At 71.2% G+C, this 226,235-nt stretch carries 198 protein-coding genes and 8 pseudogenes (2 of these 206 cut by a window edge); 115 read left to right on the top strand and 91 right to left on the bottom strand.

The features are described from left to right. The 4 genes from ACIRJP_RS01265 to ACIRJP_RS01250 all read right to left on the bottom strand — a co-directional run. Positions 1-686 carry the 5' portion of an MFS transporter gene (locus ACIRJP_RS01265; protein WP_404167623.1) on the bottom strand. The gene continues 685 nt to the left of window position 1, outside the view, so only the first 686 of its 1,371 coding nucleotides appear in the window; the start codon lies at positions 684-686; its stop codon lies off the left edge, out of view. Positions 687-1,200: 514 nt separating this feature from the next. Beyond that, complete coding sequence (htpG, locus tag ACIRJP_RS01260; protein ID WP_404166926.1) at positions 1,201-3,132, bottom strand: molecular chaperone HtpG; 1,932 nt, start codon at positions 3,130-3,132, stop codon at positions 1,201-1,203. A 50-nt stretch (positions 3,133-3,182) separates the two neighbouring features. Then, a complete protein-coding gene (locus tag ACIRJP_RS01255; protein ID WP_404166924.1) occupies positions 3,183-4,025 on the bottom strand; it encodes an SDR family NAD(P)-dependent oxidoreductase in 843 nt (280 codons plus the stop codon). Between the two features lie 62 nt (positions 4,026-4,087). Next, the gene (locus ACIRJP_RS01250) at positions 4,088-4,423 is read right to left on the bottom strand and encodes an SDR family oxidoreductase (protein ID WP_404167621.1); all 336 of its coding nucleotides are present in this window, start codon (positions 4,421-4,423) and stop codon (positions 4,088-4,090) included. Here ACIRJP_RS01250 and ACIRJP_RS01245 point away from each other — a divergent pair. Together ACIRJP_RS01245 and ACIRJP_RS01240 are read left to right on the top strand one after the other, a co-directional pair. Further along, entirely contained in the window at positions 4,394-5,581 is a 1,188-nt protein-coding gene (locus ACIRJP_RS01245) for a 2-oxo acid dehydrogenase subunit E2 (protein ID WP_404166923.1), read from the top strand. The two genes, ACIRJP_RS01250 and ACIRJP_RS01245, sit on opposite strands and share 30 nt — an antisense overlap. 153 nt (positions 5,582-5,734) lie before the next feature. After that, entirely contained in the window at positions 5,735-7,075 is a 1,341-nt protein-coding gene (locus ACIRJP_RS01240; RefSeq protein WP_404166922.1) for an MFS transporter, read from the top strand. Positions 7,076-7,177: 102 nt separating this feature from the next. Here ACIRJP_RS01240 and ACIRJP_RS01235 read toward each other — a convergent pair whose 3' ends face one another. The 4 genes from ACIRJP_RS01235 to ACIRJP_RS01220 form a co-directional block, all read right to left on the bottom strand. Continuing rightward, a complete protein-coding gene (locus ACIRJP_RS01235) occupies positions 7,178-9,229 on the bottom strand; it encodes a beta-galactosidase (protein ID WP_404166920.1) in 2,052 nt (683 codons plus the stop codon). 85 nt (positions 9,230-9,314) lie between these two features. Beyond that, positions 9,315-10,655, bottom strand: coding sequence for an ABC transporter substrate-binding protein (locus tag ACIRJP_RS01230; RefSeq protein ID WP_404166919.1), 1,341 nt, complete (start codon positions 10,653-10,655; stop codon positions 9,315-9,317). 95 nt (positions 10,656-10,750) lie between these two features. Further along, entirely contained in the window at positions 10,751-11,686 is a 936-nt protein-coding gene (locus tag ACIRJP_RS01225) for a carbohydrate ABC transporter permease (RefSeq protein WP_404166917.1), read from the bottom strand. Between the two features lie 4 nt (positions 11,687-11,690). Next, entirely contained in the window at positions 11,691-12,617 is a 927-nt protein-coding gene (locus ACIRJP_RS01220) for a carbohydrate ABC transporter permease (RefSeq protein WP_404166916.1), read from the bottom strand. Between the two features lie 261 nt (positions 12,618-12,878). On the opposite strand from ACIRJP_RS01220, the gene ACIRJP_RS01215 reads away from it, so the two are divergent. Continuing rightward, positions 12,879-13,865, top strand: a complete 987-nt coding sequence (locus ACIRJP_RS01215) for a LacI family DNA-binding transcriptional regulator (protein WP_404167619.1) — start codon at positions 12,879-12,881, stop codon at positions 13,863-13,865. Between the two features lie 123 nt (positions 13,866-13,988). Here the strand turns inward: ACIRJP_RS01215 and ACIRJP_RS01210 are convergent, their stop codons facing one another. Next, entirely contained in the window at positions 13,989-14,822 is an 834-nt protein-coding gene (locus tag ACIRJP_RS01210) for a ribonuclease activity regulator RraA (protein ID WP_404166914.1), read from the bottom strand. Positions 14,823-14,907: 85 nt separating this feature from the next. On the opposite strand from ACIRJP_RS01210, the gene ACIRJP_RS01205 reads away from it, so the two are divergent. From ACIRJP_RS01205 to ACIRJP_RS01185, 5 genes are all read left to right on the top strand, one after another. Next, positions 14,908-16,200, top strand: a complete 1,293-nt coding sequence (locus tag ACIRJP_RS01205; protein WP_404166913.1) for an alpha-L-fucosidase — start codon at positions 14,908-14,910, stop codon at positions 16,198-16,200. A 311-nt stretch (positions 16,201-16,511) separates the two neighbouring features. Further along, positions 16,512-17,756, top strand: coding sequence for an ABC transporter substrate-binding protein (locus ACIRJP_RS01200; RefSeq protein WP_404166911.1), 1,245 nt, complete (start codon positions 16,512-16,514; stop codon positions 17,754-17,756). After that, positions 17,735-18,661, top strand: coding sequence for a carbohydrate ABC transporter permease (locus tag ACIRJP_RS01195; protein ID WP_404166909.1), 927 nt, complete (start codon positions 17,735-17,737; stop codon positions 18,659-18,661). Before ACIRJP_RS01200 ends, ACIRJP_RS01195 begins: the two co-directional genes overlap by 22 nt. 13 nt (positions 18,662-18,674) lie before the next feature. Further along, the gene (locus ACIRJP_RS01190; protein WP_404166907.1) at positions 18,675-19,586 is read left to right on the top strand and encodes a carbohydrate ABC transporter permease; all 912 of its coding nucleotides are present in this window, start codon (positions 18,675-18,677) and stop codon (positions 19,584-19,586) included. Between the two features lie 101 nt (positions 19,587-19,687). Then, the gene (locus tag ACIRJP_RS01185) at positions 19,688-21,664 is read left to right on the top strand and encodes a hypothetical protein (protein WP_404166905.1); all 1,977 of its coding nucleotides are present in this window, start codon (positions 19,688-19,690) and stop codon (positions 21,662-21,664) included. Positions 21,665-21,752: 88 nt separating this feature from the next. Here the strand turns inward: ACIRJP_RS01185 and ACIRJP_RS01180 are convergent, their stop codons facing one another. The 3 genes from ACIRJP_RS01180 to ACIRJP_RS01170 all read right to left on the bottom strand — a co-directional run bounded on the left by ACIRJP_RS01180 (position 21,753) and on the right by ACIRJP_RS01170 (position 24,523). After that, on the bottom strand, positions 21,753-22,520 hold the full coding sequence (locus tag ACIRJP_RS01180; RefSeq protein WP_404166903.1) for a GntR family transcriptional regulator: 768 nt from the start codon (positions 22,518-22,520) through the stop codon (positions 21,753-21,755). Positions 22,521-22,588: 68 nt separating this feature from the next. Continuing rightward, complete coding sequence (locus ACIRJP_RS01175; protein ID WP_404166901.1) at positions 22,589-23,575, bottom strand: acetylxylan esterase; 987 nt, start codon at positions 23,573-23,575, stop codon at positions 22,589-22,591. Between the two features lie 123 nt (positions 23,576-23,698). Beyond that, a complete protein-coding gene (locus ACIRJP_RS01170) occupies positions 23,699-24,523 on the bottom strand; it encodes an amidohydrolase family protein (RefSeq protein ID WP_404166899.1) in 825 nt (274 codons plus the stop codon). Between the two features lie 135 nt (positions 24,524-24,658). On the opposite strand from ACIRJP_RS01170, the gene ACIRJP_RS01165 reads away from it, so the two are divergent. Both ACIRJP_RS01165 and ACIRJP_RS01160 read left to right on the top strand, forming a co-directional pair. Then, positions 24,659-26,581, top strand: a complete 1,923-nt coding sequence (locus tag ACIRJP_RS01165; RefSeq protein WP_404166897.1) for a hypothetical protein — start codon at positions 24,659-24,661, stop codon at positions 26,579-26,581. Then, positions 26,578-27,534 carry an aldo/keto reductase gene (locus ACIRJP_RS01160; protein WP_404166895.1) on the top strand — a complete coding sequence of 319 codons (957 nt, stop codon included), beginning with the start codon at positions 26,578-26,580 and terminating at the stop codon, positions 27,532-27,534. Before ACIRJP_RS01165 ends, ACIRJP_RS01160 begins: the two co-directional genes overlap by 4 nt. A gap of 466 nt (positions 27,535-28,000) precedes the next feature. Here ACIRJP_RS01160 and ACIRJP_RS01155 read toward each other — a convergent pair whose 3' ends face one another. After that, entirely contained in the window at positions 28,001-28,963 is a 963-nt protein-coding gene (locus ACIRJP_RS01155) for a helix-turn-helix domain-containing protein (protein ID WP_404166893.1), read from the bottom strand. Between the two features lie 91 nt (positions 28,964-29,054). Here ACIRJP_RS01155 and ACIRJP_RS01150 point away from each other — a divergent pair, with 91 nt between their 5' ends. Both ACIRJP_RS01150 and ACIRJP_RS01145 read left to right on the top strand, forming a co-directional pair. Beyond that, positions 29,055-33,284 (top strand): S8 family serine peptidase, encoded by a 4,230-nt coding sequence (locus tag ACIRJP_RS01150; protein ID WP_404166891.1) that lies wholly within the window; start codon positions 29,055-29,057, stop codon positions 33,282-33,284. Between the two features lie 484 nt (positions 33,285-33,768). Beyond that, positions 33,769-35,154: an MFS transporter gene (locus ACIRJP_RS01145; protein ID WP_404166889.1), complete on the top strand. Its 1,386-nt coding sequence runs from the start codon at positions 33,769-33,771 to the stop codon at positions 35,152-35,154. 67 nt (positions 35,155-35,221) lie between these two features. Here the strand turns inward: ACIRJP_RS01145 and ACIRJP_RS01140 are convergent, their stop codons facing one another. The 4 genes from ACIRJP_RS01140 to ACIRJP_RS01125 all read right to left on the bottom strand — a co-directional run bounded on the left by ACIRJP_RS01140 (position 35,222) and on the right by ACIRJP_RS01125 (position 38,905). Then, on the bottom strand, positions 35,222-35,701 hold the full coding sequence (locus ACIRJP_RS01140; RefSeq protein ID WP_351263098.1) for an NUDIX domain-containing protein: 480 nt from the start codon (positions 35,699-35,701) through the stop codon (positions 35,222-35,224). A 71-nt stretch (positions 35,702-35,772) separates the two neighbouring features. After that, positions 35,773-37,359: an apolipoprotein N-acyltransferase gene (gene lnt, locus ACIRJP_RS01135; protein ID WP_404166887.1), complete on the bottom strand. Its 1,587-nt coding sequence runs from the start codon at positions 37,357-37,359 to the stop codon at positions 35,773-35,775. Between the two features lie 137 nt (positions 37,360-37,496). Continuing rightward, entirely contained in the window at positions 37,497-38,060 is a 564-nt protein-coding gene (locus ACIRJP_RS01130) for a hypothetical protein (protein WP_404166885.1), read from the bottom strand. Positions 38,061-38,119: 59 nt separating this feature from the next. Next, entirely contained in the window at positions 38,120-38,905 is a 786-nt protein-coding gene (locus ACIRJP_RS01125; protein WP_404166883.1) for a glutamate racemase, read from the bottom strand. A 58-nt stretch (positions 38,906-38,963) separates the two neighbouring features. Here ACIRJP_RS01125 and ACIRJP_RS01120 point away from each other — a divergent pair, with 58 nt between their 5' ends. Further along, positions 38,964-40,136 carry a glycosyltransferase gene (locus ACIRJP_RS01120; protein WP_404166881.1) on the top strand — a complete coding sequence of 391 codons (1,173 nt, stop codon included), beginning with the start codon at positions 38,964-38,966 and terminating at the stop codon, positions 40,134-40,136. Between the two features lie 52 nt (positions 40,137-40,188). Here the strand turns inward: ACIRJP_RS01120 and ACIRJP_RS01115 are convergent, their stop codons facing one another. Further along, positions 40,189-41,514, bottom strand: a complete 1,326-nt coding sequence (locus ACIRJP_RS01115) for a TerD family protein (RefSeq protein WP_404166879.1) — start codon at positions 41,512-41,514, stop codon at positions 40,189-40,191. Positions 41,515-41,718: 204 nt separating this feature from the next. Here ACIRJP_RS01115 and ACIRJP_RS01110 point away from each other — a divergent pair, with 204 nt between their 5' ends. From ACIRJP_RS01110 to ACIRJP_RS01090, 5 genes are read left to right on the top strand one after another with little or no spacing between them, the layout of a single operon-like run. Then, positions 41,719-42,603, top strand: a complete 885-nt coding sequence (locus tag ACIRJP_RS01110) for an ABC transporter substrate-binding protein (protein ID WP_404166877.1) — start codon at positions 41,719-41,721, stop codon at positions 42,601-42,603. 8 nt (positions 42,604-42,611) lie between these two features. Then, positions 42,612-43,586 (top strand): amino acid ABC transporter permease, encoded by a 975-nt coding sequence (locus ACIRJP_RS01105; RefSeq protein WP_404166875.1) that lies wholly within the window; start codon positions 42,612-42,614, stop codon positions 43,584-43,586. After that, positions 43,583-44,356 carry an amino acid ABC transporter ATP-binding protein gene (locus ACIRJP_RS01100; RefSeq protein WP_404166873.1) on the top strand — a complete coding sequence of 258 codons (774 nt, stop codon included), beginning with the start codon at positions 43,583-43,585 and terminating at the stop codon, positions 44,354-44,356. The genes ACIRJP_RS01105 and ACIRJP_RS01100 overlap by 4 nt, the downstream gene beginning before the upstream one ends. Continuing rightward, on the top strand, positions 44,356-45,975 hold the full coding sequence (locus ACIRJP_RS01095; protein WP_404166871.1) for an amidohydrolase family protein: 1,620 nt from the start codon (positions 44,356-44,358) through the stop codon (positions 45,973-45,975). Before ACIRJP_RS01100 ends, ACIRJP_RS01095 begins: the two co-directional genes overlap by 1 nt. After that, positions 45,972-46,817, top strand: coding sequence for a serine hydrolase (locus tag ACIRJP_RS01090; protein WP_404166869.1), 846 nt, complete (start codon positions 45,972-45,974; stop codon positions 46,815-46,817). Before ACIRJP_RS01095 ends, ACIRJP_RS01090 begins: the two co-directional genes overlap by 4 nt. A 40-nt stretch (positions 46,818-46,857) precedes the next feature. Here the strand turns inward: ACIRJP_RS01090 and ACIRJP_RS01085 are convergent, their stop codons facing one another. The 3 genes from ACIRJP_RS01085 to ACIRJP_RS01075 form a co-directional block, all read right to left on the bottom strand. Beyond that, a complete protein-coding gene (locus ACIRJP_RS01085) occupies positions 46,858-47,781 on the bottom strand; it encodes a LysR family transcriptional regulator (RefSeq protein ID WP_404166867.1) in 924 nt (307 codons plus the stop codon). Next, a complete protein-coding gene (lysA, locus tag ACIRJP_RS01080) occupies positions 47,775-49,097 on the bottom strand; it encodes a diaminopimelate decarboxylase (RefSeq protein ID WP_404166865.1) in 1,323 nt (440 codons plus the stop codon). The genes ACIRJP_RS01085 and lysA overlap by 7 nt, the downstream gene beginning before the upstream one ends. Before the next feature lie 695 nt (positions 49,098-49,792). Continuing rightward, positions 49,793-50,719 (bottom strand): carbohydrate kinase family protein, encoded by a 927-nt coding sequence (locus ACIRJP_RS01075; RefSeq protein ID WP_404166863.1) that lies wholly within the window; start codon positions 50,717-50,719, stop codon positions 49,793-49,795. Positions 50,720-50,926: 207 nt separating this feature from the next. On the opposite strand from ACIRJP_RS01075, the gene ACIRJP_RS01070 reads away from it, so the two are divergent. From ACIRJP_RS01070 to ACIRJP_RS01060, 3 genes are all read left to right on the top strand, one after another. Beyond that, complete coding sequence (locus ACIRJP_RS01070) at positions 50,927-51,418, top strand: DUF6643 family protein (RefSeq protein WP_404166861.1); 492 nt, start codon at positions 50,927-50,929, stop codon at positions 51,416-51,418. A 224-nt stretch (positions 51,419-51,642) separates the two neighbouring features. Then, entirely contained in the window at positions 51,643-52,251 is a 609-nt protein-coding gene (locus tag ACIRJP_RS01065; RefSeq protein ID WP_404166859.1) for a hypothetical protein, read from the top strand. Positions 52,252-52,403: 152 nt separating this feature from the next. After that, complete coding sequence (locus ACIRJP_RS01060; RefSeq protein WP_404166857.1) at positions 52,404-54,842, top strand: right-handed parallel beta-helix repeat-containing protein; 2,439 nt, start codon at positions 52,404-52,406, stop codon at positions 54,840-54,842. Here the strand turns inward: ACIRJP_RS01060 and ACIRJP_RS01055 are convergent. Continuing rightward, the gene (locus ACIRJP_RS01055) at positions 54,812-57,202 is read right to left on the bottom strand and encodes a hypothetical protein (RefSeq protein ID WP_404166855.1); all 2,391 of its coding nucleotides are present in this window, start codon (positions 57,200-57,202) and stop codon (positions 54,812-54,814) included. The two genes, ACIRJP_RS01060 and ACIRJP_RS01055, sit on opposite strands and share 31 nt — an antisense overlap. A 184-nt stretch (positions 57,203-57,386) precedes the next feature. Here ACIRJP_RS01055 and ACIRJP_RS01050 point away from each other — a divergent pair, with 184 nt between their 5' ends. The 3 genes from ACIRJP_RS01050 to ACIRJP_RS01040 all read left to right on the top strand — a co-directional run bounded on the left by ACIRJP_RS01050 (position 57,387) and on the right by ACIRJP_RS01040 (position 59,354). Next, positions 57,387-58,223 carry a DeoR/GlpR family DNA-binding transcription regulator gene (locus ACIRJP_RS01050; RefSeq protein WP_358946489.1) on the top strand — a complete coding sequence of 279 codons (837 nt, stop codon included), beginning with the start codon at positions 57,387-57,389 and terminating at the stop codon, positions 58,221-58,223. Between the two features lie 71 nt (positions 58,224-58,294). Further along, positions 58,295-58,732, top strand: a complete 438-nt coding sequence (locus tag ACIRJP_RS01045) for an SRPBCC family protein (protein ID WP_404166853.1) — start codon at positions 58,295-58,297, stop codon at positions 58,730-58,732. Between the two features lie 142 nt (positions 58,733-58,874). After that, on the top strand, positions 58,875-59,354 hold the full coding sequence (locus ACIRJP_RS01040) for an SRPBCC family protein (RefSeq protein WP_404166851.1): 480 nt from the start codon (positions 58,875-58,877) through the stop codon (positions 59,352-59,354). Positions 59,355-59,408: 54 nt separating this feature from the next. On the opposite strand, the gene ACIRJP_RS01035 is transcribed toward ACIRJP_RS01040, so the two are convergent. Then, positions 59,409-60,539, bottom strand: coding sequence for a PLP-dependent cysteine synthase family protein (locus ACIRJP_RS01035; protein WP_404167617.1), 1,131 nt, complete (start codon positions 60,537-60,539; stop codon positions 59,409-59,411). Positions 60,540-60,744: 205 nt separating this feature from the next. Here ACIRJP_RS01035 and ACIRJP_RS01030 point away from each other — a divergent pair, with 205 nt between their 5' ends. After that, positions 60,745-61,062 carry a hypothetical protein gene (locus ACIRJP_RS01030; protein WP_358946496.1) on the top strand — a complete coding sequence of 106 codons (318 nt, stop codon included), beginning with the start codon at positions 60,745-60,747 and terminating at the stop codon, positions 61,060-61,062. Between the two features lie 186 nt (positions 61,063-61,248). Beyond that, positions 61,249-61,770 (top strand): ATP-binding protein, encoded by a 522-nt coding sequence (locus ACIRJP_RS01025; RefSeq protein WP_404166849.1) that lies wholly within the window; start codon positions 61,249-61,251, stop codon positions 61,768-61,770. Between the two features lie 84 nt (positions 61,771-61,854). Here ACIRJP_RS01025 and ACIRJP_RS01020 read toward each other — a convergent pair whose 3' ends face one another. The 4 genes from ACIRJP_RS01020 to ACIRJP_RS01005 all read right to left on the bottom strand — a co-directional run bounded on the left by ACIRJP_RS01020 (position 61,855) and on the right by ACIRJP_RS01005 (position 67,159). After that, entirely contained in the window at positions 61,855-64,419 is a 2,565-nt protein-coding gene (locus ACIRJP_RS01020) for an FtsX-like permease family protein (RefSeq protein ID WP_404166847.1), read from the bottom strand. Positions 64,420-64,423: 4 nt separating this feature from the next. Next, positions 64,424-65,218, bottom strand: a complete 795-nt coding sequence (locus ACIRJP_RS01015; protein WP_404166845.1) for an ABC transporter ATP-binding protein — start codon at positions 65,216-65,218, stop codon at positions 64,424-64,426. Next, positions 65,215-65,505, bottom strand: a complete 291-nt coding sequence (locus tag ACIRJP_RS01010; protein WP_404166843.1) for an SHOCT domain-containing protein — start codon at positions 65,503-65,505, stop codon at positions 65,215-65,217. The genes ACIRJP_RS01015 and ACIRJP_RS01010 overlap by 4 nt, the downstream gene beginning before the upstream one ends. A gap of 439 nt (positions 65,506-65,944) precedes the next feature. Continuing rightward, the gene (locus ACIRJP_RS01005; protein ID WP_404166841.1) at positions 65,945-67,159 is read right to left on the bottom strand and encodes an ROK family protein; all 1,215 of its coding nucleotides are present in this window, start codon (positions 67,157-67,159) and stop codon (positions 65,945-65,947) included. Positions 67,160-67,267: 108 nt separating this feature from the next. Between ACIRJP_RS01005 and ACIRJP_RS01000 the strand changes: the two genes are divergently transcribed. Together ACIRJP_RS01000 and ACIRJP_RS00995 are read left to right on the top strand one after the other, a co-directional pair. Then, the gene (locus tag ACIRJP_RS01000) at positions 67,268-68,491 is read left to right on the top strand and encodes an MFS transporter (RefSeq protein ID WP_404166839.1); all 1,224 of its coding nucleotides are present in this window, start codon (positions 67,268-67,270) and stop codon (positions 68,489-68,491) included. Positions 68,492-68,534: 43 nt separating this feature from the next. Continuing rightward, a complete protein-coding gene (locus tag ACIRJP_RS00995; protein ID WP_404166837.1) occupies positions 68,535-69,332 on the top strand; it encodes a maleylpyruvate isomerase family mycothiol-dependent enzyme in 798 nt (265 codons plus the stop codon). 350 nt (positions 69,333-69,682) lie between these two features. On the opposite strand, the gene ACIRJP_RS00990 is transcribed toward ACIRJP_RS00995, so the two are convergent. The 3 genes from ACIRJP_RS00990 to ACIRJP_RS00980 form a co-directional block, all read right to left on the bottom strand. Then, positions 69,683-70,348 (bottom strand): response regulator, encoded by a 666-nt coding sequence (locus ACIRJP_RS00990; RefSeq protein WP_404166835.1) that lies wholly within the window; start codon positions 70,346-70,348, stop codon positions 69,683-69,685. Next, complete coding sequence (locus ACIRJP_RS00985) at positions 70,345-71,607, bottom strand: sensor histidine kinase (protein ID WP_404166833.1); 1,263 nt, start codon at positions 71,605-71,607, stop codon at positions 70,345-70,347. Before ACIRJP_RS00985 ends, ACIRJP_RS00990 begins: the two co-directional genes overlap by 4 nt. Before the next feature lie 94 nt (positions 71,608-71,701). Next, positions 71,702-72,409, bottom strand: coding sequence for a TetR/AcrR family transcriptional regulator (locus tag ACIRJP_RS00980; protein ID WP_404166831.1), 708 nt, complete (start codon positions 72,407-72,409; stop codon positions 71,702-71,704). A 128-nt stretch (positions 72,410-72,537) separates the two neighbouring features. Between ACIRJP_RS00980 and ACIRJP_RS00975 the strand changes: the two genes are divergently transcribed. Beyond that, positions 72,538-72,990 carry a nitroreductase family deazaflavin-dependent oxidoreductase gene (locus tag ACIRJP_RS00975; RefSeq protein ID WP_404166829.1) on the top strand — a complete coding sequence of 151 codons (453 nt, stop codon included), beginning with the start codon at positions 72,538-72,540 and terminating at the stop codon, positions 72,988-72,990. 94 nt (positions 72,991-73,084) lie between these two features. Here ACIRJP_RS00975 and ACIRJP_RS00970 read toward each other — a convergent pair whose 3' ends face one another. Further along, positions 73,085-74,299, bottom strand: coding sequence for a geranylgeranyl reductase family protein (locus ACIRJP_RS00970; RefSeq protein ID WP_376629097.1), 1,215 nt, complete (start codon positions 74,297-74,299; stop codon positions 73,085-73,087). Positions 74,300-74,482: 183 nt separating this feature from the next. Between ACIRJP_RS00970 and ACIRJP_RS00965 the strand changes: the two genes are divergently transcribed. Further along, the gene (locus ACIRJP_RS00965; protein ID WP_404166826.1) at positions 74,483-75,847 is read left to right on the top strand and encodes a dipeptidase; all 1,365 of its coding nucleotides are present in this window, start codon (positions 74,483-74,485) and stop codon (positions 75,845-75,847) included. A 185-nt stretch (positions 75,848-76,032) separates the two neighbouring features. Further along, positions 76,033-76,719, top strand: a complete 687-nt coding sequence (locus ACIRJP_RS00960) for an MBL fold metallo-hydrolase (protein ID WP_404166824.1) — start codon at positions 76,033-76,035, stop codon at positions 76,717-76,719. Between the two features lie 33 nt (positions 76,720-76,752). On the opposite strand, the gene ACIRJP_RS00955 is transcribed toward ACIRJP_RS00960, so the two are convergent. Next, the gene (locus ACIRJP_RS00955; protein WP_404166822.1) at positions 76,753-77,790 is read right to left on the bottom strand and encodes an NUDIX domain-containing protein; all 1,038 of its coding nucleotides are present in this window, start codon (positions 77,788-77,790) and stop codon (positions 76,753-76,755) included. Between the two features lie 378 nt (positions 77,791-78,168). Here ACIRJP_RS00955 and ACIRJP_RS00950 point away from each other — a divergent pair, with 378 nt between their 5' ends. From ACIRJP_RS00950 to ACIRJP_RS00930, 5 genes are all read left to right on the top strand, one after another. Continuing rightward, a complete protein-coding gene (locus ACIRJP_RS00950) occupies positions 78,169-78,579 on the top strand; it encodes an excalibur calcium-binding domain-containing protein (protein ID WP_404166820.1) in 411 nt (136 codons plus the stop codon). 119 nt (positions 78,580-78,698) lie between these two features. Further along, positions 78,699-78,872: a hypothetical protein gene (locus ACIRJP_RS00945; protein WP_404166818.1), complete on the top strand. Its 174-nt coding sequence runs from the start codon at positions 78,699-78,701 to the stop codon at positions 78,870-78,872. A 340-nt stretch (positions 78,873-79,212) separates the two neighbouring features. Further along, positions 79,213-79,545, top strand: a complete 333-nt coding sequence (locus tag ACIRJP_RS00940) for a DUF6233 domain-containing protein (RefSeq protein ID WP_404166816.1) — start codon at positions 79,213-79,215, stop codon at positions 79,543-79,545. Positions 79,546-79,569: 24 nt separating this feature from the next. Next, positions 79,570-79,782, top strand: coding sequence for a hypothetical protein (locus tag ACIRJP_RS00935; protein WP_404166814.1), 213 nt, complete (start codon positions 79,570-79,572; stop codon positions 79,780-79,782). Positions 79,783-79,863: 81 nt separating this feature from the next. Then, entirely contained in the window at positions 79,864-80,073 is a 210-nt protein-coding gene (locus ACIRJP_RS00930; RefSeq protein ID WP_404166812.1) for a hypothetical protein, read from the top strand. 327 nt (positions 80,074-80,400) lie between these two features. On the opposite strand, the gene ACIRJP_RS00925 is transcribed toward ACIRJP_RS00930, so the two are convergent. Beyond that, positions 80,401-81,018: a class I SAM-dependent methyltransferase gene (locus ACIRJP_RS00925; protein ID WP_404166810.1), complete on the bottom strand. Its 618-nt coding sequence runs from the start codon at positions 81,016-81,018 to the stop codon at positions 80,401-80,403. A 109-nt stretch (positions 81,019-81,127) separates the two neighbouring features. Between ACIRJP_RS00925 and ACIRJP_RS00920 the strand changes: the two genes are divergently transcribed. Further along, on the top strand, positions 81,128-81,553 hold the full coding sequence (locus ACIRJP_RS00920; RefSeq protein ID WP_404166808.1) for a hypothetical protein: 426 nt from the start codon (positions 81,128-81,130) through the stop codon (positions 81,551-81,553). 239 nt (positions 81,554-81,792) lie between these two features. On the opposite strand, the gene ACIRJP_RS00915 is transcribed toward ACIRJP_RS00920, so the two are convergent. After that, complete coding sequence (locus tag ACIRJP_RS00915) at positions 81,793-82,050, bottom strand: GIY-YIG nuclease family protein (RefSeq protein ID WP_404167615.1); 258 nt, start codon at positions 82,048-82,050, stop codon at positions 81,793-81,795. Between the two features lie 294 nt (positions 82,051-82,344). Here ACIRJP_RS00915 and ACIRJP_RS00910 point away from each other — a divergent pair, with 294 nt between their 5' ends. Both ACIRJP_RS00910 and ACIRJP_RS00905 read left to right on the top strand, forming a co-directional pair. After that, the gene (locus ACIRJP_RS00910) at positions 82,345-82,527 is read left to right on the top strand and encodes a hypothetical protein (protein WP_404166806.1); all 183 of its coding nucleotides are present in this window, start codon (positions 82,345-82,347) and stop codon (positions 82,525-82,527) included. Between the two features lie 150 nt (positions 82,528-82,677). Further along, a complete protein-coding gene (locus ACIRJP_RS00905) occupies positions 82,678-82,944 on the top strand; it encodes a hypothetical protein (RefSeq protein WP_404166804.1) in 267 nt (88 codons plus the stop codon). A gap of 141 nt (positions 82,945-83,085) precedes the next feature. Here ACIRJP_RS00905 and ACIRJP_RS00900 read toward each other — a convergent pair whose 3' ends face one another. The 4 genes from ACIRJP_RS00900 to ACIRJP_RS00885 form a co-directional block, all read right to left on the bottom strand. Further along, positions 83,086-83,493: a hypothetical protein gene (locus ACIRJP_RS00900; RefSeq protein WP_404167613.1), complete on the bottom strand. Its 408-nt coding sequence runs from the start codon at positions 83,491-83,493 to the stop codon at positions 83,086-83,088. A gap of 156 nt (positions 83,494-83,649) precedes the next feature. Next, a complete protein-coding gene (locus ACIRJP_RS00895) occupies positions 83,650-84,573 on the bottom strand; it encodes a carbohydrate ABC transporter permease (protein WP_404166802.1) in 924 nt (307 codons plus the stop codon). Next, complete coding sequence (locus ACIRJP_RS00890; protein WP_404166800.1) at positions 84,570-85,484, bottom strand: carbohydrate ABC transporter permease; 915 nt, start codon at positions 85,482-85,484, stop codon at positions 84,570-84,572. The genes ACIRJP_RS00895 and ACIRJP_RS00890 overlap by 4 nt, the downstream gene beginning before the upstream one ends. Before the next feature lie 46 nt (positions 85,485-85,530). Further along, positions 85,531-86,820: an ABC transporter substrate-binding protein gene (locus ACIRJP_RS00885; RefSeq protein ID WP_404167611.1), complete on the bottom strand. Its 1,290-nt coding sequence runs from the start codon at positions 86,818-86,820 to the stop codon at positions 85,531-85,533. Positions 86,821-87,147: 327 nt separating this feature from the next. Between ACIRJP_RS00885 and ACIRJP_RS00880 the strand changes: the two genes are divergently transcribed. Continuing rightward, positions 87,148-89,133: an NPCBM/NEW2 domain-containing protein gene (locus tag ACIRJP_RS00880; protein ID WP_404166798.1), complete on the top strand. Its 1,986-nt coding sequence runs from the start codon at positions 87,148-87,150 to the stop codon at positions 89,131-89,133. Between the two features lie 84 nt (positions 89,134-89,217). Here the strand turns inward: ACIRJP_RS00880 and ACIRJP_RS00875 are convergent, their stop codons facing one another. Continuing rightward, positions 89,218-90,174 carry an ROK family protein gene (locus ACIRJP_RS00875; protein WP_404166796.1) on the bottom strand — a complete coding sequence of 319 codons (957 nt, stop codon included), beginning with the start codon at positions 90,172-90,174 and terminating at the stop codon, positions 89,218-89,220. 170 nt (positions 90,175-90,344) lie between these two features. Between ACIRJP_RS00875 and ACIRJP_RS00870 the strand changes: the two genes are divergently transcribed. Next, positions 90,345-91,373: a LacI family DNA-binding transcriptional regulator gene (locus ACIRJP_RS00870; RefSeq protein ID WP_404166794.1), complete on the top strand. Its 1,029-nt coding sequence runs from the start codon at positions 90,345-90,347 to the stop codon at positions 91,371-91,373. A 534-nt stretch (positions 91,374-91,907) separates the two neighbouring features. Here ACIRJP_RS00870 and ACIRJP_RS00865 read toward each other — a convergent pair. The 3 genes from ACIRJP_RS00865 to ACIRJP_RS00855 all read right to left on the bottom strand — a co-directional run bounded on the left by ACIRJP_RS00865 (position 91,908) and on the right by ACIRJP_RS00855 (position 95,235). Next, the gene (locus ACIRJP_RS00865; protein WP_404166792.1) at positions 91,908-93,206 is read right to left on the bottom strand and encodes a DUF6986 family protein; all 1,299 of its coding nucleotides are present in this window, start codon (positions 93,204-93,206) and stop codon (positions 91,908-91,910) included. Positions 93,207-93,385: 179 nt separating this feature from the next. Continuing rightward, positions 93,386-94,348: an electron transfer flavoprotein subunit alpha/FixB family protein gene (locus tag ACIRJP_RS00860; protein ID WP_404166790.1), complete on the bottom strand. Its 963-nt coding sequence runs from the start codon at positions 94,346-94,348 to the stop codon at positions 93,386-93,388. 101 nt (positions 94,349-94,449) lie between these two features. Then, positions 94,450-95,235 carry an electron transfer flavoprotein subunit beta/FixA family protein gene (locus ACIRJP_RS00855; RefSeq protein ID WP_383718410.1) on the bottom strand — a complete coding sequence of 262 codons (786 nt, stop codon included), beginning with the start codon at positions 95,233-95,235 and terminating at the stop codon, positions 94,450-94,452. A gap of 144 nt (positions 95,236-95,379) precedes the next feature. Between ACIRJP_RS00855 and ACIRJP_RS00850 the strand changes: the two genes are divergently transcribed. The 4 genes from ACIRJP_RS00850 to ACIRJP_RS00835 all read left to right on the top strand — a co-directional run bounded on the left by ACIRJP_RS00850 (position 95,380) and on the right by ACIRJP_RS00835 (position 99,621). Then, complete coding sequence (locus tag ACIRJP_RS00850; protein ID WP_404167609.1) at positions 95,380-96,051, top strand: TetR family transcriptional regulator; 672 nt, start codon at positions 95,380-95,382, stop codon at positions 96,049-96,051. Positions 96,052-96,195: 144 nt separating this feature from the next. Beyond that, positions 96,196-96,555 carry a Zn-ribbon domain-containing OB-fold protein gene (locus tag ACIRJP_RS00845; RefSeq protein ID WP_404166788.1) on the top strand — a complete coding sequence of 120 codons (360 nt, stop codon included), beginning with the start codon at positions 96,196-96,198 and terminating at the stop codon, positions 96,553-96,555. A gap of 369 nt (positions 96,556-96,924) precedes the next feature. Next, the gene (locus ACIRJP_RS00840; protein ID WP_404166786.1) at positions 96,925-98,730 is read left to right on the top strand and encodes a gamma-glutamyltransferase family protein; all 1,806 of its coding nucleotides are present in this window, start codon (positions 96,925-96,927) and stop codon (positions 98,728-98,730) included. A 63-nt stretch (positions 98,731-98,793) separates the two neighbouring features. Continuing rightward, the gene (locus ACIRJP_RS00835; RefSeq protein ID WP_404166784.1) at positions 98,794-99,621 is read left to right on the top strand and encodes an inositol monophosphatase family protein; all 828 of its coding nucleotides are present in this window, start codon (positions 98,794-98,796) and stop codon (positions 99,619-99,621) included. A 418-nt stretch (positions 99,622-100,039) separates the two neighbouring features. Here the strand turns inward: ACIRJP_RS00835 and ACIRJP_RS00830 are convergent, their stop codons facing one another. Further along, on the bottom strand, positions 100,040-100,816 hold the full coding sequence (locus tag ACIRJP_RS00830) for a nucleotidyltransferase domain-containing protein (RefSeq protein ID WP_404167607.1): 777 nt from the start codon (positions 100,814-100,816) through the stop codon (positions 100,040-100,042). Positions 100,817-100,999: 183 nt separating this feature from the next. Between ACIRJP_RS00830 and ACIRJP_RS00825 the strand changes: the two genes are divergently transcribed. From ACIRJP_RS00825 to ACIRJP_RS00805, 5 genes and pseudogenes are all read left to right on the top strand, one after another. Beyond that, positions 101,000-102,415 carry a phytoene desaturase family protein gene (locus ACIRJP_RS00825; RefSeq protein WP_404166782.1) on the top strand — a complete coding sequence of 472 codons (1,416 nt, stop codon included), beginning with the start codon at positions 101,000-101,002 and terminating at the stop codon, positions 102,413-102,415. Positions 102,416-102,443: 28 nt separating this feature from the next. Next, positions 102,444-102,980 carry an O-acetyl-ADP-ribose deacetylase gene (locus tag ACIRJP_RS00820; protein ID WP_376625698.1) on the top strand — a complete coding sequence of 179 codons (537 nt, stop codon included), beginning with the start codon at positions 102,444-102,446 and terminating at the stop codon, positions 102,978-102,980. Between the two features lie 65 nt (positions 102,981-103,045). Beyond that, positions 103,046-103,216 (top strand): annotated as a pseudogene (locus ACIRJP_RS00815) (30S ribosomal protein S14); the annotation flags it as partial. A 144-nt stretch (positions 103,217-103,360) separates the two neighbouring features. Then, a complete protein-coding gene (locus ACIRJP_RS00810; RefSeq protein WP_404166780.1) occupies positions 103,361-104,857 on the top strand; it encodes an AlkA N-terminal domain-containing protein in 1,497 nt (498 codons plus the stop codon). Continuing rightward, positions 104,854-105,378, top strand: a complete 525-nt coding sequence (locus ACIRJP_RS00805) for a methylated-DNA--[protein]-cysteine S-methyltransferase (RefSeq protein ID WP_404166778.1) — start codon at positions 104,854-104,856, stop codon at positions 105,376-105,378. Before ACIRJP_RS00810 ends, ACIRJP_RS00805 begins: the two co-directional genes overlap by 4 nt. Before the next feature lie 97 nt (positions 105,379-105,475). Here the strand turns inward: ACIRJP_RS00805 and ACIRJP_RS00800 are convergent, their stop codons facing one another. Then, entirely contained in the window at positions 105,476-106,060 is a 585-nt protein-coding gene (locus ACIRJP_RS00800) for a TMEM165/GDT1 family protein (protein WP_404166776.1), read from the bottom strand. A 338-nt stretch (positions 106,061-106,398) separates the two neighbouring features. Here ACIRJP_RS00800 and ACIRJP_RS00795 point away from each other — a divergent pair, with 338 nt between their 5' ends. Further along, positions 106,399-106,803 (top strand): (2Fe-2S) ferredoxin domain-containing protein, encoded by a 405-nt coding sequence (locus ACIRJP_RS00795; RefSeq protein WP_404166774.1) that lies wholly within the window; start codon positions 106,399-106,401, stop codon positions 106,801-106,803. A 29-nt stretch (positions 106,804-106,832) separates the two neighbouring features. On the opposite strand, the gene ACIRJP_RS00790 is transcribed toward ACIRJP_RS00795, so the two are convergent. The 4 genes from ACIRJP_RS00790 to ACIRJP_RS00775 all read right to left on the bottom strand — a co-directional run bounded on the left by ACIRJP_RS00790 (position 106,833) and on the right by ACIRJP_RS00775 (position 110,323). Then, positions 106,833-107,486, bottom strand: coding sequence for a class I SAM-dependent DNA methyltransferase (locus tag ACIRJP_RS00790; protein ID WP_404166773.1), 654 nt, complete (start codon positions 107,484-107,486; stop codon positions 106,833-106,835). Between the two features lie 85 nt (positions 107,487-107,571). Further along, the gene (locus ACIRJP_RS00785) at positions 107,572-108,369 is read right to left on the bottom strand and encodes an SIR2 family NAD-dependent protein deacylase (protein ID WP_404166771.1); all 798 of its coding nucleotides are present in this window, start codon (positions 108,367-108,369) and stop codon (positions 107,572-107,574) included. Between the two features lie 78 nt (positions 108,370-108,447). Beyond that, a complete protein-coding gene (locus tag ACIRJP_RS00780; protein WP_404166769.1) occupies positions 108,448-109,656 on the bottom strand; it encodes a hypothetical protein in 1,209 nt (402 codons plus the stop codon). Positions 109,657-109,828: 172 nt separating this feature from the next. Then, the gene (locus tag ACIRJP_RS00775) at positions 109,829-110,323 is read right to left on the bottom strand and encodes an NUDIX domain-containing protein (RefSeq protein ID WP_404166767.1); all 495 of its coding nucleotides are present in this window, start codon (positions 110,321-110,323) and stop codon (positions 109,829-109,831) included. Between the two features lie 135 nt (positions 110,324-110,458). Between ACIRJP_RS00775 and ACIRJP_RS00770 the strand changes: the two genes are divergently transcribed. Next, the gene (locus ACIRJP_RS00770; RefSeq protein WP_404166765.1) at positions 110,459-111,574 is read left to right on the top strand and encodes a glycerate kinase; all 1,116 of its coding nucleotides are present in this window, start codon (positions 110,459-110,461) and stop codon (positions 111,572-111,574) included. 63 nt (positions 111,575-111,637) lie between these two features. Here ACIRJP_RS00770 and ACIRJP_RS00765 read toward each other — a convergent pair whose 3' ends face one another. The 14 genes from ACIRJP_RS00765 to ACIRJP_RS00700 form a co-directional block, all read right to left on the bottom strand. After that, complete coding sequence (locus tag ACIRJP_RS00765; RefSeq protein ID WP_404166763.1) at positions 111,638-112,141, bottom strand: SRPBCC family protein; 504 nt, start codon at positions 112,139-112,141, stop codon at positions 111,638-111,640. 128 nt (positions 112,142-112,269) lie between these two features. Next, positions 112,270-113,208, bottom strand: coding sequence for an MASE1 domain-containing protein (locus tag ACIRJP_RS00760; protein WP_404166761.1), 939 nt, complete (start codon positions 113,206-113,208; stop codon positions 112,270-112,272). A 111-nt stretch (positions 113,209-113,319) separates the two neighbouring features. Further along, on the bottom strand, positions 113,320-114,165 hold the full coding sequence (locus tag ACIRJP_RS00755; RefSeq protein WP_404166759.1) for a PP2C family protein-serine/threonine phosphatase: 846 nt from the start codon (positions 114,163-114,165) through the stop codon (positions 113,320-113,322). A 377-nt stretch (positions 114,166-114,542) separates the two neighbouring features. After that, positions 114,543-114,941, bottom strand: a complete 399-nt coding sequence (locus ACIRJP_RS00750; RefSeq protein WP_404166757.1) for a DUF6221 family protein — start codon at positions 114,939-114,941, stop codon at positions 114,543-114,545. 182 nt (positions 114,942-115,123) lie between these two features. Continuing rightward, positions 115,124-115,981 carry a CDP-diacylglycerol--serine O-phosphatidyltransferase gene (pssA, locus tag ACIRJP_RS00745; RefSeq protein WP_202553726.1) on the bottom strand — a complete coding sequence of 286 codons (858 nt, stop codon included), beginning with the start codon at positions 115,979-115,981 and terminating at the stop codon, positions 115,124-115,126. Then, positions 115,968-116,615 (bottom strand): phosphatidylserine decarboxylase, encoded by a 648-nt coding sequence (locus ACIRJP_RS00740; RefSeq protein WP_266728445.1) that lies wholly within the window; start codon positions 116,613-116,615, stop codon positions 115,968-115,970. Before ACIRJP_RS00740 ends, pssA begins: the two co-directional genes overlap by 14 nt. 181 nt (positions 116,616-116,796) lie before the next feature. Continuing rightward, a complete protein-coding gene (locus tag ACIRJP_RS00735; RefSeq protein ID WP_404166754.1) occupies positions 116,797-118,002 on the bottom strand; it encodes an acyl-CoA dehydrogenase family protein in 1,206 nt (401 codons plus the stop codon). 2 nt (positions 118,003-118,004) lie between these two features. Then, positions 118,005-118,532, bottom strand: coding sequence for a MaoC family dehydratase (locus tag ACIRJP_RS00730; RefSeq protein WP_351258097.1), 528 nt, complete (start codon positions 118,530-118,532; stop codon positions 118,005-118,007). Between the two features lie 2 nt (positions 118,533-118,534). Beyond that, positions 118,535-119,497, bottom strand: coding sequence for an HpcH/HpaI aldolase/citrate lyase family protein (locus ACIRJP_RS00725; RefSeq protein WP_404166752.1), 963 nt, complete (start codon positions 119,495-119,497; stop codon positions 118,535-118,537). After that, complete coding sequence (locus ACIRJP_RS00720) at positions 119,494-121,506, bottom strand: protein meaA (protein WP_404166750.1); 2,013 nt, start codon at positions 121,504-121,506, stop codon at positions 119,494-119,496. Before ACIRJP_RS00720 ends, ACIRJP_RS00725 begins: the two co-directional genes overlap by 4 nt. A gap of 1 nt (position 121,507) precedes the next feature. Further along, a complete protein-coding gene (gene ccrA, locus ACIRJP_RS00715) occupies positions 121,508-122,845 on the bottom strand; it encodes a crotonyl-CoA carboxylase/reductase (RefSeq protein ID WP_404166748.1) in 1,338 nt (445 codons plus the stop codon). Between the two features lie 365 nt (positions 122,846-123,210). Then, positions 123,211-124,005, bottom strand: coding sequence for a GNAT family N-acetyltransferase (locus ACIRJP_RS00710; protein ID WP_404166746.1), 795 nt, complete (start codon positions 124,003-124,005; stop codon positions 123,211-123,213). A gap of 89 nt (positions 124,006-124,094) precedes the next feature. After that, a complete protein-coding gene (locus ACIRJP_RS00705; RefSeq protein ID WP_351258081.1) occupies positions 124,095-124,910 on the bottom strand; it encodes a TetR family transcriptional regulator in 816 nt (271 codons plus the stop codon). Between the two features lie 254 nt (positions 124,911-125,164). Continuing rightward, positions 125,165-126,946, bottom strand: a complete 1,782-nt coding sequence (locus ACIRJP_RS00700) for a 3-hydroxyacyl-CoA dehydrogenase family protein (protein ID WP_404166744.1) — start codon at positions 126,944-126,946, stop codon at positions 125,165-125,167. A gap of 363 nt (positions 126,947-127,309) precedes the next feature. Between ACIRJP_RS00700 and ACIRJP_RS00695 the strand changes: the two genes are divergently transcribed. Next, positions 127,310-127,891: an adenylosuccinate lyase gene (locus tag ACIRJP_RS00695; protein WP_404166742.1), complete on the top strand. Its 582-nt coding sequence runs from the start codon at positions 127,310-127,312 to the stop codon at positions 127,889-127,891. 13 nt (positions 127,892-127,904) lie between these two features. On the opposite strand, the gene ACIRJP_RS00690 is transcribed toward ACIRJP_RS00695, so the two are convergent. From ACIRJP_RS00690 to ACIRJP_RS00680, 3 genes and pseudogenes are all read right to left on the bottom strand, one after another. Continuing rightward, the gene (locus tag ACIRJP_RS00690; RefSeq protein WP_404166740.1) at positions 127,905-128,447 is read right to left on the bottom strand and encodes a GNAT family N-acetyltransferase; all 543 of its coding nucleotides are present in this window, start codon (positions 128,445-128,447) and stop codon (positions 127,905-127,907) included. A gap of 57 nt (positions 128,448-128,504) precedes the next feature. Continuing rightward, positions 128,505-130,109, bottom strand: a complete 1,605-nt coding sequence (locus ACIRJP_RS00685; protein WP_404166738.1) for an alpha/beta hydrolase — start codon at positions 130,107-130,109, stop codon at positions 128,505-128,507. Between the two features lie 180 nt (positions 130,110-130,289). Then, positions 130,290-130,634: pseudogene (locus tag ACIRJP_RS00680) on the bottom strand (radical SAM protein); the annotation flags it as partial. A 243-nt stretch (positions 130,635-130,877) separates the two neighbouring features. On the opposite strand from ACIRJP_RS00680, the gene ACIRJP_RS00675 reads away from it, so the two are divergent. The 4 genes and pseudogenes from ACIRJP_RS00675 to ACIRJP_RS00660 all read left to right on the top strand — a co-directional run bounded on the left by ACIRJP_RS00675 (position 130,878) and on the right by ACIRJP_RS00660 (position 135,498). Next, positions 130,878-131,321, top strand: coding sequence for an SRPBCC family protein (locus tag ACIRJP_RS00675; protein ID WP_329817577.1), 444 nt, complete (start codon positions 130,878-130,880; stop codon positions 131,319-131,321). 188 nt (positions 131,322-131,509) lie between these two features. Further along, entirely contained in the window at positions 131,510-133,996 is a 2,487-nt protein-coding gene (locus ACIRJP_RS00670) for an MFS transporter (RefSeq protein WP_404166735.1), read from the top strand. Between the two features lie 54 nt (positions 133,997-134,050). Then, positions 134,051-134,643 (top strand): annotated as a pseudogene (locus ACIRJP_RS00665) (SpoIIE family protein phosphatase); the annotation flags it as partial. A gap of 111 nt (positions 134,644-134,754) precedes the next feature. Beyond that, complete coding sequence (locus ACIRJP_RS00660) at positions 134,755-135,498, top strand: methyltransferase domain-containing protein (RefSeq protein WP_404166732.1); 744 nt, start codon at positions 134,755-134,757, stop codon at positions 135,496-135,498. A 58-nt stretch (positions 135,499-135,556) separates the two neighbouring features. On the opposite strand, the gene ACIRJP_RS00655 is transcribed toward ACIRJP_RS00660, so the two are convergent. After that, the gene (locus ACIRJP_RS00655) at positions 135,557-136,597 is read right to left on the bottom strand and encodes an aldo/keto reductase (RefSeq protein WP_404166729.1); all 1,041 of its coding nucleotides are present in this window, start codon (positions 136,595-136,597) and stop codon (positions 135,557-135,559) included. 132 nt (positions 136,598-136,729) lie between these two features. Between ACIRJP_RS00655 and ACIRJP_RS00650 the strand changes: the two genes are divergently transcribed. Continuing rightward, complete coding sequence (locus tag ACIRJP_RS00650; protein WP_404166726.1) at positions 136,730-137,332, top strand: TetR/AcrR family transcriptional regulator; 603 nt, start codon at positions 136,730-136,732, stop codon at positions 137,330-137,332. A 78-nt stretch (positions 137,333-137,410) separates the two neighbouring features. After that, positions 137,411-137,971: a hypothetical protein gene (locus ACIRJP_RS00645; RefSeq protein ID WP_404166723.1), complete on the top strand. Its 561-nt coding sequence runs from the start codon at positions 137,411-137,413 to the stop codon at positions 137,969-137,971. 75 nt (positions 137,972-138,046) lie between these two features. Here the strand turns inward: ACIRJP_RS00645 and ACIRJP_RS00640 are convergent, their stop codons facing one another. Next, positions 138,047-139,468 (bottom strand): amidase, encoded by a 1,422-nt coding sequence (locus tag ACIRJP_RS00640; protein ID WP_404166720.1) that lies wholly within the window; start codon positions 139,466-139,468, stop codon positions 138,047-138,049. Positions 139,469-139,515: 47 nt separating this feature from the next. On the opposite strand from ACIRJP_RS00640, the gene ACIRJP_RS00635 reads away from it, so the two are divergent. From ACIRJP_RS00635 to ACIRJP_RS00620, 4 genes and pseudogenes are all read left to right on the top strand, one after another. Beyond that, on the top strand, positions 139,516-140,166 hold the full coding sequence (locus ACIRJP_RS00635) for a TetR/AcrR family transcriptional regulator (protein WP_383718304.1): 651 nt from the start codon (positions 139,516-139,518) through the stop codon (positions 140,164-140,166). Beyond that, entirely contained in the window at positions 140,163-141,104 is a 942-nt protein-coding gene (locus ACIRJP_RS00630; protein WP_404166717.1) for an alpha/beta fold hydrolase, read from the top strand. The genes ACIRJP_RS00635 and ACIRJP_RS00630 overlap by 4 nt, the downstream gene beginning before the upstream one ends. Before the next feature lie 33 nt (positions 141,105-141,137). Beyond that, a complete protein-coding gene (locus ACIRJP_RS00625; protein WP_404166715.1) occupies positions 141,138-141,683 on the top strand; it encodes a DUF664 domain-containing protein in 546 nt (181 codons plus the stop codon). Between the two features lie 12 nt (positions 141,684-141,695). Next, positions 141,696-141,854, top strand: a pseudogene (locus ACIRJP_RS00620) (DUF664 domain-containing protein); the annotation flags it as partial. A 66-nt stretch (positions 141,855-141,920) separates the two neighbouring features. Here ACIRJP_RS00620 and ACIRJP_RS00615 read toward each other — a convergent pair. The 3 genes from ACIRJP_RS00615 to ACIRJP_RS00605 are packed head-to-tail and all read right to left on the bottom strand — an operon-like array spanning position 141,921 to position 144,289. Beyond that, positions 141,921-142,328 carry a GntR family transcriptional regulator gene (locus tag ACIRJP_RS00615; RefSeq protein WP_404166712.1) on the bottom strand — a complete coding sequence of 136 codons (408 nt, stop codon included), beginning with the start codon at positions 142,326-142,328 and terminating at the stop codon, positions 141,921-141,923. A 45-nt stretch (positions 142,329-142,373) separates the two neighbouring features. Continuing rightward, positions 142,374-143,348, bottom strand: a complete 975-nt coding sequence (locus ACIRJP_RS00610) for an ABC transporter permease (protein ID WP_404166709.1) — start codon at positions 143,346-143,348, stop codon at positions 142,374-142,376. Beyond that, on the bottom strand, positions 143,345-144,289 hold the full coding sequence (locus ACIRJP_RS00605; protein WP_404166706.1) for an ABC transporter ATP-binding protein: 945 nt from the start codon (positions 144,287-144,289) through the stop codon (positions 143,345-143,347). The genes ACIRJP_RS00610 and ACIRJP_RS00605 overlap by 4 nt, the downstream gene beginning before the upstream one ends. Positions 144,290-144,495: 206 nt before the next feature. Here ACIRJP_RS00605 and ACIRJP_RS00600 point away from each other — a divergent pair, with 206 nt between their 5' ends. From ACIRJP_RS00600 to asnB, 6 genes are all read left to right on the top strand, one after another. Next, on the top strand, positions 144,496-145,329 hold the full coding sequence (locus tag ACIRJP_RS00600) for a M55 family metallopeptidase (RefSeq protein WP_404166703.1): 834 nt from the start codon (positions 144,496-144,498) through the stop codon (positions 145,327-145,329). Next, positions 145,322-146,665 (top strand): M20/M25/M40 family metallo-hydrolase, encoded by a 1,344-nt coding sequence (locus ACIRJP_RS00595; protein ID WP_404166701.1) that lies wholly within the window; start codon positions 145,322-145,324, stop codon positions 146,663-146,665. Before ACIRJP_RS00600 ends, ACIRJP_RS00595 begins: the two co-directional genes overlap by 8 nt. A 21-nt stretch (positions 146,666-146,686) precedes the next feature. Further along, positions 146,687-148,666, top strand: a complete 1,980-nt coding sequence (locus ACIRJP_RS00590; protein ID WP_404166698.1) for a prolyl oligopeptidase family serine peptidase — start codon at positions 146,687-146,689, stop codon at positions 148,664-148,666. Then, positions 148,663-149,607, top strand: coding sequence for an LD-carboxypeptidase (locus ACIRJP_RS00585; RefSeq protein ID WP_404166696.1), 945 nt, complete (start codon positions 148,663-148,665; stop codon positions 149,605-149,607). Before ACIRJP_RS00590 ends, ACIRJP_RS00585 begins: the two co-directional genes overlap by 4 nt. A gap of 133 nt (positions 149,608-149,740) precedes the next feature. After that, a complete protein-coding gene (locus ACIRJP_RS00580; protein ID WP_404166693.1) occupies positions 149,741-150,304 on the top strand; it encodes a GNAT family N-acetyltransferase in 564 nt (187 codons plus the stop codon). A 317-nt stretch (positions 150,305-150,621) separates the two neighbouring features. Further along, positions 150,622-152,469, top strand: coding sequence for an asparagine synthase (glutamine-hydrolyzing) (gene asnB, locus ACIRJP_RS00575; protein ID WP_404166690.1), 1,848 nt, complete (start codon positions 150,622-150,624; stop codon positions 152,467-152,469). Between the two features lie 20 nt (positions 152,470-152,489). On the opposite strand, the gene ACIRJP_RS00570 is transcribed toward asnB, so the two are convergent. The 4 genes from ACIRJP_RS00570 to ACIRJP_RS00555 form a co-directional block, all read right to left on the bottom strand. Beyond that, positions 152,490-154,577 (bottom strand): ATP-binding protein, encoded by a 2,088-nt coding sequence (locus ACIRJP_RS00570; RefSeq protein ID WP_404167605.1) that lies wholly within the window; start codon positions 154,575-154,577, stop codon positions 152,490-152,492. A 56-nt stretch (positions 154,578-154,633) separates the two neighbouring features. After that, entirely contained in the window at positions 154,634-155,338 is a 705-nt protein-coding gene (locus tag ACIRJP_RS00565; protein ID WP_404166687.1) for a DUF4255 domain-containing protein, read from the bottom strand. After that, positions 155,335-158,472, bottom strand: a complete 3,138-nt coding sequence (locus ACIRJP_RS00560; RefSeq protein WP_404166684.1) for a hypothetical protein — start codon at positions 158,470-158,472, stop codon at positions 155,335-155,337. The genes ACIRJP_RS00565 and ACIRJP_RS00560 overlap by 4 nt, the downstream gene beginning before the upstream one ends. A 255-nt stretch (positions 158,473-158,727) precedes the next feature. Beyond that, positions 158,728-159,459 carry a response regulator transcription factor gene (locus ACIRJP_RS00555; RefSeq protein WP_404166681.1) on the bottom strand — a complete coding sequence of 244 codons (732 nt, stop codon included), beginning with the start codon at positions 159,457-159,459 and terminating at the stop codon, positions 158,728-158,730. A gap of 204 nt (positions 159,460-159,663) precedes the next feature. Between ACIRJP_RS00555 and ACIRJP_RS00550 the strand changes: the two genes are divergently transcribed. The 5 genes from ACIRJP_RS00550 to ACIRJP_RS00530 all read left to right on the top strand — a co-directional run bounded on the left by ACIRJP_RS00550 (position 159,664) and on the right by ACIRJP_RS00530 (position 164,119). Further along, positions 159,664-160,983 (top strand): hydrolytic protein, encoded by a 1,320-nt coding sequence (locus ACIRJP_RS00550; RefSeq protein WP_404166678.1) that lies wholly within the window; start codon positions 159,664-159,666, stop codon positions 160,981-160,983. 483 nt (positions 160,984-161,466) lie between these two features. After that, positions 161,467-162,996, top strand: a complete 1,530-nt coding sequence (locus ACIRJP_RS00545; RefSeq protein WP_404166675.1) for a phage tail sheath family protein — start codon at positions 161,467-161,469, stop codon at positions 162,994-162,996. A 39-nt stretch (positions 162,997-163,035) separates the two neighbouring features. Beyond that, the gene (locus ACIRJP_RS00540; protein WP_072486912.1) at positions 163,036-163,476 is read left to right on the top strand and encodes a phage tail protein; all 441 of its coding nucleotides are present in this window, start codon (positions 163,036-163,038) and stop codon (positions 163,474-163,476) included. Next, positions 163,473-163,964: a hypothetical protein gene (locus ACIRJP_RS00535; protein WP_404166672.1), complete on the top strand. Its 492-nt coding sequence runs from the start codon at positions 163,473-163,475 to the stop codon at positions 163,962-163,964. The genes ACIRJP_RS00540 and ACIRJP_RS00535 overlap by 4 nt, the downstream gene beginning before the upstream one ends. Continuing rightward, the gene (locus ACIRJP_RS00530) at positions 163,961-164,119 is read left to right on the top strand and encodes a DUF6760 family protein (RefSeq protein WP_164495324.1); all 159 of its coding nucleotides are present in this window, start codon (positions 163,961-163,963) and stop codon (positions 164,117-164,119) included. The genes ACIRJP_RS00535 and ACIRJP_RS00530 overlap by 4 nt, the downstream gene beginning before the upstream one ends. A 120-nt stretch (positions 164,120-164,239) precedes the next feature. Here ACIRJP_RS00530 and ACIRJP_RS00525 read toward each other — a convergent pair whose 3' ends face one another. Further along, positions 164,240-165,058 carry a hypothetical protein gene (locus ACIRJP_RS00525; protein ID WP_404166668.1) on the bottom strand — a complete coding sequence of 273 codons (819 nt, stop codon included), beginning with the start codon at positions 165,056-165,058 and terminating at the stop codon, positions 164,240-164,242. A 1,654-nt stretch (positions 165,059-166,712) separates the two neighbouring features. On the opposite strand from ACIRJP_RS00525, the gene ACIRJP_RS00520 reads away from it, so the two are divergent. The 10 genes and pseudogenes from ACIRJP_RS00520 to ACIRJP_RS00475 all read left to right on the top strand — a co-directional run bounded on the left by ACIRJP_RS00520 (position 166,713) and on the right by ACIRJP_RS00475 (position 174,763). Beyond that, positions 166,713-167,168 (top strand): hypothetical protein, encoded by a 456-nt coding sequence (locus ACIRJP_RS00520; protein ID WP_404166665.1) that lies wholly within the window; start codon positions 166,713-166,715, stop codon positions 167,166-167,168. A 57-nt stretch (positions 167,169-167,225) separates the two neighbouring features. Then, positions 167,226-167,651 carry a phage tail protein gene (locus tag ACIRJP_RS00515; protein ID WP_072486909.1) on the top strand — a complete coding sequence of 142 codons (426 nt, stop codon included), beginning with the start codon at positions 167,226-167,228 and terminating at the stop codon, positions 167,649-167,651. 73 nt (positions 167,652-167,724) lie between these two features. Further along, complete coding sequence (locus ACIRJP_RS00510; protein WP_404166662.1) at positions 167,725-168,447, top strand: LysM peptidoglycan-binding domain-containing protein; 723 nt, start codon at positions 167,725-167,727, stop codon at positions 168,445-168,447. Further along, a complete protein-coding gene (locus tag ACIRJP_RS00505; protein ID WP_404166659.1) occupies positions 168,444-170,210 on the top strand; it encodes a VgrG-related protein in 1,767 nt (588 codons plus the stop codon). Before ACIRJP_RS00510 ends, ACIRJP_RS00505 begins: the two co-directional genes overlap by 4 nt. A 61-nt stretch (positions 170,211-170,271) precedes the next feature. Beyond that, entirely contained in the window at positions 170,272-170,589 is a 318-nt protein-coding gene (locus ACIRJP_RS00500; protein ID WP_404166657.1) for a PAAR domain-containing protein, read from the top strand. Next, a complete protein-coding gene (locus tag ACIRJP_RS00495) occupies positions 170,586-171,011 on the top strand; it encodes a GPW/gp25 family protein (protein WP_351257960.1) in 426 nt (141 codons plus the stop codon). The genes ACIRJP_RS00500 and ACIRJP_RS00495 overlap by 4 nt, the downstream gene beginning before the upstream one ends. Continuing rightward, positions 171,011-172,972 (top strand): putative baseplate assembly protein, encoded by a 1,962-nt coding sequence (locus ACIRJP_RS00490; RefSeq protein WP_404166654.1) that lies wholly within the window; start codon positions 171,011-171,013, stop codon positions 172,970-172,972. The genes ACIRJP_RS00495 and ACIRJP_RS00490 overlap by 1 nt, the downstream gene beginning before the upstream one ends. Further along, positions 172,969-173,532, top strand: a complete 564-nt coding sequence (locus tag ACIRJP_RS00485) for a phage tail protein I (RefSeq protein ID WP_404166651.1) — start codon at positions 172,969-172,971, stop codon at positions 173,530-173,532. Before ACIRJP_RS00490 ends, ACIRJP_RS00485 begins: the two co-directional genes overlap by 4 nt. A gap of 4 nt (positions 173,533-173,536) precedes the next feature. Next, positions 173,537-173,599 (top strand): annotated as a pseudogene (locus ACIRJP_RS00480) (zinc ribbon domain-containing protein); the annotation flags it as partial. A 390-nt stretch (positions 173,600-173,989) separates the two neighbouring features. After that, positions 173,990-174,763, top strand: a complete 774-nt coding sequence (locus ACIRJP_RS00475) for an NADase-type glycan-binding domain-containing protein (RefSeq protein WP_404167603.1) — start codon at positions 173,990-173,992, stop codon at positions 174,761-174,763. 11 nt (positions 174,764-174,774) lie between these two features. Here the strand turns inward: ACIRJP_RS00475 and ACIRJP_RS00470 are convergent, their stop codons facing one another. Then, a complete protein-coding gene (locus tag ACIRJP_RS00470) occupies positions 174,775-175,128 on the bottom strand; it encodes a DUF6204 family protein (RefSeq protein WP_404166649.1) in 354 nt (117 codons plus the stop codon). 283 nt (positions 175,129-175,411) lie between these two features. Between ACIRJP_RS00470 and ACIRJP_RS00465 the strand changes: the two genes are divergently transcribed. Continuing rightward, positions 175,412-177,382: a DUF5107 domain-containing protein gene (locus ACIRJP_RS00465; RefSeq protein WP_404166646.1), complete on the top strand. Its 1,971-nt coding sequence runs from the start codon at positions 175,412-175,414 to the stop codon at positions 177,380-177,382. A gap of 27 nt (positions 177,383-177,409) precedes the next feature. Here the strand turns inward: ACIRJP_RS00465 and ACIRJP_RS00460 are convergent, their stop codons facing one another. Together ACIRJP_RS00460 and ACIRJP_RS00455 are read right to left on the bottom strand one after the other, a co-directional pair. Next, a complete protein-coding gene (locus ACIRJP_RS00460; protein ID WP_266728329.1) occupies positions 177,410-177,769 on the bottom strand; it encodes a VOC family protein in 360 nt (119 codons plus the stop codon). Positions 177,770-177,833: 64 nt separating this feature from the next. After that, positions 177,834-178,643: a methyltransferase domain-containing protein gene (locus tag ACIRJP_RS00455; RefSeq protein WP_404166643.1), complete on the bottom strand. Its 810-nt coding sequence runs from the start codon at positions 178,641-178,643 to the stop codon at positions 177,834-177,836. A gap of 179 nt (positions 178,644-178,822) precedes the next feature. Between ACIRJP_RS00455 and ACIRJP_RS00450 the strand changes: the two genes are divergently transcribed. Beyond that, the gene (locus tag ACIRJP_RS00450) at positions 178,823-179,416 is read left to right on the top strand and encodes a TIGR03086 family metal-binding protein (protein WP_404166640.1); all 594 of its coding nucleotides are present in this window, start codon (positions 178,823-178,825) and stop codon (positions 179,414-179,416) included. A 62-nt stretch (positions 179,417-179,478) separates the two neighbouring features. Here the strand turns inward: ACIRJP_RS00450 and ACIRJP_RS00445 are convergent, their stop codons facing one another. Together ACIRJP_RS00445 and ACIRJP_RS00440 are read right to left on the bottom strand one after the other, a co-directional pair. After that, entirely contained in the window at positions 179,479-179,691 is a 213-nt protein-coding gene (locus tag ACIRJP_RS00445) for a hypothetical protein (RefSeq protein ID WP_404166637.1), read from the bottom strand. 22 nt (positions 179,692-179,713) lie between these two features. Then, positions 179,714-180,151, bottom strand: coding sequence for a glutaredoxin domain-containing protein (locus ACIRJP_RS00440; RefSeq protein WP_404166634.1), 438 nt, complete (start codon positions 180,149-180,151; stop codon positions 179,714-179,716). 205 nt (positions 180,152-180,356) lie between these two features. Between ACIRJP_RS00440 and ACIRJP_RS00435 the strand changes: the two genes are divergently transcribed. The 3 genes from ACIRJP_RS00435 (at position 180,357) to ACIRJP_RS00425 (ending at position 183,679) form a co-directional block, all read left to right on the top strand. Next, positions 180,357-181,208 (top strand): SMP-30/gluconolactonase/LRE family protein, encoded by an 852-nt coding sequence (locus ACIRJP_RS00435; protein WP_404166631.1) that lies wholly within the window; start codon positions 180,357-180,359, stop codon positions 181,206-181,208. 121 nt (positions 181,209-181,329) lie between these two features. Further along, positions 181,330-182,589 carry an aminotransferase class I/II-fold pyridoxal phosphate-dependent enzyme gene (locus tag ACIRJP_RS00430; RefSeq protein WP_404166628.1) on the top strand — a complete coding sequence of 420 codons (1,260 nt, stop codon included), beginning with the start codon at positions 181,330-181,332 and terminating at the stop codon, positions 182,587-182,589. Between the two features lie 25 nt (positions 182,590-182,614). Then, positions 182,615-183,679 carry an MBL fold metallo-hydrolase gene (locus tag ACIRJP_RS00425; RefSeq protein WP_404166625.1) on the top strand — a complete coding sequence of 355 codons (1,065 nt, stop codon included), beginning with the start codon at positions 182,615-182,617 and terminating at the stop codon, positions 183,677-183,679. Here the strand turns inward: ACIRJP_RS00425 and ACIRJP_RS00420 are convergent. From ACIRJP_RS00420 to ACIRJP_RS00410, 3 genes and pseudogenes are all read right to left on the bottom strand, one after another. Next, positions 183,669-184,289 carry a DedA family protein gene (locus ACIRJP_RS00420; protein WP_404166622.1) on the bottom strand — a complete coding sequence of 207 codons (621 nt, stop codon included), beginning with the start codon at positions 184,287-184,289 and terminating at the stop codon, positions 183,669-183,671. The two genes, ACIRJP_RS00425 and ACIRJP_RS00420, sit on opposite strands and share 11 nt — an antisense overlap. Next, positions 184,286-185,068 (bottom strand): MBL fold metallo-hydrolase, encoded by a 783-nt coding sequence (locus ACIRJP_RS00415; RefSeq protein ID WP_404167601.1) that lies wholly within the window; start codon positions 185,066-185,068, stop codon positions 184,286-184,288. The genes ACIRJP_RS00420 and ACIRJP_RS00415 overlap by 4 nt, the downstream gene beginning before the upstream one ends. 178 nt (positions 185,069-185,246) lie before the next feature. After that, positions 185,247-185,360, bottom strand: a pseudogene (locus ACIRJP_RS00410) (helix-turn-helix domain-containing protein); the annotation flags it as partial. Positions 185,361-185,500: 140 nt separating this feature from the next. Here ACIRJP_RS00410 and ACIRJP_RS00405 point away from each other — a divergent pair. The 8 genes and pseudogenes from ACIRJP_RS00405 to ACIRJP_RS00370 form a co-directional block, all read left to right on the top strand. After that, positions 185,501-185,780 (top strand): annotated as a pseudogene (locus ACIRJP_RS00405) (aldehyde dehydrogenase family protein); the annotation flags it as partial. A gap of 139 nt (positions 185,781-185,919) precedes the next feature. Next, positions 185,920-186,333, top strand: coding sequence for a hypothetical protein (locus tag ACIRJP_RS00400; RefSeq protein ID WP_351257918.1), 414 nt, complete (start codon positions 185,920-185,922; stop codon positions 186,331-186,333). A 90-nt stretch (positions 186,334-186,423) separates the two neighbouring features. Next, positions 186,424-188,523: a phage holin family protein gene (locus ACIRJP_RS00395; RefSeq protein ID WP_404166619.1), complete on the top strand. Its 2,100-nt coding sequence runs from the start codon at positions 186,424-186,426 to the stop codon at positions 188,521-188,523. Positions 188,524-188,550: 27 nt separating this feature from the next. Beyond that, a complete protein-coding gene (gene ligA, locus ACIRJP_RS00390) occupies positions 188,551-190,659 on the top strand; it encodes an NAD-dependent DNA ligase LigA (RefSeq protein ID WP_404166616.1) in 2,109 nt (702 codons plus the stop codon). A gap of 148 nt (positions 190,660-190,807) precedes the next feature. Continuing rightward, positions 190,808-191,632 carry a rod shape-determining protein MreC gene (locus tag ACIRJP_RS00385; protein ID WP_404166613.1) on the top strand — a complete coding sequence of 275 codons (825 nt, stop codon included), beginning with the start codon at positions 190,808-190,810 and terminating at the stop codon, positions 191,630-191,632. Positions 191,633-191,661: 29 nt separating this feature from the next. Continuing rightward, entirely contained in the window at positions 191,662-192,261 is a 600-nt protein-coding gene (locus ACIRJP_RS00380) for a hypothetical protein (protein ID WP_404166610.1), read from the top strand. A 57-nt stretch (positions 192,262-192,318) separates the two neighbouring features. Continuing rightward, positions 192,319-194,736 (top strand): protein translocase subunit SecD, encoded by a 2,418-nt coding sequence (secD, locus tag ACIRJP_RS00375; RefSeq protein WP_404166607.1) that lies wholly within the window; start codon positions 192,319-192,321, stop codon positions 194,734-194,736. 117 nt (positions 194,737-194,853) lie between these two features. Beyond that, positions 194,854-195,597, top strand: coding sequence for a DUF1275 family protein (locus ACIRJP_RS00370; protein ID WP_404167599.1), 744 nt, complete (start codon positions 194,854-194,856; stop codon positions 195,595-195,597). On the opposite strand, the gene ACIRJP_RS00365 is transcribed toward ACIRJP_RS00370, so the two are convergent. After that, positions 195,587-196,390 carry a helix-turn-helix domain-containing protein gene (locus tag ACIRJP_RS00365; protein WP_404166604.1) on the bottom strand — a complete coding sequence of 268 codons (804 nt, stop codon included), beginning with the start codon at positions 196,388-196,390 and terminating at the stop codon, positions 195,587-195,589. The two genes, ACIRJP_RS00370 and ACIRJP_RS00365, sit on opposite strands and share 11 nt — an antisense overlap. A gap of 62 nt (positions 196,391-196,452) precedes the next feature. Between ACIRJP_RS00365 and ACIRJP_RS00360 the strand changes: the two genes are divergently transcribed. Continuing rightward, complete coding sequence (locus ACIRJP_RS00360) at positions 196,453-196,758, top strand: 4a-hydroxytetrahydrobiopterin dehydratase (protein WP_404166601.1); 306 nt, start codon at positions 196,453-196,455, stop codon at positions 196,756-196,758. 30 nt (positions 196,759-196,788) lie between these two features. On the opposite strand, the gene ACIRJP_RS00355 is transcribed toward ACIRJP_RS00360, so the two are convergent. Next, complete coding sequence (locus ACIRJP_RS00355) at positions 196,789-197,751, bottom strand: LysR family transcriptional regulator (protein ID WP_404166598.1); 963 nt, start codon at positions 197,749-197,751, stop codon at positions 196,789-196,791. Positions 197,752-197,853: 102 nt separating this feature from the next. Beyond that, positions 197,854-198,561, bottom strand: a complete 708-nt coding sequence (locus tag ACIRJP_RS00350) for a hypothetical protein (protein WP_404166595.1) — start codon at positions 198,559-198,561, stop codon at positions 197,854-197,856. Positions 198,562-198,834: 273 nt separating this feature from the next. On the opposite strand from ACIRJP_RS00350, the gene ACIRJP_RS00345 reads away from it, so the two are divergent. The 3 genes from ACIRJP_RS00345 to ACIRJP_RS00335 all read left to right on the top strand — a co-directional run bounded on the left by ACIRJP_RS00345 (position 198,835) and on the right by ACIRJP_RS00335 (position 202,059). Beyond that, on the top strand, positions 198,835-199,785 hold the full coding sequence (locus tag ACIRJP_RS00345; RefSeq protein WP_404166593.1) for a class I SAM-dependent methyltransferase: 951 nt from the start codon (positions 198,835-198,837) through the stop codon (positions 199,783-199,785). A 171-nt stretch (positions 199,786-199,956) separates the two neighbouring features. Continuing rightward, positions 199,957-201,198, top strand: a complete 1,242-nt coding sequence (locus tag ACIRJP_RS00340) for a CaiB/BaiF CoA transferase family protein (RefSeq protein WP_404166590.1) — start codon at positions 199,957-199,959, stop codon at positions 201,196-201,198. Positions 201,199-201,501: 303 nt separating this feature from the next. Continuing rightward, positions 201,502-202,059, top strand: a complete 558-nt coding sequence (locus ACIRJP_RS00335; protein WP_404166587.1) for a hypothetical protein — start codon at positions 201,502-201,504, stop codon at positions 202,057-202,059. A gap of 385 nt (positions 202,060-202,444) precedes the next feature. Here the strand turns inward: ACIRJP_RS00335 and ACIRJP_RS00330 are convergent, their stop codons facing one another. Further along, positions 202,445-202,927, bottom strand: a complete 483-nt coding sequence (locus tag ACIRJP_RS00330) for an RICIN domain-containing protein (protein ID WP_404166584.1) — start codon at positions 202,925-202,927, stop codon at positions 202,445-202,447. A gap of 86 nt (positions 202,928-203,013) precedes the next feature. Then, positions 203,014-203,847, bottom strand: coding sequence for an aldo/keto reductase (locus ACIRJP_RS00325; RefSeq protein WP_404166580.1), 834 nt, complete (start codon positions 203,845-203,847; stop codon positions 203,014-203,016). Between the two features lie 387 nt (positions 203,848-204,234). Here ACIRJP_RS00325 and ACIRJP_RS00320 point away from each other — a divergent pair. From ACIRJP_RS00320 to ACIRJP_RS00310, 3 genes and pseudogenes are all read left to right on the top strand, one after another. Beyond that, a pseudogene (locus ACIRJP_RS00320) lies at positions 204,235-204,372 on the top strand (Tat pathway signal sequence domain protein); the annotation flags it as partial. A 163-nt stretch (positions 204,373-204,535) separates the two neighbouring features. Next, positions 204,536-205,792 (top strand): glycosyl hydrolase family 8, encoded by a 1,257-nt coding sequence (locus ACIRJP_RS00315; protein ID WP_404166577.1) that lies wholly within the window; start codon positions 204,536-204,538, stop codon positions 205,790-205,792. Positions 205,793-205,802: 10 nt separating this feature from the next. After that, entirely contained in the window at positions 205,803-207,866 is a 2,064-nt protein-coding gene (locus ACIRJP_RS00310) for a PQQ-dependent sugar dehydrogenase (protein WP_404166574.1), read from the top strand. A gap of 43 nt (positions 207,867-207,909) precedes the next feature. Here ACIRJP_RS00310 and ACIRJP_RS00305 read toward each other — a convergent pair whose 3' ends face one another. Continuing rightward, positions 207,910-209,709: an AMP-dependent synthetase/ligase gene (locus ACIRJP_RS00305; protein WP_404166571.1), complete on the bottom strand. Its 1,800-nt coding sequence runs from the start codon at positions 209,707-209,709 to the stop codon at positions 207,910-207,912. A gap of 336 nt (positions 209,710-210,045) precedes the next feature. Beyond that, positions 210,046-210,948: a LysR substrate-binding domain-containing protein gene (locus ACIRJP_RS00300; protein ID WP_404166568.1), complete on the bottom strand. Its 903-nt coding sequence runs from the start codon at positions 210,946-210,948 to the stop codon at positions 210,046-210,048. A gap of 118 nt (positions 210,949-211,066) precedes the next feature. Between ACIRJP_RS00300 and ACIRJP_RS00295 the strand changes: the two genes are divergently transcribed. After that, positions 211,067-212,095 (top strand): bile acid:sodium symporter family protein, encoded by a 1,029-nt coding sequence (locus ACIRJP_RS00295; RefSeq protein ID WP_404166565.1) that lies wholly within the window; start codon positions 211,067-211,069, stop codon positions 212,093-212,095. 45 nt (positions 212,096-212,140) lie between these two features. Here ACIRJP_RS00295 and fdhD read toward each other — a convergent pair whose 3' ends face one another. Beyond that, positions 212,141-212,989, bottom strand: coding sequence for a formate dehydrogenase accessory sulfurtransferase FdhD (fdhD, locus tag ACIRJP_RS00290; RefSeq protein WP_404166562.1), 849 nt, complete (start codon positions 212,987-212,989; stop codon positions 212,141-212,143). Between the two features lie 321 nt (positions 212,990-213,310). Here fdhD and ACIRJP_RS00285 point away from each other — a divergent pair, with 321 nt between their 5' ends. The 10 genes from ACIRJP_RS00285 to ACIRJP_RS00240 all read left to right on the top strand — a co-directional run. Continuing rightward, positions 213,311-214,258: a beta-ketoacyl-ACP synthase III gene (locus ACIRJP_RS00285; protein WP_404166559.1), complete on the top strand. Its 948-nt coding sequence runs from the start codon at positions 213,311-213,313 to the stop codon at positions 214,256-214,258. Positions 214,259-214,325: 67 nt separating this feature from the next. Continuing rightward, positions 214,326-215,003 (top strand): GntR family transcriptional regulator, encoded by a 678-nt coding sequence (locus ACIRJP_RS00280; RefSeq protein ID WP_404166556.1) that lies wholly within the window; start codon positions 214,326-214,328, stop codon positions 215,001-215,003. Positions 215,004-215,054: 51 nt separating this feature from the next. Further along, complete coding sequence (locus ACIRJP_RS00275; RefSeq protein WP_404166553.1) at positions 215,055-216,467, top strand: VWA domain-containing protein; 1,413 nt, start codon at positions 215,055-215,057, stop codon at positions 216,465-216,467. A 173-nt stretch (positions 216,468-216,640) separates the two neighbouring features. After that, positions 216,641-217,822, top strand: a complete 1,182-nt coding sequence (locus ACIRJP_RS00270; RefSeq protein ID WP_356086781.1) for an ROK family transcriptional regulator — start codon at positions 216,641-216,643, stop codon at positions 217,820-217,822. A gap of 171 nt (positions 217,823-217,993) precedes the next feature. Continuing rightward, positions 217,994-219,520 (top strand): sugar ABC transporter ATP-binding protein, encoded by a 1,527-nt coding sequence (locus tag ACIRJP_RS00265; protein WP_404166550.1) that lies wholly within the window; start codon positions 217,994-217,996, stop codon positions 219,518-219,520. After that, positions 219,517-220,563 (top strand): ABC transporter permease, encoded by a 1,047-nt coding sequence (locus ACIRJP_RS00260; RefSeq protein WP_404166547.1) that lies wholly within the window; start codon positions 219,517-219,519, stop codon positions 220,561-220,563. The genes ACIRJP_RS00265 and ACIRJP_RS00260 overlap by 4 nt, the downstream gene beginning before the upstream one ends. Before the next feature lie 67 nt (positions 220,564-220,630). After that, positions 220,631-221,674, top strand: a complete 1,044-nt coding sequence (locus ACIRJP_RS00255) for a substrate-binding domain-containing protein (RefSeq protein ID WP_404166545.1) — start codon at positions 220,631-220,633, stop codon at positions 221,672-221,674. A gap of 71 nt (positions 221,675-221,745) precedes the next feature. Then, positions 221,746-222,984, top strand: a complete 1,239-nt coding sequence (locus ACIRJP_RS00250) for a Gfo/Idh/MocA family protein (protein ID WP_404166542.1) — start codon at positions 221,746-221,748, stop codon at positions 222,982-222,984. Positions 222,985-222,995: 11 nt separating this feature from the next. After that, positions 222,996-224,000, top strand: coding sequence for a sugar phosphate isomerase/epimerase family protein (locus ACIRJP_RS00245; RefSeq protein WP_404166539.1), 1,005 nt, complete (start codon positions 222,996-222,998; stop codon positions 223,998-224,000). A gap of 301 nt (positions 224,001-224,301) precedes the next feature. After that, positions 224,302-226,235, top strand: the 5' portion of a protein-coding gene (locus ACIRJP_RS00240) for a ThuA domain-containing protein (protein WP_404166536.1). Its footprint extends 1,795 nt past the window's final position; the window shows 1,934 of its 3,729 coding nt (coding positions 1-1,934); it begins with the start codon at positions 224,302-224,304; its stop codon lies beyond the right edge, outside the window.

Genomic DNA, 226,235 nt, shown 5'->3' with positions numbered 1-226,235 from the left:
CCGTACTGGCCCAGCGCGGCACCCACGCTCACCGCCACCGCGATCGTCAGGGCGGGGCGCGGGGTCCGCCCCTTCGGCAACACGGGCGCCGCCTTCCAGGAACGGCCGTTCAGCAGGGCCACGACCGCCAGCGCCGGAAGCGCCGTGAGCGCCGCCAGGCCGTAGAAGACCGCACGCCAGGACCACCACTCGGCCACCAGCCCGGCCAGCGGAGGTCCGACCAGTGACGGAATGATCCAGCAGGCGCTCATCAGCGCCAGGGCGCGCGGCTGGAGCCGCTCGGGGTACGCCTGGCCGATCGCGGTGTTGATCGCCACCGCGACCATCCCGCCCGCCACGCCGTCCACGAAGCGCCCGGCGGCCAGTTGCCAGATCGAGGTGCTGCTCGCCGAGACCAGCAGGGTGACCACGGCCAGCACCATGCCCGCCGCCAGCGGACGGTTCGCCCCCGCCCGGTCGGCCCAGTGACCGCCCAGTACGCCGCCCAGCAGGCTCGCGGCCACGAAACAGCCCGCCACCAGCGGGAAGAGCGACACCCCGTCCAGATCCCGGGCGGCTGTCGGGAGCGTGGGCACCACGGCCAGTGCGGCGAGGCCGGTCAGGAACATCACCGCGGCGAAGCTTGAGGTGGCCGCCGCGTACGTCCGGGTGAAAATGCCTTCGGCGGCTTCGGAACCCAGGGGCAAAAGGCCGGCTGTCGTGGTCCGGCAGCCGCCCTCCGCGGTGGCCGGTTGCGCGGACGTCGTACGCGGTTCGCGCGAGGGACTCTTCGGGGCGTCGGTCACAGGCGCCCAAGCTATGTCGGCCGCTTGGGCGCGTGCCACTTGTTTTCCGCGCACACCATCGCCGCGGAAGCCGCCCGGGGCACGGACCTGCCGCCACCGCGGGGTCCTCCCCCGGCGGCCGGGAAGCGGACCGGAGCGCCGGGGAAGGGGCCGGCCCTCGGAGGGCCGGGGCGCAACCGGGCCACTGCCCGTACTTTGATACTCGCCCCGGACCGCGTGATGCGCATCCTGGTGCGAGCCGCCCGGCCCTGCTCGTGGACGCGATCACCGCCACTCGGGGCCCGGCCCCGTTGCGGCCGGCCGGTGAACGCACCGGTGCGGCCGGTGGGCCGTGCCCCGGCCGTGCGGGGCACGGCCCACCGTGAAGCGTCGGCCGCTGTGCCGCTGTCGGCGTGGATTCACCGACAGCGGGCGGTCACAGGGTGCGTTCGAGACGGTCCGCCATCAGCCTGACGAAGCGCGACGGGTCGCTCAGTTCGCCGCCCTCGGCCAGCAGCGCCAGGTCGTGGAGCAGTTCGGCCGTCTCCTGGAGTCCGGCGCCGTCGTCCTCGCCGCGTTCGGCGTGAGCCCGGTTGAGGCCGCTGACCAGCGCGTGCTCCGGGTTGAGTTCGAGGATGCGCTTGACCTCGGGAACGGGCTGGCCCATGGCGCGGTACATGTTCTCCAGGGCCGGCGTCAGGTCGTGCGTGTCCGAGACGATGCAGGCGGGCGAGACGGTGAGACGCGAGGAGAGCCGTACTTCCTTGACGGTGCCGCTCAGATGGTCCGTCATCCAGCCGAGCAGATCCGCGTACTCCTGCTGCCGGCCCTCGCGCTCGGTCGCGGCCTCCTTCTTCTCCTCCTCGGTCCCGAGGTCGACCTCGCCCTTGGCAACGGACCGCAGCTTCTTGCCGTCGAACTCCGGCTCCGCCTCGACCCACACCTCGTCGACGGGGTCGGTCAGCAGCAGCACCTCGACGCCCTTGGCGCGGAACGCCTCCATGTGCGGGGAGTTCTCGACGGCCTGACGGGACTCGCCCGTCACGTAGAAGATGTGTTCCTGGCCGTCCTTCATCCGTTCCACGTACTGCCGCAGCGTGGTCGGCTCGTCCTTGTCGTGGGTGGTGGCGAAGGACGCGATGCCGAGGATGGTCTCGCGGTTCTCGAAGTCGCTCAGCAGCCCTTCCTTGACGACCCGGCCGAACTCCCGCCAGAACGTGGCGTACCGCTCCGGCTCGGCGGTCATCATGTCCTTGACCGTCGACAGCACCTTCTTCGCCAGCCGCCGGTGCATCAGCTGGATCTGGCGGTCCTGCTGGAGGATCTCCCGCGACACGTTGAGCGACAGGTCCTGCGCGTCGACGACACCCTTGACGAAGCGCAGGTACGGCGGCATCAGTGCTTCGCAGTCGTCCATGATGAAGACGCGCTTCACATAGAGCTGGATGCCGCGCTGGTACCCCTGCATGAAGAGGTCCTGGGGCGCGTGCGACGGGATGAAGAGCAGTGCCTGGTACTCGAAGGTGCCTTCCGCCTGGAGACGGATGGTCTCCAACGGGGCACTCCAGTCGTGACTGATGTGCTTGTACAGCTCGTGGTACTCGTCGTCGGTCACCTCGTCGCGCGAACGCGCCCACAGAGCCTTCATCGAGTTGAGCGTCTCGGGCTCGCGCGGGGCGTCGTCGGCTCCTTCCTCGCCATCCGCGCCCTCCGCGGCTTCGGGAACCATCCGGACCGGCCAGGTGATGAAGTCCGAATACCTCTTGACGATCTCCCTGATCTTCCACGGGGAGACGTAGTCGTGCAGCTGGTCGTCGGTGTCCTCCGGCTTGAGCCGGAGCGTGACGGAGGTTCCCTGGGGAGCGCTGTCGACGGTCTCGATCGTGTACGTGCCCTCGCCGGAGGACGTCCACCGGGTGCCCTGGCTCTCGCCCGCGCGCCGGGTCAGCAGCGTGACCTCGTCGGCCACCATGAAGCTGGAGTAGAACCCGACGCCGAACTGACCGATCAGGCCGTCGGCCGCGGCGTTCTCCTCGGCCTCCTTGAGCTCCCGCAGGAACTTCGCGGTGCCCGAGTTCGCGATGGTCCCGATGAGCTGGACCACTTCGTCGTGAGACATACCGATGCCGTTGTCCCGCACGGTCAGCGTGCGGGCCTGCCGGTCGGTCTCGATGGCGATGTGGAGATCGGACACATCCGCGTCGAGCGAGTCCTCGCGCAGTGCTTCGAGCCGCAGCTTGTCGAGCGCGTCGGAGGCGTTGGAGACGAGTTCACGCAGGAACACGTCCTTGTTCGAGTAGATCGAGTGGATCATCATCTGCAGAAGCTGGCGCGCTTCCACCTGAAACTCGAACGTCTCAGTGGGCATAATCCGTGATTCCTTCTCAGGTCCGCGGTACGGAAATCGGCCTGAGTACTTTAGATCAGTCGGCCGCATCGGCGCCGCCCTGCCTCCGATCGGGCCGGTGCCACCGCGTAGCCGTCGGCCGTCCAGCCGCCGTCGCTGACCATCACCTGCCCCGTGATGTTCGCGGACACCCCGGAGGACAGGAACAGGGCGAGATGTGCGATGTCCTCGGGGCTGCCGAGGCGGCCGCGCGGGGTGCGGCGGCGCAGCGCCCCGGTGTCCAGGCGGCCGGCGTCGGAGAGCCTGGTCAGCAGGTCGGTCTCGACGTACCCCGGTGCGAGCGCGTTGACCCGGAGGCCGAACGGGGCCCACTCGACGGCCAGGACCTTGGTGAGGGAGGCGACGGCCGCCTTGGTCGCGCAGTACGCCGCGCGCTCGGGCCCGGCCGTCACTCCGTACATCGACGAGGTGGTCAGGATGACGCCCCCGTCGCCCTCGCGCATGATGCGGGCGGCGGCACGTGCGCAGACGAAGACCCCGGTGAGGTTGACGTCCAACGCAGTGTTCCAGCGGTCGAGTTCGAGATCGAGGGACGGCGCGTTGGCGGACACTCCGGCGTTGGCGACCATGACGGACAGCTCTCCCGTCCGGGCGGTGAAGTCGGTCAGCGCCGCCGTCACGGCGTCCTGGTCGCTGACCGGAGCGGTGGCCGTCGCGATCACCTGGCCGGGGTGGCGCGCCTCCATCGCGGGGCGCACCCGGTCCAGTTCGTCGCCGTCGATGTCGAGCAGCAGCACATGGCATCCGGCGTGCGCGAAGGCGTCGGCCATCGCGAGTCCCAGGCCGCGGGCGGCGCCGGTGACGCATACGGAGCCGCCGCTCAGGTCCGGGTAGATCGCCGCTTCGGTCGTCATGTCCTGTTCCGTTCCGTTCCCACTCGCACTGCCGCTCTCCTCATCGGTGTTCTTCTTCCTGCTCAGATCATGTGCATGCCGCCGTTCACATGGATGACCTCGCCCTGTACGAAGCTCGCCGCGGGCGAGCAGAGGAAGGTGACGACGGAGGCCACTTCCTCCGGCCTGCCCAGGCGGCCCAGCGGGGTGGTGGCGAGAGCGGTGTCGCCGCGGTCGGCGACGTAGTCGCGGGTCATGGGGGTCTCGATGATGCCGGGCGAGACCATGTTGATCCGTGCCCTGGAGCCGAGTTCCCAGGCGAGGCTGCGGGAGAAGGCGAGCAGCGCGCCCTTCGTCGCCGCGTAGTGCGCGTGCCGGACGCTGCCGCGGTGACCGGCCATGGAGGTCAGATTGACGATGCTGCCGCCCTCGTTGAGGTGGGGCAGTACGGCGCGGGTGAGGTAGAAGACGCTGTCGCTGACCCGATCGCCGTGCTCGGCGCCGTCGGCGAGCAGGCCGGTGACCTCGACGCACTGCTGGCGGAGCTCGGTGTCGGCGTCGCCGCGCGAGGCGAGGCCCGGCAGGCGGTGCGCCGCGACGTACCGGAAGAGCCTGTGGCGCGGCCCGCGGCGCCGCCGGCGTCCGGTGGGCCGGATCGCGGCGGGCGGATCTTCAGCAGTCCGCTGGCGCGCAGGCTGGCCCGGGAGGCGGGCCTCGGCATCGAGACCCTCAGCGGCACCGGGCCCGGCGGACGCGTCGTCCGGCGTGACGTCGAGGCGGCTGTCGCGGCGCGGCGGACGCAGGCGACTCAGCCGCCCGCGACTCCGGCCCCCCTGGCTGCCGCCCCCGTGCCGCAGCCCGCCGCACCCGGCGCGCCCGCCGCGCCGGCCGGCACCGGCGACTACGAGGACATCCCGCACACCCGGATGCGCCGGGCCATCGCCAGGCGCCTGACGGAGAGCAAGCAGCAGACCCCGCACTTCTGTCTCCGGGCGACCTGCGCCGTGGACGAGCTGCTCGCCCTGCGGCAGCGGATCAACGCCGTCAGCCCGGTCAAGGTCTCGGTCAACGACCTGCTGATCAAGGCCGTCGCCACGGCACACACCCAGGTGCCCGAGATGAACGCGGTGTGGCAGCCGGAAGCCGTCCGCCGGTTCCGTTCCGTCGACGTCTCGGTCGCCATCGCCACCGACACGGGCCTGGTGACGCCGGTGCTGCGCGGGATCGAGAACCTGTCGGTGTCGGCGATCGCCACGCGGACCCGTGCGTTCGCGGAGCAGGCGCGCTCCGGGGCACTGCGCCCCGCCGACTTCGAAGGCGGCTCGATCACCGTGTCGAACCTCGGCATGTACGGGGTCGAGGAGTTCGCCGCCATCATCAACCCGCCGCAGGCCGCGATCCTGGCCATCGGCGCCGCACGCGACGAGGCGGTGGTCCGCGACGGTGCGGTCACCGCGGCGAAGGTGCTGGGTGTGGTCCTGTCCGTGGACCACCGTCCGGTGGACGGCGCTGTGGCGGCGCGCTGGCTCACGGCCTTCACGGAGGCCGTCCAGAACCCGGTCCGGCTCGTCGTCTGAACCCACCCCGGCGGGGGGGGGGGGGGGGGGGGGGGGGGGGGGGGGGGGGCGGGCCGCGCCCCCCCCCCCCCCCCCCCGGCCCCGCCCCAAGCCCTGTCGTCAAGTCCTGTCGTCCGCATCCGACGGCTGTCACAGCACACCAAGAGGACACCGATGTCTTTGATCCGCGGTTCCCGCACGAACAGTGCGGCCACACCACACGAAACCCCGCGCGATGCGCTCGGCGAGCTGGACCAGCGCAACCTGCGGCGGCTGATGCCGCTGCTGGCCGCCTACATCATGTCGTTCCTGGACAGGACCAACATCGGGCTGGCCAAGGAACGTCTGGAGGTCGACCTGGGCATCTCCGCCGCGGCCTACGGGCTGGGCGCCGGGCTCTTCTTCCTCACCTACGCGATCTCCGAGGTGCCCAGCAACCTGATCATGTACCGGGTGGGCGCCCGCTGGTGGATCACCCGGATCATGGTGACCTGGGGCGTCATCTCCGCCTGCATGGCCTTCGTGCAGGGCGAGAAGTCCTTCTACGCCATGCGGCTGCTGCTCGGTGCCGCCGAGGCCGGGCTGCTGCCGGGCATCCTGCTCTACTTCACCTACTGGTTCCGCTCCGAGATCCGCGGCAGGGCCATCGGGCTGCTCCTGCTCTGCGCCTCCATCGCCAGCGTCGTCGGAAACCCGATCGGCGGGCTGCTGATGGAGATGGACGGGATCGGCGGCTGGCACGGCTGGCAGTGGATGTTCGTCATCGAGGGCGTCCCCTGCCTCTTCCTGGCGTTCGCCATCTTCCGCTTCCTGCCCGACGGCCCGGCCGAGGCGCCCTGGCTGACTGCGGACGAGGCCGGGCTGGTCCAGGACGCGGTCACCCGCGAGCAGACCGAGGGCGCCCAGGCGGCCGGCAACGACTCCGGTTCCGGCTCGCTGCTGACGGTACTGCGCGACAAGCAGATGCTGCTGGCCATCTTCGCCAACTGGACCCACCAGGTCGCCCTGTACTCCGTCGTCTACTTCCTGCCCGGCGTCATCGGCGGCTGGGGCGATCTCTCGCCGTTCACCATCGGCCTGCTGACCGGACTGCCCTGGCTCACCGCGGCCGTCGGCGCCGTACTGGTGCCGCCCCGCGCGACCACGCCCCGGCGCTCCCGCAACTTCGTGGTGGTCGGCCTGCTGATGACGTTCACCGGCCTCGTCGTCGCCGCCGTCGCCGGTCCAGTGATCGCCCTGCTCGGCTTCTGCTTCACCGGCCTGGCGTTCTTCGTGGTCCAGCCCCTGCTGTTCAACTTCCCCGCCACCCGCTTCTCGGGCAAGACCCTCGCGGGCGGCCTGGCGCTGCTCAACACCATCGGTATCACCGGCGGCTTCGTCGGCCCCTACATCATGGGCTACGCCGAGGACGCCACCGGCAACCGCCTGTCCGGCCTGTGGGTATCCATCGTCCTGCTGGCCCTCGGCGCGCTGGCGGCCACGCGGCTGCGCTTCTCCCCCAAGTCCGCGTCCTGACAAACCCCCTGGCGTGGGCCCCACGGGGTCCACGCCATGGGGCCCGCTTCCGACGCTGCTGCCCTCGATTCGTCCTCGCTGTTCACTCCGGACCCAAATCTTTCAGGGGGCGGGTTGCCGGAGTACGGCTACCTCCCGGGGCGGCAGCACGAGGCCACCCTCCGACGCGGGGCCGACGAGCAGCTCACCGGTCACACCGGGCAGCGGCACCGGCGCGTCGCTGCGGTTGACCAGGAAGAGGTAGCGGCTCCCCGCGTCGCGGCGCACCGCCAGTTCGACCACTCCTCGTGCTCCGTCCGGGAGTTCACTGGTCACGCCGGCCGGTGCGAGCAGCTCCGGCAGCAGCGAGGCGAGGCCTTCGACGCCGAGACGGGTGGAGACGTACGCGGCCGACCCGTCGCCTGCCGTACGGCGTGTGACGGCCGGGCGGGAGGCGTACGTCCCGCTGCGGTAGTGGGCGAGCACCTCCGTGTCCGGCCCGGTGACAGTGATCCGGTCGGTCCACACGCTGCCGGTCGTCGCGTTGTCGAGGTCGACGGTGTCCCCGTCGAGCAGCGGCCCGAACTCCTCGATGCGGATGCCGAGCAGCTCGCGCAGGGCACCGGGATATCCGCCGAGCCAGATGTGGTCGTTCTCGTCGACGACGCCGGAGAAGTACGTGGTGACGAGGTGTCCGCCGCCCTCCACGTACCGGTTCAACTCCGTGCCGAAGGGCCGGGACACCATGTGCAGCACGGGTGCGATCACCACGTCGTACGAGGAGAGATCGGTACGGTGCGCGGGCACCACATCGGCGCGGACGCCGAGCCGCAGCAGCGCGGAGTACCAGTCGAGGGCCTCGCGGTGGTAGTCGAGCCTCGATGTGGGATGGGAGTCCTGCTCGCTCGCCCACCACGAGTCCCAGTCGAACAGGAGAGCCACGCGGGCGGGTTCGCGCTCGGTTCCGGCGATCGGTGCGATCGCTTCGAGGGTGCGGCCCAACTCCGAGACGGAGCGGAAGACCGCGCTGTCGGGGCCGGCGTGCGGCACCATCGCCGAGTGGTACTTCTCGGCTCCGGCCGCCGACTGGCGCCACTGGAAGAAGCAGACGGCGTCGGCGCCGTGCGCCACGTGCAGCAGCGAGTCCCGCGCCAGCTCACCGGTTCTCTTCGCCAGGTTGACGGGCTGCCAGTTCACGGCGCCGGTGGAGTGCTCCATCAGGAACCACGGGCGGTGGCCTGCGATGCCGCTGGTCAGATTGGCGGCGAAGGAGAGCTCGTCGCGATCCTGCGGGCCGGGGACGATGTAGTGGTCGTTGGCGACGAAGTCGATCGCGCCCGAGGCCGCCCAGTCCGCGTAGTCCATGCCCTTGGTGCCGCCCATCACCATGAAGTTGGTGGTCACCGGCACGTCGGGGGTCAGCTCCCGCAGCACCTCGCGCTCCGCGAGGAGATGGTCCTTGAGCGCGTCCGACGAGAACCGCTTGAAGTCGAGCTGCTGCGTCGGATTGGGGTGCGAGGCGGCGAGGCGGGGCGGCAGGATCTGGCCCCAGTCGCTGTAGCGCTGGGACCAGAAGGCAGTTCCCCAGGCATGGTTGAGGGCGTCGAGATCGGTGTAGCGGCGGCGCAGCCAGGCGCGGAAGGCATGAGCGGCGTCGTCGGAGTAGTCGTAGACGTTGTGGCAGCCCAGCTCGTTGTTGACGTGCCAGGCGACCAGGGCCGGGTGTCCGGCGTAGCGCGTCGCCAGCTTCCGTACCAGGCCCAGCGCGTGGGTGCGGAAGATCTGTGAGGTGGGCCGCCAGTGCTGGCGTGCGCCCGGCCAGAGCGTCTCGCCGGTCGCGGTCACCGGCAGGATCTCCGGGTGGGCGGTGGTGAGCCACGGCGGCGGGGAGGCGGTCGCGGTGGCCAGGTCGACGCCGATGCCGCCCGCGTGCAGCAGGTCCATCACCTCGTCGAGCCAGTCGAAATCCCAGGTGTCGGCGGTGGGCTGGAGCCGGGCCCAGGAGAAGATCGCCAGGGAGACGATGTTCACGCCGGCCTCGCGCATCAGCCGGATGTCCTCCTCCCACACCTCCCGCGGCCACTGCTCGGGGTTGTAGTCGGCGCCGTAGCCGAGGCGGCGGCTGCCGTCGCCGCCCGCCGGGTAGGGGAAGCGGGTGGTGCGGGGGGAGGTCATGCAGGTCCTTTCGGGGGCCGAGGTCAGGTGGAGATGACGATGGCTGTGGCTGTGGTGCGGTCAGGAGCCCGGGGGGCTCCGGGGGCTACTTCTCGACGGTGAATCCCTGCTCCGTGCCGTACTCGACGGACGCGTCCTGCCAGGCCTTCAGGCCCTGGTCCAGCCTGGTGCCGGAGATGTAGGCCTTGCCCACGGTGTCGTTGAAGATCGAGTTGGCGTACACCTGGTACGGCAGGTACTTCCAGTCGGTGGGCACGTTCTTCGCGGACTCGGCGAAGACCTTGTTGGCCTTCTGGCCGCCGAAGTACGGGAATTCGGTGTTCTGGAACGCCTCGGAGTTCAGGTCCTTCGTGGTCGCGGGGAACGCACCGTTCTCGACGCGGGTCTGCACGCCCGCACCGGAGTTGGCGTACTCGACGAAGGCGTACGCGAGTTCCTTGTTGCCACCGAGCTCGGGCAGCGCGAGCGAGCTGCCGCCGTTCTCCGCGCCGGCCGTCGCGCCCTTGGTCCACTGCGGCAGCGGGGCGGCCCGCCAGTCGCCGGAGGCGCCCTTCACGCCGGAGGCGAAGTTGGCGGGCATCCATGCACCGGTGGGCAGTGTGGCGATGGTGCCGTCACCGAGGCCCTTGTACCAGTCGTCGCTCCATCCGGCGATCGGCGAGAGGAGCTTCTCGTCGATGAGCTTCTGCCAGGTCCCGGTGTACTTCTTCGAGCCCTCGTCGGTGAAGTCGATGCCGACCTCGGTGCCGTCGACCTTGTACGGGTGCGCCCCGGCCTGCCACAGAAGGCTGGTGGTCAGGCCCGCGTCGCCGAGGTCGCTGGTGATGTATGCCTTCGGGTCCGCCTTGTGCAGCTTGCGGGCCGCCTCGACGTACTCGTCCCATGTCGTCGGCACGGCGATGTCGTACTTGTCGAAGACCTTCTTGTTGTAGAAGAGCGCCATCGGCCCGGAGTCCATCGGCAGGCCGTAGACGCCGTCATGGGCCCGCACCGCGTTCCACGGGCCCGGGGAGTACGTGTCGGCCAGCTTCTCGGCACCGTACGGCTTGAGGTCGGTGACCGACTTCGTGAGCGCGTACTGGCTGAGCGCGTAGTACTCGATCTGCGCGACGTCGGGGACGCCCTTCTTGGCCGAGATCGCGTTCTGCAGGGCCTTGTACTGGTCGTTGTTGGTACCCGCGTTGACCAGCTTGACGTCGACCTTCGGGTACTTCTTCTCGAAGTCGGCGACGACCTGCTTCAAGGTGGGCTCCCACGCCCACACGGTTACCGTTCCGCCCTTCTTCAGTGCGGCCTGGATGCCGGCCGCGCCGACCTTCTTCTGTGCGGAGTCCTCGTCGTCGGAGCCGCCGCAGGCGGTCATCCCGAGGGCGAGGGCGCAGACGAGACCGATGCCGCGCAGCAGGCGGCGGGGGTTCTTGGGCATGGCGATGCTCCCACTTCGTCGTGGTTCTACAGAGGGCCGTCGTGCTTCTACAGAAGGTTTTCGGGAACCGTGAAGGCTGGGCTTCCCGGCCGCGTCTACTCCTTGACGCTTCCGGCGGCGAGACCGGACCGCCAGTACTTCTGGAGCATCAGGAACGCTGCGATCAGCGGCACGATGGTGATCAGCGAGCCGGTGATGACCAGGTTGAACACGACCTCGCCGCCGGCCGCGTAGGCCTGCTTGTTCCATGCGTCGAGTCCGACGGTCAGCGGGTACCAGTCGGGGTCCTTCAGCATGATCAGCGGCAGGAAGTAGTTGTTCCACGTCGCGACCGTGGTGAAGAGCAGGACGGTGACCGTACCGGGCGCCAGCAGCGGCAGCGCGACCCGGAAGAATGTGCGCACCTCGCTCGCGCCGTCGATGCGGGCGGCCTCCATCAGCTCGGTGGGGATCGCCTCGGCGGCGAACACCCACATCAGATACAGGCCGAACGGCGAGATCAGGGACGGGACGATGACCGCCCACGGAGTGTCGGTCAGGCCGATCTTGCTGAACATGAGGAACGTCGGGACGGCGAGGGCAGTGGTCGGCACCGCGACCGCGCCGATGACGACCGCGAACACGGCCCGCTTGCCCGGGAAGACGAACTTGGCGAGCGCGTACCCACCGAGCACCGCGAGGAGTGTGGCACCGCCCGCGCCCACCACCACGTACAGCAGGGTGTTGAGGAGCCAGCGGCCGAAGACGCCGTCCTGGTAGGTGAAGGTCTGGGCGATGTTGTCCCACAGGGCGAAGTCCCCGTCGAACCAGAGGCCGAACGAGCGCGCCAGTCCCCCTTGTGTCTTGGTGGCGCTGATCAGCAGCCACAGCAGCGGGACGAGGCTGTAGAGCACGACGACTGCGGTGAGCAGGGTCAGCAGGACACTGCGCCCGGGACGCCCGGGGGTATGGCGGCGCGGAGCGCGAAGGCGCGGGGCGGCTGACTTCGCCGGAGCGGCGGGGCGGGGGGCGGCGGCGGTCGGGCCGGTCATCGGGTCACGCTCCCTTGCGCATGCCGCGCAGCTGGACGACGTAGGCGACGACCATGGTGATCACGCCCATGACGATGGCGACCGTCGCGGAGTAGTTGTGCTGCTGGCCGGAGAAGGACAGCGAGTACGTGTAGTAGTTCGGGGTGTAGTCGGTGGTGATCGCGTTCGGTGCCAGCTTCTGGAGGATGGCGGGCTCGTTGAAGAGCTGGAAGCTGCCGATGATCGAGAAGATGGTGGCGATGACGAGCGCGCCGCGGATGGCCGGCAGTTTGATCGCCGAGATGACGCGCCACTGTCCCGCGCCGTCGATCTCCGCCGCCTCGTACAGCGAGTGCGGGACCACCCGCAGCGCGGCGAAGAAGATCAGCATGTTGTAGCCGACGAACTCCCAGGTCACGATGTTGCCGATGGATGCCAGGATCAGGTCGGAGGAGAGCGGGTCGGGCAGCTTCACGCCGAACGCGTCGTTGATGTCGCCGACCAGGCCGAAGCGGGTGCCATAGATGAAGCCCCACATGAGGGAGGCGACGACGGCGGGCACCGCGTACGGCAGGAAGACGGCGATCCGGAAGAAGTCCTTGCCGTAGAGGCGGCCGCTGTCGAGGGCGAGCGCGATCAGCAGTGCGAGCCCCAGCATGATCGGCACCTGAAGGAGGAGGAACAGGCCGACGCGCCCGGCCCCTTCCCAGAACTGGCCGTCCTGCAGGGCCTGTCGGTAGTTGTCGAAGCCCACGAAGGTGGTGCCGCCGATGAGCTGGGTCCGGAAGAGGCTCAAGTAGACCGAGTACCCGAGCGGTGCCAGGAAGACCAGCGCGAAGACGAGGACGAAGGGGCCGATGAACCCCCATCCCCTCCACGAGCGGCGTGCCCGTCGCACCGGTGGTCCGGCCGGGCGGGTCCCCGTGGCCGCCGACGGTTGAAGCGTCGTCATCCTGCGTCCCTCACTCGTACATCCCTCGCGGGTGGTGACCTCGATGTTTGCGTAACCATTTCGGCGCGCAAGAAGCCGACGGCTGATATGTTTACGTAAACATCGGGTGGCGGCATGTCTACACCGCCCCGTTGATCACGGTCAAGAGTCTGTCTCCCGGTATACGAACCGGGCAGTGGGTGAGGGGGGACGGTGGGAGCAACCGACAGCGCCGCGGCACGAGGCGGGGCCGGCGGCCGGCGCCGTGCGCAGAGCGCGTCGATGGCGGACGTCGCCCGGGTCGCGGGGGTCTCCGCGCAGACGGTGTCGCGCGTCTCCAACGGCTTCCCCGGCGTCAACGAGGAGACGCGGCAACGGGTGCTCACGGCGATGAAGGAGCTCGGCTACCGGCCCAACAGTGCGGCCCGCGCGCTCAAGCGGGGCGAGTTCCGCACGATCGGCGTGATCACGTTCACCCTGTCCACGACGGGCAACATGCGCACGCTGGAAGCCATCGCGACATCGGCCGCGCAGGAGGGGTACTCGGTCACGCTGATGCCGGTCGCGGTCCCCACCCAGGACGAAGTGCGCGGCGCCTTCTCCCGGTTGGGCGAGCTGGCGGTGGACGCCGTCATCGTCATCATGGAGGTCCATCTGCTCGATTCGGCGCCCCTGTCGCTGCCGCCGCACGTGAAGATCGTGGTCGCGGACTCGGACGCCGGGGACCGGTACGCGGTCGTCGACACGGACCAGGCGGGCGGCACCCGGGATGCCGTGCAGCATCTGCTCGGCCTCGGGCACCGCACCGTGTGGCACATCGCCGGACCGGAGGCGTCGTACGCGGCACAACGACGGACGGACGCCTGGCGCAGAGCACTCGAGGAGGCCGGTCGAGTGCCGCCGCCCCTGGTGCGCGGCGACTGGTCGGCTGAGTCGGGCTACCGCGCGGGCCTCCACCTGGCCGACCGGTCCGACTGCACCGCGGTGTTCGCCGCCAACGACCAGATGGCCCTGGGCCTGCTGCGCGCACTGCACGAGCGCGGCCGCAAGGTTCCCCAGGACGTCTCGGTCATCGGCTTCGACGACATTGCGGAGTCGGGCTCCTTCCTGCCCCCGCTGACCACGGTCCACCAGGACTTCGCCGAGGTCGGCCGCCGCTGCGTGGAGAGCGCCCTGCGCCAGGTACGGCAGGGCGGTCAGGAGCGGGGAACGACGCTGGTGCCCACCCGGCTGGTGGTGCGGGACAGCACGGCGCCCGGACGCGGCTGAGGACGCGCCGGGGCCGGGGCACTCGGGCGGCGAAGCCGACGCCGTTGGCGCCATCCGCACCACCGCGCCGCGGTCGCCTCCCCGTCCCCCGGCCCCGGGCGCCACCCCGTGCGCCCGCCCGGCTCAGGTGGCGGGCCGGCTCGCCAGGTACTCGGTCAGGCCCTCGCCGGTGAGCGGGTAGTAGTCGCAGAGCCGTCCGCCCTCGTCGAGGCGGCGGCGCGCGAACTCCTCCCGGTCCTGGTGCAGCAGGGAATCCTCGGAGAGCGGGATCGCGTTCCGCTGCGGCACGACGACGGCGCCGTCCTCGTCGGCCACGATCAGGTCACCGGGGGTCACCAGGGAGCCGCCGACACCGACGGGCACGTTGAACGCGGACGGGAACAGTTCGGTCTGCGAGGCGTAGTGCGGGGTGACGCCCGTGCACCAGATGGGCACGCCGAGCGCCCGGACCCGGGCCGCGTCCCGCACCCGTCCGTCCACCACGATCCCGGCACCGCCACGCAGCTTGAAGTAGCGCACGAGCATGTCGCCGAGGCAGCCGGTGAAGTGGCTGCCGTAGGCCGAGACGACGAGCACGTCGCCGGGCCGGATGGACTCCAGGACGCCCCACAGCGCGGTCTTGCGCTCGATGTCCTCCTGCTCGGCGCCGTTGAAGACGTCCTCGCGCTGCGGCAGGAACTGCAGCGTCACGGCACCGCCGGTGACCTTGACGTCCGGTTCGCGGTGCAGCGGTACGGGACCGTCGATGAACGTCCGGGTGATGCCCATCTGGTGCAGCTTCGCGCAGGCCGTCGCCGCGCTCACGCCCTTGAGGGCCTCCACCATCTGTGAGGTGGGCCGCACGTAGTCCGCGGTGTGGACCGGCGCTCGCATCGATTCGTAACGACGGCCCTCCTCCGTCCCACTGACGCGGGTCTCCCCCGTCGACGGCGTTTCCTGATCCCCTGTCGGGTTCATGCACTTGCCTCTCCGCGCGCTCGTCGCGCACAACGCCAGTGACATCATCGCCTATCGATGGTAGATAACAGCCAATCGATTAGTGATGTCAATGCGTCAGGAGCCTTCCGTGACCGGTGCTTCCACCGACTCCCCTGATCCCACCGGGTGGTTCGAGGCCGCCCGCTTCGGACTGTTCGTCCACTTCGGCCTGTACAGCCTGGCGGCCCGGCACGAATGGGTGCGCAGCCGGGAAGCCATGTCGCAGCAGGCGTACGACCGTTACCTGCACCGCTTCGATCCCGATCTCTTCGACGCCGCTCAACTTGCCCGTACAGCACGAGAGTCGGGCATGCGGTACGCAGTGCTGACCGCCAAGCACCACGACGGTTTCTGCCTGTTCGACTCGGCACTGTCCGACTACACCTCGGTGCGCGCGACGGGCCGGGACCTGGTGCGCGAGTTCGTCGACGCGATGCGCGCCGAGGGCCTGCGCGTCGGCCTGTACTACTCGCTGCTCGACTGGCACCACCCCGACTTCACGGTCGACGAGCACCACCCGCTGCGCGGCACCGCGGCCGAGCGGGAGCCGCGTGACATGGCGCGCTACCGCGCGTACATGGAGGGGCAGATCCGCGAGATCCTCACCGCCTACGGCCCGATCGACCTGCTCTTCTTCGACTTCACATATCCGGAGAAGGGACCGCAGGAGTGGGGTGCCAGGCAACTCCTCTCCCTGGTGAAGGAGTTGCAGCCCGGCATCCTGGTCAACGACCGGCTCGGCATCCCCGGCGACTACGTGACGCCCGAGCAGTACCAGCCCGACCGACCGCTGGAGCGCGGCGGTGAGCGGGTGATGTGGGAGGCCTGCCACACCCTCAACGGCTCGTGGGGATACGACCGCGACAACCACGACTACAAGGACCCCGCGCTACTGGTCCGCATGCTGGTGCAGTCCGTCGCCTGCGGCGGCAATCTCATCCTGAACGTCGGACCCACCGGCCGCGGCGCCCTGGACCCGCGAGCCCGGACCACGCTCGGGGCCATCGGCGAGTGGACCCGGCTGCACGCGCGTTCCGTGCACGGCGCGGGGCCGAGCGCGTTCGAGGCGCCGGCGAACGCCCTGTACACACAGGTCGGCCGCCGCCTGTATCTGCACCTGCCGGCCTGGCCGCTCAGACACCTCCATCTGCCCCGACTGGCCGGGCGGGTGCGTTACGCCCAGCTCCTGCACGACGGTTCGGAGATCCGGTTCCAGGAGATGGACGGCACACGGCACGAGCACAACAACCTCACGCCGCCGAACCAGCCTGCGGGCACCCTGACCCTGACCCTGCCGATCGCCCGGCCCGACGTGCTGCTCCCGGTGATCGAGCTGGAGCTGGACGGGCAGGAGTGAACCCCTGGTGCCCAAAGGTCTCTTCGCCGTGCGGTGCTCGCCGACGGAGCCGACCTGAGCCGGGGAAAGGAACTCAGAGCATTGCCGCAGCACCCTTGAAGAAGCGAGATGCAGCCCTTTAGCATCAGCAATCGATAGACGATAGACAAAGAGGTGAGGGCCCCGCCCCACCTCCGCCGCATCGCACCACCCCTCCGGGCGACCGTACCGATCGGCCGCCCGCGACCCCCTCCCATCGCAGCTCCACCGGGAACTCTGCGGCTGTACACCAGCTATCGATTATTCACGACTACGCAACGGAGCGTGTCCCGATGAAGAAAATGTGGCGCCGTACCTGCGGACTCGCCGTGGCTCCCCTCGTGATGGCATCGGCCGTCGCCTGCGGCAACGGCTCCGACCAGGCCTCGGAGGGCACGACCCTCCGCGTCATCGTGAACATCACGCCGAACCTGACGGAGAAGTACTGGAACGATCTCTTCGATACGTACGAGAAGTCCCACCCCGGCGTGACGGTCAAGCTCGAACTGACCGGCACGATCTCGGCGGACGCGAAACTGAGGCAGGACCTGGCGGCGGGCGATCCGCCGGATGTCGCCCAGCAGATCACGCCGACCGCCGAGACCGCGTCGCTCTTCGCCGACCTGTCCGACCAGCCCTGGACCGCCAAGACACCGCTGGCAGACCAGTACGCCATCGACGGCAAGCACTACGTGGTCGGGGTGGGTGAGCAGATCCAGTCGCTCGTCTTCTACAACAAGGCCGCCTTCGAGAAGGCCGGGATCGACGCCGCGAACATCCGGACCATGGATCAGTTCACTGCGGCCATGGGCAGCTTGAAGGGGGCCGGCTTCAAGCCTCTGCAGACCGCCGGCCAGTGGGTCACCGGCTCCCAGTTCTCCATGATGGCCGACGCGGGTGTGCTCACCGCCGACCCCGAGTGGACGGCCAAGCGCAAGGACGGAGAGGCCTCCTTCGCCAAGAGCGACTACCTGCCCTACCTGGAGCACTACAAGAGCTGGATCGACAAGGGCTACCTGGACAAGAGCGCGCTCGGCCTCACCTACGCGGACGGCCAGACGGCCTTTCTGAACGGCAAGTCCGCGATGTACATCATGGGTTCGTACTTCGTGCCCGCCGCCGACGCCGCGAAGAAGAGCGACGACATCGGCGTGTTCACCATGCCGACCGACGGGGCCTACCCGTCCGGTCAGTTCGGCAACATCTCGAACCCGTACGTGGTGGTGAACAAGTCGCGCCACAAGGCCGAGGCGATCGAGTTCGTGAAGTGGGCGACCACCGACCCGAAGGCCATCAAGAGCCAGCTCGCCTCCGACGCCAATCTGCGTGAGGGCTTCACGTACCCGATGTCCAGCCTCGGTTCGTCCGTGCAGAAGATCCTGGACAAGGCACCGTCGGTGATCGTGAAGTCCGGGAAGGGGCAGCCGATCGCCGGGTTCAGCGACGAGCTCAACAAGCAGATCCAGTCCCTGTACACGGGCTCGTCCCCCGCGGCCGCGGCCGAAGGATTGGACAAGTGGTGGAACTCGCAGAGCTGAAGGCGGGACCGAAGCAGCGCGGGCGACGCCGGGCCGGACTGAGGGACTCGGCCGTCACCCTCGCGATGATGGGCCCGGCCGTACTGCTCTACACGGTGATGACCGTCGTGCCGGTGGGCGTCGCGGTGTATCTCAGTCTGACCGACTGGGACGGCTTCTCCACCGCCACGTTCACCGGGCTCGACAACTACAAGCACCTGTTCGACGATCCGAGTTCGTCGGACGCCTGGTACGTGACGGGGCTGGTCGCCGCGGCCGGCACGGTCCTCATGGTGGGACTGGGGCTCGTGTACGCGCTGGCTCTCAAGGGCCGTTCGCGCACCAACTCGTTCTTCCGGGCCGTCGCCTACTTCCCGCACGTCATCAGCGCGCTGATCCTCGGCTACCTGTGGGCGGCGATCCTCGGCACCAACGGCGCCATCAACAACACACTCGCCAAGTTCGGGATCGAGCCGCTGGGTTTCCTCTTCGACGAGCAGTTCGCGCTGATCTCACTGATCGCCGTGATCGTGTGGGCCGGATTCGGCTTCAACGTCGTCCTGTTCGTGGCCGCCCTGCAGACGGTGCCCGCCGAACTGCTGGAGGCGGCGGCGATGGACGGCGCCTCCAAGCGGCAGATCAACACGCGGATCGTGATCCCCATGATCGCGCCCGTGGTGACCGTGGCGACGGTGCTGAACCTGGTGGGGCTGGTCCGGGCGTACGACATCGTGGTCAGCCTCACCGGCGGCGGTCCGGCCGGATCGACACAGACGTTCACGTACCTCATTCTCGCCCGTTCCTTCGAGGGCACCAAGGTCGGGTACGCGACCGCGCAGGCGGTGTTCCTGATGGTGGTGTCCGCGGTGCTCGCCCTCGTTGTGACGGCGCTGCGCAACCGTCAAGACCAAGCCGCGACAGGTTAGTTAGGAGCCGTTGGTGGTGGTACTAGAGGCAGAGGTCCGCGAGAAGGCGAAGGCCTTGCCGACCAGGAGCGACGACGTGCGGCGCACGGAGCGCGAGGAGGCCCGTTCACCCGTGCGGTGGGCCCTGCTCGCCGTGCTCTTCGTCGTCATGATCGTGCCGGTCTATCTGCTCGTGGTGAACGCCTTCAAGTCGCAGCAGGACATCCTCGACAACCCGTTCTCGATCCCCCTGAGCGAGCTGACCTTCGAGCACATGTCGGCCGCGATCAGCAGCCCGCAGTTCAACGTCATCGGCGGCTACGGCTTCACGCTGTTCCTCGTCGTGGTCGTGGACGTGCTGTGCATCCTGCTCGCGGGCCCCGCCGCGTACGCGATCGCGCGCAGTCTCAAGCGGCGTACGCAGCTGGTGCTGCTGTACTTCCTGGCCGGCACGTTCATCCCGGGCGCCGCCGTGATCATCCCGGTGATCTATGTGCTGCGCGAGGTCGGGCTGGCCAACACCGTGACCGGTCTGGTCGCGCACGATGTGGCGTCCACACTGCCGGTGAGCATCTTCCTGTTCGTCGGCTTCATCCGCACCGTCCCGGTGGACATCGACCACGCGGCGACGATCGACGGCGCGGGCCGGTACCGGACGTTCTGGTCCATCATCTTCCCGCTGATGCGTCCGGCGGTCGTCACGGTGCTGATCCTCAACTCGATCGGGATCTGGAACGACTTCGTCTCGCCGCAGATCCTGCTCAGCCCGTCCTCCGGGCACTACACGGTCACGACGGCGATCTACGCGGGCATCAGCCAGTACTCGACCGACCTGACGAAGGTGTTCCCCAACCTTCTGCTCGCCATCGCGCCCGTCGTCATCTTCTTCATCTACATGCAGCGCCACATCATCAGCGGTCTCACCGTCGGCGCCGTGAAGGGATGAGTCGTGAAGGGACGAGCCGTGGAGAGAGGACCGGGCTCGTCGTCACCTGTCCGAGCAAGAGCCGAGAGAAGAGAAAGGACCACGCAGTGCTGAGGAGTTCGATGCCACGGTCCCGCAGGGGTTCGTGGCCCGCAGCCGCCCTGCTCGCAGCCCTGGCCATGGTGGCGGCCGGTCAGCCCGCCGCCGCCCATCCGGCCGGGTTCCGGCCGGGAAAGACCTACTACGTCGCGCCGACCGGCGAGGACACTGCCGGCGGCCGGAGCGCCAGGGCCCCGTTCCGGCACATCCAGAAGTGCGCAGATGTGATGATGCCCGGCGACACGTGCCTGGTCCTGTCCGGCACGTACGAGGAGACGGTCGTGCCGGCCCGCTCCGGCACCGCCGCACTGCCGATCACCTACCGCGCCGCCCCGGGCGCGAAGGTGACGGTCAGCGGTTCCGCCAGGATCGGCGGCTTCGAGCCGGTCACCGCCGCCGATGTCACCGAGATCGCCAGGACCGACCCGTTCGCCCAGGACTCGCAGTTCAGCGACGCGGTGGCGGCCGGGCACGTCTACAGCACGGATGTCGACCTCGGCCCGGACGTGAGCACCGTGCAGGTGTTCACCGACAAGAGGATGGGCGTCGAGGCCCAATGGCCGTACCCCGGGCTCGATCTGCTCGGCCCCACGCTCCAGTACGCCGGTGCGGGCAGCGCGGACGCCACGATCGCCGACGCGGACCTGACCCGCCCGGCCGGTTACTGGGACGGCGCGCGCGCTCTCACCGGCTACTGGTACATCTCGGCCACGGGCAAGGTGAAGAGTTCGGCCGTCGGCTCGGTGACGCTCGACGTGGCGCCGCCGTGCGTCCACAAGGTCGTACCGAAGGAGACGCGGTACGCGCTCTCCGGCAAGATCGGTGAGCTGGCGCATCCCGGCGAGTGGTTCTACGACCCGGCCACGAAGCGCCTGTACGTGTACAGCACCGACGACCCCGGTGCCCACACCTTCGAGGCCAAGCGCCGCACCCTCGGCTTCGACCTGACGAACACCAGCCACACCACGGTCGCCGGCATCGGCCTGTTCGCCACGACGATCCGGACCGGCGCCACCAGCACCGGTGTCACTCTCGACGGCATCAAGGGCCGGTACCTGTCGCACTACACGGACATCACCCGGGGCGCGACGGACTGCGGCAGCACGGTGACCCGGGGCGTCGGCGACACGGGCATCATCCTCGACGGCACCCACAACAAGATCGTGAACAGCGATCTGTCGCTGAGCGCCGGGAACGGCGTCGCACTGCGCGGACAGAACAACACCGCCACGGACAACGTGATCCACGACGTGGACTACATGGGCACTTACGCGGCGGGCATCGCCGTGCAGGGCAACAGCCAGACGGTCACGCACAACACCATCTCCCGCGTCGGCCGCAGCGGCATCAACCTCCAGTGGAACGAGGTGACCGGCCTCACCCCGGGCAAGGACCTGATCGCGTACAACGACATCTCCGGGTACGCCCGGCTGAGCCTGGACGTCGCCGCGATCTACACCTGCTGCAGCGCGTACATGATGGGCTCGTCCATCGACCACAACGTGCTGCACGACCCGGCACCCACGACGACCTCGACCACGTTCGGCATCTCGGGCGTCTACGCGGACAACGGCCAGAGCGATCTCGTCATCGCGAACAACGTGGGCTGGGGCAACCGCGAGGGCACGGTGATGCTCAACGGCCTGGGCACCGGGTCGCACGACAACAGCGTCTACAACAACACCGGTGGGATGACGCTGTTCTACGTGAAGGAGCCGGAGGCGTCGACCGGCACGAAGATCTACAACAACATCGGGACGATCCGGGGCCTGACCGACGCCACGAACGGCGGTCTCGTCCTGTCCAACAACCTTCCCGCCGAGACCGATCCGCTCTTCGTCGACGCGGCGAACCACGACTTCCGGCTGACCGCCGAATCCCCCGCGCGCAATGCGGCGATCCCGCTGCCGGGGATCAATGACGGTTCCACGGACACAACACCGAGTCTGGGCGCGTATCAGTACGGGGCACCGAAGTGGACGGCGGGCGCCCGCCGATAATTCCCCCGATCGACACCGTCTCTGCAACTCACATGCAAAACAAAGGGGGCCCGGTGCGAATTTCGCATCGGGCCCCCTCGCCGGTGGATCAATTCGACTTCGCCCCGGTCTTCCTGGCCGCCGTCCGCTTCGTCGCGGCGGCCTTCTTGCGCGGCTTCTTCGCCTCCCGGGCGTCCGGCACGGGCCCGCGGCCGGCGGCATGGTCGGCGAAGGCCTCCGCCGCCTTGTCGGGCTCCCCGGACCGCAGCAGGTCGACGAGACGGCCGTGTTCGTCGGCCATGGCGCACCAGTCGCCGTCGAAGAGCGGGTCGGAGATGGCCCGCAGGGTACGCAGGCTCGGCTCGATGACCTCCCACATCCGGGCCAGGAACGGATTGCCGGCGAACTGGCTGACCAGGGTGTGGAACTCTATGTCGGCGTCGCGGAAGCCGCTCACGTCGCTCGCGGCGACCGCCTCGCGCATCCGCTCCACCAGCGCGTCGAGCTCGGCGAGCTGTTCCTCGGTGATGTGCTCGGCGGCGAGCCGGGCGGCGAGGCCCTCCAGCGGTTCGCGCACCTGACGGGCGTACTCCGCGTCCTGCGAGGAGATCTCGACCACGAAGTGGCCGCGGCGCGGGACGTGCGTGAACAGGCCCTCACGCGCGAGCCGCTTGACCGCCTCGCGCACCGGGGCCTGGCTCACACCGAGCCGCCGCGCGATCTCCGATTCGACCACCCGGTCGTTCGGCGCGAGATCGCCCTCGACCACGGCCTGGCGGAGCAGTTCGTAGACCTGGTCCGAGATCAGGGTCTTTCGGAACCGGTCCTTGTTGGTGGCCAGCGTGGAGACGAATCCACCCGACGCATTGGATGCCATGAATTCCCAATCCTGCACTGGGGCACGTAAGTTGCGACATAATACGCACCCATCTTCTCTCGATGGAATCACATCGAGGTTTCCAGCTGCTTGGACAGCCATTCCAATTTGACGACCTCATGGGCCGGCCCGCCGCCTTCGTGATCATTGAAAGGATAGGTCCGTATCTGCTTGTCGGCCTGGTCCACATTCCACTGGGCGCCGTAATGGTTGAACGCCGCATACACCGTGGAGGGCGGGCAGACGCGGTCCATCAGACCGACCGAGAACAGCGTCGGCGCATTCGCCCTGCGGGCCAGGGCGGCGCCGTCGAAGTAGGACATGGTGCGGGCGACCGTGGCCGCGTGCTCGCGGTGCAGCTTCACGAACCTGGCGACCTCGACGTACGGCGGCAGGTCGGTGATCGTGGTGGCGCGCGGGAAGTGGCACAGGAACGGCACGTCCGGCATGACGGCCACGAGGTCGGGGACGAGGCCCGCCGCGGCGAGCGCGATCCCGCCGCCCTGGCTGGTGCCGGTGACCACGGTGCGGGACGGATCGACGTCCGGGTGCGTGCGCGCGGCCGCGACGGCGCGCACCGCGTCGGTGTACAGGCGCCGGTAGTAGTAGCGGCGCGGATCGAGTACGCCGCGGGTGAGGAAGCCGGGCGCGGCGATGTCCCCGGCGGCCGGGTCGGGGTCGGGGGTCTCGGCGCCCTGGCCCCGGGTGTCCATGACGAGGTGCGCGTAGCCCGCGTCCGCCCACAGCCGCTTCTCGTGCGGGGCGCCCCGGCCGCTGCCGTATCCCAGGTACTCCACGACGATCGGCAGCGGGCCGGTGCGGGTCACCGGCAGGTGGAACCAGCCGCGCACAAGGTGGCCGCCGTAGCCGGCGAAGGTCACGTCGAAGGTGTCGATCGTGGCGAGCCCGTTGTGCACCGGCTCGAACGTCGCGGCGAGGCCGAACTCCTCCTGCCGGCCGAGTGTCTCCTGCCAGAACGTGTCGAAGTCGCCCGGCTCGGTGAGGGCCGGGCGGTATCTCTCCAGCTCGTCCAGGGACAGGTCGAAATGTGCCATGGGGCATCTCCGCGGAGGTCGGGACCGACTCTCGGCGAGGCGGAGCCGGTCACTTTTCATCGCCTATCGATCATCGAGAGAATCGAATCAGGGGCGTTCGAGCACTGTCAACCACGCGTACGGTCATCCGCCGATTCCGTACACCCGCACCGCGGTCGCGTGCAGTACCCGATGCCGCTGATCCTCCGTCAGATGGGCCAGGCCGAGCACGGACGCCGTGAGCGAGTCGGCCCGTGAGCCGCGGGGCAGGCAGATCGGCCAGTCGGAGCCGATGAGACAACGGTCGGGGCCGAGCACGTCCACGACGTGTCGCACCATGTGCGCGACACGCCGCCGCTCCACCCCGTGCTGCTGGGTGAGCAGCCCGGAGATCTTCACCACCACGTCCGGGCTCGCGGCGGCGCGCTCCACGTCTCGGTACCAGTCCCGCGCCGCAGGTGTGCGCGGGTCCGGTGCGTTGCCCAGGTGGTCGACGACGACGGTCAGCCCTGGGTGCCGGTCGGCGACATCGGACGCCGCCGCCAACGCGCCGCGGTGGAGATTGAGTTCCAGCGCCGTACCGGCTTCGGCCAACACCGGGACGAGCGCGCGGGCCGGCTCGGGGGTGTCCGTCCACGTGGCGCCGCCGAGCCGCATCCCGCTCGGGCGGAGGTCGCCGAGCTCATGCAGGAGGGCGTGGAACGGGCCGGGGCCGCCGGCGCCGTGGACATGCAGGTTGGCCACGTAACCGGCGACCAGGTCCGGGCGGCGCAGGCACAGTTCACGCAGGGCGAGCGTCTCTCCCGCGTCGCCGCGCGACGCCTCGACCAGGATCGCCCCGGCCAGGTCGAGGCCTTCGGCCGACCGCTCCAGGTCGGCCTCGTCGAAGACGCGATGGAGCTCGCTGCCCGGCCGGATCCACGGGAACCCCTCGGCCGGATCCCACAGGTGGACATGGCAGTCGATCACGTTGCGCCTCCCTCTCGGGGCTCGTCGGGGCCGCTCCGGAGTATTGACACGTCGGCTCCCTGCCCGTGAGTCTAACCATCGGCTATCGATGGGCGATTATTCAATCCGTACGTGACGAGGGTGCAGGTGTTCTCGATGCTCAGGCCTGAACGAACCGGTGGCACGCGCACAGTGGGCGAGCCGCACGGACCACTGCTGACCGCGTCCCGGCGCGTCACCGAGATCCCCCGGTGGGCATACCTGGAGAGGGAGTTGTTCGCCGTACAGGACAAGGCGTGGCGGCTCTTCGCCGACCGCTACACCGAGGGCGACGGCCGCCTCGTCTTCCGCGACACGCTCGGCCGGGGAATGGACGGCCGGGACGGTGTGGACGACTTCTACGAGCCGTTCTTCAACTGGCCGACGCTGTATCTGCTGGGTGGCAGCGCGGAGTTGCTGACCGCGGCGCGGCGGCACTGGCACGGGGTCACCGCGCAGCTCACCGAGATGGGCATGCTCGTCGACGGCCTGGAGCGCGGCTACGACTGGTTCCACCAGGGCGAGGGCCTGCTTCTCTTCTACGGCCTGTGCCTCGCCGACCCAAAAGACCCGGAGCTGCGCGAACTCGCCCTGCGTTTCGCGGACTTCTACCTTCCCGGCGGCCCCAACTACGATCCCGCGCACCGGCTCCTGCGCGCTCCGCACAACGGCTCGGCAGGACCGCGCTTCGGCTTCAGCGACGAAGAGGCGTACTTCCCGTGGAGTCTGGCCCTGCGCCCGTACGGCCTGCCGCTGGACGGGGTCGACGACGTCACGTCCTTCGACGACCTGGCCGTTTCGCCCGAGCGTGCCCGCGCGTACGGCCGCGCGATGTGGGACCGGATGGGCCGCGGTGACACGATCGTGAACCTGGCCGCCACCGGTCTGGCCACCAACGCCTTCCTGCTCAGCGGCGAACAGCGATACGCGGACTGGGTGGCCGAATACGTCGCCGGGTGGCAGGAGCGGCTGGCTGGGCGTGACGTCGTACCCGACAACGTGGGCCTGAACGGTGTGGTGGGCGAATACCTGGACGGCCGCTGGTACGGCGGCCACTACGGATGGTCCTGGCCGCACGGTCTGTCCCCCGTCGGCAGCGCCACCGTCATCGGCGCGGCGAACGCGACGCTTCTCACCGGTGACCGGGGCTTCCTGGACCTCGCCCGCAACCCCCTCGACGTGGTGCTGCGTCACGCCGAGCAGCGCGGCGCCGACCGGATGGGCACGCTCGGCGAGCGCTGGGAGCCCCACCTGAGCGCGATGACGGCCGAGCGCACCCTCATGGTGCCCCAGCGGCACAACGACTCCGGCTGGTTCGACTTCACCGTCATGCCCGGCCAGCTCCCGCTCGCGCTCTGGCACTTCAGCCGCGAGCAGGCCGACCGGGACCGGATCGAGCATCTGCGCGCGGAGTCCCACTGGGACTGGACCACCGTGCACACCCAGCGCATCAAGGACGAGGCCGGGCACGAGGAGCCCTGGTACGAGTTCCTGCACGGACGCAACCCGCACTTCCCCGAGCGGATGCTGCGCAGCGCCCTCGCGAGCTGCGCCGAGCGGGTCGAGGCCATCGAGAACGACACGGTCGACCCGGCCGTCGGACCCGACGCCCTGGACATCCACCACTGGCAGCACCTCAACCCGGTCGTGACGGAGGCGCTGCTGCAGCTGACCACCGGCTCCCCGCAGGTCCTCTACAACGGCGGCCTCGCCCAACTGCACCTGCGCTACCACGACGCGGACGCCCGCCGTCCCGGCCTTCCGGCGGACGTCGCCGCGCTCGTGTCGGACATCCGTCCCGACCACACGGTGGTGGAGCTGATCAACCTCGGCGACACGGCGCGCTCCCTGCTGGTGCAGGCGGGTTCGTTCGCCGAGCACCACGTCGCCGCCGTCCGCGTGGACGACGGTCCCGAGCAGCCGGTCGGCGGACCGTACTGCCGCGTCGGCCTGCCCGGGAACTCACGGATCCGGCTGACCCTGACCATGACGCTGCGCGCCGGCCGCGCGGCCTGTGCATCCCCGTGGGAGACGGCATGACCGGCAACGCCGCAGCGAACCGGCTGCCCTTCACGCTGCCCCGCATCGGCATCGGCACCGCTCCCCTGGGCGGGCTCTTCGAGGAGGTCGCCGAGCAGGACGCCGCCGCGACCCTGAAGGCCGCGGCCGAGGCCGGGATCACATACTTCGACACCGCGCCCCGCTACGGACACGGCCTCGCCGAACAGCGCCTGGGCCGCCTGCTCGCCCCGTCCGGGGTCACCGACCCGGTGATCTCCACGAAGACGGGCTGGCTGCTGCGCCCCCGGCCGGACGGCTCCCCCGGTGAGGTGATCACCGACTGGACGGAGCGCGGCATCCGCGAATCCCTGGAGGCGAGCCTGACCCGCCTGGGCCGCTCCAGCGTCGACATCCTGTATCTGCACGACCCGGACGACTACCCGGACGAGATACGCCGCACGGCCTATCCGGCGGTGCGCAGGCTGCGCGACGAGGGGCTGATCCGGGCGATCGGATTCGGGATGAACCACAGCGGTCCACTCGCCTCGTACGTGGCGGAGTTCGAGGTCGACGTCGTGCTCATCGCGGGCCGCTTCTCGCTCCTGGACCACGAGGCGCTCACCACCCTGCTGCCGCTGTGCGCCAGGACGGGCACCGCGGTGGTCGTCGGCGGCGTCTTCAACACCGGTCTGCTGGCCGATCCGTCCCCCGGCGCCATGTTCAACTACCGGCCGGTTCCCGCGGAGACGCTGGAGCGGGCACGCCGGTGCCGGACGCTGTGTGAGGCGTACGAGGTGCCGCTGCCCGCGGCCGCGATCCAGTTCCCGCTGCTGCACGCCGGCGTCGACTCGGTCGTCCTCGGCTGCCGTTCGGCGGCCGAGGTGACGGCGAACGCGGCGGCCGCCCGCTTCCCGGTCCCGGACGAGCTCTGGCAGCGGCTCGCCGAGGCCGGGTTCGTGCCCGAGCAGTTGCTGGAGGGGCGCGCCGTGTAGCCACGGACGACCGTCCGCCGCGGCGCCCCGCCGTCGGCGGCGGACGGCGACCGGTCCCGGCAGGTCCGTCATGGTGGCCTCGCCCACACCTGGACCGAGAACTGTGGTGTCCCGCCCGCCACATACGCCCCTGAACTGCCCCTTCCTACGGTGTGGCGACGCACCCTCGTCCCCGCCAACCGTCCGGAAGCGGTACCCGTGGCCGCCCCAGCGACCTCACCGCCGGCCCCGTCGAGCCTCAAGCGCATCGTCGCCTTGTGCACCTCATGGGTAACGGCCGACAGACCTGTGGGTGGGGGGCCCACCGCCGCCGTCCGGCCGGCAGGCGATGCCCCGTGTACCACCAGGCCGACGAAGAATCTCCTGGTGTCGTACTCGCCGTAGTAGCTGGGGTGCTTCCGGACGCCGAACGCGCGTCGAGACCACATCCACTCATGGTCGCCGCACCCGCTGCCGTCGTGCTGTCTCACAACCAGCCGCGGCGGGCCGCGATCACTCCGGCCTGGAAGCGGTTGGCGGCGCCGAGGAGGTCGTGCAGGCGGCTGATACGGCGGCGCATGGTACGGACGGACCAGCCGAGCTGACGGGCTATCGCCTCGTCCTTGAGGCCACTGACCAGGAGGGTGAGGACGAGTCGGTCCTCCTCGCCGAGGGGGTCCTCGGCCGGGGCGTTGAGGGGCAGGGCCTGCTTCCAGCACATTTCCCAGTAGCCGGTGAGGGCATCGAGCAGGGTGGACGGGCGGATCACCGCGGCGCGAACGTCGTCGAGGTTGAGGGAGAGCGGCATCAGAGCGAGCTTGCGGTCGGCGATGGCGAGTTTGATGCCCAGGCCGGGCAGGACACGGGCCTGTTCGCCGTGCCGGACCAGCTCGCGGATGTCGTCGAGGACGCCCGGCCATTCCAGGGCCTCGGGGGCGTAGACCGCGCGGTACCGTACACCGCGGCCGAGCGCCGTCGCCTCCACCGGGTTGGAGGTCGTCAGGGCGTACGGCGGCCGGTCCAGGGTCATCACGTCCTCGTGGGCCTCCTGTTGAAGGCGGACGAACCAGCGGCCGAGGGCCTCGCTGCCGGTGGTGATCTCCACCTCGTCCTCACAGGTCGCGCCGGTTCGCGCGGCGGCGAACAGCCGGGACAGCTCGTCGGCCACCGAACGGACGCGCTCCAGCTCATTACTTCTGGCCCGTACCAGCGCCTCGACGGCCGCGCCCGGCTCGATCGCGGCGTACCGGCGGCGGGTGCCGGCGAGCCGGCCTACCAGCCCGTGGTCGCGAAGCCGGTCCAGCGCCCTGGCAACGCGCTCGGACGAACAGTCGAGATCCGCGGTGAGTTCGGCAGGCGCTGCCGTCCGCCGGGTCAGAACGGCGCGGTAGACGCTCTCGTCGAACGGATCGATTCCTGCCGCCGTGAGTTGCGGTGTCTCGGGAGTCATGGACGGATCATGGCCCAGTTGTGCCAGCGGCAGCAATGGGCCACGAAGATCAGTTGTGCGACAAGTGCCTGCACCACTAGGACCTTTACGCATGGCAATGAAGTCACGAAGATCGCGTCATGCCGCCCTCGCCGCCGTTGTTCTCACCGGCACGTTGGCGGCGACACCGGGTGCCGCCAACGCGTCCACGCCCGACCCGCCGCAACGAGTGCTCGTCGAACTGTCCGGGAACCCAGCGGTCACCGCCGCGCCCGGTGGATCGCTGCTGTCCGCCGAGGCCGCCCGCGGCGTCGGCGCCGCCCGCCGCGCCCTGGACGCGCGGCAGGAAACATTCCTCGGTTCGGCGAGGAGCGCCGGGCTGCACCCTTCGGCGACCCGCAAACTGGGTCTGCTCATCGATGCCGTGGCAATGACGGTGCCCGCGTCCGAGGTGGGGCGACTGTCCTCGCTGCCGGGCGTCACCGCCGTCCGCCCCGACACCCGGGTGCTGACGAAGACTGACGCGAGCGTCCCGCTGATCGGCGCACCCGGCGTCTGGCAGCGCAAGGACCCCACTGGAAGGCGCGTCACAGGCACGGGGACCACTGTCGCGGTCCTGGACAGCGGGGTGGACTACACCCACCCCGACCTGGGTGGCGGACTCGGCAAGGGCCACAAGGTCATCGGCGGGCACGACTTCGTCAACGGCGACGAGGACCCGATGGACGACAACGGCCACGGCACCCACGTCGCCGGCATCATCGCAGGCAAGGCGGCTGAGAAGGGCGGCGTCACCGGCGTGGCGCCCGGCGCGGATCTGCTGGCCTACAAGGTGATGGACGCCGACGGCTCCGGGTACACGTCGGACATCATCGCCGGAATCGAGGCAGCCTCCGATCCGGCCAACCCGCACCGCGCCGATGTCATCAACATGAGCCTCGGCGGCCCCGGCGACGGCACCGACCCGCTGGGCCGCGCCGCGACCGCGGCCGTACGAGCCGGTGTGGTCGTAGTGGCCGCAGCGGGCAACGACGGACCGGGCGCAGGTACGGTCAACAGTCCTGGCACGGCCGACGGTGTGGTCTCGGTCGGCGCGTCGACGAGCAATCTGCGGCTGCCCAGCGCCTATCTGGCCGGCGATAAACCCGAGTTGATCCAGAGTTACCGCGGCATCCTGTCCGCGAACCCGCCACAGGACCCGGTCACGGCGCCGCTCGTCGATGTCGGAGAGGGCACCGCCGAGGACTGGAAGCGGGTCGGCGATGTACGCGGAAAGATCGTACGGGCGCAGATGCTCGTCGCCGCCGAAGCGCGGTACCTGACGGCGAGCGCCGTGGAGTGGGCGCAGGAGGCGGAGAAGCGCGGTGCGATCGCCGTGCTGGCCGGCCTGCCCTCCAACGACGGCCCGGTCTTCGTCGCCGGAGCACCGGGAGAGCTCACGCCGTCGGAGGTGAACCCTGAGCCGGGAGTGGCCCAGGTGCCGTCATCGCCCGCGCGGATCGACGCCTCCGGCGACTCGCTGCGCATGGACCGCCTGGTGGTCATGGGCATCGACTCGACCCAGTACCAGGAGCTGAGCACCCGGCTCGCCGCCGGGAAGGTCTCGGTGACGCTGCGGGGCACCGACACCACCGACCGGATCGCCTCGTTCTCCTCACGCGGTCCCTCCCAGGACTTCGGCCTGAAGCCCGATCTGGTCGCACCAGGCGTGGAGATCCGCTCCACCGTGCCCAAGTCGCTCTACGGGCCCGGTCAGTACCGCATGTCGGGCACGTCGATGGCGGCCCCGCACGTCGCCGGTGCCGCGGCCCTGCTCCGCCAGCTGCACCCCGGCCGGACGCCCGCCGAGATCAAGGCCGAACTGATCGGCACCGCGAAGCCGCTGAGCGGCACCGGGCCCACGACGCAGGGCTCGGGCAGACTCGATGTGGCCGCGGCCGCCTCCGCCACGGTCAGCGCCTCACCGGCCTCGGTGTCGTTCGGGCTCGCCGATCTGTCCCGGCGTCACGTCGGCGGCACCGCGAAGGTGACGTTGCGGAACTCCGGCAAGCTGCCGGTTGCGACCGCGCTGCGGGCCGAGGGTCCGGCCACGGTCTCGGCGAAGCGGGTCACCGTGCCGGCCGGGGGGACCGCGACCGTCACGGTCTCGCTGCGCGTCGCCCGGCCGGCCACCGACACCGAGATCAGCGGCCGTCTCACGGCGACGCCCGACCGGGGACCGGCGATCAACGTGCCCTACCTGCTCGCCGTTCGGCATCTGGCCGTCCAGGCCGCACCCGACCCGAGCGACGGTCACTCGACCGTGCACATCGCCCCGCCGACCCGGCTGGCCGCACCGCCGGTCGTCACCGTCACCCCGCCTCGCGGCAAGGCCGTCGACGTCACTTCCACACTCGATCCCGCCAGCGGCTACTACCGGGCCGAGGTGACCGGCAGCGTGGCCGGCACCTACCGGGTCTCGGTACACGGCACCGCCGGCACCGGGCAGCTGCTCACCGGCGCCAGCGCCTTCGAGGTCACCCCGGTCGACAGCCGCGGGGACCGCTGGGAGCCGGTCGGCCCCAACAGCGAGGCCGGTTCGGTCGTCCTCTCGCCGAGTCGGCCGAAGCAGGCCGTCCTCACCCAGTACCAGAAGGCGGCTCCCTGGCTGACCACCGACAACGGGGCCTCCTGGCGCCAGTTGGGCCGACTGCCCGTCGCGGACGGCACGGGTCCGCTCGTGGTGGACGCGAAGAATCCCGACCGCTGGTGGTACGCCGTGAACAGCGTTCACGACGGCAGCCGCCGGGGCGCCATCCTGCGCACCGATGACAACGGGCGGACCTGGCGCACGCTCGACGTCCCGGACACCCGCATCATGGCGCTCGCCGCCGATGAACAGACCCGCACCCTGGTCGCGGTCACCTCGGACGCACTGCTGGTCAGCACGGACGCGGGCGACCACTGGACGACATATCCGACCGGCGTCACCGGCGCCGTCACCGCCGCCGCCGTCACCGGTGACACCCTCTATATGACGACGTATCACGGCGTCTGGTCCCGCTCCGGCGTCGGCTCGGGCAACCCCGGCGAGGCACGCCTGCTCTTCGCCCCGCCCGGCGGGGGCGTCGGCGGGCTGGCCGCCGACTCCTCGGTCGTGGCGGTGTATGTCCCGGGCCGGGGAGTTGTCGGTTCCCGTGACAGCGGGAAGACCTGGACCACCCTGCTGTCCATGACGGACGGCGGACTCCGCCTGACCATCTCGGATGACGACCTGTACCTGAGCACGTCGTCCGGCCATGGCCGCCTCAGCCGCGACCACGGTCGGACGTGGACCACGGTCGCCGCGCCGTCGCGCGCAGCGCTACCGATGGACTACGACCGTTGGGCCGACGGTTCCGTCACCGTCTCCAGCGAGCAGGACGGTCTCTACCGGGGTGCCGCGGACGGCACCGGATACCGGCGGATCGGTGTCCAGGGACTGACGATCAACGATCTCGCTGTCAGTGACGGCCACCTGCTCGCCGCCACCGACAGTTCGGTCTACCGCACCGCCCTTCCCGTCGCAAGCCCGGAATGGGGCCAGTCGGGCGGCGAGGGCATGAGGGGCGTGACTGTCCCGCAACTTGCCGTGTCGGCCAAGGATCCGAAGGTGATCTGGAAGGTGCGGCGCACCGCGTTCGGCTCATTCACCGTAGAGCGCAGCGGAGACGGCGGCACCACCTGGCAGAAGAGGGGCAGTTCGGCGGAGGTGCCGACGGCGCTCCTGGTCCACCCCGCCGACCCGAACCGGGTCATGGTCAGCTTCCGAAGCCTTCTGGGCCAGGGGCTGTTCGCCACCAGTGACGGCGGCGCGACGTGGAAGAACCTCTACCACGAGCGCTCCTTCGACACCATCGCGGGCGACCCCGCAAATCCGCTGCGCCTGTGGCTCGGCAACGTCGCCGGTCTCTACCGGTCCGACGACGGTGGGGTGACCGTCACCAAAGTCACCGACGGCCCGGTGACCGCGATCGACCTCGACGGGCGGCGCCTGGTGATCGGCGGCGAGACTGTCCGCGTCAGCACCGACGCCGGCCGGACCTTCCGCACCGCGGACACTGGCGCTCTGGCGATCCATGTCTCCGACCTGCTCCGGGTCAAGGACACGCTCTACGCGGCCACCACCAGGTCCGGAGCCAGCGGCCTCCTGCAAGGCGGCCGCGGCGTACTTCGCAGTACCGACCACGGTCTGAGCTGGCACAACGTCTCAACCGGCCTGCAGAACACCGACACCACCAAACTGGCCGCGAGCCCCGATGCCCGCACGCTCTACGTCGGCACCGTCGACGGGGGCGTGCACCGTCTCAACCTGCGTCACTGATCGCTACGGACCGGGTGCCCGGACGGAACCTCCGTCCGGGCACGCCGACCGGGTTCATCCGGCCGCCTGTGCATGGGTCTCACGGTGCGGGGGCTGCCGGTGCGAGACCACGTGTCACCAACCATGGCCGGCCGGCTCCGCGGAAACCCGCCCCGCCCCGAATGCCGAAGTTCAACGCCGCGCAGTCAGCACCAAGTCAGCACGGCCAGGCGATCAGGGGTGCTGACATGCGGTTGCAGGTCAGCACCAAACCAGCACGGGAGTCACCACCGGGACACGGAACCATGCCGAACAGCGCCATTCAGACAGGCGCCTGCCGGCCTTCAATACGTTCCTTGAAGCAGTCTCGACGCGCCTGTCATGGTGGCCCCGCGCACACCCGACCCGAGAACTATGGTGTCCCGCCACATGTGCCTCTGACCTGCCCATTCCTACGGTGTGGCGACACGAAACCGTCCCCGCCAACCGCCCGGAAGTGGTGTTCATGGCTGCCTCGGCATCCGCCCCGCCGACCACCCGCTCGCTCAAGCGCATCGTCGCAGCAAGTCTCATCGGGACCACCATCGAGTGGTACGACTTCTTCCTCTACGGGTCAGCCGCCGCGCTGGTCTTCAACAAGCTGTTCTTCCCCGAGTCCGACCCGCTCGTCGGAACGCTCCTGTCCTTCCTCACCTACGCGGTCGGCTTCGCCGCCCGGCCGCTGGGTGCCCTGGTGTTCGGCCACTACGGCGACCGGCTCGGCCGCAAGAAGCTGCTGGTGCTCAGTCTGCTGATGATGGGCGGGGCGACGTTCGCGATCGGGCTGCTGCCTACGCATGCCACGGTCGGGGCCGCCGCCCCCGTACTCCTCACGATCCTGCGGCTGGTGCAGGGCTTCGCGCTCGGGGGCGAATGGGGCGGGGCCGTGCTGCTGGTGTCGGAGCACGGGGACGCCGAACGGCGCGGCTTCTGGGCCTCCTGGCCGCAGACGGGCGCACCGGCCGGGCAGCTGCTCGCCACCGGGGTCCTGTCCGCGCTCACCGCGCTTATGTCGGAATCCGCGTTCGGGTCGTGGGGCTGGCGAATCCCCTTCCTGCTCTCCGGTGTCCTGGTGCTCATCGGCCTGTGGATCCGGCTCTCCGTCGATGAATCGCCGGTCTTCAAGGCCGCGCTGGCGCAGGCCGAGGAGCGCAGGTCGAGTGCCGGGACGGCCGAGAAGATGCCGCTCGTCGCCGTGCTGCGGCACCACTGGCGCGATGTGCTGATCGCCATGGGCGCCAGGATGGCGGAGAACATCAGCTACTACGTGATCACGGCGTTCGTGCTCGTCTACGCGACCACGGCGGCGGATCTGAGCAAGCAGACCGCGCTCAACGCGGTGCTCATCGCCTCGGCCGTCCACTTCGCGGTCATTCCGATGTGGGGCGCGCTCTCGGACCGGGTCGGGCGCAAGCCGGTGTATCTGGTCGGCGCGGTCGGTGTCGGGCTGTGGACGTTCCCGTTCTTCGCGCTGATCGACACCCGGAACTTCGGAAGTCTGCTGCTCGCCGTCACCGTCGGGCTGTTCTTCCACGGTGCGATGTACGCACCGCAGGCCGCCTTCTTCTCGGAGATGTTCGCGACCCGGATGCGGTACTCGGGCGCTTCTATCGGGGCGCAGTTCTCGTCGGTCGCGGCCGGTGCCCCGGCGCCGCTCATCGCCACCGCGCTGCTCGCGGACTTCGACAGCTCGGTACCCATCTCGCTGTACGTCATCGCCGCCGCGCTCATCACCCTGCTCGCGGTCGGCTGCGCCAAGGAGACCCGGCACCGGGACCTCACGGACATCGACGGGGCCGCGGCCGCCCCGGACGCCGCCGGGGCGCCGAAGGCCGACGCCCGTACCGTCTGAGTCCGTGGTCGCGCACGTCGTCCGCAGCGCGGCCCGGTCTCCCGGGCCGCGCTGCGGACGACGGTGTTCACTGCCCGGCGGTGGGTTCGAACCAGGTGGGTCCGTCGGTCATGGACTGCTTGATCCGGAAGAGCCCGAACTCGTTCAGCGGCGGCAGCGCGTCCACCGGGAACCAGCCCACCTCCAGCGACTCGTCGTCGTTGACTCGTGCCTCACCGCCGGTCGCCCGGCAACGGAAGGTGACGTCCAGGTACTGGCAGCGGTCGCCGTTCGCGTACTGCACGGGCTCCAGGGCCTGGGTGAGCACCACCCGCTCCGCGACGCAGCGCACGTTGGTCTCTTCGTACACCTCACGCTCCGCCGTCGCCGCCGGCTGCTCGCCCGGCTCGCAGATGCCGCCGATGACCGACCATTTGCCGGTGTCGGAACGGCGTCCGAGCAGCACCCTTCCCTCATCGTCGAAGACGATGGCGGTGACGCCCGGCAGCAGGAGCAGTTGCTGACCCGCGGTGGCGCGGATCTCGCGGATGAAATCAGGAGTTGCCATGGCCCGACCCTAAAGGCTGTCCGTGATCCCCCAGGAATCACAGGACAGCCCTTCCGTGGCGCACCGGTGGATCAGTGGCTGCGCCGGCTCCGTACCGCACGGACGCTGACCAGGCCGAGCCCGGCCACGGCGATCAGCACCAGCACCGCTTCGGGGAGCGTGCCCATCCGGGTCGCGGGCGTCAGCGAGGACCGAAGCGGCACCTCGTCCACGAGCGCGTCCGGGGTGAACAGCTTCGTCTGTTTCACGATCGTGCCGTCCGGGCGGATGACGGCGCTGACCCCGCTGGTGACGGGGACGACGACGGACCTGCTGTGCTCGACCGCCCGCACCCTGGACATGGCCAGCTGCTGATATGTCATCTCGCTGCGGCCGAAGGTGGCGTTGTTGCTGGGTACGGCGATCAGCTGGCCGCCGTGCGTGACGGTGTCCCGTACGGCGTCGTCGAACGCGGCCTCGTAACAGGTCACGAGTCCCACGTTCGTGCCCGCCAGGTCGAAGACCCCGACCTTCTTCCCAGGGCCGAAGTCACGCGCCACCCGGTCCACGTCGGAGCTGAAGATCCGGGCGATGGAACGCATCGGCATGTACTCGCCGAACGGCTGGATGTGGCGCTTGTCGTAGGTGTCGACGGGGCCCTTCTCCGGATCCCACTGGATGAGGGTGTTGCGCAGGTCCCCGCTGTCGGGATCGATCACCGCGCCGACCACGGTGGGCACTCCGATCGCCTTCACCGCATCGTCGATCACGATCCGGGCGTCGGCGTTCCGGTACGGGTCGAGGTCGGAGGAGTTCTCCGGCCACAGGACGAAGTCGGGCTGCGGCACCTTGCCCTCCTTCACCTCCCGGGCGAGCTGTTCGGTGCGGCGCACATGGTTGTCCAGGACGGCGCGGCGCTGGGAGTTGAAGTCGAGTCCGAGCCGGGGCACGTTTCCCTGGATCGCGGCGACGGTCGCGGTGCCGTCCTCGGCCGAGTCGTCGACGAGGGGCAGCGCGGCGAACGCACCGGCGACGGGCACCAGGACGGTCGCGGCCGCGGCGGCGACGGCCGCCCTCGGCAGCGTGCCCGTACGGCGGTGGGCGCGGACCTGGCGTACCGCTTCGCAGAGACCGAAGCCGCACAGCACCACCGCGAAGGAGAGCAGCGGTGTGCCTCCCAGGGCCGCGAGCGGCAGGAACACGCCGTCCGCCTGGCCGAAGGCGATCTTCCCCCACGGGAAGCCGCCGAACGGCACCCGGGCCCGGACCGCCTCGTCGAGCACCCAGACCGCGGCGGCCCACACCGGCCACCAGGCGAGTCGGCTGACGGCGGCGATCCCGATGCAACCGACCGCGATGAACAGCGCCTCGGCGGCGGCGAGCGCCAGCCACGGCACCGGACCGACCTCCTCGCCGGTCCAGTGCAGCAGCGGCAGCATGAAGCCCAGTCCGGCGAGCAGACCGAGGCCGAAGCCGGCCCGGAGCCGTCGTCGGTGCAGCACCCAGCCGAGCAGGGCGAAACCGGGCAGGACCAGCCACCACAGGGGGCGCGGCGGGAAGCTCAGATACAGCAGTACACCCGCGATCACGGCGGCCGGGGGCCGCAGGAAGCTTCGCTTCCGGGACACGGGGGATGAGGCCGGCTGCGCGGCCTCGACTTCGGTGGTGGTGGCGCTCACCCGGCGGAGTCTACGGTGGCCGGCTGTGGGTCCGGCAGCCCCGCCCGTGTGGTGGAACCCTTCGTACCGGATCGTTCCGGCGCTTTCCCGCACAGATCCGGCCCGCTGCCGTCCGAGCGGGGCGGCCCTCGGGTGTTTCAGGTACCGGCCGTCGCTCCGGTCGCCGGCAACTGCAGGCGCTCACGGATGAACCGGACGCCCGCCTCCGCGTCGTCGACCGTGATGGTGAACGTCCTGCCGTCGCCGAGCCGGAGCACCAGGCCCTCGCCCCTGCGGACCACCACGGCCGTGCCCTGCTCCGGTCGCCAGCGGTAGCCCCAGCCGCCCCATTGGCGCGGGGTCACCTCGGGGGCGAATTCCGCGCCCACCACATGGGTGAGCAGAATCCGGCGGCGCGGCAGGCCCATGTGGCCGCAGCGCACCTCCAGTGCGTCCCCGTCGATCCTCACGGCCACGTTCACGAACGCAAGGGTGCCGAACAGCATGAGCAGCCCGGCGGCGACGCAGCCGATCACGGACATCAGCAGCGGGGCGATCCCGGAGGTCCAGTTGGAGGTGACGGCCAGCTGGACGCCGAGCGCCAGGCAGGCGGCGCCCGCGGCCGCGAGTACCCACTGGGCCCGGTTGGTGGCCCGGCCGGTCCAGACGGCGGAGCACGTATCGGCTCCGTCGTCCCGGGGTTTTCGGGGGTGGTCCCTCATGTCAAGCAGCGTACCCAGGATTCCGCACGCCGGGCATGGGACGAACGGGCCCCGCGGGGTCAGCGGGCCGGGCTGACGGCTCCCAGCAGCCGCCCCTCGGCGTAGGCCAGAGCGGCTGTCGGCAGGTCGGCGGGGCGGCCGCTGAGAAGGACCGCGAGAGAGGTGGACGGTTCGGCCGACGGAGCGGGTTCGGCACCGATCCGGCGCAGTGCCTGGGCGGCGACGGCGCCCGCGGAACCGTACAGCGCGACCGGCGGCAGACCCGGCTGCCGCACCGCGTCGCGAATGCGTTCGGCGACCAGTTCGTAGTGGGTGCAGCCCAGGACCACGGCCCGGACGTCGCGCGGGGTGCGGGCGGCGGCCGCGGCGATCGCCAGGTCGATCGCGGTCTCGTCCGCGTACTGCACGGCGTCGGCGAGACCCGGGCAGGGCACCTCGGTGACGTCGACGGAGCGCGCGAATTCGGCGATGAGCCCGCGCTGGTACGGGCTGCCGGTGGTGGCGGGGGTGGCCCAGATCGCGACGGGGCCGCCGCCGGCCACGGACGGCTTGATGGCGGGGACGGTGCCGATGACCGGCAGCGTGGGTTCGAGCGCGGCGCGGAGCGCCGGGAGGGCGTGCACGGAGGCCGTGTTGCAGGCGACGATCAGGGCGTCCGGCCGGTGGGCGGCGGCCGCGCGGGCCACGTCGAGCGCCTGGGCGCTCACGTACTCGGGCGTACGCGGTCCCCAGGGCATGCCGTCGGGGTCGGAGGAGAGCACCAGATCGGCGTCCGGCCTCAGCCGGCGTACCGCGGCCGCTGCCGCGAGCAGGCCGATTCCTGAGTCCATGAGCGCGATCTTCACCCGGTCACCATAGTCGACCGCCCTTGCGCTTCCGTCCCGGTGGGGCAGACTGCGGCGGATGAGCGCCGTTGCCTGGATCGCCGTGGGTTCGCTTGCCGCATGGGTGTGGCTGCTGCTGGGACAAGGGTTCTTCTGGCGGACCGACCAGCGGCTGCCCCGCCGGGAGCCCCCCGCCGGATGGCCGTCCGTCGCGATCGTGGTGCCCGCGCGTGACGAGGCCGACATGCTGCCGGTGAGCCTGCCGTCGCTGCTGGCGCAGGACTATCCGGGGCGGGCGGAGATCTTTCTCGTCGACGACTGCAGCAAGGACGGGACCGGGGACGTCGCTCGCGCGCTGTCCGTACGGTACGGAGGGCTGCCGGTGACGGTCGTCTCGCCGGGTGAGCCCGAGCCGGGCTGGACGGGCAAGCTCTGGGCGGTGCGGCACGGGATCTCGCTGGCCCGGACCAGGGAGCCGGAGTATCTGCTGCTCACCGACGCCGACATCGCGCACGAGCCGGACAGTCTGCGGGAGCTGGTCGCCGCCGCCGGGTCGGGCGGCTTCGACCTGGTCTCGCAGATGGCCCGGCTGCGGGTGTCGAGTCTCTGGGAGCGGCTGGTGGTGCCGGCATTCGTGTACTTCTTCTCGCAGCTCTACCCGTTCCGGTGGGTGAACCGGGCGGGTGCCCGGACGGCTGCGGCGGCCGGTGGCTGTGTGCTGCTGCGGACCGGGGCGGCGCAGCGGGCCCGGGTGCCGGAGTCGATCAGGCAGGCGGTGATCGACGACGTATCGCTGGCGCGGGCGGTGCAGCGCAGCGGCGGGCGGATCTGGCTGGGGCTCGCGGAGCGGGTGGACAGCGTGCGGCCGTATCCGCGGCTGGCGGATCTGTGGCGGATGGTGTCGCGGAGCGCGTACGCCCAGTTGCGGCACAGTCCGCCGCTGTTGCTGGGGACGGTGCTGGGGCTCGCGCTGGTCTATCTCGTGCCGCCGGTCGCGCTCGTCGCCGGGCTGCTGACCGGTGACCCGGTGGCGGCGTGGACGGGCGGCCTGGCGTGGGCCGTGATGACCGCGACGTACCTGCCGATGCTGGGCTACTACCGGCAGTCGCTGTGGTCGGCTCCGTTGCTGCCGTTCACCGCCGTGCTCTATCTGCTGATGACGGTCGATTCGGCGGTGCAGCACCACCGGGGCCGCGGCGCGGCCTGGAAGGGGCGTACGTACGCCCGTCCCGAGGCCGCGCCGGACCGGTGAGCCGAGCCGACGGTGGGCCGATGGCCGCAGGGCCGGCCGGACCGCCGGGGGGTTATTTACGGCCGGGTGTCCAGTTCATGCCCCACCCGTAGGCGTAGTCGATGGTGCGCTGCGGGCTGACTCCGCGCTCGGGGACGAGGTAGCGGGCCTCGCGCTGCACCGTGAGGTCTCCCCCGTTGTTGGTCAGGAGCGCCAGGGCGCAGACCGTGGACGGGACGGTGCATTCGTCGAGCGAGAAGTCGATCGGGGCGCCGTTCTGGGGCTGGAGCGTGACGGTCGCGTGGAGGTCGGCGAAGCTCCGGGCGCCTTCGTAGATGGTGACGAAGATCAGGACGCGCCGGAGCTTGTTCTTGTGGTCGAGGTTGACGGTGAGGTTCTCGCCGGTGGAGACGGCGCCGGTGCGGTCGTCTCCGTCGAGATGGATGTAGGGAGGGTGCTGGAGGGCGCCGAACGCGTTTCCCAGCGCCTGCACGACTCCCTTGCGGCCGTCGGTCAGTTCGTAGAGGGCGCAGAGATCGAGGTCGAGGTCCGAGTGGTTGGCGACCGCTCTGCCGAACTTGCTTCCCCAGCCCTTGAACTGTTTGCGCACTTCCCAGTTGAGATTGACGCGAAGCGCTCCCGAGGTGCCGCCCTGTTTGGCGAGGGAGACCACCGGCGCTTCCTTGGTGAGCGTCACCTTGGACAGGCGGACGGGCGCGGGGGCAGGGGGTGCGGCAGGCGCCGGCGGCGCCATCGGCGGCGCGGGCGGAGCCGACGGCCGGTGGTCGACCCGCGTTGCGCTCTGCGGCTGTTGGGGTGTACGGGGCCGGCGATCGGGCTGAGCCGGCTGGGGCCGCTGCGGTTCGTCGACGGAGATCCCGAAGTCGGTCGCGAGCCCTTCGAGGCCGGTGTCGTACCCCTGGCCGACGGCCCGGAACTTCCAGGCGCCCTGGCGCCGGTAGAGCTCCCCGAGGATGAACGCGGTCTCGATCGTCGCGTCCGCGCTGTCGAAGCGCGCGATCTCCCTGCCGCTCGCCGCGTCCGTGATCCGTACGTACAGCCCGGCCACCCGGCCGAACGTGCCGCCGTCCGCGGAGGCCGCAAGCACCACCCGGTCGATGGCCGGCTCGACGCGCGCCAGGTCGACCGCGAGGCTGTCCGTCGTCCCGTCACCGGCGGTCCGCTTGCCTTCGTGGCGCACCGCGCCGGACGCGTGGGAGGGCTGGTTGTAGAAGACGAAGTCGGCGTCGCCGCGCACCTTTCCCGACGGCATGAGAAGGAGCGCCGAGCCGTCCACGTCCGGTGTCCCCGGGGAGGCGCGCCACCCCAGTTCGACCCGCACGGCCTGAGCCGTCACCGGAACATTGGCGCCTTTTTGCATGGTCATGCTCGCCCCCATCGCGAGTCCGGCTGCCCGAAAACCTTTCCCCGACAACCTAATCCCCCGGACCGTCACCGGAGTCGCGGACGTCCGGTCCGGTCGCCGCGATCCCCCGGACCCGTACAGATTTCGATGGTCAGGCATGAATGGCTTCATCATCTTCCGTTCACCGGGGCGCGGCTGCCAGCATCGGCGCACCGCCACCCCTTGAGGGAGAATCCGATGAATCGTCCCCGTTCTCTGCGCTGTCTGGCAGCCCTGGCCGTGGTGGCTCTCGCGGCCACCGCCTGCGGGCGTTCCGGTCAGGGCGAAGCCCCGTCCGAAGCCGCGTCGAAGGCCGCCTCCGGCCGGACCGCGGCCGAGTTGCTGCCCGCCCAGTACCGGGAAAAGGGTGTGCTCCGGGTGGCCACCGCGGTCGGGTACCCGCCGATGGAGATGTACGAGCCCGGCACCACCCGGCTCACCGGCGTCGACCCCGATCTGGCCAAGGCCCTTGCCGAGCGGCTCAAGCTGAAGCTCGAACTCACCAATGCCGCCTTCGACGGACTGATCCCCGGCCTGGAGTCGGGACGGTTCGACCTGGTCATGTCGTCCATGACCGACAGTGCGCAGCGACGCCGGGCGGTCGACTTCGTCGACTACTTCCGCACCGGCGGCGTCGTCATGACGAAGCAGGGCAACCCGCAGGGCATCAAGTCCCTCGCGGACCTCTGCGGAAAGACCGTCGTCCTCGCCAAGGGCAGCTCCAACCTCCACATCGGCGAGGAACAGAACGCCAAGTGCCGGGAGAAGATGCGGATCTCGCAGAGCGAGGACGCACCGACCGGGCTGCTGCAACTGGACAGCGGACGCGCGGTCGCGACCATCGTCGACTATCCCGTCGCCAAGATGTTCACGAAGAAGAGCAGTTCGTACGAGGTCCTGCCGGAGCAGTACGGCACCGCCCCCTGGGGAATCGCCTCCGCGAAGAGCCAGGGCGGACTGCGCGACGCCGTCCACAGGGCCCTGCAGGAGCTCATCGACAACGGCGACTACAAGAAGATCCTCGACACCTGGGGAGTCGGCGACAGCGCCGTCCCCGAGGCCACCGTCAACGACGGGCAGTGAGAACGGACATGAACCTCCAGAAAACACCCGGGCCCGCCCGCGGCGGGGTGCCGGATGCCGACCCCGCCGACCGGATGCCCCACGAGGACGACCTCTCCCTCCAGGTGACCGGACGCCCGCGTCCCGGGCGCTGGCTCGCGGTCCTCGGCGCCGCCCTGTTCGCGGTGTGGCTCGCCTACACCGTCATCGTCAATCCCAATCTGCACTGGGACATCGTCGCCGAGTACCAGTTCGACGGCGTGATCCTCAAGGGCCTCGGGGTGACCATTCAGCTCACCCTCGTCTCGATGGTGCTCGGCATCGCCATCGGGGTCGTCGTCGCGGTGATGCAGCTGTCCGACAGTCCGGTCCTGCGGCTCACCGCCGGTGCGTACACCTGGTTCTTCCGGGGCACCCCGCTGCTGGTCCAGCTCATCTTCTGGTTCAACCTGGCCCTGCTGTTCCCCGTGATCAGCGTCGGGATCCCGTTCGACGGCCCCAAACTCGTCAGCTGGCAGTCCAACCAGGTGATCACCGGCTTCGTGGCCGCGCTCCTCGGACTCTCCATCAACGAGGGCGCCTACATGGCCGAGATCGTGCGGGCCGGCATTCAGAGCGTGGATCCCGGCCAGCGCGAGGCGGGTGCCTCCATCGGGATGTCGAACCGCCGGATCCTGTCCCGGATCATCCTTCCGCAGGCGATGCGGGTCATCATCCCGCCGTTCGGCAACCAGTTCATCTCCATGCTCAAGACGACCTCGCTGGTCTCGGTCATCGCCGGTGCCGATCTGATGACCGTCTCCCAGCACCTCTACCTCGCCAACTTCGAAGTGGTCGCCCTGCTCCTGGTGGCCTCGATCTGGTACCTCGTGCTCACCACGATCGCCAGCATCGGTCAGCACGCCGTCGAGCGGCGCTACAGCCCCGGTACCGCTCCCGTGCTGGGGAGCAGGATCCTGGCCAATCTCCTGCCCGGACGCGCCAAGAAGGGGGCAACGGCATGAACGACGTGATCCTCAAGGCCCGTGGGGTCCGCAAGAGGTTCGGTGACACCGAGGTGCTGAGGGGCATCGACCTCGATGTCCGCAGCGGTGAGGTGCTCTGTGTCATCGGCCCCTCCGGATCCGGGAAGTCCACGCTGCTGCGCTGCTTCAACCACCTTGAGCGGATCGACGCGGGGCGGGTGTGGATGGACGGTGAGCTGGTCGGCTACGAACAGCACGGCCCGTCGGGCCGGGTGCTGCGCGAGCGGCGCGCCCGGGACGTGCGGCGCCAGCGCGAACGGATCGGCATGGTGTTCCAGCGGTTCCACCTGTTCCCGCACCGCACCGCGGTGCAGAACGTGATGGAGGGTCCGGTCGTCGTCAAGGGACGGTCCCGTGCGCAGGCCGAGGAACAGGCCCGCGGGCTGCTGGCCGACGTCGGTCTCGCGGACCGGGCGGACCACTACCCGGGGCAGCTGTCCGGCGGGCAGCAGCAGCGCGTGGCGATCGCCCGCGCGCTGGCCATGGAACCCGCCCTCATGCTCTTCGACGAACCCACGTCCGCCCTCGATCCCGAACTCGTCGGCGAAGTGCTCGGGGTCATGCGCGACCTGGCCCGCAGCGGCATGACGATGGTCGTGGTCACCCACGAGATGGGCTTCGCCCGTGAGGTCGCCGACCGGGTCCTGTTCATGGACCGGGGCGCCGTCGTCGAGGCCGGGAACCCCGACCTGTTGTTCACCGACCCGCGGCACGAGCGCACGCGGGCCTTCCTGTCGACGGTGCTGTGATGGGCCGCCCCCTCGATCTGCTGCTGCGCGGTGGCACGCTCGTGGACGGAACCGGAACACCCGCCCGGGAGGCGGACATCGCGGTGATGGACGGGCGGATCGCCGTGCTCCCCGCCGGGACCCCGGCCACGGCCGTCGAGACCCTCGACGTGGCCGGGCGGGTCGTGTCCCCCGGCTTCATCGACGTACACACGCACTCCGACGCCCTCGCGGCGCCTCACGGGGACGGCGGTACCGCGGAGGCGGCCGACGACCTCCGTCTCGCTCCCCTGCTCCAGGGCGTCACCACGGAGATCTGCGGCAACTGCGGGACCAGCCTGTTCCCCTCGCTCCCCGAGCGGCTGCCGGAACTCGCCGAGCATCTCAGGGTGACGTTCGGGCTCGGACCGGTGCGGCCCGCCATGGACTTCGACGCGTTCGCCGCCGGTCAGAACCCCGCTCTGCGCCACACCCACATCGCCTCGCTGGTCGGCCACGGCACGCTGCGCGCCGGAGTGATGGGCTTCGAGGCCCGGCCGCCCCGGCCCGGTGAACTGGACGCCATGTGCGCGCTGCTGGACCGGGCGTTGGCCCAAGGGGCGGCCGGTCTGTCCACCGGGCTGATCTACCCGCCCGGCACCTATGCCGACACCGATGAGATCGTCGCGCTGGCCGGGGTCGCCGCCCAGCACGGCAAGCCCTACGTCACCCATCTGCGCGACGAGATGTCACAGGTGGAGTCCGCCCTGGAGGAGGCCCTGGAGATCGCGGTGCGCTCCGGCGCCCCGCTGCAGATCTCCCACCACAAGACCGCGGGCCGGCACGCCTGGGGCGCCACACTGCGCACCCTGCCCCGGCTGGAACGGGCCCGCGCCGAAGGCGTGGACGTGCTGTGCGACGTCTATCCGTACACGGCGGGAAGCACCGTCCTGCACGCCATGCTGCCCCCGTGGGCGAGTGAGGGCGGCGTCGGCGCCCTGCTGGAGCGGTTGCGCCGCCCCGAGACGCGCGACCGGATCAGGAGGGACATCGCCCGGGGCGTCGAGGGGTGGGAGAACACCGTGGGGAACGGCGGCTGGGACCTCATCTCGGTGGCCGCCGCGCAGACACACCCCGAGGCCGAGGGACGCACCATCGCCGAACTCGCGGCCGAGCGCGGCGTCCATCCGGTCGACCAGGCGTGCGATCTCCTGCTGGCCGAGCAGGGCGAAGTGACCATCATCAGCCATTCCATGCGCGAGGACGACGTCCGCCGGGTCCTCTCCAGCCCGCTGTCGATGATCGGCTCGGACGGCGTGCCCAAGCCCGGCCGTCCGCATCCGCGCTGGGCTGGAAGTTTCGCGCGGGTGCTCGGCCACTATGCCCGCGACGAGCAACTGCTCCCGCTGGAGAGCGCGGTGCACAAGATGACCGGACTGCCCGCCGGGCGGTTCGGACTCACCGGCCGCGGCGTGGTCCGCGACGGCGCCGTCGCCGATCTCGTCGTACTCGACCCGGCGTCTGTGCGCGACACCGCCGACTTCGACCGGCCTCTGCTGACGCCCGAAGGCATCGATACCGTCGTGGTGGCGGGGCGGGTCGCGGCGAGAGACGGCCGTCCGACCTCGGCGCGGGCGGGAGAAGTGGTGAGGATCCGATGAGTCTGGCCCAGGTGGCCGCGGCGGCGCGGCGCTCGGCCGCGCTGCCGCTCACCCTCGCCGTCGCCGCCGTCGACATCGACGGCGGCGGCACGGTGGGGGTGGACGAGCACACCGTTCTGCCGGTGGCGTCCGCCTCGAAGCTGCTGCTGCTCGCCGAGGTCGCCCACCGGCTGGACAGCGGGGAACTGCCCGCCGACCGTGTCGTGGAGGTCCTCGACGAGGACGTGGCGGAGGGCACCGGTCTGCTGCGCAGGCTGAGCGGGCGCGGCTGGACCGTCGAGGATCTGGCCTGGCTGACGGCCTCGGTGAGCGACAACACCGCGACCAACGCGCTGTTGCGCCTCGTCGGGCGGGAGTCCACGGCCCGGCTGGCACGGGAACTCGGGCTCGGTCACCTCACGCTGCACGACAGGGTCCGCGACGTCCGGGGCCCGGGCGTGCCGCCCGTCTTCGCCACCGGCACCGCACGGGACCTGGCGCGGCTGGTGACGCACGCGGTGCGCGGCACCATGAGCAGCCCGGCGGCCTCCGCCCGGCTGTTGCGCTGGATGCGTGCCAACACCGACCACGGTCTGGTCCCCGCGCTGATCGACCACGACCCGTACGCCCCGGGCTTTCCCGAACGGCTGCGCGACGGGCTCCTGGTGGCCAACAAGACCGGCACCGACACCGGCGTCCGTGCCGATGCCGGTGTCATCGTGGGCAGGCGCCGGCTGGCGTACGCGGTGGTGGCGCACTGGGACACGGCTCTGGGCCCGAGCACCGAGCGGGCCGCGGTGCATGCCATCCGGGACGTGGGGCGCACCCTCGCGGCCTGTGCCGGGCGCACGACCGCCGGCTGAGAAGCCCCCGGGGGCGCGGTGGGCGTGACCGGCGGGCCGGTCACGCCCACTGCACCTCCAGCAGCGACCGGATCTCCTCGGCGGCCGACCGCAGGTCCGCGAGGAAGATCTTCAGCAGCGGGTTGCGGTTGGTGGGCCGGGTGGCGACGCCGATGCGCCGGTGAAGCCGGGGGTGGTCCAGGCGGCACACATGCACGCCCGCGGTGTCGCCGAGCCCGAGGGCCGGGACGAGTGCGATGCCCATGCCCGCGCGGGCCAGGTTGATCGTGACCTGGTAGTGATCGCTGCGGCAGCGCACCCGGGGCCGGAAACCCTCTGCCGCGCACGCCCGCTCCAGAACCGGTTCGCCGGTGTGGCCGCCGTGCGTACCGATCCAGCTCTCCCCCTCAAGGGCGGCTAGCCGGACCGCGGCGTGCCGCCCGAGGCGGTGCCGCAGGGGAAGGACCACCAGCTGCGGCTCGTCGAAGAAGATCTCCACGTCCACGGTCGCCTGCCGGCACCAGGGGTCGAGCGGATGCTCGAAGACGACCGCGGCGTCGAGCCGGCCCGCCTCCAGGTCGGGCACCAGCTCGTGCGGCTGTCCGAGAATCAGCTCCAGCTCGACCTGGGGCCGGTTCGCCGAGAACGCCGACAGGGCCCGGGGCAGCAGCTCCAGGCCCGAGGAGGCGAAGAAGCCCAGCCGCAGGACCCCCGCCTCGCCCTCGGAGTGCGCCCGCAGGTCGTCCCGGGCCACGGCCATCAGGTCGGCGACCGCCTGTGCGTGCTCGGCCAGGCGCACCCCGGCCGCGGTCAGCCGCAGGCTCTGCGGCTGCCGTTCCACCAACGCCACTCCGAGCTCCTGCTCCAGCCGGGCCAGCTGGTGCGAGATCGCGGAGGGGCTCAGATGCAGCGCCTGGGCCGCGGCCACGATGGTGCCGGTACGGGCGATCTCCAGCAGGACGAGCAGTCGGGCACTGTTCAGCATCGGGTCAGGTTAAGGGCTGTCCCGTGATCCCTGGTGGGCTCGTCCACGTCCAGGCGCAACAGGTCCTCCTCGGTCTCCCGGCGCACCACGGTGCGGGCGTGGCCGTCGCGTACGAAGACGACGGCGGGACGCGGCAGTTTGTTGTAGTTGGAGGCCATGGCGTATCCGTAGGCGCCGGTGACCGGCGTGGCCAGGAGGTCGTCCACCGCGACGTCGGCGGGCAGGGCGGCGTCGTCGACGATCACGTCACCGCTCTCGCAGTGCTTGCCGACCAGCCGTGCCCGCATGGGCCTGGGGGCGCGCGGGCTGCGCGGCAGGAACACCTCGTAGCGGCTGCCGTACAGGGCGGGGCGCAGGTTGTCGCTCATCCCGCCGTCCACGCCGACGTACGTCCGCACGCCCTCGATCCGCTTGATCGTCCCCACCCGGTAGAGGGTCAGCCCGGCGCGGGCGGCGATGGAACGGCCGGGCTCCACGGTCACCGGGGAACCCCAGCCCGCGTCACGCACCGCGGTCCGTACCCGGGCCGCCCATTCGGCGAACGACGGTGCGGTCTGTCCCGCCTCGTACGCGACGCCGAGGCCGCCGCCGACCGTGAGCCGGTGCATCCCGGTGTCGGCGGCGAACCGCGCGACGGCGGCGGCGCCGGCCGCGAGTTCCGCGGTGTCCAGCACCTGCGAGCCCACATGCGCGTGGACGCCTTCCAGGGTCATGGCCGGGGAACCGGCGGCCCGCCGCACCGCGGCCGCCGCGGTTCCGCCGGCGAGGCCGAAGCCGAACTTCGAGTCGTTGCCACCGGTGCGGATCGCCTCGTGCGCGCCGGCGGCCACTCCGGGCGCCACCCGCAGCTGGACCCGGGCGGGCGGCAGGTGTTCCTCGGCGTGCAGCCGCTCGATGCGGTCCATCTCGTCGAAGCTGTCGACCACCAGGTGCCGCACCCGGGCGGACATGGCGGTGCGCAGCTCCGTCGCGTCCTTGTTGTTGCCGTGCAGGACGATCCGGTCGGCGGGCACCCCGCCCTGCAGCGCGACCCGCAGCTCGCCGCCGGAGGCGACATCGAGCAGCAGCCCCTCTTCGTGGGCCAGCCTGGCCATGGCCGTGCACAGGAACGCCTTGGAGGCGTAGGCGACGTTGTCCCGGCCGAAGGCTGCGACCGCCTCCCGGCAGCGCCGGCGCAGATGCTCCTCGTCGTACACGAAGAGGGGCGTTCCGAAACGCCGTGCCAGTTCGGTGAGCAGGACGCCACCGACGGCCAGCCCTTCCGGATGTGTTTCGCAAGTGCCGGGCAGCAGACCCGATTCGATGGCTGACGTCATGAGTTCCTCCCCGGAAGCCGGCTCGCAGCCATCCTGCGGCCTGCACAGGAGGTCATAAAAGCGCATTCTTCTATGGCTGAGCCTCATGGATTTCGATGCTCGCGCCGTGCTGCCGGTGCCGGTGCGCCGCCCCGGCTCGACGCGGCCGGTAGGCGGCCGCACCGGCTCCGCCGGTTCCCGTGGGCAGCCCGGTGGCGCACCGTGTCCCGGGCAAGCCCCGTATTCCTTCGGCGGACGAGGTCACCGTTGAGCGGCCTCAGACCCCGGATCGTCGCCGGTTCGTCCGCTCGCGCCGTACCGGTCACCGCGCCGAGCCCCGTCACGGCCATGAGCCCGTCGGCCGGTGCCGCGGCGGCCGCCTCCCACGGCGGGCCCGCCTTCGACTCGAGTCCGGCCGAGGCGGCGCCGCGGCGCCTGCTCCCGCACCACGCCGGGCAGTGTGCTCCGTGCATCACCCATCTCCCGGAGGGCACCGGCGGCAAGTCGGCCGCGGCGTACCAGCTCTTCAACGAACTGTCCTTGCGCACGGGGCCGTTGGACCACTCCGCCTGGTTCGCCGCCTACGCCGCGCGACGCTTCGGCGGCGCCGACCCCCGCATGCGGCCAGGGTGTGGGAACTGCGCACCGGCCCGTACAGCACTCCGGCCGGCACCCGGAGCGAGTCCCGGGACAGCGGCGCTCGTTGCCGCCACCGGCTACTGGCTCCCGCCCCGGTCGTGGTCCGATGCCAGCAGAACTTCGCGTGGGACGAGCGCGGTGGAACCCGGCGCGGTGCAGGCGTACGCCCCCGCCACGGCTCCCAGCCGGGCGCAGTCCAGCGGATCCCGGCCGGCGAGCCTCCCGTACAGGAAGCCGCAGACGTACGCGTCGCCCGCGCCGTTGGAGTCCACCACCGGTGCGGGCGGGACGGTCGCGGGGATGTGGTGCGGGGTGGGGCCGCCGTCCCGGGTGAGTACGTGGGAGCCGCCCGCGCCCGCCGTGGCGACCACGGTGTCGGCGCGGCCCTCGCGGAGGATCTCCCGCATCAGGGCGAAGGTGCCCTCGCCCGCGCCCGCCGCGCTGAGGAAGACGAGGTCGGAGCGGAGCGCGAACTCCCGGTGGTGGTCGGCCAGTCCGTCCCAGTCGTGCAGGTCCGTGGAGACGGGTACGCCGAGTTCCTCGATGTCGTCGTAGAGGAAGCGCGTGAAGTTCATGATGGACAGGTGGACGTGGCGGGTACGCCGCAACCTCGGCAGGTAGAAGTCCCTGGGCATTCTCAGGTCGGCGGGGTCGCGGGCGTCGTAGAACGACATCCGGCGTCCGGTCGCGTCCACCAGGTTCACGGCGCGGCGGGTGCCCGCAGCGGAGACCAACGGGGCGAACTCCACGTCCCCTTCGGCCAGGCGCTCGCGCACCTGTGCACCGGTCCAGTCGTCGCCGATGCAGTCGAGGAGCGCGACCTCCAGTCCGAGCGCCCGGGTGCCGAGCGCCACGTTCCCCCCGGTGTGGCCCGGCCATTCCTCGATCGGCCCGACATGGACCGAGTCGGCGAGCGGGACGGGCAGGGTGTCGACCCGCACGATGGTGTCCACACCACTGCCTCCGACGACCAGGACGTCGTACTCCGTGTGCTCTCGGGTCACCGCTGAGCCCTCCCGTTGCCGTGGCGGCCCAGTATGCCGTGGGCCGCATGTTCTTCCGCGCTGTCTGTCGGGGAGCGGAAAAGCCCCCGCTCCTAACGGAGCCTTTATCCCTGTTTTGCCAGGTCAGGCGGTCAGAACCGGCGTAAAACGGATGACCCCAAGATTAGGTCTCCCCAACCAGCACATCGTGGGCTTAACTTAGGTGTCATGACCTCCCCCCGCTCCACCTACGGCGGCGGCTACTACGCCGCACCGTCGTTCCCCGACACTCCGATCTACGACTCCCTGGTCGCGGAGCGGGGCACCCCTCAGATCGCTCCGATCCGAGTGCCTGCCGCCTACGACACCGGCAACAGCTATCTGCCGGCGCTTCCGGCGGCGTTGCCGGCTCTTCCCGCGGCACCTTCCCAGCCCGGTCCGTCGTACGGATACCAGCAGCCGGCGGCTCAGCAGGGCTACGCGCCGATGCAGCCCGCGCAGCTGCAGCACGCGCCGGCGCCGTACATCCCGCAGCAGCCGTCCGCGGCCCGCGGCGGATACCAGGCGCCCTACCCGCAGGAACAGCAGCGGCCCGCGCCGGGCACCGGTTACGAGGCGATGCGTCCGGCGTCGCCCCGCCCGGCGCCCACCCGGCCGGCCCCGGCTCCCTCGCCCTACGAGGACCCGTACAACCGCCCGTACCAGGGCCGGGGGTACTGACCCGACATCACACGCAGTCGCACGGAGTCGTCGTCGAGCCATGGGGACTCGACGACGGCTTCGGCGTTCTCGCTCCGGACGCTCCGTCAGTCCGGAGCGGGCCGACGGGAACTCCCGGGGATGGGTCGCGCGTCGGCCGGGGTGAGGTTGCTCTCTCTTCGCTCCTTCACCCCGCCAAGCGTGCCGTATCAGGCTAAGACGGATACGGAAGGGGGTGCAGGACTGTGCGAGCGGTTACGGGTGTATGGCGCTGGCGGCACAATCCCCTGCGCCGCGCCACTGACCGGCGCGAGGCATGGGTGGCTCTTGCCGCGTTGCTCCTGATGGTGCTGGCGACGCCGGCCCTGGGCTGGGTGTGCGGGTCGTACGCGGACGACGCCCTGCAGCAATCGGTCCGGCTCCAGCAGGCCGAACGTCGTGCCGCCACCGCGGTCGTGCTGCGCCGGGCACCACGTCCGCCGCGTTTCGCCACCGACCCCGAGGTGTCCTCGGAGCACGGTTCGCAGACCCCGGTGGTGGCGCGCTGGAAGGCCCCGGACGGCACCGCCCGCCGCGGCACGGTGATGACCTCGTCCCGGAGGACCGCCCCGGGCACCAGGGTGGAGATCTGGACGGATCTCGAAGGCCGCCCCGCCACACGCCCCATGGACCCCCCGACCGCCCGTACCCACGCGGTGCTGGCCGGACTCGGAGCGACGATGCTCACCGTCGGACTGATCGAGGGCGTACGGCAACTGATCGTCCGGCACATGGTGCGCGGGCGGTACACCCGGATCGACCAGGACTGGGCCAAGACCGGTCCGGATTGGGGCAGGACCGGAACCGGCAGCTGATCAGCCGGTGATCGGGGCAACTCCCGCCCGCCGCGCGCGCTACGGTGGACCGGCCCGCCCGCTTTCCGGGTGGGCGGTCCCGGGATTCGCCGCTGCCGTAAGGCCGGTGACACGGGCATCACGCACGCACGAGGTGGGGGCACAACAGCGCCATGGCACAGGGCACGGTCCAGGTGACGCACACCGGCACATCGCGGTGGCGGCGCCGCACAGGCGAATACGCCTCCCTCACCGCAGCCCTGGAGGCCGCGGCCGACGGTGATGTCCTCACCATCGCACCAGGCACCTACCGGGAGAATCTGGTCCTGCACCGCGCGGTGACCCTGCGCGGACCCGAGGGTCCCGTCGGCTCCGTCCGGATCGCCCCGCCCGACGGGGTCCCGCTGACCATCCGCGCTTCCGCCGTCGTCACGGACCTGCATGTGGAGGGCCAGGACTCGACTGCCCCCGCACTGCTCGTCGAGGACGGCGCGCCGGACATCGCGGACCTGAGGATCGTCACCCGTTCCGCCGCCGGGATCGAGGTGCGCGGTGCGGCCCGGCCGACCGTGCGCCGCTGCACGGTCGACAACCCCGCCGGGGTCGGCGTCGCCGTACTCGACGGCGCGGGCGGGGTGTTCGAGGAGTGCGAGGTCGTCTCCGCCGGGCAGTCCGGGGTCTCGGTCCGCGACGGCGCGCATCCGCGGCTGGAGCGCTGCCGGGTCCACCACGCGTCCGGCGCGGGCCTCAGCGTCACCGGCGAGGGGAGCGCCCTGGAGGGTGTCGGCTGCGAGGTGTACGAGATCAAGGGCAGCGGGATACAGGTGACCGCGCGTGCGGCCGCCCATCTCACCGACTGCACGGTGCACCGCACTTCGGCGGACGGTGTCACGCTCGACACCGACGCGGTACTGACGCTCGCCGACTGCGACATCCACGACATCCCGGAGAACGCGGTGGACCTGCGTTCCCGTTCGGTCCTCACCCTGACCCGCTCCACGGTGCGCCGCTTCGGCCGCAACGGCCTCTCGGTCTGGGATCCCGGCACCCGGGTCGACGCCAACCAGTGCGAGATCCACGACAGTACGGGCGACTACCCGGCGGTCTGGGTGAGCGACGGGGCGACGGTGATACTGGACTCCTGCCGGGTCCATGACGTGCCGGACGCCATCTTCGTGCTCGACCGGGGTTCGCGCGCCGACGTCGTCGACAGCGATCTGTCCCAGGTCCGCAACACCGCGGTGTCGGTGAGCGACGGGGCGACCGCGCAGCTGGACGACTGCCGCATCCGTGAGGCGTCCACCGGCGCCTGGTTCCGCGACCACGGCAGCGGGGGCACGCTGAACAACTGCACCATCGACACGGCGCAGACCGGAGTGATCGTCACCAAGGGCGCCGACCCGACGATCGAGCGCTGCACGGTCACCTCGCCCGCCGAGGCCGGTTTCTACGTCTCCGCCGAGGGCCGCGGCACGTTCAACAGCTGCCGGGTCACCGGCAGCGACGGCTACGGCTTCCATGTGATGGACGGCTGCCGTACGACGCTGACCCGTTGCCGGACCGAGCGGTGCGCCCGCGGGGGCTACGAGTTCGCCGAGCCCGCCGTCGCGCACGGCGACGGCCAGGGAACCGGCCCCGTGGTGGAGGACTGCACGAGCGACGAGAGCGCGCTGCGCTCCCCCGCTCCCCCACTGACCACCGTGCTGACGGCGACACAGTCGGCCCCAGGACTGCTCGGCGGCGTTCCCGGACAGCGCGCCGTCGAGCCCGTCCCGGCCGAGGTGCCCGCCACCGCGCCGGCGCGCGGGTCCGACGCGGTGCTCGGGGAACTGGACGCGCTGGTGGGCCTGGACAGCGTCAAGCGGGAGGTGCGCGCCCTCACCGACATGATCGAGGTGGGCCGGCGGCGCCAGGAGGCCGGGCTCAAGGCGGCGTCCGTCCGCCGCCATCTCGTCTTCACCGGCTCCCCCGGCACCGGGAAGACCACCGTGGCCCGGCTGTACGGCGAGATCCTCGCCTCGCTCGGGGTGCTGGAGCGGGGCCATCTGGTCGAGGTGTCCCGTGTCGATCTGGTCGGTGAGCACATCGGTTCGACCGCCATCCGGACCCAGGAGGCCTTCGACCGGGCGCGCGGCGGGGTGCTGTTCGTCGACGAGGCGTACGCCCTGTCGCCCGAGGACTCCGGCCGGGACTTCGGCCGGGAAGCGATCGACACGCTGGTGAAGCTGATGGAGGACCACCGGGACGCGGTGGTCGTCATCGTCGCCGGCTACACCCACGAGATGGAGCGGTTCCTCACCGTCAACCCCGGAGTGGCGTCCCGTTTCTCACGTACCATCACCTTCAGCGACTACGAGTCCGCCGAGCTGCTGCGCATCGTGGAGCAGCAGGCCGACGAGCACGAGTACAGCCTGGACTCCGGGACCGGGGAGGCACTGCTGAAGTACTTCGCCGAGCTGCCGAAGGGGCCGGCGTTCGGCAACGGCCGTACCGCGCGCCAGACCTTCGAGTCGATGGTGGAGCGGCATGCGGGCCGGGTCGCCCAGCTTGCCGAGCCGAGCACGGACGACCTGACCCTGCTCTACCCGGAAGACCTGCCCGAACTTCCCTGATTCCGCGCGGCCTTGGTGGTGTCCTCCCCGTCGGACTGGCGGGGCAGGACCGGGTCCAGCCGTTCCAGGAGCGCGGCCCGCTCCTGGGCGAAGACCGGGTCGGCCTGGTAGTCCGAGTGCCCCAGTACGGCTTCGGGCAGCGGATGTTCGCGGGTGCGCCCGTAGACCAGGGGGTCCTTCAGTGGCCCTCGGTCGACCTCGGGCCCGGGGCCCTCGTCGAGCCGGACCCGGCCGCCGATCGGGTCGGTGGCCCGCCACAGGTTGCGCCAGCAGTGCACGGAGCGGTGCAGGGCGTGCAGCGGCCCGGGGCCGAAGTAGGCCGGGAACCAGCGCGCGTACAGTCGCTCGATCGGCGAGCCGTAGGTGAGCAGGGCGACCCGGCTGCGGGTCTCGGCGGGCAGCTGCCAGACCGCGGACGCGGCGAGGACGCTGCCCTGGGAGTGCCCGGAGATGACGAGCCTGCCCCGGGTTAGCGCGGTCCAGGCGGACATCCGTGACGCCAGGTCGGGGACGGCCCGCTCGGCGTAGCAGGGCGGCGCGAAGGGGTGGGCGGCGCGCGGCCAGAACGTACCGACGTCCCAGAGGATGCCGATGGTGCGCCGGGCCGAGGCGTCGCGGTAGGCGCGCCGCCCCCAGGTGACGAAGAGGATGAAGCCGAGTCCGACCATCCAGGAGCCGGTGGACTGTGCGGCCTGGGCCACGGACTCGACGAACGGGCCGCTGCCCGTCATCGCGAGTCCTGGCACCTGGCCGCTCACCCAGGCCCCGAAGACCGCCGCCGCGCCGAGCAGCAGGGTGGCGGCGCAGACCGGGCCCAGGATCCAGGGCGCGGAGTCGGTGAGGGCGGCCGTGGCCTGCATGCGGGCGATCTGCCGGGTACGGGCCGGGTCCGGCCGTTCGTCCTCGTACGCCCGGTCGATCTCCGGCTCCAGGGCGCGGGCGGCGAGCCAGGTCCGTACGAGCAGCACCAGGGCGGGGACCGCCAGCAGTACCAGGAGCACGGGAATGACCGATGCCTGCCAGCTGAGCAGTACCGGCGGGCCCTTGATGACGGAGCTCCGGCCCATGCCGGGGGTGCCGGGGCCGTCGAGCCAGTCGGCGACGCGCTGGGAGACCCCGCCGCTCATGACGCCGCCGAGGGCGCAGGCGAGCATCGCGACCACGGGCCCGCCGAGTCCGTACATGACGGTGCGGGGTTCTGGGGTCCGGCGGTACAGGCTCAGTGACACCACGGCGAGTACGACGACGAGTGTCCCCTGGGCGAGGGTGATGACGCTGAAGGCGAGATCGCCGGGCAGGGCGCCGGCCGAGGTCCAGTCGGGGCGGGACCAGGCGGCGTACGCCGCGGCGAGGACCAGCAGGGTCAGGGCCGCGCCGGGCAGGTAGGTGATGAGGGCGCGGTCGAGCCGGTTGTCCAGGCGCCGTTCGCTGCGGCCGCGGCGGCAGACCACCCAGAGCACGACGAGTCCGCCCAGGACCAGTGCCGCCTCGAACAGCCGGCCGATGATGCCGGGTACGGGTCCGGTTGCGGCCCGGTCGTGGCGGGCCGCGGCGCCCGCGACCGAGGCGGCGACGGTCAGGAATCCGGCGGCGGTATGGGCGGCGCGCAGCCGGGCGACCAGCCGGCGGCCGTACCAGAATCCGGGCCGGCCGAGGGCGGGACGGACGACGGGCCCGGTGCCGGTGGTGGCCGGGGCGGGCGTGGGGTCGAGGTCGTCCGGTTCGGTTCCGGTGAGCGGGCGCTGTGATTCGTACGCGCTCCAGGTCCGGTTGGACAGGAACCAGAGCAGCGCCACCAGGGCGGTGGGCACCAGGGCGGCCAGGGCGAGCCTGCGGCCCGGCTGGGACCACCAGCCGCCCTGTGCCGTCGACAGGAAGCCGAGCCAGGACCGCTGGTTCGAGCAGTCCGGCACGCCCGCGCACTGCCAGGCCGCGAGGTCGAGCGCGACCTCGCAGGCCGCCGCGGTCAGCAGCACCGTGAGGCTGAGCGCGACGAGCCGGACGAGGACGCCGTACAGGCGCACCGTGCGGGTACGGGAGCGGGCGGTGGGGCGCATCCAGTGGGCGAGGTTGACGACCACGAACGGGAGCAGCAGCAGCCACAGGGCGCGGGAGCCATTGCCGGAGGTCAGGTTGGACCAGCAGTAGGCCTCGGGGATGGGGCGGTCGCGGTACCGCTCCGGATGCTGTTCGGCGTCCGTGTCCTCGGCCCGGCGGTAGATGGCGGCCGTCGCGTCGCCGGTGATCCGGACGGTACGCGGATCGTCGAGCATCTCCTGGGGGGTGGCGCCGCCCACGCCGTGGACCAGCAGTTCCAGCGCGGGCCCGGGGCTCTGCGGGGCCTGGGTGGCAGGTGGCACGGGAGTAACTCGCTCTCTCGGTCGTGGGGGGGTCGGTGCGCGGTCACCAGAATCGCGGAAAGGGGCCGGTGGCCGCACCGCTCTCACCGAATCTCCCCAGTGCGGCGGCCGACGACACCGCGTGGCAGGATGACCCCGTTCGAAGAGACTGCTGCACGGCCATCGGGAAGGACCGGACCCTGCGTTGAGCGACAATCAGAACCTGCTCGCGGAGCAGCGGCGTGCCCTGATCCTCGACGAGGTGCGCAGGCGCGGCGGGGTCCGGGTCAATGAGCTGACCCGCAAGCTGAATGTCTCCGACATGACGGTGCGCCGGGACCTGGACGCGTTGGCCCGCCAGGGGGTCATCGAGAAGGTGCACGGCGGGGCCGTGCCGGTGGTCGAGGCCAGTACGCACGAGCCCGGTTTCGAGGCCAAGTCGGCGCTGGAGCTGACCGCCAAGGAGGACATCGCGCGGGCGGCGGCGGCCATGGCGGTGCCCGGCAGCGCGATCGCGCTCTCCGGCGGCACGACGACCTACGCGCTCGCCCAGCAGCTGCTGGACGTACCGGATCTGACGGTGGTGACCAACTCGGTGCGGGTCGCCGATGTCTTCCACACCGCGCAGCGGTCGGGGGGCGCGGCGGGGGCCCGGCCCGGGGCCGCCACGGTGGTGCTGACCGGCGGGGTGCGGACCCCCTCGGACTCGCTGGTCGGTCCGGTCGCCGATCAGGCGATCGCCTCCCTCCACTTCGATGTGCTGTTCCTCGGCGTGCACGGGATCTCGGTGGAGGCCGGTCTCTCGACGCCGAATCTGGCGGAGGCCGAGACCAATCGCCGTTTCGTCCAGTCGGCGCGACGGGTGGTGGTGGTCGCCGACCACACCAAGTGGGGCACGGTCGGCCTGAGTTCGTTCGCTTCGCTGGACCAGGTGGACACCTTCGTGACGGACGCGGGGCTGTCGGCCGCCGCTCGTGCGGAGATCGAGGAGCATCTGCCGGGGCTGGTGGTGACCGGCCCGGTCGCGGAGGGCGGCTCCTGAGCTGCTGTCGGGCTCCGCGCGGATTCCGCTCGGCTCGCGCCGGGCGGTGTCCGGGCCCTTAGGATCGTGCTGTGGCCGTCTTCCGGATCGAGCGCTTCACCTCCTTGCCCGCCGCCGAGTCCTGGCGCCGGGTGACGGACTGGGAACGGCACGCCGCGCACGTACCGCTGACCACGATCACCGTCCCCATGGGGCTGCCGACCGGTGTCGGAACCGTGTTCGTGGCGCGTACAGGCGTGGGGCCGCTGGGGTTCGACGACCCGATGGAAGTGGTGCGGTGGACACCGCCGGCAGCCGGGCGCGCGGGGCTGTGCCGGCTGGAGAAGCGCGGTTCGCTGGTGCGGGGCAGGGCGTCGATCGATGTGTATCCGACGGATTCCGGTTCGCATGTGGTGTGGGTGGAGGAGCTGGGCGTGCGGCTGCTGCCGCGGTGGTGCGATCCGCTGATCGCCGGGGCGGGCCGCCGGGTCTTCGGCCGGGTGCTCGACAGCATGCTCGACCGTCCGTAGCGGCACCGTCCGTAGCGTGCGTCCGGGGCCGGCCCCGGACGCGCCGGGGTACGGCGGCCGCACCGACCGCGACATCTGACGTAGTGTCAGCTATGGTGTGGCGCGGCCCCGTCCGCCGCCGACCGCACGGGAGGTGCGTTCCATGCCACGCCGACTCCGATCCGTGGAGCTCGAGTTCGTCGAATCCGCTCCACTGCGGCTGGTCTTCGCCGCCGAGGTGTCCGCGGCCCCCGAGGGGGTCTACCGGGCGCTGGCCGACGATGTGCCGGGCTGGCCGGGCTGGTTCACGGCGGTGACGTCCGCCCGGCCCACCGAGGACGGCGCGGGCCGTGAGGTCCGGCTCAAGGGCGGCTTCGTGATCCAGGAGACGATCATGGCGGCGGAGCCCGGCAAGCGGTACGCCTACCGGGCCGACCGGACCAACGCCCCCGGCATGCGGGCCCTGCTGGAGGAGTGGCGGCTCACCCCGGCCGGGACCGGGACGCTGGTGCAATGGACGTTCGCCGCCGACGGTTCCGCACCGTTCCGGTTCACCCTGCGGCTGGCCCGGTCGGGGGTGGGCCGCTCCTTCCGGGACGCGGTCCGCGAGCTGGACCGGCGGCTGACCGGATCCGCGGCCTGAGACCCCGCGCAGCGCGCCCGCGCCCTGTGCCGCGCCGGTGGTCGGGGCCCGGGGTCAGGGCCAGTTGCCGTCGGCCAGGAAGGAGTCGATGGTCGCCGTGTACGGGGCGATGTCCAAGCCCTGCGCGGCGAGCCAGCTGTCGGAGTAGTACTTGTCGAGATAGCGGTCGCCCGGGTCGCAGATCAGGGTGACGATGCTGCCCGTGCTGCCCTGCTCGACCATTTCGGCGACCAGTTTGAACGCGCTCCACAGCCCGGTGCCGGTGGAGCCGCCGGCCTTGCGGCCGATGGCCTGCTCCAGGGCGCGCACCGCCGCGACACTGGCCGCGTCCGGCACCTTCATCATCCGGTCGATCGCCCCGGGCACGAAGCTCGGCTCCATCCGGGGCCTGCCGATGCCCTCGATCCGGGAGCCGCAGTCGCTGGTGGCCAGGGGATCGTGCCGGGTCCAGCCGTCGAAGAAGCAGGAGTTCTCCGGGTCGGGCACACAGATCCGGGTGTCGAACTGCATGTAGTGCACATAGCGGGCGATGGTCGCCGAGGTGCCGCCGGTGCCCGCCGTGGCGACGATCCACGTCGGCTCCGGATAGCGCTCCAGCCTCAGCTGCTGGTAGATCGACTCGGCGATGTTGTTGTTGCCGCGCCAGTCCGTGGCCCGCTCGGCGTAGGTGAACTGGTCCATGTAGTGGCCACCGGTCTCCTCGGCAAGCCTGGCGGACTCCTCGTACATCTTCCGTGAGTCGTCGACGAAATGACATCGGCCGCCGTGGAATTCGATCAGCCGGCACTTCTCGGGGCTGGTGGTGCGGGGCATCACGGCGATGAACGGCACACCGATCAGCTTGGCGAAGTACGCCTCCGAGACGGCCGTCGAACCGCTGGACGCCTCGATCACCGGCTTGCCCGGCCGGATCCAGCCGTTGCAGAGCCCGTAGAGGAAGAGCGAGCGGGCCAGCCGGTGCTTGAGGCTGCCGGTGGGATGCGTCGACTCGTCCTTGAGGTAGAGGTCGATGCCCCACGCCTCGGGCAGCGGGAAGAGCAGCAGATGGGTGTCGGCGGAGCGGTTGGCGTCGGCCTGGACCTTGCGCACCGCATCCTTCAGCCAGGCGCGGTACCCGGGGTCGGAGCGGTCGGTGTCGATCGTCGCAGCGGCCCGGCCCTCGCCGCCGTGCTTCTCGGTGCCCATCATCGCGTTCCTCCTCGTGTCACCATCACTCCACCGACAACCGTATTCCCCCTACCTGCACAAACGTTCACTTTGATGGCCCATAGCCCTGCCTTGGCGTCGAGCGGCCCGAAGCCTCGGCACCGGACCGGCACGCGGCCTGGCGTGCCGGTCCAGGTTTGTGCAGACTTCCCATCAGAAGTGTCACGAAGGGGGCGAAGCAGTCATGCCGGAAACGGAGTTCAGTGCGACGGGGGTACGGATCGAGCGGTGGGCCCGCTCGCTCACGAGGGCCGGGCAGGTGATCGTCAAGGACGGCAGACTGGCCCTGCTCACCAGCAACGGACGGGAGATCGACAGCGCCCCGGTGGTGACGGTGAGCGCGGGCAGGCCATGGTTCGCCGGAGCCGGTGCGGCCGTGGCCCGGCTCAACGGGACGCGGTACCGGCTGACGATGGGGCAGCGCAACCGCGGTCCGGACCGGGGCGGGCCGGCCCACCGGTTCCTCGAAACGCTGCGCAGCGCGGGCGGACGGATGACCTGATACCGGTGGCCGCGCCGGGACATCGCGAGTTGCGGAGCCGTGACCCCTGGGTGACATTGGACACGTCACTCATGGTTCACCGGCGGTGACACCGTGATCCGCACCGCCGGGCCCGGATCAGCGGCCGGCCGGTCGCGGGATCCGTTCCTCCGTCTTCTTCCGGACCTATTTCGGGGAGTCGCAGCCGTGATCAGCGAGCCAAGCAGGCACTGCACGGTGGAGCTCCAGGCCCTGCCGTCGCGGATCGGTCAGGTCCGCAGAATCATCTCGGCGCAGTTGCGCTACTGGCATCTCGATCCTCTGATCGACCAGGCCGCGCTCTGCGTCACCGAACTGCTGACCAATGTCCACCGGCATGCCCAGCCGGACAAATCGTGCACCGTCGAAGTCGAGTTGCTGCTCGAACGGCTGACGGTGTCCGTCCACGACCACGACCCACGGCTGCCGACCGTGCGTGAGCCCAGCGCGTCCAGTACCTCGGGGCGCGGGCTCGCACTGATCGCCGCGGTCAGCGAGAGCTGGGGGGTCCGTCCGAGGGGCGGGGCCGGAAAGGTCGTCTGGTTCACTCTTCCGGCGCCTCCCCGGAGCGCCGTGCTCGCCCCGCATTCGGTGTACGGGGCCACCACCGACGGGCCGTTCGAGCTGGACTCCGTCATATACCTGGAGAGCGGCACGCCTTCCGTCGCACGGTCGTCGGTGTTCGGGTGACGTGCCGGGTCCGGGCGGGGAAGACCGTGACGTGACGAGGAGGGGCGAGGCGCCGGACCGCGCCTCGCCCCTCCTCGCTGCGCGCTACTGGGCGGCGATCGCTCGGAGCACGTTCAGCCGTGCGGCCCGGTGGGCCGGGCGCAGGCCCGCCAGCGCTCCGGCGGCGACCCCCACGAGGGCGACCACCAGGAGCCGCAGCGGCGGCAGGTCGAACGCGACGGCGGTGTCGCCCGCCGACGCCTCGACCAGCACCCAGCCGAGGAAGCCGCCGAGCAGCAGTCCGCCCGCCGTGCCGAACGCGGCCACCAGTACGGACTCCCAGCGGACCATCGAGCGCAGCTGGTTCCGGGTCTGGCCCACGGCTCGCAACAGGCCCAGCTCCCTGGTGCGTTCGTGCAGGGCCAGGGTGAGCGTGTTGGCGATGCCCAGCAGGGCTATCAGTACGGCGAGTGCCAGCAGGGCGTAGACCAGGGTGAGCATCATGTCGATGGCGCCGGCCGAGGACCGCGCGTACTCGTCGCGGGTCTGTACCTCCGGGTTGCCGTACGCCGCCGCGGTCTTCGCGACCGCCGCCTTGCCGTCGGCGGTGGACACGCCGGGTGCGAAGGAGACGGCGATCAGCGAGTCGGAGTCCTGTGCGCGGTGCGGGGCCCAGGCCTGGCGGGTGATGACGTAGTCGCCCGCCAGTTCCGAGTGGTCGTAGACGGCGCGGACGGTGAAGTCGTGCCGTGTGCCGTCGGTGAAGCCGAGCCGGACCGAGGATCCGGCGCGGAGGTCGCGTTTCGCGGCCTCGGTGCCGGAGACGGCGATCCCGTCCGTGCCCAGCCCCGTGAGCGAGCCGTCGATCCGGCCGAGGTCGAAGACCCTGCCGAGGGCGGCCGGGTCGGTGACGGTCAGGGCGCGTCCCGCGCCGTCGACCTCCGCGACCCCCTTGCCGAGGCCGACGGCGGTCGCGACCTGCGGCAGCCGGTCGACGGCCGGGGCGAGCCCGGGGCTGAGGCCGCTGCCGCCCGCGCCGAAGGCGGGCGCGCTGATGGCTACATCTCCCGCGAAGGAGCGGTCGACGGTCCGGTTCATCGTCGCCTTCAGCGATGCGCCGAAGACGGTGAAGAGGGAGACCACGGCGACGCCGATCATCAGCGCGGTCGCGGTGGAGGCGGTCCGCCCGGGGCTGCGCAGGGCGTTGCGCCGGGCGAGTCCGCCGGTGACGCCGCGCAGTCGGCCGAGCGGGACGCCCAGGACCCGTACCGCGTACGTGGCGGCGACCGGGCCGAGGACCACGAACGCGGCGAGCGCCGCCACCGCACCGGCCGCCGACAGCTGGACCGACGAGGTGGCCAGGGTGCCGGTCAGGATGGCGCCGACGGCGGCCACCAGCAGCACGAGTCCGGTCAGGGCCCTGGTCCGGGACGCCCCGGAGTCGTCGACGGCGCTCTCCCGCAGGGCGGCGAGGGGCGCGGTGCGGCCGGCCCGGACGGCGGGCAGCAGGGCCGAGCCGACGCAGACCAGGATGCCCACGGCGAGCGGCAGCAGCAGGGAGACGGCGCCGATCACCAGCGCGCCGTCGGGAAACGGGAAGCCGACGGCGGGGAAGAGGGCCCGCAGTCCGGCGGCGATGCCGATGCCACCGGCCAGGCCCGTGGCGGAGGCGGTCACGGCGACCGCGGTCGCCTCGACGAGGGTCGCGGTGACGACCTGGCGGCGTGCCGCGCCGAGCGCGCGCAGCAGCGCGTTCTCCCGGGTCCGCTGGGCGACGACGATGGCGAAGGTGTTGTGGATGGAGAAGGTGGCGACGAGCAGCACGATCCCGGAGAACACCAGGAGCAGCGTGGTGAACAGGCCGAGGAAGGCACCGGAGATCACGTCCCGGTTCTCGGCCGCCGCTGCCTGTCCGGTGACGGCCTCGACGCTGCCTGGCAGCACGGGCCGCAGTGCGTCGACCAGTTCCTGCTGGCTGGTTCCGGGTCCGGCGCGGACCAGGATCGCCGATGCCTCGCCGGGCTTCGGCGTCAGGTACTTCTCGGCATCCGCCCGGGTCATGGCCGTGTAGGTGACCTGCCCCATGCCGTCCTGGCCGCCGAAGGTGGCCAGTCCGACGATCCTCACGTGTACGGGGTCGGGGGTGCGCAGCACGGTCGTGTCGCCGATCCTGAGCCCTCCCCGGTCGGCGGTGCCGCGGTTGACGACGACCTCGCCGGGGGCGGCGGGGGCGCGTCCGGCGGCGAGCCGGTACGGGTTGAGTTCCGGGTCGTCGATCCAGTTGCCCGCGAGGGTGGGCGGGCCCTGGCCGCCGATCGGCTTGCCGTCGGCGCCGACGAGCTGGCCGGCGCCCTGGATGTCGGGGGCGGCCGCGACGACGCCGGGAGCCCGTTCGATCCGCTTCACCAGTGCGGTGCTCACCGGCTGCCGTGTGCCCCGGCCCTCACCGGCGACGGTGACCACGTCGGCGCCGCGCACGACGGCGTCGGTGCCGGCGTTGGCGTCGGCGAACATGGTGTCGAAGTTGGCGCGCAGCGTGTCGCCCATGACGAGCGTCCCGGTGAGGAACGCGACGCCGAGCAGGACGGCGACGAACGTACCGGCGAAACGGCGCTTGTGGGCGCGGAGCGAGGAGATGCTCAGGCGTACCGAGGCCCGGGTACTGTTCATGCCGTCACCGCCTGCGTGAGGGGTGGGGGGCGAAGGACTTGAAGCGGTCGAGCACGCGCTCCGCCGTGGGGTCGGGCATCCGGTCGACGAGTCGGCCGTCGGCGAGGAAGACGACTTCGTCGGCGTGGGCGGCGGCGACCGGGTCGTGGGTGACCATCACGACCGTACGGGCGGTCTGCCGGACGGTGCTGCCGAGCAGCCGGAGCACTTCCTGACCGGACCGGGAGTCGAGGTTGCCGGTCGGTTCGTCGGCGAAGACGACGTCCGGGCTGCCCGCGAAGGCCCGCGCCACCGCCACCCGCTGCTGCTGTCCGCCGGACAGCTCGCCGGGCCGGTGGTGCAGCCGGTCCCGGAGCCCGACGGTGTCGATGAGGGTGTCGAGCCACTCGGGGTCGGGCCGCTCCCCCGCGAGGTCCGGGGGGAGCGTGATGTTCTCGGCGACGGTGAGCGTCGGCAGCAGGTTGAAGGACTGGAAGACGAAGCCGATCCGGCTCCGGCGGAGCAGGGTCAGCCTGCGGTCGTCGAGCGTGCTGATGTCGGTGTCCCCGATGAAGGCGGAGCCCGAAGTGAGCGTGTCGAGCCCGGCGGCGCAGTGCATCAGGGTGGATTTGCCGGATCCGGAGGGCCCCATGATCGCTGTGAAGCGCCCGGCCGGGAAGTCGACGCTCACCCCGTCCAGTGCCCTGACCCGGGTGTCGCCCGCGCCGTAGAGCTTCACCGCGTCGACGACCCGGGCGGCGGGAGCGGGCGCGGAGGCGGGGCTGGGGGTGGGTTCGGAGGTGGGGACGGTGGTGGTCATGCCACGCCTCCCCTGCTGCCGCGGCCGAACTGTTCGTCCAGGACGGAGAGCCGGCGCCAGTACTCGTCCTCGTCGATCTCGCCGGCCGCGAAACGCGTGCCGAGCAGGGTGATCGGCGACGGTTCGGCGGGGGCTTCCCGGGTGGTACGGGCCTGCCAGGGTCCTCGTCGGTCGCGCCATGCGGTACGGCGCAGCAGGGTGAAGCCGCCGATGACGACGGCCGCCCAGAAGAGCGGGAAGAGGAGGATCCAGGGCCCGGGTCCACCGCTGTACGCCAGGGTGTTCATCTCGGTCGGCTCCCTCGGTTCAGGGGTTCGTGGTCAGGTTTTCCTGACGCTTCCGAGCCTCGCCGGAAGAGGCGTCCGAGTCGTCGTACGGCCAGCGGCCGTGCGCGTACCCCCTCGGGAGTACGTGGCGCCGCCACGGCTGCTCCCGACGGTGACCGGGACCGCTGGACGAGTTGTGCGCACCACTCGACGAGACGGTCCTCCGGCTGCGGTGGCAGGCACCGTGCGCGCGGCCCCGGGCGACGTGCCGGCCGCCGAACCGGGCACCCGCGACACACCCGGCCGGCTCATCCCGCGCGGCCCACCGCTTCCAGGAAAGGAGCTGGGCCTCAGGAGAGGGCGTTGGACGCGATCACGGCGGCCGGCCCGGCGCGGTTGCTCGCCTGGCGGGCGCCCGCGGACGCGGCCGGCGGCCGAGCCCCGTACCCGCCCGGCCCCGTCAGGCCAGCGCGGCCAGCGGGTCGTCCAGCACCGGCTGCCAGGCCAGTTCGGCCGCGCCCACCAGGCTGTTGTGGTTGAGCGTGCACGGCAGGATGGGGACGCTGCCGCTGCGTCCCCACAGGCTGCGGTCGGCGACCACCGCACGCAGCCGCTCCGGGTCCGCGTCGAGCAGCGCGCGGTGGAGTCCGCCGAGGATGATGCGGTCCGGATTGAGAATGTTGACCAGGCCGGCCAGCCCGAGGCCGAGCCGGTCGATCAGCTCCTCGGCCGCGCCCCGTACCGCGGCGTCCTCGTACTCCGTGCGCAGCAGGTCGTCGGCCTGCTTGAGCAGCGACTCCTCCGGGCCGGGTTCGCGGCGGGCGGCGACGAGGAAGGCCAGGGGGTCGGTCTCGACATCCAGGCAGCCGCGCCCGCCGCAGTGGCAGGGGCGCCCCTCGGGGTTGACCGTGAGATGGCCCACCTCCAGCGCGAGTCCCGAACTCCCGGTGTGCAGGCGGCCGTCGAGGACGAGCGCGCCGCCCACTCCCCGGTGGCCGGTGGCCACGCAGAGCAGGTGCTGGGCGCCGCGGCCGGCGCCGTGCCGGTGTTCGGCGAGCGCGGCGAGGTTGACGTCGTTCCCGGTGAACGCCGGTCCGGGGATGCCCGCTTCGCGTACGCATGCGGCGAAGATCTCGCTCACCGGGGCGCCGGCCTGCCAGGCGATGTGCAGCGGGTTGAGCGCGGTGCCCTCCGGTTCGGCGACCGCCGACGGCACCGCGAGCCCCGCACCGACGCAGCGCAGTCCGCTGTCCCGCAGCAACCGGGCACAGTCGTCGACCACTTCGCCGATGACCTGGGCCGGGTCCGCGGTGACGGTGACACGGCCGGGAGCGGTGGCCACCAGCCGCCCGCCGAGGCCGACGAGCGCGGCGCGGAATCCGTCGGCGTGCACCTGGGCGGCGATGGCGACGGGGCCGGACTCCCGTACGGACAGCCGGTGCGAGGGGCGGCCCTGCGATCCGGCGGCGGAGCCGGGCCGGGAGTCGACCCGGATCAGGCCGAGCGCCTCCAGTTCCGCGGCGACCGCACCGGCTGTCGCCCGGGTGACCCCGAGCTCGGAGGTGAGGACGGAGCGGGTGGGCGCACGTCCGGTGTGGACCAGTTCCAGCGCGGGTCCGAGCGCGCTGCGGCCCCTCTCCAACTTTGTCCGGGTGGTGGACACCTTGCCGTTCATGGGGGCGAGTCTCCCACGGTCCTGGGGTACGGCCGACGCCCCGGTGGCCCGGCTGCGCTCCTGCCGACCGTCTTGCGTCCATTGTCGCGGCGCCTCTATGCTTAGTTTGTGCCGCAACTAAACAAACTGCGGACGGCCCTACCGGGGGGACCGGGCGGAGACACCGCCGCACCCCCGTCGGCCCGCCTCCGTACCGCCCTGACCGTGTTCTTCGCCCTCGACGGCTTCCTCTTCGCCGGCTGGGTGGTCCGTATCCCGGCCATCAAGCACCAGACCGGTGCCTCCGCCGCCACCCTGGGCCTCGCGCTGCTCGGGGTCTCCGCCGGGGCCGTGGTGACCATGGTGTTCACCGGCCGGCTGTGCCGGCGCTTCGGCAGCCATCCGGTGACCGTGGCCTGCGGCGTCCTGCTCTCCCTCGCCATCGCCCTTCCCGCGCAGACACGTTCGGCCCCGGCGCTCGGCATGGTCCTGCTGGTCTTCGGTGCCGCGTACGGCGGGATGAACGTGGCGATGAACAGCGCCGCGGTCGATCTGGTCGCCGCTCTGAGGCGCCCCGTGATGCCCGGCTTCCATGCCGCCTTCAGCCTCGGCGGAATGGTCGGCGCCGGGCTCGGCGGGCTGGTCGCGGGCGGCCTCTCCCCGGCCATCCATCTCCTCGCCCTCACCGGGGCCGGGCTCCTGGTCACCGCGGTGGCCGGGCCGGTGCTGCTGCGACACCCGGCGCCCCGGCCCGCGGTCCCGGCACCGGGCGCCGAAGCGCCCCGGCGGCTGAGCGGGCGGGCACGCCGACTGGTGCTCCTGTTCGGCCTGATCGCGCTCTGCACCGCCTACGGCGAAGGCGCCCTGGCCGACTGGGGCGCACTCCATCTGGAGCAGGACCTGCACGCCCACCCCGGCGTCGCTGCCGCCGGCTACTCCTTGTTCGCGCTGGCCATGACGGCGGGCCGGCTCAGCGGCACGGCCCTGCTCGAACGGCTCGGCCAGACCCGCACCCTCGTCCTGGGCGGTGCGACGGCCGCCGTCGGGATGCTGCTCGGTTCGCTCGCCCCCAGCGTGTGGGCGGCCCTTCTGGGCTTCGCTGTCACCGGGCTCGGTCTGGCCAACATCTTCCCGGTCGCGGTCGGCCGGGCCGGTGAGCTGGCCGGGGCCGGCGGGGTGGCCGCCGCGTCGACGCTCGGCTACGGCGGGATGCTGCTCGGGCCGCCGGCGATCGGCTTCCTGACCGACTGGTCCTCGCTCCCGGTGGCCCTCACCACGGTGGCGCTGCTGGCCACCGCGGCCGCGGCGCTGGCGTACGGGGCACGCAACGCGACCCATGCGCCGGCGGACTGATCCGGCGGGGACAGGAGCCCGGACCGCTGGCACAAGCGGGGCCATGGAGATCGCGGACCACATCAAGTCCCTGGCCGTCGCAGGACAGTTGCTGGCGACCGCCGCGCAGGAGGCGGGGACCGGCGCTCCGGTGCCGACCTGTCCTCAGTGGCGGGTGCACAATCTGCTGCGGCACACCGGGATGGTGCACCGCTGGGCGACCGCGTTCGTCGCCGAGGGTCACACCTCGTACCACCCCGACGGTGGGGAACCCGATCTGGACGGGCCCGAACTGATCGACTGGTTCCGCGAGGGCCACGGCCTCCTGGTGGACGCCCTGTGCACCGCGCCGGCCGGGCTGGAGTGCTGGAGCTTCCTGCCCGCGCCGTCGCCCCTGGCCTTCTGGGCCCGGCGCCAGGCGCACGAGACCACGATCCACCGGGTGGACGCGGAGTCGGCCCTTTGCGGGCGGCCGTCGCCGGTCCCGGCCGCTCTCGCGGCGGACGGGATCGACGAGTTGCTGCTCGGGTTCCACGCCCGCCCGAAGAGCCTGGTCCGCACCTCGGCGCCGCGCACCCTACGGATGCGCGCCACGGACACCGACGCCTGCTGGACCGTACGCCCCTCTCAGGAGCCGCCACGGGCCGTACGAACGGACGGAGCCCCCGAGGAGGGACCCGAAGAAGGGCTCGTGGACTGCGAGTTGACTGCTTCGGCCGAGGAGCTCTACCTGACGCTCTGGAACCGGCTGCCGCTCTCCGCGGTCACCGTGACGGGCGACCCGGAGCCCGCACTGATCTGGCGCGAGAATTCCGCGGTCAACTGGTCCGGACCGCCGAGGACGCCGGCGACCGGGGCGTAGCGGCGGCCGAGAACCCGCCCGGCGCGGCGGCCAACTTCGACCCTCCAGTGGATCGTCAGCGGCTACATCCTCGGCTACGGCGGCCTGCTGCTCCTCGGTGGCCGGGCGGCCGATCTGCTGGGCAGGCGCCAGGTCTTCCTCGTCGCGCTCGGCGTCTTCGCCCCACCGTGCTGGTCGCGTCGTCGCAGACGGACCGTGCGGCCGGGGCCGGGACGACGGCCCCCGCGCAGAAGGTGTCCGTGCGGGACTGACCACCGGGCGAGGGGGACGGTGCGGTGTCCGGCCGGGGCGGTTGCCCGTCGGCCGGGCACCGCGCCGGTGTGCTGCCGCGAGCGCCGTCCGCGCCCGGCTCAACCGAGCCAGCCCGGCCGCACGAGCCCCGACTCGTAGGCGAGCACGACGAGCTGGGCCCGGTCGCGGGCGCCCAGCTTCACCATGGTGCGGCTGACGTGGGTCTTGGCGGTGAGGGGGCTGACGACGAGGCGCCGGGCGATCTCCTCGTTGGAGAGCCCTATGCCGACGAGCGCCATCACCTCCCGCTCCCGTTCGGTGAGTTCGCCCAGTCGGGCCGATACCGCGGGCTCCTTGGAACGGGCCGCGAACTCGGCGATCAGGCGCCGGGTGACTCCCGGCGAGAGCAGCGCGTCGCCGCCCACCACCGCCCGTACGGCGCGCAGCAGTTCGTCCGGTTCGGTGTCCTTGACGAGGAAGCCGGAGGCCCCGGACCGGATCGCCTCGAAGACGTACTCGTCGAGCTCGAAGGGGGTGAGCATGACCACCCGGACGTCGTCCAGCCGAGCGTCCCCGGTGATGGCGCGGGTCGCGGCGAGGCCGTCCAGATGCGGCATCCGGATGTCCATCAGAACGATGTCGGGCCGCAGTTCGCCCACCAGGCGCACGGCTTCAGCGCCGTCGGCGGCCTCCCCGGCCACCTCGATGTCGGGCTGGGCGTCGAGCAGGGCCCGGAAGCCCGCCCGGACCAGCGACTGGTCGTCGGCGAGCAGTACGCGGATCACGGTGTCTCCTCCTCGTGTGCCGCTGTGCCGGACGCACCGGACGGCAGCGGAAGCTCGGCGCTCACCCGGAAGCCGCCGTCGGCCCGGGGGCCCGCCTCGATCGTGCCACCGAGCGCGGCGGCCCGCTCCCGCATTCCCGCCAGCCCGTTGCCGCTGCCTCCGGCGTCGCCGCCGGTGGCGGGTCCTTCGTCGTCGACACGGAGCCGGATACGGCCGGGCCCATAGCCGATCCGGACCCGTGCGGTACGCGATCCGGAGTGCCGGACCACATTGGTCAGCGCCTCCTGCACGATACGGAAGGCGGCGAGGTCCGCGCCGGGCGGCACGGCCGGCCGTTCGCCCTCGGTCTCGACGGTGACGGTCAGTCCGGTGCTCGCCGCCTGCTCGACGAGTTCGGGGAGCCGGTCGAGTCCCGGGGCCGGGGCCCTGGGGGCGTCTCCGGGGGCGCGCAGGGTGTCGAGTACCTGACGCACCTCGCCCAGCGCCTCCTTGCTGGCGGCCTTGATGGTGGTCAGCGCCGCACGCGCCTGCTCCGGATCGGAGTCCAGCAGCGCGAGTCCCACGCTCGACTGGACGTTGATGACGGAGATGCTGTGGGCCAGGACGTCATGGAGTTCGCGCGCCATCCGCAGCCGTTCCTCATCGGCCCGGCGCTGCTCCGCCGCCTCCCGTTCCGCCTGCCGGTCCGCCCACTGCTCACGGCGTACGCGTACGAATTCGGCGGCGGCGATGATGGCCACCACCCAGGCGGCGATGCCCAGTTCCTGTCCCCAGGCGGCGGGATGGTCGTCCGACGGCGGCAGCCACCGGTAGAGCCAGTGCGCCACCAGGACGTGTCCCAGCCACACCATGCCGACGGCCGACCAGGCGGCCCGCCGGTGCCCCGAGACGACGGCGCTGAAGCAGCCCACGGCGACGGCCAGGAAGACCGGCCCGTACGGATAGCCGGCTGCCAGATAGATCATCGCCGCGGCCGAGCTGCCGAAGACGGCCACCACGGGGTGGCGGTGGCGCACCAGGAGCACGGCCACGGCCAGGAAGAGCAGCAGCCGCGCGAAGAGGTCCAGCGGGGCCCGCTCGTCCATCTGTCCCCGGGCCGCGATGGTCGAGCCGATCATGACGACTGCACCGATCAGGATCGTCGACGGCCAGGCCAGCCGAGTGGTGGGCCACCCCGGCGCCCCGGTCAGCCACCGCAGCGGCTCGCCGTGCGCCCAGGGGGGACCACCGCCTCTTCCGTGTGAGCGCTGCTCTTCCATGCCGGCCACGCTAGACCGCGGGCCGCGCCCGGGGCGTCAGCCGGGCGTGGTGCTCACCCGTACTCCCCGGGGAGTACGTCGTACGGGAGATCCCTCAGCCGTTCCCGCCGGCGGGCAGCCCGACCGAGCGGGCCATCTCGGTGACCGCTTCCCGGAAGAAGACGTCCCGGGCCTCCACCACCCGGTTGAACTGGCCGAAGATCTCGAAGGAGATCAGCCCGAACAGCTGCGCCCAGGCGGCGATCAGCGGGGTGGCGGCCTCCGGGGGAAGGTCCGGGGCGAACTCTCTGACCATCCGCGCGGCCTCGTCGCGCAGATCGTCGGCGAGCGGCGGCAGGGCCAGGCCGTCCGCGCGGTGGGCGTCGGCGACCACGGCGATCAGGACGAGGCCGACGCGGGAGGCGGGGCCGATCGTCGCCTGCGGTGCGGTGTAGCCGGGCACGGGCGAGCCGTAGATCAGGGCGTATTCGTGGGGGTGGGCGAGGGCCCAGTGGCGCACGGCCCGGGCGACCGCGATCCAGCGGGCGAGGTGGGTGGCGGCCTCGGCACCGGCGGCCCGGTGGGCGGCCTCGGCGGCCGCGCCGACGGAGTCGTAGGCGTCGACGATCAGAGCGGTGAGCAGCTCGTCCCGGCTGGGGAAGTAGCGGTAGAGGGCGGAGGACGCCATGCCGAGCTCCCGTGCGACGGCGCGCAGCGACAGCTTCGCGGCACCCTCGGCCGCGAGCTGTTTCCTCGCCTCGTCCTTGATGGCGGCGGTGACCTCGATACGGGCCCGTTCCCTGGCTCCTCGGACAGTGCTCATGAACAGCAGTCTGCCACGGAAGCAGAGCACCGACCAACAACGAGAGCACTGCTCTTGCTTTTGAGCACCCATCCCGTGCACACTGATCTCAAGCGAGAGCACCGCTCTCAAAACCTTGGGGAGTCACCATGTCTCAGCCGTACTACCTCCGCGGCAGCGCCCTCAACGTCCGGACGAACGGCATCGTCGGCTGGCTCGCCCGCCACGGCGTCAGCATGTTCGGGTCGGCCGAGATGTCGGTGCGCGGCCGCAAGAGCGGGCAGCTGCAACGCATACCCGTGAACCCCCACACCCATGAGGGCGCGCAGTACCTCGTCTCCGCCCGGGGACACTCCCAGTGGGTGCGCAACATGCGGGCCGCGGGCGGCGGCGAGCTGCGCGTGGGCCGGAAGGTCCGGGCCTTCACCGCCGTGGAGATCCCGGACGACGAGCAGAAGTCGCTGGTCATCCGCACCTACCTGGAACGGTGGGGCTGGGAGGTCAACGACTACTTCCAGGGCATCACCGCGAAGTCCTCGGACGCCGAACTGCTGGCGGCCTGCCCGGACCACCCCGTCTTCCGGATCGCCGTGGAGCGCTGACCGTGCATCCGGCGCCGCCCGGCGTACGAAGGGAGTTCGCGGATCAGGCCGGAGGCCGGCCGACCCCGACCCGGCCTGATCCGGACGAAAGGCCCTAACGGTCCATCGCGTTCAGCGCCCGCTGCGCCAGCGGATGCGTACGGACCAGCTCACCGAGCGAGGTCGTGCCACGGGTGATGCCCGCGAACGCGTTCCAGGCCGGGCGGAATCCCGTCAGCACCGCGTGCAGCACCCCGGGACGGCGCTCGAACAGCTTCAGCATGCGCCGCCCGACACCCATCTCGACGCCGAGCCCCGCCTTGATGGCGAACGCGTAGTTCAGCGCCTGGCGCCGGGCGTCCACCGCGTCGTGCGACTCCGCGATCCGGACCGCCCACTCGCCGGCCAGCCGCCCCGACCTCAGCGCGAAGGAGATCCCCTCGCGGGTCCACGGCTCCAGCAGCCCCGCCGCGTCGCCGCACACCAGCACCCGCCCGCGTGACAGCGGCGAGTCGTCGCTGCGGCAGCGCGTCAGATGACCGGAGGAGATCTTCGGCTCGAAGCCGGCCAGGCCGAGCCGTGCGATGAAGTCCTCCAGGTACCGCTTGGTTCCCGCCCCGTCGCCCCGCGCCGAGATCACACCGACCGTCAGGACGTCGCCCTTGGGGAAGACCCAGCCGTAACTGCCGGGCATGGGGCCCCAGTCGATGAGCACCCGCCCCGCCCAGTCCTCCGCGACCGTGGCCGGAACCGGGATCTCCGCCTCCAGGCCGAGGTCCACCTGGTCGAGCTTCACCCCGACATGAGCCCCTATCCGCCCCGCGCTGCCGTCGGCACCGACGACCGCGCGGGCCAGGACCGTCTCGCCGCCGGACAGCACCACGGCGACCGTGCGCCGGTCGGGCACCGAGGCGCCGTGCTGCTCGACCCGCGTCACTGTGGCGCCGGTGCGCAGCTCGGCGCCCGCCTTCTGCGCCTCCTCGACCAGACCCGCGTCGAACTCCGGGCGGTTGATGAGCCCGAAGAGCATCCGCTTGGAGCGGCGGGTCCGCGCCAGCCTGCCGTTGAGCGAGAACGTGACCGCGTGGATCCGGTCCCGCAGCGGCAGTTCGAACCCGGGCGGCAGCGAATCACGCGAAAACCCGATGATGCCGCCGCCACATGTCTTGTACCGGGGAAGCTCCGCCTTCTCCAGGAGCAGCACCCGCCGGCCGGCGACCGCCGCCGCGTATGCCGCGGATGCTCCGGCCGGTCCACCACCGACTACGACTACATCCCACACGGACGAGTCTTCGTGCTCCTGTACGGCGTCTGCGTTCTCGCTGCTCACGATGTGCTTCTGCTCCCGATCCCACCAGTGGCCCATGCTGCTCACGGCATCCTACGGCGCGTTGCCCCCGGCCCCCGCTGTGGGAGGATCGACCGTACGTTCGTCCCGCATGCGACGCCGCGCACTCGGTGCACATGTGGCCGGATTCGTACACATAACGTCGCACCCACGAGGAGCGTGCCCATGACCGCCCGTCCGATTTCCGAGAGCATTTCCTCGCTGATGCCGCGCGCCAAGGCGGAGCTTGCCGAGTTGGTGGCCTTCCAGTCGGTGGCGGATCCCGCGCAGTTCCCGAAGAGCGAGTGCGAGGCGGCCGCCAACTGGGTCGCCGACGCGCTGCGCGCCGAGGACTTCCAGGATGTCGCCCTTCTGGACACCCCCGACGGCACCCAGTCGGTCTACGGCTTCCTGCCCGGCCCGGCCGGCGCCCCGACCGTACTGCTCTACGCGCACTACGACGTGCAGCCGCCGCTCGACGAGTCCGCCTGGATCTCGCCCCCGTTCGAGCTGACGGAGCGCGACGGCCGCTGGTACGGGCGGGGTTCGGCCGACTGCAAGGGCGGCGTCATCATGCACCTCCTCGCCCTGCGCGCCCTCAAGGCCGACGGCGGCGTCCCGGTCTCCGTGAAGGTGATCGCCGAGGGTTCCGAGGAGCAGGGCACCGGCGGTCTGGAGCGGTACGCGGAGGCCCACCCCGAACTGCTGGCCGCCGACACCATCGTCATCGGCGACACCGGCAACTTCCGGGTCGGTCTGCCGACGGTCACCGCGACGCTGCGCGGCATGACGATGCTGCGGGTCACCGTCGACACCCTCGAAGGCAACCTGCACTCCGGGCAGTTCGGCGGCGCCGCGCCGGACGCGCTGGCCGCGCTGATCCAGCTGCTGGCGTCGCTGCGCGCCGAGGACGGCACCACGACCGTCGACGGGCTCGCCACGGACACCGAGTGGGACGGACTGCAGTACCCGGAGGCCGAGTTCCGCAAGGACGCGAAGGTCCTCGACGGGGTCGGGCTGATCGGCACGGGCACGGTCGCCGACCGCATCTGGGCCCGGCCCGCCGTCACCGTCATCGGCATCGACTGCCCGCCGGTGGTCGGCGCGACGCCGTCGCTCCAGGCGAGCGCGCGGGCGCAGGTCAGCCTGCGGGTCCCGCCGGGCCAGGACACCGCCGCGGCGACCGAGCTGCTGACCGCCCATCTCAAGGCGCACGCCCCATGGGGGGCCAGGGTCGCGGTGGAACAGGTCGGCCAGGGCCAGCCGTTCCGCGCGGACACCTCCAGCCCGGCGTACACGTCGATGGCGCAGGCGATGGAGGCCGCGTACCCGGGCGAGAAGATGCAGACGTCCGGCATGGGCGGCTCGATCCCGCTCTGCAACACCCTCGCCGCCCTCTACCCGCAGGCCGAGATCCTGCTGATCGGCCTGAGCGAGCCGGAGGCACAGATCCACGCGGTGAACGAGAGCGTCTCGCCCGAGGAACTGGAGCGGCTGTCGCTCGCCGAGGCCCTGTTCCTGCGGAACTACGCGGAATCCAAGCGGGTCTGACCGCACGCCGTACGATCCGGAGCCCCGCGGATGCCCGGCGAACAGCCGGACCGCGGGGTTCCGCGCTGTCCGCGCGGACTCACTGACGCACGTCCACGCAGCCGCACGGTCGCTACGCGCTGAGCGAAGCTCGCCCACAGCGTAGATCCGTCCGGCGGGCGGGCACCTCCACGTACGTTCGCCGTATGGATGTCGTCGAAGTACTCCCCCAGCTGCACATGTTCCGCTTCCCCATCGGCCAGGCGTACCTGTGGCAGGACGGTGCGGACCTCACCCTGATCGACGCGGGCGACATCGACGCCGCGCCCGCGATCGAGGGCGCGGTGCGCGGTCTCGGCCTGGACCCGGGCCGGATCGGCCGGATCGTGATCACCCACGGGCATTGCGACCACTACGGCGCGGCGCAGGAGCTAGCCGACCGGCACGGCGCCGAGATCCTCGCCCATGGCCTGGACGCGGCGGCGATCCGGGGCGAGGAAGTCATCGCCGATCCCGTACTGCTCGACTGGGAACTCCCGCTGTGGGAGCACGCGCGGACCGTTCCCGCCGCCCCGCCGACCCGGGTCGACCGTGAACTGACCGACGGCGACGACCTCGGGTTCGGCGCGGGGGCACGGGTGGTCCACGCCCCCGGCCACACCCCGGGTTCCATCGGCGTCCATCTCCCGCTCCACGGCGTGCTGTTCACCGGGGACTGCGTGGCCAGGGTCGACCGGGTGATGCTGGGCGTCTTCAACATCGACCGGGCGCAGGCCGTGGGCTCCTTCCGGCGGCTGGCCGCGCTGGAGCCGGCCACGGTCTGCTTCGGGCACGGCGAACCGCTGACCGCGGACGCCCCTGCGCTGCTGCGCGCCGCAGAGCCGGTCGGGTGAACCCCGATCGGGCGGCCACGCCCTGGCGCGCTCTCAGCCGACGGGGACCCCGGCCTCCAGGTTGAGCACGACCGACCGCTCGCGGGCGCGCAGGGCCCAGCGCAGCCGTTCGTACCGGGTCGGGGGCAGCATGGTGGCCGCTTCCGCCTCGGTGGCGAACCGCCAGCCGCGCAGTTCGGAGCCGGGCAGCAGCAGCCGCTGCGCGTCCGCGCCGGTCAGCAGGCCGCCGTCGAAGAGGAGCCGCAGGCCGCCGTAGCCGGGCGGCCGAGGCGCCTCCCAGTCGACGACGAGGAGTTTCGGCACCCGGTCTAGATGGATGCCTATCTCCTCGGCCACTTCACGGATCCCGGCCTGGGCCGGTGCCTCGCCGGATTCGACGACTCCGCCCGGGAATTCCCAGCCGGGTTTGTAGGTCGGGTCGACGAGCAGCACCCGGTCGTGCTCGTCGAAGAGCAGGACACCGGACGCCACGGTCTCCGCGGTCGGTTCGGGTGTCTGCACGATCTCGCACGGGGTGGCTGCGCCGCTGCCGACCGCCTCGGCGATGCGCTCGGCCGTCTCGTACGGGGTGAGCGCGCCGGTGTCGATGGCGTAGGCGTCCTGAGTGAGCCAGCCGAGCGCCGCCCGGTACGGCTCGATGTGCTGGCGGGCCCACTGCCGTACCCGGTCGCTGTGCGCCGAATCGTCGGGATACTCCACGCGGTCGGCGATCCGTTTACGCAGGATCGTTTCCTCAGGTGAGAGCAGGACATGGCGCACCGCGATGCGCCGGGAGGCCAGCCCTCCGAAGATCTCGTCGCGGTACTCCTGCCTCAGCAGGGTCATCGGCACCACCAGCACACCGGGCACCTCGGTGAGCAGGGCCGCCGCGGTGTCCACCACCAGTCGCCGCCAGATCGGCAGGTCCTGGAAGTCCGTCACCTCGGCGAGTCTCTTCTGGGGCAGCAGCTGCCGCAGCCCCGCGCCGACCAGTGCGGGGTCGTAGAAGGTGCTGTTCGGGATCAGATCGATCAGTTCACGCGCGGCGCTCGTCTTGCCCACGCCGAACGCACCGTTGATCCAGACGATCACGGTTCCCCCTCTTCCGTAGCCCCCTGTGGCTTGCCCGCAACACCCTGCCGCGAAAACCCGGTTGTGGCGATGCTTGTTTCCCGGGCAGAACCGACGGCCGTCCGGCGCCGGCACCCCGGCAGCTGCGACAACCTCAGGACGACCTCCTGGCAGCCACAGCCCTTCCACCCCGCCATCACAATTTCATCACCACCGGAATATTCGAATCCTGGGCGTCTGCCGGGACCGTTACGGTCATCTCTCCATGAGCAGCACCAGGGGGGACATATGCCTCGAAGCCAGCAACCGACGTGCGGGCGGCCGCCCCAGCCGCCCGGCAACAACCCGTACGGAACGCCCGGTCCACCGGACCGCCGTCCGAAGTGGGCACGGAAGCGCATGGTGATCCCGGCCGCCGTCGTCCTGTTCCTCGTGGGTGTGGGCATCGGGGCCGCGGACGATCCCTCCGCGACGGAGAAGACCGCCGACGCGAAGGCCGCGCCGTCCGCGACGGTGACCGCGACGGCCACGGTGACGGCCACCCCGGCGCCGTCGGTCACCGAGACCGTGACCGCGAGCCCGGAGCCTGCGCCCACCGTCACGAAGACCCGCACCGTCAGGGCGACCGTCCCGCCCGCGGCCGAGGACGACGGCACCTCCGGCGGATCCGGTTCGGGCGGGGGCGGCGCCGCCACGTACTACGTCAACTGCTCCGCCGCGCGGGCGGCCGGCGCCGCGCCCGTCCACGCGGGCGAGCCCGGCTACGGTCGCCATCTCGACCGGGACGGGGACGGGGTCGGCTGCGAATAGCCGCCGTCCGAAGCGGGGCGTGCGGGGACAGCCCAGCAGGACGTCAGTCAGACCCTGAGCCACGACCACCGGAACCCGCTACGAGTATCAATGTCAGTCCCGCCCCGTAGCCTGTTCTCATGTCGATCACCCCTTCGCCTGCCACCCCTGTGCGCTCTCCCGCCGCGGTGAACGCGGACATCCGAGCACTGTGGGCGGCTGGCCCGCTGTCGCCGGAAGGTGAGGCGGTGTATCAGCGGCTGCTGGTGGAGTGGGAAGCCGCGGTCCGGGCGGATGTCGTCGCAGCAGCCTGACCTGTACGTCTCCGTTCGATTGTCAGTGCCGCCGTTTACGATCCGGCCGGAGTATCCCGAGTCGAGCTGGAGATGGCCGTGAAGAAGGCCGTGCTGCATCCGGAGCCTCCAGCCGCCAAGGGCTGATGCACGCCCGCCCCTCCCCCGGGCGCTGTTCCGGTTGAGGGGCGATCTCGTAGCTGCGCCCAGCCATAGGCGCGAATGGGATGAGCCAACGGTACTGGGCCGGTATGACAACCGGGTCGGCCCGCCGTGACGGGGGTGACACGGCGGGCCACGGTCAGTGTGGCAGGGGCAGGCGAAGTTCGCGGAGGTCCTGGAAAGACTTAGAATCGAACTTATGTCCGATACCCCGTCGCGCCTGGTCATGCTGCGATTCCTCAGGAGAGTGCAGGAGCAGCAGCTCGCCCAGACCGACCGGTGGATCGCCGACGAGGAACGCCGCGAGGCAGAGTGGCAGCAGGGCGAGGAGCGGCGGCCGCCCACCCCGGACTGGGTCATGGAACTCAGCATCGGAGCGGGCTCCCAGCCCATCGAGGTGCACGCCGGACACTGCTACGCCATCGGAAAACGACGCCGGGCCATCAGCCGCGAGCAGGCCCTTGCCGCGCTCGCCGAAGGAATCCGGGCATGCGCGCACTGCCGGCCAGACACCGCGCTCGGGGTGCTGTGACCTCGGAAGAGGCACCCTTGAGGCATGACGAATGCGCCGATAATCGTTCATCGGCCGTCCGCGTCGGGCGGCCGGCGTGTCACCGCGTATGACCACATCCTCGGACTCGCTCACGACGATCACGACCTGATCGAGTTCCTGCGCCGGGCCGGACTCCCGGACGCGGAGACACTGATCGACGACCCGCAAATGGTCGAGTGGCGCGGCGGCCGGGCTCACCGGTACGAAGCGGCGTGACGCGAGCACCGCGATCGCATGGAAGAGCGAAGCCGCGGGGTTCGGGGTGCTGTGAGCAGCAGCGCGGCGCAACCTGGAGACATGAACGCCCCAGTAGTCGTACACCACCCGTCCTCAGCAGGCGGTCGGGCGGTCACCATCAATGGCGAGATCGCTGGCATCGCCCGCGACGACAGCGACCTCATCGAAATCCTCCGGCGGGCTGGCCTCTACGACTGTGAGTATGCCCTCGACAACCCGAACTGGGTCGAGTGGCGCGGCGGGCAGGCCCACCACTACGAAGCGGCGTGAGGGCGGGCGTGGAGCCGGTTTAGTGGGACGCCAGGCGGTACTCAGCGGTGTTGCCCCGACTCTCGATCCTCACAAGAACTCCGTCGCGTAGCAGTCGGCGCAGAGCACCTCTCGCCTGCTTCTCACGAGCGCGGCCATCGGCTCCCTGCACGCCTGCGTCACTCAGCGCCGTGACGGCACGCTGCGTGCCCCACGTTCCGCCCACGACCCGGATCGACTTGCTCAGGACCTCGTAGTTGGCCAGACGCTTACTCACTACCGGCTCCCTTCTGCTCTTCGTTCGACTGGAGCCTTGCGGCGTGGTCGAGATCGTGCGCTCGAAGGGGATCAGCAGCCGACCGATTGACGAACGACCGCCAGGGCCACCGATCGGCAACGCACGCAAAACATGCCGGAGCCCGGCCCGCTTCCGGGCCGGGCTCCGGCGCACGCGGCGACTATCCGACTCTGAGTGCCCATGCCCGCTGGAAGCCGTGTGCTTGGCGTACCGCTCGCGGGCGCCGTCCGCTTGCAGTCGACTTCGCCCTGCACGAACTCGACGATCGGCAGCGAGACGAGGATGTGGCCAGCGCCGGGCGCGTCGTCGGGGCCCGCGTCGATCCGCTGGAGCAGTGCCACTGCGTCCCCGCGTGACATGTGCTCCAGGACGTCGCCGGCGATGACGAGGTCCCGGTGGAAGGTGTGGCCTTCGGATTCGCGGACATCCTCGACGTGGATCTGGTCGTACATCTTCCGCGTCTTCGTCGACCTCAACTTGTACTTGGCCACGTAGGGCTTGTGGATCTCCACTGCCGTCCACCACACGCCGGGCTCGTCGGGCTCGTGTGGGCGGAGCAGCTTGGCGTAGGTGCCCTCGCCTGGCCCGATGTCGGTGACGGTGCGGGGCTGGTACTTCTTGAACCGTGCGAGGGTCCAGTCCTTGCCCTCGGCGTCGCTGGTCGGCATGGCATCCTCTCAAAGCTGAAGTAGTGACACGGCTTGCTCTGCCAGGGCGGCTTGGCCGACGAGCCATGCACATCTGGTCCAGTAGAGGCCGAAGACAGAGGGGGCAGCCATGTGGGACGCCGTGGCAGCAATAAGTGGTCTCGTCAGTGCCGTCGTCGTGATCGTCGCCTGCGTGTATGCGGCTAGTCAGCTGCGAGAGACCCGGGAGGCGCGCGCCCTGAGTTCACTCCTGTCGATCCATCAGGAGTACCAGGCGCCAGCACTGAGAAGGACGCGCCGTCTCATCCGGGACGGCCACCTTGACGTGACCAGCATCCAAGGCGAAGACAGACATAGCCTCGATGACCTTCTGCAGAAACTTGAGCTGGTGGCATTCCTCTCAAGTCGCAAGCTGGTGCAACTGGAGGACGTTGTTGCTCTCTTCCCAAGCATTCCGCTGGTCGTGTCTGAGATCAGGCCGTACATCGATCAGCGCAGGCTGACCAACCCCACATACGCCGAACATGCGTTGACGCTCGCGAGCAAGTACCCGTAACGCGTCAAGCGGCATTCGCGGCTTCGGGCAGCGGGGGCGCTTCCCCGGGGCGATGAGCTCTCGCGTCCATTCGTCACGCCTGCGCACTCGGCCGCCTGCTTGTTGTCGAGGAGATCGCATGGATAGAAGCTGTGAATGCGCGCCATGACGCCCCCTGACATGCAAGAACCCCCGCCGTGGCAGCGCGGGTTCAGGTGTTGCATGAGACATAGAGCTATCGCCTGCACTTAGTGTTCAGGTCAGGGCGTTTCGCAAGTAGACCCTGATTCTGGCTGCGGGAGGCGGGGTCTTGCCCGGATGAATTCCTGGAACTCCTCGTCGAAGTCGAACCACTCGGTACTGCGGATCCGGTGTGCGCGGAAGCGCCGATGGAGTCGAGCCTCAAGCTCCCGTCCACCGTCGAGAGCGAGGATCACGTTCTCTCGTCGGAGAGATAGCGCCGTGATACGAGCCGACAAGTTCGCGGCGTATCCGATCTCGACCCGGTCGCCGTTCAGCAGAAAGTAGACGGCTGCATCGCGCCGACCAGAAGACGGCAGCTCGCGGACGATCGCCGCTTCTGTGGGGGCGACTTCGGCTCCCCGGTGGACGGGCGGTCCGGCTACCTACACAGCGCCTCCGCGTCCGGCTCGACTTCCCGGCCGAGCTGGACCCCGTCGTCTGGGGCACCGAGACGACCATGACCGCCGCCGCGTTCCCGTTCCGCAATCCAATCCGCTCCAGCACCGAGGACGGCCGGCGCGTGTTCTCCTGGAGTACAGACGAACCCCCACTTCACGCGCGATACCGGCTTGAGTGGACTTTCCGCGCCCAATAGACGCACGTACCCGTCCGACCCTCGGCTTCCACTGCTGACCGCGGACGAGGTACGCAAGGTGATCAGCCTGCTGCGGCACCTCGCCGACGACAGCACCGAGGGCAGGGCGGCCGGGGACCTGGCGGCCGATCTCGGCCGGCGGCTGTCCGCAGAGTAGAACCGGTGCCCCACTGACCCAGGCGTTCCTCTTCAGCTTGCGCCTCGGGGCACCCGGCAGTGGTACGACTTGGTGCCACTCCCCACATGCGGGTGACGGCCTTCTGGGGGACGGTGGAGGAACGACTGACCTCACTCCCCTGGGAGAGTCATGATCGTCAAGATGCTGCATAAGACGGGTCTGAAGTCCGAGCACGCCTACTGCGCCGGTTTCCTCGCGATCGGCTTGTCCGTCGCCTCATGGTTCGGGTCGGTGACGTGTGAGCGCCGTGGGGTGGCTCGTGCGGATCGCTGGGGCATTTTCGTGGGTGAGTGGGCGCCCACGCTCTTCGCCCTCGGCCTGGCCCTCGCAAACTACGAGCATCCCGACGCCGATGTTGACCTCGATGCGGAGCATCTGCACCCCGTCGCTGACTGACACCCATGTCCGGCTATCTGCCTGTGGTCGTGTACCCGCCTGATGGGTCGGGTGGGCGTCGGGTACGAGTGGTGTCGGACCACTCGTACCCGAATGCGGCGGGCGCGCGACCGGCGTTGATCTCGCAGAACGGGCAGTCGGTCATCGGGTCGGCTCCTCGGTCACGGCGGTGTCGACTTCGGGGTGGGTGAAGCCGACCGGCTTGCCGAGTTGGCGTGCGTAGGCAATCTCGGCGCGGGTGCTGCTGCCGATGTAGTCACCGACCACGAGCACCTCGTCGGCGAGGCGGATCTTCGCCCGGTGCAGGTTGTCGAGCTGGACCTTGAGCGGCTCGGCCAGCTCCCCGGTCGCCCACAGGGGGTGGGGGTCCTTCAAGTTGCAGCCGGGCTTCACGACGATGCAGCCGGCCGCGGTGAGTTCACAGTCGGCGTCGACCATGGCGTCCATGAATCGGGTGGAGCCGCAGATCACGACGATCGTCGGGATCCTGAGCCCGGCCTTGGCATCGGCGAGCTTCTCTTCCGGGGTGAGCAGCTGCGGGTACGAAATGTGGATCTCCTTCGGAGTGTGTGGTGAAGTGGTCCAGCGACCGCCCGGCTATGACCCGGGCGGTCGCAATGCGGGTCACAAGGTGGGGCGGGTGCAGTTCTCGTGCGTGTCGCACCGGCACCGACCGCACCCGGCACACAACTCTTTGTTCAGGCCCTAACCCTTGCTGGACCCGAGGGTGAGGCCCGCGATGAAGTGGCGCTGGAGCAGCAGGAAGACCACCAGCGTGGGCAGGGCGACGATCACCGAGCCCGCGGCGAGCAGGTTGTAGTCCGTGAAGAACTGCCCCCTGAGGTTGTTCAACGCCGAGGTGATGGGGAGCTTGTCGCCGTCGGAGATGAAGACCAGCGCCCACAGGAAGTCGTTGTACATCCAGGTGAACTGGAGCGTGCCGAGCGCGGCCAGGGCCGGACGGCACAGCGGCAGGGTGATCCGCCAGTACCGGGTCCAGACCCCCGCGCCGTCGACGACGGCGGCCTCCAGGATCTCCTGCGGCAGGGTGCGCATGAAGTTGGCCAGGACGAAGACGCAGAAGCCGAGCTGGAATCCGACCTGCACGACCACGACGGCCCAGTACGAGTCGAACATCGTCATCGAGTCGGACATCCAGTAGGGCAGCGGGATGCGGTTGAACACCACGTACAGGGGCGTCACGATCACCTGCTGTGGCAGCAGGTTCCCGGCGGTGAAGAGCATCAGCAGGACGAGCCCGCCGCGCATCTTCAGGCGCGCCAGCGCAAAGGCCACGAACGAGGCGAGGAAGAGGGTGACCAGCACCCCCGGGACCGCGATGATCATGGTGTTGACGAAGTACTTCGTCATGCCGGAGTCGGAGAACGCCTGGCGGTAGTAGTCCAGGGAGAGATGGCGGGGCAGCGAGAAGTAGCCGTGCTCGGCGGTCTCGTCGTACGGCCGCAGCGAGGCGTACACCGCGAGCAGCAGCGGGGCGAGGAAGGCGAGGGAGACCGCCATCAGGAAGGCGTGGACCCCGATCCGGCCGGGGCGGGTCCGGCGCCGGGCGGCACGGGCCGGCGGCGCGGGCGGTGCGGCGGGCGGGGCCGGCGCGGCTTGGACGGTCAACGGTTCTTCTCCCCTCGGAGCTCCTGGACCAGGTACGTCACGACGAACCCCAGGGAGACGACCAGCAGGACGACGGCGATGGCGGAACCGAAGCCGATCCGGCTGGCCTCACCGATGATGTTGTCGGTGACGAGGACCGAGAGCAGTTCGAGTCCGTTGCGGCCGTGGTTGACCGCGTACACGATGTCGAACGCGCGCAGGGACTCGATGACGGTGATGACGCCCACGATGACGTTGACCGGCCGCAGGGTGGGCAGGACGATGCGGAAGAAGGTCTGGGTCTCCCCCGCCCCGTCGATCGCCGCGGCCTCCTTCAGCGAGGGGTCGACGGCCTTGAGTCCGGCGAGGTAGAGGATCATCACGTAGCCGGTGTGCCGCCAGGCGGCGGCGAGAATGACCATCCAGATGTTGAGGTCCGGGTCGCCGAGCCAGTCCGTCGGTGAACCCTTGTCGCCGATGACCGCGTTGAGGGCGCCCTGGTCGCGGGAGAAGACCAGCTGGGCGATGAATCCGACCACGGCGAGGGACAGCACGACGGGCATGTACAGCGTCGACTGGTAGAAGCGGCTGAAGCGCACCCCCCGGTCGATGAGCACCGCCAGCAGCAGCCCGAAGGGGGTGGCGACCAGTCCGAGGAAGGCGAGCCAGAGCAGATTGTGGCGGGCGGCGGGCCAGAACTGCGGGTAGTTGGTGAAGAGGTTCTCGTAGTTCTGCGTACCGACCCACTTGATGTCACCGATGCCGTCCCAGCCGGTGAAGGAGAGCGCCACGGAGGCGAGGGTCGGTCCCCAGACGACGGCGATGTCGAGCAGGACGGGTATGCCGAGCAGCACACCGAGTACGGCGAGGTCGCGGCCGGTGAACCGCCGCGAGACCCGCCGTCCGGTGCGCCGGGCCGGGATGAACGACACGGTCGGTACTCCAGGTTCGGTCGGATGTCATCGGGGTCGTCCGGGGTCAGTCGGCGGCGAAGACGGTCTTCTTCTGCCGTTCGATGTCGTTGACCAGGCCGTCCACGTCGTCCGGGTCGCTGATGAACTTCTGTATCGCGGGGATCATGACCGTGGAGGAGAAATCCGGCCTGGTGTCCCGGTCCAGGAACTGGGAGATCTGCTTCGCCCCGGAGACCAGCTCCACGGCCTTCTTCTGGAGCGGTGAGTAGGTGGAGATGTCTGCCTGGTCGCTGACCGCGATGTTGTTCGGGTCGCTCTGCAGGTAGATGTCCTCGGCCTTCCCGGTGGCCAGCCACTTGAGCAGGTTCTTGGCGCTCTCCAGGCTCTTGCCGTTCTTGAGGTTCTTCGACTTCTTCGCCAGCAGGAAGCCGTCGATGGGTGCCTCGACGGCGTCCTGCCCGTGCTCCGGGTTGATCTCGGGGAAGGGGAAGAAGTCGATGTCGCCCTGTTCGCCCTTGGGGAACTGGGCCCCGGGGTGCGGCAGTCCGAGGACGGCCATGCCGGCTTCCTTCTTCTGGAGGCTGTTGGCGGCCTCCTGCCAAGTACGGCCGTTGGCGCCCGGCTGGCAGTACGGGAGGAGCCGGCGCCAGGTGTCGAAGACCTCCCGGACCCGCTTGTCGGTCCAGGAGACCTCGCCCGCCATCAGGCTCTTGTGGAATTCGTAGCCGTTGGTCCGCATGTCGATGTAGTCGAAGGTGCCCATGGCGGGCCAGCCGTCCTTGTCGCAGAACGCGATGGGGTCGAGCTTGTCCTTCTTCATCTGCTCGGCGAGCGCCACGTATTCGTCGAGCGTCCTCGGCGCCTGATAGCCGCGGTCCGCGAACAGGCTCCTGCGGTGGAAGACGGCCCACGGATAGTAGTAGTAGGGCGTGAGGTACTGCTTGCCGTCCGCTCCGGTGGACTGGGCTTTCAGAGCGGCCGAGAATCCCTTGTAGTCCTGCCAGTTGTCGCTGATGTCGTGCAGCAGACCTTTTTCGGCGAAGAATTGCATCCGGTATCCGGCGAACCACATGAAGACATCGTCCGGCTTGCCCTGGAGATACCGGTTGATGTTCTCCTGAAAGGTGTTGTGGTCGACGGTGTTGACCTTCACCTTCCGCCCGTCGGACTGTGCCTCGTACGCGGCGAAGGCGTCGGCGAACGCCTTCTTCGGAACCGGGTCGGAGGAATTCGACCCCAAGGTGATCGTCTTCCCGTCGCCCCCGGGGCCGCTCCCGCAGGCGGTGAGCAGCGCGGGCAGCGCCACCGCTCCGGCACCAACGGCCACGCCACGCAGCAGACTCCGCCGGGACATCCGATGTCCCGCGACACTGCCCGGCACACCCGACCTGTCGTAATCAGACTGCGTCATGCCCCACTCCTTCGGAGATGCAACCCAACACAACCGAACGTGCGATTGGATCTCACCCCCAACCGCTGGCGTCGTCAAGGGTTTTGACGAGATGACGGGCAACCGCTGCCACCCCTCTTCCAACACACTTCAACACGCTCTAACGTAATCGCACGCCTTGGCGTGCACATGCCGTCATCCGATCATGGACGAGTATGGAGGAACGTAACGATGCGTCATCTTCCAACCCGTACAACCCGAACCAGCCGTCATCGAGTCATCGGAGTGCTGATGGCCGGACTGCTGTGCGCCGCGGGAACGGCCGTTCCCGCCGCCGCGAACTCGCCCCTCACCGAGCCCGCGCCCATTCACCACGTGACTCCACAGTCCGGAAACGGCCTTGCGCTCACCCCTCCGATGGGGTTCAACAATTGGAACTCGACACACTGCCGGGCCGAGTTCGACGAGTCGATGATCAAGGGAATCGCCGACATCTTCGTCGAGAAGGGCCTCAAGGCGGCGGGTTATCAGTACGTCAATCTCGACGACTGCTGGGCGAAGCCGCAGCGCAATGCGGACGGAAAGCTGGAGGCCGATCCGCAGCGCTTCCCGAACGGCATCAAGGCCGTCGCGGACTATGTGCACTCCAAGGGCCTCAAAATCGGCATCTACACCAGCGCCGGCACCAAGACCTGCGACAGTGTGGGTCTCCCGGGGGCACTGGGCCATGAGTTCAGTGACGCACAGCAGTTCGCGGACTGGGGCGTCGACTATCTGAAGTACGACAACTGCAACAACCAGGGAGTCGACGCGAAGAAGCGCTATACGACGATGCGGGACGCGCTGGCGGCGACCGGCCGCCCGATCGTCTACAGCATCTGCGAATGGGGCGAGAACAAGCCCTGGGAGTGGGCCGGCGAACTCGGCAACCTCTGGCGCACGACCGGCGACATCAACGACAGCTGGGGCAGCATGCTGTCGATCATGAAGAAGAACCTGCCCCTCGCGGCCGCCGCCGGCCCGGGGCGCTGGAACGACCCCGACATGCTGGAGGTCGGCAACGGCGGCATGACGGACACCGAGTACCGCACCCACTTCTCCATGTGGTCGGTGATGGCGGCGCCACTGCTCATCGGCTCCGACCTGCGCAAGGCGAGCGCGGAGACCTTCGAGATCCTCTCCAATCAGGAGGTCATCGCCGTCGATCAGGACCCGCTCGGCAAGCAGGGCACCGTGCTGTCCTCCGTCGGCGGGCGCTGGGTGGTCGCCAAGGAGATGCGGGACGGCAGCCGCGCCCTCGCGCTCTTCAACGAGACCGGCAGCGCCCAGCGCATCGCGACGACGGCTGCCGAGGTGGGGCTGCCGGAGGCCGACGGGTACACGATGCGCGACCTGTGGGAGCACAGGTCCTACAACACCGCGGGCACCCTGGCGGCGACCGTCCCGGCGCACGGGACGGTGCTGCTGCGCGTCGCCGCCGACGACAAGTGGGCCGCCCAGCCGCCCGCAGTGGAACTCGGCCTGGATTCCCGGCCGTTGATCGAAGCCGGCCACACCGCCACGCTGACCACCACGGTCACCGATCTGGGCCGCACCCCCGCGAGGAACGTCTCGGCGCAGCTCACCGGCCCCTCGGGCTGGCAGGTGAAGGCGGTGTCGCCGACCGGTTCACCGGCTCTGCCCACCGGCCGCTCCCTGACCACCCGCTGGCAGGTGACGGCCCCCGCGCAGGCCACTGGTGCGTACGACCTGACCTTCGCCGTCCGTTACCGCTCACCGGCCGGCACCCGGGTGGAATCCACGGTCCCGCTCCGGGCCGATGTCGTCGTCGCACCGCCGTCGGGCGGCGGCTACCTGAGCGATCTGCCGCAGCTCTCGGCATCCAACGGCTGGGGCCCGGTCGAGAAGGACACCAGCAACGGTGAGAGCGGTGCGGGCGACGGCAATCCGCTGACGATCGGCGGCGAGGTCTTCACCAAGGGGCTCGGCGTGCACGCCTACAGCGCCGTCGAGTTCTACACCGGCGGGGCGTGCGGCACCGTGACGGCGCGGGTCGGGGTCGACGACGAGAAGGGCGCCAGGGGGACGGTCGCCTTCGAGGTCTGGGCCGACGGTACGAAGGTGGCATCGACCGGCGTGCTGACCAACGCGATGCCCGCCCAGCCGCTCGCCGCCGATGTGAGCGGCGCGCAGGTGGTACGTCTGGTGGTCGGCGACGGCGGGGACGGCGTCGATTCCGACCACGCGGACTGGGCGGACCTCCGGATCACCTGCTGACGAGGGACGGCGGTCGCGGCGGCGCCACGCGTTCGGCGGGCGGGTGGTTTCCGGGGAACCGGCCCCGGAAACCACCCGCGCCGGTCAGCCCCGGGCGGCCGCCACGCCGCCCGGACCCACCCGCGCCGCCGCGGCGGCCGCGCCGACCAGTCCCGCGTCGGTGCCCATCACCGCCGGGGCAACCTCGATCCGCCGGACGAAGGAGAGCGTGGCGTACTGGCGCAGGGCCCGGCGCAACGGCGCGAAGAGGACGTCGCCCGCGCCGGCCACACCCCCGCCGATCACCGCGATGTCGATCTCGACGAGCGTGGCGGTGGCGGCGATCCCGGCGGCCAGCGCCTGCGCGGCGCGCTCGAAGGAGGCGACCGCGACCGGGTCCCCCGCACGCGCCGCGGCGGCCACCGCGGCGGCCGAGGCATCGCCGTCCGGTCCGGGCCGCCAGCCGGCCTCCAGCGCCCGGCGGGCGATGTTGGGACCGCTGGCGATGCGCTCGACGCAGCCGCGCGAACCGCACGGGCAGGGGTCGCCGTCCAGATCCACGCAGACATGGCCGATGTGCCCCGCGTTGCCCGTGGGGCCGGGGTGGAGCTTGCCGCCGAGGACCAGCCCGCCGCCGACACCGGTCGACACGACCATGCAGAGCGCGTTGTCGTAGCCCTGGGCAGCTCCCAGCCAATGCTCGGCGGCCGTCATCGCGACCCCGTCGCCGACCAGTTCGACGGGCAGCCCGCCGGCCGCCTTGCCGACCCGTTCCACCAGCGGGAAGTCCCGCCAGCTCGGGACGTTGACCGGGCTGACCGTACCGGCCGAGGCGTCGACCGGACCCGCGCTGCCGATGCCGACGGCCGTCGCCCGCCCCCACAGCGGGGATCCGGACAGCTCGGCGAGCACCTCCGTCACGGCCCCCATCACCGACTCGGCGCTCTCGCGGGCGGGCGTCGGCCGCTGCGCCCGCGCGAGAAGCGCACCGCCGCCGTCCACCAGCGCGGCGGCGATCTTGGTGCCGCCGATGTCCAGCGCGGCGACGAGGTCGGTATGCATCGGTGTGGCTCCGTGAGTAGAGGGCGGGGACCTGCGGCTTCTGGAAACAGTCTGCCCAGTCTCCATTCAGCTGACAACGTTGTCCAGGGCCTATGCTCGTCGGCACAGCCTCCGTGGCACCTGCCACGGATCCGCCGGACCGCCCGCACCCGAGGACAGGACAGCGCACCGTGGCCGAGATCGCCCGTCACTCCGAGACCCGCTACGGCAACCGGCCGACCATGAAGGACGTGGCGGCCCGCGCCGGAGTGGGCCTCAAGACGGTCTCGCGCGTGGTCAACAGCGAGCCGGGAGTCACGCCCGACACCGAGCGCCGGGTCCAGGAGGCGATCGAGGCGCTCGGCTTCCGGCGCAACGACAGCGCGCGCGTCCTGCGCAAGGGCCGCACCGCCTCGATCGGCCTGGTCCTGGAGGACCTCGCGGACCCGTTCTACGGGCCGCTGAGCCGCGCCGTGGAGGAGGTCGCCCGCGCACACGGCGCACTGCTCATCAACGGGTCGAGCGCCGAGGACCCGGAGCGCGAGCAGGAGCTGGTGCTCGCGCTGTGCGCGCGCCGGGTGGACGGGCTGATCGTGATCCCCGCCGGTGACGACCACCGCTATCTGGAGCCGGAGATAAAGGCGGGCGTCGCCACCGTCTTCGTGGACCGCCCGGCGGGCCGGATCGACGCCGACATGGTCCTCTCCGACAGCTTCGGCGGCGCACGCGAGGGGGTCGCCCATCTGATCGCGCACGGCCACCGCCGGATCGGCTTCATCGGTGACCAGCCGCGCATCCACACCGCGACCGAGCGGCTGCGCGGCTATCACGCGGCGATGTCGGACGCCGGGATCACCGTCGATGACTCCTGGGTCTCGCTGGGCTCCACCGAGCCCGCGCGGGTCAGAGCGGCCGCCGAGGCGATGCTCACGGGTCCAAAACCGGTGACTGCACTCTTCGCGGGCAACAACCGTGTGACGGTCACCGCGGTCCGCGTGCTGGCCGAGCAGGACCGGCGGGTCGCCCTGGTCGGCTTCGACGACATCGAGCTCGCCGATCTCCTCGGCATCACCGTCATCTCCCAGGACGCCGCGGCCGTGGGCCGGACGGCGGCCGAACACCTGTTCCGCCGCCTGGACGGCGCGGACCACGCCCCGGCACGGGTGGAGCTGCCGACGTCCCTCATCCCCCGCGGCTCCGGCGAACTGCCGCCCGCCTGAGCGGGACGGACGGGCCCAGGGGCCGGGTGAACCGATTGCCGGTTCCGTCGGCCGGTCATCAGGATGGCGCCGTGCCCACCTTCACCGCTCCCGACGGAACAGAACTCGCCTACCGCCTCAGGGACTAGGGAGAGCCGCTGCCCGTGCTGCCCGGCGGCTCGATGCGCGCCTGCGCCTACCTCGGGGATCTCGGCGGGCTGTCGAGCCGACGCCGGCTGATTCATGCAGAGCGACTACGGGGCCGCCGACCGCTATGCGGCTCCCGGCGCCTTCGATTCCGCCGAAGCCCGCGACGCACCTGCCGGGTGGTGTGCCCGGGTCCTTGTCTTCGCGGACGAACTGGACGGCGGCCACTGCCCCGGGTCGCGGCCACGATCGCGGGGTTGTTGCCCGATGCGGGTCCGGTCGTCCGGCCGGGCGCCGGTCACTTCCCGTGGCTCGACGACCCCCGGTGCTTCCCGTGGCTCGACGACCCCCGGTGCTTCGCGGGGATCGTCGAAACCTTTCTTCGGGGGTGACGGTACGGGCGGGGCCCTACGGTGCCGTCACCGTCAGTCCCCCGCGCCGCGGCGAGGCGAAGGCGTCCAGGTCGTCCCGCGTCAGCCCGGTCAGCCGGGCGACCTCGGCGGTGTCCAGGGCGCCGCAGTCGATGCCGCGCAGCAGGTAGCCGCTGAGGGCCTTGGCGGTGGCAGGCTCGTCCATGACGTCGCCACCGGCCTTGGCCACGTACGCGGCGAGGCGGGCCGCGGCCTGCTCCAGGCCCTCGCGGTAGAAGGTGTAGACGGCCGCATAGCGGGTCGGCAGGTGGCCCGGGTGCATGTCCCAGCCCTGGTAGTAGGCGCGGGCGAGGGCGCGGCGGGTGAGGCCGTAGTGCAGCCGCCAGGCCTCGTGGACCTGGGGCGTGGGGCCGACCGGGAGGACGTTGGTGGAGCCGTCAGAGACCCGTACACCGGTGCCGGCGGCGGCGACCTGCATGACGGCCTTGGCGTGGTCGGCGGCCGGGTGGTCGCTGGCCTGGTAGGCGGCGCTGACGCCGACGCAGGCGCTGTAGTCGAAGGTGCCGTAGTGCAGGCCGGTGGCCCTGCCCCGCGCCGCTTCGATCATGCGGGCGACGGCGGCGGTACCGTCGGCGGCGAGGATGGACTGGCTCGTCTCGATCTGGATCTCGAAGCCGAGCCGCCCGGCGGGCAGCCCGTGCGCCTCCTCGAACGCTTCGAGCAGCCGGACGAAGGCCGTGACCTGCTCGGGGTACGTCACCTTGGGCAGCGTGAGGACCAGTCCGTCGGGAAGGCCGCCGGCCTGCATCAGACCGGTGAGGAAGACGTCCGTGGTGCGGATGCCCCGGTCGCGTACGGCAGCCTCCATGCACTTCATCCGGATGCCCATGTACGGGGCCGCCGTGCCGTTCGCGCACGCCTCCGAGACCAGCCGGGCGGCGCGGGCGGCGGACTCGTCCTCCTCCGCGTCGGGGCGGGGGCCGTAGCCGTCCTCGAAGTCGATGCGGAGGTCCTCGATCGGCTCGCGCTCCAGCTTGGCGCGCACCCGGTCGTGGACGGGCCCGGCGAGTTCGTCCGGGATGCCGAGGACGGCCGCGAACGAGGCGGCGTCGGGGGCGTGCTCGTCGAGCGCCTCCAGTGCCTGGTCGCCCCAGGCGCGGATGGTGCCCGCCGCGAACGTGTCGCCGGGTACGTAGACCGTGTGGACCGGCTGGCGCGTACCCGGGTCCCCGGGGTAGCGGCGTGCCAGCTCAGCGTCGACCGCGGTGAGGGAAGCGCTGATCTCCTCGCTGACCGCACCTGCGAGGCTCGTTGCCACCTTCTCCTGCTGACCCATTTCCACACCTTCCACAGTCACGCTGTTTCCGCTTCCCGGAATCAACAATCCGTATAGTGAAGTTATAAGGCCGCCGGACCTGCGTCAATGGTGACCAGAAACGGTCCGGGGCCGTGTGGTGCGTGTGCACCACACGGCCCCGGACCGTTCGTTGGGGGGTGTTCCGGCTTTGGCCGGGGTCAGCCCTTGCGGGACTTGACCTCGTCGGTGAGCTGGGGAACGACCTGGAAGAGGTCGCCGACGACGCCGTAGTCCACCAGGTCGAAGATCGGGGCCTCGGCGTCCTTGTTGATCGCGACGATCGTCTTCGAGGTCTGCATCCCGGCCCGGTGCTGGATCGCACCCGAGATCCCCGACGCGATGTACAGCTGCGGGGACACGGACTTGCCGGTCTGGCCGACCTGGCTGGAATGCGGGTACCAGCCCGCGTCCACCGCCGCACGCGAGGCACCCACGGCCGCACCCAGCGAGTCCGCGAGCGCCTCGATCAGCGCGAAGTTCTCCGCACCGTTGACCCCGCGGCCGCCCGAGACCACGATCGCCGCCTCGGTCAGCTCCGGACGGCCCGTCGCCTCCCGCGGCGTCCGCCCGGTCACCCGCGTCCCCGTCGCCAGCGCCGAGAACGACACCGCCAGCACCTCCGCCGCACCCGCCGCCGCGACCGCCTCGACCGGAGCCGAGTTCGGCTTCACCGTGATCACCGGCGTGCCCCGCGACACCCGCGACCGCGTCGTGAACGACGCCGCGAACGCCGACTGCGTGGCCACCGGACCCTGCTCACCGGCCTCCAGATCCACCGCATCGGTGATCAGACCCGAACCGATCCGCACCGCCAGACGCGCCGCGATCTCCTTGCCCTCCGCCGACGACGGCACCAGCACCGCCACCGGCGACACCGCCTCGTACGCCGCCTGCAGAGCATCCACCTTCGGCACCACGAGGTACTCGCCGAACTCGGCATCCTCCGCCGTCAGCACCCGCACCGCACCATGCTCACCCAGCACCGCCGCCGTACCACCGGCACCCCCGCCCACCGCGAGCGCCACCGGCTCACCCAGACGACGCGCCAGCGTCAGCAACTCCAGCGTGGGCTTGCGAACCGCACCGTCCACGTGATCGACAAAAACCAGAACTTCAGCCATGGGACTTCAATCTCCTGCGAGTAACGAAGAAACAGGGGGAGCACAACAGGAACCACAACCCCCACCCGAACAGGCGCCGGGACCGGGGCCACAGGGGCGGATCAGATGAACTTCTGCCCCGCCAGGAACTCCGCCAGCAGACGGCCGCCCTCACCCTCGTCCTTCACGATCGTGCCCGCCGTCCGCGCCGGACGCTCATCCGCCGAGTCGACCACGCTCCAGGAACCCTCCAGACCCACCTCACCGGCCTCGATCCCCAGATCCTCCAGATCCCACGACTGGACCGGCTTCTTCTTCGCCGCCATGATCCCCTTGAACGACGGGTAACGCGCCTCGCCCGACTGGTCCGTCACCGACACCACCGCCGGCAACGACGCCTCCACCCGCTCCGAGGCACTGTCACCGTCACGACGCCCCCGCACCACACCGTCCGCCACCGACACCTCGGACAGCAACGTCACCTGCGGCACACCCAGACGCTCCGCCAGCAACGCCGGGACCACACCCATCGTCCCGTCCGTCGACGCCATCCCCGAGACCACCAGGTCGTACCCGGCCTTCTCCACAGCCTTCGCCAGCACCAGCGACGTAGCCATCACATCACTGCCGTGCAGATCGTCGTCCTCGACGTGAACCGCCTTGTCCGCACCCATCGACAACGCCTTGCGCAACGCGTCCTTGGCATCCTCCGGACCCACCGTCAACACGGTGACCTCCGCATCATCAGCCGCATCCGCGATCTGCAACGCCTGCTCCACCGCGTACTCATCGAGCTCCGACAGCAGACCGTCCACATCCTCACGGTCCACCGTCAGGTCATCGGCGAAATGCCGGTCACCGGTGGCGTCGGGCACGTACTTCACACAGACAACGATCCTCAAGCTCACGCCGGCTCTCCTACCTGGGTGTGGTTCGTAGGACGACACTATGGCACTCAGTACCCTCTGTAAAGGTACCCAGTGTCGGATTCGGTCTTCCGGTGCTACGTTCCCGGCATGACTGACGCGCGCAGGCCAGTGAAGAAGGCACCGATGCGGGAGGTGCTTGCCGAGGCGGCCTTCCAGCTCTTCCTGGAGCGGGGCTTCGAACGGACCACGGTGGACGACATCGTGGCGCGGGCGGGGGTCGGGCGCCGGTCGTTCTTCCGGTACTTCCCGTCCAAGGAGGACGCGGTCTTCCCGGACCACGAGCGGTGCCTCGCCGACATGACCGCGTTCCTGGAACGGGCCGGCGACGCCGATCCGGTGGACGCGGTGAGCGACGCGGCCAGGCTGGTGCTGCGCATGTACTCCGCCAACCCGGAGTTCTCCGTCCAGCGTTACCGGCTCACCCGGGAGGTCCCCGGACTGCGTACCTACGAGCTGTCGGTGGTGCGGCGGTACGAGCAGACAATGGCCGGATATCTGCGTGGCAGGTACGGGGAGTCGGGCGACGGGGCGCTGCGCGCCGAGGTGATCGCCGCGTCCGTGGTCGCGGCGCACAACAACGGGCTGCGGACCTGGCTGCGTTCGGGCGGCGAGGGGGATGCGGAGGCCGCCGTCGACCACGCACTCGGGATGGTGCACCGGGTGTGGGGGAGTGAGGCGGAAGAGGGTGCGTCGATGCCCTCGACGGACGGCGACGTGGTGGTGATGGTCGCCTCGAAGGGGGCTCCGATGTGGCGCGTGGTGCAGCAGATCGAGTCCGTCATCGGGCAGGGCTGACCATGCGGTCAGGCTCGGTCTGGCACTGAGTGTCTTTACGTCCCGGCACTCAGTGCCCTATGGTGCGGACGCGTCGACGCGCAGGTGCGGCGCATCCGAGCCGAGCGCAGGGGGTCGAACGTGTCCCAGTCATCAAGTGGCACCGTGCAGACGGTGCATGAGGAAGCCCGGCTGGAGTACCACCGCTGCCGCTGGTGCGGCACGGCCTCCTTCCGCAGGCTGTTGTGCCCGGTGTGTGCGTCGGGCGACCTGAAGCCCGAGCGCAGCGCCGGCCTGGGTGTCGTGGTGCGGTCCGGCGTCATCCACCGCTACACGGACGCCGCACGCAACGAGTCCCTCGTCCGTCTCCCCGAGGGCTTCGTGTTCCGCTGCCGTGTCGTGGGCGCGGCCCCGCACCGCGTGGCGGTCGGCGCCCAGGTGCGTCCCGTCATCGCGGACGGCCCGGACGCGGGCGAAGTGGTCTTCGAGCTCTGCGACCCGCCGAGGGACGACGGCTGGCTCTGAGGGCCGGCCCGCCCGACCTCGCCCTGCGTCGGCCTTTCAGGACCCGGTTGGGGTCCTGGAGGGCCGACGTCGTCGTTGGGGGAGGGGAGGGGACACTCGCCGCCCTCCAGCTCGATCGCGGCTTCGGCTGCCTGTTCACCACCCACGACCTGGCCGCCGTCGAATACCTCGCCGACCGGATCGCCGTGATGTACCCCGGGCAGATCGCCGAACAGGCCCCGACCGCCGAACTGTTCGCTTCTCGGGCGGTCGGCAGGTCTCCTGACACCTCGTCGGTGACGACGGCATCGCCCCGGACGCCGCCGCCCGCCCCCCCGTACATACGATCCGTTCCACCCCTTCCGCACGTCGCAGCAAGGAGTCGCAACCGTGTTCACCACCCGGCCCACCCTCCAGGGCACATTCGGCATGGTGTCCTCCACCCACTGGCTCGCCTCGCAGTCCGCGATGGCGGTTCTGGAGGACGGCGGCAACGCCTACGACGCGGCCGTCGCCGCCGGGTTCGTCCTGCACGTCGTCGAACCGCACCTCAACGGACCGGCAGGCGAGGTGCCGATGATCCTGGCACCGAGGGACGGCGAGGTGCGGGTGCTGTGCGGCCAGGGCCCGGCCCCCGCGGGCGCGACCGTCGCCCACTACCGCTCCCTCGGTCTCGACCTGGTCCCCGGCACCGGACCGCTCGCCGCGGCCGTACCCGGCGCCTTCGACGCCTGGATGCTGCTGCTGCGCGACCACGGTACGAAGTCCGTCGCCGAGGTGCTGCGGTACGCGATCGGCTACGCCGAGGACGGCCACGCCCCCGTCGAGCGGGTCGGCCAGACCGTGGAGACCGTCCGCGAACTCTTCGAGACCGAGTGGCAGTCCTCCGCCGACGTGTACCTGCCCGGCGGCAAGGCGCCCAGGCCGGGCGAGCTGTTCCGCAACCCCGCACTCGCCGCCACCTGGCGCCGGCTGATCACCGAAGCGCAGGAGACCGGCGGCGAGGACCGGGCCGCCCAGATCGACGCCGCCCGCAGGATCTGGAGCGAGGGCTTCATCGCCGAGGCCCTGGTCCGCCAGGCCGCCCGCCCCACCATGGACACCAGCGGCTTCCGTCACACCGGCACCCTCACCACCGCCGACCTGGCCGGATGGTCCGCGTCCTACGAGGCCCCCGTCACGTACGACTGGAACGGCTGGACGCTCGCCAAGGCGGCGGGCTGGAGCCAGGGCCCCGCCTTCCTCCAGCAACTCGCCCTGCTCCCCGACGAACTGCCCCGGTACGGCAGCGCCGACTACGTCCACCTGCTCATCGAGGGCTGCAAGCTCGTCATGGCCGACCGCGAGGCCTGGTACGGCGACGCCACCGACGTACCCCTGGACGCACTGCTCTCGGAGCCGTACAACGCCGAGCGCCGCACCCTCATCACCGCCGAGGCCTCGCACGAGCTGCGCCCCGGCAGCCCGGAAGGCCGCACCCCCGTGCTCAGCCGCCACGCCCACGCGGTCGCCGCCGGCGGTGACGACTTCGACGCCATGGGCATCCCGACGGCGGGCGTCGGCGAGCCGACCGTCGCCAAGGACGGCACGACCCGCGGCGACACCTGCCACGTCGATGTGGTCGACCGCTGGGGCAACATGGTCTCCGCCACGCCCAGCGGCGGCTGGCTCCAGTCCAACCCGGTCGTGCCGGAGCTCGGCTTCCCGCTAGGCACCCGACTCCAGATGGCCTGGCTGGACGAGTGCCTGCCCAACTCCCTCACTCCGGGCCGCCGCCCCCGTACCACCCTCACCCCGTCCCTCGCCCTGCGCGACGGCGTCCCTGTCATGGCGTTCGGCACGCCCGGCGGCGACCAGCAGGACCAGTGGCAGGTGCACTTCTTCCTGGCGGTGGCGCTGCGCGCCGAGGTCCGCGGCGGACTCGACCTCCAGGGCGCCATCGACGCCCCGAACTGGCACAACGACAGCTTCCCGGGGTCCTTCTTCCCGCGCGGGATGCGCCCCGGCAGCGTCACCGTCGAGGAGGGCATGGACCCGGAGGTCGTAGAGGAGCTGCGCCGCCGCGGCCATGACGTCACCGTCGGCGACCCCTGGTCCGAGGGCCGGATGTGCGCCGTGGCCCGCGACCCGGAGACGGGGGTGCTGTCCGCGGCCGCCAACCCGCGGGGCATGCAGGGGTACGCCGTAGGACGCTGAGCGGCCACTTCCCCGACATGACCAGGTCGTCGGCGCCCCGGGACGACATGATTGGCTGGGGACATGATCGATGAATTCCTGGCCGGAGACCTGACCGAGGTCGAGGCGGCGGTACGCGCAGCGGCTGCCGCCGAGATCACGCCCCGCTTCCGGCAGCTCGCCGCGCACGAGATCGTCGAGAAGAACGGTCCGCACGACCTCGTCACCACCGCCGACCGCCTCGCCGAGGAACACCTCACCGCATCGCTGACCGGGCTGCTCCCCGGCTCGGTCGTCGTCGGCGAGGAGGCGGTCCACGCCGACCCGGAGGTGTACGAGGCGCTGGGCGGCGACGCACCCGTGTGGATCGTCGACCCGGTCGACGGCACCCGTCAGTTCGTCCGCGGCGAAGCGGGCTTCTGCACCCTGGTCGCCCTCGCCCACCGCGGCGAACTCCTGGCCTCGTGGACGTACGCCGCGGCCCTGGACGAGATGGCGGTCGCGGTCCGCGGCCGCGGTGCCACGCTCGACGGCGAGCGGATACGCTCCGGTTCGCCCACCCCCGGCGCCGCGCTGCGCGTGGCGATGTCGCACCCCGATTACACCACCGACGCCCAGAAGCGTGCCCTGCTCGGCCTGCGCACCGAGGGGATCGAGGCCCGCCCCTGCGGTTCGGCGGGGCTCGAATACCTCGCCGTCGCCCGTGGCGAGCTGGACGCGGTCGCCTTCAGCTGGGAGTACGCCTGGGACCACGCGGCGGGCCTGCTGCTGGTCGCCGAGGCGGGCGGCTCCGAGGCCACCCTCTCCGGCGTACCGTTCCGCATCACCGGCGGCAACGCGCTGCCTTTCACGGCGGCCCGCGACGAGAAGACCGTCGAACGCGTCCTTCAGGCGCTCAGCGACGGGGCCTGAGCGGGATTCCGTTCAGGATCGGGACCCCGATCAGGCCAGGAGTTCGCGGGTCGGCGCCGCGAGCCGGGCGCGGGCCCGCGGATCGTACGCCTGCTCGCGGGCGGGGCTGTCCGTGAACCGGTCGACCGGATCGCCGAGGAGTTCGCCCCGCAGGAGCGGGACGCCCTGCGGGCTCTGCTCGCCCGTTGCGTCACGGCCGTCGGGCGGGACTGAGCGGGGCGCCGCCGGGCGTCTGCCGCAACTCCCGGCCGGCCTGCGTTGCCCGCCGGCTCACCGCCCGCGGGCAGGTCCACCTCGCCCGCCGGCTCACCCCACCCGCCGCGAGCCCACCCCGCCGTCGGCCCGTCTCACGCGCCGCAGACTCACCCCACCCGCAGACTCACGCCACCCGCAGGCTCACTCCACCCGTCGGCCAACCTCACCCGCCGCAGGCCGACCGGACGTCCCGCACGAGCTCCGCGGCCAGCTCCACCGCCTCCTCGTCCAGGCCCCGCAGCGCTTCGTCGATGCGCTCGGTGTACCGCTCGGGGGTGTCCGGCAGGGCGGCGGCCGCGGCCGCCGCGCCCTTCTCGTTCAGACACCAGGTGCGATGGTGGGCGTGGAGGGACTGGGCGAGGATGCCGAATGCCCGTGACAGGCACAGCGACACATGGAGCCGGTCGCCGCCGGGCGCCGACTTGCGGGCGGCCGCCACCGAGAACTCCGCCTCCCAGGCGGCATCGGTGAGTGCGGTGCGCAGCGGCTCCGGATAGTTACGGACCTCTCCCTGAAGCGCCGTCAACTCCTTCTGCGGGTCGGCGATCATCCGGCCCAGCGCGACCTCGCCGGGATACGCGGGGGACCAGAAGCCGAGCGGGTGCCCCGGCTGCACGCCCACCTCGAAGCGCCCCTCACGGCAGTCGGCCCAGACCGCCTCCACCCGGTCCAGGTCGCGCAGGATCCAGTCCACAGGGACGCCGTCCACCCGCAGCCAGGCCCCGCCGTCGACCCACGGCCCCCACCCGCCGGGAACGGCGACCTCGGCCGGGGAACCCTGTACCTCGGAAGCCAGCGCGGTCAGCGCGGCCACGTCGGGGGCGCCGCGGTAGTACAGGCCCAGGTCCCAGTCGGAGTCCGGACGGTGGGTGCCACGGGCCCGGCTGCCGCCCAGCGCGACGGCCCGGATGCCGGGCAGTGCGGTGAGCCGGGCGGCCATGTCGGCGATACGGGCGGGCACGTCGGTGACGGGGGCGGCTGGTGCGGTCGCTTCGACGGCCGCCCGGGGCGTGGCCTGGGAGTCAGTTGTGTTCATCGCGCGGCGACCATACCCGCGCCCGCGCTGTCGGTGCCTCGGAATATCCTGGGTGCCCTGGCCGTCGGCTGACGAAGGAGTCCGAAGGTGCCGTCGATGCTCGATGCAGTCGTCGTGGGGGCGGGCCCCAACGGACTGACCGCCGCGGCCGAACTGGCCCGCCGCGGCTTCGCCGTGGAGGTCTTCGAAGCGCAGGACACCGTCGGAGGCGGTGCCCGCACCGAGGAGCTCACCCTTTCCGGTTTCCGTCACGACCCCTGTTCCGCCGTCCACCCGCTGGGCATCGGCTCACCCGCGTTCGACGCGATGCCGCTCACCCGGCACGGCCTGGAATGGCTCCAGCCCGAGCTGGCGCTCGCCCACCCGTTCCCGGACGGCACGGCCGCCGTGCTCACCGGTTCGGTGGGGGAGAGCGCCATGTCGCTGGGGCCCCAGGACGCGGGGGCGTACCGCAGGCTCGTCGCCCCCTACCTCGGCCACTGGGACACCCTCGCCCAGGACTTCCTGCGCACCCCGTGGGACGGGCTGCCCCGTGACCCCTACCGCTGGGTGCGCTTCGGTCTCGACGCGCTCCAGCCCGCGTCGCTGCTCTCCCGGCGCTTCGGCGGTGCGAAGGCGCGCGGCCTGTTCGCCGGGCTCGCCGCCCATGCCATAGCCCCAACCAGCGGAATCGCCACCGGCGGTATCGCTCTGCTCTTCGCGCTCGCCGCGCACGAGAAGGGCTGGCCCGTGCCGCGCGGTGGATCGCAGTCCATCTCCGACGCCCTCGCCTCGTACATACGTGAACAGGGCGGAGCGATCCGTACCGGCACGGAGGTCAAGCGCCTCGACGAGCTGCCGCCCGCCCGCGCCTACATCTTCGACACCTCGCCCACCGCCCTCGCCCGCATCGCCGGACTGGGCCACGCCTACCGCGGCTACCGGTACGGAGCGTCCTGCTTCAAGATCGATTACGCCTTGTCGGGCCCCGTCCCCTGGACGGCGGAGGAGGCCCGGCGCGCCGGCACCGTCCACATCGGCCCCACGGCCGGTGAGATCGACGCCGCGATGACGGCCGCCGTGACCGGCCGCGACCCCAGCGTGCCGTTCCTGATCACCGCGCAGCCCAGCCTGGTCGACCCGTCCCGCGCACCCGAGGGCCGGCACGTCTTCTGGGCGTACGGACACGTCCCGTCGGGCTGGGAGGGTGACGCCACCGACGTCATCGAACGGCAACTGGAGCGCTTCGCCCCCGGCTTCCGCGACCTGGTGCTGGCTCGCGCGGTGGCGGGACCGCCCGAGCTCGCGACGCGCAATGCCAACTACGTCGGCGGCGACATCGCGTGCGGTGCCTTCGCCGGCCTGCAGACGGTGCTGCGCCCCAAGCTGGCCCGGGTCCCCTACGCGACGGCGCACCCCGCGGTGTTCCTCTGCTCCTCGGCCACTCCGCCCGGCCCCGGGGTGCACGGCATGTCGGGCCACCACGCGGCGAAGGCTGTCTGGCGGCGCCTGCGGGCGGCCTGAGCGGGCCGCCCGGGGCATCATGGTCCACATGCGTACACCCGAGGGCGTGACCGTCACCCTGGTCCGCGGCGACATCACCCGGCAGTCCGCCGACGTCATCGTCAACGCGGCCAACTCCTCCCTGCTCGGTGGGGGCGGGGTCGACGGCGCGATCCACCGCCGGGGCGGTCCGGAGATCCTCGCCGCGTGCCGTGAGCTGCGCGCGTCGCAGTACGGAAAAGGCCTGCGCACCGGCCAGGCCGTCGCCACGACGGCCGGGCAGCTGGACGCGCGCTGGGTCGTCCACACCGTCGGCCCGGTCTGGAGCAGCTCCGAGGACCGCTCGGCGCTCCTTGCCTCGTGCTATCGCGAATCACTGCGGACGGCCGGGGAGCTGGGGGCGCGTACCGTCGCCTTCCCGGCCATCTCGACCGGGATCTACGGCTGGCCGATGGACGACGGGGCCCGCATCGCCGTCCGCACGGTCCTGGCGGAGGCCGCGGCGCCCGTGGAGGAGGTGCGGTTCGTGCTGTTCGACGCGCACGCGTACGCGGAGTTCGAAGAGGTACTGGCGGCGCAGGGCTGATCCGGGGCGAAGCCTGAGGGGGCCGATCCAGCCGGCGCGGGAGGAAGCCGAAGGGGACCGGCCGGGCCGCCGCGGACGAGCTCCGGCGCCAGCCGCGCGACGCCAGCGCGACCCGGCCGCGACAGTGTGGACGAGCGGCCCCGCGGCTTCCTGCGGAAGTTCGGCCTCTCCCGGGTCCGCGCACGCGAGCAGGCGCATGCCGGATTCCTGCCGGGGTCATCAAGTCCTCCTGGTGACAGCCGCCCCGGGCGGGGAAGCCGCGTCAGAGGGTTGTCCACGCCGCGCGGACTCCGCGCCGGCCTCCGAAGAGTTCCTGGCAGTGCGAGGTCCATGTCGGATTCTCGCCAGCCTCCGGGTGCCTGGTGACGGATGCTTGAGCCATGTACACCGACACCGAGCGCTGCGTACGGGCCGTCCACTCCAAGGACGCCCGCTTCGACGGCTGGTTCTTCACGGCGGTCCTGACCACCCGGATCTACTGCCGTCCCAGCTGCCCGGCCGTGCCGCCCAAGGTCGAGAACATGACCTTCTACCCCAGCGCCGCCGCCTGCCAGCAGGCGGGATTCCGCGCCTGCAAACGGTGCCGGCCCGACACCAGCCCCGGCTCCCCGGAGTGGAACGCCCGCGCCGACTCCGTGGCCCGCGCGATGCGGCTCATCGCGGACGGTGTCGTCGACCGCGAGGGCGTACCCGGACTCGCCGCCCGGCTCGGCTACTCCGCCCGGCAGATCGAACGCCAGCTGCTCGCCGAACTCGGAGCCGGCCCGCTCGCCCTGGCCCGCGCACAGCGCGCCCAGACCGCGAGACTGCTCATCGAGACGACCGGACTCCCCATGGCGGAAGTCGCGTTCGCCGCCGGGTTCTCCTCGATCCGGACCTTCAACGACACTGTCCGCCAGGTCTTCGCGCTCGCCCCGGGCGAACTGCGCAGCCGCGCCGCCCGTTCCGGGACACCCCCGGCCACCCCGGGCGTGATCGCGCTGCGGCTGCCGTACCGGGCCCCGCTCAACCCCGGCAACCTCTTCGGCCACCTCGCCGCGACCGCCGTCCCCGGCGTCGAGGAGTGGCGCGACGGCGCCTACCGCCGCACCCTCTCCCTGCGGTACGGACACGGCATCGTCGCGCTCACCCCGCATCCCGACCACATAGCCTGCCGGCTCTCCCTCACCGACCCGCGCGACCTCACCCTCGCGATCAGCCGCTGCCGCTGGCTGCTCGACCTGGATGCCGACCCGGAGGCCGTCGACGAGCAGCTGCGCGCGGATCCGCTGCTCGCCCCGCTGGTCGGCAAGGCGCCCGGCCGGCGGGTGCCGCGTACCGTCGACGGGGCGGAGTTCGCCGTACGGGCGGTGCTCGGCCAGCAGGTCTCGACCGCCGCCGCCCGCACCCACGCGGCCCGCCTGGTCGGCGCCCACGGCCTGTCGGTCGACGACCCGGAGGGCGGCCTCACCCACCTCTTCCCGGACCCGGCGGCCCTCGCCGGACTCGACCCGGAACAGCTCGCCCTGCCGCGCAGCCGCCGCACCACCCTCACCACGCTCGTCTCCGCACTCGCCGACGGATCGCTGCGGCTGGGCACCGACACCGACTGGGAGCAGGCGCGGACCGAACTGACCGCCCTCCCCGGCTTCGGCCCCTGGACCGTCGAGGTCATCGCGATGCGGGCGCTCGGCGACCCGGACGCCTTCCTCCCCACCGACCTCGGCATCCGGCGCGCCGCCGAGGAGCTCGGCCTCCCCTCGACACCCGCGGCGCTCACCGCCCGCGCGGCCGCCTGGCGCCCCTGGCGGGCGTACGCGGTCCAGTACCTGTGGACCGTGGACGACCACCCCATCAACCACCTGCCCACCGAAAAGAACCGGGAAGTCCAGCCATGACCGATCCGCAGCCCCCCGCGGCGACCCGGCAGCACACCGTCGTCGACAGCCCGTACGGTCCGCTCACCCTGGTCGCCACCGACGGGGACCTCGCGGGCCTCTACATGACCGGTCAGCGGCACCGCCCGCCCGAGGAGACCTTCGGCGAACGTGACCCGCGGCCCTTCACGGAGGCCGTCCGTCAGCTCGACGCCTACTTCGCCGGGGAGTTGCGCACCTTCGATCTGCCGCTGCGACTTGACGGCACCCCGTTCCAGCGCAGCGTCTGGGAGCAGTTGCGGCTGATCCCGTACGGCGAGACCCGCTCGTACGGCGAACTGGCCGAGAACCTCGGGAAGCCGGGCGCCTCACGGGCGGTGGGGCTGGCCAACGGAAAGAACCCGGTGGGCATCATCGTCCCCTGCCACCGTGTCATCGGCGCCTCGGGCAGTCTCACCGGCTACGGCGGCGGACTCGACCGCAAGCAGCGGCTGCTGGCCTTCGAGAACGGTACGCAGGACGACACCCCGGCGCTCTTCTGACGCCGCCCGCGCCCTCTCCCATGGACGCCGGCACGGGAACGGGCCCGGACACCGAGGTCCGGGCCCGTTCCCGAGCCACCTGCGTACGCGCCGGCCGTCAGCCGGTGAAGATCTCCACCAGGGTCCAGATCGCCAGCCCCAGCATGCAGAGCCCGCCGATCCGCTGGACCGTCTTCAGCGGTACCCGCTTGGCGATGAAACGCCCGGCGAGCAGCGCCAGCGCCGAGACGGACATCAGGGCGGCCGCGGACCCGATCGCCGTGGACCAGGTGCCGTCGCTCGCGGCCAGGTTGGCCGTGGTGATCTGGGTGAGGTCGCCCCACTCACTGATGAAGACGGCCATGAACGCGGTCGAATAGACCGGCCAGAAACCGGTCACCGTCTTCGTTCCGCCGTCCTCGTCGTCATCGCCCCCACCCGAGCGCAGCAGCATGAAGGCCCCGAACGCGAAGAGGGAGGCGGAGACGAGCTTGACCATCCAGTCGGGCAGCAGCCCGATCAGGCTGCCCGCCCCCACCGCGATGGCGACGTGCACGATGAACGCGGACGACGTGCCGAACCAGACGTACAGCGGTCGCATGCGGGTGCCCATGGCGAGCGACGCGAACATCGTCTTGTCGGGGAGCTCCGCAAGGAAGATCAGACCGAAGGCGGTGAGGATCGCCCAGGGGTCGAGGTGCATTCCGGGTGGCTTTCTGTGAGAGCCGGGCCCCGGGTCTTCGCGAAGCGCCGCTCGGGCTTCCGGAGGACCACTCGGCCCGGCATGACGTCAGCGCCCACGGAGGCGCGGGCCTGTCATACCTGACCGAAGGTCTCGCCCGCCCGTGATGGTCCAACGGGCCCGGCCACCGGGAACCCGGGGGTTCCAGTGTGTCGACGACCGGTTTGCGGGGCTACTCCCCTTCGCAGCCATCAACTGTACCCCACCACCGCACGGGGGAGATCAGGTGTTCGATCCGCCGGTGGGGATCGGTACAGTCCCCTGGTGATCATCCCCGCCCGCACCGGAGGCGTCCCCGCATGAGCCGCCGCACCCGAAGGGCGGCCCCCGCCGAGGGGACGCCCCGGCCCACCGTCAGCGTCTGCCGCGGCTGCTGCTGCGGGACGCCCAAGATCCCGGACGTGGACCACGCCGGTCAGCTCGCCGAGCTGCGGCGGTTGCTCGGCGCGGTCGCCACCGTACGTGCCGTGGAGTGCCTGGACTCCTGCGAACGGGCCAATGTCGTCGTCGTGCAGCCGTCGGCCGAGGGCCGCCGGGCCGGCGGCCGCCCGGTCTGGCTCGGCCTGGTCAACGACCCGGACGCGGTGACGGACATCGTCACCTGGGTCGAGGCGGGCGGTCCCGGGCTGGTGGACCCGCCGGAGATCCTCGACCTGTACACGTTCCGCCCCTCGCGGCGCGTACAGCAGGAACTCGACCACTGAGGCATGTCCGGCCGAGCACGGCCGGGCCGCTACGGTGCCACGGGCTTCACCGTCACGAAGAAGGCCTGCGGGGTCTTCTCCCACTCGTCCGCCTCGCGGACCAGCCGGGACCGGACACGGAACCCGGCCTTCTCCAGCATCCCGGCCACGGCCTCGGGCACGAAGCGGTGGACGTCGAGCGTCACCGCGTGGCCGTACGCCTGCTCCAGGCGCACGCATTCGTCGCCGACCTTGAAGGCCATGAGCAGATGGCCGCCCGGGGCCAGGACCCGATGGAACTCGGCGAAGACGCCGGGCAACTGCTCCGGCGGGGTGTGGACCAGGGAGTACCAGGCCAGCGCACCGGCCAGGCTGCCGTCCGCCAGATCCAGGTCGGTCATCGAACCCTCGTCGAAGACGAGGTCGGGGTAGGTCGCGCGGGCCACCGCGATCATGCCGGGGGAGAGGTCGATGCCGAACACGTCCAGTCCGAGATCGCGCAGCTGGGCCGTCACACGACCGGGCCCGCAGCCCAGATCGCCCACCCGGCCGCCGCCGTGCGCCGTCACGATCTCCGCGAAGGCGGCCAGCACGGCATTGTCGTACGGCTTCTTCGGCATCAAGTCGGCCAGCAGCACGGCGTAGTCGGCGGCCACGGTGTCGTACGAGGCTCGGGTGGCGTCGAGCTGGGAGCGTTCTGTCATGCGGGGGACCGTACAGTCCCCCACCGACAACTCCCGGCCGGGCCGACCGCCTTCCGGCCCCACCCGCACCTCGGTCCCCCGTACCTCAGTCCCCGGAAATCCCGCCCGAAGGCCTGTCGGTAGCCCCGTCGGCATCCCCGTCGGAACCCGCGACCGGCCCCGTACCGGCGGCCAGCCGCCGCAGCAGCGCGGGCAGCGCCGTGCCGATGGGCTCGCGGACGACCTCCTCGGCCAGTTCGTCGTACGGGGTCGGCTCCGCGTTCACCACGACGAGCCGCGCCCCGTTGTCCACCGCGATCCCGGCCAGCGACGCGGCGGGCTGCACCTGGAGCGTCGTACCGACCGCGATGAACACCTCGCAGGCCTTCGCGATCGACACCGCCTGGCCCAGCACCACCGGATCGAGCCGCTCACCGAACATGACCGTGGCCGATTTCAGGATGCCGCCGCAGACCGCGCACGCCGGGTCGGCCTCTCCCGCCTCCACCCGGGCCAGCGCCTGGCTCATCGCCGAACGGGCGTGGCAGCGGGTGCAGACCACCTCGCGCGCGGTCCCGTGCAGCTCCAGGACCTTGCGGCGGGGGAGCCCGGCGAGCTGATGCAGACCGTCGACGTTCTGCGTGATCACCCGCAACGGGACGCCGGACCGCTCCAGCTCCGCCACCGCACGGTGCGCCGCGTTCGGCTCCGCGGACCAGGTCGAACTGGTGCGGCGCATCTGCCAGGAGCGGCGGCGGATCTCCGGATCGGCCATGTAGTAGTCGTACGTGACGAGCTTCTCGGCCTCCGGGTCCTTGCGCCAGAGCCCGTTGGGCCCACGGTAGTCGGGGATGCCGGAGTCCGTGGAGATGCCGGCGCCGCTGAGGATCGCGACCAGAGTCATGGAGCGAGCGTAAGCAGCGCCGGCCACCGTCCGCGAGGCCATTTCGGTCTCGGGCAACCGTCCGCCCAGTGGCGGACGTCAGGCCGCGGGGCCGGCAGGAGTGAACGGGGACGGGGTCAGGCCCGTCCAGCTGTTCAGCTCGGCCCGTGCCGTCTGCTTGGTGACGCCGCCGTCCTGGAGCGTGCCACTGCGCGCCACGTAGAACCGCCCGTCGTCGAGCGAGACCAGCCCGTACTGCCCGTACTGTCCCGGCGCCGGCCACCCGTACGTACCCGTCGTGGCGTCGTGCGCCCCCTCGCGCAGCAGCGGGAGCAGCAGCCCGCGCTCCGGGCGCTGCTGCCCGCGCAGCCAGCCGCGTACCGGCTTGCGCGCACCGTCCAGCGCGAAGACCGAGTAGTTGGGGAAACCGGGCTTGGAGCCCTTGTAGGCGGCCATCAGCCAGTTGCCGCTGTGCCCGTCGTACTCCAGGTTCTGCACGCCGTAATTGGTGTTCCCGGTGTACGCGAAGAACTTGCCGCCGACGCGGGCGGGTCCGCTGGTGTGCGGGGCGGACTCGGTCAGCGGGCGTTCGTACTTCTTCCAGTGGGTGACGTCGTACTGGAGCAGCACCTGGTGGTCGTTGTCCGTGCGGCCGGTGTTGGCGTACACGCCGTACGCGACCGTCAGTCTCTTCGCGGCGCGGTTGCCGCGCCGGTCGCCGAAGGCCGGACCGAACGCGATGCCGTCGATGCCGCTGCAGCCGTAGCGGTGGTCGGGAGTGTTGCCCGTGTCGCCGTCGAAGACCCCGTCGCCGTTCATGTCGGCGGTGAAGTCCTTCACGACCTCCTTGAGGTAGACGGTCGAGACGACCCCGGTGGACTGGGCGTCCATGTCCATCCGGGTGATGCGGTCGACGTCGAGGATCGCGATGTAGAAGGACTTCGCCTCCTTGTACTCCAGCGAGCCGTAGACCCGGCCGTCCTTCTCGTTGAAGTCCAGATCGCCGAGGTGGCCGGTGAATCCGGTGACCGAGCCGACCGGATTGCCCTTGAGGTCGGTCTTGACCAGCAGATTGGTCATCGAGAAGTACATGAAGCCCTTACGGCGGTCGATGGCTATGCCCTGGACATGGCCGGACTGCCAGGCGCCGCCGTCGACCGTCTGCGGCAGGCCGCCCGGTGCGGCCGGCACCGAGGCCGGTGCCGCTTCCGCGAGCGCCGTCGACGCCGTGGCGACGACTGCCGTACAGGCGAGCGCTGCGACGGTCGTGACCAGTCGCCCACCGAGGTGTCCCGTGTGCTTACGCATGATCCCTCCGCTGTCGTGGAGTCCGGATGATGCCGGTCGAGCGTGCACTGCGGACCAATGGCACATGAACCCGACGGTCCGGCAGCCGTCGACCGGACTACCAGTTGACGACCGGTCAGCACAACGGGACAGAAGGTGATTCGGGTGGTATCCGGGTCCTGGCCGTCAGCCGTCAGCGGTCAGCCGGGAGGCCGTCCTCCAGCTCCACCGCGCCGCCGCCGGATTCGAGCACCTCCAGCGCGGCCTTCACGCGCAGCGCGAGGGCGCCCAGCAGATAGCGGTCGATCTCCTCGCGCTCGACCAGCCGCCAGGACAGGAGCTCCTCCTCCTGGAGCCGGATCGCCTTCAACCGCGTCTCGTCCAGCACCCCGCCGTCGTACACGTACGCGGCGATCGGCGGCCGTTGCGGACCGCGAGCCCAGTCGACGGCGAGCAGCCGCCCCGGTGCCAGATCGAGGCCGATCTCCTCGGCCGTCTCGCGCCGTGCGGCCTGGCGCGGGCTCTCGCCGTCGTCGGACTCGACCGTTCCGCCGGGCACCGCCCAGCCGTCACGGTAGTTCGGCTCGACGAGCAGCACCCGCCCCCGGCCGTCCCGGAACAAGGTGGCCGCGGCGGCCAGCACCCGGGGGAGCCCCGCGATGTAGGAGGCGTAGTCAGTGGTGGTCACGCGGGAAGCGTAGTGGCAGGGGCGGAGCCCGCACGACGACCGCTCTGGGCAGCGGGTATCCGCTGCGGATAGGGTCGGGGGCGGCGCGACTGCCTGTTCGAGAGCAAGGGATGCAAGGTGGCGGACGGAGCAGTGATGGAGACCGCACGCGTGCTCGTCGCGGCGGACAAGTTCAAGGGCTCGCTCACGGCCGTACAGGTCGCTCAGCGGGTGACGGCCGGGCTGCGGCGGGTCGTCCCCGACGTGCGGGTCGAGACCCTGCCCGTGGCGGACGGCGGCGACGGCACGGTGGCGGCGGCGGTGGCCGCCGGATTCGAGCGCCGCGAGGCGCGGGTGACCGGGCCGCTCGGCGATCCGGTGATCGCGGCGTACGCGCTGCGCGGCAACACGGCGGTGGTGGAGATGGCCGAGGCGTCGGGCCTCCAGCACCTGCCCGCAGGAGTGTTCGCCCCGCTCACGGCGACGACGTACGGCTCCGGCGAGCTGCTCGCCGCCGCGCTCGACGCGGGTGCCCGGACGATCGTGTTCGGCGTCGGCGGCAGCGCTACGACGGACGGCGGCGCGGGCATGCTGGCCGCGCTGGGCGCCCGTTTCCTGGACGCGGACGGCAAGCCGGTGGGCCCCGGTGGCGGCGGCCTGGCCGACCTGGCGGAGGCGGACCTTTCCGGCCTCGATCCGCGACTGGCCGATGTGGACCTGATCCTCGCCAGCGACGTGGACAACCCGCTGACGGGCCCGAAGGGTGCCCCCGAGGTCTACGGCAGGCAGAAGGGCGCGACCGAGGACGACATCGCGACGCTCGACGCGGCGCTCGCCCACTACGCGTCCGTCCTCGGCCCGGATCATGCCGCGCTGCCGGGAGCGGGAGCGGCGGGCGGCATCGGCTACGGGGCGCTGGTCGCCCTCGGCGCCCGGTTCCGCCCCGGCATCGAGGTCATGCTCGACGTCCTCGGCTTCGCCCCGGCGCTGGCGCGCGCCACGCTGGTGATCACCGGTGAGGGCTCGCTCGACGAGCAGACCCTCCACGGCAAGGCCCCGGCGGGAGTGGCGGCGGCGGCCCGCGCCGCGGGGATCGAGGTCGTGGCGGTCTGCGGCCGCCTGGCCCTGCCGCCGGAGGCGCTGACCGCGGCGGGCATCCGCCGTGCGTACGCCCTCGCGGACCTGGAGCCGGACCCTGCGGTCTCCATGGCCCAGGCGGGGCCCCTGCTGGAGCGGGCGTCCGAGTCGATCGCGCGCGACTTCCTGCTGTAGCTCCGTGACCTGCTCCGGTGGCCGGGCGGTGCGTCGATCCGATGCCCGCCCGGTGGCCGTAGATCAGCCCGGCGACCCCACCGAGGGCGCCGCGTCCCAGCCGTCCCCCGTACCCTCTGCCGCCCCGCCCCCGCGGCTCAGCAGCTCGGACAGACTCTGGAGCTCCGAAGGCAGGTCCCGGCGCCAGGCCATCGTCACGAACGGCGCGAGAAGTATCATGCCGCCGTCCAGATGGGGCTTGACCGAGACGGTGACCGTCGTACCGAGCCCGCTCGGACTCAGCCGGAACTCCAGCTCCGGGGAGTGGCGGCCCAGTGGCGTCCACATGCCCGCACCGCGGAAGACGAGGTACTCGACGGGAGAGCTCGCGGTGCACCGCAGGCGGTGCGCCCGTCGTCTGCCCGGAAACTTGCAGGTGTACTCGTCACCCAGCTCGGCGGCGACCGGGCCCTCTATCACCCGGTCTATGCTCGATGACCACTCAGCCAGGTTCCGCGGATCCCGGAGGAACGAGAAGACCTCGTCGGCGGGGCGGGACACATGGACATTCGCAGACACATGGGGCATGGCTCCACCTCTTACGGCGCCCGTCCGCCTGAATTTCGGCTTCCGGTTGCCCTCGTCGCGGTGCCGTCGCCCCTCAGCCTGCTGCCGATCGCGGGCCCGCGCACCCGTCGCTGGGCCGATGGAGTGACTCAGAGGTCCTGACGGGTGACCTTCTCGGAGAGCTGCGCACAGAGCCGCTTGATCTCGCGGTAGGTGCGGTTCCGTTCGGCGACGACGGCGGCCAGCAGCAGAGAGACGAGCGCGGTGGTTCCGATGAACGCCTGAAGGGTGATCATGTTGGTCAGCAGGCCGTGGTGGGCGAAGGGGCCGGTCATCCGTCCTGCGGCCAGGATCGCGAGCGTGGAGACGCCCAGCGCGCAGCAGGCGGCCCCGGCCCGCTCGAAGCGGAAGGCGGCCCAGATCAGGAACGGGGAGACGAGGAAGAGCAGCGAGGCGCTGGTGTCGGTCGCCACCACGGTGACGGCCGCGGTGCATACCCCCAGCGCGGCGGCCTCCGCCCACCTCGCCGGGTTGATGGTGTGCGGCAGGCGGGCGTTGCGCACGGCGAGCAGGAACGGTGTCACGACCATGACGCCCATGGCGTCGCCCGTCCACCAGACCGACCAGGTCTGCCAGAACTCCTCGCTCGGGAGCGCCCCCGAGACGACCAGGGCGCCGGTGCCCACCGTCGCGCTGATCAGCATGCCCGCCAGCGCCCCCAGGAAGACCAGCGCCAGCGCGTCCCGCAACCGGTCGAGTTCGTTGCGGAATCCCGCACGCCGCAGCATCAGGTACGAACAGATGGGGGCGACCGTGTTTCCGGCGGCGATGAACAGTACGGGCAGCGGCGAGGGCCCGATGAGGAGGTTGACGGCGAGTGCGCCGAGGGCGATGCCGGGCCAGATCCGCACCCCGAACACCAGCAGCGCCGCGACCGCGATCCCGGTCGGCGGCCACAGCGGGGTGACCTGGCCGCGCACCAGTTGCTGGAGCAGTCCCAGACGGGCTGTCGCGTAGTAGCAGGCCGCCACCGCGAGGACCGTCAGGACTTCGACCGTGTGTTGTCGGAGCCGCGCTCTGTCCACCATTCCAGCATCGGACACCAAGCGGCTGCGTGCCGCCGGGGCGGACACGCCGGTAGCACGGCGGCGAAGTCGGCGAATGAGCCGTCCCGGGCCCCGCCCGGGTACGCGAACGGGTCAGGCGCCGTCCACCGGCCCGGTCGTCCCCGACGGACCGTCGTAGCGGACGACGAGCACGGCGGCGTCGTCCTCGTGACCGGTCAGGTCCGCCACCTGGAGCACCCGCGTGGCCAGCTCGCCGGGGTCGACCCCGCCGGCCGCGGCGACCACCTCCGTCACCGCGGCGAGCCCCTCGTCGATCGGGTACGACGGCCCCTCCACGACCCCGTCGGTCAGCAGGACCAGATACCCGGGGCGCGCGAGCCGCCGACGGGTCACGGGGTACCACTGGTCGTGCAGGATGCCCAGCGGCACCCCGCCCTCGTCCTGGGAGATGCCGGAGTCGCCGTCGTCGGTGCCCCATACGAGCGGCACGTGTCCGGCCCGTGCCACGGACAGCTCGCCGCTCTGCGGGGTGACGCTCAGCAGGCAGCAGGTCGTGAACAGGTCGCCGCCCAGCGAGATCAGCAGATCATTGGCGCAGGCCAGCACCGTGCCGGGGTCGGTCGTGACGCTGGCGAGCGCCCTGAGGCTGGCGCGGGCCTCACCCATGAACGCGGCGGCCTCCACCCCGTGCCCCTGTACGTCGCCGATGGTGATCCCCGCGACCCCGTCCCGCATGGGGAACGCGTCGTAGAAGTCGCCACCGACGGCCATGCCGTCCTGCGAGGGCGCGTACCGGGCCGCGATCCGGATGCCTGGGAAGTCGGGCAGTTCGGTGGGGAGCATGTGCCGCTGCAGGGCCAGGCCCATTTCCGCGCGGGCGCGCTGGAGCCTGATGTTCTCCAGGGCCTGATCGACAAGGCGCCCAAGAGTGAGAAGGAGCTCCTGGGTGTTGTCCGATGTGCTGCGGTGTCGGTGCATGGCGTCCCTGCACGATGCGATGCGATGCGATGCGCTCCTTCTGAAACCTTAGCCCTCCCGCAGCCATCCGCAGCCGGGCCCGTGGCCGGGACATGGAGCCGAGGCGGTGGTAGGGCGAGGTCCAGCGCCTGGAGCGCGCACACATCGCAGATGCCCTCCAGTCCCTCACCGACGGCGAGGCGGCAGCGGCCGGCATTCATGAACGAGGTGCACACTGCCGTGCTCGTCACCGGCGTCCTCTGCCTGCTGGGAGCCGTACTCGCGGCGGCGGAGTCCGGGGCATCTCCCGGGACGCCGGGCACTGAGCGGAAGGCGACCTCGCACAGTCGGCGGCGACCGCAGCGAACGCCCCCGCGGGGCGGCCGCGGCGGTCGCCGCTACTGGATGAACCGGGGGAGCCACCTGGCCCGGTACCCGGGGTGGCCGGCGTGTTCCGCGGCCAGCTGCCGGACGGCGAACCCCAGCCCGACGGCCCGGCCGGACCCGAAGTCGTGATCGGGGCGGTCGGTGTCCAGGCCGGAGATTTCCTCGTACTCGTCGAGGAGCACCCTGCTCGTCTCGATGCGGCGCAGCGTACGCGCCGGGTCCTGGAACGCGATGTGCTGGTCGAAACCGAGATTCCGCACGCTGAACGCGATGCCCCCGGACCGGTCGTGGACTTCGCCGGGAACGTCGGCCGGACACCGCCAGCTGTCGCTGCCCGCCGCCTGCGCGATGAGCTCCTCCTCGGCGAGGCGCGCCCGTACGAAGTCGATCATGTCGGAGTTGTCTGTCATCGGGTTCCGAGTCCTTCGTCATCAAGGCCTGGTATCCGGGGACGGCGCCCGTCAGCCGGTTGGGCCCCAACATACTGGGCGGAGCCTCACGGCCGCGCGGACCACGGCCGTGAGCCCCTCGGATGCGGAAGGACCCGGGTGCTGGGGAGCACCCGGGTCCTTCTCATGTGTCTTGCGTGCCGCTACGGCAGCTGCGCGGTCCGTGCCTCGCGCCGGTTGTCACGGAAGGTGTTCACCCGCCGTGCCGTCGCGAAGAGCGGGATGACCGCTCCCAGGACCACCTGCAGCGCACAGCCGGTCTGGAGGAGCAGCTGGCCGCCGGGGGCGTCGAACGCCCACGCGGCGAGGAGCCCCATCGCGGCTACGATCCAGCTGAGCATCGCCACCGCGAGGACACCCCGCGGCTTCGGGTACTCGACCCGGCTGACCATCAGCCACGCCACTCCGACGATCGCGAGCAGCGTCGGCACGAAGGGCAGCTCCAGGAGCACGATCGAGACGACCGTGAGCGCTCCGAAGGGGCTCGGCATGCCCTGGAACATGCCGTCCTTCATGGTCACGCAGGAGAATCTCGCAAGCCTGAGCACCACCGCCAGCAGCACCACGATGGCCGCCAGCGCAGAGACCCGCTGGTGTGCGTCGTCCGCGACCATGCCGTACACGAGGACGAAGTACGCCGGGGCGAGCCCGAAGCTGATCAGGTCCGAGAGGTTGTCCAGCTCGGCACCCATCGGCGAGGAGCGCAGCTTGCGCGCCACGAGCCCGTCGAAGAGGTCGAAGACCGCCGCGAGGAGCATCAGGATCACGGCGGTGGCCGCGGAGTGCCGGGCCATGCCGCTCTCGTCGCTGCCCGTGAGGTGCGGGATCAGGATTCCGGTGGTGGTGAAGTACACCGCCATGAAACCGCACGTGGCGTTGCCGAGAGTCAGGGTGTCCGCTATCGACAGCCGCAGAGAGAGCGGCATGTCCTCGCCGGCGTCCTCCTCGGACTCCGACTCGGGCACCCAGCCTGCCTGTGTGTCGGGATCAATCACGGTCAATTCGAGTCACCCCCGCGGTGGTGGCCTGGCCGACCTCGACCGCGACCTCGACACCTTCCGGAAGGTAGATGTCGACCCGGGAGCCGAAGCGGATCAGACCGATGCGCTCGCCCTGCTCCACCTTCGTGCCCTGCGGGATGTACGGGACGATGCGCCGGGCGACCGCACCCGCGATCTGCACCATCTCGATGTCGCCGAGCTCGGTGTCGAAGTGCCAGACGACGCGCTCGTTGTTCTCGCTCTCCTTGTTGAATGCCGGAACGAACCCGCCGGGGACGTGCTCGACCGAGGTCACCGTGCCGGCCAGGGGCGCACGGTTGACGTGAACATTCAGCGGGCTCATGAAGATCGCGACGCGGGTGCGCCCGTCCTTCCACGGCATGATGCTCTGCACCACACCGTCGGCCGGCGAAATGACGCGACCCTGGGTGATCTCGCGCTCGGGGTCGCGGAAGAACCACAGCATGCCCGCCGCGAGCGCGGTGGTGGGCACGGCCACCGCGGCCCAGCGTCCGGACTTGCGGGCCCGGGAGAGGCTGAGCGCCGCGGTGGCGACGGTCGGGAGGAGCCACGGCGAAGCTCCGCGCGCAAGGCGGACTCCGCCGCGTGGTGCAGAGGTTTGGCTGTCGGGCATGGATGACCTTCGTAGCGGATGATGCCGCGCTGGCAACGGGGGACGGCGGCTTTTCCGGCGATGTTATCGGTTGCGAGCAACAACTGGGCAAGCCAGCAGCCGAGTCGGACGGTTGGAAGGCACCGGCCGAGGGTGACAGGGTGTGATCTTCTTCGCGGCTAAATCGCCTTGAAAGGGACAATCACCCCTGGAACCGGTACTCCTCGAGGAGTCGGCGCCCGATGATCATTTTCTGGATCTCGGCGGTACCTTCACCGATAAGCAGCATCGGGGCCTCCCGGTAGAGGCGCTCGATCTCGTACTCCTTGGAGAAGCCGTAACCGCCGTGGATGCGGAAGGCGTCCTCGACGACTTCCTTGCAGTACTCGGAGGCGAGGTACTTCGCCATCCCTGCCTCCAGGTCATTTCGTTCCCCGGAGTCCTTTTTGCGCGCTGCATTTACCATCATCGCATGGGCGGCTTCCACCTTGGTGGCCATTTCGGCCAGCTTGAACTGGATCGCCTGGTGCTGGGCGATCGGCTTTCCGAAGGTCTGCCGCTGCTGGGCGTAGGAAACGCCGAGCTCGAATGCACGCTGTGCCACACCGCAGCCACGCGCCGCCACATTCACCCGGCCGACCTCGACGCCGTCCATCATTTGGTAAAACCCTCGGCCAGTGGTGCCGCCCAACGCTCGATTGGCCGGAATTCGTAGCCCGTCCATGATGAGTTCGGTCGTGTCGACACCCTTGTAACCCATTTTGTCGATTTTGCCGGGAATGGTGAGGCCGGGCCGGACCTCGCCGAAACCGGGCTCCTTCTCCACCAGGAATGTGGTCATCGACTTGTGCGGGGCGGTCCCCTCGGGGTGGCCTTCGTCACTCCGGCACAGAACGGCGACGAGCGAGGACGTGCCACCGTTCGTCAGCCACATCTTCTGGCCGTCGAGAACATATTCCTCGCCGTCCCTGACGCCCTTGGAGGTGATCGCGGAGACGTCCGAGCCCAACGCCGGCTCGGACATCGAGAAAGCGCCCCGGACCTCGCCCAGCGCCATGCGCGGCAGGAAGGTGTCCTTCTGCTCCTGGGTGCCGTGCTGCTTGAGCATGTACGCCACGATGAAGTGCGTGTTGATGATTCCCGAAACGCTCATCCAGCCGCGGGCGATTTCCTCCACGCACAGCGCGTATGTGAGAAGCGACTCACCCAGGCCCCCGTACTCCTCGGGGATCATCAGCCCGAACAGGCCGAGTTCCTTGAGTCCCTCGACGATCTCGGTGGGGTACTCGTCACGGTGTTCCAGCTGGGTCGCGACCGGAATGATCTCCTTGTCGACGAAATCCCGGACCGTGGAGAGAATTTCCTGCTGGACGTCGGTGAGACCGGCGGTCTGGGCGAGTCGCGTCATGGCTACTTCTCCACGTTCTTCTGCGAAGGCTGGTTCAGCTCGGGGCGGCCCGGCTGCTCGCCGCCGCGCTCCTTGATGTACGTCTCGGTGGGGACCATCACCTTGCGGCGGAACACGCAGACCAGCGTGCCGTCCTGCTTGTACCCCTTGGTCTCCACGTAGACGATTCCGCGGTCGTTCTTCGACTTTGACGGAGTCTTGTCCAGAACCGTCGTCTCGCCGTAGATCGTGTCGCCGTGGAAGGTCGGCGCGACGTGCTTCAGCGACTCGACCTCGAGATTGGCGATCGCCTTTCCGGAGACGTCAGGAACGGACATGCCGAGCAACAGCGAGTAGATGTAGTTGCCGACGACAACGTTCTTCCCGAAATCCGTCGTCCGCTCCGCGTAGTTGCTGTCCATGTGCAACGGGTGATGATTCATGGTCAGCAGACAGAAGAGGTGGTCGTCGTACTCGGTGACCGTCTTCCCGGGCCAGTGCTTGTAGACCGCACCGACCTCGAACTCCTCGTAAGTGCGTCCGAACTGCATGATCAGGCCTCCGGCGCTTCGAACTTGGAGGTGCGCTGCATGCCGGCCGCTCGGCCCTTGCCCGCGATGACCAGGGCCATCTTGCGGCTCGCCTCGTCGATCATCTCGTCGCCCAGCATCGCCGAGCCCTTCTTGCCGCCCTCCTCGGAGGTGCACCACTCGTACGCGTCGAGGATCAGCTCGGCGTGGTCGTAGTCCTCCTGCGAGGGCGAGAACACCTCGTTGGCCGCGTCGACCTGACCCGGGTGCAGTACCCACTTGCCGTCGAAGCCCAGCGCCGCCGCCCGGCCCGCGACCTCGCGGTACGCGTCCACGTCACGGATCTGCAGGAAGGGGCCGTCGATCGCCTGGAGGTCGTGCGTACGTGCCGCCATCAGAATGCGCATCAGGATGTAGTGGTAGGCGTCCGCGCCGTAACCGGGCGGCTGCTGACCGACGACCAGGGTCTTCATGTTGATCGACGCCATGAAGTCGGCCGGGCCGAAGATCAGCGTCTCCAGGCGGGGCGAGGCGGCGGCGATGTCATCGATGTTGACGAGGCCCTTGGCGTTCTCGATCTGCGCCTCGATACCGATCTTCCCGACCTCGAAGCCCATCGTCTTCTCGATCTGGGTCAGCAGCAGGTCCAGCGCCATGACCTGCTGGGCGTCCTGGACCTTGGGCAGCATGATGCAGTCGAGGTTCTGGCCGGCGCCCTCGACGACCGTGATGACATCGCGGTACGTCCAGTGCGTGGTCCAGTCGTTCACCCGCACGACCCGGGTCTTGCCCGTCCAGTCACCGTCGTTCAGCGCGTCGACGATGGTGTGCCGGGCGCCCTCCTTGGCCAGCGGCGCGCAGGCGTCCTCCAGGTCCAGGAAGACCTGGTCGGCCGGGAGGCCCTGGGCCTTCTCCAGGAACCGCGGGTTCGAGCCGGGCACTGCCAGACATGAACGGCGTGGGCGCAGGCGGTTGACGGCAGTCATGCGGGGACCTCCAGAGGGTCGAGCTTGTTCGCTTTCCGGATCTCGTCGACGATACGGCCGATGATCTCCGTGATACCGAAATCCTTCGGGGTGAATACGGCGGCGACACCGGCCCCGATCAGGGCCGACGCGTCGGCGGGCGGAATGATCCCGCCCGCGATGACCGGGATGTCGGCGGCGCCCGCCTCGCGCAGCCGGGTGAGCACGTCCGGTACGAGCTCGGCGTGCGAGCCGGACAGGATCGACAGACCGACGCAGTGCACGTCCTCGGCGAGGGCGGCCGAGACGATCTGTTCGGGGGTCAGCCTGATCCCCTGGTAGACGACCTCGAAGCCGGCGTCACGGGCCCGTACGGCGATCTGCTCGGCGCCGTTGGAGTGCCCGTCCAGGCCCGGCTTGCCGACCAGCAGCCGCAGCCGCCCCGCGCCCAGGTCGGCCGCGGTGCGGGCGACCTTCTCGCGGACCAGGGCGAGCGGGGTGCCCGCCTCGGCGGTCACCGCGACCGGCGCGGACGAGACGCCCGTCGGGGCCCGGAACTCGCCGAAGACGTCGCGCAGCGCCCAGGACCACTCGCCGGTGGTGACACCCGCACGGGCGCACTCCACGGTCGCTTCCATCATGTTCTCGGTGCCCGCGGCGGCCTTCTTCAGCGCCGCCAGCGCCTCCGTGGCGCGGGCCTCGTCGCGGTTGTCGCGCCAGTCGTGCAGGGCGGCGACGACCCTGGCCTCGTTGGCGGGGTCGACCGTCATGATCGCCCCGTCGAGGTCCGCGGTGAGCGGGTTCGGCTCCGTCGTCTCGTAGATGTTGACGCCGACGATCTTCTCCTCGCCGCCCTCGATCCGGGCCCGGCGTGCGGCGTGCGAGGAGACCAGCTCGGACTTCAGATAGCCGGATTCGACGGCCGCCATGGCGCCGCCCATCCGCTCGATCCGGTCGATCTCGGCGAGCGACTCGGCGACCAGCTCGTCCACCTTGGCCTCGATGACGTGCGACCCGGCGAAGATGTCCTCGTACTCCAGCAGATCGCTCTCGTGCGCGAGCACCTGCTGGATGCGGAGCGACCACTGCTGGTCCCAGGGCCGGGGGAGCCCCAGAGCCTCGTTCCAGGCAGGCAGCTGGACGGCGCGGGCGCGGGCGTCCTTGGAGAGCGTGACGGCCAGCATCTCCAGGACGATGCGCTGGACGTTGTTCTCCGGCTGCGCCTCGGTCAGGCCGAGGGAGTTGACCTGGACGCCGTAGCGGAAGCGGCGCTGCTTGACGTCGGTGATGCCGTACCGCTCGCGGGTGATCCGGTCCCAGATGCGGCCGAAGGCGCGCATCTTGCACATCTCCTCGATGAAGCGGACGCCCGCGTTCACGAAGAAGGAGATCCGGGCGACGACATCGCCGAACTTCTCCTCGGGCACCTGTCCCGAGTCACGGACCGCGTCGAGCACGGCGATCGCCGTCGACATGGCGTACGCGATCTCCTGGACCGGAGTGGCCCCCGCCTCCTGCAGGTGGTAGCTGCAGATGTTGATCGGGTTCCACTTCGGGATGTGGTTGACCGTGTACGTGATCATGTCGGTGGTCAGCCGCAGCGAGGGACCGGGCGGGAAGACGTGCGTCCCGCGCGAGAGGTACTCCTTGACGATGTCGTTCTGCGTGGTGCCCTGGAGCCTGGTGGGATCGGCGCCCTGTTCCTCCGCGACCACCTGGTAGAGCGCCAGCAGCCACATCGCGGTGGCGTTGATCGTCATCGAGGTGTTCATCTGCTCCAGGGGGATGCCCTGGAACAGCCGGCGCATGTCACCGAGGTGCGACACCGGCACGCCGACCCGGCCGACCTCGCCGCGGGCGAGGATGTGGTCGGGGTCGTACCCGGTCTGCGTCGGCAGGTCGAAGGCGACCGACAGGCCGGTCTGGCCCTTGGCGAGGTTGCGCCGGTAGAGCTCGTTGGACGCCTCGGCGGTCGAGTGCCCGGCGTACGTCCGCATGAGCCACGGGCGGTCCTTCTGACGCCCACTCATGTCAGACGTTCCTGAAGCGGTTGATGGCGTCGATGTTCTGCTCGCGCAGTTCCTCGTTGCGCACTCCGAGCCCCTCGCGCGGGGCGAGCGCCAGCACGCCGACCTTGCCCTGGTGGAGGTTGCGGTGGACGTCGTACGCGGCCTGGCCGGTCTCCTCCAGCGAGTAGACCTTCGACAGCGTGGGGTGGATCTTGCCCTTGGCGACGAGCCGGTTGGCCTCCCACGCCTCGCGGTAGTTGGCGAAGTGCGAGCCCACGATCCGCTTCAGCGACATCCACAGGTAGCGGTTGTCGTACTCGTGGTTGTAACCGGAGGTGGAGGCGCAGGTGACGATCGTGCCGCCCTTGCGCGTGACGTAGACGGAGGCGCCGAAGGTCTCGCGGCCCGGGTGCTCGAAGACGATGTCGACGTCCTCGCCTCCGGTGAGTTCACGGATGCGCTTGCCGAAGCGCTTCCACTCGCGCGGGTCCTGGTTGTGCTCGTCCTTCCAGAACTTGTAGCCCTCGGCGTTACGATCGATGATCGCCTCGGCGCCCATCTTCCGGCAGATGTCGGCCTTCTGCTCGCTGGAGACGACGCAGATCGGGTTGGCGCCGCCGGCCAGCGCGAACTGCGTGGCGTACGAGCCGAGTCCGCCGCTGGCGCCCCAGATCAGCACATTGTCGCCCTGCTTCATCCCCGCGCCGTTGCGCGAGACGAGCTGACGGTACGCGGTGGAGTTGACCAGGCCCGGAACGGCGGCCTCCTCCCAGCTGAGGTGCTGAGGCTTCGGCATCAGCTGGTTGGACTTGACGAGCGCGATCTCCGCCAGGCCGCCGAAGTTGGTCTCGAAGCCCCAGATCCGCTGCTCGGGGTCGAGCATCGTGTCGTTGTGGCCGTCCGAGGACTCCAGCTCGACCGAGAGGCAGTGGGCGACGACCTCGTCGCCGGGGTGCCAGGCGTTGACGCCGGGACCGGTGCGCAGGACGACGCCCGCCAGGTCGGAACCGATGACGTGGTACGGCAGGTCGTGGCGCCTGGTGAGCTCGCTGAGCTTTCCGTAGCGCTCCAGGAAGCCGAAGGTGGACATCGGCTCGAAGATCGAGGTCCAGACGGAGTTGTAGTTCACCGAACTCGCCATGACGGCGACCAGGGCCTCGCCGGGCCCGAGTTCGGGTACCGGGACCTCGTCGAGGTGCAGCGACTTGCGGGGGTCCTTGTCGCGAGTGGCGAGCCCGTGGAACATCTCGGTCTCGTCCTTGTGCACGGTCACCGCGCGGTACGACTCGGGGATGGACAGGGCCGCGAAGTCCGCGGCTGTGCTGTCCTGCGATTGGATCGCGTCCAGGATTTCCTTCACGGGGTGCCTCCGGCGGATGGGGGCGCTGAGGGAACGCTTGCGATCCCTGCGAGCAGGAGAGGGAACGGGGTGGAGGTGCTGCCGTCGGTTCGGCTGTCAAAGCTTCGGCTTGCTCTGTGGAGCAGAAGGGTTTGCCTGTGACGCAGGCGTCCGGGCGCGCAGACAAATCGCTTGCGGGGACAGCCGGCGTACGTGAGTTCGCAGCACGCCGGCCGCCCGGACAACTTCAACGTATGGCACTCCGTGACACCTGGCAAGGCACTCGGTGCCAACAATTTCTCTCACTTGTCACCCGCCGGGCCCTTATGAGCAAGGAGAGAGGGGTTTCGTAGGCAGATGCCCCGTAAAATTCCGCGAATGATCGATCAGTGGGAGCGATACACATAGGGCGTCGTGGTGCTCAGCGCGAGGAATCCGAGCCGCTGGAGGATCGGGGCGCTCATGTCGCCGGCATCGACCTGAAGGTAGCCGTAGCCGCGCTCCGCCGCGATTTGGGCGCGGAAGGCCACCAGGGCCCGGTAGAGGCCCTTTCCGCGCCACGCCTCGACCGTGCCGCCGCCCCAGAGCCCCGCGAAGCCCGTGCCCCGGTACAGCTCCATCCGGGCCGAGCTCACCGGCTCGTCACCCGCCATGGCGAGCACGCCGACGAAACCGTCCGGGTCCTCGGCCAGCCGGGCCAGCACCTGATGCCGCAGTCGCGACCAGTCGGAGCCGAACGCCCGCTCATGGGCGCGGGCCATCAGCTCCACGTCGTCCGTGTCACGCACGGTCCGCAGTCGAACGCCGTCGGGGAGCGTCACCCGCGTCGAGAGTTCCGCGACCGGGGCGACCAGCAGGGTCTCCGGCTCCTCCGCCTCGAAACCGGCCGCCAGCAGCCGGCGGTCCAGATCGGCCGGCCGGTCGTGCGCGTACAGCTTCCACTCGAATTCGCCGTGTCCGAGCGCCGTGTAGTGCGCCACCTGGGACGCGATCACCGCGTCCGCCCTAGCGGGATCCAGGTCCGGGGCCGACCAGACGACACCGTTCCAGTCGTCGGCCGCGCCGACCTGCCGAACGACGTCGCCGGTGCGCTCCACCCGGACGCCGGGGCCGTCGGGGCGGGCGTGCTCGCGCACCTCGCGGTCGAAGAGGGCCAGCAGCTTTTCGTGATGATGGTTCATCCGCTCACCACAACACCGGTGAGCGGGCCGGGCAACCAGGTTTCGGCGCGGGCCGGGGCGGGGGCGTGCCCGCCCCGGCCCGCGCCCGTTCAGCGGTCCTGGAGCGCCTGCTGGATCGTGCGCATCACTTCGTCGAGCGGTGCGTCGGTCCGCGCCACGGCGACCAGCACCTCGCCCTGGGAGGCCACCGAAGCGGCGGGCTGCTTCGCGGGCTCGGCGCCGACGGTCCGGCCGGCCCCGATGCCGCTCCCGAAGGTGTCGCGGACGATCGCGAAGGCGTGGTCGAGCTGCGCCTCCACGTCGCCCTCGCCGCCCGCCCGCAGCCAGCGGCGCAGGACGTGGTTGTGCGCGGTGACCACGGCGGACGCCGCGACCTCCGCCAGCAGCGGGTCGTCGTTGCCGACATGGTGGTCGCGCTCGTCGAAATGGCCCAGCAGATAGCGGGTGAACAGCCGCTCGTAGCGGGCCACCGAGGCGATCTCCGCCTCGCGCAGGGTGGGGACCTCGCGGGTCAGTTTGTAACGGGCCACGGAGACCGCGGGCTTTGCCGCGTACATCTTCATGACTTCCTTGATGCCGCGGCAGACGGTGTCGAGGGGGTGCTCGTGCGCCGGTGCGGCATTGAGGACGGCCTCGGCCCTGACGAGGGTGTCGTCGTGGTCCGGGAAGATCGCCTCTTCCTTGGAGCGGAAGTGCCGGAAGAAGGTCCGCCGGGCGACCCCGGCGGCGCCCGCGATCTCGTCGACCGTCGTCGCTTCGTACCCCTTCGTGGCGAAGAGTTCCATCGCCGCGGCGGCCAGTTCACGGCGCATTTTGAGCCGTTGGGCGGCGGCGCGCGTGCCGGCGGCACTTTCCTGTGCGTCGGGTGCGGCGGAGACACGGGGGGACCTGGCGGGCTGGGACATGGTGTGAACGTACTGCATCGGGTCGGGGGAGTGCGCCCGTGGGGGCGGGCCGTCCGAAGGATCGAGCAGCCCGCCCCAACCGGCACCTTTCCCAGCGGGCCCGGCAGCGGGCTTCGCGGCGTCGCGGGGCTGGGGTGCGCGCCTCGCCGCGTTGTCGTCAATCACCATGGCTCCGCCATGCCTCAATCCTCCGCCTTGCGATGCACGCGCCCCAGCCCCGCTCCTTCACCCGCGCTGCCCACTGCCGAGCCCGCTCAGCGCCGGGCATACTCGCGGAAGCCGCGCCCCGTCTTGCGGCCGAGGCAGCCGGCGGCCACCAGGTGTTCGAGCAGCGGCGCCGGGGCCAGGCCCGGGTCGCGGAACTCGCCGTGCAGCACCTTCTCGATGGCCAGCGAGACATCGAGACCGACGACGTCGAGCAGTTCGAACGGGCCCATCGGGTAGCCGCCGCCCAGCTTCATCGCCGCGTCGATGTCGTCGAGTGTCGCGTAGTGTTCCTCGACCATCTTGATCGCGTTGTTGAGGTACGGGAACAGCAGCGCGTTCACGATGAAACCGGCCCGGTCCCCGCAGTCCACCGGGTGCTTGCGGACCTTTGCGCACACCTCGCGGACGGTGGCGTGGACGTCGTCGGCGGTGAGCACCGTACGGACCACCTCGACCAGCTTCATCGCCGGCGCCGGGTTGAAGAAGTGCATCCCGATCACGTCCTCGGGACGCGAGGTGGCCCGCGCGATCGCGACGACCGGCAGCGACGAGGTGGTGGTGGCGAGCACGGCGCCCGGCTTGCAGACCTTGTCCAGGGTCCCGAACAGCTGTTGCTTGACCGCGAGGTCCTCGGCGACGGCCTCCACCGCGAGGTCGACATCGGCGAAGGCGTCCAGCGAACCGGCCGCGGTGATCCGGGCCAGGGCCGCGTCCCGCGCCTCGGCCGTCAGCCGCCCCTTGGTGACGGAGCGCTCCAGCGACTTGGCGATCCGGCCCTTCGCGGTGTCCGCCTTCTCCCGGCCGCGGGCGGCGAGCACCACGTCGTACCCGGCCTTCGCGAAGACCTCGGCGATGCCCGAGGCCATCGTCCCGGAGCCCGCGACACCCACCGAACGCACCGTGCGCCCGGCCGACGCCGACCCGTCGTCGCCCGGCGTCAGCGCGTCCGGCACCACGGTCTGGCTGCCGGGCCCCTCGTACGTGTAGAAGCCGCGGCCCGCCTTGCGGCCGGTCAGCCCCGCCTCGCTCAGCTGCCTGAGCACCGGCGCCGGGGCGTGCAGGCGGTCGTGCGACTCGGCGTACATCGCCTCCAGCACGGTACGGGCGGTGTCGATCCCGATCAGGTCGAGCAGGGCGAGCGGACCCATCGGCAGACCGCAGCCGAGCTTCATCGCCGCGTCGATGTCCTCCCGGGAGGCGTAATTGGCCTCGTACATCGCGGCGGCCTGGTTGAGGTAGCCGAACAGCAGGCCGTCGGCGACGAAGCCCGGCCGGTCGCCGACCGCGACCGGCTCCTTGCCCAGGCTGCGGGCGAGCGCGGTGACGGCCTCGACAGCCGGCGGCGCGGTCAGCACCGAGGACACCACCTCGACCAGCTTCATCGCGGGCGCCGGGTTGAAGAAGTGCAGGCCGAGCACGCGCTCCGGACGCAGCGACTCGGCGGCCAGCCGGGTCACCGACAGGGCGTTGGTGCCGGTCGCCAGGATCGTGGTGGGGGAGACGATCGCGTCGAGCTCCCGGAAGACCTGCTGCTTGATCTCGTACGACTCGGGCACGACCTCGATGACGAGCTCCGCCTCCGCGGCGGCCCGCAAGTCGGCAAAGGTGCGGAAACGGGCGAGGGCGTCCCCCCGCTCCTCCTCGGTGATCCGCTCGCGCCGCACGGCGCGGGCGGTCGCGGCTTCCAGGGCGGCGACGGCCCGGCGGGCGGCCTCGTCGCTGATGTCGATGCCGATGACTTCGTGGCCGGCGCGGGCCAGGACCTCGGCGATGCCGGTGCCCATGGTGCCGAGACCGACGACGGCGATGGTGCTGAGCGGGATGTCCATCACGGGACTCCAGAGAATGAGTGACGACTGTGAGGAGGCACGGAGCGCGCACTGTGAGAAGGGATAACCGGCGCGACCCGTGCGGGAGTTGCGTGTCGTGGTAATCGGGGCCGACGCGCCATGGGCACGCCCGGACCCGGAGGGGGCGACGGACTCTGTCCCGGAGTCACGTCTGCAGAACTGCCGAACCGACAAGCACTCCGGGTGGCTGCGTCACCAGGCCACCGGAGCAAGCGGGGATGGTGTCCCGCTCACATGAGATTAACTGCCGGGTAACGAGCGCGCCAGCCCCGGCTCGCTGTGCCCCATGCCACATTCTCCCGCCCCTCGCTACGCAGAGTCCCCGCCGATACGCTGACGGTCATGGACGAGGAGTTCCGGTCGCTCGCGGACCGGCTTGCCGACGAGGCGGAAGCGGCGGGGGAGTCGGCGCAGTGCCGCGGACTGCTCGCCACCGAGGACGAGGAGGAACTGGCCCGCGTCCTGGTGGAACGCGAACGCCCGCTCTGGGCCCGTGAGATCGCTGCCTTCCGGCTCGGCTGCGGCGGAGACCGGCGGGCCTTCGAGGCGCTGGTGCTGCTGCTCAACCACCGCGACCCCGAGCGCTGCGTCTCGGCCGCCCACGCCCTGGTGCGCCTGGGTGACCCGCGTACGCCCCGGGCCGCCGCGGCCCTGGCGACCAACGCCCTGCGCACCGCGTACGCCCTGCACCCGGTGCGGCTGCTCACCGCGCTCCGGGCCCCGGAGTCCGTACCGGCGCTGATGAGCACTCTGGAGCGGCTGCTCGCCCCCGGCGATCCGCACTGGCGCGTGGCGCTCGCCTGCGTCGAGGGGCTCGGGCAGCTGGGGGACGGGCGGGCCCGCCCGCTCCTGGAGGCGGCCGTGGCGCACCCGAGGCTGGGCGGCGCGGCCCGCGATGCGCTCGGCCGGCTGGGCGCGTCCTGAAGGAGCGCCGGGCTCAGGCGGCAAAAGCGCCGAGCGTGCGCAGGTACCGCACCTCGGGAACCAGAGCGCCGTCCGCCTCGAAGGACTCCTCGGCGCCGTCGGGACCGAAGCCCGCTCGCTCGTAGAAGCGGCGGGCCGGGGCGTTCTCCTTCAGCACCCACAGCGCCAGGTCCGGGAAGCCGTCGGCCGTGGCGCGGGTGAGTATCTCCGCCATCAGGGCGCGGCCCGCCCCGGTCCCGATCTGCTCGGGCGCCACGTAGAGCGCGTACAGCTCGCCCCGCGCGATCGGCCTGCCGTTCTCCTGGCGCGCCCCGTAGCAGCCCCAGCCGATCACTCCGAGGTCCGCCCGTTCGGCCACCACGTTCACGAGCGTGGTGCCCCGCGCGAAGGACTCGCGGCGCCGCTCCACGTCCTCGGCGACGGTGAGCTCCATGCCGTCCAGATACGACCGGGGCACCAGCCCCGCGTACGCGGCCTGCCAGCCGCGCACCCGGACCCGGGTGACGGCCTCGCAGTCGTCGACCGTCATGTCCCGCACATGTATTCGTGTCGCCATACGGGCCATCCTGGCGCATCCGCCGGGACGGCCCGTAAGCGAGCCGGAGCGGGGCCGTCAGCCGCGGAAGCCGAGCAGCCCGTGCAGGGTGGCGCCCCTGCTGCCGGTACCCGTCCGCCGCGCCGACCTCGAAGACGCCTCGCCGGTCAGCGGCTGCGGGTCGGGGGACTTCGCGCACACCGCGTCAGCTTCGGCCCGGCTGCCCTCGCCGCGCGGGACGGTGCCCTTGGCGAGATAGTCCACGAGGTAGGTGTCCAGGCAGTCGTTGCCGCTCAGCGTGATGCCGTGATTGCCGCCGCCCTGCTCGACGACCAGGCTGGAGCCGCGCAGCCTGCGGTGCAGGGTGACCCCGCCCTCGTACGGCGTGGCCGCGTCGTCGGTGGCCTGGAAGAGCAGCACCGGCGGAAGGTCGTTGTTGGAGACCCGCACCGGATTCAGCGGCTCCACCGGCCAGTCGGCACAAGGAGCGTTGTACCAGTTGTTGTTCCAGGTGTAGAAGGGCGCCTTGGTGTGCACCCGACGGCTGTCGGCGCTCCAGGTGTTCCACTGCCGGGGCCACTGGGCGTCGCGGCACTGCACGGCCGCGTAGACCGAGTAGCCGTTGTCGTCCTCGGCATCGGCCGCGCCGAACTTCTTGTACGCCTTCACGAGCGCGTCCTGGTCGCCGTCGTCGGTGTACGCGGCGAACGCCTCGGCCAGGTACGGCCAGTACCCGTTGTAGTAGCCGCCCGGCAGGAAGGTGTCCTCCAGTTCGCTCGGGCCGACCTGCCCGCCTGCCGGCCGAGCCTTGACGGCCTCGCGCATCGCGTACCAGGCGGCCTCTACCTTCGCCGGGTCGCTGCCGAGCCGGTACGTGGAGTCGTGCTTCGCCACCCAGGCGGCGAACGCCTTGTGGCGGGCGTCGAAGGCGTAGTTCTGGCCGATGTTGTCGTCGTACCAGACACCGTCGGGGTCCACGTTCGAGTCGAGGGCGAAGCGCCGCACCCGCTCCGGGAACAGCTTTGCGTACACCGCGCCGAGGTAGGTGCCGTAGGAGTACCCGAAGTAGTTGAGCTGCCGGGAGCCGGTGGCCCGCCGGATCACGTCGAGGTCCTTCGCGGCGCTGAGCGTGTCCATGTACGGCAGCAGATCCGGGTACTCGCGCCCGCAGGCCTCGGCGAACGAACGGGCCCGGTTGCGGTTGGCCTCCTCGACGCCGGGCGAGCCGGGCACCGAGTCGGGGCGCACCGGGTCGAAGTAGCCCGGTACGCAGTCCAGCGCCGGCCTGCTCCTCCCGACGCCGCGGGGATCGAAGCCGATCACGTCGTACTGCGCGGCGACCGCCTTCGGCAGTGCGGACGCCACGAATCCGGCCATCGAAAGACCGCTGCCCCCGGGGCCGCCCGGGTTGACGAGCAGAGGGCCCTGGAAGGTCTTCGCGGTGTGCGGGACGCGGGACAGGGCGAGGGTGATCTGCCGGCCCGACGGGTCGTCATGGTCGAGCGGTGCACTGACCGATGAGCACTGCAGCCGCGGATAGGACTTGGTGGCGCAGTCGGTCCATTCGAGCTTGGCGGCGGCGGGCCGCGCGCCGTTGTCGGCGGTTGCCGTGACCGGTGCGGTGGTCACCAGACCGGCGACCGTCGCTCCGACGGCGAACAGAATTACCGGACGTTTCGTCATATGGCCTCCCGTGATGGGGGAAACACGGCTGCGGGTGGCGCAGCCCCCGCCGCATGCTCCCCGCATTCGCGTCGGGAAGGGCCTGTTGTGTCGAGAGTTGACCCGTTTGCCCGTATCGGCATTGCCGGGCCGTCCGCGAAGGTCCGGGCGGACCGGGCGGGTCGGGGCCGGCGAGGCGGGTCAGGGGAGGGTCAGCTGCGTGGGCCCGGGGCCGCCGAGCGGTGCGTGCTGCTGCGTTCGCTGTCCGTTCCGGGTGGGGAGGTGCCGGGGCGTGCCGCGGTGCGAGGGTCCGATGCCGAACTCGGCCGCCAGTTCGTGGACGTACCGGGTGATGCGGCGCTGGTACCACTTGGGCGCGTAGGCCCCCTCGGCGTACAGCCGCTCGTACCGCCGCATCAGGTGGGGGTGGTGCTTCCCGAGCCACTGCGTGTACCACTCCCGGGCGCCGGGCCGCAGATGGAGGACGAGCGGGGTCACCGAGGTCGCCCCGGTGGCGGCGATCGCCCGGACGGTGGCGCGCAGCTGGTGTGTCAAGGGAGCGCGTGGTCACCGCGTCGGCGGTGAAGGGCGCGCTGTTCCCGGTCGTGGCGGGGTTCTCGACCAGATTGTCCCAGCGCATGGACGCCTCCTGGGTAGCACTGGACAGAGAATAGAACACTTGTTCCCTTGATCGTTTTCTCCCCTTCGCCCAGGCTCGGATTTTGAGCGGCGCGCCCGAGGTGGTTGGCTCAGCACACCCCCGAACAACCGAGTGCTGGAGGAACAGCCATGGCGCAGGTCGAGGCCACGACAGAGCGAGTCATCGCCGCGGACGCGGAGACGGTGTTCGACGCGCTGGCCGACTACAAGGAGGTCCGCGGCAAGGTGCTGCCCGGACACTTCAGCGAGTACGAGGTGCGCGAGGGCGGTGACGGCGAGGGCACCCTCGTCCACTGGAAGCTCCAGGCCACCAGCAAGCGGGTCCGCGACTGCCTGCTGGAGGTCAGCGAGCCCACCGACGGCCAGCTGGTGGAGAAGGACCGCAACTCCTCGATGGTCACCACCTGGACTGTCACCCCGGCCGGCGAGGGCAGGTCGAAGGCCGTCGTCTCGACCGTCTGGAACGGCGCCGGAGGCATCGGTGGATTCTTCGAGAAGACCTTCGCGCCCAAGGGCCTCGGGCGGATCTACGACGAGCTGCTGCAGAACCTCGCCGCCGAGGTCGAGAAGTAGCCCGCCGGGCTCTTGACCGGCCTCACCGGTTCGGGTGGTTTTCCCGGCCCGTCCAGTGGCGCGCCGTAGTGGCTCCCACCGGGGGCTAAGCCCCCCGAGTGCGCCGTCAGCGCCCCCCGTCGCGTTTGCCCTCCCTTCTCGCCCAATGGCAGAAATGGGCGGCGCAGATGCGACGAGGGGAGCGGCACGTGGTGGGTGGGATCACTCTGTTGGGGGAGGAGCCGGGAGGCACGGGGGCCGCCCAGGCTGCTGCCGCGCCACCCGACGAGCCGCCCTCGCCGCCCTCAGACGGGGCGGAAGCCGCGGAACGGGACCAGGTGTCGGCCCCGTACGGCGCACAGGCCAGCCCCCGGAACATCCGGCTGATCTTCCTCGGGCTGATGCTCACGCTCCTGCTCGCGGCGCTCGACCAGATGATCGTCGCCACCGCGCTGCCGAAGATCGTCGGCGAGTTGCACGGCCTGGAGAAGATGTCCTGGGCCGTCACCGCATATCTGCTCGCCTCCACGATCGGACTGCCGATCTACGGAAAGCTCGGCGACCTCTTCGGCCGCAAGGGCGTCTTCCAGTTCGCCATCGTCGTCTTCGTCATCGGCTCCGCGCTCGCCGGCTGGTCCCGCACCATGGACGAGCTGATCGCCTTCCGCGCCGTCCAGGGCATCGGCGGCGGCGGGCTGATGATCGGGGTCCAGGCGATCATCGCGGATGTCGTGCCGCCCCGGGAACGCGGCCGGTTCATGGGGCTCATCGGCGCCGCGTTCGGCCTCGCGTCCGTGGCGGGTCCGCTGCTCGGCGGCTTCTTCACCGACCACGCCTCCTGGCGCTGGTGCTTCTACATCAATGTCCCGTTCGGCCTGGTCACCCTCGCCGTCATCACCGTCGTGCTGAAACTCCCCAGGCCCACCGTCCGGCCCCGGCTCGACGTCCTCGGCGCGCTGCTGCTCGCGGCCGCCTCCACCTGCCTGGTGCTGCTGACCAGTTGGGGCGGTACGGAGTACGCGTGGGGCTCGCGCACCATCCTGGGGCTGGGGGCCGGCGCCCTCGGAACGGCCCTGCTGTTCCTGGTCGTCGAGCACCGGGCGGCCGAGCCCATCATCCCGCTGCGGCTGTTCCGTGACTCGGTCTTCAACGTCACCGCGCTCGTCGGAGCGATCGTCGGGGTGGGACTGTTCGGCGCCGCCAGCTATCTGCCGACCTTCCTCCAGATGGTCGACGGGGCCACGGCCACCGAATCCGGCCTGCTGATGCTCCCGATGATGGGCGGCATCGTCATCGCGTCCGTCGTCTCCGGCCAGATGATCTCCCGCACCGGGCGCTACCGCGTCCACCCGATCCTCGGCAGTGCGATCTCGGTGGTCGGGATGTGGCTGCTCTCCCGCCTCGAAACCGACACCGCACCGCTCGAACACAGCATCGCGCAGGCCGTGCTCGGCATCGGGATCGGGCTGATCATGCCGGTCCTGGTGCTCGCCGTGCAGAACTCCGTCGAACCCGCCGACATCGGCTCCGCCACCAGCGCCAACAACTACTTCCGGCAGATCGGCGGCAGCGTCGGCGCCGCCGTCTTCGGGACGCTCTTCGCGGGCCGCCTCGCGGACGCGCTCGCCCTCCGCCTGCCTTCCGGCGCCGACCTCCCCGACCCCGAGTCGATCACCCCGCAGCTGGTCCACGCCATGGAGCCCGCGCTGCGCGACAGTTATGTCCAGGCGTACGCCGACGCGATGCCGCGGATCTTCCTCTACCTCGTGCCGGTGCTCGCGCTCGGCCTGTTCTTCGCCTTCTTCCTCAAGGAGAAACCGCTGGTGTCCCACCACAGCCCCGAAAACGCCGCCGAGTCCATGACCGTTCCGGCCGCCCGCACCACCTTCACGGACACGACCGACGAGTCCGCCGCCGCGCCGCCGCCCGTCTACCTGTCGGGAGTGCCGGTCTGCGGCAGCGTCCAGCACCCCGACGGCACGAAGGTCCCGCGCGCCGCCCTCACTCTCATCGACGTCCAGGGCCAGCAGGTCGGACGGGGCGCGAGCGGCGACGACGGGCGGTACGCGCTGAGCGTGCCGGGCGCCGGTTCGTACGTGCTCATCGCCGCGGCCGGCGGCCACCAGCCGCAGGCCGTCAGCGTCACCGTGGGCGAACGGCCGGTCGAGCTCGATGTGGTGCTCGGCGGGGCCGGGCGCCTCGCCGGCACCGTCGTCACCGCCGACGGCATCCCGGTGCGCGACGCCGCCGTCACCCTCACCGACGTCCGAGGCGAGGTCGTGGCGTCCACCCGCAGCGGCCGCGAAGGCGGCTACGTGATCTCGGAGCTGGTGGCCGGGGAGTACACCCTCGCCGCCAGCGCCCCCGCCTTCAGGCCCGCCGCGCTGCCGGTGAGCGTGCAGGCGGCCAGGGAGACCCGGCAGGACATCGAGCTCGCCGGCGGCGCGGTGCTGCGCGGCGTCGTACGGGCGAGCGGCGGCCGGCCCGTCGAGGATGCCCGGGTCACGCTCCTGGACGCGGCGGGCAATGTGGTCGACACCCTCACCACGGGCCCCGACGGCGCCTTCCGGTTCGTGGACCTGTCCACCGGCGAGTACACGGTGATCGCGGCCGGGTATCCGCCGGTGGCCACCGTGCTCCAGGTGGCGGGCGGCGGACGCACCGAACGCGACCTCCAACTGGGCCACGAGGACTGAGCGTCCGGAGGGACGACGGGCCGGCCGACGGCTTCCCCGACCGGCCCCGGACCGTGCACCGACGGCCTGGTCGAGGTGCGCGACCAGGACGTCGGGGCCGGGCTCGCCGCGCTCTGCGCCTCGGCGGCCCATCCCGCCGCCTCCATGGACGACGCCTGCGACACGATCATCCGTGCTCTGAACCCGAGCGGGGGCCGCAGGGACGACGTGGCGCTGCTGATGGCCCGGCTGAACGGCATCGCGGACGGCGACGTCGCACAGTGGCAACTCGCCCTGGTCCAGGCTAAGTGGCGCGGTCGCGAGGCCTGGTGCGCGGGAAGCTGCTCGACTGGGAGCTGCAGGACGCGGGGGAGTCGGCCGAGCTGATGGTCAGCGAGCTCGTGACCAATGCGGTGAAGCACGGCCGGTCCCACCACATCGTGCTCCGCCTGGTGCGCACCGGCGCCCTGCTGTGCGAGGTCAGCGACGACGAACCCGCCGCGGTCGCACTGCTCGACGCCGCCACCCACGACGAGTCCGGACGCGGCCTGCTCCTGGTGAGCAGCCCGGCCCGCGAATGGGGCACCAGCACCACGGCCAACGGCAGGACCGTCTGGTTCGAACAGGCGCTGAACATGATCCCGGGGCCCAGGTCGCACACGTGGTGAAGTCCTCGCCACGAGCGGGTGGATGCTGTGCCGGGTCTTGCCGCGGCCGTCCCGGGACGGTAGTCCGGTCCTGAGCACAACGCCGCACGACGAACGGACCGGGGAGCGCGCATGGACGTGTCACAGGACTACCGCGAGGCGTGGGAGGGCTTCTGGGCCGCGACCTCGGACCTGCCCGGCGAAGCGATCTGGGACTCCGACCCCTCCCTCACCTCCGTACCCGACACCGAACGTCTGCTGCCGCACGCCGACACCTCGCTGCCCGTCGTCGACCTCGGCTGCGGGAACGGTACGCAGACCCGCTATCTCGCGACCCGTTTCGCCCGCGCGATCGGTGTGGACCTCGCACACGCGGCCATCGCGCACGCCCGCCGCGCGGACACCGCGGGCGTCGCCGAGTTCGCCCAGCTCGATCTCGTCGACGAGGAAGCCGTGGCGGACCTGCACAAGCGGATCGGCGACACCAATGTGTACATGCGAGCGGTGATCCACCAGAGCGAGCCCGGGGCCAGGCCCGCCGTCGCCGCGGCGGTCGCGGCGCTGCTGGGGGAGCGCGGACGGGCCTTCGTGGTCGAGCCGACCCCGGCCTCCAAGGATGTGCTCCAGCTGGTGGCGCAGGGGCCGGACGGCCCGCCGGAGAAGCTGCGCCGGGTGCTTCAGCACGGGCTCAGGCCGGCGAGCGCCACGGAGGAGGAGGTGCGGCGGCTGCTCCAGGAGGCCGGCCTCACCACACTGGCCGGCGGTGCGACCGCCCTGGCCCAGACCGAGTTCCTGCCCGACGGGACCCGCGTCGAGCTGCCGTCGCGCTGGTACGTGCTGGCACCCGCGGAGCGTGGGGAAGCAGGCCGGCGGTAGGCCCTGTCGTCGAACTGCCGTCTGTCGCTCGGTTCGACGACAGGGCCGCCGTGGCGGGTCAGCCCGTGGGCCCGCGCCGTCGCGCCGCGGTGGCCAGGGCCGGGCTGCGGTAGTCGGTGTCCGAGAGGTTGAGAGTGACACCGGGCGGGACGATCGCGTCGATGCGGTCCAGGATCCCGTCGTCGAGAAGGAGCTCCGAGGCGGCGAGCTGGTCGGTCAGCTGGTCGACGGTGCGGGGCCCGAGGATCACCGAGGTGACCGCCGGGTGGGTCGCCGCGAACGCCAGCGCCAGGTGCGTCAGCGGGACACCCGCCTCCCGTGCCACCGCCAGCAGTTCCTCGACGGCTTCGGCCTTGCGGCGGTTGCCGGGCAGTTCGAGGTCGAACTTGTGCGCCACCACGCGGCGGAAGGCGTCCAGTTCGACCGGCTTGCCGTGGCGGAACCGCCCCGTGAGCCAGCCGCTGTTGAGCGGGCTCCAGGTCAGCACGCCGAGTCCGTACTTCTGCGCGGTGGGCAGCACGTCGGCCTCGATGCCCCGTACGAACAGCGAGTACGGCGGCTGCTCGGTGCGGAAGGGGATGTGGTTGCGCCGGTCGGCGGCCCACTGGGCCTCGACGAGCTGCTCGGCGGGGAAGTCCGATGTGCCGATGGCCATGATCTTGCCCGCACGCACCAGGTCGGACAGCACGGACAGCGTCTCGTCGATGTCGGTGGCCGGGTCGGGGCGGTGCACCTGGTAGAGGTCGATCCGGTCGGTGCCCAGCCGGCGGAGGCTGCCCTCGACGGCCCGGGTGAGCCAACGCCGGGAGTTTCCGCGCCGGTTCGGATCGTCGTCCCCCATCCGCACCGGGAAGTGGCCCTTGGTCGCGAGCACGACCTCGTCGCGCCGGCCGTGCAGGGCCTTGCCGATGATCTCCTCGGCCTCGCCGCCGGAGTACTGGTCGGCGGTGTCGATGAAATTGATCCCGCCGTCCAGCGCCGTGCGGATCAGCCGGGTCGCCTCGTTGTGGTCGCTGTTCCCCCAGGCGCCCAGGTGCAGGGTGCCCAGGGCGAACTTGCTCACGGAAATTCCGGTGCGGCCGAGAATCCGGTGCTGCATGACTGCCCCCTGATGTCGTATCCCCCGCGGAGAGGCACGGAGATGCTACCTCTTCGACGCGGTGAAGGTAATACATGCAACATCAGTGTTGCAAGTAGAGGTTCGAGTGGAATGCTGATGTAGCGTTTCGCCATGACGGTGCAGAAACAGCAGGCGAAACGGCCCCTCCGGGCGGACACCGAACGGACGGTGCGGACCATCCTGGAAGCGGCCGAGCGTGTCCTGGCCGGCAACCCGGCGGCGACCATGGAGCAGCTCGCACGGGCCGCCGGGGTCGCCCGGACCACCGTCCACCGCCGCTTCGCCACCCGTGAGGCGCTGCTGGACGAACTCACCGGCTGGGCCGCCCGCCAGTTCGCCGAGGCCGTGGACGCCGCCCGCCCGGACGCCGCCCCTCCGCTCGTCGCCCTCTACCAGGTCACCGCCAATGTCCTGCGCGTGAAGACCGACTGGTCGTTCGCCATGAACCGCACGGCCGAGGACGGCCACCCCGAGGCGGCCCGTCTCCACGCCGAGGTCCGGGCCACCTGCGCCCGGCTCTTCCGCCGCGCCCAGGAGGCGGGCGTGCTCCGCCCCGACATCGACCTCGACTGGACGCGGCGTGTCTACTACGGCCTCATCCACGAGGCGGCAAAGGAGGGAGTGGAAGGCGGGGACGCCGACGCGCTCGCCACGCGCGTCGTGGACACCCTGCTGCGCGGGACGGGAGGGCCGGCCGGGCTGGCGGGAGCGTGATCGGGCATGCGTGGCAACGGCACAACAGCGGTACGACGCCCGTTCGGTCCGCATCCGGCAGTTGATAGCGTGCTCGTCGTGACGGAACTGGAAGAGCTGGTCCTGACCCCCGGCGAACGGGCCCGGGGGGTCCGGGTCGACAGTGTTGTGTTCGAGATGGACTGGACCGGTGAGGAATCCCCGGGCCGGCTGGCGGAGTTCGTGGCCGGGCGGGTGCGGGCCTTCGGGGCGGAGCCGGCAGGCGTCGACACCGATGCCGTCTACCGTGCGGCCGAGGCCGACCCGACCCTGCGGCGCGGTGACTTCCCGGTCCGTCAGCTCGATCATCTGTCCGGGGTGCTGGCGAACCTCGGCTGCACGCTCCTGGCGTGGGACAACGGCACCGACACCTACGAGGTTCTGGTCGCGCTGACCGGCGAGCACGAGCCGACCGGGCTGACGCACCAGGGCCTCCCGGTGCGGGTCTGGGGTTCGGAGCGCGACGAGACCCTGGTCAGCCTGAACTGCCCGAACTGCTCGTCGATGCTGGTCTGGGAGTTGGCGGCGAACCAGACCCTGGCCGGCGAGCGCTGCGATTGCGGAACCGCGTTGTTCGACGCCACCGGCCTCCCACTGCCCGACGTCACTCTCCACGGCTGAGCCGCCCGGCGCCTCCGAGTTCCCGGACGTCGCCGGGGGTCGGGGTGGCGAGGTGCACCTCGCCACCCCGCATGCTCATGCGAGGGCGTCCCGGCGCAAGCCACCGTAGCGGTGGGCCCACGGCAGGGCCTCCTCCAGCCGGGCCGAAACGCCGAGCAGGAGATCCTCGCGGCCCCATCCGGCCGTGAGCGAGACCCCCAGTGGCAGGCCCTGCGAACTCCAGCCCAGCGGAAGGCTGATGGCCGGGAACCCGGTGGCGTTCGCCAGGACGGTGTTGCCCGTGAACGCGGTCATCGCGGCAAGCTCCGCCGCCGGGTCCGAGTCGTCGCGGAGTTGACCGACGAGGATGGGCGGGGCCGTCACGGTCGGGGTGATCACCACGTCCGCTTCCGCGTAGTCGAGCGCCCAGGCGCGGGCGCGGGACTGGACCGTACCGATCGAGGCGGCCAGCTCGGCCGCATTGAACTCCTGTGCCCGGGAGCGGAGATGGCGGACGATCGGACGCAGGGCCGACTCGTCGAACGCCATGGTCCTGGACCCCACCAGGGCCATGAACATCACCTGGAAGCCCTCGGTGAGCTCGGGGTCCGGCGCCTGGTCCCGGACGAACACGTCATGCCCGAGCCCGGCCAGCGTGCGGGCGGTGAGCTCCGCGGCGGCGGTGACCTCCGGATCCACGGGCGAGCCCGAGACCGACCCCTGGGCGAGTGCGATCCGCAGCCGTGGCAAGGGCGCGTCGCAGGCGCGCTCGTAGCTGCCGACCCGGGGCGGATGCAGGGTGCCGGCCCCGGTACGGGTGGTCAGAGCGTCGAGGAAAGCGGCGGTGTCGCGGACCGTGCGGGCCAGCGGGCCACGCACGGAGAGCCCCATCCCGTCATTGCCGGCCGGGCCCGCGGTGACGAGCCCCCGGCTGGGCTTGAGCCCGACCACCCCGCAGGCGCTCGCGGGGGAGCGCACCGAACCGGCGGTGTCGCTGCCCTGCGCGATCGGCACCAGCAGCGCACCGACCGCCGCGGCCGCGCCGCCACTGCTCCCGGCCGCACTCCGGGCGAGGTCGAACGGGCTGCGTGCCGGGGCGGACACCTCGGGCTCGGTGTAGCAGGCTGCCCCGAACTCGGGAACCGTCGTCTTGCCGAGGCTGATCAGCCCGGCGTCGGCCATGACCTCGACGATCTCGTCGTCGTGCTCCGGAACCCAGTCGCGGAACAGTGCGGAGCCCAGCGTGGTGCGCACCCCCGCAGTGGCCTCAAGGTCCTTGACCGCGGTGGGCACGCCGAACAGGCGCGGCAGTGCGGTGCGGTCCGCCGAGCGCAGGACGCGTTCGGCCCCGGCCGCCGCGATGCGGGCCCGGTCGGCCGACACGGTGGTGAACGCCCCCACTCGGTCGCCCTCCGCGATCCGGGCCAGCAGGTGGTCCACCACCTCGGTCGGACACGTTTCGCCACGCTCGTAAGCGGCGGCCAGCTGTAGGGCCGTGAGGTCGTGCAACTCCGTCATGCGCGCTCCCATTGAAGTTTCGTTACGCGTATCGATATGGTGCGGGCATGGTGGTCGAGAAGGCAAGCACTCCCAAGAACGGCCGTCCCCGGGCGGTCACGCTCGACGCGATCCTGGACGCGGCGACCGAGCTGGCCGACGACCGGGGGCTCGATGCCGTGACCTTCCGCGCGCTGGCCGACCGGCTGGAGGTGTCACCGATGGCGATCCACCGCACGACGGGCGGCATCGACGCCCTCCAGCACGCGCTGGTGTCCCGGATCGTCGGCGAGGTGACCCGGTCGGTGGACTGGCCGGAGGACTGGCGGGGCGTCCTCCGGCTCTTCGCCGACACGCTCCACGACCTGCTCATGCGGCACCCCGTCATCCTTGAGGCGCACCGCCGCGCCTCGCTCGTCGGGCCCGGCGCCGACGACGTCGCGTACCGGGTCGTGGCGGCGCTGCGCGACGCGGGGCTCGACGAGGAGGCCGCCGCGTACGCGTACGGCACCCTGCACGACTTCGTCACCGGCCATGTGGCCATCCGCCTCGGCCGGGGCGACCTGGAACTGCACCAGCTCCCGCCGGAACGACGGGCCGCGTCGGTGTTCGCGGACCACCACGACTACGACCGCCGGTTCTCCTTCGGCCTCGACTTCGTCATCGGCGGGATCGCCGCCGCTGCCGCCACCCCCGTATCCCACGAGGAGCAGAGATGACCCCCTCCCCGCAGGACCTGCCGAAGACCTCGCAGACGCCGAAGACGCAGGAGGCGGAGCTGCCCGACACGGACCTGCCCGCGACCGACCTGCCCGAGACGCACCGTCTGACGGCTCCGGACGGGCGCCGTATCGCGTACTGCTCGTACGGCGACCCCGCCGCCCCGCCCGTGATCGTGCTCCACGGCACCCCCGGCAGCCGCTACGAGGGGCTGGCGCTGCGGCAGGCGGCGACGGACACGGGCCTGCATCTGGTCTTCCCGGACCGTCCGGGCTACGGCGGGACCGACCCCGTACCCGGTCGTGGTTTCCACCGCTGGAACGACGACTTCCTGGCCCTGCTCGACCACCTCGGCCACGAGCGGGCCACACTCGTGGCGATCTCGGGCGGCGGCGGGTACGCGCTCTCGGCGGCCCAGCAGCACCCCGGGCGGGTCACGCGGCTGATCCTCGCGTGCGCCGCCGTCCCCGGAGCGCCCCGCTCGGCGTACGCGCGCCGGATCCCCCTGGTCAAGTGGCTGAACCGGATCGTCGTCTGGGCCCCGGTGATCGCCCGGCCGATGCTCGCGGGAAAGGGGATCTTCAAGAAGACGAGGCACGAGCCGAACCTGGACGCCTGGCCCCGCTCCGACCGCCTGATCATGAGCACCCCGGCCTTCCGGGCCCTGTCCGAGGTGGACACCGCCGAGGGGCAGCGCCAGGGCGTGGACGCGGCCATCACCGACCTCGCCGGCTACTCCCGGCCGCTGCCGGACCCGCTGGGCTCGGTCTCCGTACCGACCCTGTTCCTCCACGGCGACGCGGACGGCAACGTCCCCGTCGAGGTGGCGCGCTGGGCGCACGCGCAGATCCCGGGTGCCGAACTGCGCACCGTCCCCGACGGCGGTCATCTGTTCCTGCTCGCGGATCCGGAGCCCCTCCTGCGGGAATTGACCTGAGCCGGTGGGTCCGGCGGTGTGAGGATGGCCGCCATGACATGGACGGCACCTCACATCGAACGCACGACGGACGACGGCGAACAGCTGAACGTCCCGAGCGCGGCGGACGAGCGGGTCATGCTGGAGGGCTGGCTCCGGTGGCACCGCGAGACGCTGCTCACCAAGTGTGCCGGGCTGACCCCGGCACAGCTCGCCCGAACCACCGCCCAGCCCTCCGGCCTCACCCTCCTCGGTCTGGTACGGCACATGGCGGAGATCGAACGCTGGTGGTTCCGCCGGAGCTTCGCGGGCGAGCCGATCGGTGATGTCTTCACCGGTCCGGGCGACGGCGACGAGGGGATCGAAGGCGTCGACGCCGCCCACGCCGAGCGCGACTTCGCCGCCTACCGCGCCGAGACCGAGGCGTGCGAGGCCGCTGTGGCGGGGCGCGGCCTAGGGTCTTTCGTTTGGATCATGCCGGGCTCGCGGGGTCTGGCACGCACGCTCGCCGCGTTGTCGTCGGTCGCCATGGCGCCGCCATGCCTCCCTCCTCCGCCTTGCGATCGCACGCACCAGACCCCGCTCCCTGATCCGGCCTGATCCAAACGAAAGACCCTCGACGAGACCTTCGAGCACGCCACCCGCGGCCGAACCGTCAGCCTGCGCTGGGTGTACCTGGTGATGATCCAGGAGTACGCCCGCCACAACGGCCACGCGGACCTGCTGCGCGAGCGGACCGACGGCGCCACCGGCGACTACCCCGCGCCGTGAGGAAGGCGGCCGGCCCCCACCGGGGGGCCGGACACCGCTCATCCACGAAGCGTACGGCGCCGCGCCTCAACCGGCGTCCGCCCCGGCCGGATACACGGCCGCGAAGGCCGACCGGAAGAGGGCGTCGACCTCCGGGCCGCTGAGGCCCTGCGCCCGCGCCTGGTCCAGCCACTCGGTGAGTGCTGTGCGCAAGGGGGAGTCGGCGCCCGCCTGGGGCGGGACGAGGGAGCGGGTGATGAAGGTGCCCGCCCCCTGCCGGACCTCGGCGAGTCCCGCGCGCTCCAGCTCGCGGTACGCCTTGAGGGTGGTGTTCGGGTTGACCTTGGTCTCGGCCGCCACCTGAGCGGCCGTGGGCAGCCGGTCCCCCTCCTCCAGGGCGCCCATGCGCAGCGCCTGTTCGACCTGGCGCACGATCTGGAGGTATGTCGCCACTCCGCTGCGCCGGTCGATACGGAACACGACCACTGCCTTCACCTCCCGTTCGAACGCCGAAACCCTGAGTACCTGCGTCGGCAGGTCCTAGAGGGGCCGACGGGACACCCGCCACAGGACGAACGCGGTGAGCACGACGGTACCCGCGAGCAGGAAGCCCGCCCCGGTCCACTGCATGGCCGGCATCTGATCGAAGCCGAGGTACTCGTACACATTGTTCACGATGCCGTGCTCCTTGACGCACGCGTCGGAGGCCTTCTCGGTCTCCTCGGCGCACAGGCCCCAGCCGTAGAGATGGCCGTCGGCGGAACCGATCCAGCGGTCCACCTCCATCGACTCGTTGAGCCGGGCGGGCATGTCCGCTTCGAGGGGGTAGGTGATCGTGCGAGTAGGGGCGAGGCTGACGATCATCCGGTCCCAGAAGATCCCGACCGCCCCGGAGAGGACGAAGGTGATCGCCATCGACATCAGGACGCGGCGGGTCAGCACACCGATGGTGATGCCGACTGCGGTCATGAAGAGACAGAGCGCGGGGAGCACCGGACCGGTGACATCGAAGATCGACGCGTCCGACCACTGGCTGGGGAACACCGAGCGGTAGGGCTTCCACCACCAGGTGAACAGCGACGAGAGCACCACGGTGGTCACGAGCACCGCCGCGTAGATCCAGGCGAACTTCGTCGCCACCCAGCGCATGCGTGACACCGACTGGGTGGTGACCAGCTGCGCGGTGCCCTGTTCCTGGTCGCCCGCGATGAGCGGGGCGCCGACGAAGACGGCGAGGATCAGCGGCAGTCCGCCCAGCGCGGTGAGGACGAGACCCACACCGTCCGAGTCGAACGTCGGCTGCGCCAGTTCCTTCCCCGGCCAGCCCGCGGCGTCCAGGATGTCCTTCATGTGGCCGCGCTCGTAGACGAGCCAGATCGAGCCGAGGACCGTCGCGGCGAGCAGGCAGAGCAGCGCGGCCCGGTGCTGGCGTGCGACGAGCCAGCTCAGCCCGCGCAGCAGGCGGGGCCGGGGGGTGCGCCCGGTCCGGGGCGCGTCGGTCAGCATGGTGCTCATGAGGTGTGGCTCCCTTCGGCCTCGATACGGGCACCGGGCGTGAACAGCGGGGGCGCGTCAGGCGCGCGGAGATGTGCCAGCAGCACTTCCTCCAGGCTCGGTTCGGCGACCACCCAGTTGCCCGACAGCGGGCCGTTGGGTCGGACCAGCGCGTGGAACTGCCGACCCTGGACGCGGTGTTCGATCACGGTGTGGGGGGCCAGCGCGGCGGCCGGGTCCCCGTCCGTGGCGAGTCCGGTCACCAGTGCGTGCGCCGGGACGAGCGCGTCCGCGTCGCCCGCCATCCGGATCCTGCCGTCGGCCAGGACGAGCAGGTAGTCGCACATGTCCTCCAGCTCGGAGAGCATGTGGGAGGACATCACGACCGTGGTCCCGCGCTCGACGGCCTCCGACATCAGCAGGGTGCTCATGTCGTGGCGGGCCAGCGGGTCGAGGTCGGACATCGGCTCGTCGAGCAGCAGCAGATCGGGCCGCTTGCCGAAGGCCAGGGCGAAGGCGACCCGGGTGCGCTGGCCGCCGGAGAGCGTGCCGACCCGGGCGTCCATCGGTACCTGTCCGGAGCGCACGATCCGCTCCGCCGCGGCCATGTCCCAGCCGGGGTTGAGCTCGGCGCCCATGCGCAGCGTCTCGGCCACGGTGAACCGCTTGAAAAGCGGCTTGTCCTGGCCGAGGAACGCGAACTTCGGCATGACCTCGGGGTCGTCCACAGGTACGCCGAAGATCCGCAGGTCACCTCCCGTGGGCTGCACCTGACGGGTCGCGATCCCCAACAGGGTGCTCTTTCCCGCTCCGTTGGGGCCGACGAGACCGCAGATCCGGCCGGCCGGCAGCCGGAACGAGATGTCCTGCAGTGCCCAGCCGCGACGGTAGCGCTTACCCAGACCGCGGGCCTCCAGGGCCCATGCTCCGGACCCGCCGTCCGGAGTGAATGCGTCTGCCATGCACCTAGCCTCAATTCCATTAGTCAATTAATGGAATCATGGTCTGGGTTGGTGGAAAGTGTCAAGGCGCGCCGGGTGGCCTCCCCGGCGGGATGTCCGTGATGCGGCTGTTCGGGGTGTGCGTCGCACTCTCTTCGGAGGACTGGACCATTGAACGTCTCTGTGGCTCTGGCCTGGCGGTTCCAGGGCGCGTAGCGTGACCCGGCATGAAGATCCTGATCAGTGCGGACATGGAAGGCGCCACCGGTGTGACCTGGCCGGGCGATGTGCTGCCGGGCACTCCTCAATGGGAGCGGTGCCGTTCCATGTTCACCTCCGACGTGAACGCGGCGGCGCTCGGCTTCTACGACGGCGGAGCGGACGAGGTCCTCGTCAACGAGGCCCACTGGTCCATGCGCAACCTCCTGCTGGAAAGGCTCGACGACCGGGTCCAGATGCTCACCGGCCGGCACAAGTCCCTCTCCATGGTCGAGGGCGTCCAGCACGGTGACGTCGACGCCATCGCCTTCATCGGCTACCACACGGGCGCCGGTACGGAGGGCGTGCTCGCGCACACCTATCTCGCCAACTCCATCACCGGGGTCTGGCTCAACGGCGCCCGCGCGAGCGAGGGGCTGCTGAACGCGCACGTGGTGGCCGAGTACGGCGTGCCCGTCGTCCTCGTCACCGGTGACGACCTGACCTGCGTGGACGCCGAGGGCTACGCCCCGAGCGCCCGCAAGGTCGCCGTCAAGGACTACGTGTCGCGGTACGCGGCGGTCTGCCGCACCCCGGCCCGTACCGCCGCCGACATCCGCGCCGCCGCGAAGGAAGCCGCCGCGCTCGCCGTGCGGCACACACCGGTGGAGGGCGGACCCTTCACCGTGGAGCTGGAGTTCGACGCCGAGCACCTGGCCCAGGCGGCCACCGTCGTCCCCGGCGTGGCGGCCAGTGGCGAACGGCGCGTCGCCTACACCAGCGCGACGATGTACGAAGCAATCCGCACGTTCAAGGCGGTGACGACGATCGTGTCGTCCGCCGTGGAGGAGCAGTATGGCTGAGCCGAGCGGTCCCCGGGAGAGCGTCGACCAGCAGGCGCTGGACGAATCGGTGACGTTCACCTCCGAACTGATCCGGATCGACACCACCAACCGCGGCGGCGGCGACTGCCGGGAGCGCCCGGCCGCCGAGTACGTCGCCGAACGGCTGGCCGCCGCCGGTCTTGAGCCCACCCTGCTGGAGCGCACCCCCGGACGTACCAATGTGGTCGCCCGGATCCCCGGCACCGACCCGTCCGCCGACGCCCTGCTCGTCCACGGCCACCTCGACGTGGTCCCGGCCGAGGCGGCCGACTGGACCGTGCACCCCTTCTCCGGCGAGGTCCGCGACGGAGTCGTCTGGGGACGCGGTGCCATCGACATGAAGAACATGGACGCGATGGTCCTGGCCGTCGTACGCGCCTGGGCGCGGGCCGGCATCCGGCCCCGCCGCGACATCGTGATCGCGTACACCGCCGACGAGGAGGCGAGCGCGGAGGACGGCTCCGGCTTCCTCGCCGACCGGCACGCCGGGCTCTTCGAGGGCTGCACGGAGGGCATCAGCGAATCCGGCGCCTTCACCTTCCACGCCGGACCCGGACTGCCGCTCTACCCGATCGCCGCCGGTGAACGCGGCACCGCCTGGCTGAAGCTCACCGCACACGGCAAGGCCGGGCACGGCTCCAAGGTCAACAGGAACAACGCGGTCAGCTCGCTCGCCGCCGCCGTGGCCCGGATCGGCGAGCACGAATGGCCCGTCCGGCTCACCCCGACGGTCCGCGCCGCGCTCACCGAGATCGCCGCGCTGCACGGCATCCACCCCGAACTGGACGCCCCCGGATTCGACGTCGACGAACTGCTCGGCAAGCTCGGCCCCGCCGCCGACCTGGTCGCGCCGACCGTCCGCAACAGCTCCAACCCGACCATGCTGGAGGCCGGGTACAAGGTCAACGTGATCCCGGGCCACGCCACCGCCTTCATCGACGGCCGGATGGTGCCCGGCGGCGAGGACGAGTTCCGCGCCACCCTGGACCGGCTGACCGGCCCCGACGTCGACTGGGAGTTCCACCACCGCGAGGTTCCGCTGCAGGCCCCGGTCGACTCGCCGACCTTCGCGAAGCTGCGCGCCGCGATCGAACGCTTCGACCCGGCCGGCCACACCGTCCCGTACTGCATGTCGGGCGGCACGGACGCCAAGCAGTTCTCCCGCCTCGGCATCACCGGCTACGGCTTCTCACCGCTGAAGCTGCCCGTCGGCTTCGACTACCAGGCGCTGTTCCACGGCGTCGACGAACGCGTCCCCGTCGACGCCCTGCACTTCGGTGTCCGGGTCCTCGACCACTACCTGCGTACTGCCTGACCGCTACAGGGGGAATCGATCATGCTGCCCACCGGGGCTCACGGAACCTGGCCGTCGCCGATCGACGCCGCGCTCGCCGCCTCCCACGACGGACGCCCGGAGTACGTCGGCACCGTCGGGGACGAGGTGTGGTGGACGGAGCCGCGCCCGGCCGAGGCGGGCCGCCGCGCCCTGGTCCGCCGCCGGGCGGACGGGAGCACCGACACCGTGCTGCCCGCACCGTGGAACGTACGGAGCCGGGTCATCGAGTACGGCGGAGTGCCCTGGGCGGGGACCGCGCGGGCCGAGGGCGGCCCGCTGATCGTCTTCGTCCACTTCGCCGACCAGCGGCTGTACGCCTACACCCCCGACGGGCCGGGCGAACCCGTGCCGCTCACCCCGGCCACGGCCACCGGCGGCGGGCTGCGCTGGGCCGACCCGCAGATCCACCCCGACCGTGGCGAGGTGTGGTGCGTCCTGGAGGAGTTCACCGGCGAGGGCCCCACCGAGCTGCGCCGGGTGATCGCCGCCGTCCCCCTGGACGGCTCGGCCGCCGACGACCGCGGCGCGGTACGTGAACTCACCGACGACGGCAGCCGGTTCGTCACCGGTCCGAAGCTCTCGCCCGACGGGCGGCAGGCGGCCTGGATCGCCTGGGACCACCCCCGGATGCCGTGGGACGGCACCGAGGTGATGCTTGCGGACGTCGCCGCGGACGGCACCTTCCACCGCCCCCGGTCCTTCGCCGGCGGCCCCGAGGAATCGGTTCCGCAGATCGAGTGGGGCGCAGACGGGCAACTGCTCCTCGCCGGCGACCACAGCGGCTGGTGGAACCTCTACCGGGCCGATCCGGACCGGGGCATGGTCGCGCTCTGCCCCCGCGAGCAGGAGTTCGCGGGACCGCTCTGGAAGATCGGGCTCAGCTGGTTCCGGCCGTTGGACAACGGGCTGATCGCCACCATCCACGGCAAGGGCACCACCACGCTCGGCATCCTCGACCCGCAGACCGGCGAACTCGTCGACGTCGCCGGACCCTGGACCGAATGGGCCGAGACGCTGGCCGTGCACGGCAGCCGGGTCTTCGGCGTCGCGGCGAGCCCGTACAGCGCGTTCGAGGTGGTGGAGCTGGACACCGCGACCGGCCGCACCCGGGTCATCGGGGCACCGCACAAGGACGCCGTCGACCCCGCGTACTACCCCCGCCCCGAGGACCGCACCTTCACCGGGCCCGACGGACGCGAGATCCACGCCCACATCTACCCGCCGCGCAACCCCGACCGGACCGGGCCCGAGGACGAGCGGCCGCCCTACGTGGTCTGGGCGCACGGCGGCCCCACCGGCCACGCCGCACTCGTGCTCGACCTGGAGATCGCCTACTTCACCTCGCGGGGCATCGGCGTCGCCGAGGTCAACTACGGCGGCTCCACCGGCTACGGCCGGGCCTACCGCAACCGGCTGCGTGAACAGTGGGGCGTCGTCGACGTCGAGGACTGCGCGGCCGTCGCCGAGGCGCTGGCCGACGAGGGCACGGCCGACCGGCGGCGGCTCGCCATCCGGGGCGGCAGCGCCGGCGGCTGGACCACCGCGGCCTCACTGACCGGCACCGATGTCTACGCCTGCGGGACGATCATCTACCCCATCCTCGACCTGACCGGCTGGGGAACGGACGAGACCCACGACTTCGAGTCGCGGTACCTGGAGTCCCTGGTGGGCCCGCTCGCCGAAGTCCCGGAACGCTACCGCGAACGCTCGCCGGTCGGCCGCGTCGACCGGCTGGCCACCCCCTTCCTGCTGCTCCAGGGGCTGGACGACCCGATCTGCCCGCCCGTCCAGTGCGAGCGGTTCCTGGCCGCGCTCGACGGACGCGGCATCCCGCACGCCTACCTCACCTTCGAGGGCGAGGGACACGGGTTCCGGCGCGCCGACACCATGATCCGCGCCCTGGAGGCCGAACTCTCCCTGTACGCACAGACCTTCGGGATCGACCGCACCGACGTACCGCGGCTGGAGCTGAAGAAGTGACCCTCGCACCGCTGACCCGCCCGGCCCGGCTGCGCCCGGGGGCCAGGATCGCCGTCGTGTCACCGAGCGGTCCGGTGCCCGCCGACCGCCTCGAAGCGGGCCTGGACATCCTGCGCGGCTGGGGCCTGGAACCCGTCGAGGCACCACACGCCCGCGACGTCCACCCGGAGCTGGACTACCTCGGCGGCACGGACGCGGCGAGGGCCAGGGATCTCCAGGAGGCCTGGTGCGACCCGTCCGTGGACGCGGTGATCTGCGCCCGGGGCGGGTACGGGGCGCACCGGATGGTCGACCTGGTCGACTGGGCGGCGATGCGCGCGGCCGGGCCCAAGGTGTTCGTCGGCTACAGCGACATCACCGTGCTCCACGAGGCGTTCGCGCAGCGCATGGGGCTCGCCACCCTGCACGGCCCGATGGCCGGCACCGAGACCTTCCTCAAGGACCCGGACACCCAGGAGTCCCTGCGGGCCACCCTGTTCGAGCCCGAATCGGTACGGACCCTCGGCCTGCCCGCGGCGCGGGCGCTGGTCCCCGGCCGGGCCCGCGGGATCACCTACGGCGGCTGTGTCAGCCTGCTTGCCGCCGACCTCGGCACACCGCACGCCCGGACCTCGGCCCGGGGCGGGCTGCTGATGATCGAGGACACCACCGAGGACCCGTACAGCATCGACCGCATCCTCACCCAACTGCTGCGGGCCGGGGCGTTCGACGGCATCGCGGGGGTGGCATGCGGCTCCTGGGCGGGCTGCGGCCCGTACGAGGAGGTGCGGGCCGTGCTCGCCGACCGGCTCGGCCCGCTGGGCGTACCCGTTGTCGAGGAGCTGGGCTTCGGGCATGGCCCGACGACGCTCACGATCCCGCTCGGTGTGCCTGCCGTGCTGGACGCCCCGGCCGGGGGCGGCCCCGCGACCCTGACCGTCGAGGTGCCCCCACTGAGCTGAACGGCGGCAAATCATAAAGAAGTTGACGGACATTCAGGAAACGCCGCTCCGATCGTTGACATCACTATGACACGTGTCACAACATGAGCGCGGTTCACGACCGGGCGACCGGTCCGGCCGCTAAGCTGCCGGGATGCCTGAAAGCGACTACCTGGCCGTGGGGCGGCGCACGGCGATCCGCCCCATCACGCAGGCCGATGCCGAGGAGTTCACCACCCGGACGCGGGAGAGCCGGAACACGCACCGCCCCTGGCTCTTCCCGCCCGACGACGCCCGCGCGTACGCCGCCTACGCGGGCCGGCTGATCGACGACCCCACGAAGGCCGGCTTCCTCGTCTGCGAACGCGGCGGTGGCAGCGCTCCGGCCGACCCGATCGCGGGGTTCATCAACATCAACAACATCGTCGCCGGAGGGTTCCGCTGCGGCGCGCTCGGCTACGGAGCCTTCGCCCACGCGCTGGGACGCGGTCTGATGAGCGAAGGGCTGGAACTGGTCCTGCGGTACGCCTTCGGGCCGCTCGGCCTGCACCGCCTCGAAGCCAACGTCCAGCCCGGGAACGAGGGCTCGCTCGCCCTGGTGCGACGGGCCGGATTCCGCCTCGAAGGCTTCTCGCCCGACTTCCTCTTCATCGACGGAGCCTGGCGCGACCACGAGCGGTGGGCGATCACGGCCGAGATGACCGGCCAGAAGTCCTGAGCGCGGCGGATGTGCCGCGGGCGCCGGTCGGCGGGCGTGCCCGGCCGGCCGGTGCACCCCACTGGCCCACTCAGGGTTGGGCAAGTCTTTGCCGATGGCCGATTCGGCATCCCCACCGGACCCACGAGCCCTTCCCGCACGGGTTCCGGCACACGGCACTCCGTACAGGAAGCGGAAAAACGCGGCCGAAAGTACGGGCGCGCGCCGCCGTCCGGGTAACGACCGTGTTGACCGTACGCAATCGCAGGAAGAGGCTCGTCATATAGCTGCTAGATACAAGTGGTTCTGCCGGGCGGGACCGGATCGGGAGGACGCGTATGTGTGGCATCACGGGCTGGGTCTCCTTCGACCGCGATCTGCGGGCGGCGGAGGCGGCCGCGACCCTGGACGCGATGACGCAGACCATGTCGTGCCGGGGCCCCGACGACCGGGGCACCTGGACAGACGGGCACGCCTCGCTCGGACACCGGCGGCTCGCGATCATCGACATCCCCGGCGGTCGCCAGCCCATGACCGTCGACACCCCCGAGGGGCCGGTCGCCCTCGTCTACTCCGGCGAGGCGTACAACTTCACCGCACTGCGCGGCGAACTGACCGCCCGCGGGCACCGTTTCACCACCGACTCGGACACCGAGGTCGTGCTGCGCGGCTACCTGGAGTGGGGTGAGGCCCTCGCCGAGCGGCTCAACGGCATGTACGCCTTCGCGCTCTGGGACGGCCGCCACGACCGGCTCGTCATGATCCGCGACCGGATGGGCGTCAAGCCCTTCTACTACTGGCCGACCCCCGACGGTGTGCTCTTCGGCTCGGAGCCCAAGGCCATCCTCGCCAACCCGCTGGCCGGCCCCCGGGTGACCCTCGACGGGCTGCGGGAGCTCTTCACCGTCGTCAAGACCCCGGGCCACGCCGTCTGGGACGGCATGCACGAGGTGGAGCCCGGCACGGTCGTCACCGTGGTCCGCGGCGGCCTGCACCGGCACGTCTACTGGCGGCTGGAGACCCGCCCGCACACCGACGACCGCGACACCACGATCACCACCGTACGGTCACTGCTCGACGACATCGTCCGCCGCCAACTGGTCTCCGACGTACCCCGCTGCGTCCTGCTCTCCGGCGGACTCGACTCGTCGGCGGTCACCGCGCTGGCCGCCCGGCAGCTCGCCGAGAGCGGCGAGAAGGTCCGCACCTTCGCCGTCGACTTCGTGGGACGCACCGAGAACTTCGTCCCCGACGAGCTGCGCACCACCCCCGACACCCCGTTCGTGCACGACGTGGCCCAGCAGTCGGGCACCCTGCACCGGGACATCGTGCTCGACCCCGACACCCTCGCCGACCCGGAGGTACGGGCCAGGATGATCCGGGCCCGGGACCTGCCCATGGGCTTCGGCGACATGGACGCCTCGCTCTATCTGCTCTTCCGGGCCATCCGTGAGCACTCGACCGTCGCCCTGTCCGGCGAGTCCGCCGACGAGGTCTTCGGCGGCTACCTCCAGTTCTTCGACGAGCGGGCCCGTACCGCCGACACCTTCCCCTGGCTGGTGCGGATGGCCGAGCACTTCGGCGAGGACTCGGACGTGCTCCGCGACGACCTCGGCCGCTCCCTCGACCTGGAGGGCTACGTCCGCCGCAGTTACGGGGCCGCCGTCGCGGGCATCGAACGGCTCCCCGGCGAGAGCGACTTCGAGTACCGCATGCGCAGGATCTGCCACCTCCACCTGACCAGGTTCGTGCGCGTCCTGCTCGACCGCAAGGACCGGGCGAGCATGGCCGTCGGCCTGGAGGTCCGGGTGCCGTTCTGCGACCACCGGCTCGTCGAGTACGTCTACAACGCGCCCTGGGCCCTCAAATCCTTCGACGGCCGGGAGAAGAGCCTGCTGCGCGAGGCCACCGCCGATGTGCTGCCGCAGTCGGTGTACGACAGGACCAAGAGCCCCTACCCGTCGACCCAGGACCCAAAGTACGCACTGGCCCTGCAGGAGCAGGCCCGCGAGCTGCTCGCCCGCCCGGACCACCGCGTGTTCGACCTGATCGACCGCGACCGGCTCCGCAGGGCGGCCGACCACGGCGCGCCCCAGGTCACCGCGGCCTCCCGCCGCGGCCTGGAGCGCACCCTGGACCTCGCCACCTGGCTGGAGCTGTACGAACCCGAGCTGATCCTCGGCTGAGCGGCCCGCCCGGCCGGGCGCTATCCGCCGTCGCCTCCCCGCCCACGGTCCAGCCAGGTGCCGAACTCGCTCTCCCGGACCAGCCGGCCGAGCTTGCGGTACTCCTGGATCACGGCCGAGACGATCTGCTCCATACCGAGCGGACTCCCCGATTCCGCTGCCAGATAGGCGGCGGTCACCGCACAGGCGCGGATCGACCCGCCCGCCAGCTCGAAGCGGCCCGCGCAGAACTCCAGATCGAGCCCGGCCTCGCGCGGGAGCGCCGTCCCCAGGCAGCGGTCCCACAGGGCCAGCCGCTGCCGGACGTCCGGCATGGGGAACTCCGCGATCACATCGAGGCGCCGGGTGAACGCCTCGTCGAGATTGCCGCGCAGATTGGTGGTGAGCACCGCGATCCCGTCGAAGGACTCCATCCGCTGGAGCAGATAGGCCGACTCCACGTTGGCATGCCGGTCGTGCGCGTCCTTGACCTGCGAGCGCTTCCCGAAAATGGCGTCCGCCTCGTCGAACAACAGGATGCCGTTGACATGGGACGCCTCGACGAAGATCCGTTCCAGGTTCTTCTCGGTCTCACCGACGTACTTGTCCACCACCGTCGACAGATCCACGACATAGAGCTCCATGCCGAGCTCCGACGCCACCACCTCGGCCGACATGGTCTTGCCGGTGCCGGACTCACCAGCGAACAACGCGATGATGCCGCGCCCCCGGCCACCGCCCGGCCGCATCCGCCACTGACCCAGCACCTGCTCGCGGTGGCGGGCCCGCAGGGCGAGTTCGGACAGCTCGCGGCGGGTCGCGGCGGGCAGTACGAGGTCGTCCCAGCCGACCGTCGGCTCGATGCGACGGGCGAGCCGTTCGAGCCCCGCCCCGTTCTGGGCCCGGACCGCCGTGCGCAGGTCCCGCACGTCCACCGGGCGGCCCTCCAGGACGGCCAGCCGGGAGGCCACGGCGGCGGCCTTGCGCACCTGCTCGGAGTCGAGCCGGTACGAGGCGGTGGCCTCGATGAGCTCCTCGTCGGCCGACCCGCTCCCGGCGGGCAGCCCGACGGACGTGCCGGCCTCCGCGAGCGCCTGCCGCCACCGCCGGGCCAGGCCCGCGGGACCGGGGGAGTGGACCTGGACCGGGACCGGGCTCTCCCCGGCCCACAGGGGGTCCCAGTTCTTCTTCCCGTACGCGACCAGCGGAGCACCGCCGACCGCCGCGCACAGGGCCCCGAGCAGCCGGGCCCGCTCGGGGCGTTCGGGGACGAGCGCCTCCAGCGGCCCGAGGACGATCCCGCCGTTGCCCAGCCGGACCTCGGCCGCCAGCGTCCGTACGGCTTCCGCCGGTTCGGTAAGCGCGGCGAGCTCCGCGATGTCGACCACCAGAGGACGGCGCCCCGCGGCGAGCAGCGCCTCGACCGCCAGCCGGCCGGGGTCGCCGCCCCGGTCGAGCAGATGCACCAGACCGCTGCCCGTGCCCAGCGCCGCCGCGACCAGCAGCACCTCCGGCCCGGTGTCCGTACCGGTTTCCGGGGCCTCCACGGCCCCGACCGAGTGGACCAGGCCGCGCAGCCTTCCGTCGATCTCGTCGTCGCCGAGCAGATACGCGCCGATCCGGTCCGGCACCCGCAGCACCCGCGAGAGCAGCGGACGTTCGGCGTCGCGGACCTCCAGCAGCCCGCCCGCGACCAGCGGGGCGGACGGCGCGAAGCGGAAGCGGCCGGAACTCGCGGCGGGCAGTCCGCACAGTTCCAGCGCCAGGCCGATGGTGGGCCTGCGCCGGGTGAGGTCGTCGTTGAGGTAGCCGTAGAGCTGCTCGAACCGGCTGTCGATGTCCGGGGCCAGCGCGACCAGCAGCAGGTCCACGTCCAGCTCCACCAGGCCGAAGCTCTCGGCGAGCCGCCCGATCCGGCTCCCGGGCGGGGACTGCGGCGAGAGCCCGGAGCCGTACTCCGGTACCGGCGCGAACGCGTCGCGGGCGTCCACGATCCGCCTCGCCGCCTCGGGGGTCAGGTACTGCCCGCGGTACGGATCGTCCGGCTGCGGGTCGGTGGCCCGCCGGGCGGCCACGGCGTTCCTGACCCGCTGCTCGACGTGGACCAGCCGCTCCCAGAGGTCCTCGATGACCGCTGTCGGGGCCTCGGCCGGTTCGTGGAAGGCACGGGTGCCCTGTGTCGTGGTCACCCGGCCGCCCCCCCGCGCCTTCGCCGGCCGGGCGGCAACTGCCGTTCCCGCTGTGCCGCGAAGCCCCGGTCGCCGGGGTCGGACGTTCCGTCGTAACGCAGCCGGCGCCCCGGTTTTGCACCGTCGCCGTCCCGGCCGGGCGCGCTGCGCACCACCAGTCCCTCGGTGACCGGCGGTGCGGCGGCCGTGCGCTCACCGGCCAGCGGTGCCCACACCCGCAGGTCGATCGCGGCCTTGAGCTCACCGCCGAGCGCCGACCAGATGTCCGAGGCGGACGGCCCGTCGGTGCCCGGACCCGCCGCCTCGATCTCCACGGTCAGCCCCAGCTCGGCGAGGCTGCCGGTGTGCATGTGGGCGGGCAGCGCGTCCGACCGTACGAGACAGCGCAACGCCTCGGAGAGCAGCCGGTGTTCGTCCTGCGGGCGATTGGTCCAGGCGGTCACCAGGTACGTCAGCTCGTACCAGCGGGGCGGGGTCCGCCAGCCGATCACGACCCCCTCGTCGTCGTGCTCCTCGGCCGCGCCGGTACGGCGGCGGCCCGCGTCCTCACGGATGCGGTGCAGGAACACGCTGATGGTGGGGGCGTTGCGCCGGGCGGACCAGTCCTTCGTCGGCGCGTCGAAGACCAGGTCGACGCCGCTGTCCTGGAGGCCGGCCCCGACCAGCAACAGGCGCAGCCCCTCGTCCACTTCGTGGATCACCGTCGCCCCACCTCGTCCGGCGGGACGACGGTGCCGGCCACCACCAGGAAGCGCGTGGTGACGGGGCCGAACCCCGGCCCCGAGGCGGTGATCCTGCGCTGCCCGGTCTGGTCCTTCGCCAGGATCAGCAGCTGCGCGATGAACGTGCCGTCACGGCGCGGGAAGGCGGCCGGCGCAGTCGCCGTGATCCCGGGTTTCCAGGTGAGCTTCACCGGTGCGCCGGGCGGGAAGTCCTTGCCCCGGACGGAGGTGACGAATCCCGGCTTGCCGACGGCGGGCACCGAGACGATCCGGGGCTGGAGGATGCGCAGCGGCTTCCTGGAGACGTTGTCATGGGTGTCGGCGTCGGTGCCGGTCGTGGTCAGCGTTGCGGTGATGGTGGTCCTCAGCGCCCGGTCGGGTTTGAGCACGACGCGGACGACTATGGAGGCACCCGGTGTCAGATCGGGCAGGGTGCACACGCCTGCCGTGCAGCCCGGCGGCAGCGGATCCGCCGGGATCGACGCGGGCAGCCCGAGCTTCAGCCGCAGTCCGGTGGCGAGCGCGTTGCGGCCGTTGCGCACGGTGTACGTCACCACCACCCGGCCGCCGACGTAGCCGGGGCTGGGCTGGGCCCGCACCGCGACCCCGGGCCCCGCCTCGGGCTCGGGCGGCTGGGGGGCCGGCTTGGGCGGCTCGGGCGTCGGGCTGGGGGCCGGGGGCGCGTCCTGGACCGGGACGGTGGTGGCGGTGGCGTTGTCCGTGGGGTTCGGGTCGGCCACGGACCCGGTTACCGACCAGCCGATCTGCTGGTCCCCGCTGGTCACGCCGGTGAGCCGGGCGGTGACCTCGACGCTCTCTCCGGGCCGGAGCACGCCCAGGTCGCACCGGGGCGACCCGGTGGCGCAGGTGCCGGCCGGGGTGGTGAGCTCCTCCAGGCGCACGCCGGGCGGGGCATCGACGGTGAGTACGGTGCCGGGCGATGAGGCGGGGCCCCGGTTGGTGACGGTGACCGGCACCGTGACGGAGGAACCGACCTCCACCGAGGGGCCGGTGGGGGGTGCGGTCAGGGCCAGGTCGACCGACTGCTGGAAGGCGGGCTCCTTCTGCCGCCCGCCGAGCCGTTCGCCGAACGGGGTCAGGGTGCCGGAGGCGAGGTCGAGCATGGACAGCTGCTCCGGGGAGTTCGGACCGACCTCCCTGCGCGAGCTCAGCACCAGCCGTTCCGCATCGGGCGACCAGGCCACGTCGCGGGGCTGGAAGGGCCCGGTCAGCGAGGTGTCGGGGATCTCCTGACGGCACGCGTCGGGGTTGTCCCGCTGTGCGGAAGGCAGCACGACCCGGCAGTCGTCGCCGCTCAGCGAGGTCACGACGATGCCGGAGCGCTCGTTGACCCGGCCGCCGCCGTCCTTGCGGTTGAAGGCGATCCGGCTGCCGTCGGGGGAGAAGGCGGGGCTGTCGTCGATCTTCTTGCATTCGCCGGGGCAGATGGTGACGCTGAGGTCCCGCTGCCGGTCGAGCGCCGCCACCGGCACCGTCCAGACGTGCTTGATGCCGCCCAGGCCCCGGACCACATGGTTGCGGGTGAAGGCGAGGGTGGTGCCGTCCGATGACCAGGTCGGCTGTGCGTCACCGCCCGTCAACTGCCCCTGAGGCGGCACGATCCTGCCCACGATCGCTCCCGTGGCGACGTCCGCGATGAGAATGCTGCTCGGCCCCGGCTGCCCGTCGACCCGTCCGGGCGAGGTCCTGGTGAACGCCAGCTTCGTGCCGTCCGGCGAGAACGTGGGGTCGGTGTCCCAGTCGCGGGGACCGCGTCCGGCGAGCGGCAACGCCGTCTTGTTCTGGCCGTCGGTGTCGGTCAGCCAGATCCGTTCGACGCGCTCCTTCGGCTGTCCTTCGAAGCGGGTCACGACGATGTGCCTGCCGTCCGGTGTGTAGTTCTGCCGTTCGGTCCACGGGTCGTAGTCCGCCGCCGGGTTGAACAGCGGGTCCTTGGCGGGGTCGGTGTTGGTACTGGCCTCCGGGTCCTCCTTCAGGATCTCGACCCCCAGGTCCCGGGGGTCCGAACCGTCCTGCCTGACGTCCTGGAGCGTCACGTCGTTCGCCTGGAGCGGGGTCCGCCGGGTCACGACGACGGTCCCGGGGTCCATGGGGCCGACCCAGGTGGGCGATTCGACCGCCCGGTCCTCGCCGAGCGTCAGGTACGGCTCGTTCCCGTTGAAGGCGGTCGCCCGGTAGACGTGGTCGTAGTCCTTGCACCCGCAGGTCGTGTCGGGGCTGAGGAAGAGCAGGTCGTTGCCGTCCGGCAGCCAGGCGGCCGAGCGGGTGCGCCAGTCGGCCTGGACACCGGCCAGCAGGGGACGGTCGGCTCCGATGCCCTCGGTCACCCGGAGCCGGGGCCCGGTCTCCTCGTCCGTGGTGAGGGTGTAGGCGATCCGGGCGCGGTGGGTGTCGTCGTCCACCGGGTTCCACACCGGCTCGGTCGCGTCGCCGACCGGGCCGTCACTGATCACCCTCGCTGCGCCGCCTGCCACGGCCCGTTCGTATATCAGCCCGTTCCCCCCGGGGCCGGAGTCGCAGGAGTACGCGATCCGCGATCCGTCCGGGGAGAACGTCGGGGAGGTCTCGTTGTTGGGGGTGTCCGTCAGCCGCCGCAGTCCGGAGCCGTCGACCCCGACGGTCCACAGCTCGCGCTGGACCACGTCGCCCGGTCCCAGCTCCGCGGAGTCGAACACCACGGTCCGTCCGTCCGGGGAGAGTTCGGGATGCGCGGCGTCCCGGTCGGTGGTGAGCCTGCGCACCGCTCCGCCCGCGTCGCGCACGTACACCTGCGGACGCACGCTGTCGCGCAGGCTGGTGAAGACCACCACCTCACCGCGCGCGGAGGGATCCTGGTCGTAATGGGCCGGTCCGGGGCCGAACAGCGGCGCGGTGGTGGCCTGGTCCGAGACCCGCCCGAGGCTGCGGTGCTCGGTACCGGCGTAGGTGATGCGTCCGGCGTCCACGGGGCTTGCGTCCGCCGCCGCGGCGAGTCTCGGCGCGCCCTGGGGGGCGGACGCGGAACCCGCCACCAGCAGCGGTGCCAACAGCACCACAGCGCCTGTCAGTCGGCCCAGCCGGGTACGGCTCGCCGGGCCAGCGGTGCCGGTCACGGCCCACCTCGCAGTTCTGTCGATGACTCTCCACGACGAGCATCCCGCTCGCACGGGGGCAATCACAGGTCCCAGGGACCCGGCCAGAGGGAAGGGTCGGTTGCCCTTTGCGGCGCCTTCCTGCCCCGCCCGGCCGTTCCTGCCGCCGGTATCGGCGCGCCCCCGTGCGGCGACGTCGTCACGCCGTCCGCACGGAAGCCCGCGCCGGGACGCGGATGAGCCCGTGCCGGCACTCAGGTGAGTCCGCGCCGGGTATCAGATGAGTCCGTGCCGCATGGCGTAGCCGACGGCATGGGCCCGGTTGCGCAGTTCCAGGCGGGTCGCCACCTCGTGCAGCACGTTCTTGACGGTGCGTTCGGAGTACGAGGTCTTCTGCGCGATCTCCGCGGTGCCGTAGCCCTCCGACACCAGCCTGATCATCTCCGCCTCCCGCGTCGTGAGGGTGGAGAGTGAGAGCCCCCGGGGGTCGAGGACCGTGCGCTGAAGGCTGCTGACATGGGTGAGGAGCTTTCCGAGCAGGTCGCCCGGCAGCACCCCTTCTCCGTTCGCCATCGCCGTCACCAGGTGGACGAGGCTGTCCTGATCGGCCTCCCCGCGCCTCAGCACGGCGGCGACACCGCACTCGATCAAGGTCTGGAGCGCACCCGATTCGAAGAAGCCGACGACGAGTCCGGTACGGGTCGAGGTGTTGCGCTGGAGGCGGTTCAGGAGCTGGACGGTGGGCTCGTTCACCATGTCCACCACCACCAGGGAGACTTGCGCCCGGTCCGCCTCGGACTCGGCTATGAGCTCTATCTCGGGCCGTGGACGTAATTGGTGCACCACACCGGTCCGCAGGATCAGGTCCTCCGCGTAGACCGCCACGGAGACTCTGCCGCCGGGGGCCTCGGGGGTGCCTCTGCCGGCGGCGTACGCCGCCGAGGCGGACCTGCGGAGCAGGCCGCGATCCACCGTTCGTTCGTTCGTTTCTGCTGCTGTCGTCGTCATTCTTCTGCGTGCCTGTCTTCCTCAGCTGCTTCCGTCCGATACGCCTGGTTCCGATCTCGACCGCCCGGGTCCCCGGCACGGGGACCGGGCCCGGGGAGGGCTCGCCGGGACATCGTGCCGTTGGGCCGCCGGGGCACCACCCCTGCCCGTTCGTTGCCCTCGCGTCTCTGCTGCGCGGCCGGTGGCTCGGCCTAACGTCGCATCGTGACCACATCTGCCGAACTCGAAACGCCCACGGTGACGGTGTCGCCCGGCACCGAAGCGACGACGACCCTGACCGTGCGCAACGACGGTGACATCGTCGAGGCGTACACGCTCGAAGTGGTCGGCGACTGCGCCGCTTGGAGCACCGTCGAGCCGGCCCGCGTGTCCCTCTACCCGGGCACCTCCGAAGTGGTGACCGTGCGGCTCGCGCCACCCAGATCCCACGAGGTCCGGGCCGGCGAGATGCCCCTGGGCGTCCGCGTCCTGCCCGCCGAGCACCCCGAGTCGGTGGCGGTTCCCGAGGCCACGGTGGTCGTCGGGCCCTTCCACGAGCTCCGGGCGGAGCTCGACCCGGGCCGGCGCTCCGGCTGGCTGGGTGCCCGCTTCCGGGCAGCGGTGCAGAACAGGGGGAACACCGCGGTCGATGTCGCGCTCAGCGGCAAGCAGGCCGGGGAGGAACTCCGTCTGGCCTTCACCCAGGGCCAACGGCGCCTGGAACCGGGCGAGTCCGCCGAGGTGGGCCTGCGGGTCCGGGCCCGGAAGCTGATCTGGTTCGGGAAGCCGGTCGCCTGGCCGTTCGAGGTCGAGGCCGCCGAGACCGCCGAAGGGGACACCGACGGCGAGCAGCCGGGCCGCTCCGAGACGCTGCCCGGTGAGTTCGCCCAACTGCCGGTGCTGCCCCGCTGGTTGCTGATCGTTCTGGCCGCGCTGCTGGCACTGCTGCTCGCGTGGTTCGCGCTGGTGAGGCCGGCGGTGCGGAGCACCGCGAAGCAGGCGGCGAACGAGGCCGCGCAGGAGAAGACGCCTCCCGGCGGGAAACAGGACGCGACGGCGGGTGGCACGGGAGACCCGACCGGCGGCCAGGGCCAGGAGAAGGGTGACGGGAAGGGCAAGCCGAACGGCTCCGGGGGCGCCGGCTCGGGCGGTTCCAGTTCGGGAGCGGACGGCGGGACCGGAGGCACCCAGCAGAGCTCGGCGACGATCGATGTGCAGACCCGGTCCGGGGGCGAGAAGAAGGGGACCTACAAGGTTCCGGAGGGCAAGGTATTCGGAATCACGGACATCGTGGTGGCGAACTTCCAGGGCGACGAAGGAGTGCTGACGATCTCCTTCGGGGAACGGAAGATCACCACCATCGCACTGGAGACCTTCCGCAACCAGGACTATCACTGGGTCACCCCCATCCAGATTCAGCAGAACGACACCGTCACCGCATCCGTGACCTGCAACAAACCCGGCACCCCGGCGACCGGAACTCAGGCTTCCGAATGCCACCAGGTGCTCAATGTCAGCGGTGTGCTGAGCGACCTCGCACCGTAGGAACAAAGCGTCTGACCTCCTACTTCCTCCACGGGAGATGAGAACAGCAGAGATCTCGTTCCAGGGAAACCCGGCTTGCCGGTCTCTGGCGGTTTTCTTCCCCTGCGCACATTAAGAGGCGGGGAAGGGCGGCCAGGAGCGGATCCGGTCACCAAAGCCCGACAAGGTCGTCGGGGCCCGAGAATTCTGGCTGATTTCCGCCTGTGCGACACCGGCGGCCGGGCGCCCGAATTTCCCTGGGAGAACCGGCCGTTGCGCCGGTGAGTGCCTTCCGGAAATCCACTGTTCACACCGTTGTCACATGGCTGGAACAGAAAATGTTCCGGCCGCCGGGCCCGGCCCGCAAAGGGAAGCTTTTCCTGCCCCGCGGGTGCCTGGGAAGGCAGCACCCTTGCCCCGTGCCCAGGACCTTGAGACCTACTGTCCGCCACTGCCGCCGGGGAAGACTCGGCGACGAACGAATGACCACGCGAAGGAGCGAGCATGCCGTCGTACCTCACCCCGGGTGTTTACGTGGAGGAGGTGCAGTCCGGTGCGCGGCCCATCGAGGGAGTCGGCACCGCGGTCGCAGCCTTCGTCGGTTTCGCGGAGTCCGGCCCCTTCCACCAGCCGACACTGGTCACCAACTGGGACCAGTACGTCCAGACCTTCGGCACCTTCACCACCGGCACCTACCTGACCCCCGCGGTCTACGGCTACTTCGCCAACGGCGGCGGCGCGGCCTACATCGTGCGCATCGGCGGCCCCGCGCAGGACCAGGGGCAGCAGTCCGTGTCCGGGTCGGCCGCGCCCGTGGCCCTCGGAGGGTTCCAGGTCTCCGCGCGGCCCGGCGCGGGCGCGGACCTCTCCGTCGAGGTCACCGACACCGAGGGCGAGAACCCTCCGGAGGACCGGTTCCGGCTGCTGGTGCGGCAGGCCGGCAAGGTGGTGGAGACCTACGACGTCTCCAGCCGCAAGAACGTCAAGGGCTATCTCGTCACCCAGGCCCGCCAGTCCAAGCTCATCGAGGTCACCGAGCAGCCAGGCGCGGCCCAGACCCGCCCCGAGAACCAGAGCCTCGCCCTCGCGCCCGCCGCTGCCGCCCCCGGCGCCGGTGTCGCTCGGCTCGACCCGTCCGAGTACGTCGGTGACGCCGCCGCCCGCACCGGGTTCGCGGGACTCGAAGCGATCGACGAGATCACCATGGTCGCCGTCCCGGACCTGATGAGCGCCTACCAGCGCGGGGACATCGACGCCGACGGCGTCAAGGCCGTCCAGCTGGCGGTGATCTCGCACTGCGAGCAGATGGGCGACCGGGTCGCCGTCCTGGACACCCCGCCGGGCATGAACGCCCAGCGGGTCCGTACCTGGCGCAACGACGACGCCGGATACGACTCGCGCTACGCCACCGTGTACTACCCGTGGCTCAAGGTCTTCGACCCGGCGACCGGCCAGAACTCCCTGGTGCCGCCGAGCGGGCACGTCGCCGGCGTCTGGGCACGCAGCGACGGCGAGCGGGGTGTGCACAAGGCCCCCGCCAACGAGGTCATCCGCGGCGCGCTGGATCTGGAGATCCGCCTCAGCAAGGGCGAGCAGGACCTGCTGAACCCGATCGGGGTCAACTGCGTGCGCGCCTTCCCCGGGCGCGGCATCCGGATCTGGGGCGCGCGCACCCTCTCGTCCGACCCGGCCTGGCGCTACCTCAACGTGCGCCGCCTGTTCAACTACCTGGAGGAGTCGATCCTCCTGGGCACCCAGTGGGTGGTGTTCGAGCCGAACGACGACCGCCTCTGGTCGAGCATCCGGCGCAACGTCACCGCCTTCCTCACCGAGGAGTGGCGCCGCGGCGCGCTCTTCGGCCGCACGGCCGAGGAAGCGTTCTACGTCAAGTGCGACCGCGACAACAATCCGCAGGAGTCGATCGACCTCGGCCAGGTCGTGTGCGAGATCGGCGTGGCTCCGGTGAAGCCCGCGGAGTTCGTGATCTTCCGCCTCGCGCAGTTCTCCGACAGCACGAGCCTCGTCAACGAGTGACCCGACAGGGTCCCCGAACGGAACAGGTGACACAGAGTCATGGCAGAGGGCGACGCTCTTTCCACCCACGTCTTCGGCGTGCAGCTGGGCGGCTATCTCGTCGAGTCGATCCAAGAGATCAGCGGATTGACAGTCGAGGAGGAAGTCGTCGAGGTCCGTCAAGTGACCGCCGAGGGCAAGCAGATCATCCGCAAGCAGCCCGGCGCACGCCAGGCGGGCGAGGTGACGATCACCCGCGGGCTCGACAAGAGCAGCGAGTTCACCAAATGGATCAAGGAGACGCTCAACAACGGTGCGGTCGACACCGCGCGCCAGAACCTGACCATCGAGATCAAGGACTCGAAGGGTGAGACGGTCCGGCGCATCCAGCTGATGCAGGGCTGGGCCAGCAAGTGGGAGGGCCCCTCGCTGAAGGCCGGCGAGTCCAGTGCCGCCACCGAGTCGGTGACCATCACCTTCGAGGAGATCGTGGTCGAATGAGGCGCAGGACCGTTACGTCGGGCGGGCTCGACGAAGTCCTCGACAGCCTCGCGTCAGCCCAGCCCGCCGCACGCGAGGAGACGGCTCCCGCGCCGTCTTTGGCCCGTGACCAGCAGGCGATGCGTTCGGAGTTCGAGTTCGAGCTCCCGCGCGGATACGTGGACGACGAGGGCCAGGTCCACCGGCGCGGCTCGATGCGGCTCGCGACGGCACGGGACGAGCTGCGCCCGCAGATCGATCTGCGGGTGAAGGAGAACCCGGCGTACCTGTCGGTGGTGCTGCTGAGCCAGGTGATCACCCAGCTCGGCACCATCACCGATGTGCACGCCGGGGTCGTCGAGCGGATGTACGCCACGGACGTGGCGTTCCTCCAGGACTTCTACCGCCGGATCAACAGCGAGGGTCACACGCACGCCGCGGTGACCTGTCCGCTGTGCCACGGATCGTTCGAGGTGGACCTCTCGGGTGGGCGCCTGGGGGAATCGTGACGTACGCGCTTCCCCGGCTGCGGGAGGAGATCGCGTACGTCGCCTACCACTTCCATTGGCCACGAGAGGACATCCTCGACCTCACCCACGCCGAGCGTCAGGAGTGGGTACGGGAGATAGCGCGGATCAACACCCGCGTCAACGAAGGCGGGTGATCGTGTGGGTCTCGGGAACTGGTTCCGCCGAGGGGACCGCCGGCAGTCCCCAACGCCCTCCCGGGACGGCTCCGGAGACGGGGACGTGGCCGGCACCGGCTCCGTCGCTGCTGCCGTCACTCAGGAACCGGAGGACGGCCGGAGCGACAGCGGGGCCGGTCCGCGGGACGGCGGACCGGGTGGCGTCGGGGACGACGGACGGGACGGTGGCTGGGACGGTGGCTGGCGGCGGGTCGCACCGCCGGCGGTGACCGTCGCCCGGTCCTCGATCGGGGTGAGCGACGGTCTGCGGTTCCGGGACGGCCTCGCCTCGTGGCAGAACCTCGCGTTCGCGGGCGAACTCGGCCATGCCGTACTGCCGTCCGCACCGGTGGGCCTGATCCACGGCGTCGCCCGTCCGGGCAGCTCGCGGTCCACGGCCCCCGGCGGACCGCTGCTGCTGCGTGCCGCCCGGACCGGGACGGACGGGGAGGCGGAATCCGCGACGGGCGGGAGGCCGCCTACCGAGACCGTTCGGAGGTCCGGCGATACGACGACCACTCGCTCCTCCGGGAGCGGGGCGCCGGGGCGGCAGGGCCGCGGCGGCGGTGTGACCACGCGGGAAACCACGGCAGGGCCGGCCCCGGCGAGGAGCACCGCGCGGGCGAGCGGTACGCCGTCGGCCTCGGCTCCGGGAACGGCCTCGGCTCCGGGAACGGACGCGGCTCGGGGAACGGACGCGGCTCGGGGGCCGGTCGCCGCGTCGGCGTCGCCGCAGCCCGCGGGCACCGCATCATCGGCACCGGTTTCGCTCCAGCGCGCCCGGCCCGCCGCCGTACGTCCCCGGCGGACCGCCGCGCCCCTGATCGTGGCCCGGCGTCCGGCGATGGCGTTGCGGCAGATCGCCGGGATCCTGCCGCCCGAGGCTTCCGCCGTCTCCACGGCTTCCGCACCGGCCACTCCCGTCGCCTCCGCCGACACCACATCCGCCGCTGCCCCGGCAACTGACCGCACCGCTGATCAGCCGGCTGCCGCACCGGTACGTCCCGCTCTGGGCAAGCCCCTGCGGGAGCTGCCCATCGGGGCGGTCACCGCCGACTCGACGGCGCCGGGCGCGGTTGTGCCTTCCGCCCCGGCAGGGCAAGAGCCGGCAGGCATGCCCGTGTTGCAACGCCAGGCGTCGGAGACGGCAGCGGAGTCGGCGAAGCCGTCGGTGCGTCAGCCGCCGCCCTCGGACAGCCGAGTCCCGAAGGCCCAGGCCCCGCGGTCATCGGAGCCGTGGCAGGCTCCACACTTGTCACAGCCGTCACAGCCGTCACAGCCGTCACAGCCGTCACAGCCGTCGCGGCCGTCTCAGCCGGATGTGTCCGGTTCACCGGCTCGCACCCGTGGCGGTATCGGTGCCCCGCTCACCTCGCTTCCGCCGACCGCCAGGCTCCGGAGTGACGCACCGCTGCTGGGTGACCGCCGCAGGGCGCAACCGGGAAGCGCAGGCCCGCGGCCGAACACGGCGTCGGCGGGAGAGCCCGGGGCGGCCCCGCTCCAGCTCTCGTCCTCGGCACCGGCGGGCCCGACATCGGGGGCCCTCAACACGCCTGCCGAGATGCCGGTGCGCTCGTCCGGGGTGCCCGCTCGACCCGGCGCGTCCACGCCGGAACCTGCCGCCGTCCATCGCGCGGCAGGCACCACACGTCCGAACGCCCCCCTCAGCGCCCTGCCCCCGTCCGTGTCTCCCTCCGTTCCCATTGCGCCGGTACGTGTCCGGAGGATCACCCCGGAGCAGGAGAAGGGGCCGGCAGCCGGGGCTGCGGTCGGCCCCGGGGGCTCGGCATCCGTCGTTCAGCGCTCGCGGGCTCTCCTCGCGGGCAGGGCCCTGGACGTGAGCACCGGCTCCGCCGAGGGCTTCTCGGCGCCCACGACGGCGGGCAGCACGGCCCGGCCCGTCGTGGCAGCCACCTGGCGCCGTGACGCACAGCAGTCCGGGCGTGACGCGTCGCCGTCGCCGGCGCGCGGGAACGCGCGTACTGAGGAACATCGGACACAGGCGGACGCCGCACCCCGGCCATCTGCCCCCGGCGGGCCGACGCCCGGTGGCGCGGGGCCGGGTGGGACCGTTCAACGCCTTGTGTCCGCAAGCCCGTCGACCGGCACGACCCCGAGCGGCGGTACGCCCTCGGACCGCACGCCCGCTGGTGCCCCCGGCCGTGTTGCGCGGACCGGAACCGGCGCCGGAGCCGGGACCGGTTCCAGGACCGGGACCGGTTCCAGGACCGAAACCGGAAGCAGGACCGAGCCCGACCTGGGTCCCGGTCGCGGACCGGCGGCGGCCCGCTCTCTCCTGCGGCTCGTACAGCGTTCGCCACGCGGCAGCGTGACAACGCCACCCTCACGGTCGGACGTACATCCCCGGGGGCAGAGCCCCGCAAAGTCACACCCCGCACCGCCATCGCCACCGCCCCCGGCGCCACGCCGCCCCGTACCCGGCATCCCGTCCGCGCCGTCCGCGCCGTCCGCCGTGACGCCCGCGCCGTCCGCCGCCCGGCCGGTCCCGGTCGTACGCCCGCATCCGCCCGGGACCGGTCGGCCGGAAGCAACCGCCGTACCCGTCCAGCGGATGGCATTTCCGGTGGTGTCGGAATCGGCCGCCCCCGCGACCACCGGACCGGTGCCCGAGTCCGTCGTGTCCGCGCCCATCGGACCTCCGGCCCTGGCGGTACGGATTCCACAACGCGCACAGACTCGGCCCGCGAATCCGACGCCGCCCGCGGCTGCCGGGGCCCGTGCCTCCGCCGCCACCGCCGGGGTGCTCCAGCGCGCGGCGGCCGACGCCGGGATCACCGGCGTTCCGGTACGGGCGGCCCCGGTGAAGCGCGCCGAGCCGGCGGGCAGGACCGCCTCGACCGGACCGGACGCCTCGGCCACCGCGGACCCGCCGGCCGCGCACCGGGTCACCGGGGCGGACATCGAGGAACTGGCCCGTCGGCTGATCGATCCGGTGAGCCGCCTGATCCGCGCGGACCTGCGCAGAGGGCGGGAACGTACCGGACGGCCGTACGACGGCCGCCGCTGACAACGGTCCGGCCCCCTCCGCAACGTACGTGGCAACAGCAGAGAAGAAGAGAAGCAAATGACGGACAACATCTTCGCGACGAGTGTGTTCTTCAAGCTCGTCATCGGAGGCAGCGACCTGGGGGCCTTCCACACCTGCTCGGGGCTGGGCGCCGAGGTGGAGATGGAGCAGTACGCCGAGGGCGGCAACAACGGCTTCACCTGGCAGCTGCCGGGGCGGATCACCTGGACCAACATCACACTGACCCGCCCCGTCACCGCCGACACTCTCAAGATCGCGCGATGGCTGAACGAGACGATCCAGCGGGTCGAGCCCAAGGACGGCGAGATCGTCGCGCTCCGCCCGGACCTCAGCCGCATCATCAGCTGGCAGGTGCACGGCATCGTGCCGGTCCGCTGGCAGGGGCCGTCCTTCGACCCCGCCAACTCCCAGGCGGCGATCGAGACCCTGGAGATCGCGCACGAGGGCCTGGAGCCGTCCTGATGCGCCGTCATGGACGAGGTCGCGTACAGCAGCAGTCACACGTCGCAGAGAAGATTCGGGAAGGAGGAGCGCAATGTCACCCGCTGTCCGTACGAGCCGTGCCCGCGCCCAGCTGACCATCATGGAACCGCCGACGACCGTCGGCGCCAAACCGGGCGGGAGCCTCGCCCGGCTCACGTTGCAGTTCAACCCCGCGAAGCTGTCGCTGAGCAAGAGCACCGAGTGGCGGCGTACGCCGTCCCGGATGGCCGGGCAGTCCGCGCTGCCCGAATTCGTGGGCAGCGGGCCCCGGTCGTTGTCCCTGGAGGTCTTCCTGGACGCCACCGCCACCCATGACAACTCGGTGGAGAAGGCGGTGGAACAGCTCATGACGGCCTGTGTGCCCACCCCGAGCAGCCTGGCCCGCAAGACGCCCGCCAGCCCCTGGGTCCGCTTCGACTGGGGCACGTCGAAGACGACCTCGTTCGACGGCGTGATGTCCAACCTCTCCGTCTCGTACACCCTGTTCGACGTCGACGGAAAGCCTCTGCGCGCCACCTGCTCGCTCTCGATCGAGGAGGCGAGCGTCGATCCGGCCGGGCAGAACCCCACCTCGGGCTCGCGGGAGGCGCGCCGTACCCACCGGGTGGTCGCCGGCGACAGCCTGCCGCTGCTCGCGTGGCGGGAGTACGGCGACGCCACCGTGTGGCGCACCATCGCCGAGGCCAACGATGTCGACGACCCGATGCAGTTGATACCCGGCAGGGAGCTGGTCGTGCCCGGACTGGAAGACCACACTCCGGAGGGTGGCCGATGACCGCCGCCGGCCGGTCCTTCGCAGCGGATCCGATCGTCGAGGCCCCCGGCGAGCTGCCAGCCGCCTGGGCGGCCCAGCTGGTGAGCTGCGTGGTGGACGAGAACGTCGGCCTGCCGGACACTGCCGTGCTGATGTACCGGGACCCCGATCACAAGCTGCTCACCGCCACCGGAATCACCATCGGTACCCCGCTGAAGATCTCGGTGGTCACCGTGCAGGAGCGGGTGCGCGAGCGGCTGTTCACCGGTGAGGTCACCGCCGTCGAGCTGGACAGCGACACCACCGGTTCGTTCACGGTGGTCCGGGCCTTCTCCAAGGCCCACCGGCTCCAGCGCGGCCGGAAGGTGGTGGCCTTCCGCAACATGAAGACCGCCGACATCGTCCGCAAGGTCGCCTCGGGTGCCGGACTGGCCTGCGGAAAGATCGAGGCCGCCCCCATCACGTACAAGCAGCTGACCCAGCCCAACGTCTCGGACTGGGAGTTCCTCCAGTACCTCGCGGGCGAGAGCGGTGCGCACGTACGGGTGGACGACAAGGGCCTGTTGCAGTTCGTGAAGCCGAAGCCCGCCTCCTCTGCACCCTCGCCCGCCACTTCCGCCACCCGCCACCCGATGGTTCTGGAGTACGGGCGCAACCTGCTGGCCCTGCGGGCCGTGCTGACCGGTGCGGACGGGGCGGACAGCGTGGAGGTGCGCGGCTGGAACGTCGACACCAAGACCCGGCTGGTGGCCCGCGAGCAGTCCATCCGCAGCGACACCGTGTCCCCCGGGATGAGCCCGTCGCTGGCCGCCGGGGCGTTCGGCCCGAACGCGCGGATGACGGTCACCGACACCCCGTACCGGACCCAGGCCGAGGCAACCGCCGTAGCCGGATCGGTGGCCGCCTCGGTGAGCTCCGGATTCGGCGAGATCGAGGCGGTCGCCGAGGGCAACCCGCAGCTGCGGGCGGGCCTGCCGGTGGCCCTCGGCAACGTCGGGCCCGCGTTCGCCGGGCGCTACACGGCGACCGCCGTGCACCATGTGCTCGAACCGAACGGTGGCTACCGCACCACCGTGCTGGTGAGCGCGGCGCCCGACCGCTCGCTGGCGGGCCTGACCAGTGGTTGCGACGCGCCCTCGCGCGGCCCGCGCATGCCGGGGCTGGCGATCGGTGTGGTCACCGACATCCGGGAGGGCAAGACCGAACGGGGCTGGGTCCGGCTGAAGTTCCCATGGCTCGACGACACCTATGTGACCGACTGGGTCCGGACCGTGCAGTGGGGCGGCCAGGGCGGCGGCGGGGTGTTCAGCCCCGAGGTCAACGACGAGGTGCTCGTCGGGTTCGAGCAGGGGCTGCTGGACAGTCCCTATGTGCTGGGCGGCCTCTACAACGGGGTCGACAAGCCCTCGCCGCACGACGTGCCGCTGGTCGACCCGACCAGCGGAAAGGTCAACCGCCGTTCGCTGGTGTCCCGTTCGGGCAACCGGCTGGAGCTGCTGGACGCCCCGCGCGGACCGTCCGGTGTCCGACTGGCCACCGGCGACAAGCGGCTCGAAGTCGCCCTGGACGAACGGCGGAGCGAGATCGCGGTGACGGTGTACGCCCGCGGCGGCACCCGCGCGCTGAGCTCCGTGACCCTCTCCTCGTCGGGCATCACACTCGACGCCGGTACGGGCGACGTGAACATCAAGGGCCGCTCGGTGAACGTCAACGGCAAGACGGGCGTCACGATCGACGGCGGACTGCTCGGCGTGCTCAAGGCCAAGCTCATCAGGATCAACTGACGCCCCCACCAACCCTCCGAGACCTCCAGAAGTCCCTTTTTCAGCAAGGAGAACACCGACCATGCCCCCCGCAGCCCGCACGGGCGACAGCACCGCCCACGGCGGCGTCATCGGTACCCCGCCCCCGGGTGCGGTGGCCGTCGCCACCGTGCTGATCGGCGGCCGGCCCGCGGCCGTCACCGGGAGCCTGCACGTGTGCGTGGTCCCCCCGCACGCCGTGCTCGGACCGGGGAACGTGATCATGCCCAACCCGGCCGGCGCGGTCACCGGTCAGGTCCTGATCGGCGGGCTGCCCGCTGCCCGGATGCGGGACAACACCAGCTGCGGCGCGCCCATCATCAGCGGTGCGCCGAACGTACTGATCGGGGGCCCGGTGTGAGCGGCAGCGGGTTCATCGGACGCGGCTGGGGCTTCCCGCTGCGGGTCGGCGCCACGGGCGGCATCGGCATGGTCGAGCGGGACCGGGAGATCGAGGAGGCGATCGGGCTGGTCCTCGGCACGGCGCCGGGCGAACGGCCGATGCGCCCGGAGTTCGGCTGCGGCATCCACGACTACGTCTTCGCACCCGGTGACGGCGCCACCGCCGGGCGCATCGCCCAGGAGGTCCGCACATCGCTGGAGCGGTGGGAGCCGCGCATCGAGGTGACCGACGTGGTGATCGCGTTCGACGCCATCGAGGAGGGCACCTTGTACATCGACGTGCACTACACCGTGCGGGCCACCAACGACCTGCGCAACCTCGTCTTCCCCTTCTACACGATTCCGTCCTCCGAGGGCTCCGAAGAATCGGGAGTGCGCTGATGGCCCTGCCCGCACCCAACCTGGACGACAGGCGTTTCCAGCAACTCGTCGACGAGGCCAAGCGGTATGTACAGCAGCGCTCTCCCGAGTGGACCGACCACAACGTGTCGGACCCCGGGGTCACGCTCATCGAGACGTTCGCGTACATGGTCGACCAGCTGCTGTACCGGCTGAACCGGGTCCCGGACAAGAACTACTCGGCCTTCCTCGACCTGTTGGGCGTCACACTCTTTCCGCCGACGGTGGCGCGGGCGGAGGTCGACTTCTGGCTCTCCGCGCCGCAGCCGGAGACCGTGCGGCTCCCGGCGGGCACGGAGGTCGCCACCGCGCGCGGCGAGGCCGAGGAGGCGGTGGTGTTCTCGACCTCCGAGGAGCTGCCGATCGTGCCGAGTTCGCTCATCCGGCTGGTCACCGCGCCGGTGTCGGGCGATCAGACCGACCGCACCGCACCGCTCGGCGCGGGCAAGGACATCCCGTGCTTCCAGCCCAGGCCGGAGCCCGGTGACGCACTGCTGTTCGGCCTGCCCACCGCCGTGCCCCGGTGCATCGTCGCCGTGCGGCTGGACAGCCGGGTGGAGGGTGTCGGCGTCGACCCGAGGCAGCCGCCGCTGGTCTGGGAGGCGTGGGACGGGGCCCGCTGGGTCATCTGCCGGACCGGCACCGACAGCACCGGCGGGCTCAACAGGCCCGGCGAGGTCGTCGTGTTCGTCCCCGCCGGACACACCGCCTCGGTGACCGCGGGGGTCCGGGCGGGATGGCTGCGCTGCCGGGTCACCGCGCCGGAGCCGGGCCAGCCGTTCTACTCCGAGTCGCCGACGATCCGGGAGGCCGAGGTGTTCACCGTCGGCGGCACCACGGGCGTCGAACACGCGGAGACCGTCCTCGACGTGCAGCTCGGCACCTCCGAGGGCGTCGCCGGGCAGCGCTTCTCCGTGAGCCGGGCCCCGTTGCTGATGGACGGGGAGCCGCCGGTCGTCCAGGTCTCCTCCGCGGAGGGCTGGCAGGTCTGGACCGCCGTGGAGCACTTCGGCGCCTCCGCCCCCCACGACCGGCACGTGCGGATCGATGCCGTCTCCGGCGAGTTCGCGTTCCCGCCGGAGGTACGCGATCCGGACGGCACGATGCGCTCCTACGGTGCGGTGCCCGAGAAGGGCGCCCAGCTGCGGGTACCCCGCTACCGCACAGGCGGCGGGGCGGCCGGGAACGTCGCGCGCGGCGCCATCTGCGTGCTGCGCAGCTCGGTGCCGTACGTGGCGGGCGTGGACAACCGCGAGGCGGCCCGGGGCGGGGTCGACGGCGAGACCGTGGAGAACGCGAAGGTCCGGGCGCCCAACATCCTCCGGGTGCAGGAGCGGGCGGTCACGGCCGGGGACTACGAGGCCATCGCCCGCGAGGCCGCGCCCTCCCTGCACAGGGTCCGGTGTATGCCCGCCGTCGCGGGGGAGGGCGGCGCGGTACGGGTACTGGTGGTGCCCGACGCGGTCGTCGACGAGGGCGGCCAACTGCGGTTCGAGCAGCTGATCCCGTCGGACTCCGTGCTCTCGACGGTCACGGCACGACTCGACGAACGGCGCCTGGTGGGCACCCGGCTGGTGGTGGAACCGCCCGCGTACCAGGGCGTCACGGTGGTGGCCAGGCTGGTGACGAACGGCGGTGACGTGGACCGGGTCCGCGCGGAGGCGATCGCGGCGCTGTTCGGCCACATCGACCCGCTGCGGGGCGGGGCGGACGGGACCGGGTGGCCGTTCGGCAGGCCGGTGCAGTACGGCGAGATCTTCGCCGTGCTCCAGGGCGTGCCGGGGGTGGGCCTGGTGGACGAGGTGCGGCTGTTCCCCGCGGACCCGATCACCGGCCGGCGCGGGGCGGCGGTCGACCGGATCGATGTCGCCCCCAGCGCCCTGGTCTTCTCGCACCAGCACCAGGTCGAGGTCACCGCGAGCACGACCGGTGACGGCTCATGACCAGGGCCGCGGTACCCGGTCTCGCGAGCCGCTACCCGATCGGTGGACTGCTGCCCGCGCTGTACGCGGACGACGACCTGGCCCAGCGGTTCACGGCGGGCCTGGACACCGTCCTGGCACCGGTCCTGTCCACCCTGGACAACCTCCCCGCCTACTTCGATCCGTCGCTGGCCCCGGCCGACTTCCTGCCCTGGCTGTCGTCCTGGGTGGCGGCCGAGGTCGATCCGGCGTGGCCCGAGGAGCTGCGGCGGGCCGTCATCGCCCGCGCCGTCGAGCTGCACCGGTGGCGCGGCACCCGCCGCGGCCTGATCGAACAACTCCGGCTCTGCTTCGGTGTGCACGCCGACATCCGGGACGGCGGCGGCGCCACGTGGTCGTCCGAACCGGGCACCCGGCTGCCCCCGGCCCCGACCGGGGAACTGCTGGTACGGGTCTGGGCGCCGCACGGCGGACAGGTGGACGCGAACCGCGTCCGGGACGTCCTCGCCGCCTCGTGCCCCGTACACCTCACCTGCCGGGTGGAGATTCTGCCGGGCCCACCGGACGAGACAGGAGGCTGACGCGATGCGCTCGTGTCCGGCGTGCGGTTCCGCCAACCGCGAGGACGACGAATTCTGCGGGAACTGCGGCTCCTACCTGGGCTGGTCCTCCCGGACGCCGCGAACCCCTCCCGCCGCGGCGGAACCCGCCGCCCCCGAAGCGGAACCGACCGCCCCCGCGAGGGAACCTGTCGGCCCGTCAGCACCGGCACGCCCGGCCGCCGAGCCGACGACCGGCACGCCGCCCGACCCCGACCCCGCGCCCGTGAGCGGTACCGCACCGGAGACCACGACACCCGCGCCCGAGGTCTCGCCTCCCGTGCCCCCGGTGCCGGATCTCCCGGTACCGCGTTCGTCCACACCGCTGCCATCCTCACCACCACCACCGCCCGCGCCGCCTGCACAGGCACCGGAGCCGCCCGCGGGACCGGTCCAGCCCGCCCCCGTACGGCCGGCGCCGGCGGCTGCGGAGGAGCCCGTGGTCGCGGTGCGGCCGGCCGAGCCGATCGCCCGGCGGCCCGTCGTGAGGCCCGTGACGGCGGACGAGGAGCCGGACGGGCCGCCGTGCCCGGCGTGCGGCACCCCGAACCTGCCGGGACGCCGGTTCTGCCGTCGCTGCGCCGCACCGTTGCAGACCCGGGAGCAGCCGGCGCCGCTGCCGTGGTGGCGCACGGTGTGGCCGTTCCGCCGCCGGGTGCGGAGCGGATCGGGCCGCGCGTTCCGGCGGACCGTGCTGGTGCTGCTGGTCGTCGGGCTGCTGTTCGCGGGCTTTCTGCTCGTACCTGCCGGGCGTTACCTCTTCGAGGACGTGCGGGACAAGCTCGGCGCAACGGCGGAGGTCAGCCCGGCCAGGGCCACGGCGAGCGCCCAGGCCCCCGGCCACCCGGCATCCGCCGCCATCGACGGGCTGACCAACAGGTATTGGGGCGCACCCACGCTCGACTCGTCACTGACATGCGTCTTCGACAAGCCGTTCCGGCTGGTCGGCGTCGTGGTGTACACCGGTGTGTCGACGAAGCCCGAGGAATTCCGGCAGGGGGCCAGGCCCACCGAGGCCGACCTGATCGTCACCACGCAGGACGGCGAGGTCCGGAAGAAGGCGGTGACGCTCACCGACAAACCGGGCAAGCAGACGGTACGGACCGGCATCAGTGATGTCGTCTCCGTCCGGCTGGTGCTGAGGGCCGCGGCCGGCCAGGGCGAGGGACGGCCGATCGCGGTCGGGGAGGTCGAGTTCTTCAAACGCACCTGACCGGTTGGGCGTCAGGCCGCACCCGAGCCCCGCCGCCCCTTGTAATTGATCTTCATGGTGTCCATGTCCGTCACCGAGGATCGCAGTGCGCCATGGCCGTACCCGCGCTCGTCCAGGTAGGTCTCGGCGCGGTCCTCGGCGATCGCGGCCGCCAACTCCTCGCCGTCCTCGGCGTCGGAGACGACCACGTACCGGAAGCTGAAGTGCTTGAGCACACGGTCGTACGCGAGCGAGCCCTCCTCGGAGAACTGCATCGCGGTCAGGCCGTGTGCGTCCACCTCGGACAGCAGCCGGGCACGCGCCTCGTCCGAAAGCCCGTCCCAGGTGCCGCGCACGATCACTCGGTAGGTGTGCTGCGTGCTCATCGTGATCCGCTCCGCGTTCCGTCCGGGCATGCCGCACCGGCCCATGCCACCGATCCCCGTCGAGGGCCAAGGTTACGGCGGTGGGGGCGGAACGCACCCGAATTTACGGGCGGGGGGCCGGTCGGGACGCGCGCCCCGAAGCCGCCCGGGTCCGTCCTTGCCGGAAGAGCGTCTTTGCCGAAGTCTGGCAGCGAAGCCCCTGGCAGCAGCGTTGCCCAACGTGTTCCATGGTCATCGGGGGCGCCCGGACCTGTGGCGGCCCGCGTGAGGGAGCGAGGTTGCCTTGGCCACGACCGTACGACGTGCCGTACTGACCCTGCCCGCCGGGCCGCTGGGCCCGGAGAATCCGTTGCCCGCGTTGCGGCCGCTCGACGAGATGCATGTGATCGACGAACGCGACCGGGCCGCACTGCCACGTGACATGGCACGACAGATCGGCTTCGAACCACTGTCCACCGTGCTGCCGGTGCGCATCCTCGACGGCTACGGCCGTGAGCGAACCCCCACCGCACTCGACGCGATCGTCATCGAGAACGACCGGCTGCGGGCCACCGTGCTGCCCGGTCTCGGCGGCCGTGTCCACTCCCTCCACCACAAACCGACCGGCCGGGAACTCCTTTACCGCAACCCCGTGCTCCAGCCCGCCGACTTCGCGCTCAACGGCGCCTGGTTCTCCGGCGGCATCGAATGGAACATCGGGGCCACGGGCCACACCACACTGTCCTGTGCCCCGCTCCACGCGGCCCTGGTCCCCGCGCCCGACGGCGGCGAGATGGTCCGCCTCTGGGAGTGGGAGCGGCTGCGCGACCTGCCGTTCCAGGTGGACCTGTGGCTGCCGCACGACTCCGACTTCCTGCACGTCGGCGTACGGATCCGCAATCCGCACGAGCACACCGCGCCCGTGTACTGGTGGTCCAACATCGCCGTACCCGAAGGCGAACGCACCCGCGTCCTCGCCCCCGCCGACGAGGCCTGGCACTTCGGGTACGAACGGACCCTGACCCGGGTCCCGGTCCCGGTGTCCGGCTCGGTCGACCGTACATACCCGCTGCGCGGCGACTTCCCCGCCGACTACTTCTACGAGGTGCCCGACGGCGCCCGCCGCTGGATAGCCTCGCTCGACGAGGACGGCCACGGGCTCGTCCAGACGTCGACCGATCTGTTGCGCGGCCGCAAGCTGTTCCTCTGGGGCAGCGGCGCGGGCGGGCGGCGCTGGCAGGAGTGGCTCACCGAGCCCGGCACCGTCGGATACGCCGAGATCCAGGCCGGACTCGCCCGTACCCAGCTGGAGCACGTCCCGCTCGAACCGGGCGCCGAGTTCAGCTGGCTGGAGTCGTACGGCCCGCTGTCCGCGGACCCGCTCGCCGTGCACGGCGAGGACTGGGCGGCGGCCCGCTCCGAGACCGAACAGCGGCGGGCCGAGGCGCTGCCGCGCGCCGATGTCGATGCCGCCTACGCCGCCTGGCGCCCCTGCGCGGACACCGAACCCGGTGAGCCGCTCGCCACCGGCTCGGGCTGGGGCGCGCTGGAGGTCAGGCGGGGCAAGTACGAGCTCCCCGGTACCCCGTTCGCCGACTCCACCCTCGGCGAACAGCAGCGGCCCTGGCTGGAGTTGCTGGACCAGGGCACGTTCCCCGAGCCGGGCCGGGTGGTCCCGCCCGGCCCCTCCCTGGTCTCCCCGCACTGGCGCGACATGCTGGAGACGGCCCCCGCCGAACCGCTCACCGAGTACCATCTGGGCGTCGCCCAGTGGCATGCCGGTGACCGCGCCCAGGCGGTCCGCAGCTGGGAGCGCGGGCTGGTACTCGCCCCGTCCCGCTGGCCGTTGCTGCGGTGCCTCGCCGTCGCCGCCGGGGAGGGCCGGCAGCGGGACCGGGCCGCGGACCTCTACGGCGAGGCGTTCGACGACCTGTGCGCGGAAAGCCGCGACGACGGCGAGGAATGGACGGCGGCCACGGCGGCGCTGGGCCGGGAGGCGGCGGAAGCGCTGCTGACGGCCGGCCGCGCCGCGGCGGCCCGGACCGTATGGGCGGCCCTGCCTCCGGCGCTCCGGCGGCGCGGCCGGTTCCGTCTGCTGGAGGCCCGGCTGCTGCTCGCCGAGGGCGACCGGGCCGCGGCCCGAGCCGTCTTCGACGAAGGCTTCGAGGTCGAGGACCTGCGCGAGGGTGCGCAGATCCTGGACGAGCTATGGGCCCAGCTCACGGACGATCCGCTGCCCGGCAGGTACAACTTCCGTATGTGTCCAAAGAGTTGATGGAACGTCACCGGTGCCGTCCGGCCCTCACCGGCCGGACGGCAGGCTCCGGTCGACGTACTCGAAGACCGAGCCGTCCGGGTGCACGGCGATCAGATTGCGGCCCACCGGCGTCGGTACCGGACCCGCGATGATCCGGGCACCGACGCGGGTGAGGGAGGCGTGCGCGTCGTCGACGTCCTTGACAGCGATCGTCGCCGTCACCTTGCGCAGGATCTCCAGCTCCGACTCCGGGCCGCTCATCAGGAGAAAGCAGCTGATCGCGGCGACCGAGACCCCGCCGCGCTCGAAACGGAGCGCCGAACTGCCCGTGAGGTCCTCGTAGAAGGCCACCGCGGCCTCCAGGTCGTCGACGCAGATACGCAGCGTGGTTCCCAGAATGTCCATGCGAGCCAGGGTAGTTGGCGTCACATCGGCGTGTGATCGATTCGTCCGGGGAGGGGCGGCGCGCTCAGACCCGGCAGAGCACCTCGCCGTGCGGTACCAGGAACCAGGCGTCGTCCCTCGTGCCCCACTCGCGCCACGCGTCGGCGATCTCCGCCAGTTCCTCGGTGCTCGCACGGCCGCCCTCGACGGCGATCTTCGCGTACACCGAACCGACCGTGCGGTCCGCCCACAGGCCGCTCCACCAGTCTCTGCTGTCCGGGGTGGCGAAACACCAGTTGGCGGCGGTTGGGGTGATGTCGGTGAAGCCGGCCCGGCGGGCCCAGGAGAGCAGCCGGCGGCCCGCGTCCGGCTCGCCGCCGTTGGCGCGCGCGACCCGGCGGTACAGGTCGAGCCAGTCGTCCAGGCCCGGAACCTCCGGGTACCAGGCCATCGCCGCGTAGTCGCTGTCGCGGGCCGCGACGATGCCGCCGGGGCGGCAGACACGCCGCATCTCGCGCAGCGCCTGCACCGGGTCACCCACGTGCTGGAGCACCTGGTGGGCGTGGACGACATCGAAGGAGTCATCGGGGTAGTCCAGCGCGTGCACATCGGCGACGGCGAACTCGACGTTGTCCAGCCCGTGTTCGGCCGCGACTCCGGCCGCCTGGGACAGGATCTCCTCGGCGGTGTCGACGGCGGTCACCCGGCCGGGAGCCACCAGCGCGGCCAGATCCGCGGTGATGGTGCCCGGTCCGCAGCCCACGTCCAGCACGGCCAGCCCGGGGCGGAGCTCGTCGGTCAGATAGGCCGCGGAGTTGGCGGCGGTGCGCCACCGGTGCGAGCGCAGCACCGACTCGTGGTGGCCGTGGGTGTAGACGGCGGTCTCCTTCGGCATGGCCGTGGGTCCTTTCTCGGAACGCGGCCGGAAGCGTTCCGGAGCGTGCCGGGAACGCGAGCCACGAAGCGGTGACGGTACGGCCACCGTACGCCGGAGTTCCGGAGTTTGAGATCTGCATCTCGGTATGTGGGCGTTGCCCGCTCGCGCCCCGGCCTCGGGCCGGGGAGAGTGGACGCATGGCATCTGCTTCCGTTGCTTCCGTCAGCGAAATCCTCGAACGCCACGGCGAGGCGCTCCGGCTCTTCACCGACCGGGTGCACGCGGTGCCCGAGGACCAGTGGTCCGCACCGACGCCGTGCACCGAGTGGACCGTCCGCGACCTGGTCGCCCATCTCACCGCCGAACAGCTCTGGGTGCCGCCGCTCGTCACCGGGCGCCGCACCGTCGCCGAGGTCGGCGACGCCTTCGACGGGGATGTGCTGGGCGACGACCCCGTGGCCGCGTGGGACCGGGCGGCAGCCGGGGCGCGCCGGGCGTTCGAGGCGCCGGGCGCGCTGGAGGGGACGGTGAACCTGTCGTACGGGGACAGCGCCGCCGATTCCTACTGCGCGCAGATGGTGGCCGACGCCGTGGTGCACGCCTGGGATCTGTCCCGGGCGATCGGCGCCGACGAGCGCCTGCCCGCCAGGCTGGTCGACTTCGCCGACCGTGAGGTCGGACCGTACGCGAAGGACCTCTCGCAGAGCGGTCTGTTCGCGGCGCCCGCCGAGACCGCACCGGACGCCGACCCGCAGACCCGGCTCCTCGCACTGCTCGGCCGGCAGGCCTGAGAACTCGGCTGTCAGCCGCCGGTCCCGAGAGCCGTGCTCGTCGGGTCACGGCAGTGCCGTGGCTACGAGAAGGTGGGCGAATCCTTCGCCAGGGTGCTCTGGTGGACCTCCAGCCACTCCCGCACCGCCTTGCTCGCCTGACTCTGCAGGATCACCGCCGCCGAATTCGTCTTCGCCGCCAGGTCGTCGGTGCCCGCCCCGAGTTCCCCGACGATCGCCCGATCGCTTCGGGACTTCGTGTCGAGCCTTGCGAAGCGCTGCATCAGGAGGCGCATGGTGATACGGCATCGATTGCGATCACGCGGATGGAGACAGCTGTCCGCGCACCCATTCGACATCCGGGTTGACATGGGACCGGCCCGCCACGACGACCGTCGGCACGGTCTCGTTGCCGTCGTTGGCCGCCCGCACCGCTGCCGCTCCGTCCGCATCGCGCCAGATGTCGACCCAGTGCAACCGGCGGGCGCTGCGGCCCAACCGGAGGCGCAGGCGCAGACAGTACTTGCAGCCCGACCGCCAGTAGACGACCGGCCGGCCGTCGACCGCGCTGCGGCGTCGTGCCTCCAGCGCACCGATGGACCTGGGAAAGACCAGAGGCGAGTTCACACCTGCCAACAGCACGAACACCAGCAGGATTGCCGCAGCTTCGCCGGGGCTTCCCCGGAGGATCGGCCCGGTCGCGACGGCTGAGCCGCAGAGCACGAACAGCATCGGCAGAATCCACGCGCGCATCATGACGACGCAGGTTACCGACGGGCCGGGACACGTCTCGAACCAGGCCGCTCAGCCGGGCGTCCGACAGACCCGGCCGACGCGGGAGGGCGCTCATCGCCCCGCGACCGCAGAGAGGCCGAAGAGCAGGATTAGTGTGTGCTCGATATTCCGGCGTTCCGGCGTTCCGGCTTCCGGTATTCCGGCATTCCGGTCACGAGAGGCAGAAGTGAACACACCGCACCTGGACGTGGCCGTGCGCGAGCGGGCCGAGCTCGGCGAGGGCCCGACCTGGGACCCGTCCACCGGACGGCTGATCTGGGTCGACATCGTCTCCGCGCGCGTGCACACCTACGACCCGGTGAGCGGCCGCCGTACGGTGCAGGCGACCGAACAGCACGTCGGCGCCGCCAAACCGCGCGCCGGCGGCGGACTCGTGGTCAATCTGCGTGACGGCATCGGTCTGTACGACGCCGACGGAGCCTTCCGGTGGCTGGCCCACGACCCGGTGCCGGGCCGGCGCGGCAACGACGCGGCCGTCGCGCCGGACGGGGCGCTGTGGGTGGGCACCATGCGCTACGACGGGGCCCCGGACGGCGGCAGCCTCTCCCGGGTCGCGGCCGACGGCACGACGAGCGCGGTGCTGCCTGTCGTGGCCTGCGGCAACGGCATCGGCTGGAGCCCGGACGGGCGGCTGATGTACTTCATCGACACACCGACGCGCCGTATCGACGTCTTCGACTTCGACGGGGAACACGCCGTGAACCGGCGCCCGTTCGCCACCGTCGAGGAGGGCGCGGGATTCCCCGACGGGCTGACGGTCGACGCCGAAGGGGCCGTCTGGGTCGCGCTGTGGGACGGGGCGGCGGTGCGGCGGTACACGGCCGACGGCGCGCTGGACCGGATCGTCGCGGTGCCGGTCAGGCGCCCGACCGCCTGCGCCTTCGGCGGCCGGGACCTGAACGACCTGTACATCTCCACCGCCCGGACCGGGCTCACCGCTCCGCACCCGCTGTCCGGTTCGCTGCTGGTGCTGCCGGACGCGGGGCGCGGAATGCCCCAGGCGGCCTTCGCCGGCTGACGCCGCCTCATCGGCGCCCCACCGCTCCGTCGGCGGGCGCGGTCGGCCGAACCCTCGTATAAAGGGCCCTGAGTGCGAGACGGCGCGACAGAGTGACGGGGCGGCGGCGAAGGAGGCCCGGATGGCGCGGCAGCGGACCGAGCGGCCCGGACGGGCCGGGGGCGGCGCGCGCTCCGTACGCGAGGACCGGGGCCCCGTCCGGTACGGGCCGCCCGCCCCCGATCCGGGTCTGCCGGTGCTGCCCGAGCTGGCCGAGGTGCTCGCCGCGGCGGCGGGCCGGGGCGAACCCGAACCTACCGGTGGCGGCCCGGCGCTGCGCACGGCCGCGGCCGCCTACTGGGAGCGGCGCGGGCTGCCCGGCAGCCCGGAGCGCGTCGCCGCGGCCCCGGGCGCCTCGCCGCTGCTGCTCGCGCTGATCGCCGCGCACGGCGGCGACGTACTCATGCCGCGCCCCTGCCCAGCCACCTGGATCCCACAGGCCCGGCTGCTCGGCAGGCCCGCCTACCATGTGCCGACCCCGGCCGAGTGCGGTGGCGTGCCCGATCCGTACGCGCTCCTGGAGACCGTGCGCAGGGTGCGTGCCGAGGGCGGCCGGCCCCGGCTGCTGATGATCTCCGTCGTCGACGACCCGACCGCCACCGTCGCCCCGCCGGAGCTGGTGCGCGAGGCGTGCGAGGCGGCGATCGCGGAGGGGCTGCACGTCGTGAGCGACGAGACCTGGCGCGACACCCTGCACCGGCCGCGCGACACGGTGCTGCTCAGCCCGGCCGAGATGTGCCCGGACGACGTCACGGTCGTCTGTGACCTGGCCGGAGCACTGACCCCGTCCGCCTGGCCGGTCGCCGTCGCCCGGTTCCCGGACACCGAACGGGCCGCGGTGCGCCACGCCCGTACGCTCGACATCCTCACCGCGCTCGGCGCGCTCGTCGCGGGGCCGGTAGCCATGGCCGCCGCCCACGCTCTGCGCGAACCGGGCTCCGTGACGGACAGGGTCCGCCGGGCCGCCGCGCTCCAGGCACGGATCGCGGGCGCCGCCCACCGCGCGGTCCTGGCGTCGGGAGCGCTGGCCAGGCCCCCGCAGGCGGGCCGGCACCTCTACGCCGATCTCGGCCCGCTCAGGGCCCGACTGGCCGCCCGTGGCGTCACGGACTCGCTGGAGCTGGAGGAGTACCTGACGGAACGTCTCGGCGCACCGACACCGGGCGGACACCGGTTCGGCGACGAACTGGGGGCGCTGCGGGTGCGGCTGGGCACCGGGGCGCTGCTCGGGTCGGCCCCGGAACAGCAACTGGAGTGCCTCACCGCTGTGGCGCCCCTTGAATTGCCGCATGTTGCCGAGGCGCTGAACATTTTCGCAACGGCCCTCGACGAACTCCGATGAGGAACTGCGAGACGGGAGTCTCTCGATGACGGAACAGACCGAGCGCTCCCGCACCGGGACCGCACAGCCGCAGCCGCACCGTACAGCCCGCGGCCGGATCGTCGAACCGCGTCTGCTCGGCGAGATCCGGGAATGGCCCAGGAGCTTCGCGGACCGGCTCACCGCGCCCCTCCCCGGTGTCATAGGCATGTCCCGACTGGCTCGCGAACACTCCCTGCGGCCCAACGCGGAGGGACTGCGAGGCATCCACCGGCTCCCGTACGCCCCCGAACCACTGCCGGTCACCCCCGCGGGCAGCACGTCCGTCACCTGGGCCGGGCACGCCAGCTGGATCATCCGCACCGGCGGGCTGACCGTCCTCACCGACCCCGTCTGGTCCCGGCGGATCCTCGGGACCCCGGCCAGGATCACCCCGGTCGGCGTCCGCTGGGAGGACCTGCCGCCCGTGGACGCCGTCGTCATCAGCCACAACCACTACGACCACCTCGACGCCCCCACCCTGCGCAGACTGCCCAGGGACACCCCGCTCCTCGTCCCCGCCGGGCTCGGCCGCTGGTGCCGTCGTCGCCGCTTCACCTGTGTCACGGAGCTCGACTGGTGGGAATCGGCCCAGCTCGACGGGGTCCGCTTCGACTTCGTGCCGGCCCACCACTGGTCCAAACGGACCCTGACCGACACCTGCCGCTCCCTGTGGGGCGGCTGGATCATCTCCGCCCCCGGCCCCGGCGCCCGGCGGATCCACTTCGCAGGGGACACCGGCTACGGGCACTGGTTCGGCGAGATCGGCAGCCGGTACCCCGGCATCGACCTGACCCTCCTGCCGATCGGGGCGTACGAACCGCGCTGGTGGCTCGGCGACGTGCACACCGATCCGGAGGAGGCCGTGCAGGCGTACGAGGACCTCGGCGCGCGTGCGATGGCGCCGATGCACTGGGCCACCTTCCTGCTCTCCGCCGAGCCCGTGCTCGAACCGCTGAACCGGCTGCGCACCGCCTGGCAACGCGCCGGACACCCCCGCCACCTGCTCTGGGACCTGCCGATCGGCGCCTCGCGCGTACTGGAGCCGGCGCCCCGCACGATCAGTGGCTGAACCAGGTCCGTATCCTCCGCAGCACCGCGGGCGCCCCGCTGATCAGCAGCGTCAGACCCACCGCCGCGACCACCCCCTGCCACGGCTCCGGGAAGAGCGAACCGCCCAGGATCCCGATCACCTGATAGGTCGCCGCCCACGCCAGACACGCCGGGACATCGCCACGGGCGAACCGCCGCAGCGGCATCCGGCCCAGCAGACAGGCCAGCATCACCGGTATCCGCCCGGCGGGCACCAGCCTGGACAGCACCAGCACCATCGCCCCGTGCTCGTCCAGCTTCCGCTGCGCCTGCGCCAGCCGGTCCGGAGCGGCCCGGTCCCGGATCGTCCGCAGCCACTTCGAACCGTTCTTCGACCGCACCCCCCGTTGGCCGAGCCAGTACAGACAGATGTCGCCGAGGAACGCCGCGGCCGAGGCCACCGCGAAGACGATCAGCAGCGAGAACGGTGACGACTGATGCAAGGCCACCACCGCGGCCGAACTCACCAGCGCACCCGTCGGCACCACCGGCACCAGCGCCCCCAGCGCCACCAGCAGGAACAGAGACGGGTAGCCGACCGCCTGCTGCGTCGACTCCGGGGGCAGCTGTCTCACGACCTCCTGGATCACCTGGCGTCCTTTGGCCGCACGTGTTCGCCGTGGGACAGCCGGTGCACGGCCACGTCCGGCGCCAGCAGCGCCGCCTTGCGGACGAACTCGTCACCCGGCGAGTGGAACTCGTGCGGCCTGACCCCGTCCATGCCGATCGGCCAGTACGTGCCGTAGTGCACCGGCACCGCCGACCTCGGTGCCAGCCGGGCCAGCGCCTGCGCCGCCCGCCCCGCGTCCAGATGGCCGTGGCCCAGATACGGGCCCCAGCCGCCGACCGGCAGCAGCGCCGTGTCCACCGGCCCGACGGCCTCGGCCATGTCGTCGAAGAGCCCCGTGTCCCCGGCGAAGTACGTCCGTGCCTCGCCCTCGACCACGAAGCCGAGCGCGGGGGAGCGATGCGGGCCCATCGGCATCCGCCTGCCGTCGTGCATCGCCGGAACCGCCCGTACCCGCACCTCACCGACCCGGACCTCGTCACCCGCGGCGACCTCGGTGATCCGCAGCCCACGCTTCGAGCCCAGGCCCCGCAGCCCCGGCACCGAGCGCGCCGCGCCCAGCGGCACGATCAGCCTGCTGCCGGGGGCGAGCCTGGCCAGGGACGGCAGATGCAGATGGTCGGAGTGCAGATGCGAGACGAGCACGACGTCCGCGACCGCGGCCTCGGGGCCGGGCAGCTCACCGCGGCGGCGGCGCAGATGCGCCAGACGCCGCACGAAGAGCGGATCGGTCAGCACCCGGACCCCGGAGTCCTCGATGGTGCAGGTGGCATGACCCCACCAGGTGACTTCCACCGGCACCGTCTGCCTCCCGTCCGCCATGGCTCTCTGTTCCGTTCCTTCGAACGTTCCGGTCCTTCGAACGCTCCGCTCCCTTGAGGGTAGTGCCGGGGCGGATGCGGGCGGATGCGTCCGGCCGCCGGCCGAGGAGGAGCCCTCAGTCCGTCAGCCCCAGCGCCCCCGCTGCCTGGATCGCCGGTCAGACCTTCGCCGGCGCCCCCGTCGACGCCATGTCGCGGTCGGCCGGCGCACCGAATCGCCGCAGCCGGTAAGTCAGGGTGTTCGGATGGATGTGGAGCGCGGCCGCTGCCGCATCCGTGCGGCGGTCGAGCTCCGTTCAGGCGCGGGCGGAGACCAGCAGCTGCCGATCGTGCGCCTCGTCGTAGCGCGGCACCTCACCGAGGACGTGCACGACCAGTGCGGTCAGCACCGCCGGGTCGTCGGGCAGCCAGCGGCCCGAGGAACAACGCGGGCCGGCTCGCCCAGGTCAGCGGCTTCATCGGCCGCCTCCCCACCCACGCCAGGGTCGAGGCGGGCATGGACAAAGGACCACCCACGGGCGATGCGGATGTCCAAGAACCTCGACTTCGGCTGCGTCTGGATCAACACGCACATGGCGCTCGTCGCCGAGATGCCGCACGGCGGCTACAAGCAGTCGGGCTACGGCAAGGACCTCTCCGCGTACGGCTTCGAGGACCACCCGCGCACCAAGCACGTCATGACCTCGCTCTGACGGCCGCCCCGCACACGCGCCCCCGGCGCCGGGGGCGCATTGTGTGCCGACACGTAGTTCTTCCGTCCTGGCATACGCCTTTTTGTACGGGAGTAGGAGGGGTAGGGTCGCCCGTACGCCAAGCACGGGGGGAACGCCCATGGGGGACGTGACGGACGTACGGGTGGCGGCCATCGCCAGCCTCACACCGCTGGAGGAGCTCGACAGCGACCCCTTCCTCGTGGACACCCGCGGTCAGCAGGACATGTGCGCCCGCTGGGCCGCGGACAAGGGCTACGTCGTCACCCGACAGCTGCGGCTCTACGGACTGCGCCCCGACCACCACGCCCTGTGGACCGACGTGGAGAGCGGCGACGTCGAACTGTTCGTCGCCGCCAACGACCGCGTGCTGGCGCGCGCCCTCACCTCGGTGCCGGAGTTCGCCGCGGAGTGCGAGCGGCGCGGCGTACGCCTGGAGCTCGCCGGACTCGACGAGCCGCCGTACAACGCCCGTACGAAGGCGAGCGTGCACCGCAGGCTCTCCATGCCGACCGCAGGCTACGACGGCTGCTGACCGTCCGGCCGCCGTGGCCCGCGGCCCCGCTGTGAAAAGCTGGGGGCCGAGGCCCGGAACGACAGGGGCCGGACGTGAGGTGGAAACGGCGTGGGTGACGGGCGATGGCGAGCAGCCGGCAGCGCCCTGATGCGAGTGGTCGTGGTGTGGGCGGTATCGACGCTCACGATGCTGGCGCTCGCCGGGATTCTGCCGGACTTCCAGCTCCAGTCGGACGACGGCGACAGCATAACCAAGACCGCGTTCACCGCCGCCTGGGGCGCCGGAGCGTTCGGTCTGCTCTCCGCACTGGTCTGGCCGGTCGTGGTCAGGGCGCTGCTCATCGTGCCCGCGCTGGTCCTCGGGCTGCTCGTCTTCTTCCTGAACGGTTCGCTGCTGCTGCTCGCCCTGCGGCTCATCCCGGACGGGCGCGGCGCCGCAGACCCGGAGACGGCCGTCGTCGTCGCGGCCGTGATGTCCGCCGTCGCCTCGGCGACCTCCACGGCGCTCGCCGTCCGCGACGACAACGCCTACCGGCGCAGGCTCTCCCGGCTGGCCGTCCGCCGCCGGCGCCGCACCGGCACGGACAGCGGGCGCAGCGGACCGCCGGGCACCGTCTTCATCCAGCTCGACGGAGTCGGCCATGACGCGCTCGCCCGCGCCGTCGAGGAAGGGCTGATGCCGACCGTCGCGCACTGGCTGGCCGACAAGGAGGGGCACCGGCTCACCCCGTGGCGCACCGACTGGTCCAGCCAGACCGGGGCCAGCCAGCTCGGCATCCTGCACGGCAGCAACCACGACGTCCCCGCCTTCCGCTGGTACGAGAAGGAGACCGGCGACGTCATGGTCTCCAGCAGACCCGCGAGCGCCCTCGAACTCCAGCGCCGGGCCATCGCGCGCACCCACGACGGCGGGCTGCTCACCCTGGACGGCGCCAGCCGCGGCAATCTCTTCAGCGGGGGCGCCGACCAGCTGGCGCTCGTGCTGTCCATGGCCGCCCGGTTCGGTAAGGGCCGCCGCTCCAGGGCCGGGTATTTCGCGTACTTCTCCGACCCCGCCAACGCGGTGCGCACCGCACTGTCGTTCGTGGCCGAGGTCTGCCGCGAGGTCGGCCAGTCGACCCGGGCGCGGATGCGGAAGGTGGCGCCCCGGATCAAGCGCGGCGGGCTGTACCCCTTCATCCGGGCTTTCGCGACCGTCGTCGAGCGCGATGTGGTGGTCTCCGCCGTCATCGGGGACATGTTCGCCGGCCGGACCGCCGTCTACGCCGACCTGGTCGCCTACGACGAGGTGGCGCACCACTCCGGACCGAACAGCCGCGACGCGGCGAAGGTGCTCGCGCGCCTGGACCGCTCGCTCGCCCTGATCGTCAAGGTCGCCGAACACACCCCGCGCACCTACCGGATCGTGCTGCTCTCCGACCACGGACAGAGCCCGGGGGAGACCTTCGCGGGGGCGTACGGGCTGACCCTCAAGGACCTGGTGCGGGCCGGCTGCGGGCTGCCCGTGTCCCGGCGGGCGCAGCGCACCCGCAGCGGCTCGGAGGCGCGGGACGCGGTACGGATCGCCCTGCACCGGCCGGTCGGCGAGGGCGCGGTGGAACCTCTCGGCAAGCCGTCTGACCCCGTGGTCCTCGCCTCCGGGAACCTCGGCCTGATCTCCTTCCCCGACATCGTGGGACGCGCCTCGCGCGAACAGCTCGACCGCAGCCACCCCGCCCTGCTCGGCACCCTCGCCAACCATCCCGGTATCGGCTTCCTGCTGGTCCGCAGCGAGCGGCACGGATCGGTGGTGCTGGGCCGCGGCGGGGCACAGATCCCGGTGTCGGAGCTGGTGGACGGGGAAGGGCCGCTGGCCCCGTTCGGTCCGGGGGCGGCCGCGGCGGTGCGGCGGACCGACACCTTCCCGCACGTCGCCGACATCATGGTCAACTCGATGTACGACGGCGCCACGGGCTGCGTGCACGCCTTCGAGGAGCAGATCGGCTCCCACGGCGGCCTGGGCGGCGAGCAGTCCAGGCCCTTCCTGCTGTGGCCGGCCGACCTCTCCGCGCCGGTGGCACCGGACACGGAACTGGTCGGCGCCGAACAGGTGCACGAGGTGCTGCGGCGCTGGCTCCGGGAGTGTTCGGGGCCGCAGATACCGCTGGTGGCGCCGGGCGAGGCGGAGGGCGCCGACGAGGAGGACGGAACGGCTCAGGCGGCGGGCTGAAGGCCGTTGTCAGTGGTGGGCGGCAGGATGGGGGCCATGACGAACTCAGCTGTTGTGCTCGCCGACACCGCCGCCTACACCGCCGCCGTCGAGGAGGCCTCGCGGGCCGCCGCCGCGTACTACGCCACGGGCGAGAGCACGCTCGACGACGACGCCTACGACCGGCTGGTGCGGGGGATCGCCGCGTACGAGCAGGAGCACCCCCAGGAGGTGCTGGACGCCTCCCCGACCGGCAAGGTCGCGGGCGGCGCCGCGACCGGGGACGTGCCGCACACCGTTCCGATGCTGTCCCTGGACAACGTCTTCTCGGCCGAACAGTTCGTCATCTGGACGGCGTCGCTGGAGCGCCGGATAGGCCGCCCCGTCGCCGCCTGGAGCGTGGAGCCGAAGCTCGACGGACTGGCCGTCGCGGCGCGCTACCGGGCAGGCCGCCTGGAGCAGCTGATCACCCGGGGCGACGGCACCGCGGGCGAGGACGTCTCGCATGCGATCGGCACCGTGGTGGGCCTGCCCGAGCAGCTGGCCGAACCGGTGACGATCGAGATGCGCGGCGAGATCCTCATGACGACCGAGCAGTTCGAGCAGGCCAACGCCGTGCGCACCGAACACGGCGGCGCCCCCTTCGCCAACCCGAGGAACGGCGCGGCGGGCACCCTGAGGGCCAAGGACCGCGCGTACACGGTGGAGATGACGTTCTTCGCCTACGGCGCCCTGCCGCTGCCCGACTCCGGCGAGCTCACCGACACCCTGGCCGAACTCCCGCACAGCGAGGTCCTCGCCCACGCCGCCCGGCTCGGCGTGCACACCGCGGCGGACACGGACGTGGCGCCGCGCACCGTCACCACCGTCGAGGAGGTGCAGAGCCGGGTCGAGGAAGTCGCGGCCCTGCGCGCCTCGTTGCCGTTCGGCATCGACGGCATCGTCATCAAGGCCGATCTCGCGGCCGACCAGCGCGAGGCCGGATCCGGGAGCAGGGCGCCGCGCTGGGCCATCGCGTACAAGCTTCCGGCCGTCGAGAAGGTCACCCGGCTCCTGGCCGTCGAGTGGAACGTGGGCCGGACCGGCATCATCGCGCCGCGCGCCGTGCTGGAGCCGGTCGAGATCGACGGCTCGACCGTCAGCTACGCCACGCTGCACAACCCCGCCGACATCACCCGCCGCGATCTGCGCCTGGGCGACCGGGTGACGGTCTACAAGGCGGGCGACATCATCCCCCGGATCGAGGCCCCCGTCGCCCATCTGCGCACCGGCGACGAGAAGCCCATCGAATTCCCCGAGTCGTGCCCGCAGTGCGGCTCCGAGATAGACACCAGCGAGCAGCGCTGGCGCTGCGTCCGGGGCCGCGACTGCCGGCTCGTCGCCTCCGTCTCGTACGCGGCGGGCCGCGACCAGCTCGACATCGAGGGCCTCGGCGCGACCCGAGTCGTCCAGCTCGTCGACGCCGGTCTGGTGGCCGACTTCGCCGACCTGTTCACCCTCGGCCGCGAACAGCTGCTGGGCCTGGAACGGATGGGCGAGACCAGCACCGACAACCTCCTGGCCGCCATCGAGACGGCCCGTACCCAGCCGCTCTCCCGGGTCTTCTGCGCGCTGGGTGTCCGTGGCACCGGGCGCTCCATGTCGCGGCGCATCGCGCGGTACTTCGCGGACATGGACCGGATCAGGGCGGCCGACGCCGAGGAGCTCCAGCGGGTCGACGGCATCGGCAAGGAGAAGGCCGCGGGCGTCGTCGCGGAGCTGGTGGAGCTGGCCCCGCTCATCGAGAAGCTGGTGGCCGCCGGGGTCAACATGACGGAGCCCGGCGCGACGCCGCCGCCCGCACCGGGGGAGGAGAGCGCGGAAGCGGACGCCGCCGGGGACGGGGAGGGCACGGGTCTGCCGCTGGCGGGGATGACCGTGGTGGTCACCGGGGCCATGACCGGCGCGCTGGAGAAGCTCTCCCGCAACGAGATGAACGAGCTGATCGAGCGGGCCGGCGGGAAGTCCTCGTCCAGCGTCTCCAAGCGCACCTCGCTCCTGGTCGCCGGGGAGAAGGCCGGATCCAAGCGCACCAAGGCCGAGGACCTCGGTGTCCGGATCGCCGCGCCGGACGAGTTCGCCGAACTGGTCGCCGTCTTCCTGCCGTCGGAGGTGTGACACACGGCAGACTCCTGCCCTTGGATTTTGCTGGGGAGTGGCTTTCTTTGCCTCCCTATTGCATAGTGAGGGCTCGGCCATGCCTCGCTATCAGCGGGTCCATGGATGGTCTGCGTAGCTGTGGTGCCAGGGCGGCGGAGGAGGGGCGATGCGTTCTCTGCACGACGGTCGGCGACCCGTCCCGTCCGCCCGCCGGGGCCACCGGGGTGTCACCCGTGGCCTCGCCCTCGATCTCGGCAGCTCCCGCACCCGCGTCTGGGTGCCCGGACACGGCGTCCTGGCCGACGCCGACGTCCGCGACGGCTCGGGCACGGAGCCGGGGCACGCCAGCCCGGTCCGGCGGGGGCGCATCGTCGACCCCGAGTCCTGCGGCCGGCTGCTCGGCCGTATCGCCGACACGGCACTGGGCACGGACCGCACCGGCTCCGTGATCGTGGTCAGCCATCCCGTCCTCGCCGGCGCCCGGCACCGCGCCGAGGCGGCGGAACTGATCGCGGCCCTGGGGTCGACGACCGTCATCGCCCTCGACAGCGCGCGGGCCGCCGCCGCATGCGCCGGACCACGGACCGGCGGGCCGCTGCTCGTCGTCGACATCGGCGCCGGGCTGACCGAGGCGACCGTGCTCGTCGACGGACAGGTCCGCGACGCCCGCCAGGCCGAGACCGGGCTGGACGACCTCGACCCGGCACAGCCGCCCACCGCGGTCGTCCGCACCGTCCTGGACATGGTCATGGAGATGTGGAAGCAGGACCGGCACGGCGCCGTCCTCGGGGCCCTTCGCAAGGGCCCGTTGCTCGCCGGGGGCGGGGCCGCCCGGCCCGACATCACCAACCGGATCGCGGTCCGCCTCGGCGTACCCGTCCGTCTCACCGACGACCCGGCGACCGCGGTCGTACGCGGAGCGGGCCTGGTACTCAGCTCCGTACTCCGCCAGGCCGGCGCGGCACCGGCCCTGACCGGCCGAACCGGGTGACCCCCCTCCCGGGGCCGCCCCCGGGGAGTGTGCCCCCGAGGGCACGCCCGACCCTGATCCGCCGGACAGGCCCGAGGGCACGGCCGGGCGCTCCGGCACGCCTCGGCACCGCGCAGGCGGCCCGGCTGCTCCTCGCGGCCCTCCTGCTCTCAGTCCTCACCGTCGTCGGCGGCACCCCCGCAGCCGCCGGATCCGCACTCCCCGCCCGGCCGTTCGCGGGGGTGCCGCCCTCCGCCGCGTACACGCCCGGCGCCCATCAGCCCGCCCAGCACACCGACCGGACCGCCCGCACCGGCACCGGCGCCGCCGGCACCGTCCACGACACCCGGCGCAGCCGCACGGCCACGGCGACCGACCACCACCGCTCCCAGCCGCCGCCCGAACCACGGCCCCAGCCCCGGGCCGGCAGCGACCAGGCCCGCACCGCACACCACCTCCCGCCGCCCGGCCCCGACCTCCTGCTCCCCGGCGCCTCCGGCGTCCGAGCACCGCTCCGCGCCCACCGCCCTGCCCCTGCCGCACCCCCACATGCCACCGACCGCTCCCGCGTCACGCTCCCCGGCGTACGCGGGCCTCCGTGGACGGCCGTTCACCGGCCACCGGTCCTGCCACCGGTCTCGTCCCGCTGAACCGCCGTCCCGTCCTCGCCGAGGTGAGGGCGCCCGGCGCCCCCTCGGAGGAAACCCATGACTCGCGCCACCACGGTGCGAGCGGTTCTGGCTGCGGCCGTACTGCTCGTCTCCGTGCTCATCACGCTGACCATGTCACCCAGACTCGGCCTCGATCTTCAGGGCGGCACCAGAATGGTGCTCCAGGCCAAGGACTCGGACACCGCGAAGGCGGACCGGGACAGCACCGACCGCACCCTGGAGGTGCTCCGCCAGCGCATCGACTCCCTCGGCGTCGCCGAACCCACGCTGACCCGCTCCGGCGAGGACCGGATCATCGTCGAACTCCCGGACGTCCAAGACCCCCGCAAGGCCGCCGAGGTCATCGGCAGAACCGCCCAGCTCAGCTTCCACGCGGTCCAGGGGCGGGGCACACCGGCCGACGAGAAGCCCGGCGCGTCCGGCACGCCGCTCGGCGAGAAGTCGGACACACCGGCCGACGAGAAGCCCGGCGCATCCGGCACGCCGAGCGGCGAGAAGTCAGACACGCCGGGCAGCGAGAAGTCCGGCGACGGGCCGACGCTCCCCGACGAACAGGGCCGCGCCCTCGACCTCGGCCCGGCCAGGCTCTCCGGCGCGGGCGTCAAGGACGCGACCGCCGCCTTCGACGCCCAGCAGGGCGCGGGCTGGACCGTCTCCCTCGACTTCCACAAGGACGCGGGCCGGGACTGGACCCGGCTGACCGGCGAAGCCGCCTGCCACCCGGTCCAGGACGACCGGCGCCGCGTCGCCATCGTCCTCGACGAGCAGATCATCTCCTCGCCGCAGGTCTCTCCCTCCGTCGCCTGCAACGCCGGGCTGCCCTCCGGATCCACCCAGATCACCGGATCGTTCAGCGCGGACGAGGCCCGCGAACTGGCCCTGCTGATCAAGGGCGGTGCCCTGCCGCTCCCCGTCGAGATCGTCGAGCAGCGGACCGTCGGCCCGACACTCGGGGCCGCCGCCATCGACGCCAGCGCCCGGGCCGCCCTCATCGGCGCCGCCGCCACCGCGCTCTTCATCACCATCGTGTACCGGCTCTTCGGCGCACTGGCCGCCGTCGCACTCGGCGCCTACGGACTTGTCTCCTACGCGGCCCTGGTGGCCCTCGGCGTCACCCTCACCCTTCCGGGCCTCGCCGGCTTCGTCCTGGCCATCGGGATGGCGGTCGACGCCAATGTGCTGGTCTTCGAGCGGGCCAGGGAGGAACACACCCAGCACCCGGGCCGCTCGCTGCGCTCCTCGCTGACCGCCGGATTCCGCGGTGCCTGGAGCGCCGTCGCCGACTCCAACGTGACGACGCTGATCGCGGCCGGGCTGCTCTTCTTCCTCGGCTCGGGACCGGTGAAGGGCTTCGGAGTCACCCTCGCCATCGGCGTGCTGGCCTCCATGTTCTCCGCGCTCGTCATCGCCCGCGCACTCACCGAGATGGCCGCCGGCTCCCGGTTCGTCGGCGATTACCGGGGCGTCAACGGCATCTCCGGTCCTGGCCGGGTGCGCACCTGGCTGAACCGCCGCGACCCCCAGCTGATGCGCTCCCCGCGCCGCTGGCTGCTGATCTCCTCGGCCCTGGTCGCCGTCGCCGTCCTCGGCATCTTCGTACGCGGCGTCAACCTGGGCGTCGAGTTCACCGGCGGCCGGCTCGTCGAGTACTCGACCAGTCGGCCCGTCGACGTGGAGCAGGCCCGCACCGCACTGGCCGGTGCGGGCTTCGCGGACGCCGAGGTCACCACGGCGGGCGCGGGCGACATCTCCGTACGGACCGGGAAACTCGACAACGACGGCGAACACGCCCTGCGCGCCGCCCTCGCGGAGGAGGGCGGCAAGACCACCAAGGTCCGTGACGAACTCATCGGTCCCAGCCTCGGCGACGAACTGCGGCGCAACGCCCTGATCGCGCTCGGCATCGCCGTCCTCGTCCAGCTGGCGTATCTGGCGGTCAGATTCCGCTGGACGTTCGCGGTGGGCTCGGTCGCGGCGCTGGTCCACGACGTCATCGTCCTGGTCGGAGCCTTCGCCTGGCTGGGGCGCACCGTCGACGGCATCTTCCTGGCCGCACTCCTCACCGTCATCGGATACTCCGTCAACGACTCGGTGGTGGTCTTCGACCGGGTGCGGGAACTGTGGGCGAAGGCCCGTCGCGCACCCGTCGCCGAGGTCGCCAACCGGGCCGTCCTCCAGACCGTCCCGAGAACGCTCAACACCGGAATGGGGGCCCTCTTCATCCTCACCGCACTCGCCGTACTGGGCGGTGACTCGCTGGCCGACTTCGCGCTCGCCCTGCTGATCGGCATCTGCGTCGGCACGTACTCCTCGGTGATGACCGCCGTCCCGGCCGCCCTGCTCCTGGAACGGAGCAGCAAGGCACCGCCGCCCGCCCGGAAGCGGGCCCCCGGACGCCGCTCCGGCACGAGAACGGCGCGTCGCGACCCGCTCGACAACGGAGCACGCGTCTAGCAACAGGTGCGCCGCCCGCCGGGCCGGGCGGCGCACCTGCGCCGGTCGTGGTGTTCCACGGGGCCGGGGCGGAGAATTCCGAGCAGTCGCCCCCGTGATCGGAGTGTGTCCGTGTCCGTGCCAGGCCTGCTGCGTGAGGCATGGTCCACCGTCGTTCCGGACCTGAACGACCGCCATGGACCGCTGCCGCCCCTGATGCTCGCCCTGACCGTCGTCACCGGCCTGGTCGACGCCGTCAGCTATCTGGAACTGGGCCGGGTGTTCGTGGCCAACATGACCGGGAACGTGGTCTTCTCAGGCTTCGCCATCGCCGGAGCACCGGGGTTCTCGCTCGCCGCGTCGCTCGTCGCGCTCGCCGCGTTCGCGGTCGGGGCACTGCTCGGCGGCCTGATCGTGCACCGCACCCTGACACACCGCGGCCGGATGCTGCTGTACGCGCTCGTCGTGGAGACCGCCTGCGCCCTGGCCGCACTGATCGTCACCGTGGCCTCCGGCCACCCCTTCACCGGCGGGGTCCGCTTCACGCTCGTCGCGCTGCTCGGCCTGGGACTCGGCGTGCAGAACGCGGTCTCCAGAGCATTGGCGGTACCCGACCTCACCACGACCGTGCTGACCCTGACCATCACCGGCATCCTCTCCGACAGCCGGTTCGCCGGCGGAGGCGGCAGCCGGGCCGGACGGCGGGTCCTCTCGGCCGCCGCGATGATGCTCGGCGCGGTCGCCGGCGCCGCGTCCGTACTGCACGGACACCCGAGACTTCCGCTGCTGCTCGCCGTGGCCGTCCTGGCCTGCGTGACCGTCGCCGCGATCGCGCCGGCGCGCTCCGGGGCACCGTGGACCGCTCCGGTCGTCAGGAAGTGAACGAGCGCAGGTGGTCGGCGGTGGCCCGGTCGGCGGGGAGGAACGTCTCGATCGCCAGCTCGGCCACTGTCACGTCCATCGGTGTGTTGAACGTCGCGATGGAGCAGACGAAGGAGAGCACCTCGCCGTCGTGCTCGATCAGCAACGGCAGCGCGAAGGGCAGCGACGGAGCGGGCACGGAGCCGGTGGAGCCGGTGCTCTCCGGTACCGGATAGCCCGCGACCTCCTCGTACAGCTCACGCAGCTGCGCCGAACGGGCCAGGGCGATCTGACGCTCCATCTGGGACAGCAGATCGGCCCGCCATTCCCGCAGATTGCGGATGCGCGGCGCCAGACCCTCCGGGTGCAGGGTGAGCCGCATGGCGTTCAGCGGTGGTACGAGCAGGTGCTCGGCCACCGGGTCCAGCAGCATCGCCATACCCCGATTGGCCGCCACCACGTCGTACGTACCGCCGACGATCAGCGCCGGATACGGTTCGTACGCCTGGAGCAGCCGGTCCATCCCCTCGCGCAGCGCGTCCAGCGCCGGGTCGTCGAACGCGGTCTGTGCGTAGCGGGGTGCGTAACCGCCCACCAGCAGAAGGGTGTTGCGCTCCCTGACCGGGATTTCGAGATGCTCGGCCAGCCGCAGGATCATCTCCTCGCTGGGGCGGGAGCGGCCCGTCTCGATGAAGGAGATGTGCCGCGCCGAGGAATCGGCACGGAGCGCCAGCTCCAGTTGGCTGATCCGGCGCTGCTCCCGCCAACTGCGCAGCAGCGGCCCTACCCCCGTGTCAATCGCCAAAGTCGTCATACCGAGACCGTAACGTCACCGGCACCGCCGACCGGCACCGATCGTCGATGAGGAGTCGCCGTATGCCCGCCGCACCGCTGTCGCAGCAGGAGATCGAGGACCGACTGGGTGAGCTGCCCGGCTGGTCGCTGGAAGGGGACCGGATCACCTGCACCTACCGGCTCCACAGCCACTTCGCCGCCCTCGGGCTGACCGCGCACGTCGCCGCGATCCAGGACGAAATGAACCACCACTCCGATCTGACCCTCGGCTACAACACCGTCTCCCTCTCCGTGAACACGCACGATGCGGGCGGTGTGGTCACCGGGTCCGATCTGAAGCTGGCCGCGCGGGTGGCGGCGATCGCCGACGGGCACGGGGTGCGATAGCCGCGGCGGTGTGCGGCGCCCGGCCCGCCGTCACATCGCCGCGCCGAACCGTGGGTGCGCGGTGATCCAGCGCGTGTAGCTCTCGCTGCGCTTCACCGCCTGAGCGTACGCCGCCCGGGTGTACCCGCTCACCGCGCCCGCCGCCGCGTCGGCCGCCGCCGACCGAGGATGCCAGCCCAGCAGATGGCGCCAGCTGAGCGGCGAGCCGGTGATCGGCCGTGTCACCACCCCGGGCGTCGGCGGGAACGTCGCCCGGCACAGCCCGACCGCCCGGCCCACCTGCACGAGGTGGACGACGGACGCCGTGTCCGTCTCGTACACCGAGGCCGGACTGAACCCGGCCCGCGCACAGGCGCTGACGAAGCAGTCGGCGAAGCAGCCCTCGCCCGGCACGTCCGCCCAGCACTCGTCGGCCAGGGCTGAGAGGCTGAGCTCCTGCTCATCGGCCAGCCGATGGGTGTCCGGCAGCATCACGAAGACCGGGTCGATGCCGATGACCTGCCAGGTCAACCGGTCGTGCGCCGGCGGCGGGCTCTCCCCGCAGGCCCCGATGAGCGCGAAGTCGAGCCTGCCGTCGATGAGTTGGCAGGCGATCTCGCCGACCGACCAGGAGGTGTACGTCGACACGGGCGCGGCCGGGTGCGCGGCGGCCAGCCGGTCCACCAGGCCGCCCAGCAGCGGTCCGTGCGTGCCGCCCAGCCGGAAGCGCTCCATGGTTCCCCAGGCATTGGCGAACCGCACGGCCTCCTCCTGGAGTTCGGCCACGGCGGGCAGCACCACCCGGGCGCGTTCCAGCACCAGCTCGCCCAGGAGCGTGGGCCGGGCGCCGGTATGGTCCCGGTCGAAGAGCGGGCCGCCGAGCGCCTTCTCGATCCTCCGCAACTGTGCGCTCAGCGCGGGCTGGGCGAGCCCGAGGGTCGCGGCCGCCTTGGTCAGGCTGCCGGTGTCGGCGATGGCACGTACGGTTCGCAGATGGCGCAACTCCAGCTCCATAAACGCAAGTTATGGGCCAGGGTGCCCACCGGCAATATGCCGGTGTCCACTCGGTGGAGGTCTGTCCGAAACGGCGACGGACAGACCCTGGTCCGCGCCTGGTCAGCCGTCGGTGAACTTGACCAGCTGCACGCCGCTGTACGCTGGTATCCCGTCACGGGTGACGACCGCGCGGACCGTGCCGACCAGCGACAGCCCCTTGAGCAGCTCGAATCCGCGCCCCGCCACGAAGTCCCGCTCCATGTGCTGGGCCTGGTGGTGCAGATTGAGGCCGAAGGCCGGCGCCCAGCTCAGGTTCTCGGTGGTGTCGACGCAGCGGTCGAGGTTGTGCGGGTAGAACGCGACCTTGTCGTGCATGACGGCGGTACCCAGCGGCCACTGCTGCACGAGGACGCCGTCGCGGTTGGGGCCGTCGTACGTGTTGGCAGGGTCGCCCTGCATGGTGTTCCGGTAGAAGCCGAGGCTCGACGCCAGGGTCTGGAAGAGCCGGTCCCCGCCGACGCCCTCGGTGCCGATCGGCAGTATCGCGGCGCACTGCGCGGTCTGCTCCACCAGCTCCTCGCAGTACGCGTACGGCGGCGCGCAGAAGTCGGCCGCGTAGTCGTACTCCCGGCGCGCGATCTCGTCCTGGAACATCATGTCCAGTCCGTAGGTGTCGCGGAACGTGCGGAGCTGGTCGAGGATCAGTGCCCGGGGCGCCTTCCGCCAGCCGCCGATGAGGTACCCGAGGTTGTCGGTGTGCGTCTTGGTGACGAGCTTGCCGCGCCCGTCGCGGATCCCGACCCGCTCGACGCCGCCGAGCTCCGCCACCGCCCGGCTGTCGGCGGGCCACCAGGTCGGGTTGGTGTACGCGCTCGCGTAGTGCCCGCCGTCGTGGATGGTGGCGATGAGGCGCTGGAACTCCGTGGGCCCGCCGAGGTGGTCGAAGGTGAGGAAGTCCGGGTAGTGGTGGTCGTGCTGCCCGTCGGATGCTTTACGCGTGAATGAGGTGCTGCGCGGGAGCGGTATGACGCGTCATGCATAAGACTTGCTGAACTGGCAACGAAACTTGCCAGATGATTCGGCCGGGGTGAGGCTGTCCCCATGAGTCAGCACACCGATCACGCGAGTCAGTCCACCGGTCACGGCGATCACCAGCACACCGCTCACGGCCACCGCCACGGCGCCCCGCAGGGAAACCACCACGACCACAGCGACCTCGACTGGGACGTCATGGGGCCGATGCTGGAGCAGGAGGCCGAGATCAGCCGGCCGCAGTACGAAAAGGCCGCCCGCTGGATCGCCGGGCTTCCCACTGCACCCAAGGTGCGCAGGGTGCTCGACATCGGCAGCGGACCGGGCGTCATCGCCTGCCTGCTCGCCGAGGTGTTCCCCGAGGCGGAGGTCGTCGCCGTCGACGGCACCGCGGCACTCCTGGAACGCACCCGCGCCCGCGCCGAACGGCTCGGCCTCGATGACCGGGTCGGCACCCGGCACGCAGACATCCCCGACGGCCTCGAAGGGCTCGGCGAGGCGGACCTCATCTGGGTCGGCAACGCCCTGCACCACATGGGAGACCAGCGCGCGGTCCTCGCCGGATTCGCCGCGCTGCTGCGCCCCGGCGGAACGGTCGCGCTGGCCGAGGGCGGTCTGCAGCCCCGCCGCCTCCCGCGCGACATCGGCATGGGACGGCCCGGTCTGGAGGCCAGGCTCGAAGCGATCAACGCGGAGCGGTTCGAGAACATGCGGGCCGCACTGCCCGGCACCAAGCGGGAGACCGAGGACTGGAGCGCCCTGTTCACCGCCGTGGGGCTGGAGCCGCAGGGCACCCGCAGCTTCCTGCTCGACCTTCCGGCACCGCTCCCCGACCGGGCCCGCGACCATGTCGTCGCCGAACTCACCCGTCGCCGCGAGATGTTCGAGGGCGACCTCTCGGCCGAGGACATCGCCGTACTCGACCGGCTGCTCGACCCCGAGGACCCGGCCGGACTGCGTCGGCGCCCCGATGTCTTCCTGCTCTCGGCGCGGACCGTGCACCTGGGCCGCCGGAGCTGACGCCGACCGGATCCCCGGCCCGCGGACCATCGACGGATTGGAGTGGTACCCGGGGTCCGGACAGGACATCTCGTCCACTGGCACGGGGTGTGCGGCATGCCCAGGATGAGGCTTCGCGATCGCGGCCGTCAGCGGCCCGGCGCGTGACAGGCCTTGTCGAGAGGGAGCCGAATGCAGCACACCCCAGCCACCCCGGACGCCGGAGCGACCCCGTCGGCCGCCCCGTCGCAGACGCGCATTCCGGACGGTCGCCCGGTGGGCACGCCCGTTCCCGGCCCCCTGTCGGGTGTCGTGGTCGCCGACTTCGGGCGGGTGCTGGCCGCTCCGTACGCCACGATGCTCCTCGCCGACCTCGGCGCCGACGTCATCAAGGTGGAGCGTCCCGTCGCGGGCGACGACACCCGGGCCTGGGGACCGCCCCACGCCCATGGGGAGTCGACGTACTTCCTGTCCGTGAACCGCAACAAACGGTCCTTCGCCATCGATCTCGGCACACCGGAAGGGCGCCGCGACGCCCATGCGCTGGTGCGCCGGGCCGATGTGCTCTTCGAGAACTTCCGTCCCGGCACGATGGACAAGTACGGACTCTCCTACGCGCAGGCCGAGGCGCTCAACCCCGGCATCGTCTACTGCTCGGTGACCGGGTTCGGATCCGGCGAAGGCGCCGGGCTGCCCGGCTACGACTTGCTGCTGCAAGCGGTCGGCGGGCTGATGAGCGTCACCGGGCCCGCACCGGGACAGCCCGTGAAGACGGGTGTGGCGCTCGTCGATGTGCTCACCGGACTGCACGCTGCCGTGGGCGTCATGGCGGCGCTGCGCCACCGTGACGCGACGGGTGAGGGCCAGCATGTCGAGGTCGATCTGCTGTCCTCGCTGCTGTCGAGCATGGTGAACCAGGCGGGCGGCTACACCCTGGCCGGTCAGGTGCCGGGCATCCTCGGCAACCGTCACCCGTCCATCGCCCCGTACGAGGTCTACCAAGCGGCGGACCGGCCGCTCGTCGTCGCAGTCGGGAACGACCGGCAGTTCCAGGCCCTGTGCCGGGGCCTGGGCGCCGAGGAGCTGGCCACCGACCCACGGTTTGTCTCGAACACGGAGCGGGTGGCACACGTCGACGCGCTGGCCGGGGAGATGTCCAGGCGGCTCGCCGCGCGCTCCGCGGCAGAGTGGTTCGCCCTGCTCACCCCGCTCGGGGTGCCCTGCGGCCCGGTCAACGACCTCGCGGGCGCCTTCGATCTCGCCGAGCGCCTGGGCCTGTCGCCGCGGGTCACACCGGCCGACGCGGACCCCGACGACCCCATGCGCCTGGTGGCCAACCCCATCGGACTGTCCCGTACCCCGCCGCGCTACGAACGGCGGCCGCCGCGTGTCGGTGAGCACACCGAGGACCTCAGGCGCTGGCTGGACGGCTGACCTGGACTTTAGCGGCACCAGTGCCTTGCCCGGCCCGTGTCAAGGCAAGACACACTGCCGCCAGGGTGAGTGGGCATCAGAAAGTCCCCTGTGCGGCCTAATGGCAAGTCAACCCAGCTGCGAACAGGGGCAGTTGGAACTCATCTAATGATGTGAAAATCGCATTTCGCGTATTTCGTGTAACCCGACTGGCGCTCGGGCGTCGACCTTCGACGTGTCTGAAATGACACGTATTCGGATCGTCAGTAATTTCATCCGCAGATCGACCGCATCGGTCGGTCTCTCTGAGACAGGAGAAGCGAAATGATTACGCGTTCCACGATCGTTACGGCGGCCGTCGCGGCCGCCGCGGCCCTGGCCGCCACCGGCATCACCTACGCTTCGGCTGCCACCTCCGAGCCGGCTCAGGCGGCTGCCCCGGCCGTCCAGCAGGCTGCTCCCGTTTCGGCTCTCGGCGGCGGCGACGTCGGCAAGGGCAACGAGGGCAAGGGTGGCAACGAGCGCGGCGGCAACGAGCGAGGTGGCGGCGGCTACGGTGGGGGCCGGGACCACTACGAGGGCCGCATCCACATCAACGAGCGGACGTACAGTGACGAGCGCGGCGGCTGCGTGACCGTGGTCAGCGGCCTCGGCTCCAAGACGCTCAACATCCGCAACGACAGCCGCCACACCGTCGAGGTCTTCCGTGGGGTCACCTGCGACAACGGCGCCCCCATCGCCACCGTCGGACCGCACAGCGACAGCAACGGGGTGCACCCGGGCCACGTCGAGGGCGGCGTGTGGGTCAAGAACGGTGTCGTGGGCAGCTTCCGCGTGATCGAGCGTCACTACGACGACGACCGCGGTGGCAAGGACTGGTAAAACCGAGTCACTCAGGTGACGTAGAACCCCGGCCCGCCGTAATCGGGCCGGGGCTCCATTCAGGCTATCCGACCGGGGCGACCCGGTCGGGTAGCCTCACCTGAACGACCACCACAGGTTCGACCACCTGCCAGGCCATATTAAAGCCGGACGGCGAGGCTCTGCCAGCCGACCGGTACGGCCCCTCGGCAGGGCCCGGCGACCGGGCGGCAGAACGTGGCGTCGGCGCGGCAGACGCCGCCCATGTCCCAGCCGCCAGGGGGTCGGCGGGTCGTCTTGACCCAGGCGAGTGACGGCCCGGGGCGGGACGGCCCCGAAGGGCCGTCGGAACGGCGGTCCGCACTACGCACAGCCGCACACGTCCCCGTGCGGGCCTGTATCCGGCCTAGGCGCCGGTGGCGTCCCGCACCGGCTCCAACCGCCACCACTGGCCGGGGGAGTCGGTGTCCTCCCACTGCTGGACACGAGCGCCGTCGGCCTTGCTGCCGTCGGCCACTTCGAGGACGAGCCCGCTGATGAAGCTGACCAGGGTCACCACCCCCGGCGCCTCCAGATGCCGCTCGATCAGCCATTCCTGGGCGCCGTAGTTGTTGGCCCGCCACTGCTGGATCACGGCGCCGTTCTCGGTGGAGGCGTTGGCGACGTCCAGACGCTTTCCGCTGTGGACATTGACCAGATAGTGGAGCGCGGCGCCCTCGTGCACGGGCGAGAGCTGCCACTGCTGGGCCGCCGAACCGCTCTCCGAGCCCTGCTGGACCGGGGCGCCACCGCTCTTGGCGGAGCCGCGCACCTCCAGCAGCAGCCCGCTGGCCAAATTGCGCAGCAGGTAGCGGCCCGCCGCGACGGCGGGCGCGGTGTCCCTGCTCATGTTCCGGTCCCTTCGGTCCCAGGGCTGTCCAGTGGCGGGCCGCCGCCCGGCTCGGCTGCCGGGCGGCGGTCCGTTTCGCCGGTGGTTCAGGCGACGTTGAACTCGCCGGGGTTCGGACCGAGGCGCTTGCCCTCGTCCAGTGCGGCGAACGCGGCCAGGTCGTCGGCGTCCAGCTCGAAGCCGAACACATCGAGGTTCTCCGCGATCCGGGACGGCGTCACGGACTTCGGGATCACCACATTGCCGGTCTGGATGTGCCAGCGGAGCACCACCTGGGCGGGTGTGCGCTCGTGCTTGCGGGCGATCGCGACGACCGTCGGGACCTCCAGGAGGCCCTTGCCCTGGCCCAGCGGCGACCATGCCTCGGTCGCGATGGCGTGCTTGGCGTGGAAGGCGCGCGACTCGGCCTGCTGGAGCTGCGGATGGAGCTCGATCTGGTTGATCACCGGGACCACGGAGGACTCGCCGAGCAGCCGCTCAAGGTGCTCGGGAAGGAAGTTCGAGACACCGATGGCCTTGGCGCGTCCGTCGGCGTGGATCTTCTCGAACGCCTTGTACGTGTCGACGTACGCGTCCTTGGCCGGAACCGGCCAATGGATCAGGTACAGATCCACGTAGTCCAGCCCCAGCTTGTCGAGCGAGGCGTCGAAGGCGCGCAGGGTCGAGTCGTAGCCCTGCTCGCTGTTCCACAGCTTCGTGGTGACGAACAGCTCTTCGCGTGCGACACCGGAGGCCGCGATCGCCCGTCCGGTGCCCCGCTCGTTCTCGTAGATCGCGGCGGTGTCGATGCTCCGGTACCCGGCCTCGATGGCGGTGCTGACCGCCTTCGTGGCCTCGTCGTCCGGCACCTGCCAGACACCGAAACCGAGCTGCGGCATCTCGACGCCGTTGTTGAGAGTGATGGAGGGGACCTGGCTCACGTGCGGTCGATCCTTACGTCGTCGGTTGGTACTCCCTTGCTCAACGATCATGGGCCGCCAGGCATTCCCCCGCCGCCCGAACTTCCGCGGCCCGCGTCATCGCCCCTGCGGCGCCCCGCCCTCGCTCCGGCCTCTACCGTCCGGCCCATTGGGGACCCGCCGGCACGCAACGCTTGAGCACGTCACTGAACAACGGACACTCCTGTGAACGCGGCACCTCCGAGAACCTGCGGCACTTCCGAGAGCCTGCGACGACTCCGAGATCCCGAACGAAAGACTCCGAGCGAGGTCGAAGTGACGAACCCTTCCAGGCGAGCCCTTATCGGCGCGGCCGTCGGCGCTGTCGCCGCCACCGCCCAGCTCCCCGCCACCGCCCAGGCGGCGAGGTCGAAGTTGGGCGTCGACACGCTCCTCGCCGACCGGGTACGGCCCAGATGGGGCATCTACCGGTCGCTCGGCGGCACCTCGGGATCCTTGCGGGACACCCATCTCCTGCTCACCCGCATGCGCGGCTACCAGCTGCTCCGATCGGCCCGTTCCTGCCGCAGGACCCGCCCGCTCCCGGTCCAACCGGACTGCCCCGTAAGAGATTTGGGCCCACGCGGGGCATTGACAGAAAGCTCCGCAGGGAATCCTATGCAGTGTCGGTTAGGAACCTTTCCTAACACCGAACGGGAAGGGATCACCCGTGCACCCTGCCGCACCCCCACGCCGCTTGGTCGCCGCCCTCACAGGCCTCAGCTGCCTGCTCCTGCCCCTGCTGGGCCATCTCCCGAAGGCCACTGCCGCCGACGCCCCCGCGGTGCCCTTCGGCAGCCACCGACTCCCCTATGCCACGGGGATGCTGAAACCATCGGGCACGCAGTCGTCGCTCGACCAGGCCGTGGTCAAGACGTACAACGCCTGGAAGTCAGCGTTCGTGAAGAAGAACTGCGGCAACGGCTGGTACGAGGTCATCGCGCCGGACGCCGACCACCCCTACGTCGCCGAGGCCCAGGGCTACGGGATGGTCGTCACCGCGACGATGGCGGGAGCCGACCCGGAGGCGAGGACCGTCTTCGACGGCATGGTGAAGTACATGCTCGCGCACCCCTCGGTGAACAACACCAACCTCCTCGCCGCCGAACAGAACGCCGCCTGCGAGAGCGTCGACGGCTCCGACTCGGCGACCGACGGGGACCTCGACGTCGCCTACGGGCTGCTCCTCGCCGACAAGCAGTGGGGATCCACCGGCACCTACGACTACAAGGGCCTCGCGGTCAAGCACATCAACGCCATCAAGAAGAGCGAGGTCAACCCGACCACGCACCTGATGCTGCTCGGTGACTGGTCGGACTCGGGGGAGTCCCACTACTGGATGACCCGCTCCTCGGACTGGATGATCGACCACTTCCGCGCATTCAAGGCCGCCACCGGTGACAGCACCTGGGACACCGTGCGCACCGCACACCAGAACCTGATCACCTCCCAGCAGTCCAAGTACGCCTCCGCGACAGGTCTGTTGGCCGATTTCGTCGTCAACACCAACGCCACCGCCAAGCCCGCACCGGGCGAGGTGCTGGAAGGCCCCAACGACGGCGACTACTCCTGGAACGCCTGCCGCGATCCGTGGCGCATCGGGGCCGACGCCGTCACCAGCGGGGACAGCGTCTCGCTCGCCTCGGCCCGCAAGCTCAACTCCTGGATCAAGGCCAAGACGGGAGGGAACCCGGACAAGATCGCCAGCGGCTATCACCTCAACGGTTCGGTGTTCGACAGCGGCAACGACATGGCGTTCACCGCCCCGTTCGTCGTGACCGCGCTGACCGACTCCGGCTCCCAGGCCTGGCTCGACGTGCTCTGGAACAAGCTCGCCGCCACCTCGATCGACCCGGATCTCTACTACGGCGGCAGCGTCCAGCTCCAGTCGATGATCGTCGCATCCGGCAACTACTGGGTCCCGTAAGGAGGTTCCGATGCAGCTAGCGACGCTCACCACGTCACGACGAACAGCGGCCGCCCTCACGGCCGTACTGCTCTGCACCGCTCTGGTGCAGGCGGTCCCGCAGCAGGCCGCCGCGGCCGCCACCCGGTATGAGGCGGAGTCCGCGACGATCGTCGAGGGCGCCGCCGAGTCCAACCACTCCGGCTACTCGGGCACCGGATTCGTCAATGGCGACAACGTCGTCGGCAGCTATGTGGAGTTCACCGTCACCGCGGCCTCCGCCGGCACCGGCAAGATCGCCGTCCGCTACTCCAACGGCACCGCGGACGCCCGGCCCGCCGATGTCGCCGTGGGCGGCACGGTCGTCTCGGCGGCCCGCGCTTTCAACGCCACCACCGACTGGAACACCTGGGCCACCTCCACCCTGACCACCCCCCTCAAGGCAGGAAGCAACAAGATCCGGCTGACGTCCACGACCGCCAACGGACTGCCCAACCTCGACTACCTGGACGTCACGGTCACCTCGTCGGACACCGAGGCACCCACCGCACCCACGGCGCCCAGCTGCTCGGAGATCACCGAGAACAGCCTCACCCTCAGCTGGGGAGCCGCCACGGACGACGTGGGTGTCGTTGCGTACGACATCTACGAACACGGCAACAAGTTCGGCGAGGCACCGGGCACCGCCACCACGAAGAACCTGACCGGGCTCAGCGCCGACACCACGTACAACCTCACACTGTTCGCGCGTGACGCGGCCGGCAACGTGTCCTCGGTCAGCCCCGTCGTGGACTGCACCACTCCGAAGAGCGACGACACCACCGCACCCTCGGCACCGGGCACCCTGTCCGCCTCGGGCCTCACCGTGCACAGCGTCGCCCTGAGCTGGGGGGCGTCGACGGACGACAAGGCCGTCACCGCCTACGAGGTACGCAGCGGCAGCACCGTCTACAAGACCGTGACCGGCGCACCGCCGGCCACCACGACCACGCTCACCGGGCTCGCCTGCGCCAGCCCGTACAGCCTGGACGTCGTCGCCAAGGACGCGGCGGGCAACGCCTCACCGCCGAGCAACACGGTCGCCTTCACCACCCCGGCCTGCACCACCGACGGCGGGGTGCCCTCCGGCATCACCACCGTCTCCAGCGGCTGGTCCGTCCCCTGGGGCATCCACTGGATGCCCGACGGCAAGACCGCGCTGGTGACCGAGCGGGACAGCTTCAAGGTCTTCAAGGCCACTCCCGGCGGCACCCGGACCCAGGTCGGCACCGTGCCCGAGGCGGTCACCACCGACGGCGAGGGCGGACTGCTCGGCGTCGCCGTCGACCCGAAGTGGTCCGCCAACCACTATGTGTACTTCATGCACACCGCCTCCGAGGGCAACCGCGTCGCCCGGATGACCTACGACGGCACCTCGCTCAGCGGCTACAAGGTCCTGCTCCAGGGGATCAAGAAGAGCAGGTACCACAACGGCGGACGGCTCGCCTTCGGCCCCGACGGCTATCTGTACGCGTCGACCGGTGAGGCACAGACACCCGACCTGGCCCAGGACAAGAACTCGCTGAACGGCAAGATCCTGCGGATGACGACGGACGGCAAGGCCGCCCCCGGCAACCCGTTCGGCAACTACGTCTACAGCTACGGACACCGCAATCCGCAGGGCCTCGCCTTCGACCGCAACGGCCGTCTGTGGGAGGCGGAGTTCGGCGACAGCAAGAAGGACGAGCTCAACCTGATCAAGCCGGGCAAGAACTACGGCTGGCCCGTCTGCGAGGGCACCTGCACCACCACCGGCATGACCAACCCGAAGAAGACCTGGAACATCTCCGAGGCCTCGCCCAGCGGGATCGCCATCGTCCGCAACGTCATCTACATGGCCGCGCTGAAGGGCGAACGGCTGTGGCGGGTGCCGATCACCGGTGACACCGAGGAGCTGGGCACACCGAGCGCGTACTACGTCGGTACATACGGCAGGCTGCGCACCGTCACCGAGGTGCCCGGCCAGGACCAGCTCTGGCTCTCCACCACCAACTGTGACAACAAGGGGAACGAACCTGACGGATCGGACAAGCTGTTCCGCGTCTCGATCACGTAGCACGGGGCGCCGTACGCGCTGTACCGCCGAGGCCCGCCGGGTCTCAGCGGTACAGCGCGGCGACCTCCGCCGCGTACGCCGTCTCGATCGCCCGGCGCTTCAGCTTCAGCGACGGGGTGAGCAGACCGTGCTCCTCGCTGAAGGGGTGCGCCAGGATCCGGAACGTACGGATCGACTCGGCCTGCGAGACCGCCGTGTTCGCGGCCACCACCGCCCGCCGGACCTCCGTCTCCAGATCCGGATCGCGCACCAGCTCCTCCGGCTTCAGCGGCGCCCGTCCCTGCATCGTGAGCCAGTGGTCCACCGCCTCCTGGTCGACCGTGACCAGGGCCGCGATGTACGGCCGGTCGTTGCCGACCACGAGGCACTGCGAGACCAGCGGATGCGCCCGCACCCGCTCCTCCAGACCGGTCGGCGACACACTCTTGCCGCCCGACGTCACCAGGATCTCCTTCTTCCGCCCGGTGATCGTCAGATAGCCGTCCTCGTCGAGCGAGCCGAGATCCCCGGTGGCCAGCCAGCCCTCGCGCAGCACCGCGTCGGTGGCCTTCGGATCACCGAGATAGCCCCCGAACACATTGCCGCCGTGCAGCCACACCTCGCCGTCCTCGGCGATGTGCACGGTCGTCCCCGGGATCGGCAGCCCGACTGTGCCGTACCTGGTGCGCTCCGGCGGATTGGCCGTGGCCGCGGCGGTCGACTCGGTCAGCCCGTAGCCCTCGTACACCGTGACGCCGGCGCCCTCGAAGAACAGGCCGAGCTGCCGCTCCATCCCCGAACCGCCGGACATGGCGTGCCGTATCCGGCCGCCCATCGCGTCGCGCACCTTCCTGTACACGACCCTGTCGAAGAACTGGTGCTGCATCCGCAGCCCGGCGGACGGCCCCGGACCGCTGCCGAACGCCCGCGCCTCCAGCGCCTCCGCGTACTTCACCGCGATGTCCACGGCCTTGTCGAACGCCCCGATCCGGCCCTCCGCCTCGGCCTTGCGCCGGGCGGCGTTGAACACCTTCTCGAAGATGTACGGAACCGCCAGGAGGAACGTCGGCCGGAACGACATCAGGTCCGGCATCAGTGCCCTGGCCGACATCTCCGGCTGGTGGCCCAGCCGCACCCGGCCGCGGATCGCCGCGACCTCGACCATCCGGCCGAAGACATGGGCCAGCGGCAGGAAGAGGAGCGTCGCCGCCTCGTCACCCGGCCTGGAGCGGAAGACCGACTTCCAGCGGGCGACCATGGTGTCCGTCTCGAACATGAAATTGGCGTGCGTGAGCACACAGCCCTTGGGGTGTCCCGTCGTTCCCGAGGTGTAGATCACGGTCGCCACCGAATCGGGCGTCACCGCGCGGCGGTGGCGGTGCACCACCTCGTCCTCGACGTCCGCCCCCGCGTCGACCAGCTCGGACACGGCGCCGGCGTCCAGCTGCCAGAGCCGCTTGAGTCCTGGCAGCCGGTCGATCACCGAGGCGATCGTCATGGCGTGGTCCTCGTGCTCGACCAGGACGGCCGACACCTCGGCGTCGTGCAGCATCCACAGCACCTGCTCGGCCGAGGACGTCGGATAGACGGGTACGGACTGGGCGCCGACCGTCCACAGCGCGAGGTCGAAGAGCGTCCACTCGTAGCGCGTACGCGACATCAGCGCCACCCGGTCGCCGAACCTGACGCCGTGCGCGATCAGCCCCTTGGCCAGCGCCAGCACCTCGTCACGGAATGCCGCAGCAGTGACATCCCGCCATTGTCCGCTCGCGTCTTTCCGACCGAGCGCGAGCCGGTCCGGGTCCTCTTCGGCATGGTCGAACACCACATCGGCCAGGCCGCCCACGAGGGGCGCGGCCGCCATGGGTGGGACAGTGAACTCGCGCAATGACCTGCTCCTTGTGGCGCTCCGCACAGCGCCGTGACGCTACCCCACCGGGCGGCGCGGCGGGAGGGCCCCGAACCAGTGGACAACCTGGCATATGCACAGGTCAATCGCCGAAATCCGGCCAGATGGGCAAGGCTCGGGCGTGGCCGGACACGTAGGGTGAGCGGCAGGCACCGGAATCTCCACCGAATCTGTACGCCGCTACCACTCCCGTTCCGGACGCATGCGCGGTGTTCTGTCCTCATTCATCCCGAATCGGGTGAGTCGGTTCCGTGACCTCTGCCGTCCATTGCTTCCCGTGCGCGCAGGCGGTCATGCGCTCTCCCGGCCGCTGACCGAACCGATCGTGCCCACGCCGCGGATCAGCCGGTCGCCGCCTGCCAGGATCGCCGCCGCCAGGGCGTCCGCGGCCTCGTGCGCCCCCTCGCTGCGGCGGCCGTGCGACAGGACGAAGTCCACTTTGCCCAGCTCCGGCAGACCCGCCCTGGCCGGCACCTGCGCAAGGCCCGGCGGGACCAGCCCCCGGCTGTGGGCCATCACGCCCAACCCCGCGTGGGCCGCCGCGATCAGCCCGCTCAGGCTGGTGCTCGTGCAGGCGATCCGCCAGGACCGGCCGTGCTCCTCCAGCACCTCCAGGGCGCGGGCCCGGGTGATGCCCGGCGGCGGGAAGAGGATCAGCGGAACCGGACGATCCGGGTCGATCCGCAGCTGCGGTGCGCCGATCCAGGTCAGCGCGTCCTGCCAGACCAGTTCGCCGTGCGTGTCACCCGCGCGCCGCTTGGCGAGCACCAGATCGAGCCGGCCGGCCGCGAGCCGCCGATGCAGCGTCCCGGAGAGCTCCACCGTCAGCTCCAGCTCGACCTCCGGGTGGTCGCGGCGGAACGACTCCAGGATCTCCGGCAGCCGGGTCTGCACGAAGTCCTCGGAGGCTCCGAACCGAAGCCGCCCCCGCAGCCGGGTGCCGGTGAAGAACGCCGCGGCCCGCTCATGGGCCTCCAATATCGTCCGGGCGAAGCCGAGCATCGCCTCGCCGTCCACGGTGAGGTCGACCCGGTGGGTGTCCCGGGTGAACAACTGCCGACCCGCCGCATCCTCCAGGCGCCGCACGTGCTGGCTCACCGTGGACTGCCGGACCCCCAGCCGGCGGGCGGCCCGGGTGAAGCTCAGCGTCTGGGCGACGGCGAGAAAGGTACGGAGCTGTGCCGGTTCGTACATGGCAGCAGGCTATCGCGCAACGTGATGACAGTGAGAGCGGTGTGCGGGATTCCCGATCGCCGCGATCGGGAGCAGTATGGAGCGGGCACGACCAGAACCAAGAGAACATGTGGAGCACATGAGCCGCCGCACCCTGAAGCTGCCGTCCTGGCTGCCGCTCGACCCGTACATCCTGGCGCTGATCGGCACCGTCGTGCTCGCGGCGATACTGCCCGCGTCGGGGACCGCCGCCGACGTGGCCGGCGGTGCCTCGACCGGAGCGGTCGCCTTCCTCTTCTTCCTGTACGGCGCCCGGCTCTCCACGGCCGAGGCACTCGACGGACTGAAGCACTGGCGACTCCATCTCACGGTGCTGATCTGCACCTTCGTGGCGTTCCCGCTGCTCGGACTGGCGGGACGGGGGCTCGTTCCGTACGTCCTGACGCCGCAGCTCCACAGTGGCTTCCTCTTCCTCTGCCTGGTCCCGTCGACCATCCAGTCGTCGATCGCCTTCACCTCGATCGCCCGGGGCAACGTGCCCGCGGCGATCTGCGCGGGCTCCTTCTCCTCGATCGCCGGGATCTTCCTCACCCCGCTGCTCGCGGCCGCCCTGCTCGGCAACGACGGCGGCGGATTCTCGGTGGACGCGCTGCTGAGGATCGGGGTCCAGCTAATGCTGCCGTTCGTCGCCGGGCAACTGCTGCGCCGCTGGACCGGCGGCTTCATCACCCGCCACAAGAAGGTCCTCGGCTATGTCGACCGCGGCTCGATCCTGCTCGTCGTCTACACGGCCTTCAGCGAGGGCATGGTCGCGGGCATCTGGCACCAGGTCACCCCGGCCCGGCTCGGGGCGCTGCTCGGCGCCGAGGTGCTGCTGCTCGCACTGATGCTCGCGCTGACCTGGCACGGGGCGAAGCGGCTCGGCTTCGACCGGGAGGACCGGATCGCCATCCAGTTCGCGGGTTCGAAGAAGAGCCTGGCTTCGGGACTGCCGATGGCGAGCGTGCTCTTCGGGGCGCAGGCATCCCTCGCCGTGCTGCCGCTGATGCTCTTCCACCAGATGCAGCTGATGGTGTGCGCGGTGATCGCCAAGCGCCGCTCGCGCGATGCGCGGGAGGAACAGCTGGTGAGCGGACCGGTGTCGCCCCGGCCCGCCGTCGCGAGCTGACGGCGCGGCCCGCCCGGGGGCGCTCCGCCGGGCGGGCCGGTCGCCTCAGTCCTGGCCCACTGCCGCCTCCAGGGCGATGCGGTGCTCACCCGCGTACACATTCATCGACGGACCCCGCAGGAAGCCGACCAGGGTCAGTCCGGTCTCGGCCGCCAGGTCGACGGCGAGGGACGACGGCGCCGAGACCGCCGCGAGCACCGGGATCCCGGCCATCACCGCCTTCTGGGCCAGCTCGAACGAGGCCCGCCCCGACACCAGCAGAATCGCCCGGGACAGCGGCAGCCGGTGGTCGGTCAGGGCCCGGCCGACCAGTTTGTCGACCGCGTTGTGCCGGCCGACGTCCTCCCGGATGTCGAGCAGTTCGCCCGTCTCGGAGAACAGCGCCGCCGCGTGCAGCCCCCCGGTCCGGTCGAAGACCCGCTGGGCGGCGCGCAGCCGGTCGGGGAGGGCGGAGAGCAGCCCGGGTTCGACCCGGAGCGGGGGAGTGTCGGCGACCGGGTGCCGGGTCGTGGTGCGTACCGCGTCGAGACTCGCCTTGCCGCAGAGCCCGCAGGACGAGGTGGTGTAGACATTGCGTTCGAGCGTGATGTCGGGGACCGCGACGCCGGGGGCGAGCTTCACGTCCACCACGTTGTACGTGTTGACGCCGTCAGCCGTCGCTCCGGCGCAGTAGACGATCGACTGCACCTCGGAGCCGTCACCGATGACGCCCTCGCTCACCAGGAACCCCGCCGCCAGCGCGAAGTCGTCGCCCGGCGTGCGCATCGTGATGGCGAGCGGCCTTCCGTTCAGACGGATCTCCAGGGGCTCCTCGGCGACGAGGGTGTCGGGGCGGGTGGAGACGGCCCCGTCCCGGATGTGGATGGTGCGGCGACGCTCGGTGACCCGTCCCATGGCGGTTGAAACCCGATTCTGTAAGTGGTGGAAGCCGGGACGGGTTGGAAGCCGAACCGGACTTGTTCTTGCTGTTTCTGCTGTCCTGTACATGGAGTGTGACATCGCAGCCGGTGCCGCAGCGTGCGCAGAGAGCGGTGGTCACTGCCCGAAACTGCCGGTCGACAGAATATTGTCTGCAATATTCCTTCCGGGGGATCGGGGCTGTTGTCAACTCTCCAACGGCCGGGCCCTATTCCTGTGGGAACACGTGCACGTGTACCGAGCGGTAGCGACCAAGACTGGATGGTTCCTGCCATACGTAGCGAGGGGACCCCGTACATGACCGGCTCACGTGTCGTGGCGCTCGGCCACTATCAGCCCGCCAAGGTGCTCACCAACGACGATCTGGCGGCCCTGGTCGACACCAGCGACGAGTGGATCACCAGTCGCGTCGGCATCAAGACCCGCCACGTCGGTGGACCGGACGAGCCGGTGGACGAGATGGCCGCGCACGCGGGGGCCAAGGCGCTGGCCGCGGCGGGGCTCCAGCCGGCCGAGGTCGATCTGGTCCTGGTCGCCACCTCGACCGCGATCGACCGCTCGCCGAGCATGTCGGCGCGCGTCGCCGCCCGGCTCGGGATGGGCTCGCCCGCGGTGATGGACATCAACGTGGTCTGCTCCGGCTTCACCCATGCCCTCGCCACCGCCGACCACGCGATCCGGGCCGGGGCCGCCGAACGCGTCCTGGTCATCGGCGCCGACAAGATGGCGGACATCGCCGACTGGACCGACCGCAGCACCTGCGTCCTGCTCGGCGACGGTGCCGGTGCGGCGGTCGTCGTCGCGGAGCCGGACGCGGGCCGGCCCGGGATCGGGGCCGTGCTGTGGGGTTCGGTGCCGGAGATGGGGAACGCGGTACGGATCGAGGGGACGCCGCCGAGATTCGCCCAGGAAGGGCAGTCCGTCTACCGCTGGGCCACCACGCAGCTGCCGCCGATCGCCCGCAAGGTGTGCGAGAAGGCCGGTGTGGCGCCCGAGGAGCTGGGGGCGGTGGTGCTGCACCAGGCCAACCTGAGGATCATCGAACCGGTCGCCAGGAAGATCGGCGCGGTCAACGCGGTCATCGCCAGGGACGTGGTGGATTCCGGCAACACGTCCGCGGCCTCGATCCCGATGGCGCTGTCCAAGCTGGTGGAACGCGGCGAGGTCGAGAGCGGCGCGCCGGTTCTGCTCTTCGGCTTCGGCGGGAATCTCTCGTACGCGGGTCAGGTGATCCGCTGTCCCTGAGGGGCTTTGCGCTCGGTAGACTGTAGACGATATGCAATGGGTGCTTGTCGGCTGTAGGGGGACCGGGATGTTGTCCGCAGGACTGCCGCAAGGGGCTGTGCCGAAGCTGGAACGGCCCGGTCCATTGCGTGAACGCGTGTATGAGGCGCTGCTCGAACTCATGACGACGCGGGCGCTCCGCCCCGGCCAGCACCTGGTCGAGAGCGAGTTGGCAGGCCAACTCGGGGTGTCCCGCCAGCCGGTGCGCGAGGCGTTGCAGCGGCTGAACACGGAGGGCTGGGTCGATCTCCGGCCCGCCCAGGGCGCGTTCGTGCACGAACCCACGGAGGAGGAGGCGGACCAGCTGCTCTCGGTCCGCACCCTTCTGGAGGCCGAGGCCGCACGCCTCGCCGCGGCCGACTCCGACGCGGCCGGCATCGCGGCCCTGGAGGAGCTCTGCGCCAAGGGCGAGCAGGCAGTCGCCGACGGCGACGTGGACCTGGCGGTCGCCACCGACGCGGCCTTCCACGCCAAGGTCATGGAGCTGGCGGGCAACGTCGTCCTGGCCGAGCTCGCGGGTCAGGTGGGCCGCCGCGTCCGCTGGTACCGCACCACGGTGGCCCGCCGGGGCGGCACCCAGACCTGGATCGAGCACCGCTCGCTCATCGAGGCGATCTCCTCGCGCGACGGACAGCGGGCCACGCAGATCATGCGCTCCCACACGGAACACACGCGCGCGGCGTACCGCCAGCGCGACAAGAGCTGAGGGCTGTCCCGCTCGGGCCGTGTGTGCGGGGCTGCAGGCACACTTACCGGTGTGACGATACTGAGCAAAGGCGCCAACGTGCCGGTCGCAGCCGCCGCCGTCAGGGCCGCACTCGACTGGTCGGCGGGGCCCGGAGTCCCGGACGTGGATGCTTCCGCCCTGCTGCTGACACGCGGCGGACGGGTGCGGTCCGATGACGACTTCGTCTTCTACAACCAGCCGCAGCACCCGTCGGGCGCCGTGAGCCACCTCGGCAAACGGACCGGCAGCGAATCGCTGGACGTCCGGCTGGGCGCGCTGGGGCCGGACGTCGAACGTGTCGCACTCTGCGCCTCCGCCGACGGCGGGACGTTCGGTCAGGTGCCGGGGCTGTGTCTGCGGCTGCTCGACGCGGCGTCCGGCGCCGAGCTGGCACGCTTCGACATCGCCGCCGGCACGGAGACCGCGTTGGTCGGCGGCGAGCTCTACCGCCGTGACGGCGGCTGGAAGTTCCGCGCGATCGGCCAGGGGTACGCCGACGGACTGGCCGGACTGGCGACCGACTTCGGGATCGGCGTCGACGAGGAACCGCCCGCGGCCGGGCCCGGCCCGCACCCCGCGTCGACTCCGGCCCCCGCCCCCGCCCCGCTGTTCCCGCCTCCCGCACCGCCTTCGTGGCCCGCGCCGGAGCGCACCGGGGGCGGCGGGCCCGGCCCCCGGCTCACCAAGGACGAGGAGCGGCTGCCGGTGGACATGCGCAAGCGCCTGTCGCTGCGCAAGCAACAGGTGCTGGTCAGCCTGAGCAAACACGGCGTACCGCAGCTGCGGGCACGCGTCGTCCTGGTCCTCGACGCATCGGGTTCGATGGGCGGTCTCTACCGGCGGGGCACGGTGGCGGGTGTCGCCGAGCGGATGGTGGCGGTCGCGGCGCAGCTCGACGACGACGGTCGGATGCAGGCGTGGACGTTCGCCACCAACCCCGCCCGCCTCCCCGACCTCGCCGTGGGTGACCTGCCCGAGTGGCTCGGGCTGCACGTACGCGTGGGCCAGACCTTCGGCTTCGGCCGCAGGAAGCCGCCCAGGGGACTGGTGCCCGGTCAGGTCGACATGCGTACGGTCGGCATCCAGAACGAGGAACAGAAGGTCATCGCCGAGGTGCGGGCCTTCGTGCGGGACCGTCCGGTGCCCGACCCGACGCTGGTCCTGTTCTTCTCGGACGGCGGTGTCCACCGCAACCGGGAGATCGAGCAGGAGCTGCGGGCGGCCGCCGAGGAGCCGGTTTTCTGGCAGTTCGTCGGGCTAGGCAGCTCTCGGTACGGTGTGCTGGAACGGTTCGACACCATGCCCGGCCGCCGGGTCGACAACGTCGGCTTCTTCGCCGTCGACGACATCGAGCGGATTTCCGACCAGGAGCTGTACGACCGGGTCCTGTCGGAGTTCCCGTCCTGGCTGCGGGCCGCCCGGCAGGCCGGAATCCTGCGCTGACACGGCCGGTCGGCCGGCGGGGCGGTGACTTCACCGACCGGCTTTGTCCTCGGTGTGGAGAAAGTTGTAGTGGATTCCTGCGTAACTTCTTCCCACTCCCGGCAACCGCTGCTACGTTCCCCTCGAAAGCCCGACGGACAGGCCGATGTGGCGGGGAGGGGCGCGTGAGACGTATGACTGCACGACCCGCGAATGCGCATCAGGCGCGACTGCTGCGGCTGTTGCGCGACGGCGGGCCCAACTCCCGGGCACAGCTGGGGGATCAGGTGGATCTCTCCCGCTCCAAGCTCGCCGTCGAGGTCGACAGACTGCTGGAGACCGGACTCGTCGTGGCCGACGGCCTCGCCGCATCCCGCGGCGGGCGCCGCTCGCACAACATCCGGCTCGCTCCGCAACTGCGCTTCCTCGGCGTCGACATCGGAGCCACGTCAGTCGATGTGGCCGTCACCAACGCCGAGTTGGAGGTACTGGGCCACCTCAACCATCCGATGGACGTACGCGAGGGCCCCGTCGCCATCTTCGAGCAGGTGCTGTCCATGGCGGCCAAGCTCCGGGCCTCGGGGCTTGCCGAGGGTTTCGACGGCGCGGGCATCGGCGTCCCCGGCCCGGTCCGCTTCCCCGAAGGCGTGCCGGTCGCACCGCCGATCATGCCCGGCTGGGACGGCTTCCCGGTCCGCGAGGCGCTCAGTCAGGAACTGGGCTGCCCCGTCATGGTCGACAACGATGTGAACCTGATGGCGATGGGGGAGCAGCACGCGGGCGTCGCGCGCTCCGTGGGCGACTTCCTCTGCGTCAAGATCGGCACCGGCATCGGCTGCGGCATCGTCGTAGGCGGCGATGTCCACCGTGGTACGACGGGCAGCGCCGGAGACATCGGCCACATCCAGGTGGAACCCGAGGGGCGCGCCTGTGCCTGCGGCAACCGGGGCTGCCTGGAGGCCCACTTCAGCGGCGCCGCGCTCGCCCGCGACGCCGAGGACGCGGCCCGTACCGGGCGGTCGGCGGAGCTCGCCGGCCGTCTCGAAGCGGCCGGGAAACTCACCGCCGCCGATGTGGCGGCCGCCGCGGCCGCCGGTGACGCCACCTCGCTCGACCTGATCCGCGAAGGCGGCAACCGGGTCGGCCAGGTCATCGCGGGACTCGTCAGCTTCTTCAACCCCGGCCTGGTGGTGATCGGCGGCGGTGTGACCGGCCTCGGCCACACCCTCCTCGCCAGCGTCCGGACCCAGGTCTACCGGCAGTCACTGCCGCTGGCCACCGGCAATCTCCCCATCGTGCTGGGCGAGTTGGGGCCGGCCGCCGGAGTGATCGGCGCCGCCCGGCTCATCAGCGACCACCTCTTCTCACCGGCCTGACCCCGGGCCGGCCACGCACGGGCGCGCCCCGGAGACACCGGGAGCGCCGGAACACCCGCACCACCGCACCTGGTACAGCCCTGCCCGCTCATCGGCCTTCCCCGAGCTCCCGGCCTCGTCCCGACAGGCGTGTCCGAACAGGGGAGACCCCACTCGCCGAGGGGATTCGTCATGGCACCAGAACCACCCCTGCTCACCATGTCCGGCATCACCAAGTCGTTCCCCGGAGTGCGCGCCCTCGACGGAGTGGACCTGGAGGTCCACGCCGGCGAAGTTCACTGTCTCCTCGGGCAGAACGGCGCCGGCAAATCCACCCTCATCAAGGTGCTCGCCGGGGCCCACCAGCCCGACGACGGCGAGATCACCTGGCGCGGCGAACCGGTCGCGCTGAAGTCGCCCATCGCCGCGATGCGGCTGGGTATCGCCACCATCTACCAGGAACTCGACCTGGTCGAGGGGCTGTCCGTGGCCGAGAATGTCTTCCTCGGCCATGAACCCACCACCGCCCGCTTCGTCGTCCGCACCCGCGAGGGCCGCACGGCCGCCGCCGCACTGCTGAAGCGGCTCGGCCACCCGGAGATCGACCCGGCCCGCCCGGTCGGCGAACTGTCCGCCGCGCAGCAGCAGATCGTTTCCATGGCGAGGGCACTCTCGCACGACGTACGGCTCATCGTCATGGACGAGCCGTCCGCCGCACTCGACCCGGACGAGGTCGACAACCTGTTCCGCACCGTCGCCTCCCTCACCGCCGACGGGGTCGCCGTCGTCTACATCTCGCACCGCCTGGAGGAGATCCGCCGGATCGGCGACCGGGTGACCGTGCTCAAGGACGGCCGGGCCGTGGCCGTCGGACTGCCCGCCGAGTCCACCCCGACACCCGACATCGTTGCCATGATGACCGGCCGCAATGTCGAGTACGTCTTCCCACCGCGCGCCACGGACCGTGCGCGCACGGCCGGGGCGGAGCCGGTGCTGAGGGTCGAGGGGCTGACAAGAAGGGGCGAATTCGCCCCGGTGGACCTGGAGTTGGTGCCGGGCGAGATCGTGGGCCTGGCCGGACTCGTGGGCTCGGGGCGCTCCGAGATCCTGGAGACCGTCTACGGCGCCCGCAGGCCGAGCGCCGGACGGGTGACCGTGGCCGGCAAGCAGCTGAGGCCCGGCAGCGTCCGCGCGGCCGTCGCCGCCGGCATCGGCCTGGCCCCCGAGGAACGCAAGGCGCAGGCCCTGCTGATGCTCGAATCCGTCACCCGCAACGTCTCCGTCTCCGCGTTGTCCCGCTTCTCCAGGGCGGGCTGGATCGACCGCGGGGCCGAACACCGGGCGGCCCGCGAAGCCACCCGCGAACTCTCACTGCGCCCCGACAACCCGGACACCCCCGTGCGCACGCTCTCCGGCGGCAACCAGCAGAAGGCGGTCCTGGCCCGCTGGCTGCTGCGCGGCTGCCGGGTGCTGCTGCTCGACGAACCGACCCGCGGTGTGGACGTCGGCGCCCGCGCCGAGCTGTACGCCGTGATCCGCCGGCTGGCCGACGAGGGCCTCGCCGTCCTGCTCGTCTCCAGCGAGGTGCCCGAAGTGCTGGGCCTCGCCGACCGGGTGCTGGTGCTCCGCGAGGGCCGCGTCGTGCACACGGCCGACGCCCGGGAGCTCGACGAGCACCGCGTACTCGACCTAGTGATGGAAGGGAGCCCGACGTCATGACGCAGCCCGTTTCCCCGACGCAGCAGGGCGGGCCGGACAAAGGGGCCGGCGCCCCGGTGCCCCGCCCCCGGGAGAAGGACGGCCCCGCACGCGCCAGTGGCCTGCGCCTGGATGTCCGTAACCTCTCGCTCCTCGGCGTCCTCGCCGCGCTGGTCGTCGTCGGTGGATTCACCGAGCCCGACGCCTTCCTGGACACCGGGAACCTCCAGCTGATCCTGACCCAGTCCTCCGTCATCGGTGTCGTCACCGTCGGGATGACCTTCGTCATCACCAGCGGCGGCATCGATCTGTCGGTCGGCGCGATGGTCGCACTCGCCTCCGTCTGGGCGACCACGGTCGCCACCCAGGAGTACGGCTTCGCCGGGATCCTGTTCACCGCGGTGATCGTCGGACTCGGTGCCGGGCTGGTGAACGGGCTGCTGATCGCGTACGGGCGGATGGTGCCGTTCATCGCGACGCTGGCCATGCTCGCCTCCGCCCGCGGGCTCGCCCTCCAGATCACCGACGGGAAGACCCAGATCGTCACCGTCGAATCCGTCCTCGACCTGGGCCTGCCCGACTCCTACTTCCTCGGCATCCCGCCGCTGGTGATGATGTTCGCCGCGGTGACCGTCGTCGGCTGGCTGGTGCTGAACCGTACGACCTTCGGACGGCGCACGGTCGCGGTCGGCGGCAACGCGGAGGCCGCCAGGCTGGCCGGTATCGACGTGCGGCGCCAGCGGCTCTTCCTCTATCTGCTCTCCGGTCTGTGCTGCGGCATCGCCGCCTTCATGCTGATCATCCTGTCCGGCTCGGGCCAGAACACCAACGGCAATCTGTACGAGCTCGACGCCATCGCGGCCGCGATCATCGGCGGCACCCTGCTCAGCGGCGGGCGCGGCACCATCGTCGGTTCCGTGCTGGGCGTCCTGGTCTTCACCACCATCACCAACATCTTCGCGCTCAACAACCTGCAGAGCGACGTCCAGCAGATCGCCAAGGGCGCGATCATCGTCGCCGCCGTCCTGGTCCAGCGCCGCACGTCGGCGCATGGCGAGACCTGACCCGCCACCGCCCCGCCCCCCTCCCGCCACGCCAGATGCCACGCACCGGATGAAGGGTTCGACAGCCATGCCAGAAACCAGCCGCAGACGACTGCTCTTCGGCACCGCAGCCGTCTCCGCGGGCGCCCTGCTCACGGCCTGCACGAGCAATGACCCCAAGCCCGAGGACACCGACACCGTCAAGAACACCGGCCCCGCAGCCGACGACAAGCCCGGCAAGCCCGTCACCATCGGCTTCGCCGGTCCCCAGGCCGACCATGGCTGGCTCAACGCCATCAACGAGAACGCCAAGTCGCGGGCGGCCAAGTACTCCGAGGTGACACTGGAGTCCACCGAGGGATCCAACGACACCGCCGCCCAGATCGGCCAGGTCAAGACCCTCATCAACAAGAAGGTCGACGTCCTCGTCATCCTCCCCGCCGACGGCAAGGCGCTCACCCAGGTGGGCCTGGAGGCCATGCGGGCGGGCATCCCCGTCGTCAACCTGGACCGGATCTTCGCCTCCCCGCAGGCCTACCGCTGCTGGGTCGGCGGCGACAACTACGGCATGGGCCTCAACGCCGGCACATACATCGGCGAACAGCTGAAGGACAAGGCCAACGCCAAGGTCGTCGAGCTGGCGGGGATCGACAACCTGGAGCTCACCAAGCAGCGGAGCCAGGGCTTCGCCGACGCGCTGAAGAACTACCCCAACATCAAGCTGGTGGCCCGTCAGGCTGCCGACTTCACCGTCGAGTCGGGCCAGGCGAAGATGGCCCAGCTCCTCCAGGCGCAGAAGAAGTTCGACGCGCTGTGGAACCACGACGACGACCAGGGCGTCGGCGCCCTGCGCGCCATCCAGCAGGCAGGCCGCGACGAGTTCCTGATGGTCGGCGGCGCCGGGGCCAAGTCCGCGATGGACGCCATCAAGGCCGGCGACAGCGTCCTGAAGGCCACGGTGCTCTACCCGCCGACGATGGCCGCGTCCGCCATCGACCTGGCCCGTGCGCTGGCCCAGGGCAAGGGCGTCGGCGGACTGGCCGAGTTGGAGATCCCGACCAGTCTCACCCTCTACTCGGCCGTGGTCACCAAGGAGAACATCGACCAGTACCTGCCGACGGGCTTCAGCTGATCCGCCCCGCAGGAGGGCGCTGACCAGCTCTCCTGCCGTATTCATCGAACGACCGACGAGGAGGAGCCCCGATGGCCCGCAGGGAAGAGACGGATCAGGAGGCCGCAGCGCCACCGACGCGGCGGCCGGAGACGAGTGCACCGGTGCTCGGCGTCGGCATGGTGGGATACGCGTTCATGGGCGCCGCCCACTCACAGGGCTGGCGCACCGCGGGACACGTCTTCGACCTGCCGATGAGGCCGGCTCTCGCCGCGATCTGCGGACGCGACCGGGCCGCGGTCGACGCGGCCGCCGCCCGCCACGGCTGGGCGGCGGCGGAGACCGACTGGCGCGCCCTCATCGCCCGGGACGATGTGCAACTCGTCGACATCTGCACCCCCGGCGACAGCCACGCCGAGATCGCCATCGCCGCCCTGGAGGCGGGCAAGCACGTGTTGTGCGAGAAGCCGCTCGCCAACACGGTCGCCGAGGCCGAGGCGATGACCGATGCCGCGGAGCGGGCCGCCGCCCGCGGCCAGGTCGCGATGGTGGGCTTCAACTACCGCCGGGTGCCCGCGATCACGTACGCCCGGCAGCTGATCGCCGAGGGGCGGCTCGGCACCCTGCGGCACGTCCGCGCCGCCTACCTCCAGGACTGGCTCGTAGACCCCGAATCACCGCTCACCTGGCGGCTGGAGCGGGAACGCGCCGGCTCGGGCGCGCTCGGCGACCTGGGCGCCCACATCGTCGACCTGGCACAGTATCTGGCGGGGGAGCCGCTGGTCGGGGTGTCGGCGGTCAGCGAGACCTTCGTACGCCAACGGCCCCGGCTCGCGGGCCCGTCGGCCGGGCTCTCCGGGGCGGCGGACACCGGTGCGCTGGGGGTGGTGACCGTCGACGACGCGGCGCTGTTCACCGGCCGGCTCGCCTCCGGGGCGCTGGCCTCCTTCGAGGCGACCCGGATGGCGGCCGGGCGGAAGAACGCACTGCGGCTGGAGATCAACGGGGAGCGCGGCTCGCTCGCCTTCGATCTGGAACGGCTCAACGAGCTGTCCTTCCACGACCACACCGAACCCGCCGCCACGGCGGGGTTCCGGCGCATCCTGGTCACCGAACCCCAACACCCCTACCTGGAGGCGTGGTGGCCGCCGGGCCACGCCCTCGGCTACGAGCACACCTTCGTGCACCAGGCCCGCGACCTGGTGCGCACGATCGCCGAAGGGACCGCCCCCGCACCGTCGTTCGCGGAAGGACTCCAGGTGCAGCGGGTGCTCGCAGCCGTCGAGGAGAGCGCCGAGAAGAACTCCGTACACACACCCGTGGTTCTCTAGGAGGCCTGCCCATGCCCCGTCCCTTCACACTCTTCACCGGTCAGTGGGCCGACCTTCCGCTGGAGGAGGTCTGCCGCCACGCCCGGGACTTCGGCTACGACGGGCTCGAACTCGCCTGCTGGGGCGACCACTTCGAGGTCGACAAGGCGCTGACCGACCCCGGCTACCTGGACGGCCGGCGGCAGCTGCTCGACAAGTACGGACTGAAGTGCTGGGCCATCTCCAACCACCTGGTCGGCCAGGCCGTCTGCGACGCCCCGATCGACGAGCGGCACCGGGGGATCCTGCCCGCGCGGATCTGGGGCGACGGCGAACCCGAAGGGGTCCGCCGCCGGGCCGCCGAGGAAATCAAGGACACCGCGCGGGCGGCCGCCGCCTTCGGGGTGCGTACCGTCATCGGCTTCACCGGCTCGTCGATCTGGCACCTGGTCGCGATGTTCCCGCCGGTTCCGCCGCACATGATCGAGCGGGGGTACGAGGACTTCGCCGAGCGGTGGAACCCGATCCTGGACGTCTTCGACGCGGAGGGCGTGCGGTTCGCCCACGAGGTGCACCCCAGTGAGATCGCGTACGACTACTGGACCACCCGCCGCGCACTGGAGGCCGTCGGCCACCGGGCGGCGTTCGGCCTGAACTTCGACCCCAGTCACTTCGTCTGGCAGGACCTGGACCCGGTCAACTTCCTGTACGACTTCCGCGACCGGATCTACCACGTGGACTGCAAGGAAGCACGCAAGCGCCTCGACGGCCGCAACGGCAGGCTCGGCTCCCATCTGCCCTGGGGCGATCCCCGGCGCGGCTGGGATTTCGTCTCGGCCGGACACGGCGACGTGCCCTGGGAGGACGTCTTCCGGATGCTCCGGTCCATCGACTACGACGGGCCGGTCTCCGTGGAGTGGGAGGACGCCGGGATGGACCGGCTGGCCGGTGCGCCGGAAGCGCTGGCCACACTGAAGCGGTACGACTTCGATCCGCCGGCGGCGTCGTTCGACGCGGCCTTCGGGGGCGGCGACTGACCGGCTCCCCGTCGGGTGTGGCGGGACGGGCCGGGAGGGAGCTCCCTGGCCGTCCCGTGCCCGCCCCTGCCCTCACCCCGCTTTGTCCTGACGCAGGAAAAAGTTCGACCGGGCTGCTGCTCAAGGGCTTTCCGTCCCGGACGAACAGGTCTACGGTCCACAACGTGTACTTCACAACATGTACATGACATGACTCGGGTCGCCGGTGTCCCGCACACCCCAACGACCCGCGCGGCAGTCCCCGCGCAGAACGGCACGGCAGCACCCCGCCCGTACAACCGGCACACTCCGGAGGACACTCGTGCACCGAACCACCACCAGAAACAGGAGCAGAATCCGGCTCCGCGTCCGTAAATCCTTCGCCCTGTTCACCGGCGGCCTGCTCGCCGCGGCCACCCTGGCCCTGGGTGCCACGCCCGGAGCAGCCGCGACGGGGCCGTCCTCGCCGGCCGCCGCCGACGCGGCGGCCGAGGAATTCCAGCAGGTCACCCTCGCCAAGGGAGTCGCCGAGACCGGCGAGCCCATGACGCTGGCGGTGCTCCCCGACCGCAGCGTCCTGCACACCGCGCGCGGCGGCGAACTCTGGCTCACCGACAGCGGCGGCGACACCACGCTCGCCGGTGTCCTGCCCGTCTACTCCCACGACGAGGAGGGCCTCCAGGGCGTCGGCGTCGACCCGGACTTCAGCAGGAACCGGGCGATCTACCTCTACTACGCGCCCCCGCTGGACACCCCGTCGGGCGACGCTCCCGAGAACGGAACCGCCGCCGACTTCGCCAAGTTCGACGGAGTGAACCGGCTCTCGCGCTTCGTCCTCAAGGAGGACGGCACACTCGACACCGCCAGCGAGAAGAAGGTCCTCGACATCCCGGCCTCGCGGGGCATCTGCTGCCACGTCGGCGGCGACATCGACTTCGACGCGCAGGGCAACCTGTACCTGTCGACCGGCGACGACTCCAACCCGTTCGCCTCCGACGGCTACACCCCGATCGACGACCGGCCGGACCGCAACCCCGTGTTCGACGCCCGCCGCAGCGCCGGGAACACCAATGACCTGCGCGGCAAGATCCTCCGCATCAAGGTCGCCGACGACGGCACGTACACCGTCCCCGAAGGCAACCTCTTCGCCCCGGGCACCGACAAGACCCGGCCGGAGATCTACGCGATGGGCTTCCGCAACCCCTTCCGCTTCACCGTCGACAAGCCCACCGGCATCGTGTACGTCGGTGACTACGGGCCCGACGCCGGCGCCGCCGACCCCAAGCGCGGACCGGGCGGCCAGGTCGAATTCGCCCGCGTGACCAAGGCCGGGAACTTCGGCTGGCCGTTCTGCACCGGCAAGAACGACCCGTTCGTCGACTACGACTTCGCGACCAAGACCTCCGGTGCGGCCTTCGACTGCGCCGCACCCAAGAACACCTCCCGGTACAACACCGGCCTGGTCGACCTGCCGCCGGCCCAGCCCGCCTGGATCCCGTACGACGGCGCGTCCGTGCCCGAGTTCGGCACCGGCTCGGAGTCCCCGATGGGCGGACCGGTCTACCACTACGACGCGGATCTCGACTCGCCGGTGAAATTCCCCGAGGCGTACGACGGCAACTTCTTCGCCGGTGAGTTCGGCAGGCGCTGGATCAAGCGCATCGACCAGGACACCGACGGCACGGTCAAGTCCATCAACGCCTTCCCGTGGTCGGGAACCCAGGTGATGGACATGACGTTCGGTCCCGACGGCGCGCTGTACGTACTCGACTACGGCACCGGCTACTTCGGCGGCGACCAGAACTCGGCGCTCTACCGCATCGAGAACGCCACCGGCGGACGCTCGCCGATCGCCGAGGCATCCGCCAACAAGACCTCCGGAACCGCTCCGCTCAAGGTCACGTTCTCCTCGGCCGGAACCACCGACGCCGACGGTGACACGCTCAGCTACAGCTGGGACTTCGGTGACGGCGGCACATCGACCGCCGCCGACCCCACGTACACGTACAAGAAGAACGGCACCTACACCGCCACCGTCACCGCGACGGACCCCACCGGCCGCACCGGCTCGGCCAACGTCCATGTCACGGTCGGCAACACCGCTCCCAAGGTGAAACTGGAACTCCCCGGCGACGGGCAGATGTTCTCCTTCGGCGACGAGATCCCGTTCAAGGTGACCGTCACCGATCCCGAGGACGGAACCATCGACTGCTCGAAGATCGAGGTCCGCTTCATCCTCGGCCACGACAGCCACGG

The organism is Streptomyces sp. NPDC102437 (genome assembly GCF_044765565.1).
In the GTDB taxonomy this organism is placed as follows: Bacteria; Actinomycetota; Actinomycetes; order Streptomycetales; family Streptomycetaceae; genus Streptomyces.
The sequence above is the reverse complement of the archived record's forward strand: the minus strand, read 5'-3'. Positions and strand labels throughout refer to the sequence as shown.

What these genes read in the sequence shown, in the direction of transcription:
- ACIRJP_RS00385 (WP_404166613.1), top strand. Translation starts at nt 190,808, where the DNA reads ATGCGTTCTCTGCACGACGGTCGGCGACCCGTCCCGTCCGCCCGCCGG.
- ACIRJP_RS00470 (WP_404166649.1), bottom strand. Translation starts at nt 175,128, where the DNA reads ATGAGCACGCAGCACACCTACCGAGTGATCGTGCGCGGCACCTGGGAC.
- ACIRJP_RS00725 (WP_404166752.1), bottom strand. Translation starts at nt 119,497, where the DNA reads ATGACTGCCGTCAACCGCCTGCGCCCACGCCGTTCATGTCTGGCAGTG.
- ACIRJP_RS00605 (WP_404166706.1), bottom strand. Translation starts at nt 144,289, where the DNA reads ATGGCAGACGCATTCACTCCGGACGGCGGGTCCGGAGCATGGGCCCTG.
- ACIRJP_RS00260 (WP_404166547.1), top strand. Translation starts at nt 219,517, where the DNA reads ATGACGCAGCCCGTTTCCCCGACGCAGCAGGGCGGGCCGGACAAAGGG.
- ACIRJP_RS00885 (WP_404167611.1), bottom strand. Translation starts at nt 86,820, where the DNA reads ATGTCCCGGCGGAGTCTGCTGCGTGGCGTGGCCGTTGGTGCCGGAGCG.
- ACIRJP_RS00255 (WP_404166545.1), top strand. Translation starts at nt 220,631, where the DNA reads ATGCCAGAAACCAGCCGCAGACGACTGCTCTTCGGCACCGCAGCCGTC.
- ACIRJP_RS00785 (WP_404166771.1), bottom strand. Translation starts at nt 108,369, where the DNA reads ATGACTCTGGTCGCGATCCTCAGCGGCGCCGGCATCTCCACGGACTCC.
- ACIRJP_RS00345 (WP_404166593.1), top strand. Translation starts at nt 198,835, where the DNA reads ATGAGTCAGCACACCGATCACGCGAGTCAGTCCACCGGTCACGGCGAT.
- ACIRJP_RS01010 (WP_404166843.1), bottom strand. Translation starts at nt 65,505, where the DNA reads ATGAACACCCTGGCGTACAGCGGTGGACCCGGGCCCTGGATCCTCCTC.
- ACIRJP_RS00780 (WP_404166769.1), bottom strand. Translation starts at nt 109,656, where the DNA reads ATGCGTAAGCACACGGGACACCTCGGTGGGCGACTGGTCACGACCGTC.
- ACIRJP_RS00810 (WP_404166780.1), top strand. Translation starts at nt 103,361, where the DNA reads ATGTACACCGACACCGAGCGCTGCGTACGGGCCGTCCACTCCAAGGAC.
- asnB (WP_404166690.1), top strand. Translation starts at nt 150,622, where the DNA reads ATGTGTGGCATCACGGGCTGGGTCTCCTTCGACCGCGATCTGCGGGCG.
- ACIRJP_RS01185 (WP_404166905.1), top strand. Translation starts at nt 19,688, where the DNA reads ATGCCACGGTCCCGCAGGGGTTCGTGGCCCGCAGCCGCCCTGCTCGCA.
- ACIRJP_RS00340 (WP_404166590.1), top strand. Translation starts at nt 199,957, where the DNA reads ATGCAGCACACCCCAGCCACCCCGGACGCCGGAGCGACCCCGTCGGCC.
- ACIRJP_RS01115 (WP_404166879.1), bottom strand. Translation starts at nt 41,514, where the DNA reads ATGGGGGCGAGCATGACCATGCAAAAAGGCGCCAATGTTCCGGTGACG.
- ACIRJP_RS01230 (WP_404166919.1), bottom strand. Translation starts at nt 10,655, where the DNA reads ATGCCCAAGAACCCCCGCCGCCTGCTGCGCGGCATCGGTCTCGTCTGC.
- ACIRJP_RS00875 (WP_404166796.1), bottom strand. Translation starts at nt 90,174, where the DNA reads ATGCATACCGACCTCGTCGCCGCGCTGGACATCGGCGGCACCAAGATC.
- ACIRJP_RS00310 (WP_404166574.1), top strand. Translation starts at nt 205,803, where the DNA reads ATGCAGCTAGCGACGCTCACCACGTCACGACGAACAGCGGCCGCCCTC.
- ACIRJP_RS00515 (WP_072486909.1), top strand. Translation starts at nt 167,226, where the DNA reads ATGACGGACAACATCTTCGCGACGAGTGTGTTCTTCAAGCTCGTCATC.
- ACIRJP_RS00545 (WP_404166675.1), top strand. Translation starts at nt 161,467, where the DNA reads ATGCCGTCGTACCTCACCCCGGGTGTTTACGTGGAGGAGGTGCAGTCC.
- ACIRJP_RS00265 (WP_404166550.1), top strand. Translation starts at nt 217,994, where the DNA reads ATGGCACCAGAACCACCCCTGCTCACCATGTCCGGCATCACCAAGTCG.
- ACIRJP_RS00740 (WP_266728445.1), bottom strand. Translation starts at nt 116,615, where the DNA reads ATGCCCGACAGCCAAACCTCTGCACCACGCGGCGGAGTCCGCCTTGCG.
- ACIRJP_RS00945 (WP_404166818.1), top strand. Translation starts at nt 78,699, where the DNA reads ATGTCGATCACCCCTTCGCCTGCCACCCCTGTGCGCTCTCCCGCCGCG.
- ACIRJP_RS00865 (WP_404166792.1), bottom strand. Translation starts at nt 93,206, where the DNA reads ATGGGTCAGCAGGAGAAGGTGGCAACGAGCCTCGCAGGTGCGGTCAGC.
- ACIRJP_RS00335 (WP_404166587.1), top strand. Translation starts at nt 201,502, where the DNA reads ATGATTACGCGTTCCACGATCGTTACGGCGGCCGTCGCGGCCGCCGCG.
- ACIRJP_RS01155 (WP_404166893.1), bottom strand. Translation starts at nt 28,963, where the DNA reads ATGACTCCCGAGACACCGCAACTCACGGCGGCAGGAATCGATCCGTTC.
- ACIRJP_RS01030 (WP_358946496.1), top strand. Translation starts at nt 60,745, where the DNA reads ATGCCGGAAACGGAGTTCAGTGCGACGGGGGTACGGATCGAGCGGTGG.
- ACIRJP_RS00355 (WP_404166598.1), bottom strand. Translation starts at nt 197,751, where the DNA reads ATGGAGCTGGAGTTGCGCCATCTGCGAACCGTACGTGCCATCGCCGAC.
- ACIRJP_RS00430 (WP_404166628.1), top strand. Translation starts at nt 181,330, where the DNA reads ATGGCGCGGCAGCGGACCGAGCGGCCCGGACGGGCCGGGGGCGGCGCG.
- ACIRJP_RS00295 (WP_404166565.1), top strand. Translation starts at nt 211,067, where the DNA reads ATGAGCCGCCGCACCCTGAAGCTGCCGTCCTGGCTGCCGCTCGACCCG.
- ACIRJP_RS00940 (WP_404166816.1), top strand. Translation starts at nt 79,213, where the DNA reads ATGTCCGATACCCCGTCGCGCCTGGTCATGCTGCGATTCCTCAGGAGA.
- ACIRJP_RS00500 (WP_404166657.1), top strand. Translation starts at nt 170,272, where the DNA reads ATGCCCCCCGCAGCCCGCACGGGCGACAGCACCGCCCACGGCGGCGTC.
- ACIRJP_RS00690 (WP_404166740.1), bottom strand. Translation starts at nt 128,447, where the DNA reads ATGGCGACACGAATACATGTGCGGGACATGACGGTCGACGACTGCGAG.
- fdhD (WP_404166562.1), bottom strand. Translation starts at nt 212,989, where the DNA reads ATGGGACGGGTCACCGAGCGTCGCCGCACCATCCACATCCGGGACGGG.
- ACIRJP_RS01100 (WP_404166873.1), top strand. Translation starts at nt 43,583, where the DNA reads ATGAACGACGTGATCCTCAAGGCCCGTGGGGTCCGCAAGAGGTTCGGT.
- ACIRJP_RS00655 (WP_404166729.1), bottom strand. Translation starts at nt 136,597, where the DNA reads ATGCAGCACCGGATTCTCGGCCGCACCGGAATTTCCGTGAGCAAGTTC.
- ACIRJP_RS00750 (WP_404166757.1), bottom strand. Translation starts at nt 114,941, where the DNA reads ATGACAGACAACTCCGACATGATCGACTTCGTACGGGCGCGCCTCGCC.
- ACIRJP_RS00695 (WP_404166742.1), top strand. Translation starts at nt 127,310, where the DNA reads ATGGACGAGGAGTTCCGGTCGCTCGCGGACCGGCTTGCCGACGAGGCG.
- ACIRJP_RS00535 (WP_404166672.1), top strand. Translation starts at nt 163,473, where the DNA reads ATGAGGCGCAGGACCGTTACGTCGGGCGGGCTCGACGAAGTCCTCGAC.
- ACIRJP_RS01205 (WP_404166913.1), top strand. Translation starts at nt 14,908, where the DNA reads ATGTCAATGCGTCAGGAGCCTTCCGTGACCGGTGCTTCCACCGACTCC.
- ACIRJP_RS00600 (WP_404166703.1), top strand. Translation starts at nt 144,496, where the DNA reads ATGAAGATCCTGATCAGTGCGGACATGGAAGGCGCCACCGGTGTGACC.
- ACIRJP_RS00460 (WP_266728329.1), bottom strand. Translation starts at nt 177,769, where the DNA reads ATGGACATTCTGGGAACCACGCTGCGTATCTGCGTCGACGACCTGGAG.
- ACIRJP_RS00440 (WP_404166634.1), bottom strand. Translation starts at nt 180,151, where the DNA reads ATGATGCGCGCGTGGATTCTGCCGATGCTGTTCGTGCTCTGCGGCTCA.
- lysA (WP_404166865.1), bottom strand. Translation starts at nt 49,097, where the DNA reads ATGACGTCAGCCATCGAATCGGGTCTGCTGCCCGGCACTTGCGAAACA.
- ACIRJP_RS00450 (WP_404166640.1), top strand. Translation starts at nt 178,823, where the DNA reads ATGGCATCTGCTTCCGTTGCTTCCGTCAGCGAAATCCTCGAACGCCAC.
- ACIRJP_RS00250 (WP_404166542.1), top strand. Translation starts at nt 221,746, where the DNA reads ATGGCCCGCAGGGAAGAGACGGATCAGGAGGCCGCAGCGCCACCGACG.
- ACIRJP_RS00330 (WP_404166584.1), bottom strand. Translation starts at nt 202,927, where the DNA reads ATGAGCAGGGACACCGCGCCCGCCGTCGCGGCGGGCCGCTACCTGCTG.
- ACIRJP_RS00830 (WP_404167607.1), bottom strand. Translation starts at nt 100,816, where the DNA reads ATGGCCGCCCGGCTCACCGCACTGCCCGGCATCCGGGCCGTCGCGCTG.
- ACIRJP_RS00660 (WP_404166732.1), top strand. Translation starts at nt 134,755, where the DNA reads ATGGACGTGTCACAGGACTACCGCGAGGCGTGGGAGGGCTTCTGGGCC.
- ACIRJP_RS00685 (WP_404166738.1), bottom strand. Translation starts at nt 130,109, where the DNA reads ATGACGAAACGTCCGGTAATTCTGTTCGCCGTCGGAGCGACGGTCGCC.
- ACIRJP_RS01255 (WP_404166924.1), bottom strand. Translation starts at nt 4,025, where the DNA reads ATGACGACCGAAGCGGCGATCTACCCGGACCTGAGCGGCGGCTCCGTA.
- ACIRJP_RS00755 (WP_404166759.1), bottom strand. Translation starts at nt 114,165, where the DNA reads ATGCACCGACACCGCAGCACATCGGACAACACCCAGGAGCTCCTTCTC.
- ACIRJP_RS00820 (WP_376625698.1), top strand. Translation starts at nt 102,444, where the DNA reads ATGCGTACACCCGAGGGCGTGACCGTCACCCTGGTCCGCGGCGACATC.
- ACIRJP_RS00635 (WP_383718304.1), top strand. Translation starts at nt 139,516, where the DNA reads ATGGTGGTCGAGAAGGCAAGCACTCCCAAGAACGGCCGTCCCCGGGCG.
- ACIRJP_RS01140 (WP_351263098.1), bottom strand. Translation starts at nt 35,701, where the DNA reads ATGGCAACTCCTGATTTCATCCGCGAGATCCGCGCCACCGCGGGTCAG.
- ACIRJP_RS00365 (WP_404166604.1), bottom strand. Translation starts at nt 196,390, where the DNA reads ATGACGACTTTGGCGATTGACACGGGGGTAGGGCCGCTGCTGCGCAGT.
- ACIRJP_RS00455 (WP_404166643.1), bottom strand. Translation starts at nt 178,643, where the DNA reads ATGCCGAAGGAGACCGCCGTCTACACCCACGGCCACCACGAGTCGGTG.
- ACIRJP_RS00765 (WP_404166763.1), bottom strand. Translation starts at nt 112,141, where the DNA reads ATGCCCCATGTGTCTGCGAATGTCCATGTGTCCCGCCCCGCCGACGAG.
- ACIRJP_RS01040 (WP_404166851.1), top strand. Translation starts at nt 58,875, where the DNA reads ATGCCACGCCGACTCCGATCCGTGGAGCTCGAGTTCGTCGAATCCGCT.
- ACIRJP_RS00790 (WP_404166773.1), bottom strand. Translation starts at nt 107,486, where the DNA reads ATGACAGAACGCTCCCAGCTCGACGCCACCCGAGCCTCGTACGACACC.
- ACIRJP_RS01180 (WP_404166903.1), bottom strand. Translation starts at nt 22,520, where the DNA reads ATGGCATCCAATGCGTCGGGTGGATTCGTCTCCACGCTGGCCACCAAC.
- ACIRJP_RS00590 (WP_404166698.1), top strand. Translation starts at nt 146,687, where the DNA reads ATGCTGCCCACCGGGGCTCACGGAACCTGGCCGTCGCCGATCGACGCC.
- ACIRJP_RS01005 (WP_404166841.1), bottom strand. Translation starts at nt 67,159, where the DNA reads ATGAACGGCAAGGTGTCCACCACCCGGACAAAGTTGGAGAGGGGCCGC.
- ACIRJP_RS00710 (WP_404166746.1), bottom strand. Translation starts at nt 124,005, where the DNA reads ATGAACCATCATCACGAAAAGCTGCTGGCCCTCTTCGACCGCGAGGTG.
- ACIRJP_RS00860 (WP_404166790.1), bottom strand. Translation starts at nt 94,348, where the DNA reads ATGGCTGAAGTTCTGGTTTTTGTCGATCACGTGGACGGTGCGGTTCGC.
- ACIRJP_RS01145 (WP_404166889.1), top strand. Translation starts at nt 33,769, where the DNA reads ATGGCTGCCTCGGCATCCGCCCCGCCGACCACCCGCTCGCTCAAGCGC.
- ACIRJP_RS01220 (WP_404166916.1), bottom strand. Translation starts at nt 12,617, where the DNA reads ATGACGACGCTTCAACCGTCGGCGGCCACGGGGACCCGCCCGGCCGGA.
- htpG (WP_404166926.1), bottom strand. Translation starts at nt 3,132, where the DNA reads ATGCCCACTGAGACGTTCGAGTTTCAGGTGGAAGCGCGCCAGCTTCTG.
- ACIRJP_RS00485 (WP_404166651.1), top strand. Translation starts at nt 172,969, where the DNA reads ATGACCAGGGCCGCGGTACCCGGTCTCGCGAGCCGCTACCCGATCGGT.
- ACIRJP_RS00720 (WP_404166750.1), bottom strand. Translation starts at nt 121,506, where the DNA reads ATGAGTGGGCGTCAGAAGGACCGCCCGTGGCTCATGCGGACGTACGCC.
- ACIRJP_RS01020 (WP_404166847.1), bottom strand. Translation starts at nt 64,419, where the DNA reads ATGAACAGTACCCGGGCCTCGGTACGCCTGAGCATCTCCTCGCTCCGC.
- ACIRJP_RS00675 (WP_329817577.1), top strand. Translation starts at nt 130,878, where the DNA reads ATGGCGCAGGTCGAGGCCACGACAGAGCGAGTCATCGCCGCGGACGCG.
- ACIRJP_RS00700 (WP_404166744.1), bottom strand. Translation starts at nt 126,946, where the DNA reads ATGGACATCCCGCTCAGCACCATCGCCGTCGTCGGTCTCGGCACCATG.
- ACIRJP_RS00445 (WP_404166637.1), bottom strand. Translation starts at nt 179,691, where the DNA reads ATGCGCCTCCTGATGCAGCGCTTCGCAAGGCTCGACACGAAGTCCCGA.
- ACIRJP_RS00630 (WP_404166717.1), top strand. Translation starts at nt 140,163, where the DNA reads ATGACCCCCTCCCCGCAGGACCTGCCGAAGACCTCGCAGACGCCGAAG.
- secD (WP_404166607.1), top strand. Translation starts at nt 192,319, where the DNA reads ATGACTCGCGCCACCACGGTGCGAGCGGTTCTGGCTGCGGCCGTACTG.
- ACIRJP_RS01060 (WP_404166857.1), top strand. Translation starts at nt 52,404, where the DNA reads ATGGCACAGGGCACGGTCCAGGTGACGCACACCGGCACATCGCGGTGG.
- ACIRJP_RS00580 (WP_404166693.1), top strand. Translation starts at nt 149,741, where the DNA reads ATGCCTGAAAGCGACTACCTGGCCGTGGGGCGGCGCACGGCGATCCGC.
- ACIRJP_RS01095 (WP_404166871.1), top strand. Translation starts at nt 44,356, where the DNA reads ATGGGCCGCCCCCTCGATCTGCTGCTGCGCGGTGGCACGCTCGTGGAC.
- ACIRJP_RS00975 (WP_404166829.1), top strand. Translation starts at nt 72,538, where the DNA reads ATGTCTCAGCCGTACTACCTCCGCGGCAGCGCCCTCAACGTCCGGACG.
- ACIRJP_RS00540 (WP_072486912.1), top strand. Translation starts at nt 163,036, where the DNA reads ATGGCAGAGGGCGACGCTCTTTCCACCCACGTCTTCGGCGTGCAGCTG.
- ACIRJP_RS00285 (WP_404166559.1), top strand. Translation starts at nt 213,311, where the DNA reads ATGACCGGCTCACGTGTCGTGGCGCTCGGCCACTATCAGCCCGCCAAG.
- ACIRJP_RS00965 (WP_404166826.1), top strand. Translation starts at nt 74,483, where the DNA reads ATGACCGCCCGTCCGATTTCCGAGAGCATTTCCTCGCTGATGCCGCGC.
- ACIRJP_RS00995 (WP_404166837.1), top strand. Translation starts at nt 68,535, where the DNA reads ATGGAGATCGCGGACCACATCAAGTCCCTGGCCGTCGCAGGACAGTTG.
- ACIRJP_RS00555 (WP_404166681.1), bottom strand. Translation starts at nt 159,459, where the DNA reads ATGACGACGACAGCAGCAGAAACGAACGAACGAACGGTGGATCGCGGC.
- ACIRJP_RS00980 (WP_404166831.1), bottom strand. Translation starts at nt 72,409, where the DNA reads ATGAGCACTGTCCGAGGAGCCAGGGAACGGGCCCGTATCGAGGTCACC.
- ligA (WP_404166616.1), top strand. Translation starts at nt 188,551, where the DNA reads ATGGGGGCCATGACGAACTCAGCTGTTGTGCTCGCCGACACCGCCGCC.
- ACIRJP_RS01240 (WP_404166922.1), top strand. Translation starts at nt 5,735, where the DNA reads ATGTCTTTGATCCGCGGTTCCCGCACGAACAGTGCGGCCACACCACAC.
- ACIRJP_RS00425 (WP_404166625.1), top strand. Translation starts at nt 182,615, where the DNA reads ATGACGGAACAGACCGAGCGCTCCCGCACCGGGACCGCACAGCCGCAG.
- ACIRJP_RS00360 (WP_404166601.1), top strand. Translation starts at nt 196,453, where the DNA reads ATGCCCGCCGCACCGCTGTCGCAGCAGGAGATCGAGGACCGACTGGGT.
- ACIRJP_RS00880 (WP_404166798.1), top strand. Translation starts at nt 87,148, where the DNA reads ATGGCCGGACTGCTGTGCGCCGCGGGAACGGCCGTTCCCGCCGCCGCG.
- ACIRJP_RS01225 (WP_404166917.1), bottom strand. Translation starts at nt 11,686, where the DNA reads ATGACCGGCCCGACCGCCGCCGCCCCCCGCCCCGCCGCTCCGGCGAAG.
- ACIRJP_RS01200 (WP_404166911.1), top strand. Translation starts at nt 16,512, where the DNA reads ATGAAGAAAATGTGGCGCCGTACCTGCGGACTCGCCGTGGCTCCCCTC.
- ACIRJP_RS00930 (WP_404166812.1), top strand. Translation starts at nt 79,864, where the DNA reads ATGAACGCCCCAGTAGTCGTACACCACCCGTCCTCAGCAGGCGGTCGG.
- ACIRJP_RS00610 (WP_404166709.1), bottom strand. Translation starts at nt 143,348, where the DNA reads ATGAGCACCATGCTGACCGACGCGCCCCGGACCGGGCGCACCCCCCGG.
- ACIRJP_RS00400 (WP_351257918.1), top strand. Translation starts at nt 185,920, where the DNA reads ATGGGGGACGTGACGGACGTACGGGTGGCGGCCATCGCCAGCCTCACA.
- ACIRJP_RS00795 (WP_404166774.1), top strand. Translation starts at nt 106,399, where the DNA reads ATGAGCCGCCGCACCCGAAGGGCGGCCCCCGCCGAGGGGACGCCCCGG.
- ACIRJP_RS00270 (WP_356086781.1), top strand. Translation starts at nt 216,641, where the DNA reads ATGACTGCACGACCCGCGAATGCGCATCAGGCGCGACTGCTGCGGCTG.
- ACIRJP_RS01160 (WP_404166895.1), top strand. Translation starts at nt 26,578, where the DNA reads ATGACCGGCAACGCCGCAGCGAACCGGCTGCCCTTCACGCTGCCCCGC.
- ACIRJP_RS01235 (WP_404166920.1), bottom strand. Translation starts at nt 9,229, where the DNA reads ATGACCTCCCCCCGCACCACCCGCTTCCCCTACCCGGCGGGCGGCGAC.
- ACIRJP_RS00520 (WP_404166665.1), top strand. Translation starts at nt 166,713, where the DNA reads ATGGCATTTCCGGTGGTGTCGGAATCGGCCGCCCCCGCGACCACCGGA.
- ACIRJP_RS01085 (WP_404166867.1), bottom strand. Translation starts at nt 47,781, where the DNA reads ATGCTGAACAGTGCCCGACTGCTCGTCCTGCTGGAGATCGCCCGTACC.
- ACIRJP_RS01210 (WP_404166914.1), bottom strand. Translation starts at nt 14,822, where the DNA reads ATGAACCCGACAGGGGATCAGGAAACGCCGTCGACGGGGGAGACCCGC.
- ACIRJP_RS00905 (WP_404166804.1), top strand. Translation starts at nt 82,678, where the DNA reads ATGATCGTCAAGATGCTGCATAAGACGGGTCTGAAGTCCGAGCACGCC.
- ACIRJP_RS00280 (WP_404166556.1), top strand. Translation starts at nt 214,326, where the DNA reads ATGTTGTCCGCAGGACTGCCGCAAGGGGCTGTGCCGAAGCTGGAACGG.
- ACIRJP_RS00300 (WP_404166568.1), bottom strand. Translation starts at nt 210,948, where the DNA reads ATGTACGAACCGGCACAGCTCCGTACCTTTCTCGCCGTCGCCCAGACG.
- ACIRJP_RS00760 (WP_404166761.1), bottom strand. Translation starts at nt 113,208, where the DNA reads ATGGTGGACAGAGCGCGGCTCCGACAACACACGGTCGAAGTCCTGACG.
- ACIRJP_RS00625 (WP_404166715.1), top strand. Translation starts at nt 141,138, where the DNA reads ATGACATGGACGGCACCTCACATCGAACGCACGACGGACGACGGCGAA.
- ACIRJP_RS00960 (WP_404166824.1), top strand. Translation starts at nt 76,033, where the DNA reads ATGGATGTCGTCGAAGTACTCCCCCAGCTGCACATGTTCCGCTTCCCC.
- ACIRJP_RS01070 (WP_404166861.1), top strand. Translation starts at nt 50,927, where the DNA reads ATGACCTCCCCCCGCTCCACCTACGGCGGCGGCTACTACGCCGCACCG.
- ACIRJP_RS00935 (WP_404166814.1), top strand. Translation starts at nt 79,570, where the DNA reads ATGACGAATGCGCCGATAATCGTTCATCGGCCGTCCGCGTCGGGCGGC.
- ACIRJP_RS00490 (WP_404166654.1), top strand. Translation starts at nt 171,011, where the DNA reads ATGGCCCTGCCCGCACCCAACCTGGACGACAGGCGTTTCCAGCAACTC.
- ACIRJP_RS01035 (WP_404167617.1), bottom strand. Translation starts at nt 60,539, where the DNA reads ATGGGCACCGAGAAGCACGGCGGCGAGGGCCGGGCCGCTGCGACGATC.
- ACIRJP_RS01150 (WP_404166891.1), top strand. Translation starts at nt 29,055, where the DNA reads ATGGCAATGAAGTCACGAAGATCGCGTCATGCCGCCCTCGCCGCCGTT.
- ACIRJP_RS00950 (WP_404166820.1), top strand. Translation starts at nt 78,169, where the DNA reads ATGGTGATCCCGGCCGCCGTCGTCCTGTTCCTCGTGGGTGTGGGCATC.
- ACIRJP_RS00835 (WP_404166784.1), top strand. Translation starts at nt 98,794, where the DNA reads ATGATCGATGAATTCCTGGCCGGAGACCTGACCGAGGTCGAGGCGGCG.
- ACIRJP_RS00505 (WP_404166659.1), top strand. Translation starts at nt 168,444, where the DNA reads ATGACCGCCGCCGGCCGGTCCTTCGCAGCGGATCCGATCGTCGAGGCC.
- ACIRJP_RS00595 (WP_404166701.1), top strand. Translation starts at nt 145,322, where the DNA reads ATGGCTGAGCCGAGCGGTCCCCGGGAGAGCGTCGACCAGCAGGCGCTG.
- ACIRJP_RS00925 (WP_404166810.1), bottom strand. Translation starts at nt 81,018, where the DNA reads ATGCCGACCAGCGACGCCGAGGGCAAGGACTGGACCCTCGCACGGTTC.
- ACIRJP_RS00640 (WP_404166720.1), bottom strand. Translation starts at nt 139,468, where the DNA reads ATGACGGAGTTGCACGACCTCACGGCCCTACAGCTGGCCGCCGCTTAC.
- ACIRJP_RS00650 (WP_404166726.1), top strand. Translation starts at nt 136,730, where the DNA reads ATGACGGTGCAGAAACAGCAGGCGAAACGGCCCCTCCGGGCGGACACC.
- ACIRJP_RS01165 (WP_404166897.1), top strand. Translation starts at nt 24,659, where the DNA reads ATGCTCAGGCCTGAACGAACCGGTGGCACGCGCACAGTGGGCGAGCCG.
- ACIRJP_RS00850 (WP_404167609.1), top strand. Translation starts at nt 95,380, where the DNA reads ATGCGGGAGGTGCTTGCCGAGGCGGCCTTCCAGCTCTTCCTGGAGCGG.
- ACIRJP_RS00800 (WP_404166776.1), bottom strand. Translation starts at nt 106,060, where the DNA reads ATGCACCTCGACCCCTGGGCGATCCTCACCGCCTTCGGTCTGATCTTC.
- ACIRJP_RS00735 (WP_404166754.1), bottom strand. Translation starts at nt 118,002, where the DNA reads ATGACGCGACTCGCCCAGACCGCCGGTCTCACCGACGTCCAGCAGGAA.
- ACIRJP_RS00245 (WP_404166539.1), top strand. Translation starts at nt 222,996, where the DNA reads ATGCCCCGTCCCTTCACACTCTTCACCGGTCAGTGGGCCGACCTTCCG.
- ACIRJP_RS01110 (WP_404166877.1), top strand. Translation starts at nt 41,719, where the DNA reads ATGAATCGTCCCCGTTCTCTGCGCTGTCTGGCAGCCCTGGCCGTGGTG.
- ACIRJP_RS01090 (WP_404166869.1), top strand. Translation starts at nt 45,972, where the DNA reads ATGAGTCTGGCCCAGGTGGCCGCGGCGGCGCGGCGCTCGGCCGCGCTG.
- ACIRJP_RS01105 (WP_404166875.1), top strand. Translation starts at nt 42,612, where the DNA reads ATGAACCTCCAGAAAACACCCGGGCCCGCCCGCGGCGGGGTGCCGGAT.
- ACIRJP_RS00510 (WP_404166662.1), top strand. Translation starts at nt 167,725, where the DNA reads ATGTCACCCGCTGTCCGTACGAGCCGTGCCCGCGCCCAGCTGACCATC.
- ACIRJP_RS00805 (WP_404166778.1), top strand. Translation starts at nt 104,854, where the DNA reads ATGACCGATCCGCAGCCCCCCGCGGCGACCCGGCAGCACACCGTCGTC.
- ACIRJP_RS01175 (WP_404166901.1), bottom strand. Translation starts at nt 23,575, where the DNA reads ATGGCACATTTCGACCTGTCCCTGGACGAGCTGGAGAGATACCGCCCG.
- ACIRJP_RS00920 (WP_404166808.1), top strand. Translation starts at nt 81,128, where the DNA reads ATGTGGGACGCCGTGGCAGCAATAAGTGGTCTCGTCAGTGCCGTCGTC.
- ACIRJP_RS01015 (WP_404166845.1), bottom strand. Translation starts at nt 65,218, where the DNA reads ATGACCACCACCGTCCCCACCTCCGAACCCACCCCCAGCCCCGCCTCC.
- ACIRJP_RS01130 (WP_404166885.1), bottom strand. Translation starts at nt 38,060, where the DNA reads ATGAGGGACCACCCCCGAAAACCCCGGGACGACGGAGCCGATACGTGC.
- ACIRJP_RS00305 (WP_404166571.1), bottom strand. Translation starts at nt 209,709, where the DNA reads ATGGCGGCCGCGCCCCTCGTGGGCGGCCTGGCCGATGTGGTGTTCGAC.
- ACIRJP_RS00705 (WP_351258081.1), bottom strand. Translation starts at nt 124,910, where the DNA reads ATGTCCCAGCCCGCCAGGTCCCCCCGTGTCTCCGCCGCACCCGACGCA.
- ACIRJP_RS01120 (WP_404166881.1), top strand. Translation starts at nt 38,964, where the DNA reads ATGAGCGCCGTTGCCTGGATCGCCGTGGGTTCGCTTGCCGCATGGGTG.
- ACIRJP_RS00730 (WP_351258097.1), bottom strand. Translation starts at nt 118,532, where the DNA reads ATGCAGTTCGGACGCACTTACGAGGAGTTCGAGGTCGGTGCGGTCTAC.
- ACIRJP_RS01215 (WP_404167619.1), top strand. Translation starts at nt 12,879, where the DNA reads ATGGCGGACGTCGCCCGGGTCGCGGGGGTCTCCGCGCAGACGGTGTCG.
- ACIRJP_RS00770 (WP_404166765.1), top strand. Translation starts at nt 110,459, where the DNA reads ATGGAGACCGCACGCGTGCTCGTCGCGGCGGACAAGTTCAAGGGCTCG.
- ACIRJP_RS00985 (WP_404166833.1), bottom strand. Translation starts at nt 71,607, where the DNA reads ATGGAAGAGCAGCGCTCACACGGAAGAGGCGGTGGTCCCCCCTGGGCG.